190 protein-coding genes, 4 tRNA genes and 4 pseudogenes (2 of these 198 cut by a window edge) are annotated in these 230,686 nt (G+C 71.5%); 102 read left to right on the top strand and 96 right to left on the bottom strand.

What is annotated here, in order from left to right; all coding sequences use genetic code 11:
• Nucleotides 1-1,427 carry the 3' portion of a hypothetical protein gene (locus tag OG440_RS26155; protein WP_406009220.1) on the top strand. It extends 709 nt beyond the left edge of the window, so 1,427 of the gene's 2,136 nt are visible here — the last part of the coding sequence; its start codon lies beyond the left edge, outside the window; its stop codon occupies nt 1,425-1,427.
• Nucleotides 1,428-1,481: 54 nt separating this feature from the next.
• On the opposite strand, the gene OG440_RS26150 is transcribed toward OG440_RS26155, so the two are convergent.
• A complete protein-coding gene (locus OG440_RS26150; protein ID WP_406009219.1) occupies nt 1,482-3,536 on the bottom strand; it encodes a bifunctional glycosyltransferase 87/phosphatase PAP2 family protein in 2,055 nt (684 codons plus the stop codon).
• Nucleotides 3,537-3,904: 368 nt separating this feature from the next.
• Here OG440_RS26150 and OG440_RS26145 point away from each other — a divergent pair, with 368 nt between their 5' ends.
• Both OG440_RS26145 and OG440_RS26140 read left to right on the top strand, forming a co-directional pair.
• Nucleotides 3,905-5,392, top strand: a complete 1,488-nt coding sequence (locus OG440_RS26145) for a DUF2330 domain-containing protein (protein WP_406009218.1) — start codon at nt 3,905-3,907, stop codon at nt 5,390-5,392.
• Between the two features lie 89 nt (nt 5,393-5,481).
• Complete coding sequence (locus OG440_RS26140) at nt 5,482-6,153, top strand: O-methyltransferase (RefSeq protein ID WP_406009217.1); 672 nt, start codon at nt 5,482-5,484, stop codon at nt 6,151-6,153.
• A 52-nt stretch (nt 6,154-6,205) separates the two neighbouring features.
• Here the strand turns inward: OG440_RS26140 and OG440_RS26135 are convergent, their stop codons facing one another.
• A complete protein-coding gene (locus tag OG440_RS26135) occupies nt 6,206-6,598 on the bottom strand; it encodes a hypothetical protein (protein WP_406009216.1) in 393 nt (130 codons plus the stop codon).
• Nucleotides 6,599-6,906: 308 nt separating this feature from the next.
• Here OG440_RS26135 and OG440_RS26130 point away from each other — a divergent pair, with 308 nt between their 5' ends.
• Nucleotides 6,907-7,350: a DUF1992 domain-containing protein gene (locus OG440_RS26130; protein WP_406009215.1), complete on the top strand. Its 444-nt coding sequence runs from the start codon at nt 6,907-6,909 to the stop codon at nt 7,348-7,350.
• Here OG440_RS26130 and OG440_RS26125 read toward each other — a convergent pair.
• Nucleotides 7,339-8,205 carry a hypothetical protein gene (locus OG440_RS26125; protein WP_406009214.1) on the bottom strand — a complete coding sequence of 289 codons (867 nt, stop codon included), beginning with the start codon at nt 8,203-8,205 and terminating at the stop codon, nt 7,339-7,341. The two genes, OG440_RS26130 and OG440_RS26125, sit on opposite strands and share 12 nt — an antisense overlap.
• 5 nt (nt 8,206-8,210) lie before the next feature.
• Nucleotides 8,211-8,906 carry a hypothetical protein gene (locus tag OG440_RS26120; RefSeq protein ID WP_406009213.1) on the bottom strand — a complete coding sequence of 232 codons (696 nt, stop codon included), beginning with the start codon at nt 8,904-8,906 and terminating at the stop codon, nt 8,211-8,213.
• Nucleotides 8,907-9,056: 150 nt separating this feature from the next.
• Between OG440_RS26120 and OG440_RS26115 the strand changes: the two genes are divergently transcribed.
• Nucleotides 9,057-9,614, top strand: a complete 558-nt coding sequence (locus OG440_RS26115; RefSeq protein ID WP_406009212.1) for a GNAT family N-acetyltransferase — start codon at nt 9,057-9,059, stop codon at nt 9,612-9,614.
• 35 nt (nt 9,615-9,649) lie between these two features.
• Here the strand turns inward: OG440_RS26115 and OG440_RS26110 are convergent, their stop codons facing one another.
• Nucleotides 9,650-11,695 carry a DHA2 family efflux MFS transporter permease subunit gene (locus OG440_RS26110; protein ID WP_406009211.1) on the bottom strand — a complete coding sequence of 682 codons (2,046 nt, stop codon included), beginning with the start codon at nt 11,693-11,695 and terminating at the stop codon, nt 9,650-9,652.
• 171 nt (nt 11,696-11,866) lie between these two features.
• Here OG440_RS26110 and OG440_RS26105 point away from each other — a divergent pair, with 171 nt between their 5' ends.
• Nucleotides 11,867-12,973 (top strand): peptidoglycan-binding protein, encoded by a 1,107-nt coding sequence (locus tag OG440_RS26105; RefSeq protein WP_406009210.1) that lies wholly within the window; start codon nt 11,867-11,869, stop codon nt 12,971-12,973.
• 45 nt (nt 12,974-13,018) lie between these two features.
• Here the strand turns inward: OG440_RS26105 and OG440_RS26100 are convergent, their stop codons facing one another.
• On the bottom strand, nt 13,019-13,666 hold the full coding sequence (locus tag OG440_RS26100; protein WP_406009209.1) for an HAD-IA family hydrolase: 648 nt from the start codon (nt 13,664-13,666) through the stop codon (nt 13,019-13,021).
• A gap of 164 nt (nt 13,667-13,830) precedes the next feature.
• Nucleotides 13,831-14,412, bottom strand: coding sequence for a TMEM165/GDT1 family protein (locus tag OG440_RS26095; protein ID WP_406009208.1), 582 nt, complete (start codon nt 14,410-14,412; stop codon nt 13,831-13,833).
• Nucleotides 14,413-14,785: 373 nt separating this feature from the next.
• On the opposite strand from OG440_RS26095, the gene OG440_RS26090 reads away from it, so the two are divergent.
• The 3 genes from OG440_RS26090 (at nt 14,786) to OG440_RS26080 (ending at nt 17,968) form a co-directional block, all read left to right on the top strand.
• Complete coding sequence (locus tag OG440_RS26090; RefSeq protein ID WP_406009207.1) at nt 14,786-15,430, top strand: HNH endonuclease family protein; 645 nt, start codon at nt 14,786-14,788, stop codon at nt 15,428-15,430.
• A gap of 78 nt (nt 15,431-15,508) precedes the next feature.
• Nucleotides 15,509-17,155 (top strand): alkaline phosphatase D family protein, encoded by a 1,647-nt coding sequence (locus OG440_RS26085; protein ID WP_406009206.1) that lies wholly within the window; start codon nt 15,509-15,511, stop codon nt 17,153-17,155.
• A 198-nt stretch (nt 17,156-17,353) separates the two neighbouring features.
• Complete coding sequence (locus tag OG440_RS26080; protein WP_406009205.1) at nt 17,354-17,968, top strand: DedA family protein; 615 nt, start codon at nt 17,354-17,356, stop codon at nt 17,966-17,968.
• A gap of 77 nt (nt 17,969-18,045) precedes the next feature.
• Here the strand turns inward: OG440_RS26080 and OG440_RS26075 are convergent, their stop codons facing one another.
• Nucleotides 18,046-18,282, bottom strand: coding sequence for a DUF2277 domain-containing protein (locus OG440_RS26075; protein WP_406009204.1), 237 nt, complete (start codon nt 18,280-18,282; stop codon nt 18,046-18,048).
• Between the two features lie 98 nt (nt 18,283-18,380).
• On the opposite strand from OG440_RS26075, the gene OG440_RS26070 reads away from it, so the two are divergent.
• Nucleotides 18,381-19,286: a ketopantoate reductase family protein gene (locus OG440_RS26070; RefSeq protein WP_406009203.1), complete on the top strand. Its 906-nt coding sequence runs from the start codon at nt 18,381-18,383 to the stop codon at nt 19,284-19,286.
• Here the strand turns inward: OG440_RS26070 and OG440_RS26065 are convergent.
• A complete protein-coding gene (locus tag OG440_RS26065) occupies nt 19,276-19,818 on the bottom strand; it encodes a GNAT family N-acetyltransferase (protein ID WP_406009202.1) in 543 nt (180 codons plus the stop codon). The genes OG440_RS26070 and OG440_RS26065 overlap by 11 nt on opposite strands.
• Before the next feature lie 111 nt (nt 19,819-19,929).
• On the opposite strand from OG440_RS26065, the gene OG440_RS26060 reads away from it, so the two are divergent.
• The gene (locus tag OG440_RS26060) at nt 19,930-20,340 is read left to right on the top strand and encodes a thiol-disulfide oxidoreductase DCC family protein (protein ID WP_406009201.1); all 411 of its coding nucleotides are present in this window, start codon (nt 19,930-19,932) and stop codon (nt 20,338-20,340) included.
• A gap of 369 nt (nt 20,341-20,709) precedes the next feature.
• Entirely contained in the window at nt 20,710-21,984 is a 1,275-nt protein-coding gene (locus OG440_RS26055; RefSeq protein ID WP_406011461.1) for an MFS transporter, read from the top strand.
• Nucleotides 21,985-22,116: 132 nt separating this feature from the next.
• Here the strand turns inward: OG440_RS26055 and OG440_RS26050 are convergent, their stop codons facing one another.
• Nucleotides 22,117-22,377, bottom strand: coding sequence for a hypothetical protein (locus OG440_RS26050; protein WP_406009200.1), 261 nt, complete (start codon nt 22,375-22,377; stop codon nt 22,117-22,119).
• A gap of 189 nt (nt 22,378-22,566) precedes the next feature.
• On the opposite strand from OG440_RS26050, the gene OG440_RS26045 reads away from it, so the two are divergent.
• Nucleotides 22,567-22,911 (top strand): hypothetical protein, encoded by a 345-nt coding sequence (locus OG440_RS26045; protein ID WP_406009199.1) that lies wholly within the window; start codon nt 22,567-22,569, stop codon nt 22,909-22,911.
• 93 nt (nt 22,912-23,004) lie between these two features.
• On the opposite strand, the gene OG440_RS26040 is transcribed toward OG440_RS26045, so the two are convergent.
• Nucleotides 23,005-23,079, bottom strand: a tRNA-Val gene (locus OG440_RS26040).
• 159 nt (nt 23,080-23,238) lie between these two features.
• On the opposite strand from OG440_RS26040, the gene OG440_RS26035 reads away from it, so the two are divergent.
• The 3 genes and pseudogenes from OG440_RS26035 to OG440_RS26025 form a co-directional block, all read left to right on the top strand.
• The gene (locus OG440_RS26035) at nt 23,239-24,012 is read left to right on the top strand and encodes a DUF4097 family beta strand repeat-containing protein (RefSeq protein WP_406009198.1); all 774 of its coding nucleotides are present in this window, start codon (nt 23,239-23,241) and stop codon (nt 24,010-24,012) included.
• A 74-nt stretch (nt 24,013-24,086) separates the two neighbouring features.
• Nucleotides 24,087-25,481: a hypothetical protein gene (locus OG440_RS26030; protein WP_406009197.1), complete on the top strand. Its 1,395-nt coding sequence runs from the start codon at nt 24,087-24,089 to the stop codon at nt 25,479-25,481.
• A 110-nt stretch (nt 25,482-25,591) separates the two neighbouring features.
• Nucleotides 25,592-26,092: pseudogene (locus OG440_RS26025) on the top strand (DUF4383 domain-containing protein); the annotation flags it as partial.
• A 16-nt stretch (nt 26,093-26,108) separates the two neighbouring features.
• Here OG440_RS26025 and OG440_RS26020 read toward each other — a convergent pair.
• From OG440_RS26020 to OG440_RS26010, 3 genes are all read right to left on the bottom strand, one after another.
• Nucleotides 26,109-27,281, bottom strand: a complete 1,173-nt coding sequence (locus OG440_RS26020) for an amidase domain-containing protein (RefSeq protein ID WP_406009196.1) — start codon at nt 27,279-27,281, stop codon at nt 26,109-26,111.
• A gap of 141 nt (nt 27,282-27,422) precedes the next feature.
• Nucleotides 27,423-28,715: a hypothetical protein gene (locus OG440_RS26015; RefSeq protein ID WP_406009195.1), complete on the bottom strand. Its 1,293-nt coding sequence runs from the start codon at nt 28,713-28,715 to the stop codon at nt 27,423-27,425.
• 49 nt (nt 28,716-28,764) lie between these two features.
• Nucleotides 28,765-30,975, bottom strand: a complete 2,211-nt coding sequence (locus tag OG440_RS26010; protein WP_406011460.1) for a transglycosylase domain-containing protein — start codon at nt 30,973-30,975, stop codon at nt 28,765-28,767.
• Nucleotides 30,976-31,258: 283 nt separating this feature from the next.
• Between OG440_RS26010 and OG440_RS26005 the strand changes: the two genes are divergently transcribed.
• Entirely contained in the window at nt 31,259-31,474 is a 216-nt protein-coding gene (locus tag OG440_RS26005; protein WP_406009194.1) for a zinc ribbon domain-containing protein, read from the top strand.
• Nucleotides 31,475-31,492: 18 nt separating this feature from the next.
• Here the strand turns inward: OG440_RS26005 and OG440_RS26000 are convergent, their stop codons facing one another.
• The 3 genes from OG440_RS26000 to OG440_RS25990 are packed head-to-tail and all read right to left on the bottom strand — an operon-like array spanning nt 31,493 to nt 36,044.
• A complete protein-coding gene (locus OG440_RS26000) occupies nt 31,493-32,293 on the bottom strand; it encodes an HAD family hydrolase (protein WP_406009193.1) in 801 nt (266 codons plus the stop codon).
• Nucleotides 32,293-34,842, bottom strand: a complete 2,550-nt coding sequence (locus tag OG440_RS25995; RefSeq protein WP_406009192.1) for a phosphoribosyltransferase — start codon at nt 34,840-34,842, stop codon at nt 32,293-32,295. The genes OG440_RS26000 and OG440_RS25995 overlap by 1 nt, the downstream gene beginning before the upstream one ends.
• A 26-nt stretch (nt 34,843-34,868) precedes the next feature.
• Nucleotides 34,869-36,044 carry an HpcH/HpaI aldolase/citrate lyase family protein gene (locus OG440_RS25990; protein WP_406009191.1) on the bottom strand — a complete coding sequence of 392 codons (1,176 nt, stop codon included), beginning with the start codon at nt 36,042-36,044 and terminating at the stop codon, nt 34,869-34,871.
• 176 nt (nt 36,045-36,220) lie between these two features.
• Here OG440_RS25990 and OG440_RS25985 point away from each other — a divergent pair, with 176 nt between their 5' ends.
• A complete protein-coding gene (locus OG440_RS25985) occupies nt 36,221-36,964 on the top strand; it encodes a TerD family protein (protein ID WP_406009190.1) in 744 nt (247 codons plus the stop codon).
• Between the two features lie 31 nt (nt 36,965-36,995).
• On the opposite strand, the gene OG440_RS25980 is transcribed toward OG440_RS25985, so the two are convergent.
• From OG440_RS25980 to OG440_RS25955, 6 genes are all read right to left on the bottom strand, one after another.
• On the bottom strand, nt 36,996-37,733 hold the full coding sequence (locus OG440_RS25980; RefSeq protein ID WP_310430533.1) for a Tellurium resistance: 738 nt from the start codon (nt 37,731-37,733) through the stop codon (nt 36,996-36,998).
• A 101-nt stretch (nt 37,734-37,834) separates the two neighbouring features.
• Nucleotides 37,835-38,983, bottom strand: a complete 1,149-nt coding sequence (locus OG440_RS25975; protein WP_406009189.1) for a DUF475 domain-containing protein — start codon at nt 38,981-38,983, stop codon at nt 37,835-37,837.
• Between the two features lie 74 nt (nt 38,984-39,057).
• On the bottom strand, nt 39,058-39,633 hold the full coding sequence (locus OG440_RS25970; protein ID WP_406009188.1) for a TerD family protein: 576 nt from the start codon (nt 39,631-39,633) through the stop codon (nt 39,058-39,060).
• 119 nt (nt 39,634-39,752) lie between these two features.
• Nucleotides 39,753-40,328 carry a TerD family protein gene (locus tag OG440_RS25965; RefSeq protein WP_362264872.1) on the bottom strand — a complete coding sequence of 192 codons (576 nt, stop codon included), beginning with the start codon at nt 40,326-40,328 and terminating at the stop codon, nt 39,753-39,755.
• A 112-nt stretch (nt 40,329-40,440) separates the two neighbouring features.
• Complete coding sequence (locus OG440_RS25960; RefSeq protein ID WP_406009187.1) at nt 40,441-40,908, bottom strand: peroxiredoxin; 468 nt, start codon at nt 40,906-40,908, stop codon at nt 40,441-40,443.
• A 142-nt stretch (nt 40,909-41,050) separates the two neighbouring features.
• The gene (locus OG440_RS25955) at nt 41,051-41,488 is read right to left on the bottom strand and encodes a DUF3052 domain-containing protein (RefSeq protein WP_406009186.1); all 438 of its coding nucleotides are present in this window, start codon (nt 41,486-41,488) and stop codon (nt 41,051-41,053) included.
• A 404-nt stretch (nt 41,489-41,892) separates the two neighbouring features.
• Here OG440_RS25955 and aceE point away from each other — a divergent pair, with 404 nt between their 5' ends.
• Both aceE and OG440_RS25945 read left to right on the top strand, forming a co-directional pair.
• Nucleotides 41,893-44,640 (top strand): pyruvate dehydrogenase (acetyl-transferring), homodimeric type, encoded by a 2,748-nt coding sequence (gene aceE, locus OG440_RS25950; RefSeq protein ID WP_406009185.1) that lies wholly within the window; start codon nt 41,893-41,895, stop codon nt 44,638-44,640.
• Nucleotides 44,641-44,750: 110 nt separating this feature from the next.
• Nucleotides 44,751-45,533, top strand: coding sequence for a potassium channel family protein (locus OG440_RS25945; protein ID WP_406009184.1), 783 nt, complete (start codon nt 44,751-44,753; stop codon nt 45,531-45,533).
• 25 nt (nt 45,534-45,558) lie between these two features.
• On the opposite strand, the gene OG440_RS25940 is transcribed toward OG440_RS25945, so the two are convergent.
• Together OG440_RS25940 and OG440_RS25935 are read right to left on the bottom strand one after the other, a co-directional pair.
• Nucleotides 45,559-45,864 (bottom strand): small hydrophobic protein, encoded by a 306-nt coding sequence (locus OG440_RS25940; protein ID WP_406009183.1) that lies wholly within the window; start codon nt 45,862-45,864, stop codon nt 45,559-45,561.
• Nucleotides 45,865-46,094: 230 nt separating this feature from the next.
• A complete protein-coding gene (locus tag OG440_RS25935; protein ID WP_406009182.1) occupies nt 46,095-47,714 on the bottom strand; it encodes an MFS transporter in 1,620 nt (539 codons plus the stop codon).
• 67 nt (nt 47,715-47,781) lie between these two features.
• Between OG440_RS25935 and OG440_RS25930 the strand changes: the two genes are divergently transcribed.
• The 3 genes from OG440_RS25930 (at nt 47,782) to OG440_RS25920 (ending at nt 50,668) form a co-directional block, all read left to right on the top strand.
• The gene (locus tag OG440_RS25930; RefSeq protein ID WP_406009181.1) at nt 47,782-48,408 is read left to right on the top strand and encodes a TetR family transcriptional regulator; all 627 of its coding nucleotides are present in this window, start codon (nt 47,782-47,784) and stop codon (nt 48,406-48,408) included.
• Between the two features lie 108 nt (nt 48,409-48,516).
• On the top strand, nt 48,517-49,734 hold the full coding sequence (locus OG440_RS25925; RefSeq protein ID WP_406009180.1) for an alpha/beta hydrolase: 1,218 nt from the start codon (nt 48,517-48,519) through the stop codon (nt 49,732-49,734).
• 58 nt (nt 49,735-49,792) lie between these two features.
• On the top strand, nt 49,793-50,668 hold the full coding sequence (locus OG440_RS25920; RefSeq protein WP_406011459.1) for a DUF4429 domain-containing protein: 876 nt from the start codon (nt 49,793-49,795) through the stop codon (nt 50,666-50,668).
• A gap of 33 nt (nt 50,669-50,701) precedes the next feature.
• Here the strand turns inward: OG440_RS25920 and OG440_RS25915 are convergent, their stop codons facing one another.
• A complete protein-coding gene (locus OG440_RS25915) occupies nt 50,702-51,718 on the bottom strand; it encodes an aldo/keto reductase (protein ID WP_406009179.1) in 1,017 nt (338 codons plus the stop codon).
• Entirely contained in the window at nt 51,715-52,209 is a 495-nt protein-coding gene (locus tag OG440_RS25910) for a MerR family transcriptional regulator (protein ID WP_406009178.1), read from the bottom strand. The genes OG440_RS25915 and OG440_RS25910 overlap by 4 nt, the downstream gene beginning before the upstream one ends.
• 96 nt (nt 52,210-52,305) lie before the next feature.
• Between OG440_RS25910 and OG440_RS25905 the strand changes: the two genes are divergently transcribed.
• Both OG440_RS25905 and OG440_RS25900 read left to right on the top strand, forming a co-directional pair.
• Nucleotides 52,306-52,782: a GNAT family N-acetyltransferase gene (locus OG440_RS25905; protein ID WP_406009177.1), complete on the top strand. Its 477-nt coding sequence runs from the start codon at nt 52,306-52,308 to the stop codon at nt 52,780-52,782.
• 10 nt (nt 52,783-52,792) lie between these two features.
• The gene (locus OG440_RS25900) at nt 52,793-53,614 is read left to right on the top strand and encodes a serine hydrolase domain-containing protein (RefSeq protein WP_406009176.1); all 822 of its coding nucleotides are present in this window, start codon (nt 52,793-52,795) and stop codon (nt 53,612-53,614) included.
• Here the strand turns inward: OG440_RS25900 and OG440_RS25895 are convergent.
• A complete protein-coding gene (locus OG440_RS25895; protein WP_406011458.1) occupies nt 53,580-54,278 on the bottom strand; it encodes a pirin family protein in 699 nt (232 codons plus the stop codon). The genes OG440_RS25900 and OG440_RS25895 overlap by 35 nt on opposite strands.
• Nucleotides 54,279-54,394: 116 nt before the next feature.
• Between OG440_RS25895 and OG440_RS25890 the strand changes: the two genes are divergently transcribed.
• The 5 genes from OG440_RS25890 (at nt 54,395) to fabF (ending at nt 59,342) form a co-directional block, all read left to right on the top strand.
• Nucleotides 54,395-55,600 (top strand): PucR family transcriptional regulator, encoded by a 1,206-nt coding sequence (locus OG440_RS25890; protein ID WP_406009175.1) that lies wholly within the window; start codon nt 54,395-54,397, stop codon nt 55,598-55,600.
• An 89-nt stretch (nt 55,601-55,689) separates the two neighbouring features.
• Nucleotides 55,690-56,607, top strand: a complete 918-nt coding sequence (locus tag OG440_RS25885) for an ACP S-malonyltransferase (protein ID WP_406009174.1) — start codon at nt 55,690-55,692, stop codon at nt 56,605-56,607.
• Between the two features lie 9 nt (nt 56,608-56,616).
• Nucleotides 56,617-57,648: a ketoacyl-ACP synthase III gene (locus OG440_RS25880; protein ID WP_406009173.1), complete on the top strand. Its 1,032-nt coding sequence runs from the start codon at nt 56,617-56,619 to the stop codon at nt 57,646-57,648.
• Nucleotides 57,649-57,729: 81 nt separating this feature from the next.
• The gene (locus tag OG440_RS25875; RefSeq protein ID WP_328482156.1) at nt 57,730-57,981 is read left to right on the top strand and encodes an acyl carrier protein; all 252 of its coding nucleotides are present in this window, start codon (nt 57,730-57,732) and stop codon (nt 57,979-57,981) included.
• Between the two features lie 80 nt (nt 57,982-58,061).
• Entirely contained in the window at nt 58,062-59,342 is a 1,281-nt protein-coding gene (fabF, locus tag OG440_RS25870; protein ID WP_406009172.1) for a beta-ketoacyl-ACP synthase II, read from the top strand.
• 67 nt (nt 59,343-59,409) lie between these two features.
• Here the strand turns inward: fabF and OG440_RS25865 are convergent, their stop codons facing one another.
• On the bottom strand, nt 59,410-59,904 hold the full coding sequence (locus tag OG440_RS25865) for a DUF3145 domain-containing protein (RefSeq protein ID WP_054238125.1): 495 nt from the start codon (nt 59,902-59,904) through the stop codon (nt 59,410-59,412).
• A 262-nt stretch (nt 59,905-60,166) separates the two neighbouring features.
• Between OG440_RS25865 and OG440_RS25860 the strand changes: the two genes are divergently transcribed.
• Together OG440_RS25860 and OG440_RS25855 are read left to right on the top strand one after the other, a co-directional pair.
• Nucleotides 60,167-61,063 (top strand): SGNH/GDSL hydrolase family protein, encoded by an 897-nt coding sequence (locus OG440_RS25860; RefSeq protein ID WP_406009171.1) that lies wholly within the window; start codon nt 60,167-60,169, stop codon nt 61,061-61,063.
• A 15-nt stretch (nt 61,064-61,078) separates the two neighbouring features.
• Nucleotides 61,079-62,056 (top strand): aldose epimerase family protein, encoded by a 978-nt coding sequence (locus tag OG440_RS25855; protein ID WP_406009170.1) that lies wholly within the window; start codon nt 61,079-61,081, stop codon nt 62,054-62,056.
• 101 nt (nt 62,057-62,157) lie between these two features.
• Here OG440_RS25855 and OG440_RS25850 read toward each other — a convergent pair whose 3' ends face one another.
• The 3 genes from OG440_RS25850 to OG440_RS25840 form a co-directional block, all read right to left on the bottom strand.
• Complete coding sequence (locus OG440_RS25850; RefSeq protein WP_406009169.1) at nt 62,158-64,620, bottom strand: glycoside hydrolase family 3 protein; 2,463 nt, start codon at nt 64,618-64,620, stop codon at nt 62,158-62,160.
• A gap of 116 nt (nt 64,621-64,736) precedes the next feature.
• Nucleotides 64,737-65,351 carry a LysE family translocator gene (locus tag OG440_RS25845; protein WP_406009168.1) on the bottom strand — a complete coding sequence of 205 codons (615 nt, stop codon included), beginning with the start codon at nt 65,349-65,351 and terminating at the stop codon, nt 64,737-64,739.
• The gene (locus OG440_RS25840) at nt 65,348-66,145 is read right to left on the bottom strand and encodes an EI24 domain-containing protein (RefSeq protein ID WP_406009167.1); all 798 of its coding nucleotides are present in this window, start codon (nt 66,143-66,145) and stop codon (nt 65,348-65,350) included. Before OG440_RS25840 ends, OG440_RS25845 begins: the two co-directional genes overlap by 4 nt.
• 272 nt (nt 66,146-66,417) lie before the next feature.
• Between OG440_RS25840 and OG440_RS25835 the strand changes: the two genes are divergently transcribed.
• Entirely contained in the window at nt 66,418-67,593 is a 1,176-nt protein-coding gene (locus tag OG440_RS25835; RefSeq protein WP_406009166.1) for a serine hydrolase domain-containing protein, read from the top strand.
• A gap of 121 nt (nt 67,594-67,714) precedes the next feature.
• Here the strand turns inward: OG440_RS25835 and OG440_RS25830 are convergent, their stop codons facing one another.
• On the bottom strand, nt 67,715-68,734 hold the full coding sequence (locus OG440_RS25830; protein WP_406009165.1) for an NADP-dependent oxidoreductase: 1,020 nt from the start codon (nt 68,732-68,734) through the stop codon (nt 67,715-67,717).
• Nucleotides 68,735-68,830: 96 nt separating this feature from the next.
• Between OG440_RS25830 and OG440_RS25825 the strand changes: the two genes are divergently transcribed.
• Nucleotides 68,831-69,283 (top strand): MarR family winged helix-turn-helix transcriptional regulator, encoded by a 453-nt coding sequence (locus tag OG440_RS25825; protein ID WP_406009164.1) that lies wholly within the window; start codon nt 68,831-68,833, stop codon nt 69,281-69,283.
• Nucleotides 69,284-69,552: 269 nt separating this feature from the next.
• On the opposite strand, the gene OG440_RS25820 is transcribed toward OG440_RS25825, so the two are convergent.
• Both OG440_RS25820 and OG440_RS25815 read right to left on the bottom strand, forming a co-directional pair.
• Entirely contained in the window at nt 69,553-70,347 is a 795-nt protein-coding gene (locus tag OG440_RS25820) for a GntR family transcriptional regulator (RefSeq protein ID WP_406009163.1), read from the bottom strand.
• The gene (locus OG440_RS25815) at nt 70,344-70,886 is read right to left on the bottom strand and encodes a GntR family transcriptional regulator (RefSeq protein WP_406009162.1); all 543 of its coding nucleotides are present in this window, start codon (nt 70,884-70,886) and stop codon (nt 70,344-70,346) included. The genes OG440_RS25820 and OG440_RS25815 overlap by 4 nt, the downstream gene beginning before the upstream one ends.
• 188 nt (nt 70,887-71,074) lie before the next feature.
• Here OG440_RS25815 and OG440_RS25810 point away from each other — a divergent pair, with 188 nt between their 5' ends.
• The gene (locus tag OG440_RS25810) at nt 71,075-71,476 is read left to right on the top strand and encodes an ATP-binding protein (RefSeq protein WP_406009161.1); all 402 of its coding nucleotides are present in this window, start codon (nt 71,075-71,077) and stop codon (nt 71,474-71,476) included.
• Between the two features lie 40 nt (nt 71,477-71,516).
• Here the strand turns inward: OG440_RS25810 and yjfF are convergent, their stop codons facing one another.
• The 6 genes from yjfF to OG440_RS25780 form a co-directional block, all read right to left on the bottom strand.
• The gene (gene yjfF, locus OG440_RS25805; RefSeq protein WP_406009160.1) at nt 71,517-72,539 is read right to left on the bottom strand and encodes a galactofuranose ABC transporter, permease protein YjfF; all 1,023 of its coding nucleotides are present in this window, start codon (nt 72,537-72,539) and stop codon (nt 71,517-71,519) included.
• Nucleotides 72,539-73,648, bottom strand: coding sequence for an ABC transporter permease (locus OG440_RS25800; protein ID WP_406009159.1), 1,110 nt, complete (start codon nt 73,646-73,648; stop codon nt 72,539-72,541). The genes yjfF and OG440_RS25800 overlap by 1 nt, the downstream gene beginning before the upstream one ends.
• Entirely contained in the window at nt 73,645-75,183 is a 1,539-nt protein-coding gene (locus OG440_RS25795; protein WP_406009158.1) for a sugar ABC transporter ATP-binding protein, read from the bottom strand. Before OG440_RS25795 ends, OG440_RS25800 begins: the two co-directional genes overlap by 4 nt.
• Nucleotides 75,184-75,277: 94 nt before the next feature.
• Nucleotides 75,278-76,285 carry an ABC transporter substrate-binding protein gene (locus OG440_RS25790; protein WP_406009157.1) on the bottom strand — a complete coding sequence of 336 codons (1,008 nt, stop codon included), beginning with the start codon at nt 76,283-76,285 and terminating at the stop codon, nt 75,278-75,280.
• 135 nt (nt 76,286-76,420) lie between these two features.
• On the bottom strand, nt 76,421-77,467 hold the full coding sequence (locus OG440_RS25785; RefSeq protein ID WP_406009156.1) for a LacI family DNA-binding transcriptional regulator: 1,047 nt from the start codon (nt 77,465-77,467) through the stop codon (nt 76,421-76,423).
• A 485-nt stretch (nt 77,468-77,952) separates the two neighbouring features.
• Nucleotides 77,953-78,891, bottom strand: a complete 939-nt coding sequence (locus OG440_RS25780) for a hypothetical protein (RefSeq protein WP_406009155.1) — start codon at nt 78,889-78,891, stop codon at nt 77,953-77,955.
• A gap of 255 nt (nt 78,892-79,146) precedes the next feature.
• Between OG440_RS25780 and OG440_RS25775 the strand changes: the two genes are divergently transcribed.
• From OG440_RS25775 to OG440_RS25745, 7 genes are all read left to right on the top strand, one after another.
• Nucleotides 79,147-80,307, top strand: a complete 1,161-nt coding sequence (locus OG440_RS25775; protein ID WP_406009154.1) for a mandelate racemase/muconate lactonizing enzyme family protein — start codon at nt 79,147-79,149, stop codon at nt 80,305-80,307.
• Nucleotides 80,304-81,308, top strand: coding sequence for a zinc-binding dehydrogenase (locus tag OG440_RS25770; protein WP_406009153.1), 1,005 nt, complete (start codon nt 80,304-80,306; stop codon nt 81,306-81,308). The genes OG440_RS25775 and OG440_RS25770 overlap by 4 nt, the downstream gene beginning before the upstream one ends.
• Before the next feature lie 121 nt (nt 81,309-81,429).
• The gene (locus OG440_RS25765; RefSeq protein ID WP_406009152.1) at nt 81,430-82,401 is read left to right on the top strand and encodes a hypothetical protein; all 972 of its coding nucleotides are present in this window, start codon (nt 81,430-81,432) and stop codon (nt 82,399-82,401) included.
• Nucleotides 82,402-82,552: 151 nt separating this feature from the next.
• Entirely contained in the window at nt 82,553-83,662 is a 1,110-nt protein-coding gene (gene chvE, locus OG440_RS25760) for a multiple monosaccharide ABC transporter substrate-binding protein (protein ID WP_406009151.1), read from the top strand.
• A gap of 32 nt (nt 83,663-83,694) precedes the next feature.
• On the top strand, nt 83,695-85,245 hold the full coding sequence (gene mmsA / locus OG440_RS25755; protein WP_406009150.1) for a multiple monosaccharide ABC transporter ATP-binding protein: 1,551 nt from the start codon (nt 83,695-83,697) through the stop codon (nt 85,243-85,245).
• Complete coding sequence (mmsB, locus tag OG440_RS25750) at nt 85,242-86,486, top strand: multiple monosaccharide ABC transporter permease (protein ID WP_406009149.1); 1,245 nt, start codon at nt 85,242-85,244, stop codon at nt 86,484-86,486. Before mmsA ends, mmsB begins: the two co-directional genes overlap by 4 nt.
• Nucleotides 86,487-86,782: 296 nt before the next feature.
• Nucleotides 86,783-88,477: a pyridoxal phosphate-dependent aminotransferase gene (locus OG440_RS25745; protein ID WP_406009148.1), complete on the top strand. Its 1,695-nt coding sequence runs from the start codon at nt 86,783-86,785 to the stop codon at nt 88,475-88,477.
• A gap of 79 nt (nt 88,478-88,556) precedes the next feature.
• Here the strand turns inward: OG440_RS25745 and OG440_RS25740 are convergent, their stop codons facing one another.
• The gene (locus OG440_RS25740) at nt 88,557-89,591 is read right to left on the bottom strand and encodes an arabinan endo-1,5-alpha-L-arabinosidase (RefSeq protein WP_406009147.1); all 1,035 of its coding nucleotides are present in this window, start codon (nt 89,589-89,591) and stop codon (nt 88,557-88,559) included.
• 272 nt (nt 89,592-89,863) lie between these two features.
• On the opposite strand from OG440_RS25740, the gene OG440_RS25735 reads away from it, so the two are divergent.
• On the top strand, nt 89,864-90,631 hold the full coding sequence (locus tag OG440_RS25735) for an intradiol ring-cleavage dioxygenase (RefSeq protein ID WP_406009146.1): 768 nt from the start codon (nt 89,864-89,866) through the stop codon (nt 90,629-90,631).
• A gap of 57 nt (nt 90,632-90,688) precedes the next feature.
• On the opposite strand, the gene OG440_RS25730 is transcribed toward OG440_RS25735, so the two are convergent.
• From OG440_RS25730 to OG440_RS25700, 7 genes are all read right to left on the bottom strand, one after another.
• On the bottom strand, nt 90,689-91,819 hold the full coding sequence (locus OG440_RS25730; RefSeq protein WP_406009145.1) for an FAD-dependent monooxygenase: 1,131 nt from the start codon (nt 91,817-91,819) through the stop codon (nt 90,689-90,691).
• Between the two features lie 108 nt (nt 91,820-91,927).
• Nucleotides 91,928-92,578 carry a DUF4360 domain-containing protein gene (locus OG440_RS25725; RefSeq protein ID WP_406009144.1) on the bottom strand — a complete coding sequence of 217 codons (651 nt, stop codon included), beginning with the start codon at nt 92,576-92,578 and terminating at the stop codon, nt 91,928-91,930.
• 231 nt (nt 92,579-92,809) lie between these two features.
• Complete coding sequence (locus OG440_RS25720) at nt 92,810-93,268, bottom strand: RrF2 family transcriptional regulator (RefSeq protein WP_406009143.1); 459 nt, start codon at nt 93,266-93,268, stop codon at nt 92,810-92,812.
• 175 nt (nt 93,269-93,443) lie between these two features.
• Nucleotides 93,444-94,955: an alpha-N-arabinofuranosidase gene (locus OG440_RS25715; protein WP_406009142.1), complete on the bottom strand. Its 1,512-nt coding sequence runs from the start codon at nt 94,953-94,955 to the stop codon at nt 93,444-93,446.
• A gap of 132 nt (nt 94,956-95,087) precedes the next feature.
• On the bottom strand, nt 95,088-95,966 hold the full coding sequence (locus OG440_RS25710; RefSeq protein ID WP_406009141.1) for a carbohydrate ABC transporter permease: 879 nt from the start codon (nt 95,964-95,966) through the stop codon (nt 95,088-95,090).
• Nucleotides 95,963-96,904, bottom strand: a complete 942-nt coding sequence (locus OG440_RS25705) for a carbohydrate ABC transporter permease (RefSeq protein ID WP_406009140.1) — start codon at nt 96,902-96,904, stop codon at nt 95,963-95,965. Before OG440_RS25705 ends, OG440_RS25710 begins: the two co-directional genes overlap by 4 nt.
• Entirely contained in the window at nt 96,901-98,259 is a 1,359-nt protein-coding gene (locus tag OG440_RS25700; RefSeq protein ID WP_406009139.1) for an extracellular solute-binding protein, read from the bottom strand. The genes OG440_RS25705 and OG440_RS25700 overlap by 4 nt, the downstream gene beginning before the upstream one ends.
• Nucleotides 98,260-98,507: 248 nt before the next feature.
• Here OG440_RS25700 and OG440_RS25695 point away from each other — a divergent pair, with 248 nt between their 5' ends.
• The 3 genes from OG440_RS25695 to OG440_RS25685 are packed head-to-tail and all read left to right on the top strand — an operon-like array spanning nt 98,508 to nt 101,846.
• Nucleotides 98,508-99,125 (top strand): toxin-antitoxin system, toxin component family protein, encoded by a 618-nt coding sequence (locus OG440_RS25695; protein WP_406009138.1) that lies wholly within the window; start codon nt 98,508-98,510, stop codon nt 99,123-99,125.
• Nucleotides 99,122-100,402, top strand: coding sequence for an MAB_1171c family putative transporter (locus OG440_RS25690; RefSeq protein ID WP_406009137.1), 1,281 nt, complete (start codon nt 99,122-99,124; stop codon nt 100,400-100,402). The genes OG440_RS25695 and OG440_RS25690 overlap by 4 nt, the downstream gene beginning before the upstream one ends.
• Before the next feature lie 52 nt (nt 100,403-100,454).
• Nucleotides 100,455-101,846: an NAD(P)/FAD-dependent oxidoreductase gene (locus OG440_RS25685; protein WP_406009136.1), complete on the top strand. Its 1,392-nt coding sequence runs from the start codon at nt 100,455-100,457 to the stop codon at nt 101,844-101,846.
• 235 nt (nt 101,847-102,081) lie between these two features.
• Here the strand turns inward: OG440_RS25685 and OG440_RS25680 are convergent, their stop codons facing one another.
• Together OG440_RS25680 and OG440_RS25675 are read right to left on the bottom strand one after the other, a co-directional pair.
• Nucleotides 102,082-102,933, bottom strand: a complete 852-nt coding sequence (locus OG440_RS25680; protein ID WP_406009135.1) for an SMP-30/gluconolactonase/LRE family protein — start codon at nt 102,931-102,933, stop codon at nt 102,082-102,084.
• Nucleotides 102,930-103,703, bottom strand: a complete 774-nt coding sequence (locus OG440_RS25675; protein ID WP_406009134.1) for an IclR family transcriptional regulator — start codon at nt 103,701-103,703, stop codon at nt 102,930-102,932. Before OG440_RS25675 ends, OG440_RS25680 begins: the two co-directional genes overlap by 4 nt.
• A gap of 163 nt (nt 103,704-103,866) precedes the next feature.
• Here OG440_RS25675 and OG440_RS25670 point away from each other — a divergent pair, with 163 nt between their 5' ends.
• Complete coding sequence (locus tag OG440_RS25670) at nt 103,867-104,487, top strand: hypothetical protein (RefSeq protein WP_406009133.1); 621 nt, start codon at nt 103,867-103,869, stop codon at nt 104,485-104,487.
• 36 nt (nt 104,488-104,523) lie between these two features.
• On the opposite strand, the gene OG440_RS25665 is transcribed toward OG440_RS25670, so the two are convergent.
• A complete protein-coding gene (locus OG440_RS25665) occupies nt 104,524-105,402 on the bottom strand; it encodes a RimK family alpha-L-glutamate ligase (RefSeq protein WP_406009132.1) in 879 nt (292 codons plus the stop codon).
• Nucleotides 105,403-105,581: 179 nt separating this feature from the next.
• On the opposite strand from OG440_RS25665, the gene OG440_RS25660 reads away from it, so the two are divergent.
• From OG440_RS25660 to OG440_RS25620, 9 genes are all read left to right on the top strand, one after another.
• The gene (locus OG440_RS25660; protein WP_406009131.1) at nt 105,582-106,649 is read left to right on the top strand and encodes a MerR family transcriptional regulator; all 1,068 of its coding nucleotides are present in this window, start codon (nt 105,582-105,584) and stop codon (nt 106,647-106,649) included.
• 70 nt (nt 106,650-106,719) lie between these two features.
• A complete protein-coding gene (locus OG440_RS25655) occupies nt 106,720-108,180 on the top strand; it encodes an acyl-CoA synthetase (RefSeq protein ID WP_406009130.1) in 1,461 nt (486 codons plus the stop codon).
• Nucleotides 108,177-109,592 carry a carboxyl transferase domain-containing protein gene (locus OG440_RS25650; RefSeq protein ID WP_406009129.1) on the top strand — a complete coding sequence of 472 codons (1,416 nt, stop codon included), beginning with the start codon at nt 108,177-108,179 and terminating at the stop codon, nt 109,590-109,592. The genes OG440_RS25655 and OG440_RS25650 overlap by 4 nt, the downstream gene beginning before the upstream one ends.
• A 103-nt stretch (nt 109,593-109,695) precedes the next feature.
• On the top strand, nt 109,696-110,019 hold the full coding sequence (locus OG440_RS25645; protein WP_406009128.1) for a CU044_2847 family protein: 324 nt from the start codon (nt 109,696-109,698) through the stop codon (nt 110,017-110,019).
• Nucleotides 110,016-111,731: a trypsin-like peptidase domain-containing protein gene (locus OG440_RS25640; protein WP_406009127.1), complete on the top strand. Its 1,716-nt coding sequence runs from the start codon at nt 110,016-110,018 to the stop codon at nt 111,729-111,731. Before OG440_RS25645 ends, OG440_RS25640 begins: the two co-directional genes overlap by 4 nt.
• A gap of 107 nt (nt 111,732-111,838) precedes the next feature.
• Nucleotides 111,839-112,867: an AAA family ATPase gene (locus tag OG440_RS25635; protein ID WP_406009126.1), complete on the top strand. Its 1,029-nt coding sequence runs from the start codon at nt 111,839-111,841 to the stop codon at nt 112,865-112,867.
• Nucleotides 112,868-112,886: 19 nt separating this feature from the next.
• Nucleotides 112,887-116,213, top strand: a complete 3,327-nt coding sequence (locus OG440_RS25630) for an SAV_2336 N-terminal domain-related protein (protein ID WP_406009125.1) — start codon at nt 112,887-112,889, stop codon at nt 116,211-116,213.
• Between the two features lie 301 nt (nt 116,214-116,514).
• Nucleotides 116,515-117,552, top strand: a complete 1,038-nt coding sequence (locus tag OG440_RS25625; protein ID WP_406009124.1) for a rod shape-determining protein — start codon at nt 116,515-116,517, stop codon at nt 117,550-117,552.
• A gap of 885 nt (nt 117,553-118,437) precedes the next feature.
• The gene (locus tag OG440_RS25620; RefSeq protein WP_406009123.1) at nt 118,438-119,505 is read left to right on the top strand and encodes a glycoside hydrolase family 5 protein; all 1,068 of its coding nucleotides are present in this window, start codon (nt 118,438-118,440) and stop codon (nt 119,503-119,505) included.
• An 81-nt stretch (nt 119,506-119,586) separates the two neighbouring features.
• Here the strand turns inward: OG440_RS25620 and ligA are convergent, their stop codons facing one another.
• Entirely contained in the window at nt 119,587-121,719 is a 2,133-nt protein-coding gene (ligA, locus tag OG440_RS25615) for an NAD-dependent DNA ligase LigA (RefSeq protein WP_406009122.1), read from the bottom strand.
• Nucleotides 121,720-121,857: 138 nt separating this feature from the next.
• Between ligA and OG440_RS25610 the strand changes: the two genes are divergently transcribed.
• Together OG440_RS25610 and OG440_RS25605 are read left to right on the top strand one after the other, a co-directional pair.
• A complete protein-coding gene (locus OG440_RS25610) occupies nt 121,858-122,730 on the top strand; it encodes an LLM class flavin-dependent oxidoreductase (RefSeq protein WP_406011457.1) in 873 nt (290 codons plus the stop codon).
• Between the two features lie 101 nt (nt 122,731-122,831).
• Nucleotides 122,832-124,022: pseudogene (locus OG440_RS25605) on the top strand (FAD-dependent oxidoreductase); the annotation flags it as partial.
• Between the two features lie 83 nt (nt 124,023-124,105).
• Here the strand turns inward: OG440_RS25605 and OG440_RS25600 are convergent.
• Nucleotides 124,106-125,659: a discoidin domain-containing protein gene (locus tag OG440_RS25600; RefSeq protein ID WP_406009121.1), complete on the bottom strand. Its 1,554-nt coding sequence runs from the start codon at nt 125,657-125,659 to the stop codon at nt 124,106-124,108.
• A gap of 191 nt (nt 125,660-125,850) precedes the next feature.
• Between OG440_RS25600 and OG440_RS25595 the strand changes: the two genes are divergently transcribed.
• Nucleotides 125,851-126,936 (top strand): LacI family DNA-binding transcriptional regulator, encoded by a 1,086-nt coding sequence (locus OG440_RS25595; RefSeq protein WP_406009120.1) that lies wholly within the window; start codon nt 125,851-125,853, stop codon nt 126,934-126,936.
• A gap of 36 nt (nt 126,937-126,972) precedes the next feature.
• On the opposite strand, the gene OG440_RS25590 is transcribed toward OG440_RS25595, so the two are convergent.
• The 3 genes from OG440_RS25590 to OG440_RS25580 all read right to left on the bottom strand — a co-directional run bounded on the left by OG440_RS25590 (nt 126,973) and on the right by OG440_RS25580 (nt 131,075).
• Nucleotides 126,973-127,266, bottom strand: coding sequence for a putative quinol monooxygenase (locus OG440_RS25590; RefSeq protein ID WP_406009119.1), 294 nt, complete (start codon nt 127,264-127,266; stop codon nt 126,973-126,975).
• A gap of 62 nt (nt 127,267-127,328) precedes the next feature.
• Complete coding sequence (locus OG440_RS25585) at nt 127,329-129,890, bottom strand: GH32 C-terminal domain-containing protein (protein ID WP_406009118.1); 2,562 nt, start codon at nt 129,888-129,890, stop codon at nt 127,329-127,331.
• A 222-nt stretch (nt 129,891-130,112) separates the two neighbouring features.
• Nucleotides 130,113-131,075, bottom strand: coding sequence for a carbohydrate kinase (locus OG440_RS25580; RefSeq protein WP_406009117.1), 963 nt, complete (start codon nt 131,073-131,075; stop codon nt 130,113-130,115).
• Between the two features lie 259 nt (nt 131,076-131,334).
• Here OG440_RS25580 and OG440_RS25575 point away from each other — a divergent pair, with 259 nt between their 5' ends.
• The 4 genes from OG440_RS25575 (at nt 131,335) to OG440_RS25560 (ending at nt 135,444) form a co-directional block, all read left to right on the top strand.
• Complete coding sequence (locus OG440_RS25575) at nt 131,335-132,351, top strand: sugar ABC transporter substrate-binding protein (protein ID WP_406009116.1); 1,017 nt, start codon at nt 131,335-131,337, stop codon at nt 132,349-132,351.
• Between the two features lie 152 nt (nt 132,352-132,503).
• Nucleotides 132,504-133,499, top strand: coding sequence for an ABC transporter permease (locus tag OG440_RS25570; RefSeq protein ID WP_406009115.1), 996 nt, complete (start codon nt 132,504-132,506; stop codon nt 133,497-133,499).
• Entirely contained in the window at nt 133,496-134,335 is an 840-nt protein-coding gene (locus OG440_RS25565; RefSeq protein ID WP_406009114.1) for an ATP-binding cassette domain-containing protein, read from the top strand. The genes OG440_RS25570 and OG440_RS25565 overlap by 4 nt, the downstream gene beginning before the upstream one ends.
• 77 nt (nt 134,336-134,412) lie before the next feature.
• Nucleotides 134,413-135,444, top strand: a complete 1,032-nt coding sequence (locus tag OG440_RS25560; RefSeq protein WP_406009113.1) for a LacI family DNA-binding transcriptional regulator — start codon at nt 134,413-134,415, stop codon at nt 135,442-135,444.
• Between the two features lie 128 nt (nt 135,445-135,572).
• Here the strand turns inward: OG440_RS25560 and OG440_RS25555 are convergent, their stop codons facing one another.
• On the bottom strand, nt 135,573-137,024 hold the full coding sequence (locus tag OG440_RS25555) for an amino acid permease (protein WP_406009112.1): 1,452 nt from the start codon (nt 137,022-137,024) through the stop codon (nt 135,573-135,575).
• Nucleotides 137,025-137,807: 783 nt separating this feature from the next.
• Between OG440_RS25555 and OG440_RS25550 the strand changes: the two genes are divergently transcribed.
• The 5 genes from OG440_RS25550 (at nt 137,808) to OG440_RS25530 (ending at nt 144,822) form a co-directional block, all read left to right on the top strand.
• On the top strand, nt 137,808-138,542 hold the full coding sequence (locus tag OG440_RS25550; RefSeq protein ID WP_406009111.1) for a FadR/GntR family transcriptional regulator: 735 nt from the start codon (nt 137,808-137,810) through the stop codon (nt 138,540-138,542).
• A 73-nt stretch (nt 138,543-138,615) separates the two neighbouring features.
• Nucleotides 138,616-140,085: an APC family permease gene (locus OG440_RS25545; RefSeq protein WP_406009110.1), complete on the top strand. Its 1,470-nt coding sequence runs from the start codon at nt 138,616-138,618 to the stop codon at nt 140,083-140,085.
• 300 nt (nt 140,086-140,385) lie between these two features.
• The gene (locus tag OG440_RS25540; protein ID WP_406009109.1) at nt 140,386-141,339 is read left to right on the top strand and encodes a hypothetical protein; all 954 of its coding nucleotides are present in this window, start codon (nt 140,386-140,388) and stop codon (nt 141,337-141,339) included.
• A gap of 202 nt (nt 141,340-141,541) precedes the next feature.
• Nucleotides 141,542-142,717 carry a hypothetical protein gene (locus OG440_RS25535; protein WP_406009108.1) on the top strand — a complete coding sequence of 392 codons (1,176 nt, stop codon included), beginning with the start codon at nt 141,542-141,544 and terminating at the stop codon, nt 142,715-142,717.
• A gap of 266 nt (nt 142,718-142,983) precedes the next feature.
• Nucleotides 142,984-144,822, top strand: a complete 1,839-nt coding sequence (locus tag OG440_RS25530; RefSeq protein WP_406009107.1) for a glycoside hydrolase family 15 protein — start codon at nt 142,984-142,986, stop codon at nt 144,820-144,822.
• Nucleotides 144,823-144,921: 99 nt separating this feature from the next.
• On the opposite strand, the gene OG440_RS25525 is transcribed toward OG440_RS25530, so the two are convergent.
• The 7 genes from OG440_RS25525 to OG440_RS25495 form a co-directional block, all read right to left on the bottom strand.
• Nucleotides 144,922-145,962 (bottom strand): cytochrome d ubiquinol oxidase subunit II, encoded by a 1,041-nt coding sequence (locus tag OG440_RS25525; RefSeq protein ID WP_406009106.1) that lies wholly within the window; start codon nt 145,960-145,962, stop codon nt 144,922-144,924.
• The gene (locus OG440_RS25520; protein WP_406009105.1) at nt 145,959-147,431 is read right to left on the bottom strand and encodes a cytochrome ubiquinol oxidase subunit I; all 1,473 of its coding nucleotides are present in this window, start codon (nt 147,429-147,431) and stop codon (nt 145,959-145,961) included. The genes OG440_RS25525 and OG440_RS25520 overlap by 4 nt, the downstream gene beginning before the upstream one ends.
• Nucleotides 147,432-147,470: 39 nt before the next feature.
• Entirely contained in the window at nt 147,471-148,310 is an 840-nt protein-coding gene (locus OG440_RS25515; protein ID WP_406009104.1) for an SDR family oxidoreductase, read from the bottom strand.
• A 157-nt stretch (nt 148,311-148,467) separates the two neighbouring features.
• On the bottom strand, nt 148,468-150,048 hold the full coding sequence (locus OG440_RS25510; protein WP_406009103.1) for a GMC oxidoreductase: 1,581 nt from the start codon (nt 150,046-150,048) through the stop codon (nt 148,468-148,470).
• Between the two features lie 172 nt (nt 150,049-150,220).
• Nucleotides 150,221-151,135, bottom strand: a complete 915-nt coding sequence (locus tag OG440_RS25505; RefSeq protein ID WP_406011456.1) for a cyclase family protein — start codon at nt 151,133-151,135, stop codon at nt 150,221-150,223.
• Nucleotides 151,136-151,540: 405 nt separating this feature from the next.
• Nucleotides 151,541-152,005: an ArsI/CadI family heavy metal resistance metalloenzyme gene (locus OG440_RS25500; RefSeq protein WP_406009102.1), complete on the bottom strand. Its 465-nt coding sequence runs from the start codon at nt 152,003-152,005 to the stop codon at nt 151,541-151,543.
• A gap of 43 nt (nt 152,006-152,048) precedes the next feature.
• Nucleotides 152,049-153,413, bottom strand: coding sequence for an NAD(P)-binding domain-containing protein (locus OG440_RS25495; protein ID WP_406009101.1), 1,365 nt, complete (start codon nt 153,411-153,413; stop codon nt 152,049-152,051).
• Nucleotides 153,414-153,608: 195 nt separating this feature from the next.
• Here OG440_RS25495 and OG440_RS25490 point away from each other — a divergent pair, with 195 nt between their 5' ends.
• The 6 genes and pseudogenes from OG440_RS25490 (at nt 153,609) to OG440_RS25465 (ending at nt 159,398) form a co-directional block, all read left to right on the top strand.
• A complete protein-coding gene (locus OG440_RS25490; protein ID WP_406009100.1) occupies nt 153,609-153,962 on the top strand; it encodes an ArsR/SmtB family transcription factor in 354 nt (117 codons plus the stop codon).
• 278 nt (nt 153,963-154,240) lie between these two features.
• Nucleotides 154,241-154,660 (top strand): arsenate reductase ArsC, encoded by a 420-nt coding sequence (locus OG440_RS25485; RefSeq protein WP_406009099.1) that lies wholly within the window; start codon nt 154,241-154,243, stop codon nt 154,658-154,660.
• Nucleotides 154,661-155,477: 817 nt separating this feature from the next.
• On the top strand, nt 155,478-156,383 hold the full coding sequence (locus OG440_RS25480; protein WP_406009098.1) for an NADP-dependent oxidoreductase: 906 nt from the start codon (nt 155,478-155,480) through the stop codon (nt 156,381-156,383).
• 61 nt (nt 156,384-156,444) lie between these two features.
• A pseudogene (locus tag OG440_RS25475) lies at nt 156,445-157,505 on the top strand (alkene reductase).
• Between the two features lie 11 nt (nt 157,506-157,516).
• Nucleotides 157,517-157,996 carry a MarR family winged helix-turn-helix transcriptional regulator gene (locus tag OG440_RS25470; RefSeq protein WP_406009097.1) on the top strand — a complete coding sequence of 160 codons (480 nt, stop codon included), beginning with the start codon at nt 157,517-157,519 and terminating at the stop codon, nt 157,994-157,996.
• A 493-nt stretch (nt 157,997-158,489) separates the two neighbouring features.
• The gene (locus OG440_RS25465) at nt 158,490-159,398 is read left to right on the top strand and encodes an SDR family oxidoreductase (RefSeq protein WP_406009096.1); all 909 of its coding nucleotides are present in this window, start codon (nt 158,490-158,492) and stop codon (nt 159,396-159,398) included.
• 748 nt (nt 159,399-160,146) lie between these two features.
• Here the strand turns inward: OG440_RS25465 and OG440_RS25460 are convergent.
• From OG440_RS25460 to OG440_RS25450, 3 genes are all read right to left on the bottom strand, one after another.
• Nucleotides 160,147-160,617, bottom strand: a complete 471-nt coding sequence (locus OG440_RS25460; protein ID WP_406011455.1) for a transposase — start codon at nt 160,615-160,617, stop codon at nt 160,147-160,149.
• A 122-nt stretch (nt 160,618-160,739) separates the two neighbouring features.
• Complete coding sequence (locus OG440_RS25455) at nt 160,740-160,982, bottom strand: hypothetical protein (protein ID WP_406009095.1); 243 nt, start codon at nt 160,980-160,982, stop codon at nt 160,740-160,742.
• 76 nt (nt 160,983-161,058) lie between these two features.
• Complete coding sequence (locus OG440_RS25450) at nt 161,059-161,844, bottom strand: AraC family transcriptional regulator (protein ID WP_406009094.1); 786 nt, start codon at nt 161,842-161,844, stop codon at nt 161,059-161,061.
• A gap of 207 nt (nt 161,845-162,051) precedes the next feature.
• On the opposite strand from OG440_RS25450, the gene OG440_RS25445 reads away from it, so the two are divergent.
• Nucleotides 162,052-162,930 (top strand): NmrA/HSCARG family protein, encoded by an 879-nt coding sequence (locus OG440_RS25445; RefSeq protein ID WP_406009093.1) that lies wholly within the window; start codon nt 162,052-162,054, stop codon nt 162,928-162,930.
• Nucleotides 162,931-163,026: 96 nt separating this feature from the next.
• Complete coding sequence (locus OG440_RS25440) at nt 163,027-163,926, top strand: NADP-dependent oxidoreductase (protein ID WP_406009092.1); 900 nt, start codon at nt 163,027-163,029, stop codon at nt 163,924-163,926.
• Here the strand turns inward: OG440_RS25440 and OG440_RS25435 are convergent.
• The 4 genes from OG440_RS25435 to OG440_RS25420 form a co-directional block, all read right to left on the bottom strand.
• Nucleotides 163,893-164,336: a hypothetical protein gene (locus tag OG440_RS25435; RefSeq protein ID WP_406009091.1), complete on the bottom strand. Its 444-nt coding sequence runs from the start codon at nt 164,334-164,336 to the stop codon at nt 163,893-163,895. The two genes, OG440_RS25440 and OG440_RS25435, sit on opposite strands and share 34 nt — an antisense overlap.
• A 770-nt stretch (nt 164,337-165,106) precedes the next feature.
• A tRNA-Ile gene (locus OG440_RS25430) sits at nt 165,107-165,180 on the bottom strand.
• 169 nt (nt 165,181-165,349) lie between these two features.
• Nucleotides 165,350-165,422: transfer RNA gene (locus OG440_RS25425), tRNA-Asn, on the bottom strand.
• A gap of 5 nt (nt 165,423-165,427) precedes the next feature.
• Nucleotides 165,428-165,500: transfer RNA gene (locus tag OG440_RS25420), tRNA-Asn, on the bottom strand.
• A gap of 159 nt (nt 165,501-165,659) precedes the next feature.
• Here OG440_RS25420 and OG440_RS25415 point away from each other — a divergent pair.
• The 4 genes from OG440_RS25415 (at nt 165,660) to OG440_RS25400 (ending at nt 171,428) form a co-directional block, all read left to right on the top strand.
• Nucleotides 165,660-165,965 (top strand): YtxH domain-containing protein, encoded by a 306-nt coding sequence (locus tag OG440_RS25415; protein ID WP_406009090.1) that lies wholly within the window; start codon nt 165,660-165,662, stop codon nt 165,963-165,965.
• 169 nt (nt 165,966-166,134) lie between these two features.
• Entirely contained in the window at nt 166,135-167,592 is a 1,458-nt protein-coding gene (locus OG440_RS25410; RefSeq protein WP_406009089.1) for an FGGY-family carbohydrate kinase, read from the top strand.
• A 174-nt stretch (nt 167,593-167,766) separates the two neighbouring features.
• The gene (locus OG440_RS25405; RefSeq protein WP_406009088.1) at nt 167,767-169,500 is read left to right on the top strand and encodes an ABC transporter ATP-binding protein; all 1,734 of its coding nucleotides are present in this window, start codon (nt 167,767-167,769) and stop codon (nt 169,498-169,500) included.
• Nucleotides 169,500-171,428: an ABC transporter ATP-binding protein gene (locus OG440_RS25400; RefSeq protein ID WP_406009087.1), complete on the top strand. Its 1,929-nt coding sequence runs from the start codon at nt 169,500-169,502 to the stop codon at nt 171,426-171,428. The genes OG440_RS25405 and OG440_RS25400 overlap by 1 nt, the downstream gene beginning before the upstream one ends.
• Before the next feature lie 95 nt (nt 171,429-171,523).
• Here the strand turns inward: OG440_RS25400 and OG440_RS25395 are convergent, their stop codons facing one another.
• From OG440_RS25395 to OG440_RS25375, 5 genes are all read right to left on the bottom strand, one after another.
• Nucleotides 171,524-172,879 (bottom strand): sigma-70 family RNA polymerase sigma factor, encoded by a 1,356-nt coding sequence (locus OG440_RS25395; RefSeq protein ID WP_406009086.1) that lies wholly within the window; start codon nt 172,877-172,879, stop codon nt 171,524-171,526.
• A gap of 146 nt (nt 172,880-173,025) precedes the next feature.
• Nucleotides 173,026-174,924, bottom strand: a complete 1,899-nt coding sequence (gene dnaG / locus OG440_RS25390; protein ID WP_406009085.1) for a DNA primase — start codon at nt 174,922-174,924, stop codon at nt 173,026-173,028.
• Between the two features lie 157 nt (nt 174,925-175,081).
• Nucleotides 175,082-176,347, bottom strand: coding sequence for an NAD(P)/FAD-dependent oxidoreductase (locus tag OG440_RS25385; protein WP_406009084.1), 1,266 nt, complete (start codon nt 176,345-176,347; stop codon nt 175,082-175,084).
• Nucleotides 176,348-176,514: 167 nt separating this feature from the next.
• On the bottom strand, nt 176,515-177,798 hold the full coding sequence (locus tag OG440_RS25380; RefSeq protein WP_406009083.1) for a deoxyguanosinetriphosphate triphosphohydrolase: 1,284 nt from the start codon (nt 177,796-177,798) through the stop codon (nt 176,515-176,517).
• A 108-nt stretch (nt 177,799-177,906) separates the two neighbouring features.
• Nucleotides 177,907-178,785 (bottom strand): sirohydrochlorin chelatase, encoded by an 879-nt coding sequence (locus OG440_RS25375; protein ID WP_406009082.1) that lies wholly within the window; start codon nt 178,783-178,785, stop codon nt 177,907-177,909.
• A gap of 192 nt (nt 178,786-178,977) precedes the next feature.
• Here OG440_RS25375 and OG440_RS25370 point away from each other — a divergent pair, with 192 nt between their 5' ends.
• Nucleotides 178,978-179,655 (top strand): vancomycin high temperature exclusion protein, encoded by a 678-nt coding sequence (locus OG440_RS25370; RefSeq protein ID WP_406009081.1) that lies wholly within the window; start codon nt 178,978-178,980, stop codon nt 179,653-179,655.
• Nucleotides 179,656-179,884: 229 nt separating this feature from the next.
• A complete protein-coding gene (locus OG440_RS25365) occupies nt 179,885-182,023 on the top strand; it encodes a molybdopterin oxidoreductase family protein (protein WP_406009080.1) in 2,139 nt (712 codons plus the stop codon).
• A 54-nt stretch (nt 182,024-182,077) separates the two neighbouring features.
• On the opposite strand, the gene OG440_RS25360 is transcribed toward OG440_RS25365, so the two are convergent.
• From OG440_RS25360 to OG440_RS25345, 4 genes are all read right to left on the bottom strand, one after another.
• Nucleotides 182,078-182,782 (bottom strand): DUF6215 domain-containing protein, encoded by a 705-nt coding sequence (locus tag OG440_RS25360; RefSeq protein WP_406009079.1) that lies wholly within the window; start codon nt 182,780-182,782, stop codon nt 182,078-182,080.
• A gap of 99 nt (nt 182,783-182,881) precedes the next feature.
• Nucleotides 182,882-183,526: a hypothetical protein gene (locus tag OG440_RS25355; protein WP_406009078.1), complete on the bottom strand. Its 645-nt coding sequence runs from the start codon at nt 183,524-183,526 to the stop codon at nt 182,882-182,884.
• A 47-nt stretch (nt 183,527-183,573) separates the two neighbouring features.
• Complete coding sequence (locus OG440_RS25350; protein WP_406011454.1) at nt 183,574-184,305, bottom strand: ferritin-like domain-containing protein; 732 nt, start codon at nt 184,303-184,305, stop codon at nt 183,574-183,576.
• Nucleotides 184,306-184,426: 121 nt separating this feature from the next.
• A complete protein-coding gene (locus tag OG440_RS25345) occupies nt 184,427-186,073 on the bottom strand; it encodes a M4 family metallopeptidase (protein ID WP_406009077.1) in 1,647 nt (548 codons plus the stop codon).
• A gap of 177 nt (nt 186,074-186,250) precedes the next feature.
• Here OG440_RS25345 and OG440_RS25340 point away from each other — a divergent pair, with 177 nt between their 5' ends.
• From OG440_RS25340 to nirD, 7 genes are all read left to right on the top strand, one after another.
• On the top strand, nt 186,251-186,712 hold the full coding sequence (locus tag OG440_RS25340; protein WP_406009076.1) for a gamma-glutamylcyclotransferase family protein: 462 nt from the start codon (nt 186,251-186,253) through the stop codon (nt 186,710-186,712).
• Nucleotides 186,713-187,112: 400 nt separating this feature from the next.
• Complete coding sequence (locus tag OG440_RS25335) at nt 187,113-187,697, top strand: hypothetical protein (RefSeq protein ID WP_406009075.1); 585 nt, start codon at nt 187,113-187,115, stop codon at nt 187,695-187,697.
• Between the two features lie 192 nt (nt 187,698-187,889).
• Nucleotides 187,890-188,516: a class F sortase gene (locus tag OG440_RS25330; protein ID WP_406009074.1), complete on the top strand. Its 627-nt coding sequence runs from the start codon at nt 187,890-187,892 to the stop codon at nt 188,514-188,516.
• Between the two features lie 168 nt (nt 188,517-188,684).
• A complete protein-coding gene (locus OG440_RS25325; protein WP_406009073.1) occupies nt 188,685-191,591 on the top strand; it encodes a DUF4157 domain-containing protein in 2,907 nt (968 codons plus the stop codon).
• Nucleotides 191,592-191,712: 121 nt separating this feature from the next.
• Nucleotides 191,713-192,927, top strand: coding sequence for an NAD(P)/FAD-dependent oxidoreductase (locus OG440_RS25320; RefSeq protein ID WP_406009072.1), 1,215 nt, complete (start codon nt 191,713-191,715; stop codon nt 192,925-192,927).
• Nucleotides 192,927-195,533 carry a nitrite reductase large subunit NirB gene (gene nirB / locus OG440_RS25315; protein ID WP_406009071.1) on the top strand — a complete coding sequence of 869 codons (2,607 nt, stop codon included), beginning with the start codon at nt 192,927-192,929 and terminating at the stop codon, nt 195,531-195,533. Before OG440_RS25320 ends, nirB begins: the two co-directional genes overlap by 1 nt.
• The gene (gene nirD, locus OG440_RS25310; RefSeq protein ID WP_406009070.1) at nt 195,530-195,880 is read left to right on the top strand and encodes a nitrite reductase small subunit NirD; all 351 of its coding nucleotides are present in this window, start codon (nt 195,530-195,532) and stop codon (nt 195,878-195,880) included. The genes nirB and nirD overlap by 4 nt, the downstream gene beginning before the upstream one ends.
• A 187-nt stretch (nt 195,881-196,067) precedes the next feature.
• Here nirD and OG440_RS25305 read toward each other — a convergent pair whose 3' ends face one another.
• On the bottom strand, nt 196,068-197,006 hold the full coding sequence (locus tag OG440_RS25305) for an oxidoreductase (RefSeq protein ID WP_406009069.1): 939 nt from the start codon (nt 197,004-197,006) through the stop codon (nt 196,068-196,070).
• A 334-nt stretch (nt 197,007-197,340) separates the two neighbouring features.
• Here OG440_RS25305 and OG440_RS25300 point away from each other — a divergent pair, with 334 nt between their 5' ends.
• From OG440_RS25300 to OG440_RS25290, 3 genes are all read left to right on the top strand, one after another.
• Nucleotides 197,341-198,330 carry an SMP-30/gluconolactonase/LRE family protein gene (locus OG440_RS25300; protein WP_406009068.1) on the top strand — a complete coding sequence of 330 codons (990 nt, stop codon included), beginning with the start codon at nt 197,341-197,343 and terminating at the stop codon, nt 198,328-198,330.
• A gap of 160 nt (nt 198,331-198,490) precedes the next feature.
• Nucleotides 198,491-198,976, top strand: coding sequence for an excalibur calcium-binding domain-containing protein (locus OG440_RS25295; protein ID WP_406009067.1), 486 nt, complete (start codon nt 198,491-198,493; stop codon nt 198,974-198,976).
• Nucleotides 198,977-199,341: 365 nt separating this feature from the next.
• The gene (locus tag OG440_RS25290; protein WP_406009066.1) at nt 199,342-200,361 is read left to right on the top strand and encodes an alpha/beta fold hydrolase; all 1,020 of its coding nucleotides are present in this window, start codon (nt 199,342-199,344) and stop codon (nt 200,359-200,361) included.
• A 69-nt stretch (nt 200,362-200,430) separates the two neighbouring features.
• On the opposite strand, the gene OG440_RS25285 is transcribed toward OG440_RS25290, so the two are convergent.
• From OG440_RS25285 to OG440_RS25260, 6 genes and pseudogenes are all read right to left on the bottom strand, one after another.
• The gene (locus OG440_RS25285; RefSeq protein WP_406009065.1) at nt 200,431-202,725 is read right to left on the bottom strand and encodes an FtsX-like permease family protein; all 2,295 of its coding nucleotides are present in this window, start codon (nt 202,723-202,725) and stop codon (nt 200,431-200,433) included.
• Nucleotides 202,722-203,411 (bottom strand): ABC transporter ATP-binding protein, encoded by a 690-nt coding sequence (locus OG440_RS25280; protein WP_406011453.1) that lies wholly within the window; start codon nt 203,409-203,411, stop codon nt 202,722-202,724. Before OG440_RS25280 ends, OG440_RS25285 begins: the two co-directional genes overlap by 4 nt.
• A gap of 64 nt (nt 203,412-203,475) precedes the next feature.
• Nucleotides 203,476-203,895: a hypothetical protein gene (locus tag OG440_RS25275; protein WP_406009064.1), complete on the bottom strand. Its 420-nt coding sequence runs from the start codon at nt 203,893-203,895 to the stop codon at nt 203,476-203,478.
• Nucleotides 203,896-204,259: 364 nt separating this feature from the next.
• Nucleotides 204,260-204,638: pseudogene (locus tag OG440_RS25270) on the bottom strand (AAA family ATPase).
• A gap of 646 nt (nt 204,639-205,284) precedes the next feature.
• Nucleotides 205,285-208,032 carry a pyruvate, phosphate dikinase gene (ppdK, locus tag OG440_RS25265; RefSeq protein ID WP_406009063.1) on the bottom strand — a complete coding sequence of 916 codons (2,748 nt, stop codon included), beginning with the start codon at nt 208,030-208,032 and terminating at the stop codon, nt 205,285-205,287.
• A 494-nt stretch (nt 208,033-208,526) separates the two neighbouring features.
• Nucleotides 208,527-209,750, bottom strand: a complete 1,224-nt coding sequence (locus tag OG440_RS25260; protein WP_406009062.1) for an ROK family protein — start codon at nt 209,748-209,750, stop codon at nt 208,527-208,529.
• Nucleotides 209,751-209,870: 120 nt separating this feature from the next.
• Here OG440_RS25260 and OG440_RS25255 point away from each other — a divergent pair, with 120 nt between their 5' ends.
• The 3 genes from OG440_RS25255 to OG440_RS25245 all read left to right on the top strand — a co-directional run bounded on the left by OG440_RS25255 (nt 209,871) and on the right by OG440_RS25245 (nt 215,740).
• The gene (locus OG440_RS25255; protein WP_406009061.1) at nt 209,871-211,532 is read left to right on the top strand and encodes an MGH1-like glycoside hydrolase domain-containing protein; all 1,662 of its coding nucleotides are present in this window, start codon (nt 209,871-209,873) and stop codon (nt 211,530-211,532) included.
• Nucleotides 211,529-213,478, top strand: coding sequence for a glycogen debranching N-terminal domain-containing protein (locus tag OG440_RS25250; RefSeq protein WP_406009060.1), 1,950 nt, complete (start codon nt 211,529-211,531; stop codon nt 213,476-213,478). The genes OG440_RS25255 and OG440_RS25250 overlap by 4 nt, the downstream gene beginning before the upstream one ends.
• A 153-nt stretch (nt 213,479-213,631) precedes the next feature.
• Nucleotides 213,632-215,740 carry a CDP-alcohol phosphatidyltransferase gene (locus tag OG440_RS25245; protein WP_406009059.1) on the top strand — a complete coding sequence of 703 codons (2,109 nt, stop codon included), beginning with the start codon at nt 213,632-213,634 and terminating at the stop codon, nt 215,738-215,740.
• A gap of 14 nt (nt 215,741-215,754) precedes the next feature.
• On the opposite strand, the gene dusB is transcribed toward OG440_RS25245, so the two are convergent.
• Nucleotides 215,755-216,951, bottom strand: coding sequence for a tRNA dihydrouridine synthase DusB (gene dusB, locus OG440_RS25240; RefSeq protein WP_406009058.1), 1,197 nt, complete (start codon nt 216,949-216,951; stop codon nt 215,755-215,757).
• A 232-nt stretch (nt 216,952-217,183) separates the two neighbouring features.
• Between dusB and OG440_RS25235 the strand changes: the two genes are divergently transcribed.
• Nucleotides 217,184-218,629 carry an MFS transporter gene (locus OG440_RS25235; protein ID WP_406009057.1) on the top strand — a complete coding sequence of 482 codons (1,446 nt, stop codon included), beginning with the start codon at nt 217,184-217,186 and terminating at the stop codon, nt 218,627-218,629.
• Here the strand turns inward: OG440_RS25235 and OG440_RS25230 are convergent.
• Complete coding sequence (locus OG440_RS25230; protein WP_406009056.1) at nt 218,619-219,677, bottom strand: helix-turn-helix transcriptional regulator; 1,059 nt, start codon at nt 219,675-219,677, stop codon at nt 218,619-218,621. The genes OG440_RS25235 and OG440_RS25230 overlap by 11 nt on opposite strands.
• Before the next feature lie 101 nt (nt 219,678-219,778).
• On the opposite strand from OG440_RS25230, the gene OG440_RS25225 reads away from it, so the two are divergent.
• The 3 genes from OG440_RS25225 to OG440_RS25215 all read left to right on the top strand — a co-directional run bounded on the left by OG440_RS25225 (nt 219,779) and on the right by OG440_RS25215 (nt 222,754).
• Entirely contained in the window at nt 219,779-221,209 is a 1,431-nt protein-coding gene (locus tag OG440_RS25225; RefSeq protein ID WP_406009055.1) for an MFS transporter, read from the top strand.
• Between the two features lie 117 nt (nt 221,210-221,326).
• Nucleotides 221,327-221,545 (top strand): hypothetical protein, encoded by a 219-nt coding sequence (locus tag OG440_RS25220; protein WP_406009054.1) that lies wholly within the window; start codon nt 221,327-221,329, stop codon nt 221,543-221,545.
• A gap of 63 nt (nt 221,546-221,608) precedes the next feature.
• Nucleotides 221,609-222,754: a serine hydrolase domain-containing protein gene (locus OG440_RS25215; protein ID WP_406009053.1), complete on the top strand. Its 1,146-nt coding sequence runs from the start codon at nt 221,609-221,611 to the stop codon at nt 222,752-222,754.
• A 43-nt stretch (nt 222,755-222,797) separates the two neighbouring features.
• On the opposite strand, the gene OG440_RS25210 is transcribed toward OG440_RS25215, so the two are convergent.
• Nucleotides 222,798-224,096: an MFS transporter gene (locus OG440_RS25210; RefSeq protein ID WP_406009052.1), complete on the bottom strand. Its 1,299-nt coding sequence runs from the start codon at nt 224,094-224,096 to the stop codon at nt 222,798-222,800.
• A 175-nt stretch (nt 224,097-224,271) separates the two neighbouring features.
• On the opposite strand from OG440_RS25210, the gene OG440_RS25205 reads away from it, so the two are divergent.
• Complete coding sequence (locus tag OG440_RS25205; protein WP_406009051.1) at nt 224,272-225,207, top strand: LysR family transcriptional regulator; 936 nt, start codon at nt 224,272-224,274, stop codon at nt 225,205-225,207.
• 21 nt (nt 225,208-225,228) lie between these two features.
• On the opposite strand, the gene OG440_RS25200 is transcribed toward OG440_RS25205, so the two are convergent.
• Both OG440_RS25200 and OG440_RS25195 read right to left on the bottom strand, forming a co-directional pair.
• Nucleotides 225,229-225,825, bottom strand: a complete 597-nt coding sequence (locus OG440_RS25200; RefSeq protein WP_406009050.1) for a TetR family transcriptional regulator — start codon at nt 225,823-225,825, stop codon at nt 225,229-225,231.
• A 24-nt stretch (nt 225,826-225,849) separates the two neighbouring features.
• On the bottom strand, nt 225,850-226,860 hold the full coding sequence (locus OG440_RS25195; RefSeq protein ID WP_406009049.1) for an aldo/keto reductase: 1,011 nt from the start codon (nt 226,858-226,860) through the stop codon (nt 225,850-225,852).
• Between the two features lie 176 nt (nt 226,861-227,036).
• Between OG440_RS25195 and OG440_RS25190 the strand changes: the two genes are divergently transcribed.
• Nucleotides 227,037-228,149, top strand: a complete 1,113-nt coding sequence (locus tag OG440_RS25190) for an endonuclease/exonuclease/phosphatase family protein (protein WP_406009048.1) — start codon at nt 227,037-227,039, stop codon at nt 228,147-228,149.
• On the opposite strand, the gene OG440_RS25185 is transcribed toward OG440_RS25190, so the two are convergent.
• Nucleotides 228,128-228,409 carry a DUF397 domain-containing protein gene (locus tag OG440_RS25185; RefSeq protein WP_406009047.1) on the bottom strand — a complete coding sequence of 94 codons (282 nt, stop codon included), beginning with the start codon at nt 228,407-228,409 and terminating at the stop codon, nt 228,128-228,130. The two genes, OG440_RS25190 and OG440_RS25185, sit on opposite strands and share 22 nt — an antisense overlap.
• Complete coding sequence (locus tag OG440_RS25180; protein WP_406011452.1) at nt 228,391-229,233, bottom strand: helix-turn-helix domain-containing protein; 843 nt, start codon at nt 229,231-229,233, stop codon at nt 228,391-228,393. Before OG440_RS25180 ends, OG440_RS25185 begins: the two co-directional genes overlap by 19 nt.
• A gap of 165 nt (nt 229,234-229,398) precedes the next feature.
• Between OG440_RS25180 and OG440_RS25175 the strand changes: the two genes are divergently transcribed.
• On the top strand, nt 229,399-229,806 hold the full coding sequence (locus OG440_RS25175; RefSeq protein WP_406009046.1) for a hypothetical protein: 408 nt from the start codon (nt 229,399-229,401) through the stop codon (nt 229,804-229,806).
• Nucleotides 229,807-229,866: 60 nt separating this feature from the next.
• Here the strand turns inward: OG440_RS25175 and OG440_RS25170 are convergent, their stop codons facing one another.
• Nucleotides 229,867-230,686, bottom strand: partial view of a glycine--tRNA ligase gene (locus OG440_RS25170; protein WP_406009045.1) — the 3' portion only. 563 nt of this gene lie beyond the right edge of the window; the window shows 820 of its 1,383 coding nt (coding positions 564-1,383); the start codon falls outside the window, past its right edge — the gene reads right to left on this strand; the stop codon is at nt 229,867-229,869.

Here is a 230,686-nt window from a genome sequence, read left to right as displayed (position 1 = left end):
GTATCTCGCTCTTCCTCGACGGCCTCGACGAGGTCACCGGCAGGCTGCGCGGGGCCATGGTCGGCGCGCTGGAGACGGCGCCCTTCCGGCTGGTGCTCGTCTCGCGGGCCAGGGAGGCCGTGCTCACCGCGAAGAAGGCCCGGCTGGGCGGTGCTCTCGCGCTGGAGATCCAGCCGGTCCGGGCCGCCGACGCCGCCGGGTATCTGCTGAACCGGCTGCCCGCCGAACCGTCGACGGCCTGGCGGGCGCTCACCGGGCGGCTGCTCACGGAGGCCGGACCGCTCGCCCCCGACCCGCTCGCCGCCGCCCTCGCCGGACCGCTCGCCATCGCCCTGCTCCGCGACGTCTACGGCGACGACGACCCCGTCGACGAACTGCTCGACGCCGCCCGGTTTCCCAGCGCCGCAGCCATCGAGAACCATCTCCTCGATCACGCGGTCGTGGCCGCCTACACCCGGCGCCCGGGACACCCCCGCCCGCGCTACTCCGCGACGACGGCCGAACGCACGCTCCGGTACATGGCCACACGGCTCACCCAGGAGGACACGCGCGATCTGCGCTGGTGGCACATTCCCGGCTGGACGGGCCGACGGCCCCGGCTGGTCGCCGTGTGGATCGTCTCCGCGGTGGTGTGCGGGCCACCAGGCGTGATCATGGCCTGGAGCCTGAGCCCGTCTCTCCCGATAGCGGTGATCAGTACTCTGTCGGCGATCGCGGGCGGCTACGGGATCGCCCTCCAGTTCGCGGCACGCAGCGTCCCGCAGCCGCTGTCGAGCGCGGGCTGGCGCGACATCTTCACCCGGCGGACGGTCGGGGCGGGCATCGCGCAGTGGCTGTTCGTGGGCACCGCGCTCGTCCTGCTGATACCGCTGCTGGTCGACCACTCCCCGCCGTACTGGTTCTGGTACCTGGTCACGTTGCCGCTCGGTTTCGGCGAGGTGCTGGCCACGGGGCGGGGCTACGAGATCCTCTCCCGCGCTCCCTTCCTCTCGGTGGGCGTGGGGCGCTACGACATGGTACGTGAGGATTTCGCCCGGCCGTCGGTCGCCGACACCCGGTCGGTGAGCCCGCGTGACGTGTGGCGGCACCACATCGGGCTGCGTCTCTTCCTGGGGCTGCTCACGGGCTTCGCCCTCGCGCTGTACATCGGCCCCATGGTGGCCTGGTCGACATCCTGGCCGCGCGGAGCGGAGTTCGCGCTGACGGCCTTCCTGTGGACCGGCGCCACCTCGGGCCTGGTCGGCAACCTGGCCGTCGCCACCGCCCTCACCGCCCTACAGCTCCACCACGAGGAGGGCACCCCCGTACGGCTCGTGCATTTCCTGGAGGACGCCCGCCGCCGCAATCTGCTGCGGGCGACGGGCCCCGTCTACCAGTTCCGGCACGCGCGGCTCCAGGAGCGGCTGGCCGCGGAAAAGCCCACCTGAGCGATCGGCTCGGCGGCCCACCTGAGCATTCGGCTCGGCGGCCCACCTGAGCGATCAGCTCGGTGACGGCTCCTTCTCGGCCCGTGCCGGTTCGGCCGCCGCCTTCACCGCCGTCGCCGTCGCGAACCGCGCCCTCGGCCCCATGAACAGGTAGGACAGGCCGAAGCCGCCGACCACCACGAGTGCGCCGCCGGCCGCGTCCAGTACCCAGTGGTTGCCGGTCGCCACGATCGCCGACACCGTGAACAGCGGGTGCAGCAGGCCCAGCGCCTTCATCCACCACTTCGGGGCGACGATCGCGATGACCAGCCCGCACCACAGGGACCAGCCGAAGTGCAGGGACGGCATCGCCGCGTACTGGTTCGTCAGTGCCGTCAGCGTGCCGTAGTCGGGCTTGGAGAAGTCCTGGACGCCGTGCACGGTGTCTATGACGCCCAGGTCCGGCATCAGGCGGGGCGGGGCCAGCGGGTAGAGCCAGAAGCCGACGAGGGCCAGCAGGGTCGCGAAACCGAGGGAGGAGCGGGCCCAGCGGTAGTCGACGGGGCGGCGCCAGTACAGGATGGCGAGGACCGTCAGCGGGACCACGAAGTGGAAGGACTCGTAATAGAAGTCGAAGAAGTCCCGCAGCCACCCGACCTTGACCACCGCGTGGTTGGCCCAGTGCTCGATGTCGATGTGCAGGAACCGCTCGATGTCGAGGACCTGCTGCCCGTGGCTTTCCGCCCGGACCCGGCCCGCGGAGTTCGAGCCGCCGGTCGCCGCCAGCCGGACCTGCTGGTACGCCGCGTACGTCACGCGGATCAGCAGGAGTTCGAGGAGGAGGTTCGGGCGGGTCAGGACCCGCTTCAGGAAGGGGAGCAGCGGGACGCGCCCGAAGCGCGTGGGGACCGGCTCCGCGTACCGCGTGGCGATGGGCGTGCGGTAGTACGGGGAGGTGCGCGGCAGGAACGGCACGATCGTGGCCGCCGCCAGCGCGGCCAGCAGAACCGCGTTGTCGCGCAGCGGGTACAGGACCGCCATGTTCGGCAGCATCATCTTCGCCGGGAGGGTCATCACCAGCAGGACGGCCACCGGCCACACATAGCGGTCGGAGGCCCGCTTGCCGACCCGGCCCACGACGGCGAGCAGCACCCACAGCAGCTGGTGCTGCCAGGTCGTGGGCGAGACGACGATCGCCGCGCAGCCCGTGAGGGCCACCGCGAGCAGCAGCTGGCCGTCGCGGGCGTAGCGGACGGCACGGCGGACGCCCAGGGCGGCGACGGCCGCGCCGAGCGACAGGAACAAGCCGATCTCCAGCGGGCCGGAGAGGCCGAGGCGGAGCAGGGCGCCGTGCAGGGACTGGTTGGCGAGCGCGTCGGCCTCGCCGCCGAGTCCGACGCCCGCCATGTGGTGCACCCAGTAGGTGTACGAGTCGTGCGGCATCGCCGCCCAGGCGAGCGCGGTGCCCGCGGCGAACGTGGCGCCGGTGGCGGCCGCGGCGCGGCGGCGTCCGGTGAACCACAGCAGCGCGGCGAAGAGCAGGACGGTGGGCTGGAGGGCCGCCGCCAGGCCGATCAGGGCGCCGGCCGCCCGCCAGTCCCGTACGACGAAGCCGCCGAGCAGGACCAGCAGCACCGGCATGACGCTGGTCTGGCCGAGCCAGAGGGCGTTGCGCACCGGCAGCGACAGCATCAGCAGGCTGATCGCGACGGGTGCGGCGAGCAGTGCCGTGCGTCTGCCGACCGGATGCGGCAGGGCCCGCGCGACGACCAGGCCGAGGGCGGCGACCAGCAGCAGGGTGCCGAAGGTCCAGCCCCAGCCCAGGGCCTGTTCGGCCGCCCGGGTGAGGGGTTTGAGGACGAGCCCGGTGAAGGGCGTGCCCGTGAAGCGCGTGGAGTCGTAGAGCGAGCCGTTGACGTGCAGCACGCCGTCCGGGCCGACCCAGGTCTCCAGATCCGTCAGTCGTTCCCCGCGCGGGGTGCCGACGACGACGGCCACCTGGCGTACGGCGAGGACCACCGCCAGCAGCCAGAGGCCGAGGCGGGCCGCGCGCAGCCGCGCTCTCACCCTGTCGGCCGCCGTCGGCCCGAAGGGCTCCGCCGGTCGCCCGCTGTGCTCCGCATTCGCCACGCCTCGTCGGCCTCCCGCCGCGTTCGTCCCACGCGTCCCGTGCACGAAGTCTCCTACCGCACCCTATGAGGCTCGCACCGCCCCGGGGGGAGAGACGCAGGCCATCCCCACTTCACCTGACGTCCGCTCTCCTTTTGTCCGGAAGACGATAGTGCTCCCGGGGGTCGGACGTTCCCGCGGCCGGGATGCGAGACAGGGCGCGGGACGAGGTTCGGGGGGACACGGGGGACGGTCAGGGGATCGTCAGGAAGCCGTCAGGGAACGGGATTTGGATCAGGCCTCGAACGGAACGGGGGCTTCAGCCGTACCGTCGTTGCCACCACAATGCGCGCTGGCGGGTACGGAGAGTGCTGGAGAGGATACGAGGCATGGTCGGTTTCCTGCGGGGACGGCGGGCGCGCGGAAAGCGGTTGCGCGGACGGATCACGGCCGTGCTGCTGGCGCTGCTGGCGATCCAGCTCGGTTCGCTCGTCGCGCCCGCCTACGCCTGCGGCTGCGGTGCGCTGCTCCCGGGCGACCAGCGGCAGGTCGTGGTCGGCCGTGAGGTCTCCGCGGTGCGCTGGGACGGCGCGCAGGAACAGATCGTGATGCGGCTGACGGTCGGCGGGGACGCCGAGCGGGCCGCCTGGATCATGCCCGTGCCGCACCGGGCGACGGTCGGGCTCGGCGATCCCGAGCTGTTCGACCAACTGGCGGCGGCCACGGCCCCCGCGCACCGCACCCGCCACCACTTCTGGCCGCAGGACGGCGACTGGCCGCTGACCGCGGGCGGCGACACCACGGGCCCGCCGCCGCCCGGGGCGGGGCCCGCCTCGGGCGTCGGCGTGATCGGACGGGAGCGGCTCGGCCCGTTCGACGTGGCCCGGCTGACCGCCACCGACCCGGCCGACCTCGACGACTGGCTGCGCGCCAACGACTTCACCCTCCCGGGGAGCCTGGAGACCGCGCTCCAGCCGTACGTCGACCGGCGCTGGGAGTACGTGGCGATCCGGCTGACCCCCGAGAGCACGGGGACAGCGCTGCGCGGCGAGCTGGAGCCGCTGCACCTCACCTTCGCCGCCGACACCCTCGTCTACCCGATGCGGCTGTCCCGGCTGGCGGCCACCCCGCAGTCGCTCGGCCTGTACGTCCTCGCCGCCCACCGCATGGAACCGGCCTCGCGGATCGGCGGCGAGCGGCCCCGGGTGACGTTCGCCGGGCCGCTCGGCAGGACGACGGGGCCGCTGGCCGCGCTGGCCAAGAGCACACCGTTCCTGACGGCGGTCGCCCAGGACTTCCCGCACCCCTCGGAGATCTCCGGGGACCACGAGCTGCGCCGGACGGCGACGGACGCCGCGTACCGGCAGGTGATCTACGAGGACCGGCTGCTCGCCCTGGCCGGCATCCCGGTGTGGCTGCTGACGGTCGTCGGCGGACTGGCCGTCGCGAACACGGTCGCCGTGGTGCTGGGCATCCGCTGGGGCCGCGCCCGCCGGGTGACCCTGCCCCGCCCCCGACACGCCTCACGCTTCCGGCCGGCGCCCGCCACCGCAGAGGGGCCGGAGAGCGGGCCGGGGGCCACGGCGCCCCCCGCACCCCCCGTGCCCCCGCGGCCGCCGTCCCTTCGCCGTACTCCCCCTCGGCCCGCGCGGCCGCCCGTCCCCGCTCCTCCCGTTCCTCCGTCGCCGGGCACCCGCCCCGTCGCCGCCCCCGCCCCCGTGCCGCCGAAGCCGCCCGTGCCGCCGCGGACACCCCCCATGCCGTCCGCTCGCCCCACTCCCGCCACTCCCGCCACTGCGCCCACTCCCCCCGCGCCGCGCGGCGCGCCTTCCGTGTCCTTCGCGCCTCCCGCCGCACCCCCTGCGCCGAACGGCTGAAAGGCCCGGCCGGGGATCCGTGGGGCTCGACTTAGCATTCCTGACGAGACATACCGCCGGATATGTCAGGTACACGAGAGGCAGAGCGCATGAGCGAGTCGCAGGCCTGGGACGCCGTCGACGCCTACTTCACCGACCATCTCGCCCCGGACGACGAGGTGATGACGGCCGCGCTGCGTGACAGCGAGGCCGCCGGGCTGCCACCTGTCAACGTCACGGCGAACCAGGGCAAGCTGCTCCAGCTGCTCGCCGAGATCCAGGGGGCCCGCAACGTCCTGGAGATCGGCACGCTCGGCGGCTACAGCACGATCTGGCTGGCCCGCGCGCTCCCGGCCGACGGCCGGCTGATCTCCCTGGAGTACGACCCCCGGCACGCGGAGGTCGCCACCCGCAACATCGCGCGCGCGGGTCTCGACAAGCTGGTCGAGGTACGGGTCGGGCCGGCCCTGGAGTCGCTGCCGCTGCTGGCCGACGAGAACCCGCCGCCCTTCGACCTCGTCTTCATCGACGCCGACAAGGTCAACAACGCCCCCTACCTGGAGTGGGCGCTGAAGCTCACGAGCGTGGGCAGCCTCATCGTCGTCGACAACGTCGTACGGGAGGGCCGGGTCGCGGACGTGCACAGCGACGCGGAGGACGTGGTCGGCACCCGCGCCGCGATCGAACTGATCGGCTCGCACCCGCGGCTGAGCGGCACGGCCGTCCAGACGGTGGGGGCGAAGGGCTACGACGGCTTCGCCCTGGCACGTGTCCTGGCCTAGCCTCGGAGCCCTTTCCCCCCGCGAACTTCACGCCTCGTGACACCCGCGAATTTCACGCCTCGTGATAGAAGCCCACGTTGACGCTGCGCGGCCCGGTGCGGTCGAGGACGATGATCTCGCCGGAGCCGCCGCGCGCCAGCGGCATGGTCCCGCCGTAGGCGAGCGGCTGCGCGTACTGGCCGCTCACCAGCCGCACCTCGGACGACGGCTCGTCCTGCGAGCCGCGCAGCCACGACACCTGCCAGGTGCCGTCGGGGCCGCACAGGAACTCCAGGTGCACCCGGGAGACGAACAGCCAGTCGTCGGGGGTCGCGAGACGGCACAGGGACTTGTCCCGGCCCACCCGGAGCACGGCACCCGGGTCACTGGGCGAGTCGGCCATCAGCATGCCGGCCGTGGCGCCCTCTTCCGTCCCGGAGACGGTGGCCATGGTGAGTTCGAGCACGTGCGCTCCCCTTGCGGTGTCTTTGACATGCCTGTCGGCGTCCTGGGTCCCAGGACCTGTCGTTCGGATCATGCGGCGGGACGCGGAGCAGGCCACGCACACCTGCGGCGTTGTCGTCGGTCGCCGACTCCTCCATCGCGTCGACTCCCTCCTCCGCCTCGCAGTTGCACGCGTCCTGCTCCGCTCGACCCAGCCGACAAGGCACCGTGTCCCGGCGCCACCCGACCCGGACGACAGGTCCTAAGTGTGCTTGTACAGCGGCCGCATGATAAATCGCCCGGGCCCACCGCGTCCGGCACAATGGACGCATGACCGAGCGAAAGCCACCGGGTCTCCCGTTCGAGTCCTGGGTCGACAGGCAGATCCGTGAGGCGGAGCTGCGCGGCGAGTTCGCCCGACTGGCGGGAGCGGGCAAGCCGTTGCCCGAGGGTGCGGACACCACGTACGACGAACTCTGGTGGATCAAGCGCAAGATGGCCCGGGAGGGTCTCTCCGTGCTGCCGCCGACGCTCGCCCTGCGCAAGGAGGCCGAGGACGCGCTCGCGGCGGCGTACGCGGCGCCTTCGGAACGCCTGGTCCGGAAGATCATCACGGACGTCAACGTCAGACTGCGCGACATGATGTTCAAGCCGCCGCCCGGCCCCCCGCTGGGTATGAAGCCGTACGACGTCGAAGCGGTCGTACGCGAGTGGCGGGAGCGCCGGGCGGCGGCAGGTGGGTCGGCCGCAGGGGCCGAGGGCTCAGAGGTGTAGCAGCCGTTCGGTCAGTTCGCGGTAGTCCCGCAGGGCCAGGCGGAGCTGCTCGGTGTCGGCGGCCGTCGCGGCCTGCGCGGAGCGGTCCTTGCCGCCCTCTCCCGACTGCCAGGACCCGCGCAGGGTACGGCGTCGGCGGTCCACGGCGTCCGTGAAGCGCGCGGCGAGTTCCTCCAGCACCTGGTCGGCCTCCGCGACGGCGTCGCGCGGGCCGTCGACGAACCCGACGACCGCCTGCCGCATGCGGGAGGAGATCCGGTCGCACTCGTCGTCCGGCAGCAGGGACTCGCCGTGACCGCCGTGCTCGGCTGCGGCCGTGGTCGGTTCGCGGCCCGTGACGGTGTCCACCGCGCCCGCGTCCCGGTGCCGGGGCGCCGCCCCTTCGCCGGAGGCGCTGAGCGGACCCGCGTCCCGGCCGGCGCCGGCCGCGCGGCCACGCGCCGCACCGCCCGCGCTGCCCGCGCCGAAGTCGGAGCCGAGCGGTGTCGGCTCGCCCACGGCTGTCGTTCCGCGCGGCTCCGCCGACGTCCGTCCCCTCTCCCCCGGCAGGACGGTCTCCCCCGGCAGGGCCGTGTCGGTCTGCGGGACAGCCTCGCGGGTGCGCGCCGCCTCGTCGGCGTGGACGGCCTCTCCGGTCCGTGCGGCCTCGGCGGCCCGTGCCGTTTCGGCGGCACGTGCGGCGTCGGCGACGCGCGCGGTGTCCGCGGACTTCGCCACGCGCGGCCGGTCGCCCGCCGGTCGGCGGTTCTCCGGGCTCACGCCCGGTACGGCATCCGGGTTCGTAGCCGTGTCACGGGTCGTGTCCCGCGGGTCGGGCGTCGTGTTCGGTGTCGTGTTCGGTGTCAGGTCGGGCATGGCGGTCAGCCCTCCTTCGCCTGGTGACGGTGGAAGCCCCTCGGCAGCTGGTGGCCGGAGCGGGAACCGTCCTGGCTCACGCGCTGTCGCGTGCGCTGACGGTCGGCGCCGTGGGAGGCGTCGCCGACCAGGTCGTCGAAGAGGGCGCGGGCCTCGACCATGGCGGCCCGCATCTCCTCCGTGCCCGGTGCGCCGGACGTGCCGTTCGCGCTCGCGTCGCGCGTTGCGGCGCCGTTGACGCCCGCACGGGCGACGTGGTGGACGTGTCGGTAGCCGTGGATGTGATGCGCGTGGTGGACGGAGAGGGCGGCGAGCTGCTCCTCGTACTGGTCGCCGTCCGGGTAACCCCGGGCGCCGGCCACTTCGGCGAGCAGACGGTCGGCCTCGGTGACCGCTTCCTGGGGCGAGTCGACGAACCGCTCCTGCGCGGTCGTCCAGCGAGCCTCGAACATCTCGCGCTCGGCGGGCTCCAACGGGCGCTCGCGCAGCCCGCCGTGCCGCTCCACCAGGGCGTCGAGCTCGCGCTCGGCGGCCTTGACGTCCCCGTCGTGCCGGGCCACGGCACGGTCGTACTCGGGCCCGAAGCGACGCTTCAGACCGTGTCCGCCGTGCGAGCCGCGGGCCCGCACGGCCAGAACGGCCGCGACGGCGACGATGGCCGCCACGATCACGATCAGAGCGATGATCACTCCTGTGGACATGCCTTGCCTTCCGGTGTGTCGGCCCCACGGGCCGGTTCTCGGATCGGGTTGCCCGGACCGCCCCTCATAAACGGCCCGCGCGGCCGGGGGCGGGATCGCCGGGGCATATCCGGTTGCGGGACCGCCGGACCGCCCTCGGACAATGTGCGGATGACGACACCGCCGACCTGGACCATCACCACCGAACCCTTCGACGCCCCGGTCGCCCACGCCCTCTGGCGGGCGTACTACACCGAGGTCAGCGACCGCTACTACCTGCTGCACGAGGGGCGCAGGACCGACCCGGCCGAGCTGGAGCGGGAGATCGCCGCCCACACCGGAGCCGAACTCGCGCCGCCCGGCGGCCGGTTGCTCGTCGGGTGGTACGGCGGTGAACCGGCCGGCACCGCGGGTGTACGGCTGCGGGACGCCGGCACCGCCGAGCTCACCCGGGTGTTCGTCCGGGCCGGGCTGCGCGGCCGGGGCGGCGCGGCGCTCCTCGTCCGTGGCGCCGAGGACGCTGCCCGCGCGCTCGGCGCCACGCGGATGATCCTCGACACCCGCGGCGATCTCGTCGAGGCCCGTGCCCTGTACGCCCGACTGGGATACGCGGAGACCGAGCCGCACAACTCCGCCCCGTACGCGGACCACTGGTTCGGCAAGCCGCTCGGCCAGGAGGCACCTCGGGTGACGGCCACGGCCTCGGGTGACGGCTCGAATCCCGAGTGACGGCGAACGCCTCAGGTGAAGGCTCGGCCGGGACGTCAGGCGAGGCGGTGGTCGGGCAGCACCCGCCCGCCGTGCGGCTGTTCGCGGTCCGAGCCGCACAGCTCGCTGTTCAGTTCCCTGACGAGCTGGACCAGGTCGGTGGGCCGGTCGGGGCCCCACCAGTCGCCCAGCAGCGCGCCCAGGGATTCCTCGCGGACCTCGGCGAGCCGGTCGGCGACCTCGCGGCCCTCGTCGGTCAGCACCACGTCGAGGCCCTCGCGCACGACTAGGCCGCTCCCCTCGACCTGACGGACTGCGTCGATGATCACCGGCAGCGGGACGGTCGTGCGTTCGGCCAGCGTCGCCGGCTCGACACTGCCGCAGCGTTTGATCCGCAGCAGCAGCCAGCTCGACGCCGGGAGCAGGTCCTGGCCGGCCCGGGCGGTGATGTCCCGGTAGATCTCCCGGCGGCCCTCACGGGTGCCGAGGACGGACAGCGCCCGGCACACCTCGTCGTACGAGGACCGCTCCACCGGGTTGCTGGCGAGGGTCTCCGTCACGTCGGGCGCGGTGACCGAGCCGCGCAGCGGGTCCTCCCTGAGGAACCACGCGAGGACGAAGCCGACCAGGGCGACGGGGGCGGCGTACAGGAAGACGTCGGTGATGGCGGACGCGTACGCGTGCAGGGCCTGTGGTCGCAGGGTCGACGGCAGTTCGGAGATGCCGCGCGGGTCGGACTCGAGCCCGTCCACCGAGACCCCGGCCGGGAGGCGCACACCGCGGAAGGCGTCCGCGAGCTTGTCGCCCAGGCGGCTCGAGAAGATCGTGCCGAAGATCGCGACGCCGAAGGACGCGCCGATCGAGCGGAAGAAGGTCGCTCCGGAGGTGGCGACGCCGAGGTCCTCGTACGCGACGGCGTTCTGCACGATCAGCACCAGCACCTGCATGACCAGGCCGAGGCCGACACCGAACACGAAGAAGCAGGCGCTCATCGCGCCCGTGGAGCTGTGCTCGTCGAGCCGGTGCAGGAGGAGCAGGCCGAGGGTGGTGACGGCGGTGCCGGCGACCGGGAACACCTTCCAGCGGCCGGTGCGGCTGACGATCTGCCCGGAGGCGGTGGACGCCAGCAGCAGACCCGCCACCATCGGCAGCATGTGCACGCCGGACAGGGTCGGGGAGACGCCCTGCACCACCTGGAGGAAGGTCGGCAGGTACGTCATCGCGCCGAACATCGCGAAGCCGACGATGAAGCTGATCACCGCGGAGAGGGTGAAGGTGCGGATGCGGAACAGTTTCAGGGGGAGCACCGGTTCGGCGGCCCGCCGTTCCACGGCCACGAAGGCCACGATCAGCAGCACGCCCAGCACCGCCAGGCCGACGATCTGCGGCGAGGCCCAGTCCCAGGTGGTGCCGCCGAGGGACGCCACCAGGACCAGGCAGGTGGCGACCGCGGCGATGAGGAAGGTGCCGAGGTAGTCGATGACGTGCTTGGTCGACCTGCGCGGGATGTGCAGGACGGCCGCGATGACGGCGAGGGCGACGACGCCGACGGGCAGGTTGACGTAGAACACCCAGCGCCAGCTCAGATGCTCGGTGAACAGGCCGCCCAGCAGCGGGCCGAGGACACTGGTCGCGCCGAACACCGCGCCGAACAGGCCCTGGTAGCGGCCGCGGTCGCGCGGCGGGACGAGGTCGCCGACGATCGCCATCGACAGCACCATCAGGCCGCCGCCGCCCAGGCCCTGGAGGGCGCGGAAGGCGATCAGCTGCGGCATGTTTTGCGCCATTCCGCAGAGCGCCGAGCCGATCAGGAAGATGACGATGGCGGCCTGGAACAGCCTCTTCCGCCCGTACTGGTCACCGAGCTTGCCCCACAGCGGGGTCGCGGCCGTCGACGCCAGCAGGTACGCGGTGACCACCCACGACAGGTGCTCCATACCACCGAGTTCGCTGACGATCGTGGGCAGGGCGGTCGACACGATCGTCTGGTCCAGGGCGGCGAGCAGCATGCCGAGCAGGAGGGCGCCGATGGACACGAGAACGTTTCCGGACACGTGTTCGTCGCGCGGATCCGCCGGCTTGCTGCGCGCGTCCAAGACCATGGATGCCTCCTGAGGCTCTGGTGACCCTCTCCATCGTGATCGGTGTGACCCGTTATGGCCTCTCGAGTCCTCTTGCGCCCTGACGGAATACGACATTCCGGGGGTCGCGGGCAGCGCGGCGTGTGGAGGATCTGCATAATCTCTGGAGTTTGCATGGGGAGGGACGAACACGTGATCGATCCGACGGGGCACCAGGGGCACTCGGGGCAGCAGGGGCTGCCGTGCCCGGAGTGCGGGGCGCTCCGCGCGCTCGACAACACCCCGTCGTGCGCCTGCGCCCGGCGCGCCGCCGATGCCCAGCGCGACACGCGCACGACGGAGGCGGCCGCCGCGGAGGACTTCGATCCGCTGCGCATACGGCCCTACGTCGAGCTGGGCACCGAGGCCGGGGGCGAGCCCGTGGGCGGGCCGGCGGGGACCGCCGGTGCGGCCGACGTGACCATGCCGCTGCCGACCGTGGCGACCGCCCCCGCGACTCCCGTCCTTCCGGCCGACGCGACGATGCCGCTGCGCACCGCGCACCCGGCCGGTCAGGGGCCGGACATGACGGCGGCGCTGTCCACCCCTCTGGCGGCGTCCGGCGCCGAGCCGAGCACGACCGACCTGAGCCTGTTCGAGGCGGCGGACGTCGCCGCCCCGCACCCCGACGACGAGGAACCGCACCGTCCGCGCCGTCGCCGCACGCTGCTGATCGCGACGACCGCGGCCGTCGTGGCCGTGGTGGCGGCGGCCGGGTTCGCCTCCGGGCTGTTCAGCTACGAGAAGCCGACGCGGGACGGGGCCGCTCCCGAGGACGTGCGGGCGGCCGTGCCGGACGCCTCGACCAGCGCGGCCTCGCCGTCCGCCTCGCCGAGTCGTTCCGCGTCGCCGTCGGCCTCCGAGGCCTCGCCGTCGGCGTCCGAGAGCGAGCGTCCGTCGCCCTCCGCCTCGGAGTCGAGCGCCTCGCCCTCGACGTCCCCGTCCAGCGCGGTGGGACAGACCACGCCGACCGCCCGCGCGACCGGCTCCCTGGCGCCCGGGAACGGGGCCGACAACGAGGACGACCCCGCCGAAGCGGTCGTCCTGCGGCGGGGCGACAGGGGCGCCGAGGTGACGGAACTCCAGTTGCGGCTGCGGCAGCTGTTCCTCTACAACGGCGAGGCCGACGGCACGTTCAGCGGCGAGGTCGAGGACGCCCTGCGCAACTACCAGTGGTCGCGGGGGACCACGGAGGACGGCCTGGGCGTCTACGGAGCAGCGACCCGGAACCGCCTGGAGTCGGAGACGACGGAGCCGTAGCCAAGCGCGGCGCCGAGGCGTTTCACGCCGCGCCGCCGAGGCGTTTCACGCCACGTGGATCCGTACCCCGGATCCGTCCGCCGCCACCCGCACCCCGCGCAGGTCGCGCACCACCACGTCGGGTCCGTGCGCGGCGGCCCGCGGTCCCACTCCGACGACCCGCATCCCGGCGGCCCGGCCGGCCGCGATGCCCGCCCCTGAGTCCTCGAACACCACGCAGTCGGCCGGGGCGATCCCCAGCTCGGCCGCGCCCTTCAGGAAGCCCTCGGGGTCCGGCTTGCTCGCGCCGACCGACTCGGCGGTGACGCGGACGTCCGGGAGCGGCAGCCCGGCGGCGGTCATGCGGGCGGTCGACAGCGGGACGTCCGCCGAGGTGACCAGCGCGTGCGGGACGCCCCGCAGGGAGGCGAGGAACTCGGGCGCGCCGGGCACCGGCACGACGCCGTCCAGGTCGGCGGTCTCCTCCGCGAGCATGCGCGCGTTGTCCGCGTGGTTGAGGTGCACCGGCCGGTCGGGCAGCAGCACGGCCATCGAGGCGTACCCCTGGCGGCCGTGGACGACCTTCATGACCTCGTCGCCGTCGAGCCCGTGCGCGCCGGCCCAGCGGCGCCAGATCCGCTCCACGACGACGTCGGAGTTCACGAGGGTGCCGTCCATGTCGAGCAGGAGGGCGCGGGCGGTGAGGACCGGCATCAGCAACTCCAGGGAGGAAGAGACAAGGCGGCCCCGCCCGCCGGTCAGGGAAAACGGACGGGAGCCACTTTGTTTCTCCACGGTACAAAACAATCGGGGTCCACCGCCACCCCGGCCGCGAGATGCCGGACGGCGTTCATCCGCCGTTCGGCTCGGCCCGCCCCTCAGCCGGCGATCGCCTCCCACAGGCTCCACACCCCGAGCGCCAGCATCAGCAGCGCCGCGATCTGCGTGATCAGCTTCAGCGGCACCCGCCTCATCAGCGCCTTTCCGCCGACGATGCCGAGTCCGGCCACCGCCCACAGCGCCAGCACCGCGCCCAGTCCGACGGAGAGCGGATCGTCGTAGCGGGCCGCGAGGTTCGCCGTCATGATCTGGGTGAGATCGCCGAACTCGGCGACCAGGATCAGCATGAAGCCCGCGCCCGCGACCTTCCAGAAGGACTGGTTCTCGGGCCGCCGGACCTCCTCCTCGCCCTCGTCCTTCTTCATCAGCAGCACCGCCGCGCCGCCCAGGAAGAGGACACCGGTCAGCGCGTGCACGAGCTGCTGCGGGAGCAGGGTCAGCACGCTGCCCGCCGCGACGGCCAGCGCGACATGCAGCGCGAAGGCGGCGGCGACCCCGGCGAAGACGTACGAGGCGCGGTAGCGGGTGCCGAGGACGAGACCGGCGAGCGCGGTCTTGTCCGGCAGTTCGGCCAGGAAGACGACGCCGAAGACGACCGCCGTCACGGTGATGCTGAGCAAGGTTCCTCAATCGGTCGGGGCCGCCCCACCGAGAGTCCTGAACGCTTCAGGAGAGACACCTCGGCACGGCAGCACACATGTCACCCCTGCCGTCGGGCAGGGATGTGCACTGCTTGCCGAAGGTCTCGCTGGCCGACCCCTGACGGGTCCGCCTCCGGGCGCCGGCTCAGACGAGCTGAGCAGTATGTCGACGGTCCGGCGAAGAGCTACTCCCCTTCTGCGTTCCCCAGTGTACGAGATCGTTCTGCCATAAACCTTGTCGTGTCATGTACGTGTCACTAGTTTCTCACCGGACGCACATCTCCCCGCAACGTGCGACCGCGAGCATTCCCACGCTCGCGCTCCAACACCCCGCCTCCCCCATGGAGTTCGCATGTCGAAGTTCTACGCGCGTGGACGGTTGAGCATACTCGCCGCCCTCACCGGCCTCATAGCCTCGGTCGGGCTGCTCAACCCCCCGGCCGCCTCCGCCGCGCTCCCCACCCCGGTGAGCGCCGCCACCGCCCGCACCTACCTCGCCTCGCTCACCGTGAAGACCGAGAGCCGCACCGGCTACGACCGCGACCTCTTCCCCACCTGGATCACCATCAGCGGCACGTGCAACACACGTGAGTACATCCTCAAGCGGGACGGTACGAACGTCGTCACCAACTCCGCCTGCACCGCCACCAGCGGCAGCTGGTACTCCCCCTACGACGGCGCCACCTGGACCGCCGCCTCCGACCTGGACATCGACCACATGGTCCCGCTCGCCGAGGCCTGGGACTCGGGGGCCAGCGGCTGGACCACCGCCCAGCGCCAGGCCTTCGCCAACGACGTCACCCGCCCCCAGCTGATCGCCGTCACGGACAACGTGAACCAGTCCAAGAGCGACCAGGACCCGGCGGAGTGGATGCCGTCCGTCACCTCGTACCGGTGCACCTACGTCCGCGCCTGGGTCCAGGTGAAGTACTACTACAACCTCGCGGTCGACTCCGCCGAGAAGAGCGCGCTCACGAGCTACCTCGCGAGCTGCTGATCGACTCGTGACCGCAGGGATCTCGCCACTCTCCTCCGTCGTTCCGTACCGTACGGGGCGACGGAGGAGGGCGATCGCGTGGCCGGACTGCGGCTGGGACCAGTACTGAGGTACGCCGACGGCTCGACGGCGACCGTGTGGATCGAGTCGAGCCGCCCGTGTGCCGCCGAGGTGCGCTGCGCGGACGGCGCGAGCGGCACCGCCGACACCTTCCAGGTGGCGGGCCACCACTACGCGCTCGTCCAGGTGACGGGCCTGACGGCGGGCACGGCCACGGCGTACGAGGTGTTCCTCGACGGCGCCCGGGTGTGGCCGGCGCCCGACTCCCGTTTCCCGCCCTCGGAGATCCGCACCCCCGCCGCGGTCGGCGCCGACGGTGACGGCGCCGAGGTCCGGGTGGCGTTCGGCTCCTGCCGCTGGGCGGCGCCCCCAGCCGGCGGCCACGACCCCGTGGGCCCCGACGCCCTGGACAGCCTGGCGGCGCGCCTCGCCGCCGATCCGGCGGCCGAACGGCCCGACGTCCTGCTGCTCCTCGGCGATCAGGTCTACGCCGACGAGGTCTCCGACGCCACCCGGGAACGGATCGCCGCCCGCCGCGGGCTCACCGATCCGCCGGGCGCCGAGGTCGCGGACTTCGAGGAGTACACCTGGCTCTACTACGAGTCGTGGCTCGACCCCGAGGTGCGCTGGCTGCTGTCCACCGTGCCCAGTTGCATGGTCTTCGACGACCATGACGTCATCGACGACTGGAACACCTCCGCCTCCTGGCTGGCCGACATGCGGGCCACCCCCTGGTGGCGCGAACGGCTGCAGAGCGGCCTGATGTCGTACTGGGTGCACCAGCACCTCGGGAACCTCTCCCCGGCCGAGCTGGCCACCGACCCGCTCTACGCCGCCGTACGCGAGGCCCCCGACGGCACCGACGCGCTGCGTGCCTTCGCCTGCCGTGCCGACGCGGACCCGGCGTCCGTGCGGTGGAGCTACCGGCGCGACTTCGGACGCGTGCGGCTGCTGATGGTCGACAGCAGGGCCGCCCGGGTCCTCGACGAGGACGAGCGCTCGATGCTCGGCGCGGGAGAGAGCTCCTGGCTGCGCGAGCAGGCCCTGGACGGTCCCGGCTCCTTCGACCACCTCCTGATCGGCACCTCGCTGCCCTGGCTGCTGCCGCATCTGGTGCACGACGCCGAGGAGTGGGACGCGGCGCTGTGCCGGGGCGAGCGCGGGGCGCGCTGGGCGCGCATCGGGGAGAAGGTGCGGCGCGGGGCGGATCTGGAGCACTGGGCGGCCTTCCCGCGGTCCTTCGCCGCGCTGGCCGAGCTGATCGCCGAGACGGGGACCGGGACGAGCGCGCCGGCGAGCGTGCTCGTGCTCTCCGGGGACGTGCACCACGCCTACGTGGCCGAGCCGTACTGGCACGAGGGCGGCGGCCCCGACGCGCGGGTGCTCCAGCTCACCTGCTCCCCCGTGCACAACTCCGTCCCGCTGTCGATCCGGGTGGGTTTCCGCTTCGGCTGGAGTGCCGTGGCCCGGGCGCTCGGCCGCCGGCTGCGGCGGCACGGCCGCTGTCCCCGGCCGCCCGTCGGCTGGCGCAAGAAGGGCGGGCCGTGGTTCGGCAACCAGCTCATGTTCCTCACCCTGCGCGGGCGTTCGGCGCGGCTTCGGCTGGAACAGGCGCAGGACGACGGGTCGCTGACGGCGGTGCGGGAGGCCGACCTGACGTCCTGATCCGGCACGGCCCGACACCGCGGTGCGGCACGAGGCCCGGACACGCGGTGAACATGCCGCACCGAACACATGAGCCCCCCGTGAAACTGCTGTCACACTCCGGGCGTACGCTGTATGGCTGTCATTGGCCGCACCTGCCGCTCCCCCGCGACACAGCGGCACGGTCGGCCGTCACGGGGGAGACACGGGGAGTCAGTGGTGTTCGAAAGTGTGGGGGTTTTGCTCGGCAGCCCATGGATCTACGCGGTGGTGGGCCTGTCGGTCCTCCTCGACGTGTTCCTGCCGGTGCTGCCCAGCGGCGTGCTCGTCATCACGGCCGCGACGGCCGCGGCGGCGGGTTCGGGGGCGGCGACCGGTCAGGTGCCGCACGACGTACCGGACATCATGGTCCTGATCCTCTCCGCGACGACCGCCTCGGTGCTCGGCGACCTGGTGGCCTACCGGCTGGCCTGGCGCGGCGGTGAGCGCCTGGACCGGGCGATCTCCCGCTCCCGCCGGCTGACCACCGCGCAGGAACGTCTCGGCGAGGCACTGGCCCGGGGCGGGGGCGCCCTGGTCGTGCTGGCCCGCTTCGCCCCCGCGGGCCGTTCCGTCGTCTCCCTCATCGCCGGGGCCGCCCATCGCCGCCCCCGCGACTTCCTCCCCTGGTCCGCCCTGGCCGGTCTCTCCTGGGCGGGCTACAGCGCCGCCCTCGGCTACTTCGGCGCGCACTGGCTGGGCACGACGTGGCTCGCCACGGGCGTGTCGCTGCTCGCGCTGTTCGGCGCGGGCGCCGGCGCGGCGTACGTCATGCGACGGCAGCCGGCGGCCTAGCACTCGACCCGAGGGCCGCCCTGCCCCACGCCCCGCCGCGTGACGCCGTACGGGCCGCGTGAGCCGAACCGCAGGGCCTACGGGTGCGCCGCCGCGCCCCGGCCGGCGCCGCGCACCTCCAGGCCGTCCAGCAACTCCGCCGTGGCCGCGGCGACGACCTCGACCGCCCGCTCGAACACCTCCCGGTTGTGCTCGGCCGGTGCCCGGAAGCCGGACACCTTACGGACGTACTGAAGGGCTGCGGCGCGCACATCGTCCTCCGTCGCCTTCTCGGGCAGGGCGGGGGGACGCAGCGTCTTGATACTCCGGCACATGTCTCCCAGTCTGCCCCGGCGCCCCGCCCTCGTGCCATGATCACCTCCGAGGCGGCCACCGCACCCGCGGGGCCGACCGACGAGAGGGACAACAGAACATGACGAAGAACAGCCTCAGCGTCGCCGTACTCGGCCCGGGCGGGGTGGGCGGCCTGCTCGCGGCCCTGCTGTCCCGCGCCGGCCACCAGGTGACCTGCCTGGCCGGCGAGGAGACCGCCGCGGCCCTGCGCGCCGACGGCATCCGCGTCGGCAGCACCCCGTTCGGCGACTTCACGGCCCCCGTCGCGGCGGACACCGCACTGCGCGCGCCCGTCGACGCGGTACTGATCACCGTCAAGCACACCGCCCTCGACGCGGCCCTGACCCGTGTCCCCGCCTCGGCTCTCGGCACGGACACCCTCCTGGTGCCGTTCCTGAACGGTGTCGAGCACCCGGCGGCCCTGCGCGCCCGGTACCGGCCGGACCGGATCGCCCCGGCCGTCGTCCGGGTCGAGTCCACCCGGGTCGCGCCGGGAGTGATCGAGCACGGGAGCGGCTTCGCCGAGATCGACCTGACCGGCGACGCCGTGCCGCGCCCGCGCCTGGACGCGCTCGCCCGGGCGCTGGAGGAGGCCGGTCCGACCGTCCGCGTACTGCCGGACGAGACGGCCGTCCTGTGGGCCAAGATGGCCTTCCTCGCGCCGCTCGCCCTGCTCACCACCCGGCACGGTCTGCCGCTGGGCGAGATCCGCACCCGGCACCGCGAGGAACTGACCGCCCTGGTCGAGGAGACCGCCGCCGTCAGCCGCGCCTGCGGCGCCCCCGCCGACCCGGCCGGGGCGATGGCCCGCTACGACTCCTTCGCCCCCGGCACGAAGTCGTCCATGCAGCGTGACGCCGAGGCGGGGCGGCCCCTCGAACTCGACGCGATCGGCGGGGCGTTGCTGCGCGCGGCCGAGCGGCACGGGGTTGCGGTGCCGGTGGCCACGCGCCTGGTGCGGGAAGTGGCGGCCGCTACCCGGTAGCGGCGGCGGCCGGCCCGGTGCGCAGGTCGACGTACCAGTCGTTGGACATGATCGGGTTGCCCTTCGGGTATTCGAAGGGGACCTGACCGAGCAGGGTGAACCCGGCCTTGCGGCACACCCCGTTGGACGCGGCGTGGTCCACCACGGGGAACGCGTGCAGGGCCGGGTGGCCACCGTGTCCGACCTGCCGCCGTACGACGTCGACGAGCGCCCGGGCCGCCGTCGCGGCGAGCCCCCTGCCCTGGAACTCGGGCAGGATCCCCCAGCCCGTCTCCCACACCGGCTCGCCCCGCCACTCTCGCTCCCAGTACCCGATCGAGCCGACGCTCTCCCCGGTCTCCGCGAGCGTGACCCGGTACATGAGCCCGGCGAACGGCTCCACATAGCGCCGGTGCCGGTCGGCGAGTTTCTCCTCGCTCTCCGGCCCGCCCAGATGTTCCGTCATCGCGGGGCTGTTGGCCCTCCGCAGCAGCCAGAAGTCACCCTCCGACCAGGGCAGCAACCGCACCTGCTCCACATCCCGTTCATCCATGCGGATCACCCTAGGGGCCGGGTCCGACACCGGCGGCGACCGCCGCCGTGCGACGCTGCGGGGAGGAAACAGTCAGCGCCCCCACCCCGTGTGGGGGGTGGAGGGAATCCCGTGACCAGCCCCGCTCCGCACGGACCGCGCTCCGCGGCCCCGGTCCTCGCCTACGACGGGGACTGCGGCTTCTGCCAGGCGTCCGTCGACCGCATCCGTGACCTCGCCGCACCGACGCTGGAAGCGGTTCCGTGGCAGTTTCTGCCCGCGGAGTCGACCGCGTCCCATCTCGGACGGCTGGACCGGGAGGTGTTGTTGCTGCGGGGCGGCAGGGTTCTCGCGGGCGGGGCCGACGCGCTGGCCCGCTGGCTGGGGACCTCGCCGTCGGCCGGTTACCGCACGCTCTCCGCCGTCGTCCGGCTGCCCGGCGTCCGGGTCTGCGCCCGCGTGGTCTACCGCTGGGTGTCGCGCAACCGTCACCGCCTGCCCGGCGCCACCCCGGCGTGCGCGGTACCGCCGCGCGGCGAGTGAAGCGCCTCACGCGTCGCCGGCCGCCTCGCCCACGCGAAGCCGATTCGGCTGCGCCGCCCGGCCGCCGAAGGCTAGTGTTCGAGTCCGTCGAGTGACTCACGAGGAGCCAGGAGATGCCCGGTCGTCCGAGCGCGCGTTGACGTCGTAGGCCGTGATCGGCCCGTCATCGCGTGCTGCCCTTGATGTTGCGGCACAGCGAGCCCTTCTCCCTGCCCGATCCGCCGCCGCTGTGATGCGCGGCGGGGGCGGGTCTCGTTGCCGGCCATCCGAGGGATCCCCGTGTCGTCCGCCTCCTCCGCCCCGTCCGGCCCCGCCGGTCCTTCCGCTTCCTCCGCCGCCTCGGGTTCCCATCGGCCTGCCCCCTCGGGTCTGTGGCGGGATCGCGACTTCCGTCGGCTGTGGGTGGGCCAGACGGCATCCCAACTCGGGGAACATTCCAGCCTGTTGGTGTTGCCGCTCATCGCCGTCCTGACCCTCGACGCCGATGCCGGCCGGTTGGGCGTCCTCCGCGCGGTGGGGCAGGCGCCCCTCCTGCTGCTCTCCCTGTTCGTCGGCGCGTGGGTGGACGACTGGCGGACCCGCACGGTGATGGTGCTGACAGACGTCGGCCGGGCCCTGGCACTGGGCGTCGCCGCCGTGGCCGCCCTCTTCGGCCGGCTCGGCCTGCCCGCGCTGCTCGTGGTCGCCTTCGCCGTCGGGGTCCTGTCGGTCTTCTTCGACGTGGCCTACCAGACGTCGCTCGTACGGCTGGTGCGGCGCGATCAGCTGGTGCGGGGCAACAGCGCCCTCGAAGGCAGCCGGTCCGCGGCGCAGATCGGCGGCCCCGCGCTGGGCGGCGCCCTGGTCTCCCTGCTGTCGGCGCCGGTCGCCGCCGCCTCCGGCGCGCTGTTCTTCACGCTGTCGTCCCTGTCGATCCGACGGATCCGCCGGACCGAGTCGGTCCCGGAGCGCCCGGAACGCCCCGCTCGCCTGTGGCGGCGGATCCACGAGGGGCTCCGGTTCGTGGTCGGCGACACCGCGCTGCGGACCGTGTGCCTGGCCTCGGCCGCCTTCCAGTTCTCCTTCGCGGCCATGATGACCGTCTATCTGCTCTTCCTGCCACGGGAGTTGCACCTGTCGGGCACCGCCGTCGGGCTGGCGCTCGCGGCGACGGGGCCGGGCGCGCTGCTGGGCTCGGCGCTGGCCGCCCGCCTGCCGAGCCGGTTCGGTCATGGTGTGGTGCTGGTCTGCGCGGCGGCGCTCGGCGACGGCGCGTTCCTGTGCGTGCCCGCGCTGCACGGCTCCCCCGCCGTGACGGTGCCCGTGCTCCTCGCGGTCGGCTTCGTGTTCGGGACCGGCGGCCAGCTGGTGAACGTCACGGTCATGGCCGTCCGGCAGGCGCTGACGCCGGACGGCATGCAGGGCCGTGCGGCCGCCACGATCACGTTCGTCGGCATGGGACTGACCCCGCTCGGTTCCCTGCTCGGCGGAGTCCTCGCGCAGCAGTGGGGGTTGCGAACCGGCCTCCTGGTGACGGCGGCGGGCATGACCCTGTCCCCGGCACTGATGGCCCTGTCCCCCCTCGCCCACCTGGGCCGAACCCTCCCGGACCGCACGGGCCGAGCCGACAGGAGAAGACGGGCTTCTGGCCCACGGGCGCCGTGATGATCGTCGTCACCGGGGGGGATCGGCATCCGGCGGAGCCGCAGGGCCGAGAAGGGGACGGACGGGCCGGGCAAGCAGCAGGAGCGGGAGCGGACGGTCGCGGCGCGCGCGGATCGGGGCAGGGCATCGGGCTCAGGGCATGCTGGTGAGCGGCCAAGGGTTGGGGGCGTTGCGTCGGACCGCCGCGCGTATGTGGACCATGGCCAGGATGGCGCTCATGTCGGTCTTGCCCTCGGTGAACCGGACGTGGTCCTTGCAGAACCACAGGGCGTTCTCGGGATGTCCCTCGTGATCGAGCGGTGGCCCTATCGCACGGAAGTACACGAGCGTGAACGTCGCGCAGTCGCGGTCGCCGAGGGACGCGTTGCAGATCGCGCACCGCGGGGGCATCACGGTCGGTCAACTCCACTTCGCCGAACGCATCATGATCGCAAGCCTACGTTCGTCCCGGTCACCGGCGCGCCCGTCCCGTGCCGTCTGGAAGTGCCGCGGCTCCCGCACGCGCAACAAACCGAACGTGGGTTCACACGAACACCCCAAAGGAGCTCGCCACTCAAAATCGAACAGGCGTACCATTGCCGGGTGGCTACGACCTATGACTTTCCCAGCGACCTGCGCGCCGGTCAGGAGGAGCTGCATCAGGTCAGGGCCGAGCTGTCGGCCCTGCTGAAGCGGCTTCCCTGGTCGGTCGAGCCCCTGGACGGCTGGAGTGACGAGGCGGGCTGGCGCAAGACCGAACGCCCCGCGTCCCCCGGCTGGACGGCCGACGAGCAGGCCGAGGTGGAGAAGCTCCGGCGGCGGGAGCACGAGCTCGCGGTGTTCGTGTCCTGCCACCGCTTCTGGGCGGAGGTCGCGGCCCCGGACCGGGTGGCGGCCCGGATGAGCCTCAAGCACACCCACGAGACCCCGCCGGGGGACGACGCCTAGGCTCCACGCGGGACCACCCGCCCCCGAGAGCCCCCGGCGCCCAAGACATGCGAAAGGGCCCCCGGAGAATCTCCGGGGGCCCTCCCGCTCACCTGGTGGGCGCGGACGGTTTCGAACCGCCGACATCCTGCTTGTAAGGCAGGCGCTCTACCCCTGAGCTACGCACCCGGGACGAGTCGACAGCCTACATTGCCCGGGGCCGTGCCCCGCAAACCCCTGTCCGGGGGTTAGCCCCACCCCGGTTCCGGGAGTGTGCCGGATCCTCAGGCGGCCGGCGGCTCCCTAGTGTCGTCAGGGCAACGCCAAGTCGCCCAGGGGGAGATCACCATGGCACGTACGTCACTTTCGGCCCGCTCGGTCCTCGTCACCGGGGCCGTCGTGGCCCTGGCCGCGGGCCTGACCGCCTGCGGCGCCTCCGCCGCCGACGACGAGCATCCCGATCACCGGTCCTTCGCCCTCCAGGGCCACACGCTCACCATCGACTCCGACGACTCGGCGCTGGAGATCGTGGCGTCGGACACCGCCGAGGCGGGCAAGGTCGACGTCACCCGCTGGTTCCAGGGGTCGGTCACCATCGGCGAGGAGCCGAAGGTGACCTGGTCGATGAAGGACGACCGGCTGACGTTGCGGCTGCACTGCTCCGGCCTGGTCGCCGACTGTGCCGCCAAGCACCGTATCGAGGTGCCCCGAGGCGTCGCCGTGCGCGCCGAGAGCGACGACGGCGGGGTCCGGGCGCGGGGCTTCGAGGACGCGCTGAGCGTACGCACCCAGGACGGCTCCGTGCGGGTCACCGACTCCAGCGGGCCCCTGGAGCTGCGCAGCGACGACGGTTCCGTCCACGCCGAGGTCTCCTCGCGCACGGTGAACGCGCACACCGAGGACGGCTCGGTCCACCTCACCCTGGCCGCCGTCCCGGACCGGGTGGAGTCGGTCAGCGACGACGGCTCCGTGACGATCACGCTGCCGGAGGCGACCTACAAGGTGACCGCGAAGACCGACGACGGCGGGGTGGACGTGTCCGTGCCGCGCGACGAGTCCAGCGCCCATGTCGTCGACGCGCGCACCGCCGACGGCAAAGTCACCGTCAGGAACGCGAACTAACCGACCCGTGTGTTCGTCTTAAACCGGTGGGAGAATGACACCGGGCAGGGCGGATCACAGCACGGGAGAGGGATGTGACGGCGACACCAGCGCAGCCGTATTCGCCGTTGGTGCCGCGCGTACAGCGCCGCCGTGCACGCCGGGGACCGCATGCCCTGCGCGACACCCTCACCCTCGTCGTCCTCCCCCTCGTGGCCGCCCTCGCGCTGCCCGCCGCCTTCGCCGGCGGCGGCACACGGCGCTGGTTCGGCGGGCGGGCGGAAGGGCAGCGGGCCGAGGCCCAGGCCGCCAAGGACGCGGCGGCGGCCGCCTTCTACGAGCTGGACAGCGCCCAGCGCGACCTGCGGATCTCGATCGAGACGATCAGGGCCGTGGACGACTCGCCGGCCGCCCGGCGCGCCGTCTCGGACTTCGATGCCGTCGGCGGGCGGATCGACGAGGCCAGCCGCCAGTACATCGACGCCGTCGACGCCCATGACCTCGACCGGGACGACCTGGAGGCCTCGGCGGCCTCCCAGGCGCGCACCGAGCTGACCCGCGCCAAGGACGAGCTGGGCCGCGTCAAGCAGGAGCTGGACCGGTTCGCCGACGGGCTCGGCCCGCTGCTCGGCAAGGCCGAGACGCAGCTGGCCCGCCTCGCGCCCGCCGTGGAGCGGGCCCGGCAGGCGCTGCTGGCCGCCTCGAACGCGCTGGACGCCGTACGGGAGAGCGGGTTGCGGGCGGACGACCTCGCGACGCGGCTGGCGGCGCTGGCGCCCGAGCTGACGAAGCTGAACCAGGGCGCCGGGCAGCACGGTGTGCCGCACACCCTGGAGCGGGCGGAACGGGTGGCCCGGGAGGCCGAAGCCGTCCGGGTGGAGGCGCAGCGGCTCCCGGAGCGGGCCGCCGAGATCGATCACCGGCTCGTCTCGCTGCGTACCCGCGCCCAGGCGCTGACGACCCGGTCGGGGCAGGTCGAGCCGATCCTGAGCGAGCTGCGGCGACGGTTCTCGGCCGCCTGCTGGCAGGACCTCCAGCACGTCCCCGACCAGGCCGGGGAGAACGTGCGGCAGGCCGAGGCGAAGCTCGACGAGGCGCGCGCCGCGCGGGACGCGCAGCGCTGGCCGGACGCCACCGCGCTGCTGTCGACGGTGCGTGCCCTGCTGAACGGCACCGACGAGGCGGTCTCGGCCGCCGGTGACCGGCTGACCAGGCTGAACGCCGTGCAGAAGGATCCGCAGGCGGAGATCGACCGGACCCGGTTCGCGATCCGGGACGCCCAGCGGCTGGCGATGGCGGGGCGCAACACGCCCGATCCCCGGCACGCGCGTCCGCTGGACGAGTCGGTGGCCCGGCTGGAGCGGGCGATCGTCACGCTGAAGGGCCGCCATCCCGACTACTGGCACTTCCTGACCGAGACGGAGGCCGTGCGGCAGGCGGTGGCGAACGTGGTGGCCGGTATCCGTGAGGAGCGCGGCACGGGGCACTGACGCCGCCGCTCCACCGCCCCGACGGCCCTGACATTGCCGCAGCCGCCGCGCGGGCGGATATTGAAGGTACGTACGGCCTCCATCGGCGCATCCACCCTCAGGGAGCGGAGATGGCCACACAAGCACTGCACGGCCGGTCCAGGCGGCGGATCAGGTTCGACGAGCACCTGCCGGTCGACCACCGGCTGAACCTGGTCTACCGGATCGGCGCCGGGCTGATGGGCCTGGGTCTGATCGTCTTCGGGATCTTCGGCATCCTCGACAACATCGGCTTCTTCGACACCGGCGGGGACGAGGTGTGGAGCCTCAACACCAACGGGGCGCTCAGCTGGCTGTCGATCGGCGTCGGGCTGCTGCTGCTGGTGGGCATGGTGATCGGCGGGAACTTCGCGTCCACGCTGAACATGACCCTGGGCGCCCTGTTCGTCATCAGCGGCTTCGTGAACATGGGCCTGCTGGAGACGGACTACAACTTCCTGGCCTTCAAGATCCAGAACTGCATGCTCAGCTTCGTGATCGGGATCCTGCTGCTCGTCTTCGGGATGTACGGCAGGGTGGGGTCCGCCCTGCCGCACGACAACCCGTACTGGCGGGCCCGCCATCCCGAGGAGTGACGGGCCGTCCCGATCAGGTGCGGTAGGCGTAGAAGTACGCGGTCGGGTACGACGAGACGAGGCTCGACACCGACCGGCGCAGGGTGTTGTTCGAGTGGTAGGTCACGTACGGCACGCCGCCGCTCTTGGCGGTGACGATCATCGTGTGGTCCTTGGACCCGTCGCGGTCGAAGTCCATCTGGAGGACGTCGCCGACCTCGAGCTGGTAGACGTTGGCGAGCGCGGTCGTCCGCTTGGAGTTCTGGGCGAACCAGGACCACTCGTTGACGCCGACGAACGAGTCGGACTGGATGTCGGCGTTGCCGAACCACTTGGTGTAGTCGTACACGTACCCGGGCACGTGCTTCCAGCCGCCGGCCTTCAGGGACTGGCTGACGAAGTTGGTGCAGTCGCCGCCGGCGCCGTGGCCGTTGTAGTCCGGATAGTCCTTGTTGTAGACGTTCCAGTACTTCTCGGCGTACGTCGCCATCGCCTTGTAGTCGAAGGCGGTGCCGGTCTTCGGCACGGCGACCGGGTTACGGGTGGTCGCCGCGCGGGCGGCGTTCGGCATGGTGTCGTCCGCCGTCGTGGCCGTCTTGACGGACACCGGCTTGGTCAGCGCGTTGACCGCGAGACCGCCCTGGTCGGTGTCGCGGATGTCCGTCAGCTGCCAGTTGCCCTGCCGGTCGGCCTTGAACGTCAGCTCGTGGTGGGCCTCGAAGCCGGTGCTCTTCGGCTCGTTGCCACGGACCTTCTCGTAGGTCAGCGTCGTGCTCTCGGTGACCGCGGCCTTGGCGGTGCGGCCGTTCACCCGGGTGGCGTTCAGGGTGACGGTGGTGCTGGCCTTGCTGTACTTCTCGCCGGCCTTCGCCAGCTTGTCCTTGCGGTCGCCCAGCGTGGACAGGGCGGCGTCCTCGGTGCGGGCCGTGCCGGAGGACAGCTTGACGTCACCGGAGAAACCGTCGGTCAGCGGCTTCGTCCGGTCGCCCTGGCCGCCCGCGACCAGGGCGTCGGTGCGGTCGGTGAAGACCGCGTCCGCGAGCCGCTGGAACGTGGCCTTGGTCCGGGCGTCGACCTTGGGGTCGTCGACGACCGCGGCGCCGGCGGACCAGTTGGGCAGCAGAGCCACTCCGGCGACGACCGAGGTGGCGGCTGCCCCGAGTATCGCGACGCGGCGGCGAGTCGCGCTCAATTTCCTTGACTTCACTGATGTTTCCCCTCTTGCCCCGGCGGAGGGATGCCGGGAAGGGCATCTTTGCATGGCGTGTGCGCCTGTTGTGAAGAGGGGCGCGGTTGAGGTTTGGTTACGTCACGCCCCGCCTCACAGGCCACTTCAGGGCACTTCGGGTCACTTCACGACGGTCGACCAGTCCGGGTTCTGCGCCGGGTCCAGCGAGCGCAGCTGTTCGAGGGTGGCCGGCGTCTGCACGTCCATCCAGTCGGCCAACTCCTGGAAGGACACGCACTTGACGTCCTTCTTGGTGCACACGTTCTCGATGACCTGGTCGACGGACTTCATGTAGATGCCGCCGTTCCACTCCTCGAAGTGGTTGCCGATGAACAGGGGGGCCCGGCTGCCGTAGTACACGCGGTTGAAGCCGGCCATGTAGGCGTCGACGGTCTCCTGCTCCCACGTCGGGTACTGGGCCGCGTCGCCGTCGACCTCGCCGTCGGACTGGTTGTAGAGGAAGTTGAAGTCCATGGACAGGCCCTGGTACTTGCCGCCGTCGTAGGGCAGCAGCTGGAGCGGGAAGTCCCACAGGCCGTTCTTCTTCGTCGGCCAGATCTGGAAGTCACCGGTGGAGCTGGCGTCGTAGCGCCAGCCGTAGCTCTTGGCGGCCTTCAGCAGGTTCGCCTGGCCCTCCAGGCAGGGTGCGCGGCCGCCGACGACCGCCTTCTTGAAGTCGAAGGGCAGCGGGGCGATGTCCTTGTAGCCGGTGTTGGTCTTCCAGTTCTCCACGAAGGAGTAGAACTGGTCGATCTCGCTCTTCCACTCGTCGACGCTCCAGTCGCCGCCGCCCTTGGCGCCGCAGAAGTGGCCGTTGAAGTGGGTGCCGATCTCGTTCCCCTCCTTCCACGCCTCGCCGAGCTGCTCCAGCGTGGTGCGGATGTGTTCGTCGGTGGGGAAGCTGATGGCCGCCGAGCCCTTGGTGTGCTGGGGCGGGGAGTACAGGTCCTTCTTGCTCTTGGGCAGCAGGTAGATGCCGGTGAGGAAGAAGGTCATGTGGGCGTTGTACTCCTCGGCCATCTTCCGGTAGTGCTCGAAGAGGCCGTCGTCGCCCATGAGCGCGCCGTCCCAGGAGAAGACCACGAACTGGGGCGGCTTCTCCCCCGGCTTGAGGGGAACCGCTTTCAGCTGACCCGTCTGCGGCCCGGTGTTCGAGGTGGAGCCGTCCCCCAGGACATGCGTCTTGCCGTCCCACGCCGGTTCCTTGATGGCCCCCGACGACGCCTTCTTGTTATCCCCCGAGGACGCGGTCGGCTCGGTGTTCGTCGTGCTGTTGAGCACCAGGTAGCCGGCCACCAGGGACGCGACGACGAGGAGCGCCGCAAGCGTCAGGAACCCCGGATGCGTGGTGGCGGGGTGGCGCGTTGCGCGCGTTGCCGGAGCCTTGCGGCGGCGGCCCGACGGTGACTTCATGTGCGGATCATTCTCCGGATTTCGGGGGCGCGGGTGCCCGTGTCGGTGGTCAGCCGAGCGGGCTCATGGCACCTGACCAGATGCCGTAGGGAACGCTGTCGTCGGTCGTGCCGGCGATGCCCTTCAGTGGAAGCGGCTGGAGACTCTTGCCGAGGTCGATGCGGTAGACGACGACCGCCGTGGACACGGTCTTGGCGGTGCCGACGTACCAGGCGGCGGTGTCGTCCTGGGTGGTGCCCGCCTTCCCGGCCACCTGACCGAGCGAGCCGGACCGGGCGGCCGACTGCTGCGAGGAGGGCACGTCGTCCGGGTGGGCGGTGCGGAAGGAGTCCGCGAGCGCGGAGTTGACCTCCTCGGCCACGTCCGCGCCGAACGCGCGGTCGACGGCCGGGGTGTCCATGACGAGCTTGGTGCCGTTCTTGGTGATCAGGCGCACCGAGTACGGCTCGGTGTGCTTGCCGCCGGCGGCGAAGGTGGAGTAGCCGCTCGCCATCCGGATCGCGCTGGGCGTGGAGCTGCCCATGGACAGGGCGGGCACCTGCGCCCCGATGCTGGAGGAGAGCAGCCCGGACTTCTCGGCGGTGGTGCGCACCACGTCGAGGCCGGTGTCCATGCCGAGCTGCATGAACGGCGTGTTCACCGACAGTTCCATCGCCCGGTGCAGGGAGATCTGCCCGTACGACTCGCCGTCGTCGTTCTTCGCGGCCACGACCTTGCCGCTGCGGTCCCAGTAGGGCCCCTCGGGTGTCGTCACCGGCACCTTGTCGTCGCCGTCGTACAGCGTCTCGCCGGTGACCGGTGTGGTGTCCCCGTCCCGGGTCTTGTGGATCCCGTTCTCCAGGCCGGCCGCGTAGACGAACGGCAGGAAGGCGCTGCCGGCCGAGACGGTGGTGGCGTTGGACTCGTTGTAGCCCTGCGTACGGTGGTCGGGGCCGCCGTAGACGGCGAGGATGCGCCCGTCGGAGGCCACCGAGGAGGCCCCGTAGTGAGCGGTCTTCGCGGCCTCGGGGTCGTCCTTCAGGGCATCCTTGCGGGCCTTGGCGACGGCGTCGGTGAGCTGGGTCTCGCGCTTCTTGTCGAAGGTCGTGTAGATCTGGTAGCCGCCCAGGTCGAAGTCCTTGTCGGAGATCTTCCCGGCCTTCTTGGCGTACTGGGAGGCGAGTTCCACCAGGTAGTCGCTCTGCTCACCGGTGTCGTACAGCGGGTTGGACTTGAGCGGCTCGGGGAACTTCGTGTACTTGGCGCGCTCGGCCTTCGACAGCTTGCCGATGTCGACCATCCGGTCCAGGGTCCACGACCAGCGCTCCACGGCCCGGGCGCGGTTGGCCGGGTTAAGGGTCGGGTCGTACAGGCCCGCGCCCTTGAGCAGGGAGGCGAGGAAGGCGGCCTCGCTGGCGTTGAGCTCGCCGACGTCCTTGCCGTAGTAGGCCTGGGCGGCGCGCTGGATGCCGTAGGTGCCACGGCCGAACCAGCTGGTGTTGAGGTAGCCCTCGAGGATGTCGTCCTTGCTCATCTGGTTGTCGAGCTTGAGGGCGATCATGGCCTCGGTGAACTTGCGGCTGACCGTCTGGTTCTGGTTCAGGTAGACGTTCTTGACGTACTGCTGGGTGATCGTGGAACCACCCTGGGTGTCGCCCTGGCCGATGGTGCGGAACAGGGCGCGGCTGATGCCCTTGAAGGAGATGCCGGGGTCGCTGTAGAAGCTGGCGTTCTCGGCGGCGAGCACCGCCCAGCGGACGTCCTCCGGGATGTCCTTCAGCGGCATCGCCTGCCGCTGCACCCAGCCGGTGCGGGCCATCGGCGTGCCGTCGGCCCAGAAGTACACGTTGTCCTGCTGGGTGGCGTACGAGTTGATGTTGTCCGGGACGTCGGTGGCGGCGTAGGCGACGACCAGGAGCATGCCGCTCAGGCCTATGGAGGTCAGGAAGCCGCCGAGACACTGCCGCCAGGAGGGTATCCAGCGCCGCCAGTCGGTACGGCCCGGACGGGGGTACTGCGGGCGCAGCTTGCGGGCGTAGGGCGTGACACGAGCCACATAGGGCGCCAGGACGGCCAGGAGCGGGGCGAGCCGGGGACCCAGAACCGAAGATATTCGGGCAAATACAGAAGGACGGGGCGCTTTTCGTCGATTCTTCGACGAACGCTGCTTCTCCCCGTCCTCGTCCTCACCTTCGGACATATCCGGCATGGTCGGTATATCCGATACTCGCAGTTGCATGGTCTCGTCCGCCCGGAAGGACGCAGGCACCTTCAACTGCATGGTCTCGTCCGGTTTTTGGGGCTTCTCCCCCTCCCCCGCCTCGCTCACCACGCGTCTCCCTCCGCACTCCGTATTACTCGCAGGCAGACGTACAGACTGACGAGGGCCTGACATGGTTGCCGTTGACGCGGCCGCACCTTGAACCCTCCCGACCTTGGAGTTCAATGCGGCGCTCTCAAATTACCAGCGCTCTTCGCAAAGTCTCCACAATAGAAATCGACAGAAGTGAACAGAGCCGAAACTGCTGACACCTCGTCCGAGCATAGGGGCTTAGTCTGACGCCATGCCTCGCTACGAGTACCGCTGCCGGACCTGCGGCGACACCTTCGAACTGAGCCGCCCGATGGCACAGTCCGCCGACCCCGCCGACTGCCCCGCCGGCCACGACGACACCGTCAAACTGCTCTCCACGGTGGCCGTGGGCGGGACGCAGTCCGCCCCCGCGCCCGGAACGGGCGGCGGGGGCGGCGGATGCTGCGGCGGCGGTTGCTGCGGCTGACCGCCGCCCGGCGATTTCTCAGGAATTCTTCAGGAACTCCCGCAAAATACGCTCACCGGCCAGCACGCCCCGCTCCGGCAGGGCGGTGATCGCCGGGGCCGTCCAGGCGGCGTCGGCCAGCTCGCCGTGCCCGGGACGCCAGCCCCGGTCGGCCACCATCAGCAGGTCGGCGTCGAGCAGCGAGTCGCCCGCCGCCAGGGTCAGTTCGGCGCCGGTGCGGCGGGCCACCTCGCGCACGGCCGCGCTCTTGGTCAGCGGCTTCGGCACCGCGTAGATCTTGCGGCCCTGGAGGGACACGGTCCAGCCGCGGTTCTCCGCCCAGGCCGCGAGCTCCTTCACCCACTCCTCGGGCAGCAGCTCGCGCTCCACGACGAGATAGGCGAACAGGTCCTCGGCGACCCGCTGCTTGCGCAGCCAGAACGGGTCCGCCGTCTTCGCCAGGTACTCCTCCACCTCCGCGAGCGGCGCGCACTCGTCGGCCAGCCTGGCCTGCACGCTCGCGTGCCAGTCCTGGTCGGTCGCGCCGTCGACCAGCAGATGGCCGCCGTTCGCGCAGATCGCGTACTTCGGCGCCGGGCCCGGCAGGTTGATCCGCTGGTACTGCTTGCGCGTCCGGGTGGTCGTCGGCACGAACACCGCCCGGTCGCCGAGGTCGGTCAGCAGCCGCGCCGCCGTCTCCGTCATGAACGACAGCGGCCTCGCCTCGTGCACCTCCACGCACAGCAGCCGCGGCGCCCGCGCGTCCGGCATGGTCAGCGCCAGGGCCGCCGCCGAGTAGATGAGCGTGCGGTCGAGATCACTCGCCACCAGAACCGGCATCAGACCGTCACCGCCTTGCCGTCGGCACCGGTCGCGCCCCGGGTGAACTGCGGGTGGATCAGCCCCACGCAGGTGTACGGCAGATCGCCGACCTCCTCGACGGGCACCCCTCGCTGTCCGGCGAGCAGCCGTACGTGGTCCAGGTCGGCGCCCGCCCCGGCCCGCGCCAGGATCTTCCACGGCACCCGGCGCAGCAGCACCCGGGTGGTCTCGCCCACCCCGGGCTTGACCAGGTTCACGTCGTGGATGCCGTACTCCTCGCTGATCCGCTCGACGGCCGCCCAGCCCTCCCAGCTCGGCGTGCGGTCACTGGCGAGCAGCTCCTTCACCGCGCCGCCGACCGCGTCCGCGACCTCGGGGAAGCGGGCGGCGACGGCGTCCAGGAAAGCCACCGAGACGTCCGTGCCGGCGAGTTCGCGGTAGAACTTCGCCCCGTGGAAGTCGTCCGGCCCGACCAGGTCGGCCCGCAGCACGGTCCGCGAGATGAGCCCCGAGACGGTCGAGTTGAGGCAGGCGGACGGGATGAGGAAGTCGTCACGGGTGCCGTACGTCCGCACGCACGAGCCCGGGTCGGCCAGCACCGCGATCTCCGCGTCGAAGCCGGCCGCACCGCCGCCCGCCTCGAACTCCTCGATCGCCGCGGCCAGCTCCCGGGTGATCGCGCCCTTGCCGGTCCAGCCGTCGACGAAGACCACGTCACGCGGGTCGTGGTGGGCGGCCAGCCAGCGCAGAGCGTTGGCGTCGATGCCCCGGCCGCGCACGATCGACACGGCGTAGTGCGGCAGGTCGAGGCCGTGCCGGAACTGCGCCCAGCGGCGCATCAGCACGCCGACCGGGGTTCCGGCCCGGGCGAGCGAGACGAGCACGGGCCGGGGGGACCGCTCGGCGATCACCGTCTCGGTGACCACGCCCACGGCCTGCGCGATCCGCGCCGCCGAGGTATCCAGCGCCGCGTGGAACAGCTCCTGGTACTGCTCGCTGGGCTGGTACTCGACGGGCAGCGACTCGGCGTAGTGCGCGCCGCCGCTCTGGATGGCCTCCTCCCGCTCCTCGGTCGGCGCCTCCAGCGTCACGTCCGAGAGGTCCTGGAGCAGCCAGCCGACCTCCTCGGGCGGGTACGAGGAGAAGGCGGGGCCGCGGAGGGGCTCGGGCAGCATGGCGGGTCTCTCTTCCGACAAGGCGGCTGCGTACAGCGGCTCGGGGATGTACGACGGCACGACCGCGAGGACGACGTGCGGGGTGTGCGCGGCGAGCCGGGACAGCAGGCCGTCGGGGGCGTGCAGCTCCCGGGTGTCGGCCGCGGAGTCCACGACCGCGACGACGGCGTCGAAGCCACCGCCCGCGACGTTGTAGGCATAGCGCTCGCCCGGGCCGTCGGCCGGGTCGTCGTGCGCGGGAAAGACGATGCGGCTGCGTATCGCGTAGCCGGGGTCGTCGACCGCGAGGACGGGCGAGCGGGTGGTGGTCGAGTAGCGCACCTCGGCGGCCACCACCTGCTCCAGCTCACGGGCCAGTCTGAGCGGCGCGTACATCAGCTCCTCGAAGCCGAGCACGAGGACGCGCGAGGCGCCCTCGGGTATCGCCTCGGCGAGGCGGGCCGTCATGGCGGGCAGGGCGGTCTCGAGCCGCGCCCGGTGCTGGGGTGTGAACCCGTGCCGACCGCCGTCGGGGAGGCCGCGGGGCCAGTGCAGATCGACGCGGGTGACGTGGCCGGGCCGCGTCCGACGGGTGCGGTCGTCCGCCGGGTGCGGGTCCGTCGGGGCCTGTCGCGCGGTTTCCCGCGCACCCGCGGCCGACCGGTCACCGCTCGCGGCACCCGTGCCCTCGTAGCGGGCGACGAGTTCCTGGCCCTTCTCCAGCACCCCCGCGGGGAGCCGCACCGTCCCCGAGGCGGCCGCGACCAGATCGACGCGGGCGCCGATCTCGCGGGCGAAGTCGTCCAGGCGGCCCGCGTCGGCCGCCGAACGCATGTCGACGAGGGCGACGACGACGTACCGCCGCCTCGGATAGCGCTCGTGCAGGGCCCGGATGGTGTTCAGGACCGTGTTGCCGGTCGAGAACTCGTCGTCGACCAGGACCAGCGGCCCGTCCCCGACCAGCAGCGCCGGGTCCTCGGGCAGCAGCAGGTGCGAGGTCGCGTGCGAGTGGGACTCCTCGAAGCCGCCCGCCTGCGCGACCCCGGCGACCGGGCGGCGGGTGGAGTGCAGGTAGGGGGCGGTGCCGAGGCCGTCGGCGACCGAGTGGCCGAGGCCGGTGGCGGTCTCCGCGTAGCCCAGGACGACCGCCTCGGCCGCCTCCTCGGCGCCGAGCAGGTCACGCACCCGGCGGCCGAGGGCGAAGCCGTGGCCGTGCACCACGGACGGCGCCTGCGGGACGTGCTTGCCCAGGACGTTGGAGACCAGCAGATGCGCCCGCTTGGGGTTGCGGCGCAGGGCCAGCCCCAGCAGACCCGTCAGCGCGTCGTCTCCCACGAGCTCGACACCGAGCCGCTCGGCGACCCACGTCCCGGACCAGATCCCGTCGTCCCCGTTGTTCACTGCGTTGTTCATGCGTCCCTTGTGAGTGAGGTGGTTCTTCAGCCGGGAATACCGGCGGCGAGCAGGTCGACGAAGCTGACGTCCTCGTGCGCGACACCGAAGACCTCGGCGCGGAGCATGGTGCGCTCGGCCCAGGCGCGGTGCGGCTTCACCTCGTTCATCTTGTTCGTGTACTGCGACCGCAGCACACCCCCGCCGCCACGTTCCGGCCGCAGGATGTCCGCCGCGTCGCTGTACTCCTCGTGACTGACGACGGACAGCGCGTGCACGGCCGGCACGTGCGAGGGGTGGATGCAGGTCTTGCCCAGCAGACCGTTGGCGTGATCCAGGGAGATCTCGCGCAGCAGCCCGTCCATCGCGTGCTCGATCAGTTTCTCGCGCAGCTCGACGGCCTGCCCCTCCAGGAAGGGGCTGTGCCGCAACATCGGCTTGAACATGCGCTCGGGAACCCGGAAGTACTCCCACACCGGCCCGGTCACCGTGAACCCGGTGCCGTCGGCCCGGCCCAGCATGTTCACCACGTCGGCGATCACGGAGGCGACGATCTGGACGTCGTAGGCGGTCATGTCGGGCGCTCTGCGCAGCCCGTACGCGGAGCAGAAGTCGGTCACGCCGAGGCGCAGCGCGAGGACCCGGCTGCGGTACTTGTCGACGGCGCGGGCGATGCCCTCCAGGGCGTCCACGCGCGATTCGCGGTACATCAGCTCGGGCGTCTCCAGGACGGGCATGCCGAACAGCCGCCGGCCGCTCGACGTCTCCGCGCCGGCCAGCGCCTCCAGGAAGGGGATGCCCCGCTCCTCGGTGAACTTCGGGAACACGAACCCGCTGAGCAGCTCCACGGTGGCCCCGAGCCGGCGGACCAGGTCGGGGATCTGCTCGGGCGTCCGTACCCGGATGAAAAGCAGCGGCAGCTCCGCTCCCCGCGCGTCCCTGCGCGCCGCCAGGTCGGCGAACTGCCGGACCAGATTCTCCTCGCCCGCCTCGACGTCCTCGTCGCCGATGGAGTCCTCCAGGCACAGCACCATCGACACCACGCCACGCCCGGTCTGCTTGACGATGTCGTCCGCCAGCCGGGGCCGGGTGGCCGGGCTGTACAGCGTGGCGCCCAGGGCCGCGGAGAGCAGCCTGGCCGGGGAGTCCGTGTCGAAGACGACGGGCTCCCGGTAGAAGAGTCGCTGTCGCACCTCAGGGGCGAGGTGACCGAAATGACGCATATATCTCCCCCGTGGCGCAAAGTAAGTCTGTGGATTCGGTATGAGGTGGCCGGTAATAGTACGTAGGGATCCGTGTCAGAGGTTCCCACCCGGCATGAATTTCAGGTAACTCGCGGATGAGACTTGCCGAGTACCCCGCGTTGTCGTGAGCAGGCCCGAGAAGGCAGGATGACCGCATGACGCACGCGATGCTGAAGGGGTCGAACGTCCCGCTGAAAGCCACCACGGTACGCGCCGTGCTGCGCTGGACCCCCGGGCAGGGGGTCCCGGACGTCGACGCCTCCGCGCTGCTCCTCGGCCTCGACGGGCGCGTACGTTCCGACGAGGACTTCGTTTTCTACAACCAGCCCCGGCACCCTTCCGGGAAGGTGTGGCGGCTCGGCAAGAAACGTGTCGCCGAGGGCCTCACGGACACCATCCAGACAGATCTGTCCGGTGTCGAGCCCGGCGTCGGTCAGATTCTGCTGGTCGCTTCGGCGGACGGCGTGACGTTCGACCGCGTACGTTCCCTCACCATCGTGCTGTACGACGCGGCAGCCGACGGCGAGCCGCTGGCCACGTTCGACATCCGCCCCGAGACGGGCGAGGAGACGGCGCTGATCTGCGGCGAGCTGTACCGGCGCGGCGAGGGCTGGAAGTTCCGCGCCCTGGGCGAGGGCTACTCCAACGGCCTCAAGGGCCTGGCCACCGACTTCGGCATCTCGGTGGACGAGTCGGAGGAGGCGTCCACCGCCGCCCCCGAGCCGGCCCCCCGGACCCCGAGCCTCTCGCAGCCCCTGCCGCCCGAGCAGCCGGCCTCGGCCGTCCCGCAGCAGCAGCCGGCGTACGGCTACCCGGCCAGTCTGCCGACGTACGGCTACGGCTATCCGGACGGCTCCTTCCGGCTTCCCCCGCAGGGCCCCCAGTTCGTCGGACGGTGAGCCGTCGCGGGCCGGCGGCGCGGGCCGGACGCTACTTCTCGGCCTTCGTCTTGTAGCCCCGGCCCCACTGCAGGCCCCAGCCGTACAGGCGGTCCAGCTCCGCCTGGAACCCGTACACGAACCGCACCTCACGGCGCACCATGAGCTCGTCCTTCACGTTCTCGATCATCACCACCGCGCAGGACCGGGCCTGCGGGTGCCGCTCGTCGAGGCCTATCTCGATCCGCGGCCCGTTGCTCGGGTAGAGCGTGACGATCGCGTGCGTGCGGTCGAAGGCCGGCGTCTGGTCGTAGATGTAGACGAAGACGAGCAGCCGCTTGATCTGTTCCCGGTGGTCGAGGTTGACGTACATCGTCTCGCCGGACGCGGAGCCGAACCGGTCGTCCCCGCTCAGCTTCACGTAGGGCGCCGCGTTCACGTCCCCCAGCAGACCGCCCAGCGGCTGCACGACCCCCTTCGTCCCGTCGGCCAGCTCGTACAGGCAGCCGAGGTCGAGGTCGACGTTCACCATGCTCTGGCTGTGTCCGACGACCTCCGGCGGCCGCAGCGCCTTGAAGGGGTGCCGCAGCAGGCTCTCCCGCTGTGGTCCGCCGATGTCGGACGTCCGCATCCGCCAGGTCAGGTTGACGCGCAGGTTGCCGGTCGCGGCGCCCTGCCTGGTCAGGGAGACCTGGTGGTGCCGCTTGGTCAGTTCGATCGCGTTGGTGGCCGCGTTGCCCGAGTCGAAGTCGGCGGCCCGGCTGCCCAGGAGCCCGTCGAAGATGCCCATTCCCGCCCCCACGTCCACTGATGAAAACCGGCGGGGCGGCCGGTGGAGGACTCGTCCCTCACCGGCCGCCCCGCTCAGAGCGTTCCTCGCTCGAAAGGTGATCACACCCCGGACGAGACCTCAGTCTTCTCGTCCGAGCCCTGGGCTTTTCCCTCAGCCGCCGCCAATGCCTTGTTGCGGCGGACGGAGGACCAGAAGGACCACGCGATCAGGACGACACCGACGAGGCCGGTGATGACCTCGTTGATCTGGTACTGGATGGTGACCATGAGGATCACCGCGAGGGCGCCGATCGCGTAGTGGGCGCCGTGCTCCAAGTAGACGTAGTCGTCGAGGGTGCCCTGGCGGACCAGGTACACCGTCAGGGAACGGACGTACATCGCGCCGATGCCCAGGCCCAGCGCCATCAGCACGATGTCGTTGGTGATGGCGAAGGCGCCGATCACACCGTCGAAGGAGAAGGACGCGTCCAGGACCTCGAGGTAGAGGAACATGAAGAACGCGGCCTGGCCGGCCAGGACGACGGGCGAGCGCTGCTTGCCCGTGCGCGCCGCCTCTTCCTCCTCCTCGTGCTCGCGCTCCTCCTCTTCCTCGAGTTTGTCCTCGAAGTAGCCGGAGAGCCCGCCGACGACCATGTACGTGATCAGACCGGCGATGCCGGAGATCAGCACCGTCTGTGCCTTGTCCACGTGGGCGCCGCCGTGCTGGTGGGCGTGGGCCGCGAAGGTGAAGGAGGTGATCAGCAGGACGATCAGCGCGATGCAGACCGACAGCATGTCGACCTTGCCGAGCTTGGCCAGGGGCCGCTCGATCCAGCGCAGCCACTGGATGTCACGGTCCTCGAAGATGAAGTCCAGGAAGATCATCAGCAGGAACATGCCACCGAAGGCGGCGATCGACGGGTGGGCGTCGGTGACCAGCTGCTGGTACTGGTCCTTGTCGTTGAGCGCGAGGTCGACGGCGTCGATCGGGCCGATCTTGGCGCTGATGGCGACGATCACGACGGGGAAGACCAGCCGCATGCCGAAGACGGCGATGAGCACGCCGATGGTGAGGAAGATCTTCTGCCAGAAGGCACTCATCTTCTTCAGGATCCCGGCGTTGACCACCGCGTTGTCGAACGACAGCGAGATCTCGAGGATGGAGAGGATCGCGACGATACCGAGGGCCTCCCACCCCCCGTAGAAGACCGCTGCGACCAAGCCGAGCGCGGTGACCGCGAACGACCAGCCGAAGGTTTTCAGAAGCACTGGCTACCCAATCGTGTCTGGGGGTCCCCCCAAGCGAAGCTTGGGGGCGGTTCTCCCCCACGCCGTACTCGGTTTTACGAAACGTTGACTCCGAAGTCTAGAGCGATGCCCCGCAGCCCCGACGCGTACCCCTGACCCACGGCCCTGAACTTCCATTCGCCCTGGTAGCGATAGAGCTCGCCGAAGATCATCGCGGTCTCCGTACCGGCGTCCTCGCTCAGGTCGTAGCGGGCGAGTTCCTGGCCGTCGGCCTGGTTGGCGACGCGGATGAACGCGTTGGAGACCTGACCGAAGGTCTGACCGCGCTCGTCGGCCATGTGGATGGAGACCGGGAAGACGATCTTGTCGCACTGGGGCGGCACCTTCGAGAGGTCCACCAGCAGCGACTCGTCGTCGCCCTCGCCCTCACCGGTGAGGTTGTCACCGGTGTGCTCGACCGAGCCGTCCGGGCTCGTGAGCTGGTTGTAGAAGACGAACCACTCGTCCCCCATCACCCGGCCGCCGGTGCACAGCAGCGCGCTGGCGTCGAGGTCGAAGGGGGCTCCGGTGGTGGAGCGCGCGTCCCAGCCGAGTCCGATCATCACCTGGGTGAGGTTCGGCGCGGCCTTGGAGAGGGAGACATTGCCTCCCTTGGCGAGCGTGACGCCCATGTTTGCTGGTCCTCCCCTAGGTGGTGCTCAGGTGCTTCCTCTTCGGTTGTCCTGCACGTCCGGCGCCGCCCCTAAACGGTGCGGCGCCGGACGGTCGGACCCACCGGCCCTGCGGTGACTCAGACGTTGACGCCGAAGTCCTGCGCGATCCCGCGCAGGCCCGAGGCGTAGCCCTGGCCGATGGCGCGGAACTTCCACTCCGCGCCGTGCCGGTACAGCTCGCCGAAGACCATCGCGGTCTCGGTCGAGGCGTCCTCGCTGAGGTCGTAGCGGGCGATCTCGGCGCCGCCGGCCTGGTTCACGACGCGGATGAACGCGTTGCGGACCTGACCGAAGGACTGCTGCCGGTTCTCGGCGTCGTAGATCGACACCGGGAAGACGATCTTGTCGACATCGGCGGGGACCCCGGCGAGGTTGACCTTGATCGCCTCGTCGTCGCCCTCGCCCTCACCGGTGGTGTTGTCACCGGTGTGCTCGACCGAGCCGTCGGGGCTCTTGAGGTTGTTGAAGAAGACGAAGTTGGCGTCACTCGCGACCTTGCCGGCGTTGTTCACCAGCAGCGCGCTGGCGTCCAGGTCGAAGTCGGTGCCGGTCGTGGTGCGGACGTCCCACCCCAGACCGACGATGACCGCGGTCAGGCCCGGGGCCTCCTTGGTCAGCGATACGTTGCCGCCCTTGCTGAGGCTGACTCCCACAAGTCCTCCATTGGTGTCCTGGGGCGGGGAGCCCCTGGTGCGTCGGATATCGGATCAACGAGTCGATCCTAGTGACGGGTTCCCGCCCCACGCAGGCCCTGACGCCGAAGAATCACAGGGTGTCGAGAGCGGCGACGTACTCACCGAGGTCGCGGGCGTCCGGCAGGGCGTTGACGACGGTCCAGCGCACCAGGCCCTCCTTGTCGATGACGAAGGTGCCGCGCACCGCGCAGCCCTTGTCCTCGGCGAAGACGCCGTAGGCGCGACTGACCTCGCCGTGCGGCCAGAAGTCGCTGAGCAGCGGGTACTCGAGGCCCTCCTGCTCGGCGAAGACGCGCAGGGTGTGGATCGAGTCGTTGGAGACGGCGAGCACCTGGGTGTCGCGGTCGGCGAACTTCGGCAGGTTGTCGCGCACCTCGCACAGCTCGCCGGTGCACACGCCGGTGAAGGCGAAGGGGTAGAAGAGCAGGACGACGTTCTTGGGGTTCTCGCCCTCACGGAAGTCGGAGAGCTTCACGGTCCGGCCGTGGTTGTCCTTGAGCTCGAAGTCGGGGGCCTTGTCGCCGACCTGGATCGCCATCGCCTGGAGGTTCCCTTCGGTGGGGCTGTCTGGGTGAGTCCACCCTACGCAGCGGCCGCCGAAGGCCGCCGGACGGGCCGAGCACGAGGGCCCGGACCGTCCGGCGTCACTTCACAGCACTTTGGACGTCACTCCCTGGACGTCACTTCTTGGACTTCGCGGCCTTGGGCGTCACCAGCCGGCTGCCACTCCAGTCCTTGCCCACGCTGACGCTCTTGCTGGCCGACAGACCCGCAGTCGTCGAGGCTTCGGAGATGTCGCTGGGCTCCACGTATCCCGTACGGCCGGTCTTCGGCGTCAGGAGGAGGATCGACCCGCCTTCTTCGATGTACGTGGTGGCGTCCACCAGCGCATCCGTCAGGTCTCCGTCATCGTCGCGGAACCAGAGCACCACGGCGTCGGCGACGTCGTCGTAGTCCTCGTCCACCAGATCGCCGCCGATGACTTCCTCAATGGACTCGCGGAGCTCCTGGTCGACGTCGTCGTCGTAGCCGATCTCCTGGACCACCTGCTCGGGCTGGAAACCCAGCCTGACGGCAGGGCTGGTCCGCTCCTCCGCGTGGTCCGCGGTCGCGCTCACGGGTTGCCTCCTGATCATGATTCGGGAATAACTCAGCCACGCGCGTGCGCGAGGCATTGGCCGTAGTCCACACGGGCGGGGCGGATCGCGCAAGTACCCGGCGGTTCGGACCGCCGAAACGGTGACGATCCTGGCCGTGTCGACGCAACTCCAGGCACGCGATTCGGACGGATGGTGACGTACACCACACCTATCTGCCCTGTTTGCGTATTTGAGAACCATCCAAGGGTACGAGATTCGAACGAGTGCGGTTACCTCGGGGTAGAGATGACGTTTGCGGGCGCCTAGGTACACGATGGGGGCGGTGCAGGCACTGGAGAGTGAGCGAGACACCCCGCCGGGCGCCCGCGTCGCGCGAACGAGAAACACCGTCCCACACAGCCCTCTGACAGGTAAGGAACAGCGTGGCTTCCGGATCCGATCGCAACCCGATCATCATTGGCGGCCTTCCGAGTCAGGTTCCTGACTTCGATCCCGAGGAAACCCAGGAGTGGCTCGACTCCCTCGACGCCGCGATCGACGAGCGCGGCCGTGAGCGGGCCCGCTACCTGATGCTCCGGCTGATCGAACGGGCCCGCGAGAAGCGGGTGGCCGTGCCCGAGATGCGCAGCACGGACTACGTGAACACCATCCCCACCATGGCCGAGCCCTTCTTCCCGGGCAACGAGGAGATCGAGCGCCGGATCCTCAACGCGACCCGCTGGAACGCGGCCGTGATGGTGTCCAGGGCCCAGCGGCCGGGCATCGGGGTGGGCGGCCACATCGCCACCTTCGCCTCCTCCGCGTCGCTCTACGACGTCGGCTTCAACCACTTCTTCCGCGGCAAGGACGAGGGCGACGGCGGCGACCAGGTCTTCTTCCAGGGCCACGCCTCCCCGGGCATCTACGCGCGCGCGTTCCTGCTCGACCGGTTGAGCGAGCAGAACCTGGACGGGTTCCGCCAGGAGAAGTCGAAGGCGCCGCACGGGCTGTCCTCGTACCCGCACCCGCGTCTGATGCCGGACTTCTGGGAGTTCCCGACCGTGTCCATGGGCCTCGGCCCGATCGGCGCGATCTACCAGGCGCGGATGAACCGGTACATGCACGCGCGCGGGATCGCGGACACGTCGAAGTCGCAGGTGTGGGCGTTCCTCGGCGACGGCGAGATGGACGAGCCGGAGTCGCTCGGCCAGCTGACCATCGCCGCGCGCGAGGGCCTGGACAATCTGACCTTCGTGGTCAACTGCAACCTCCAGCGCCTCGACGGCCCGGTACGCGGCAACGGCAAGGTCATCCAGGAGCTGGAGTCGGTCTTCCGCGGCGCCGGCTGGAACGTGATCAAGCTGATCTGGGACCGCTCCTGGGACCCGCTGCTCGCCCAGGACCGCGACGGCACCCTCGTCAACCGGATGAACACCACGCCGGACGGCCAGTTCCAGACGTACGCCACCGAGTCCGGCTCCTACATCCGCGACCACTTCTTCGGCGACGACCAGCGGCTGCGCGCCATGGTCGAGGGCATGACCGACGACCAGATCCTGCACCTGGGCCGCGGCGGTCACGACCACCGGAAGATCTACGCGGCGTTCAAGGCGGCCGTGGAGCACACCGGCCAGCCGACGGTCATCCTCGCCAAGACGGTCAAGGGCTGGACGCTGGGGCCGAACTTCGAGGGCCGCAACGCCACCCACCAGATGAAGAAGCTGACGGTCTCCGACCTCAAGGGCTTCCGCGACCGGCTGCACCTGCCGATCTCCGACAAGGAGCTGGAGGGCGGCGTCCCGCCGTACTTCCACCCCGGACGGAACTCGGAGGAGATCCAGTACATGCACGACCGCCGCAAGGGCCTCGGCGGCTATGTGCCGACCCGTGTGGTGCGCTCGAAGCCGCTCGCCCTGCCGGACGACAAGACGTACGCGAGTGTGAAGAAGGGCTCGGGTCAGCAGTCCATCGCGACGACCATGGCCTTTGTGCGGATCCTCAAGGACCTCATGCGGGACAAGGAGATCGGAAAGCGTTTCGTACTGATCGCGCCGGACGAGTACCGCACCTTCGGCATGGACTCGTTCTTCCCGAGTGCGAAGATCTACAACCCGCTCGGCCAGCAGTACGAGTCGGTCGACCGCGAGCTGCTGCTGGCCTACAAGGAGTCGCCGACGGGGCAGATGCTGCACGACGGCATCTCGGAGGCCGGCTGCACGGCGTCCCTGATCGCGGCGGGCTCCGCGTACGCCACCCACGGCGAGCCCCTGATCCCGGTCTACGTCTTCTACTCGATGTTCGGTTTCCAGCGCACCGGCGACCAGTTCTGGCAGATGTCGGACCAGCTGGCGCGTGGTTTCGTACTCGGCGCGACCGCCGGTCGTACGACCCTGACCGGTGAGGGGCTCCAGCACGCGGACGGGCACTCGCAGCTGCTCGCCTCGACGAACCCGGGCTGTGTCGCCTACGACCCGGCGTTCGGTTTCGAGATCGCGCACATCGTGCGGGACGGTCTGCGCAGGATGTACGGCAGTTCCACCGAGCACCCGCACGGTGAGGACGTCTTCTACTACCTGACCGTCTACAACGAGCCGATCCAGCACCCGGCCGAGCCGGAGGACGTGGACGTCGAGGGCATCCTCAAGGGCGTCCACCGCTTCAGCGCGGGTACCTCGGGGGCGATCCCGGCACAGATCCTGGCGTCCGGCGTGGCCGTCCCCTGGGCGGTCGAGGCGCAGAAGATCCTCGCCGAGGAGTGGAACGTCAAGGCCGACGTCTGGTCCGCGACCTCCTGGAACGAGCTGCGGCGCGAGGCCGTCGAGGTTGAGCGGCACAACCTGCTGCACCCGGAGGAGGAGCAGCGGGTGCCGTACGTGACGCGGAAGCTGTCCGGGGCCGAGGGGCCGTTCGTGGCCGTCTCGGACTGGATGCGGTCCGTGCCGGACCAGATCGCGCGCTGGGTGCCGGGCACGTACCAGTCGCTGGGCGCGGACGGCTTCGGCTTCGCCGACACCCGGGGAGCGGCTCGCCGCTTCTTCCACATCGACGCCCAGTCGATCGTCGTGGGGGTGCTGACCGAGCTGGCGAGGGAGGGCAAGGTCGACCGGTCGCTGCTGAAGCAGGCCATCGACCGGTACCAGCTGCTGGACGTGTCGGCGGCGGACCCGGGGGCCGCGGGCGGCGACGCGTAGCCGCTCCACTGGGAGGCCGGTGAGTATCTGCTGGTCGTCGGGGGCTGGTCGCGCAGTTCCCCGCGCCCCTGACGGGGCTCACCGGCCCCTCGTTTTCATACGATGCGGGCATGCAAGAACAATCGGCGCAGGGCCGCTGGGAGCTCTGGACCCAGCGGCCGCTGCTGGCACTCGCCGTGGTCTTCGCCGTCGCCTACGCCGTGCCGATCGTGGACACCTCGGCCGACCACAGGCTGACCACCGCCTGCACCGCGATCGAGTGGGTGGTGTGGGCGGCGTTCGCCGCGGACTACGTGGTCCGGCTGGCGCTCGCGCCCGACCGGCGCCGCTTCGTGCGGACCCACTGGCTGGACCTGTGCGCGGTGGTGCTGCCGATGCTGCAGCAGCTCAAACTGCTGCGGCTGGTGTCGACGCTGCTGCTGGTGGGGCGGCGGGCGCGGATGGCCTCGCAGATCCGGATGACGACGTACGTCGTGGGGGCGGTCGTCGGGCTGCTGATGTTCGGCTCGCTCGCCGTGCTGTCGGTCGAGCGCGAGTCGCCGGACGGGAACATCCGCACGTTGGGTGACGCGCTGTGGTGGTCGTTCACCACGATGACGACCGTCGGGTACGGCGACCACGCGCCGACCACCGGACTGGGGCGGATCATCGCCGTCGGGCTGATGCTCTCCGGGATCGCGCTGCTCGGTGTGGTGACCGCGAACATCGCCGCGTGGTTCATCGCCCGGTTCGACAAGGACGACGTCGAGGAACGCGCCCGGACGGAGGCGATCCTGGCCCTGACGGACGAAGTGCGGGCGCTGCGGGCGGAGGTGGCGGCGCTGCGGGACGGGCCCCGGGGGACGCTGCCCCCCGGGCCCGCACCCATGCCCGCCCCTCACTCGTCCCGGTAGCGGGACGGGAGGGCGTCGGTCCGCGTTACAGCAGGCCGTTGCCCGTCCCTGCGGCTCCCGCCAGCCAGATGATCGCCAGCAGGGTGTCGATCGCGCCGAGGGCGACGGCGACCAGGGCCGGCACCGAACGGGAGCCCGTCCAGCTGCGGCCCATGGCCAGCCAGCCGCAGACGATCGCCGCAGGGCCGAGGATGATCCCCAGCGCGAAGAATCCGGCGACCGCGCAGACGAGGCCGACGATGCCGAGCGTCGCGCGATCCGGCCCGGTCCGTGACCCCATGCGGCCACGTGAGCGGGGGTACCTGCGCGTGCCGTTTCCGAAGCCGGCCATCGAACAACTCCCTGGATTCCGGGGATGTGTTGTTCTTCGGGTACCCGCGACACGCGGAACATTCCCCGCAGTTGCCGGGCAGTCGGCGCGCTGTCCCCCTCCGGCAGCGCGCCGCGGCCCTGGCCGCCCTCCCATCCGGAGGACTTGACCCACTGTGACCTGTGGCGCGCCCCGGAGGCGAGGAACCTTTAGCGTTGTCACCCTGATAGGGGAATCTTGTTGAAGTTCCGTCAGATATGACCCACGCCGGCGCCCGCGTCCGCGTTCTCGCCCCGCTTGGTGAGCAGCGCGACGAAGACGGCGACGACCGCCACCCCGGCGGCGACGAGCGAGGCGAGGCTCATGCCGGAGATGAAGGTGTCGTGGGCGACGTCGGTGATCTTCGCGGCGATCTCCGCGGGAGTGCCCTTCGCCACCGGCGCCACGCCGACCTGAACCGCCTCGGAGGCCTGGTCCAGCTGGGCGGGGGTGAGTTCGGGCAGGCCCGCGCCCTTCCAGTTGCCGGGCAGGTCACCGTCGACCTTGGAGGCCATCACGGCACCCAGTACGGCCGTACCTAGGCTGCCGCCGATCTGCATGGCCGCCTGCTGGAGTCCGCCCGCGACACCGGACAGCTCCATGGGGGCGTTGCCGACGATGACCTCCGTCGCGCCGACCATGACGGGAGCGAGGCCGAAGCCCAGGAGGGCGAACCAGATCGACATGAGACCGCTGCCGGTGTCCGTCTCCAGCGTGGACATGCCGTACATGGCGATCGCGGTGGCGGCCATACCGCCCGCCAGCGGGATGCGCGGGCCCAGCTTGGTGATCGCCGCGCCCGCGAGCGGGGAACCGACGATCATCATGCCGGTGAGCGGCAGAAGGTGCAGGCCGGCGTCGATCGGGCTCATGCCGTGCACGTTCTGGAGGTAGAACGTCACGAAGAACAGGCCGCCCATGAAGGCGATCGCCATCAGGACCATGAGGACCACACCCGCCGACAGCGGGACCGAACGGAACAGCCCCAGCGGGATGAGCGGCTCCTCGACCTTCGTCTCCCAGAAGGCGAAGGCCGCGAAGAGCACCGCGGAGCCGACCAGGAACGCCCAGGTCGTACCGTCGGCCCAGCCCCAGGTCGGTGCCTTGATCAGGGCCCAGACCAGGCAGAACATCGCGCCCGAGAGCAGGGCGATGCCGGGCAGGTCGAAGGAGCGCGGGGCGTTCTCGGCACGGTGGTCGAGCAGGATCACCGCGCCCAGGACGAGGGCGAGGGCGCCGACCGGCACGTTGATGAAGAACACCGACTGCCAGTTGACGTGCTCGACGAGGACGCCGCCGAGGATCGGGCCGCCGGCGGTGGACGCGCCGATGACCATGCCCCACAGGCCGATGGCCATGTTGAGCTTCTCGGCCGGGAAGGTCGCGCGCAGCAGGCCCAGCGCGGCCGGCATCAGCAGGGCGCCGAACAGGCCCTGGAGCGCCCGGAAGGCGACGACCGCGCCGATGCTGGAGGACAGGCCGATCGCGCCGGAGGCGGCGGCGAAGCCGACGACGCCTATCAGGAACGTCTGGCGGTGGCCGAAGCGGTCACCGAGCTTGCCCGCGGTGATCAGGGAGACCGCGAGGGCGAGGAAGTAGGCGTTGGTGATCCACTGGACCTCGGCGAAGGTGGCGCCCAGGTCGCTGGCGATGGCCGGGTTGGCGATGGCCACGATGGTGCCGTCGAGGGCCACCATCATGACGCCGACGGCGACGGTGATGAGGGTGAACCACGGGTGGCCGCGCAGCCCCTTGGCGGGCCGCCCGTCCGACGGGTCCTCCGGTGTCCTGCCGCCGGATCCCGTCGCGTCGATGGTGGTCTGACTGGTCATGCGTTCGAGGTTAGTGACAGCCGCTGACAATTGACAAACGAGTTCATAAGTCGGTAACTGACACATCATGGAAACTCTGCGTGAGCGCAAGAAGCAGCGCACCCGGGACGCGCTGCTGCGCGCCGCGGTGGAGCTGTTCACCTCGCAGGGATACGAGCGGACCACCGTCGACGAGATCGCCGCCGCCGTCGACGTCTCGCAGCGCACCTTCTTCCGCTACTTCGACGGCAAGGACGAGGCCGCGCTCGCCCTGGTGGAGATGACGGTGGCGCGGTTCGTCGAAGGAGTACGCGAACGCCCGCCGCACGAGCCGCCGATGGAGGCGCTGCGCCAGGCGGTGCTGGACGGCTGGCAGTCGATCAACGAGGTCGTGGAGTCCGTCGTACCCGTGGAGCGGTATCTGCGCATGTACCGGGTGATCGAGTCGACGCCGGTGCTGCTCGCCGCGCATCTGCGGCGTTCGGTTGAGGTGGAGGAGGATCTCGCGCGGGTGATCGCCGAGCGGGAGGGGCTCGACGTGGACACCGACCCGCGGCCGCGGCTGGCCGTGGCCGTCTTCAGCGGGGTGATGCGGGTGACGGAACGGCAGTGGTCCACGGGCGCCGACTTCAGCCTGGACGGGATCCGCGCGCTGACGTCCCGGTATCTCGACGGGGTGGGGCCCGCCCTGTTGGGAGACTGGCGCGGCGCCTGACGGACATGAGACGTAAAGGCCTTTATGACCCTTGCCACTCCTGTTGAAACGTGATCCCCGTCACTTGGGTCACCCGAGACCCTCCCGTTCTCCTAGTGTGTCCTTTCAGTGACTTCCTTCGACACCTCCCCGCAGCTCAACGTCTGGCGCGCACTGGCCGCCCTGGCCGTCGTGTTCCTGATGCTGACGACCACCGGCTGGACGGCTCTGCGCCAGCACCGGGAGACCACCGCGCTCCAGACCTCGCGCTCGGAGTGGGAGCACGGCCGGCTCGCCGGCCACCGGCTGCCGGACACCGGCTCCACCCCCGCCCGGCTGGCCCGGTTCTTCGCCTCGCTGACGGCCCCGCAGCGCACCGCGCTCGTGCACGACTACCCGCTCGCGGTGGGCAACATGAACGGCGCCCCCGCCGAGCTGCGCTACCGCGCCAACCAGGTGGCGCTGCTCCAGCAGGTGCGGCTCGAGCGCACCCGCATGCACGACAGCCGGCTCACGCCCTCGGGGCAGCAGCTGGCCGGCCGGCGCATGCACCGCTACGAGTCGATGAGCACCGCCGGCCGGCAGATCCTCGCCTTCGACCCGGGCGGCTCCGGCCGGGTCGCCGAGGTGTTCGGCAGCCTGGACGAGGCCGAGCGGATCTCCGTGGTCGTCCCCGGCGTCGACACCGACCTGCTCACCTTCCAGCGCACGAACCGCAAGTACTCGGCGCCGGTCGGCATGGCCCAGGCCCTCTACTCGGCCGAGCGCGAGGCGAGCCCCTCGACGCGTACGGCCGTGATCGCCTGGGCCGACTACACCTCCCCCGACGGCCTCGGCATCGACTCGGCCACCGCGATGCGCGCCGAGAACGGCGCCGTCCGGCTGAACGCCCTGCTGAGGGCGCTGCCGGGCAGCGCGCCCGTCTCCCTGTTCTGCCACAGCTACGGCTCGGTGGTGTGCGGGGTCGCCGCGCACACCGTGCCGGACCGGGTCGCCGACATCGCGGTGGCCGGCAGCCCCGGGATGCGGGTGGAGAACGCGGCCCAGCTGGACACCGACGCCCGGGTGTGGGCGATGCGGGACGCCGACGACTGGATACAGGACGTGCCGCACCTGGAGGTCGGCGGTCTCGGGCACGGCGAGGACCCGATGGCGCGGGACTTCGGCGCGCGGGTGCTGTCGGCGCGGCAGGCCAAGGGCCACGGCGGCTACTTCGAACCGGGTACGGACAGCCTGCGCAACTTCGCCGAGATCGGCACCGGCTCGTACCACTCGGTTGAGTGCGCCCACGATGATGCCGCCTGCACGGCGGGTTTGTCCGATACGACAGAGGCCGGACGCGCGTAGAGACGCAGGAATTGCGGCGCGCGCGGGGAGGGGACGAAGAATGGGTGTCCCGCATACGATGAGCCGCATGGGTGACGTACTGGCCGGATTTCATGCCGCCTGGGAGTTCGAGTCCGACTCCGTCCTCATCCGCTACGAACGGGGGCTGCGCACGCCCAAGCTGCTGTCGGCACTGGGCGAGCGCCGGATTCCGCTGGCGGCCATCGGTGGCGTGACGCTGACCGCCGGCAAGCGCGGGACGGTCGTGCTCCGGGCGGAACCGAGGCCGGGAGCCGATCCGTTGGTGGAGGCGGCCGCGGGGCAGCTCAAGGAGGGGTGCGACCCCTACCGGCTGGTGCTGCCCGCCGAACGGGAGACACTCGCCGAGTACTACGCCGACGAGCTGCGGGCGCGGCTGACCCGCTCCGGGCCCGCGGATCGCTTCCTGGTGGACGCCCCCGAGGCGCCGCTGTCGTTCAAGGCGTACGACGGCAAGGCCTCGTTCGACGGGCGCACCGTGCGGTTCCGCTGGTTCTGGACGGGGGCGTCGTCGGCGAAGTGGAAGGCCGGCGACCAGAGTTTCGCCGTGTCCGGGCTGAGCGGGGTGGAGTGGCGCTCGCCCGAGGTGTTCGAGGGGCATCTGCGGCTGCTGCGCGGCGAGGCCGCTCCGGCCCAGGCCGACCAGGATCCGGGGACTGTCGTCTTCGGGCTGGGGTACGGGCCCGTGCACGAATCACTACCGTTCGCGGCGGCGGTCCTCGCGGCGGTCCGCGGACGCGGATCCGCGTCCGCGGTCCAGGCGGCGGCCGTCCCGGCGGCGACGGCGACCGCGCCGCGCCGGGACCCCGCCGACATCGCCGAGCGGATCCGGCACCTCGGGGAGCTGCACCTGGCCGGGCTGGTCACCGACGAGGAGTTCTCCGCGAAGAAGGCCGAGTTGCTGGCCGAGCTCTAGTCCCTGTGAGGGGGAGCGCGGGCTCCCGCGCCCTCACTCGCGTCCGGCGGAGGTGAACCTCATGTCCGGGTAGCGGTCGCCTGCCACCTTGCCGGCGATGGGCTCCAGCAACGCCGTTTCCTCCGCCGTCAGTTCGATGGCCGTCGCCGCCGCGTTCTCCTCGACCCGGGTGGCCTTGCGGGTGCCCGGTATCGGGACCACGGACAGGCCGTGGACCCGGGACCGCTGCTGGACCCAGGCCAGGGCGATCTGGCCGGGCGTCGCCCCGTGGGCCTCGGCGATCGCGCGGACCGGGTCCAGGAGGGCCCCGTTGGCGGCGGCGTTGTCGCCGGTGAAACGGGGCTGCTGACGACGGAAGTCGTCGGCGGTGAGGTCCTGGTCGGCGTTGGCGAAGGAGCCGGTGAGGAAGCCCCGGCCGAGCGGGGAGTACGCGACCAGGGTCACGCCCAGCTCGCGGGCGGCCGGGACCACCCGGTCCTCGATGTCGCGGCTGAACAGCGACCACTCCGACTGCACCGCGGCGATGGGATGGACGTCCTGGGCCGCGCGCAGTTCGGCGGCCGTGACCTCGCTCAGGCCCAGTTGCTTGACCTTGCCCTCGCGCACCAGTTCGGCCATGACGCCGACGGTGTCCTCGATCGGCACGTTCACGTCGCGCCGGTGCATGTAGTAGAGGTCGATGACGTCGACGTCCAGCCGCCGCAGGCTCGCCTCGACGGCTTCGCGGATGTACGGCGCGTCGTTGCGGATGATGCGCCGGGTCGGGTCGTCCGGCGGGATCGCCAGGGCGAACTTGGTCGCGATGACGACCTCGTCGCGGTGGGCCTTGAAGAACGGGGAGAGGAACTTCTCGTTCTCGCCCGCGCCGTACGCGTCCGCCGTGTCGTACAGGGTGACGCCCAGTTCCAGGGCGCGTTCCAGGGTGGCCCGGGACTCCTTCTCGTCCGTGGGGCCGTAGGCGAAGCTCATGCCCATGCAGCCGAGGCCCTGGGCGCCGATCTCGGGGCCCTGCCCGCCGAGTCGCGCCGTCGGGATCCTGTGGTCGGTCATCGGGCGGTCCTTTCCGCTTCGTACTGCCGGCCGCCGGTGGCGTCCGCGTAGAACGTGATCTTCCGGTCGAGCACGGCGAGGGTGTCCTGGAGTTCGGCGATCCGGGACCGTACGTCCCGCCGGGTCGCCTCCAGCAGCTCGTACCGCTCGCGGAACGTGCTCTCGCCCTCCCGCACCAGCTCGGCGTACCGCACCATGTCGGCGACCGGCATACCGGTCAGCCGCAGCTTCCCGACGAGGTCGAGCCAGTCCAGGTCACGGTTGCTGTAGCGGCGCTGGCCGGTGTGCGAGCGGTCGATGTGGGACATCAGCCCGATCCGCTCGTACCAGCGCAGGGTGTGGGCGGTGAGGCCGGTGAAGGCGACGACCTCGCTGATCGTGTAGCTGTCCTGCCCGTCCGGACGGGGGTGCCGCGGGGGCGGCGCGGAGCAGACGTCCGGAGGGTTCGGAGTGTGTTCGATGGTCACGGGCGTGGTCTGCAACACCGTCATGACCTCCACGCTATGGCCTTGGAGTGCGCTCGAAGCAAGCGGAAACGGTAAGAAAACCTGAGGACGCGGCTTGATCACGCGGTTAGCGTGCGGGGCATGAGTCCTGTGCGCCGTGCCCTGCCCGAGGACGCCGCCGAAGTGCTGCGGCTGCGTCAAGTGATGATCGACTCGATGCTTGCGGTGGATTCCTCCACCGGCTGGCATGCCGAGTCGCTGCCCACGCTGCGGGAGCGGCTGTCCGAGCCGGACGGGGACTTCGGGGCCTTCGTCGTGGATCACCCGGACCGGCCGGGTCTGGCCGCGCTGGTCGTCGGGACGATCGAGTACCGGATCGGGCGGGCCGGCAATCCGCGCGGGACCATCGGTTTCGTCTTCAGCGTCGCCACCGACCCGGACGCGCGCCGACGCGGGTACGCGCGCGCCTGCATGGACGCGCTGCTGGAGTGGTTCCGGGCGCGGGGCGCCGTACAGATCCAGCTCACCGCGTCCGCCGACGCGGCGCCGCTCTACGCCTCCCTCGGCTTCAAGCCCAAGCCGGACCCCTTGATGGAGCTGCTGCTCCCGGGCGCATAGGCTCGGCGGCATGTCGCTCACGAGCCTCGCGTCGATCGAGAACTGGCCGGTTTCCTCCGCCTCGGCGGGTGTCGTACGGGCCGACGGTACGGTCCTGGGGACCCACGGTCCGGTCGGCCGGCGCTTCCCGCTGGCCTCGGTCACCAAGCCCCTCGCCGCGTACGCCGCCCTCGTCGCCTACGAGGAGGGGGCGGTCGAGCTGGACGAACCGGCCGGGCCGCCCGGAGCGACGGTCCGCCATCTCCTCGCCCACACGTCCGGGCTGGCCTTCGACGAGCACCGGGTGATGGCGCCCCCCGGGGAGCGGCGGCTGTACTCCAACGCCGGGTTCGAGCAGCTCGGCGACCATCTGGCGAAGGCCACGGAGATCCCGTTCGCGGAGTATCTGCGTCAGGCGGTGCTGGAGCCGCTGGGGATGACCGGCACCTCCCTGGAGGGCTCCCCGGCGAAGGACGGCGTGTCGACGGTCGAGGACCTGCTGCGGTTCGCGGCGGAGGTGCAGGCGCCCCGGCTGCTGGATCCGCGGACGGTGGCGGCGGCGATGACCGTGCAGTACCCGGGGACGAAGGGCGTACTGCCGGGGTACGGGCACCAGAACCCCAACGACTGGGGGCTCGGCTTCGAGATCCGCGACTCCAAGTCGCCGCACTGGACGGGGAGTTCCTCCTCGCCTCGCACCTTCGGGCACTTCGGGCAGTCGGGTACGTTCCTGTGGGTCGATCCCGCGGCGGGCGTGGCCGGGGTCGTCCTGACGGACCGGGCGTTCGGACCGTGGGCGGTCGAGGCCTGGCCCGCGTTCACGGACGCGGTGCTGGCCGAGGTCCGGGGCTGAACTCCGGCTCTCCCGGGCTGAAGACCCACATCAGCAGCTCCGCGTCGGTCACGCCCACCGCCTCCACGTCCTTGGCGTCCGTGACGCGTGCCGCGTCCCCCGGCGCCAGCTCCTCGCCCTCCAGGCGGGCCACGCCGCGCACCACGTGCACGTAGACGTGCGGCGCGTCCGGCACCGCAGTCCGCTCCCCCGCGCCCAGGCGCCGTACGTACAGCATCGCGCCGGCCTCCGGGACGGCGTACGGCGTGGAGTCGGCGATGCCGCGGACCGTCTCGTAGGACGGGTCGCCGCCGGGGTCGAGGGGGGCCAGCCACATCTGGACGAAGGTCAGGGGCACCTCGCCGTCGTTGCGTTCGACGTGCCGTACGCCGCCCGCTGAGCTGAGCCGCTGCACGTCTCCGGGGCGGACCACGCTCTCGTGGCCGGCCGAGTCCCGGTGCGTGAGCTCGCCCTCGACCACCCAGGTCACGATCTCGGTGTGGCTGTGGGGGTGTTCGTCGAAGCCGGCGCCGGGCGCGAGACGCTCCTCGTTGCAGGCGATCAGCGGGCCGAAGCGGAGGTTGCCGGGGTCGTAGTGGGGGCCGAAGGAGAAGGCGTGCCGGGTGTCGATCCCGGCGGCCGGGTCCCCGCCTCGGTAGCGCTCGTCGGCGCGCCGTACGTCCATCACCCGTCCACGGTAGACCCGCCGCGGGCCGTGCGATGACCTTGGGCGGGCCGCGCGCCGCCGCCTCCCGCGACCCGGCGGCGCACGCCCCCGTCCCGATAAGGCAGTCTTGTCCCGTGCCCGAACCCGAAACCAGTCACCCCGATCCCGCGGCGCACGCCGTCCACCCCCACCCCGCGACCCTGAAGCGGCTGGAGAAGTCCGCCGGAAGTCTCGCCGCCCAGGCCATCGCGCGGATGGACGAGACACTGTCGTGGTACCGGGCGATGCCCCCGGAGAACCGTTCCTGGATCGGGCTGGTCGCCCAGGCGGGCATCGCCGCCTTCACCGAGTGGTTCCGGCATCCGGACGCCCCGCAGGCCATCTCCACGGATGTGTTCGGGACCGCGCCGCGTGAGCTGACCCGGGCCATCACGCTGCGGCAGACCGTCGAGATGGTGCGCACCACGATCGAGGTCATGGAGTCCGCGATCGACGAGGTCGCGGCCCCGGGGGACGAGAACGTCCTGCGTGAGGCGCTGCTCGTGTACGCCCGCGAGATCGCCTTCGCCACCGCCCAGGTCTACGCCCAGGCCGCCGAGGCACGCGGCGCCTGGGACGCCCGGCTGGAGTCGCTCGTCGTGAACGCCGTGCTGAGCGGTGAGGCCGACGAGGGGGCGGTGAGCCGGGCCGCCGCCCTGGGGTGGAACGCGCCGGAGCATGTGTGCGTGGTCCTCGGGACCGCGCCCGACGGCGACTCCGAGCTGACCGTGGAGGCGATCCGGCGGGCGGCGCGACACGCCAAGCTCCAGGTCCTCACCGGGGTGCTCGGCTCCCGGCTGGTAGTGATCGCCGGTGGCAGCGACAACCCGCTCGCCGTCGCCAGGTCGCTGATCGGGCCGTTCGCCGCGGGACCCGTGGTGGCCGGACCCGTCGTACCCGACCTGCTCGCCGCGACCCGGTCCGCACAGGCCGCCGCGGCCGGACTCAAGGCCGGTTCCGCCTGGCAGGACGCACCCCGTCCGGTACTGGCGGACGATCTGCTGCCGGAGCGCGCGATCGCCGGTGATCCCGGTGCGCGTGAGCAGTTGGTGGAGGAGATCTACAGACCGCTCGAAGAGGCGGGGTCCGCGCTCCTGGAGACCCTCGCCGTCTATCTCGAACAGGCGTCCAGCCTCGAAGGGGCCGCGCGGATGCTCTTCGTTCATCCGAACACCGTGCGCTACCGGCTTCGACGTGTGACTGACGTCACCGGTTGGTCGCCTTCGGATGTACGCTCCGCGTTCACGCTCCGGATCGCGCTGATCCTGGGGCGCCTGGTCGACGGCGATCCCCAGACCTAGGCTTTTGTCGGGGCTCCACAAAACCCCCTGCCGTTCTTCGTCCCTGTCCCCACGGGCGGCTTCGGCCGTCCACAAGAGAGAGTGTGAGAGTGCTCGTACTCGTCGCTCCCGGCCAGGGCGCCCAGACGCCCGGCTTCCTGACCCCCTGGCTCGAACTCCCCGGTGCCGCCGCCCGCGTCGCCGCGTGGTCGGACGCCATCGGCCTGGACCTCGCCCACTACGGCACCCAGGCCGACGCGGACGAGATCCGTGACACCTCGGTGGCCCAGCCGCTGCTGGTGGCCGCCGGAATCCTGTCCGCGACCGCACTCGGCCAGGTGACCCCCGGCGCCGTCGCCGGCCACAGCGTCGGCGAGATCACCGCCGCCACCTTCGCCGGTGTACTGGACGACAGCGCCGCGCTGACCCTCGTACGCAAGCGCGGCCTGGCCATGGCCGACGCCGCCGCGATCACCGAGACCGGCATGTCCGCGCTGCTCGGCGGCGACCCCGAGGTCTCCGTCGCGCACCTGGAGAAGCTGGGGCTGACCCCGGCGAACATCAACGGCGCGGGCCAGATCGTCGCCGCGGGCACGCTGGAACAGCTCGCCGCGCTGAACGAGGACAAGCCCGAGGGCGTCCGCAAGGTCGTTCCGCTGAAGGTCGCCGGCGCCTTCCACACGCACCACATGGCCCCCGCCGTCGAGGCGCTCGCCAAGGCCGCCGTGGAGCTCACGCCGGCCGACCCGAAGATCCGTTACGTCTCCAACCGCGACGGGCTGACCGTCGCCACCGGCGCCGAGATCCTGGAGCGGCTGGTCGGCCAGGTCGCCAACCCGGTCCGCTGGGACCTGTGCATGGAGACCTTCAAGGAGCTCGGCGCGACCGCGCTGATCGAGGTCTCCCCCGGCGGCACGCTGGTCGGCCTCGCCAAGCGCGCCCTGCCCGGTGTGAAGACGCTGGCGCTGAAGACCCCCGACGACCTCGACGCCGCTCGCGAGCTCATCGCCGAGCACGGCGTCGCCTGAGGAGCCCTGATGGCGAAGATCAAGCCCGGCAAGGGCTCCCCGTACGCACGGATCCTCGGTGTGGGCGGCTACCGGCCCGTCCGGGTCGTCCCCAACGAGGTGATCCTCGAGACGATCGACTCGTCCGACGAGTGGATCCGTTCGCGCTCCGGCATCGAGACCCGGCACTGGGCGAACGACGAGGAGACCGTCGCCGCGATGTCCGTCGAGGCGTCGGGCAAGGCCATCGCCAACGCCGGGATCACCGCCGAGCAGATCGGCGCGGTCGTCGTCTCGACCGTCTCGCACTTCAAGCAGACGCCGGCCGTCGCCACCGAGATCGCCGACAAGCTCGGCACGAACAAGGCCGCCGCCTTCGACATCTCGGCCGGCTGCGCGGGCTTCGGCTACGGCCTGACGCTCGCCAAGGGCATGGTGGTGGAAGGTTCCGCCGAGTACGTGCTCGTCATCGGCGTCGAGCGGCTGTCCGACCTGACCGACCTGGAGGACCGCGCGACGGCCTTCCTGTTCGGCGACGGCGCGGGCGCGGTCGTGGTGGGCCCGTCCGACGAGCCGCACATCGGCCCGACCGTGTGGGGCTCCGAGGGCGACAAGTCGGAGACGATCAAGCAGACGGTGCCGTGGAACGAGTTCCAGGTCGGCGACGTCTCCCGGCTCCCGCTCGACAGCAAGGGCAACGTCAAGTTCCCCGCGATCACGCAGGAGGGCCAGGCGGTCTTCCGCTGGGCCGTCTTCGAGATGGCGAAGGTCGCCAAGGAGGCGCTCGACGTCGCCGGCATCACCGCCGACGAACTCGACGTCTTCATCCCGCACCAGGCCAACGAGCGGATCATCGACTCGATGGTGAAGACTCTCAAGCTGCCGGAGTCCGTCATGGTCGCCCGTGACGTGCGCACCACCGGCAACACCTCGGCCGCCTCGATCCCGCTCGCGATGGAGCGGCTTCTGGCGACCGGCGAGGCGAAGAGCGGCGACACCGCGCTCGTCATCGGATTCGGGGCGGGTCTCGTCTACGCCGCCACTGTCGTTACCCTCCCCTAGGCACTCCGTGCCGGATCATCCGGTCCGGCACGGGAGACACCCCATGCCACACCCTCTGGAATATCAAAGAAGGAGCGCCACATGGCCGCCACTCAGGAAGAGATCGTCGCCGGTCTCGCCGACATCGTGAACGAGATCGCCGGCATCCCGGTTGAGGACGTCCAGCTGGACAAGTCCTTCACCGACGACCTGGACGTCGACTCGCTGTCCATGGTCGAGGTCGTCGTCGCCGCCGAGGAGCGCTTCGAGGTCAAGATCCCGGACGAGGACGTCAAGAACCTCAAGACCGTCGGTGACGCGACGAACTACATCCTCAAGAACCAGCAGGCCTGATCCATCGGGCCCCTGGGCTGAACTGCCCCGCCACCCGGCGGTGGCGCCGCTGAATCCTCGCAACGTTGGAGAAAGAATCCGTGAGCCCGACCAATCGCACCGTGGTCGTCACCGGTATCGGCGCAACCACACCGCTGGGTGGCGACGCAGCCTCTACCTGGGAGGGCCTGGTCGCCGGCAAGTCCGGTGTCAAGGTCCTGGAGCATGAGTGGGCGGCCGAGCAGGCCGTCCGTATCGCGGCCCGCGTCGCGGTGGAGCCTCTCGAGGTCCTTCCGCGGCCGCAGGCCCGCAAGCTGGACCGCTCGGCGCAGTTCGCGCTGATCGCGGCCCAGGAAGCGTGGAAGGACGCCGGTTTCTCCGGCAAGGCCGGGGAGGCCGGCAGCGAGGGTGACGTCGATCCCGACCGGCTCGGCGCGGTCATCGCCTCCGGCATCGGCGGCGTGACCACCCTGCTCGACCAGTACGACGTGCTGAAGGAGAAGGGCGTCCGCCGCGTCTCCCCGCACACCGTGCCCATGCTGATGCCGAACAGCCCGTCCGCCAACGTGGGCCTGCTCGTGGGCGCCCGCGCGGGCGTGCACACGCCGGTCTCGGCGTGCGCGTCGGGCGCGGAGGCCATCGGCTACGCCATCGAGATGATCCGTACGGGCCGCGCCGACATCGTCGTCGCCGGCGGTACGGAGGCGGCGATCCACCCGCTGCCCATCGCCGCGTTCGGCAACATGATGGCGATGTCCAAGAACAACGACGACCCGCAGGGCGCCTCGCGTCCCTACGACGTCGCCCGCGACGGTTTCGTCATGGGCGAGGGGGCCGGCGTGATCGTCCTGGAGTCCGCCGAGCACGCCGCGCAGCGCGGGGCGCGGGTGTACGCCGAGGCGGTCGGCCAGGGCATCTCCTCCGACGCCCACGACATCGTGCAGCCGGAGCCCGAGGGCCGCGGTATCGCGCAGGCCCTGAAGAACCTGCTGGACAGCACCGGCCTGGACCCGGCGGAGATCGTGCACGTCAACGCGCACGCCACCTCGACGCCGGCCGGTGACGTGGCCGAACTGAAGGCACTGCGCAAGGTGTTCGGTGACGACGCCGACCACATGGCGGTCTCCGCGACCAAGTCGATGACGGGTCATCTGCTGGGTGGCGCGGGCGGCGTGGAGTCCGTCGCGACGGTCCTCGCGCTGTACCACCGCATCGCTCCGCCGACCATCAACGTCGAGAACCTCGACCCCGAGGCCGAGGCCAACGCGGACATCGTGCGGGGCGAGGCGCGCAAGCTGCCCGTCGAGGGCCGTATCGCCGCCCTGAACGACTCGTTCGGGTTCGGCGGGCACAACGTGGTGCTGGCGTTCCGCACGGTCTGAGAAGCGCGTACGCGACGCGGAAGGGCCCCACCTCTCGGAGGTGGGGCCCTTCCGCGTCGTCCCGTTCTCAGACCACCTGGTGCAACCAGCGCACCGGAGCGCCCTCGCCCGCGTATCTGAACGGTTCCAGTTCGTCGTCCCACGGCTTGCCGAGGAGTTTGGAGAGTTCGGCCTCGAGGTCCGTCTCGCCTCGCTGACTGCGCAGCAGAGCGGCACGCAGCCGGTCCTCGGGGATCAGGATGTCGCCGTGGATGCCGGTGACGGCGTGGAAGATGCCCAGGTCGGGCGTGCAGCTGTAGCGCTCGCCCTCGGCGGTGGCGCAGGGCTCGGCCGTGACCTCGAAGCGCAGCAGGTGCCAGCCGCGCAGCGCGGAGGCCAGTTTGGACGCGGTGCCGGCCTCGCCCTTCCAGGAGAACTCCGAGCGCCAGGTGCCGGGGGCGGCGGGCTGCCGGATCCAGTCGAGGTTGACGCGCGTGCCGAGCACCCCGGCGACGGCCCACTCGACGTGTGGGCACAGCGCGCGCGGCGCGGAGTGCACGTACAGAACTCCACGTGTCGTCACCGGGACCTCCGGGCAGAGCGGGACAGTCTTGCAGGCCGGCATGGCTGCGGTGGCAGGCAGCCGCGTTGATGGCGAGGCTACCGTGCGGCGGCGCAAGGAGTGTGACGTACCGTCGGTCCCAGTGCCGTGAAACCTCCGCCATTCACTCGGCAGGACGCCTGTACGGGCGTGGGACGTTCCATCGTGTGGGTGTGATTCGCCGGGAACTCCCGTGCGTTGTCATGAGGGGGCGTTGTTCGAGGAGCGAGGGGAACACCAGCGGATGCGGAAACGGAACCGGCACGCGCGGGCCGTGCTCGCGGGCACGACGGCGGCCGTCCTGGGCCTGGCCGGCTGTGACGCACTGGGGGGCGGGGACGCCGAGGGGTCCTCGGGGACCCGGCAGGCGAGGCCCTCGCCGTCGCCGACCCCGTTGTGGGACTCCAGCCCGTCCTCCGTGGCGGCGGTGGGCGACTCCATCACGCGCGGCTTCGACGCGTGTACGGTGCTCGCGGACTGCCCCGAGGTGTCCTGGGCGACCGGCGGCAGCGCCGAGGTGAACAGTCTCGCCGTCCGGCTGCTGGGCGCGGCGAAGGCGGCCACGCACAGCTGGAACTACGCGACGACCGGGGCGCGGATGGCGGACCTGCCGGCCCAGATGACACAGGCGGCGGCCGAGAAACCCCAGTTGGTGACGGTGATGGCGGGGGCGAACGACGCGTGCCGGGAGTCGACGGCGGCGATGACGTCGGTGGCCGACTTCCGCACGGAGTTCCAGGACGCGCTGAGCACGCTGCGCCGGGCGCTGCCGAAGACGCAGGTGTACGTGACGAGCGTGCCGAACCTGAAGCGGCTGTGGTCGCAGGGGCGGACGAACGTGCTGGGCAAGCAGGTGTGGAAGCTGGGCCTGTGCCCGTCGATGCTGGGCGACGCGGACGCGCTGGACGCGGCGGCGACCGCCCGGCGGGACACCGTGCAGAAGCGGGTGGAGGACTACAACTCGGTGCTGGCGGAGGTCTGCGCGAAGGACCTGCGGTGCCGGTTCGACGGCGGGGCGGTGTACGACTTCAGGTTCGGCACCGACCAGTTGAGCCACTGGGACTGGTTCCACCCGAGCAAGGACGGGCAGGCGCGGCTCGCTGAGCTGGCCTATCGGGGGGTCACCGCGAAGGCCGGGTGATTTAGGGTTTCGCTCATGAGCGAACACTTCGGGACACTTTCCGACGGCACTGAGGTACACCGCTGGACTCTGGAGCGGGCCGGCACGCGCGTACGGGTCCTTTCGTACGGCGGGATCGTGCAGTCCGTCGAGGTCCCCGACCGGGACGGGCGGGCGGCGAACGTGGTGCTGGGGTTCGCTGACCTGGAGGGCTATCTCGCGCATCCGGAGCCCTTCCTCGGCGCGCTGATCGGGCGGTACGCCAACCGGATCGCGCACGCCCGCTTCCCGCTGGACGGCGTGACGTACGCGCTGGAGCCGAACAACGCGCCGAACTCCCTGCACGGCGGCCCGCACGGCTTCGACAAGCGGGTGTGGGACGTCGTGCCGGTCGAGCACGGGGTGCGGCTCAGCCGGGTCGCGCCGCACGGCGAGGAGGGCTTCCCGGGCCGCCTCGAGGTGACGGCGACGTACACGCTCGACGCGTCGGGGGCGCTGCGGTTCGTGTACGAGGCGGTCACGGACGCGCCGACGGTGGTGAACCTGACCAATCACAGCTACTTCAACCTGGGCGGTCCGGGGAGCGGCGGCGCGGGCGGCCACGAGCTGCGGATGACCGCCTCCCGGTACACGCCGGTGGACGCGGATTTGATCCCGACGGGTGAGCTCGCGCCGGTGGCGGACGGCCGCTTCGACTTCCGTGCGGCCCGCAAGGTCGGCGCCGGCTACGACCACAACTTCGTGCTCGACAAGGGCGTCACGGACGCCCCGGTCGAGGTGGCCGAGCTGCACGATCCGGCGTCCGGGCGGGTCCTGACGGTGGCGACCACCGAGCCGGGGCTCCAGCTGTACACCGCCGACCACCTGGGTGAGCCCTTCGAGCCCGGCGAGGGCGTCGCGCTGGAGACCCAGCACTTCCCCGACTCGCCGAACCGGCCGGAGTTCCCGAGCACCGTGCTGCGGCCGGGCGACGTGTACCGGTCGGAGACGGTGTACGGCTTCGCGGTCCGGTAGGGGCGGCGGGCGGACGGCGAGGGGCGCGGCCGGAAGGATGTTGCCCCGGTCCAGGGGTCAGGTCCCGGACCGGGGCTGTCGGTGGGGCGACGGGCGCCGCTTCACACGTTAATCGCCGCGGTGAGCCTGCGGTCGGCGATCGAGCGGCCGACCTGAATTTCGTACGAACCTTTCACAAAGGACCACCGGTGGTCCGCCTCGTCCCACACCTCGAAGGCGCGGCCCGGGATCTCCACGGTGACCTCGGCCCTCTCCCCCGGGCCCGCCTCGACGCCGGCGAAGCCCGCCAGCCAGCGGGCCGGGCGCTCGGGCGCAGCGCCTTCGGGCGCCGGGCCTTCGGGCGCCGGGCCCTCGGGCGCCGGGGTCGTCCCGGTCGGGGCCAGGTAGACCTGTACGACCTCGCGTCCCGGCCGCGTGCCGCTGTTGCGGATCCGCACGGTGACCGTGGAGCCGGTGACGTCGACCGACTCGTAGGTCCAGTCCGTGTAGCCGAGGCCGTGGCCGAAGGGGTGGGCCGGGGTGCGGTGCGCCTTCTCCCAGGCGCGGTAGCCGATGAAGACGCCCTCGCGGTAGGCGAGTTCACCGTCGGTGGGGGTGACCTCGGTGACGGGGGCGTCGTCGAGGGAGCCCCAGGTGGTGGGGAGCCGGCCGCCGGGTTCGTGGGTGCCCGTCAGGACGTCCGCCAGGGCCGCTCCGCCCTCCTGGCCGGGGAACCAGGTGAGCAGGACGGCCGCGACGTCCTCGCGCCACGGCAGCTCCACCGGGGAGCCCGCGTTGACGACCACCACGGTGTTCGGGTTGGCGGCGGCGACGGCACGGACCAGATCGTCCTGCCGGCCGGGGAGGCGGAGGTCCCTGCGGTCGAAGCCCTCGGACTCGACGCGTTCGGTGGTGGCGACCACGACGACCGCCGTGTCGGCGGCCCGCGCCGTCTCCGCCGCCTCGGCGATCAGCTCGTCGGGGTCGCGCTGCGGCTCCTGGTGGCAGAGGGTGAAGGTGACGGCCTTCAGCGGCCCGTCCTGCGGAAGGGCCACGAGGTGGGTCAGGCACACCTCGACCGGTTCGCCGGCCGTCAGGGCGACGCGGGCGCGGGCCACCGGTCCGCCGAAGAAGGACGCGAACGGGTCCTTCCTCGCCGGGCGTTCGACGCCCTCGAAGACGGTCGCGCCGTCGACGTCCAGCCGGTAGGCGCCCAGGCCCCGGGTGCCGAAGGTGTGCTCCCCGGTCTCGCGCGGCACGAAGGTCCCGGTCAGTTCGACGGTGTGCAGCCGGTCGTGGGTGACGCCCTCGGGGAGATCCGAGCCCATCCACTGGAGGTGGCCGTTGGGGGTGGGGTCGGCGCCCAGCACCGTGCCGTCGGCGTCGCGGCAGACGGCGCGCAGCGTGAACCCACGGGCGGCGACGGCGAGTTCCTCGTTGGGGTCGGCGCCGACCGCGTAGCGCAGGGTTCCCTCGGGGAGGGCGGCGGTGAGGCCGTCGAGCGGGGAGACCGTGCGGGCCGGGAAGACCGTGGCGGAGCCGCCGCCGAGGACGCGGGCGTCGCGGGCGGCGGCGCCGAGGAGGGCGACCGTGCCGGGCCTCAGCGGGAGGGCGGCGTTCTCGTTGCGCACCAGGACGAAGGAGCGGCGGGCGACCTCCCGGGCCAGGGACACGCCGTCGACCTCGGCCGGCCACGCGGTCACGGCGGGTTCGGCGCCGTCCAGGGCGCCCACGCGGGCTGCCAGACGCAGGACGCGGCGCACGGCCTCGTCGACCTCGGACTCGGCGAGTCGGCCGTCGCGTACCGCCCGCGCGAGGGCCTCGCCGTAGACGGTCCGCGGTCCGGGCATGGCGATGTCGAGGCCGCCCCTGAGCGCGCCGACGGTGTCGCGGGCGGCGGTCCAGTCGGAGACGTTGCAGCCGTCGAAGCCCCACGCGTCGCGCAGGACCTCGTTCACGAGGTGGTGGTGCTCGGTCATCGTCGTGCCGTTGACCGAGTTGTAGGCGGTCATGACGCCCCAGGGGCGGGCGTTCTCGACGATGGCCTCGAAGGGGGCCAGGTACAGCTCGTGCAGGGCGCGTTCGCCGACCAGGTTGTCCACGGTGAAGCGGTCGGTCTCGGCGTCGTTGGCGACGAAGTGCTTGACGGTGGTGCCGACACCGCCGGACTGGACGCCGTTCACATAGCCCGCGCCGATCACCCCCGTCAGGTAGGGGTCCTCGCTGTAGGCCTCGAAGTGACGGCCGCCGAGCGGGGAGCGGTGCAGGTTGACCGTGGGCGCGAGGAGGACGTGGACGCCCTTGCGGCGGGCCTCCTGGGCGAGGAGGACACCGGCGCGGTGGGCCAGCTCCGGGTCCCAGGTGGCCGCGAGGGCGGTCGGGGAGGGCAGCGCGACGGACGGGTCGTCGGCGGTCCAGCGCCTTCCCCGGACCCCGATCGGGCCGTCCGACATGACGAGGGACCTCAGTCCGATCTCCGGCAGCCCGGGCAGCGACCACGTGTCCTGGCCGGCCAGCAGCCGGGTCTTGGCATCCAGGTCGAGTACAGCGAGGGCCGTTGCGACGGCCGTCTCCACTTCCGCCATCGCGGCGCCTCCTCGTTGCGTTGCGCGGACGCCTGCATCCTGCCCTCGGCGGCGGCCGGGCACGCGAACGCGCCACCATCACCTGAACCGCCGGGCCCCCGGCAGGACGTGACGGGTCAGTGCGAGGACGCCAGCGCCAGGCTGACGCCCAGGCCCGCCAGGACCGAGCCGATGACCTTGTTGAGGACCTTCTGGCCGCGCAGCATCAGCGTGCGCATGCGGTCGTGGGAGAAGAAGACGGCGACCACGCCGAACCACAGCAGATGCGCCAGCGCCATGAACAGGCCGTAGCCGACCTGCCGGCGGACCGGGGTGCCGGGGCTGACGACCTGGGAGAACGTGGAGACGACGAAGAGGGTCGTCTTCGGGTTGAGGACGTTGGTCAGGAACCCCGTGCGCAGGGCCGCGAGCGGGGTGAGTTCCGTTGTGCCGGTGAGGTCGACCTCGACCTCGCCCCGGGTGCGGAAGGTGCGGACGCCGACGTAGACCAGGTACGCGGCGCCGACCAGCTTGATGACCGTGAAGAGGAACGTGGACGACGCGATCAGCAGGCCCACGCCGAGCATCGTGTACGTCACGTGGACGAGGACGCCGGCGGCGACTCCGGCCGCCGCGAGCAGTCCCGTACGGCGGCCGTGGAGGTAGCTGTTGCGCACGATCATCGCGAAGTCGGCGCCGGGGGCGATGACGGCCAGCACCGTGATGAGGGCGACGGCGAGCAACTCGGTCACGGGGTGGCGTTCTCCTCTTTCGCGGTGCCGGCCGCGTCGCCCTCGTCGATCTCCTCGCCGAGCAGCTCACGGGCCAGCAGGGTGGCGCCGGCGACCGCGCCCGGCATCAGGAACACCGCGACGACCGGCACCAGGAAGGCCAGCCCCAGAGGGGTGCCGAATCCCCAGATCAGGGTCTTGCGGGAGCGGAGCAGGGCGAGCCGGGCCCGCAAATCCACGCCCCGGCGCTGGAGGGCGACGGAGGCGAGTTCCTCGGTGAGGAAGAAGCCGGTGACGAAGAAGCCGATCACCGGGACCACCGTCTGCCCGACCACCGGAACGAATCCGAGGGCGAACAGCAGCACGGCCCACAGCAGCGCGCGGCACAGGATGCGCAGGCTGTCCCGGGCGGAGATCCACACTTCGCGCCAGAGCGGCAGCCCGGACTCCGGGGCCGTGCCGTCGGGCGAGACGTCCCGGTCGACCTTCTCGGAGAGGCTCTCGTAGAACGGCTGCCCGATGAGCAGGGTGACCGCGGTGAAGGTGAGGACGGCGAGCAGCAGGCCGAGGGCGAAGAGCACGACGACGAGGAAGCCGCGGAACAGTCCGCGCCAGGGGCTCGTCCAGTCGTCGGCGAACGGCGTCGACCACCCGACGAAGTCCTCGCCCCACACCCCGAGCGCCACCAGGGTCGCCGCGTACAGGACAAGCGTGATCAGGCCGGGAACGAGCCCGAACCCGTACTGCTTGCCGTGCCGGGCCACCCACCGCTGGCCCTTCAGGAGGTACGTGAACCCCACCCCAAGATCGCGCATGGCCGCACTCTATCGGTCGTGCACATTTCACGGACCGGGGCCGTGCGCGGCCCGCCCGCGGCGGCCCTCGTGGGCCATCCGGGGCATCGGTGACACCAACACCGGCCCGACGCGGTTGAGTCGAACGGGTACACCTCGCCGTACCGATCCACAGAGGCAACGGTCTCGGCAGGTCCGGAGAGGTTCTTCGGTGCGACGGCGCGGTACGGGGCGAAGCCGTTCTCGATGGACCTGTCGGCACACGCGAGCAGTGGGCTGGTTGAGGAGAGCGGATGACTCGATTGACTGGGACGACGAGGGAGATCCACGGCACGGTCGCCGACGGATTCGAAGCGGTTCGGGAGGCGTTCGCCGCGTTCGTGGCGCGGGAGCGGCCCGACTACGAGGGCCAGTTGTGCGCCCATGTGCACGGCCGGCGGGTGGTCGATCTGTGGGTGCCCGGCGACGGCGCCGGCCCCGACTCGCTCTACGGCGTCCACTCGTCGACCCAGGGCGCCGCCCACCTGGTGGTCGCCCTCCTCGTCCAGGAGGGCACCCTGGAGCTGGACCGCAAAGTCACCTACTACTGGCCGGAGTTCGCGGCCGAGGGCAAGGGCGCGCTGACCCTGCGCGATCTGCTCGCGCACCGGGCCGGGGTGATCGGCACGGACACCGGGTTCTCCCCGCAGGAGCTGGCCGACGACCGGCAGATCGCCGAACGCCTGGCCGACCAGCGGCCGTTCTGGCGGCCCGGCACCGCCTTCGGCTACCACGCGCTGGTGATCGGGGCGCTCACCGGCGAGGTCGTACGGCGGGCCACCGGCCGTACGCTCCAGGAGGTCTACGAGGAGCGGGTGCGCGTCCCGTACGCGCTGGACTTCTTCCTGGGGCTGCCCGCGGCGCACGAGCCGCGGTTCCGCACCGCGCGGCCGATGGCGCCGACGGCCGAGCAGCGGGGGCTGCCGGACTCCCCGCCGGACGGGCCGCACACGCTCGCCGCCGTCGCCTTCAACCGGCACGCCGCCGAACCGACCGATGGGGAACTCCTGCCGAACGATCCCCTGATCCGGGCCCGGGGCCCGGCCTCGGTGGGCGGGGTGGCCTCGGCGCGCGGGCTGGCCGGGCTGTACGCGGCGGCGATCAGCGAGGTCGGCGGGAAGGCGCCGCTGCTGAAGGAGGACACGGCGGCGGAGTTCGGGCAGCTGCACTCGGTGGGCTACGACGTGGTGGCGCGCTCGCACCGGTCGTACGGGCTGGGCTTCCAGGCGACCGCCGACACCTGGCACCCGTTCCTCGGTGCGGGGGCGTTCGGGCACAGCGGGGCGGGCGGCTGCCAGGCCTTCGCGGATCCGCGCAGCGGGCTCGCGTACGGCTGCACGCGGCGCCGGTCCGCCTTCCCGGGCGGGTCCGCGCCGGAGAACGACCGGCTGGCTGCGGCGGTGCACAAAGCGGCGCTCGCCGCCGGCTGACGGCCCGGCCGGCGCGAGGGCGGGACGCGCGTACCGGCACGGGCGAGGGCCGCACCCCACGTCCAGGGGTGCGGCCCTCGCCTTGCGTGACGGCCGGTGCCGGGGTGTCCCGGACCGGGAGTCAGAGCTTGACGATCATCTTTCCGGTGTTGTCGCCGCGCAGCACCCCGAGGAACGCCTCCAGGTTGTTCTCGATGCCCTCGACGACCGTCTCGCGGTACTTCAGCTCGCCGGAGCGGACCCAGCCGCCGACCTCCCGGACGAACTCCGGCTGGAGGTCGTAGTGGTCGCCGACCAGGAAGCCCTCGATCCGGCCGCGGGTCGCGATGAGGCGGGCGAGGTTCTTCGGGCCGGGCGCGGCCTCGGTGTTGTTGTAGACCGAGATCATGCCGCAGACGACGATGCGGCCCTTCTCGTTGAGTGAGCCGATGGCCGCCTCGAGGTGGTCGCCGCCGACGTTGTCGAAGTAGACGTCGACACCGTCGGGAGCGGCATCGCGCAGCTGCGCGGCCACGGAGCCGTTCTTGTAGTTGAAGGCGGCGTCGAAGCCGTACTCCTCGACGAGCAGCTTGACCTTCTCGTCGGAGCCCGCCGAGCCGATGACCCGCGAGGCGCCCTTGAGCCTGGCGATCTGGCCGACCTGGCTGCCGACGGCGCCCGCCGCGCCCGACACGAAGACGGTGTCGCCCTCCTTGAGGGAGCCGGTGCGCAGCAGGCCCGCGTAGGCGGTGAGACCGGTCATCCCGAGGACGCCGAGGTAGGTGGACAGGGGTGCGGCCTCGGGGTCGACCTTGACGGCCTGCTTGGCGTCGAAGGTGGCGTACTCGCGCCAGCCGCCGAAGTGCAGGACGTGGTCGCCGACGGAGACGCCCTCGGCGGCGGAGGCGACGACCTCGCCGACCGCCCCGCCCTGCATGGCCTTGCCCAGCTCGAAGGGGGCGACGTACGACTTGGCCGCGCTCATTCGGCCGCGCATGTAGGGGTCGACGGAGACGTACGCGTTGCGGACCAGGACCTCGCCCGGGCCGGGCTGCCGGATCTCCGCCTCGGCCAGCTCGAAGTCCTCGGGCTTCGGCCAGCCGACGGGACGGCTGAGCAGACGCCATTCGCGGCTGGTGGTGGGGAGGGCCGACTCGGTCATGGGGGGCTGCCTTTCCTGCGTCGAAATGCTTCACTACCTGAAACAACCATGCTCCTGAATATTTCAGGATGTCAAGTAAAGGGGTACCCTGGAGCCATGCCCACCCCACATCCGGCCCCGCTCCCCGACGCCCTGACCATGGAGGTCGTCGGTCTGATCGGCGAGGTCGTGGCCCGCTACTACGAGGACTACGAGGAAGCGGCCGCGGGTCACGCCCTCACCGGCGCGCAGGCCCGGCTGCTCAGCCTGCTCTCGCTGGAGCCGCTGCCGATGCGGAAGCTGGCACAGAAGCTGAAGTGCGAACCGTCCAACGTGACCGGCATCGTCGACCGGCTGGAGTCCCGCGGGCTGGTCGAACGGCGCCCCGATCCGGCCGACCGCCGGGTGAAGCTGGCGGCGGCCACGGCCGAGGGCCGGAAGATCGCCAAGGGGCTGCGCGAGTCGCTGCGGTTCGCGCGGGAGCCGCTGGCGGGGCTGGCGGAGGAGGAGCGGGTGGCGCTGCGGGGGCTGCTGCGGCGGATGCTGGACACGCAGGACGACGGATCCTGACGGCGCACCCGGCCCGGCCCGACGACGGGTGACCGCAGCCGCTCGGCCGCGCCCGTGACGGCCGGGACCGGCCCGGTCGCCGGCTCAGTCGTCCTGGCCCGTGCTCCCGCCCGAGCGGGTCGTGCGGATCGCCGCACGGGTCGGTTCGCCTGCCGCGAGGGTCACCACCGCCACGGCACGGACCCGGCACGGGCCGCCCCGCGCCGCCCGTCACACGCAGGCACAGCCGCCGAGGACGAGCACCAGGACCCCCGTCAGCAGGAGCGCGATCATGCCTGCCCCGGACCTTCCGCCGTGAACTCGTACTGCAGTTCGTAGAGATGGCCCGCCTTCACCATCACGGTGACCTCGACGGGACGGTCGCCGTCACTGTGGACCATGCGCAGGGTACGCAGGACCGGCATGCCGCTGGTCAGCCGGAGGGCGTGGTACTGGGCCTGCGTGGGGACCCGGGCGGAGACCCGGTCCGTGCTGCGCCGCGGCGGGTGGCCGAGTTCGGTCAGCAGGGCGGGGGTGCCGCCCCTGATCCTGCGGCGCTCGGCCAGCGGCGTACCCCGGGCGATGTCCAGCGGGTAGTAGGACTCGACGAGTTCGGCGGGCTCGTCGTCGACGAGGAGTATCTGACCGCGGAGCAGCGCGAGGCCGTCCGCCGCGAGATCGAGGGCGGCGCGGACGTCGGCGGGCGGGTGGCCCTCGGCCACGTCGAGAAGCTGTATGCGGGCGTGCGTGCCGTGCTTGGCCGCCTCGGCGAGCCAGCGGTAGGGCGCTCCGGGGCTGCCCGGCCGCATCAGGGCGGCGGGCCGGACGGTGCGCTGGCGGTGCTCGCGGACGGTGACGGCGGCGCCCGCCCTGCCGACCACCAGGCGCTCCTCCTTGAGCAGCTGGAGGGCCTTCTGGACCGTGGCGCTCGACGCCTCGAAGCGTTCCTTGAGCCGGGCGGTGGTGGGCAGGTTGGCGCCGGGGGCGAGCTCACCGCTCATGATGTCGTCGCGCAGATCGGCCGCGATCCGCTCGTGCAGGGAGCGGCGGTCGACGGCTTCCGGGTCTGCCTTGGGCACGGTCATCCGATCCTGATCTGGTAGCGCAGCCTCTGCCGTAGGGCAGGCATCACCATACGGTCGACCTGGATCGGCCGGTCGGCGTGGTCCAGCGTGAGCCGGACGAGCCGCAGGACCGGTTCCTCGGGGGCGGTCCGCAGGGCCAGGCGCTCCTCCTCGTCCGGCATCCCGGCCGTCACGTCCTCCCGCACGAGGACGCCGACGTGACCGAGCTCGGCGAGCAGGGTGAGGGCGCCGCCGGGGATCTTGGCGGTGCCGGCGAGACGGGTGCCCGCGGCTATGGCCGTCGGGTAGTAGGTGTCGGTCAGCTCGCTGGGTTCCTCGTCGAGGAGGATCAGCCGCCGGCGTACGACGACCGGCTCCCCCTCGGGGACGCCGAGCAGCGCCGCCACGCCGGCGGGGGCGGGCACCTCACCGGCGTGCAGGATGCGCTGGGTACCGCGCCGCCCCTGTGCCGCGGCCTCGGCCGCCCAGGCGTCGCCCTGCCCGGTGCCCCGTGGCGTCAGATACGGCAACGACGTGCTGACCCATCCGCTCGCACCCACGACTCCTCCTACGGCCGACCGTTCTTTCGACCCTGCCGCCCTACACGGTAGGCGACTTGACTCATCGGCCAACCGCCACCCTCAGCCACCCTCAGCCACCCTCAGCCACCCTTCACTGCCTTGTTACCTTTCGCGAATAACAGTAAGGTTTCGCCGCAGGACGCCCCAGAACCACCGGAGGTGCCCCCGTGCCCCTGTCACGGCAACGTCGTTTCCCCCGCTCGCGCGCCTCCGTGCGGGCCGCCCGGATCTTCGTCCACCAGGTGCTGAGCGCCTGGGACTGCGTCGACCGGCTGGACGACATAGAGCTGTGCGTGTCGGAACTCGCCACGAACGCCCTGCTGCACGGGGTGCCCCCCGGCAGGCAGTACTGCGTGACCCTCACCCTCGACGGCCCCCTGGTCCGCCTCGCCGTACGCGACACCGGCGACCACCCCGTGCCCGCGCAGCCGCCGGGCCCCGACGCCTGCTCGGGCCGGGGCCTCTTCCTGGCCCGGGAACTGGCGGACGACCTGGGCATCACCGAACATCGCGTCGGCAAGACGGTGTGGGTGACCTTCAAGACGGAGAGGCGGCCCGCGGCCCCCTGACGACGGCGCCCGGCCCCGGGGCCGGGTCCGTCCCCTCGGCTCAGGCCTTCTTACGCGTCGTCATGAAGCGCTGGACCAGGATGAACGCGCACAGCAGCACCCCGGTGGCGATCTTCGTCCACCAGGAGCTGAGCGTGCCCTCGAACTGGATGATGCTCTTGATCAGGCCCAGCACCAGCACGCCGAACACGGTGCCGAGCACGTATCCGGAGCCACCCGTGAGCAGGGTGCCGCCGATGACGACCGCGGCGATCGCGTCGAGTTCCATACCGGTGGCGTGCAGCGGGTCACCGGACTGGATGTACAGGGTGAAGAGCAGTCCGGCCAGCGCCGAGCAGAACCCGCTCACGGTGTACACGGCGATCTTCGTGCCGCCCTGCGGGAGACCCATCAGCATGGCCGACTGCTCGTTGCCGCCGATGGCGTACACCCGGCGTCCGAAGCGGGTGTAGTGCAGGACGTAGAACGCCACGGCGAGGACGACCAGCGAGACGATCGCGCCGATCGACAGGAAGCCCATCCCCAGCGACACCTGTGCCTGGGCCATGCTGCTCACCTGGGAGTCGCCGATGGAGATCGACTCCTTGCTGATGACCAGGCACAGGCCGCGGAAGAGGAACAGGCCGGCGAGCGTCACGATGAACGGCTGGATCTCGAAGTTGTGGATCACGTAGCCCATCAGGAAACCGCCGAGCGCGCCCACGCCCAGCGCCATGGGGATCACCAGCAGCAGGGGCAGCCCCTGGCGCTCCACCAGCCAGGCCGTGAACATCGTCGTGAAGCCGATCATCGAGCCGACGGACAGGTCGATGCCGCCGGACAGGATGACGAAGGTGACACCGACCGCGGCGACCAGCAGATAGCCGTTGTCGATGAACAGGTTCAGGAAGACCTGCGGCTCGCCGAACCCGTAGTTCTGGTAGCGGCTCAGGCCCACGCCGTACATCAGCAGGAAGAGCAGGGCCGTCACGGCGACGGGCAGGCGCCGGTCGCCGAGCAGCCGCGCGGCCGTGGACGGGGTACGGATGTCGGAGGCCGTGGGGCTCTGGGTGGTCGCGCTCATCACGACACCTCCATCTTGGGGGCGGCCTCGGACGCCGCGGCGGGGTCCGCCGGGGCCGCGGCCTGCTTGCCGCTTCCCTTCGCGCCGGATCCGGCGCCGAACCTGGCGCCGAACACCTTGGCGCGGAACTTCGGGGACTGGAGCAGGCAGACGACGATGACGACGGCGGCCTTGAAGACCAGGTTGGTCTGGGTGGGCACGCCGATGGTGTAGATCGTGGTGGTCAGGGTCTGGATGACGAGGGCGCCGACCACCGTGCCGCCGACGGAGAACCGGCCGCCCAGCAGCGAGGTGCCGCCGATCACCACGGCGAGGATCGCGTCGAGTTCGATCCACAGACCGGCGTTGTTGCCGTCCGCGGCCGAGGTGTTGGAGCTGATCATCAGGCCCGCGATGCCCGCGCAGAGCGCGCAGAACGCGTACACCATGATCTTGATGCGGCGGGACCTGATGCCCACCAGACGGCTGGCCTCGGCGTTGCCGCCGACCGCCTCGACCAGCAGGCCGAGGGCCGTGCGACGGGTCAGCACGACGGTGACGGCCACGACCACGGCCACCACGAAGATGGAGAACGGCAGGGTCAGCCAGTAGCCGCCGCCGATCAGCTTGTACGGCTCGCTGTTGATGGTGATGATCTGGCCGTCGGTGATCAGCTGGGCGACGCCGCGCCCGGCGACCATGATGATCAGGGTGGCGATGATCGGCTGGATGCCCATCCTGGCGACCAGGAAGCCGTTCCACAGACCGCAGACCACCGCGGCCAGCAGGCCCAGGCCCATGGCCAGCAGCACCCCGGACAGGGCGCCCTGGTCGTGCTGGTCGCTGATGTACGAGCAGGCCAGTGCTCCGGTGATGGCGACGACGGCGCCGACGGAGAGGTCGATGCCGCCGGTGGCGATGACCAGCGTCATGCCGACCGCGACCAGGATGAGGGGCGATCCGAACAGCACGATCGAGACGAGACTGCCGTAGAGGTGGCCGTCCGCCATCTTGATCGAGAAGAAGTCGGGGGTGAAGGGAACGTTGACGAGCAGCAGGAGGACCAGGACCGCTACCGGCCAGAACAGGTTGTGGTGGGTCAGCGCCCGCCATCGGGAAGAGGTGGTCACTGGTGCTCTCCGCTCGCGATGGTCTCGAGGATCCGGCTCGTGGTGATCTCGGGCCCGTTGGCGATCTGCGCCACCAGCCGGCGGTCGCGCAGCACTCCGATGGTGTGGCTGAGCCGGAGTACCTCCTCCAGCTCTGCCGCGATGTACAGCACCGACATGCCGTCCTCGGACAGGGAGACGACGAGCTTCTGGATCTCCGCCTTGGCTCCGATGTCGATACCGCGGGTCGGCTCGTCCAGGATCAGCAGCTTCGGCTGGGTGATGAGCCAGCGGGCCAGCAGCACCTTCTGCTGGTTGCCGCCGCTGAGCTGACCCACCCTGGCCTCGGGGTTGGCGGGGCGGATGTCCAGCGCCTTGATGTACTTGGCGACGAGTTCGTCGCGCTGGGCGACCGGGATGGGGCGGGTCCAGCCGCGCGCGGCCTGGAGGGCCAGGATGATGTTCTCCCGCACCGTCAGGTCGGGCACCAGGCCCTCGCTCTTGCGGTTCTCGGAGCAGAAGGCGACACCGGCGCCGATCGCGTCGTTCGGGGCGCTCATCGAGACCTGCTTGCCTTCGATGGTCACCTTGCCGGCGTCCGGCTGGTCGGCGCCGAAGAGCAGCCGGGCGAGTTCGGTACGGCCCGATCCGAGCAGTCCGGCGAGCCCGATCACCTCGCCCTTCTTGATCTCCATGTCGAACGGGGCGATGCCGCCGGTCCTGCCGAGGCCGTCCGCCACGAGCAGGGTCTCGCCCGCGTCGGAGTGCAGCTGGTGTTCGTGGAGCTCGTCGAGCTGGCCCATGGCCTTGCCGAGCATCAGCTGGACGAGCCCGACCTGGTCGAGGTCGCGCACCATGTGCTCACCGACGAGGGTGCCGTTGCGCAGGACGGTCATCCGGTCGCAGACCTCGTAGATCTGGTCCAGGAAGTGCGAGACGAACAGGATCGCGACGCCCTCGTCCTTCAATCGCCGCATCAGCGCGAAGAGTTGGAGGACCTCGTCGCGGTCGAGGCTGGAGGTCGGCTCGTCGAGGATCAGCACCTTGGTGCCCGGTCCCTCGCCGCCGGCGTCGCCCGTGCCCAACGACCGGACGATCGCGACCAGTTGCTGCACGGCCAGCGGGTACGAGGACAGCGGGGCGGTGACGTCGATGTCGAGTCCGAGCCGGTCCACCAGCTCCGCCGCCTGCCGGCGCAGCTGCTTCCACTGGATGCGGCCCATCCGGGTCGGTTCCCGGCCGATGAAGATGTTCTCCGCCACCGACAGGTTGGGGCAGAGGTTGACCTCCTGGTAGACGGTGCTGATGCCGGCCTGCTGGGCCTCCAGCGGGCTGGCGATCCGCACCGCCGTGCCGTCCAGCGTGATCGTGCCGCCGTCGAGGGAGTGGACCCCCGTGAGCACCTTGATCAGGGTGGACTTGCCCGCGCCGTTCTCACCCATCAGGGCGTGGATCTCGCCGGGGAAGAGCCGGAAGTCGACGTCCGACAGAGCCCGTACCCCCGGGAACTCCTTGACTATGCCCGTCATTTCCAGGACGGGCCGTGGCTCTGCCATGGCAGCGCTCCTCTTGAGATTCGTTCAGGCCCGCAGGGAGCCCCGGGACCGACGGCTCGGCCGTCCGGGGGCTCCCTGCCGGTGGGTGCGTCGGTCAGTACTTGCGGCTCGGGAGCGCGGCCGCGGCCTGGTCCTGCATGAAGTCGCCCTCCTTGGTCTTGATCCAGCGCTCGACCGTCTCGCCGTTCTTGACCTTCTTGACGACGTCCATCAGCTGCGGGCCGAGCAGCGGGTTGCACTCGACGATGGCGTTGATCTTGCCCTCGGACATGGCCACGAAGCCGTCCTTCACGCCGTCGATCGAGACGATCAGGATGTCCTTGCCGGGCTTCTTGCCGGCCGCCTCGATGGACTGGATGGCGCCGATGGCCATGTCGTCGTTGTGCGCGAAGAGGACGTTGATGTCCGGGTTGGACTGGAGGAAGGCGGCCATGACCTGCTTGCCGCCGGCGCGGGTGAAGTCACCGGTCTGGCTGACGACGACCTTCCAGTCGTCCTTGTGCTCCGCGTCCATGATCTCCTTGAAGCCCTTGGCACGCTCGATCGCCGGGGCGGCGCCGGTGGTGCCCTCCAACTGGGCTATCTTCACGGCGCCCTTGAGGCCGGCCTTGGCGATGACCTTCTCGAGGATCTTGGCGGCGCGGCGGCCCTCGTCGGTGAAGTCGGAGCCGACCAGGGTGACGTACAGGGACTCGTCGGAGGTCTCGACGGAGCGGTCGGTGAGGACCACCGGGATCTTCTTGGCCTTGGCCTCCTTCAGCACCGCGTCCCAGCCGGTGACGACCACCGGGGAGAAGGCGATGACGTCCACGCCCTGGGTGATGTAGCTGCGGATCGCGGAGATCTGGTTCTCCTGCTTCTGCTGCGCGTCGGAGAACTTGAGGGTGTATCCGGCCTCCTTGGCCGCGGCCTTCACCGAGTCGGTGTTGGCGCTGCGCCAGCCGCTCTCCGAGCCGACCTGGGAGAAGCCGAGGGTGATCGCCTTGCCGCCGTCCCCGGAGGAGCTGCTGGACGCGCTGTCGTCCTCCTTGGCGCAGGCCGCCAGGCCACCCGCCGCCGCCACGCCGACCGCCGCGGTGAGGAAGTTCCTTCTGCTGAGCATGTTCTTCTCCTTTGAAGAAGCCGGTCCGGGGATGGACCTGCTGGTACTCGACGGACCGGCCGCACTGCGTCCAGCCTGTCGATCATTGTTCGGTATTTCGGCCACACTGCTGGTCAGGAGGGTCCGACGGAGTCGTCAGAGGGGAACGCCCTCCGGCTGAGCGGCGCTCGGGAAAGTACTTGCGCGTACCACGAGTTGGGGTTCGATCGCGATCCGGGGCGAGCCGACGGCCGGCCGGCCCTCGATCTCTTCCAGGAGCAGCGCGATGCCCCGCTGTCCCACCGCCGCGAAGTCCTGCCGGACGGTGGTGAGCGGCGGAGCGAAGAACTCCGCCTCCGGGATGTCGTCGAAGCCGACCACCGCGACGTCCTGCGGAGTCCGGACCCCCGCCTCCCGCAGGGCCCGCAACACCCCCAGCGCCATCTGGTCGTTGGCGACGAAGACGGCGGTCAGTCCTCGGCCCACCCAGCCGGCCAGTTCCTGGCCCGCCTGGTAGCCCGACAGCGGACTCCAGTCCCCCCGCAGCAGCATGGGCGGCTCGACGCCCGCCGCTTCGAGGGTCGCCCGCCAGCCGGCGGCCCGGTCGGCCGCCTCCTGCCAGTCCTCGGGTCCGGCGAGGTGCCAGACCGTGCGGTGGCCGGCGGCCAGCAGGTGGCCGGTCGCCAGCCGCGCCCCCAGGTGCTGATCCACCCCGACGCGGGGGATGTCCATGCCCGGCTCGCCGCCCACGACCACCACCGGGAAGGGGTGGCGCAGTTCGGCCAGCGCGTCCACCGCCGACCGCTGCGGGGCGATCGCGACCACTCCCTCCACCCCGCCCTCACTGAGGTGGTCCAGGGCTTCGGAGAGCTTGTCCATGGTCAGTTCGCGCAGGCTGACCGTGGAGACGAGGTATCCCTCGGCCCGCGCCGCCTCCTCGAGCGCGAACAGTGTGCTGGCCGGCCCGTAGAGGGTGGTGTCGGAGGCGACCACGCCGAGCGTCCGGGTGCGCCGGGTGGCCAGGGCCCGGGCGGAGAAGTTACGGCGGTAGCCCATCTCCTCGATCGCCCGCAGCACCCTGGCCCGTGTCTCGTCCCGCACGTTGGGGTGCTCCCCCAGCACGCGGGAGACGGTCTGGTGGGACACGCCGGCCTGGCGTGCCACGTCGGCCATGGTGGGCGGTCGGAGCCGGGTGTGGGTCACGGCCGCACCTCCTTGGCGTTCGTCTGCCGATAAGTCCTGTGGTGTGGGCGGATGGTTCCGCGCCACCGGCTTCACTGCGGGATCCCGGCAGGCCCGACGACACCGGTGGGAACCGCGAGTTGGGACGCTGCGGGCACGACCCTCGTACCTCCCCGTGCTGACGTCGTCGCCGACGAGTGAATGCGGAGGTCATTGTGAGCGCTAACAATTCACGGTGGTCAAGGGGAGTTGCACAGGTAGCTCGTCACGGTTCCATAACGCGCCACTCGGGGAAGACGCATAAGCCCTGGTCACAGGCCGGAAAGGTGACCGGGGCCGCGCAGCGGGCAGCGGCCCGGCGACGGGGCCCGTGGCCGGAACACGCCCACCCCGCGTCACCGCACACCGATTTCGGCCCCGCCCGGGCGTCCGGCTCGTCGCCCTGGACGGCCCACATGCCGGTCACCGGCCTCGGCCGGCCGGGCGGCGGCCCTTCGGTCGAAGCTCTAGGAGCACCACCACAGGAAGCGCGTGCACGACCCCGAGGGCGACGGGTCCGGGGAGGCGTCCGGCGCCGACGGGTCGGCGGTCGGGGTGGAGCCCGAGCCCTGGTCCGCGTCCGACGGGGTCGATCCGGAGGTCGACCCGGGGGAACCGGGGAGGGGGGCCGACTGGGCTTCCTTGCCCGGGCTCGGCGTGGCGCTCGCGTCCTCGGCGGACTCCGACGCCGACGGCGAGGCGGAGGGGCTCGGGGAGGCCGATGCCCGGTCCCCGCCGGTGCCGGTCCGGTCGTCCAGGGGCTGCGCGGACGCGCTCGGCTCCGACGACGAGCCGTCGACCTCGGATGCTTCCCCGCCGGCCGCCGCCGGGTTGCCCGGCGAGTTGAACCCCGGTGCGTCCACGCCGAGTTCGGCCAGGCTCAGGCCGCCGGCCGCGAGGGCGAAGCCTACGGTGATCAGGACGATGCGCTTGCGGCGCCGGCGGTGGGCCGAGGCCTTGCGGTCGCGGCGGCTCGCGTCCGGCGCGGCGCCCGCGCCCTGGGGGCCGCGCCGATCGCCCCGGCCCTGCTCACGGCGGCGCGCGGCCCGGCCCTGCGGCTCGCCGCCCTCGCCCTCGCGACCTTCGTGACCTTCGTGGCCTTCCTGGTCTCCATGGGCGTCCGGGTCGCCGTCGGCGCCGCTGCCGCCTCGGTCGTCGTGCGTGCCGTGCTCGCCCCGGTCGCCGTACCCGCCGCGGCCCCCGTCGGCGCCGTGACCGTCCCGGTCGTCGTGCGCGCCGGGACCGTCGGGGAAACCGGGCGGCCGGTGCGCCGACGCGTCCTGCGGATACGGCTCCGACCCGGGCGGGGCGGGCGGATACGCGCGTAGCTGTGGAGCAGGTGCGCCGCACCCCGGGCAGGCGAGGGCGCCGTTGAGGTGCCGTCGGCACGGGTGGCAGTAGTCCATGACGCGGGAAGACTAAGTTCCCGGACAGGCGCGATCCCGGGTTCGCCTGTGAAAGTTGTGTGGGAACCGGCCATACCGGCGCGACCCTTCGAGTGACCTGGGCCACATCGCTACGGACCAAGTTTCGAAAGGAGTACCGAAACTATCGATACCGTTAGCTGTTCGACCCATTGACACTCGGCGCGCACCATCCTTACTGTCTGCCCAGCATTTCGAACGAGTGACGAAATCTCGAACAGCCGAAGGGTAACTTCCGTGCGCATCACCGGAATCAGCACGCACGTGGTCGGGACGCCGTGGCGCAACCTGACCTACGTCCTGGTGCACACCGACGACGGCATCACGGGTGTCGGAGAGACTCGCATGCTGGGTCACACCGACGCGCTGATCGGGTATCTGAAGGAGGCCGAGGCCAACCACATTCTCGGTTCCGACCCATTCGCTGTCGAGGACCTCGTACGCCGCATGAAGTTCGGCGACTACGGACGCGCCGGCGAGATCGTGATGTCGGGCATCGCCGTCATCGAGATGGCCTGCTGGGACATCAAGGGCAAGGCCCTGGGCGTGCCCGTCTGGCAGCTTCTCGGCGGCAAGGTCACCGACAAGGTCAAGGCCTACGCGAACGGCTGGTACACCACCGAGCGGACCCCGGAGGCCTACCACAAGGCCGCCCAGGGGGTCATGGAACGCGGCTACAAGGCGCTCAAGATCGACCCCTTCGGCACCGGGCACTTCGAGCTGGACCACCAGCAGACCCTGTACGCGGTCTCCCTCATCGAAGCCGTGCGCGACGCCATCGGGCCGGACGCCGAGCTGATGCTGGAGATGCACGGCCGCTTCTCCCCCTCCACCGCCGTCCGGCTCGCGAACGAGCTCGCGCCCTTCAAGCCCGCGTGGCTGGAGGAGCCGTGCCCGCCCGAGAACTTGAAGGCCCTCGAGAAGGTCGCGGCGAAGGTCGACATCCCCGTCGCCACCGGTGAGCGCATCCACGACCGGATCGAGTTCCGTGAGCTCTTCGAGAGCCAGGCCGTGGACATCATCCAGCCGGACGTCGGCCACATCGGCGGTATCTGGGAGACCAGGAAGCTGGCCGCCACCGCCGAGACGCACTACATGCTCGTGGCCCCGCACAACGTCGGCGGCCCGGTCCTCACCGCGGCTTCCCTCCAGGTCGGGTTCACCGCCCCGAACTTCAAGATCCTCGAGCACTTCAACGACTTCGCCGACTCGGAGATCAAGAAGGTCGTCAAGGGGGCTCCCCAGGTCGTCGACGGCTACTTCCACCTCTCGGACGCGCCCGGTCTCGGTGTCGAGCTGGACGTGGACGCCGCCGCCGAGTTCCCTCAGCAGCAGGCCCGTTTCGATCTCTGGGCCGAGGGCTGGGAGCAGCGTAAGCCGAAGGGCAGCACCAAGTGAGCAAAGCCGTCATCGTCGACGCGCCGGGCGAGCACCGGCTCGTCCCGCACGAGCCGCGGCGGCCGGAACCCGGCGAGGCGCTCGTCCGCGTCCACGCCACCGGCATCTGCGGCAGCGACCGCGAGGTGTACCAGGGCAACCGGCCCGAGGGGTACGTCCGCTACCCGCTGACCCCGGGCCACGAGTGGTCCGGGACGGTGGAGACGGTCGGCGCCGGGGTTCCCGCGTCGCTCGTCGGCCGCAAAGTCGTCGGTGAGGGCTTCCGCAACTGCCAGGTCTGCGACCGCTGTCACGCGGGCGAGACGACGCTGTGCACGGACGGGTACGAGGAGACCGGCTTCACCCAGCCGGGGGCCATGGCCGCCACCCTCACCCTTCCGGCCCGGCTGCTGCACGTCCTGCCGGACGACGCCGACCTCACCGCCGCCGCCCTGCTGGAGCCGGCCGCCTGCATCGCGGCCGCCGCGATCAAGGCGCAGGCGCTGCCGGGCGAGAGGGTGGCCGTGGTCGGCACCGGGACGCTGGGCATGTTCGCCGTGCAGTTCCTGAAGGCGGGCTCACCCTCGGAGCTGTTGGTCGTGGGCACCCGCAACGACCGGGAGGCTCTCTCCCGGCAGTTCGGGGCCACCGACTTCCGCACGAAGGACGAGGAGCTCCCGGACGACTTCGACGTCGTCATCGAGACCGCCGGGTCCGCGTCCGCCGCGCGGACCGCCGCCTCGCTGCTGCGGCGCGGTGGCCGGCTGGTCCTCACCGGTATCCCCGCGGCGGGCGCCGACGGGCTCGACCCGACGGACCTGGTCGTACGGCAGCTGGAGGTGCACACCGTCTTCGGGGCACCGCCGGACGCCTGGTCGCACACCGTGCGGGTGTTCGGTGCCGGGCTGCTGGACCCGCTGCCGCTGGTCACGCACGAACTGCCGCTCGCCGAGTTCTCCGCGGCCATCGACCTGGTGGGATCGGGCGATCCGAAGGTGGGCAAGGTGCTGCTCAAGCCGTAGTCCCCCTGAGACGTACGCCGGTGCGGAGGCTACCTGACCGCCCCCGCACCGGCGTACACCCACACTCCGCACGACCTGAGCCGCGAACCTTGACCGAAATATCGAACACGAAGGACGGCATGTGACCACCGACGCTTCCGCCACGGCAGCCCGTCGACCCGGTGAGCAGGCGCTCGCCGCGCTCGGACTGGGCGCGCCCGCCCTCGACCCCGCCGACGCTTCCGCGCACTCCTTCCCGGGCGGCGGTCGCTGGCGCACCGAGGTCCCTTCCTGCGAGGGTCCCGAAGCGCTGGCCGTCATCCTCAAGGAGGCCTCGCGCCTCGACGTGCCGATCCACCGGATCAGCCAGGGCAGCGGCGTGTGGATGCTGACCGACGCCGAGATCACCGAGATGGTCGACGCCACCGGCGAGCGTGACATCGAGCTCTGCCTTTTCACCGGCCCGCGCGGCACCTGGGACATCGGCGGCTCGACCCGGACCGACTCCCGGGGCGGCGGGCTGCGCGCCCGCGGTCACGACGCCGTCGCCGGATGCGTCGAGGACGCCGTCCGGGCGACGGAACTGGGCGTCAAGTGCCTGCTCGTCGCCGACGAGGGCGTGCTGTGGACGCTCCACCGCGCCCGTACGGCCGGCATCATCCCGGCCGACACCACGCTGAAGGTGTCGGCGCTCATCGGCCCCGTCAACCCGGCGGCGTACGCGGTGTACGAGCAGCTCGGCGGCGACTCGATCAACGTGCCCAGCGACCTCACGCTGGACCACCTCACCGAGATCCGCCGGGTGTCCGGCGCCCCCATGGACATGTACATCGAGGCCCCCGACGATCTCGGCGGTTACATCCGGATGTACGAGGTCGCCGAGCTGATCCGACGCGGCGCACCGCTCTACCTGAAGTTCGGCCTGTCCAAGGCCCCGGGGATCTACCCCTACGGCCATCACCTGCGGGATCTGGCCCTCTCCACCGCCCGGGAACGGGTGCGTCGCGGACGGCTCGCCCTCGACCTCCTCGCCCGTCACGGCGCGGACGGCGACATGGCACCGCTGGGCTCGCGCCTGCCGGGCGAACTGAAGCGGTTTGACATCCAGTCATAACGTTCCGGAAACCCCGCTTCACAGAAGCCGACACAGGCGCGCAGAATCCCACACACCGTTTCTCTACTTCTTCTCCTCTTCCCAGCGTCGCTCCGGGAGCGTCCGCAGCACCGCGACACCGATCCCTGCACACACATCAAGGATGATGATCATGCGCAACCGTAGAGTCTCCCTCGCCGCCATAGCCGGAGCCGCCTCCCTCGCCCTGACCCTGTCCGCCTGCGGCCAGAGCAGCGACGGCGGCAGCAAGGACGAGGGTTCGGACAGCGCCAAGGGCGGGACCATCGGTATCGCGATGCCGACGAAGTCCTCCGAGCGCTGGATCTCCGACGGCGCCAACGTCGTCAAGGACCTCGAGGCCAAGGGCTACAAGACCAAGCTGGTCTACGGCGAGGACGACCCCGACCAGCAGGTCTCGCAGATCGAGAACCTGATCACGCAGGGTGTCAAGGCGCTGATCGTCGCGGCGATCGACAACAAGTCGCTGAACAACGTGCTCCAGCAGGCCGCCGACGCCAAGATCCCGGTCATCTCCTACGACCGCCTGATCCTCGGCACGAAGAACGTCGACTACTACGCGTCCTTCGACAACACCAAGGTCGGCGAGCTCCAGGCGAACTACATCGTCGACAAGCTCGGCCTGAAGAGCGGCAAGGGCCCGTTCAACATCGAGCTCTTCGCCGGCTCCAACGACGACAACAACACCAAGTACTTCTTCAACGGTGCGATGAGCGTGCTCCAGCCGTACATCGACAGCAAGAAGCTCGTCGTCCAGTCCGGCCAGACCGGCCTCACCCAGGTCACCACCCTGCGCTGGGACGGCGCGACCGCGCAGAAGCGCATGGACGACATCCTCACCAAGTCGTACGGCAGCAAGAAGGTCGACGCGGTCCTCTCGCCGTACGACGGCATCTCCATCGGCATCCTGTCGGCGCTGAAGTCGGACGACTACGGCTCCGCGAGCAAGCCGCTGCCGGTCCTCACCGGCCAGGACGCCGAGCTGGCCTCGGTGAAGTCGATCATCGCGGGCGGTCAGACCCAGACCGTCTACAAGGACCTGCGCGAGCTGGCCAAGGTCGCCACGACCATGGTCGACGACGTCCTCAACGACAAGAAGCCCGAGACGAACGACACCAAGACCTACGACAACGGCACCAAGGTCGTTCCCGCCTACCTGCTCCAGCCGGTGAGCGTGGACAAGACCAACTACGAGAAGGTCCTCGTCGAGGGCGGCTACTACACGGCCGACCAGCTCAAGTAAGCGTCGACCCTCAAGGATTGGAAGGCACGACCATGGCGGGACCCGTCCTGGAAATGCGCTCGATCGTCAAGACCTTTCCCGGTGTGAAAGCGCTGTCGGACGTCACCCTGACCGTCCGCCAGGGCGAGGTCCACGCCATCTGCGGTGAGAACGGCGCCGGAAAGTCCACCTTGATGAAGGTGCTCTCCGGCGTCCATCCGCACGGCACGTACGAGGGCGAGATCCTCTTCGAGGGAGAGACCGTCTCCTTCAAGGACATCCGAGCGAGCGAGCAGCGCGGCATCGTGATCATCCACCAGGAGCTCGCGCTGGTGCCCTACCTCTCCCTCGCGGAGAACATCTTCCTCGGCAACGAGCACGCCAAACGCGGGCTGATCAACTGGAACGACACCCTGCGGCACGCTTCCGAGCTGCTGCGCCGGGTCGGTCTGAGCGATCACCCCGAGACCCGCGTCGCCGACATCGGCGTGGGCAAGCAGCAGCTCGTGGAGATCGCGAAGGCGCTGTCGAAGAAGGTGAAACTGCTCATCCTGGATGAGCCGACCGCGGCCCTCAACGACGAGGACAGCGACAAACTCCTGGATCTCATCCTGGAGTTGAAGAAGCAGGGCATCACCTCGATCATCATCTCCCACAAGCTCAACGAGATCCGCAAGGTCGCGGACTCGGTGACGATCATCCGCGACGGACAGTCCATCGAGACGCTCGACGTGAAGTCCGCGGAGACGACCGAGGACCGGATCATCAGCGGCATGGTCGGCCGCGACCTGGACAACCGCTTCCCCGAGCGCACGCCGCACCGGGCGGAGTCGGGCGCGGCACCGGCCCTGGAGATCCGTAACTGGACCGTGTACCACCCGATCGACCAGCAGCGCAAGGTCGTCGACGACGTGTCGATCACCGTGCGGCGCGGGGAGATCGTCGGCATCGCGGGGCTGATGGGCGCCGGCCGCACCGAGCTCGCGATGAGCGTCTTCGGGCGCTCCTACGGCCGGCACGCGGGTGGCACGGTCCTCAAGGACGGCACGGAGATCCGTACGAAGACCGTCGCGGAGGCGGTCGGCCACGGGATCGCCTATGTCACGGAGGACCGCAAGCACTACGGCCTCAACCTCATCGACACGATCAACCGCAACATCTCGCTGACCGCCCTGGACAAGGTGGCCAAGCGGGGGATCGTCGACGAACACGAGGAGCGGCAGGTCTCCGAGGGCTACCGCAAGTCGATGAACATCAAGGCGCCGACCGTCTTCGAGCCGGTGGGCAAGCTGTCCGGCGGCAACCAGCAGAAGGTCGTCCTCAGCAAGTGGATCTTCGCGGGTCCCGATGTGCTGCTCCTGGACGAGCCCACGCGCGGTATCGACGTCGGCGCCAAGTACGAGATCTACACGGTGATCGACCAACTGGCCGCGCAGGGCAAGGCGGTCGTCTTCATCTCCTCCGAGCTGCCCGAACTGCTCGGTATGTGCGACCGCATCTACACCATGGCCGCCGGGCGGCTCACGGGCGAGGTCCCGCGGGCCGAGGCCACGCAGGAAGTGCTGATGCGTCAGATGACGAAGGACAAAGAGGTAACGCGATGAGCACCGACGTGACCAAGAGCCCGGCCGCCGCGCCGCCCGGCAAGAGCGGCGGAACGGCGGCCGACGGCGGCCTGATCCAGCTGGTGCTGGACGGCCTGCGCCGCAACATGCGCCAGTACGGCATGCTGATCGCCCTCGGCCTGATCGTCGCGCTCTTCGCGGTCTGGACCGACGGTGACCTGCTGCTGCCGCGCAACGTCTCCAACCTGGTGCTCCAGAACAGCTATGTGCTGATCCTCGCGATCGGCATGATGCTGGTGATCATCGCGGGCCACATCGACCTGTCGGTCGGATCGCTGACGGCGTTCATCGGCGCGTTCGCCGCCGTACTGACGGTGCAGCACGATGTGGCGTGGCCCGTCGCGGTGGTGCTGTGCCTGGTGGTGGGCGCGGTCGCGGGCTCGGTGCAGGGCTTCTTCATCGCGTACCTCGGCATACCGTCGTTCATCGTCACCCTCGCCGGCATGCTGATCTTCCGCGGCATGACGGAGATCTTCCTGGAGGGCCAGACCCTCGGCCCGTTCCCGGACGGTCTGCAGAAGATGGGCAACGGCTTCCTCCCGGAGGCCGGTCCGACCACGAACTACCACAACATCACGCTGCTGCTGGGCCTCGCCGTGATCGTCATGGTGGTGCTCCAGGAGGTGCGCGACCGCAAGCGCCAGCAGGAGTTCTCGCTGGACGTTGTACCGCGCAACCTGTTCCTGCTCAAGATCGTCGCCATCGTCGCCGCGGTGCTCACCGTCACGATGCTGCTCGCCAGCTACAAGGGCGCGCCGATCATCCTGCTGGTGCTGGGCGCGCTGGTGGTCGGCTACGGCTACGTCATGCGCAACGCCGTCTTCGGCCGTCACATCTACGCGATCGGCGGCAACCTGCCGGCCGCGAAGCTGTCCGGCGTCAAGGACAAGAAGGTCACCTTCCTCGTCTTCCTGAACATGGGCGCGCTCGCCGCCCTGGCGGGTCTCGTGGTCGCGGCCCGGCTGAACGCGGCCGGCCCCAAGGCGGGTCTGAACTTCGAACTCGAGGCGATCGCCTCGGCGTTCATCGGTGGCGCGTCCATGAGCGGAGGCGTCGGTACCGTCCTCGGCGCGATCATCGGTGGTCTCGTCCTCGGCGTGCTGAACAACGGCATGAACCTGCTCGGCGTCGGCAGCGACTGGCAGCAGGTCATCAAGGGCTTGGCGCTTCTCGCGGCGGTCGGCTTCGACGTCTGGAACAAGCGCAAGTCCGGTTCGTGACCCGTCCGCGGCTCGGGACGGATCCGCAGCTCGGGACCCGTCCGTAGCTCCGGACCGGTTCGAAGCCCGGGACACGAAGGGCCCCGCCGGGAACGGCGGGGCCCTTTCGCGTCGATCCCCTGACGCGCGGTCACGGCGGCTTCACAGATACCCCACAAGTTCTTACCGATTCCTCAGCGGTTGAACAGCGCCGCTCAAACCTTCGTATGTAAGGGCGGCCCGCGCTCCCCCGCGCGGGCCACCCAATGACGACGGGCCCGGTCGTCCCCGCCGGGCCCGCCCCATACGGAGGTTCCATGGCCGACAACGTCTCCTCGTTGTTCCGCAACACCGCGGCGCACAGCCCGTCGATGGCGGCGCTGACGCGAGAGGGCGGCGAGGGTGTCGGGCCGGTGGACTTCTGTATCCCCTGCAACCCCTACTTCCCCACCCCGGCCATGATGGACACCATGGCCGCGCGGCTGCGGGACATCATCACGTTCTACCCCAGCGGCGCCGACACGATCACGGCCGAACTGTGCAACCTGCTCCAGCTCCCGCCGCAGGCCGTGGCGATGGGCAACGGCTCGACCGAGCTGATCACCTGGATCGACCACCTGCTGGTCCGTGAGTCCCTCGCCGTCCCCGTCCCCACCTTCGGCCGCTGGACCGACCAGCCCATGGAGACCGGCAAGCGGGTCGACATGTTCCCGCTCCAGGAGTCCAGCGGCTTCGCCCTGGACCTCGCGCAGTACGCCGAGTTCATCCGGACCCGCGGCACCAAGGTCGCCGTCATCTGCAACCCGAACAACCCCGACGGCGGCTTCCTGCACAAGCACGCCCTCGTGCAGTTCATGGACGCGATGGCCGACCTGGACCTGATCGTCATCGACGAGTCGTTCCTGGAGTTCGCGGACGCGGAGCAGGAACCGAGCGTCGTGCAGGAGGCGATGATCCGGCCGAACGTCATCGTGCTGCGCAGCCTGGGCAAGAACTTCGGTCTGCACGGCATCCGGTTCGGCTACATGGTCTCCAACCCGTCGCTCGCCGGCCGGGTCCGCTCGATGCTCCCGAAGTGGAATCTCAACGCCTTCGCCGAGTACGTGGTGTTCATGCTCAAGGAGCACGGCCCCGAGTACGCGCAGAGCCTGATGCAGGTGCGCCGGGACCGGCTCGACATGGCGAGTCAGCTCAGCGCCCTGCCCGGGCTGACCGTCTACCCCTCCCAGGGGAACTTCCTCTTCGTGCGCCTTCCCGTCGGCGCCGAGGGCACCGTGGTCCGCGACCGGCTGCTCGCCGAGCACCGCATCCTGGTCCGCGAGTGCGGCAACAAGATCGGTTCGTCCAGCCGCTTCCTGCGGCTCGTGGTGCGCCCCCAGGTCGACGTCCGTCGCCTGGTGTCCGGCCTGGAACAGGTGCTCTACGGGACCAGGAGGGGAGCCGCCGTGCCCGAGCTGGGCAACGGGACCAGCTACAGCTCGGGCACGCCGGCGGTGGACCGGCTGGTCACCAACGGGGCGGGTATGCCGGGCCTCGCCGCTCAGGCCATGGGTATGGCGATGCCGGGGCTGGTCGCGGCCGCCCCGGCCGCCGCCCCGATGGCGATGCCCGTCCCCGCGATGGCGCCGGCCATGGCGCAGGCCACGCCGTCCGACGGCGCCGGGATGCCGCTGCCGGCCGCAGCGCAGGTCTTCCCCCAGCCGGTGCCCGCGCCGGCCCCGATGCCGGCTCCCACCCCCGCCCCCGCCCCGGCCGCGGCTCCGCCGATGGCACCGGCGGCCGCGATGGCACCGGCCGCCATGAGCCCCGCGGCGATGAGCCCCGCGGCGATGGCGCCCGCCATGGCCCCGACTCCGCCGCCGATGGGTCCGACCCCGCCCGGCGTCCCGGCCCGCGGCGGTCTCACGGCCGCCCAGGTCCGGGGCACGAACGGCCTGTCCCCCGCCGCGGCGACGGGTTGGCCGAACGCCCAGAGCTGGCCGAACGCGGCGGGCATGGGCCAGGCGGGATAGCCCCCGCACCCCACGACGACGCCCCGTCGGGCCGATGGCCTCACGGGGCGTCGCGCGTCCGTAGGGCGCGGCCGGTGGGTCAGTAGGCCACCGGCCAACCGCTGCTCCAGTTCAGGAGGTTGATGCCGAGCTTGGGCGTGCCGTTGTCGTTGCCGTCGTAGTAGTGGTAGACGATCAGGTCGCCGTCGGTGTCGTGCAGGATCGACTGGCCGCCGGGGCCGATGACGCTGCCGTGCGACTCCAGGACGGGCGTTCCGCCGTTGTTCGTCATCGCGACGCCGCTCTTGTCGTAGTACGGCCCGGTGACGGTGGTGGCGCGGCCGACCTTGACCTTGTACGTGGAGGAGGTGCCGGCGCAGCAGGTGTCGTAGGAGGCGAACAGGTAGTAGTAGCCGCCCCGCTTGACGACGTAGGGGGCCTCGACGGCCTTGGTTCCGGTGGGGCGGGAGGCGATCGAGCGCCGGACGGTGTCGGACGCGAGCTGCTTGCCGGTCGACGGATCGAGCCGGATCATCTTGATCCCCGTCCACCAACTCCCGAACGACAGCCACCACTTGCCGTCGTCGTCCACGAAGAGGTTCGGGTCGATGGCGTTGTAGTCGCTTGCCGTGGAGGAGGTGTAGACGGTGCCGTAGTCGGTCCAGGAGCCGGGGAGTCCGGTGCTCGAACCGGCCAACCCGATCGCGGACTTGTTGGATCCGAAGGTGGAGACGGCGTAGTACATCAGGTACTTGCCGCCCTGGTACGAGATGTCGGGCGCCCAGGCCTCGGTGGTGCCGTAGGAGGACCACCAGCTCGGCCGGGTGGAGAAGGCGTCGGCACCCGCGCTGAAGGCCGTGCGGTCGGTGGAGGTGCGGTAGGACAGGCCGCCGCCGGTGGCGTAGAGGAGGTAGCGGCCGGCGGAGGTGCGGATCATCGTCGGGTCGTGCACGACGGTGGAACCGGTGACCGTACCGGGGTTGGGGTACGCGGAGGCGGCGGACGGGGTCAGGGCCAGCAGGACCGCCGCCGGGACGGCGAGCAGTGCGGCCCTTCGGGACCCGCGGGAGGCGCGGGGCGTGCGAGGGAGTCCGGGTGTGCGAGAGGTGCGGAGTGTGCGAGAGGTGCGGCTCATGCGGACGCTCCTTCAGTGGGGGTTTCGTCGTTCGTGATACCGAACAACAGTCGCGTCGTCGGACGGGACCGTAGAATCGAACCCCTTGCGCGTCAATGGTCCGCGCGCGCACCCGAAAGTCTTCGAGAGCCGCCCCTCCCGGTCCGCCCCCGACCGCACCCACGGCCGGATCGGTCCTTGTGTCGACACTTGCCCTGCAAGCAACTTGACGAGAGCTCACTTTGCCGAACTGACAGCGCTCCGACAGAAACCGTTTCTACGGTGTCGTGCCCATGACAGACACTTCAGATGCGCGCCCCTCGGTGGCGCGCCGTACCGTACTCGTCGCCTCGGGCGCGACCGCAGCGGCCCTGGCCGTAGGCGCCGCTGCCACGTCCGAGGCCCCCACCGCCGAAGCGGCCGACACCGCCCCCGTCGCCGCCGCGGCCGTCTGCACCCTCACGAAGGAGATGACCGAAGGCCCCTACTACCTCGACGGACAGTACGTCCGCGCCGACGTCACCGAAGGCAAGGCCGGCGTCCCGCTGAAACTGACCCTCACGGTCGTCGACGACGACACCTGCGTGCCCCTCTCCAACGCCCTCGTGGAGATCTGGCACTGCGACGCCCTCGGCGAGTACTCCGGCTTCGTCGGCAACAACGGCCACACCGAACCGGACGACGGCACCTTCCTGCGCGGCGGCGTGCTCACCAACTCCGCCGGGGTCGCCGCGATCACCACGATCTACCCCGGCTGGTACCGGGGCCGCTGTGTCCACATCCACGTGAAGGTCCACACCGGTGTCACCCTCACCGCGGACGGCTCCTTCACCGGCGGCCAGGAACTGCACACCGGCCAGCTCTTCATCAGCGAGACGATCACGACGGCCGTCGCGAAGGTCTCCCCGTACTCGACCAACACGGTCACCCGCACCACCCTCGCCCAGGACTCCATCTACGACGACGGGGGCGCCGCCTCGGGTCTGCTGACCGTGACGGCCCTGGGCGGCTCGACGTCCTCCGGGTACGCGGGAACGCTGACGCTCGGGGTCGAGAACTGACCTCGGCTCCGCGCCCCACGACCCTGACCGTATGACCCTTCACCAGGCGACCGGGCGTCACCGCAGCGGCGGTGGCGTCCAGTCGGCGTGCCGGAGGGCCACCCGCACCACGGCCCCGGAGGGCGCCAGCCGCAGGGCGCCGTTGCGCAGGGCCACCGCGAGGGGGTGGGTCAGCCCGTGCCCCATCCGGCCGGCCTGACGGGCGGCTCGGGCCACGGAACGGCTGCGCCGCCTGCGGACCGTGTCATAGCGGCGCAGCGCGGCCGCCGTGGTGGGTTCGGTCGCGAGACAGGAGGCGAGGACGGCCGCGTCCTCCAGTGCCTGACTGGCGCCCTGCCCGAGGTTCGGGGTCATGGCGTGGGCGGCGTCACCGAGCAGCGCGACCCGGCCGACGGTGAACGCGGGCAGGGGGGTGACCAGTTCGTGGATGTCGTGGTGCAGGACGTCCTGCGGCCGGGTCGCGTCGAGGAGCGCGGGAACGGGGTCGTGCCAGCCGCGGAAGCGCCGGCGCATCGCGGCCAGCGGATCGGGGTGGCGGACGCCCCGGGGCGCGGTGAGTACCGCATGCCATTCGGCTCGTCCGTCGACGAAGCGGAGGTGCCCGAACTCGGCGCCTGGGCCCCAGGTCAGCTCCAGGTCGGAGGGCAGGTCGGGGAGCGGGTGCGCGGTGACCGCCCGCAGGACCGTCGAACCGCTGTAGACCGCTCCGGGGTGCCCGGGGAACAGCTCGGCACGCACCCTACTGTCGACACCGTCGGCGGCCACGACGAGATCGGCGGCACCGCCCGCGCCGTCGACGCCGGCCACCTCCACCCCGGTCCGCACCCACCCGGCGGGCAGCGCCTCGCGCAGGACGCGGTGCAGGTCGGCGCGCAGGACACCGACGACGGGCGTCCCGAGCCGGCGCTCCAGGGCCTCGCCGTCCATCCGGGACAGCACGCGCCCGTCGGGGGTGAGGGTGCCGCCCGTGTACACCGGCCGTACGACGGCCCGTATCGCCTCGCCGACACCGAGCGCGTCCAGCGCCCGCATCCCGTTGGCGTGCAGGGAGATCCCCGCGCCCACGTCGGCGAAGACGGGGGCGCGTTCGAGGACGGTCGCCTCCCAGCCGATCCGGCGCAGCCCGATCGCGGCGGCCAGCCCGCCGATGCCTCCGCCGACGACCACCGCGCCGCGTCCGCGACCCATCCCCACGCTCCCTCCGTCCGCCGGGCGAGCCTGCTGCTCGCCCGGGGCGGCGCCGCGTGGGCCGCCTTCGTGGCCCACGCGGCGGGTGACCCGGGGGTCGGGAGGGGCTCACTTACCCGGGCACGCCTGCCAGGCCATGTGGTAGATCGTACTGAGGTCGCCGTCGGTGGAGTCCATGGTCATGAAGCTGACCTTGCTCGACGACGACGTGCCCGCGTTCACCCGGAGTTCGGTGTTGATGTTGAAGTTGCGCTGAACTCCGCAGGGGGCCCAGACCAGTTGGGCCCAGTCGGTGCTGTCGGTCGCCTGCCAGCTGTCGTTGTAGGTGCCGCTGAAGTTGTGGTTCTTGAACACCGTCTGCGACGAGCCCTGGAAGTAGTACGAGGCCCGCTGTACGGCGCTCGCCCCGGACTGGAGCGAGGCATAGCCGCGGTAGTCCGCCTTGGCGATGGCGTACGTGAAGCCCGAGGGGACGTGGACGACCAGGTTGAGCTGGCAGTTCTTGCGGAACGCCGTGGGGTTGGAGCCGCCGCCGACCTGGGCGAGGTAGTCGCTGTAGGTCACGGTGAAGGCGGTGTTGTCCTCGGAGACGGCGACGGCCGCCGTACCCGCGGGACAGCCGGAGCCGTTCACCGTGGCGACGTCGATGACGATCTTGTCCGGGGGCGGGTTGTCGAACACGGAGGACGGGTTGTGCGCGGGTACCGCGGCGGTGACGAGAGCGGCGACAGCGCCACTCAGGAGCAGCCCACTTGCCATGGTCTCTCCCCTTCGTTCGGATCGGTGGGGGGTGGACGCGCGTCCGGCTCGGTACGGCAACTCTGTGAAGCACCAATGGAGTTGCTGTGAAGAACCGGGGCGATCGCATCGTAGGGAGAGCACTGGGGCACGCCCAGGTGGAACTCCGGCCATTCACCACGGCCCGTTCACACCCGGTCGCTCCGCGTCAGGGCGCGAGACTGCGACGACCGCGCCGCGGCCCCGCGGGTGTCACGGGTTCTCCCAGGCCGCCGGCTCGGCGGCCAGCGCCTGGACCGGGTCCGGCAGGGCGTCGGCCGCGATGTCGGCGATCGTGACGCCCTCCAGGACCCGCCGCACGTTCGCCCGCAGGGCGATCCAGAGCGGGAGCAGGGGCTGCGCCGAGCCGGTGTACGTCAACTCGGTCGGACGTTCGCCGCGTACGGACACGATCGGGCCGTCCACCGCCCGGACCACGTCCGCGACCGTGATCGCCGCCGGATCGCGGGCCAGCCGGTAGCCGCCGCCCCCGCCGCGCCGGCTGTCGACGATCCCGCCACGCCGCAGGTCGCCGAGGATCCCCTCCAGGAACTTGTGCGGGATGTCCTGCACGGCGGCGATCGACTCGGCCTTCACCGGGTCGCCGCCCTGCCGTACCGCGAGCTCCAGTACCGCCCGCACCGCGTAGTCCGCCCGTGCCGAGATCCTCATGAGCCCATTGTGCCGTCGGCGGACGGCCGGCCACTGTCGGCCTTCCGCCGCGTCACGAGGCCGGACGGCACGGGCCGGGCGTCACGGGTGGCGCGTCACCGTGACACCCGGCGCCGGGCCTTCCCCCGTGCCTCCCTCCGGCCGTGCCCGGCCGTTCGTGGTCGGGCCGGTCCGATCACGCCAGCCGGATCACGTTCCACGACAGCGGCTCCAGCGTCGCCGTCAGCCCGCCGTCCGTCAGCGCCGTGCCCTCGGCCGGGTGCGGTGCGACCCGCTCGGGGTCGGCGAGGGTGTTGCGGGCGTCCGGGTCGGCGTCCGCGAGCACGCTGTGCTCGACGACCGACGTCAGGCCGAGACCGGTCAGCCCGATGTGGAGGGGCAGCGCCTCGGTACGGCTGCGGTTGACGGCGAACACGGTGACCGTGCCGTCGTCGGCGCGGACGGCGGTGGCGTGCAGGAGGTCCGCCTCCCCGTACCTGGCCGTCGTGTACGTCGGCGACTCCACTCGCACGTCGAGGACCGTGCCCCGGCCGTGCCTCGACGCCTGCGCGAACGGGAAGAACGTGGTCTGCCGCCAGGCCGGGCCGCCCGGCTCGGTGAGGATGGGGGCGATGACGTTGACGAGCTGGGCGAGACAGGCGACCGTCACCCGGTCGGCGTGCCGCAGCAGCGCGATGAGGAGCGAGCCGAAGACGACCGCGTCCATCACGCTGTAGTTGTCCTCCAGCAGGCGGGGAGCCTCGGCCCAGTCCCGCGTGGCGGAGTCCTCGATCGCGTGCCACCCCGACATGTACCAGACGTTCCACTCGTCGAAGGAGAGGTTGATCTTCTTCTTCGACTTGAGCTTCGCGCCCACGTGGTCGCAGGTCGCGACGACGTTCTCGATGAACGACTCCATGTCCACCGCCGAGGCGAGGAAGGAGTCGAGGTCGCCGTCCTGCGGCTCGTAGTAGGCGTGCAGGGAGATGTGGTCGACCAGGTCGTACGTCTCCGCCAGGACCGTCGCCTCCCACTCGGCGAAGGTCGGCATGGACTGGCTGGAGGAGCCGCAGGCGACCAGTTCCACGGACGGGTCCATCTGGCGCATGGCGCGAGCGGTCTCGGCGGCGAGGCGGCCGTACTCCGCGGCGGTCTTGTGACCGGTCTGCCAGGGCCCGTCCATCTCGTTGCCCAGACACCAGATCTTGATGCCGAAGGGGTCCTTGTCGCCGTGGGCGGCCCGGAGGTCCGAAAGCGCCGTGCCGGACGGGTGGTTGGCGTACTCCTGGAGCTCCAGGGCCTCGGCCACGCCCCGGGTGCCGAGGTTGACGGCCATCATCGGCTCGGCCTGCGGGCCGATCTTGCGCAGGAAGGCGATGTACTCGGAGAGGCCGAAGCGGTTGCTCTCCGTCGAGCGCCAGGCCAGGTCGAGGCGGCGCGGGCGGTCCTCGGCGGGGCCGACCGAGTCCTCCCACTTGTAGCCGGAGACGAAGTTGCCGCCCGGGTAGCGGATGGCGGTGACGCCGAGTTCGCGGACCAGGTCCAGGACGTCGGTCCGCAGTCCCGCCTCGTCGGCGGACGGGTGGCCGGGCTCGAAGACGCCGGTGTAGACGCAGCGGCCGAGGTGTTCCACGAAGCTGCCGAAGAGACGGGGGTTGACTTCGCCGATGGTGAAGGCGGGGTCGAGGGTGAGACGTGCGGTGTGCATGAACGCCTTTCGGGGAGGGGTGCTGGTCCATTGGCGGCTACGGGCGGGGGTGTGGTGGGGCGCGGTGGCGCCGGGGTGGGGCGGGGTGGGTCCGAGCCTGGCGCGCGGTCCACCCGCCCCCGGGAAACGGTTCTACTGGCCCGCCAGACCCGTGTGGGCGACGCCCCGCACGATCTGGCTCTGGAAGAACACGAACACGACGATCAGCGGGAGGCCGGCCAGCAGCCCGCCGGCCATGAGCTGGGGCCAGACGATGCCGAAGGCGTTCTGCACGGTGGCGATGCCGTTCGGCATGGTCATCAGGTCGGGGTTGTTGGTCACCATGTAGGGCCACAGGAAGTTGTTCCAGGAGGCGATGAAGGTGAAGATGCCGACCGCCGAGAGGGAGGGCTTCGACAGGGGCAGGACGATCGTGAAGAAGATCCGCCAACGGCCCGCGCCGTCGATGAAGGCCGCCTCCTCCAGCTCCTTCGGCAGCGACTGGAAGAACTTGTAGAGGATGTAGACCATCGCCGCCGGCGCGCACTGCGGAAGGATCATGCCCCAGTAGGTGTCCACCATGCCGAGGGACTGGACCGTGGTGAAGAGCGGGACGCCGAGGATCGCCGGGGAGAACATCAGGCCCGCCATCGTCAGCGCCATCAGCGCCGACTTGCCCCGGAACTCCGTACGCGCGAAGCCGTAGCCCGCGAGGGAGGCGACCGCGAGGACGACGAACGTGACGCAGACGGAGACGACGACCGAGTTCACGAACCAGTTGGGGATGTTGCCCGCCTCGATCACCGCCTTCCAGGAGTCCAGGGTGAGGTCCTGCGGGATCCAGTGCGGGGACGTCACCGACTCGGTGGGGGTCTTCAGGGACGTCGACAGCGCCCAGGCGAGCGGGGCCAGCCAGACCAGGGAGAGGGCCGCCGCCACGAGCGTGAGGGCGATCTGCGCCGGGGTCCAGGTGCCGCGCGGTTTGCGGAGCGCGGGGGTGGTGGGTGTCGGGGGCGTGGGAAGCGTGGTCATCGGACGGCGACCTCCTCGCGGTTGCGCAGCAGCCACATCCGCCCGAGGGCGACGGCCGCGACGATGATGAAGAGGATGAAGGAGATCGCGGAGGCGTAGCCCACGCGGTAGCTGGTGAAGCCCTGTTCGAGGGTGTACTGCACGAAGGTGCGGGTCGATTCCTCCGGTCCGGGCCCGAACTGGTACATCACCACGGCCTGGTCGAAGACCTGGAGCGAGGCGAGGATCTGGAGGGCGAGGACCAGGCCGGTGATGTTGCGCAGGTTGGGCACGGTGATGTGCAGCATCCGCTGGAACGCGTTCGCCCCGTCCAGCTCGGCGGCCTCGTAGAGGTGGTGGGGGATGTTCTGGAGCGCGGCCAGGTAGAGGAGGAACGAGAAGCCGACCGTCCACCACAGGGTCGCGACGACGACCGCGAGCATCGCCGTGGACTTCTGGGTGAGCCACGGGGTGTCCCAGCCCAGGACGTGGTTGACCATGCCGTTGGTGGGCTGGAACAGCCACCACCACAGGTTGCCGATGACCGCGGAGGGAAGCAGGAACGGCGCGAAGAAGCAGAGCCGCCACAGCCACTTGAAGTGCGTCGTGTGGTGCGCGATCAGCGCCATCAGCAGGGCCACGACGACGATCACCGGGACCACGTAGAGCGTGAACTGCACGCTGTGCCAGAGGGAGTCCCAGACCAGGTCGTCCTTCAGTGCCTCGCGGTAGTTGTCGAGGCCGACGAAACCGGTGTGGTCGCCGGAGATGTTGGCGTCGGTGAAGCTGAGGTAGAGGCCGCGGACGACGGGCAGCACGACGAACAGGCCGTAGAGGACGAAGAACGGGGCCACGAACCAGCCGCCGTGCTGGAAGCGGCGGCCCCAGCGGGCGCGGGCGGAGTCGGCGGCGACCGCGGTGCGCGGCGGCAGTGTCCGGGCGTGCGCGAGCGTGCTCATGCGCCGGCTCCCCTCAGCTCCTGGGCCGCCGTGCGGCCGTCCATCGGGTTCTTCATCGCCAGCAGCTGCGCCAGTGCGGACTTCATCCGGCGGGCCGCCGTGGCCGGGGACGCGGAGCCGAGGTTGGAGGCGGCCACGATGGGGCCGACGCGCTGGGCGAGGACCCCGGTGGAGCCGGCGAACCAGATGTGGGGTTCGTTGGCCTGGTGGTCCATGGCGGGGCGTGAGTACTCGTCCTGGGGGGCCAGTTTCAGGTAGGCCGGGTCCTTGAAGGTGGGCAGATAGGCGGGGACGTGACCGCCGTTGGCCCAGGTGGTGGCATGGGTGACCATATAGGCGGCGAGCCGGTAGGCGCCCTCGTCGGCGTCGCCGCCGCGGCCGGCCTGGTGGGGCAGGACGAAGGAGTGCGACTCGGCGTGGGTGGCCGCGGTGCCGAAGACCGGGGGCAGCGGCTGGGCGCCGTACTCGACCTTCTCGCCGTTGAAGTAGGGCACCGACCAGTTGCCCTCCCAGGTGAACGGCGAACCGGCCAGGAACGCCTCGCCGTCCGCCTCGCCCACGGTGACGTACCCGTCGGTGACGTGCTTGCGGAGGAACTCCAGGACCTGGGTGGCCCTGTCCGTGTCGAAGGTGACGCTCGTGTGGTCGTCGTCGAAGTAGGTGCCGCCGAGCTGCTGGTAGAAGGCGACGAAGAACCACCAGCAGAAGTTCTGGTCGTTGGCATGCAGGCCGAGCGTCTGCTGCCCCTTCTTCAGCTGCCCCTTGGCCGCCTTCAGGATGTCGAACCACTCGTCGGCGGAGCCGGCGGCGGGGAGGCGGCCGGCGGTGTCGAGGAGGCCCGCCTTCTCGCAGACGTCCTTGCGGTAGAAGTTCAGCTGGACGTGGATGTCCAGCGGCAGTGCGTACAACTTGCCGTCGACGATGCCGCGTTGCCACAGCACCGGGTTGAAGTCGGCCTCGCGTACGCCGTGCTCGGCGAGGAGGTCCACGTCCCAGGGGTCCAGGAGGCGGCCGGGCGCGAAGCCGGGAATGCGGCCCTGGTGCATGACCCCGAGGTCGGGGGCGCGGTTGCCTGCGGCGGCCATGGCGAGCTTGGTGTAGTAGGGACCGCCCCAGGCGAGGGTGGAGTCCTTGACGGCGATGTCCGGGTGCTCGTCGCGGAAGGCGTCCACCATCGCGACCTGATTGGCACCGTCGCCGCCCTGGAAGAGGTTCCAGTAGCGGACCCGGGTGCGGGCCCCCGCGGCGAGCGCGTCGGCTCCCGTACCGAGGGCGGCGAAGCCGAAACTGCCCGCCACGGCCAACCCTCCCGCGGCGGCGAGAAGTTGCCTGCGATTCAGGCCAGGTTGTCCCATACCTTGCCCCTGCCGTTCTCATGGTTCGACATTTCGAATTCCGCTCGTAACTTCGAACGGGACCGTAAAATCGATGCGCCTGCACGTCAATGGTTTTGACGGGATCTATGACAGCGCTTTCTATCGGCGGCGTCCGGTGGACGCCCGAAGGACCCCGGCGCGCCCCGTGCGGACTTCCCGTGACGTGAGCACAACCGGCCGCGTAGGCTCGAACGGTCTGCCGCAGGGCGGTTGAGAAGGGGGAGCGGATGGACATCGCGGGCGCGCGCGGGAGGGCGGCCCGGATCGGCTCGGCGCTGCGGCGCGCGAGGACCGGACCGGCCATGCGCGAGCTGACCGGCGATCTCTCCGCCGCGCTGCGGGCGCGCCCCGACCGGCCGGCCGGGGTACGGGCCGTGTGCCGGGCGCTGTGCGAGGAGATGTCCGCGCGGCGCGGCGGACGCCCCGTCGAGGTGCGGTTCGAGCGGTTCCCCGACGAGATCGAGGTGACCGGACTGTGGGTGGAGTTCCAGGACTTCGACCTGGTCATCGTCGAGGAGCGAGCCGAGGACGTGCAGCAACTGGTCATCCTCGGGCACGAGTTGTGGCATCTGCACGCCGGTCACCGCCACCACCACGGAGTCGGCACGGTGGCGGCGGGCGTCCTGGCCGGGCAGTCGGGCTGGGACTCACTCGCCCTGACCGTCGCCGCCCGCGACGGCTCCCGCGAGGACGACGAGGCCGAGGCCGACGACTTCGGCCACCGCCTCGCGGCCCGCTTCCGGCGCTACCTCGCCGACCCCGGACCCGCCGCCGGACCGGACGCGGAGACGGCAGCGGTCCAGCGGACCCTGGGCTATCGCGGACGCAGGGGCACGGCGCGGTGAGCCACGGGCTGTACGTCTCCTTCTGGCTGCCCACCGTGGTCCTCGGCGCGGCCCTCGCCATCAAACTGCCCAGCATCCTCAAACTCTGGCGGGACCCGCTGCTGCGCGCCGTCGGCGGGCTGCTGGTCTTCGCCTGCGCGGTGTTCGTCTTCGCCGCCCCGAAGACCATCGCCTGGACCAACCGGGTCACCGGCGTGCCGAACATCGCGGCACCCTGGGTCTACTCCCTGCTCACCGCGCTCTCCGCGTCCTGGCTGCTGCTGATCATCGCCTGGCGCAACGGGCGTACCGAACGCTCGGCCCAGACCCGGCGGGCGACCCGCTGGGTGGTCTCCGTCTACGCGGGGGTGGTCGTCGCGCTGTGGGTGCTGTTCGCGCTCGCCGACGTACCCGTGGAACAGATCCGGGACCTGGACACCTACTACGCCAACACGCCCTTCATGCGCGAGGAGATCCTGCTCTACCTGCTCGCGCACACGGTGGCCTGCTCGGTCACCGCCCGGCTCGTCTGGAACTGGAGCCGCACCGAGGGCCTGGACGCCTGGCTGCGCTGGGGACTTCGTTTCCTGGGGGCCGGCTATGTGACCAACCTGCTGTTCAGCGCGGCCAAGCTGACGGCGGTGGGGGCCCGCTGGACCGGGCACGACCTGGACTGGCTGAACACCAGCATCGCCCCGTCGGCCGCCTGTATCGCCGCCACCCTGGTCGCGGTCGGCTTCATCGTCCCGCACGCCGGCCAGTACCTCCAGGAGCGGTGGCGGATCCGCCGCCGGCACCGGAGTCTGAAGCCGCTGTCCCGGCTGATGCGCGGGGTCACCGGCGCCCGCGAGCCCTTCGACCTGCGCGCCACACCGGAACTGCGCCTGATCCGGCGCGAGACGTTCATCCGCGACGCGCTGCTCCAGCTCGCCCGGCACCTCGACGACGACCTGCGCGCGCGGTCCTACGACGCCGGCGTCGCCCTCGGCTTCGAGCGCGGCCGGGCACAGGCCCTCGCCGCCGCCGTGACGCTCCTGGACGCGGTCGAGGCCCGGACTCGGGCGCTGCGGCACCCGGCGCCCCCGGAGCCCCGGGAGGCCGTCACCTCCCCCGCCTCCGCAACCTCCCCCGTCTCCCCCGCCGCCTCCTCCGACCCGTCCGGGTCCTCGCGTCCGGACACCACCTATCTCCTGCGGGAGATCCAGGCCGTGTCCCGCGTCCTTCGCCACCCCGTCGACATCCAGGCGGTCCGCGCTCACGCGGTCGCCCCGGCAGAGAGCATGTCCACGCATGAGTGAACCCTCCCCTCCCGCCAGAACCGCCGTAGTCCTGGGGGGATCCCATGCGGGCATGCTCGCGGCACGCGCCCTGGCCGGCCTCGCCGACCGGGTCGTCGTCGTCGAGCGGGACGTACTGCCCGACGGCCCCGCCCCGCGCAGGGGCCTGCCCCAGGCCCGCCACGCCCACATGCTGTGGTCGGGCGGGGTGCGGGCGGTGGAGGAACTGCTGCCCGGCGTCACCGAGACGTTCCTGGCCGCCGGGGCGCGCCGGACGCCGGTCACCACGGACATGGTCGTCATGGGCGCGCGGGGCTGGTTCCGCCGCTGGCCCGAGTCCCACCACGTGATCCTGGCCGGCCGGGACCTCCTGGACGCGACGATCCGGGCCCAGGTCCTCGCGGACGACCGGATCGAGGTGCTCTCGGGTGTCGAGGTGCTGGGCCTGACGGGCGACGCGGGGGCGGTCACGGGGGTCCGGGTGAGGGCGCGGGAGGGCTCGGCGCGGGCGACCTCCACCGCGCCGGACGCCGGGTCGGCGCCGGACGCGGAATGGATGGTGCCGGGCGGGCTGGTGGTCGACGCGACCGGGCGCGGGTCACGGGCCGGGCGGTGGCTGACCGAGCTGGGGCTGACCGAGGTGGAGCGGCGGGAGGTGGACTCCGGGCTGGCATACGCGAGTCGTCTCTTCCGCGCGCCCGAGCAGGCCCGGTCCGGGTATCCGATCGTCAACGTGCAGCCCGACCCGCGGGCCGGCGGGCCTGGGCGGGCCGGGTTCCTGCTGCCCATCGAGGACGGGCACTGGATCGTCACCCTCAACGGCACCCGGGGCGGCGAACCCTCCGCCGAGAACGACGACTTCGTCCGCTTCGCCCGCGAGGAACTGCGCCACCCCGTCATCGGCGAGCTCCTCGAGCAGGCCGAGCCGGTGTCCGACGTGGCGTACACCAGGGCCACCGTCAACCGTCGCCACTTCTACGAACGGATGCCGGCCTGGCCGGAGAACTTCGCCGTCGTCGGAGACGCCCTGGCCGCGTACAACCCGCTCTACGGCCACGGTCTGGCCGTCGCCGCCCAGAGCGCGGTGCTCCTGCGGGACGTGGTGCGCCGGCAGGGCTGGGGCGCCGCCGGACTGTCCCGGCGGGTGCAGAAGGCCGTGGCCCGGCCCGTGAGCACCGCGTGGGACCTTGCCGTCGGCCAGGACGTGTTCTGTCCGGGTGCCACGGAGGACGGACCCACCCTCCGGGACCGGCTCGTGGCCGCGTATGTCGGGCGCCTGATGCTCACGGCCACCGGCAACGGGCGGATCGCCCGCCGGGTCACGGACGTGACGTCGCTGGAGCGCGGCCCCGAGGTGCTGCTCGCCCCGTCGGTGCTGCTGGCGGCCGCGAGGGGACCGCTGAAACCGGCGTTGACCGGCCCACCCCTGACCGGGGACGAGCTGAAGCGGGCCGGGCTGAGGTAGCCCCGGGCGCGGAGCACCCGACCGGGGTCGAGCGGGCGGGCCGGGGCAGAGCGGGCGGGGTGCCACCGGGCGTCCGCCCGCCCCGGGCCTGGCCGCACCTCGGCCCGCCGTCGAGCCGGACTGCGGACCCGTTCGTCCGCCCCCGCCCCACCCGCGTGCGACGGCGGGACGGCTACGGCGAGACGGCGACGGGGGTGAGACCCCCGCCCCCGTCGCCCGGCGCGCCGGTCCGGCTTCAGCCGGCGAACGCCGGCTGGGCCAGGCCCTTGCCGGCTCCCGGTACCACCAGCAGGGATCCGGCCACCGGGTGCGGTGAGCGCAGGCCCACCCGGGCGGTGGTGATGTACAGGTCGGTCAGGTCGGCGCCGCCGAACGCGCAGGCCGTGACCCTCGGGGTCGGGAGGACGAGCACCCGGTCCAGTTCGCCCGCCGGGGTGTAGCGGCGCACCGCTCCCCCGTCCCACAGGGCCACCCATACACAGCCGTCGGCGTCGACGGTGAGGCCGTCGGGGAAGCCCGCGCCGTCCTCGATCTCGACGAAGGCGCGGCGCTCGCCCACCCGCCCGTCCGCCGCGTACGCGAAGACGTCGACCCGGCGCGTCGGCGAGTCTATGTAGTACATCAGCGTCCCGTCGGGGCTCCAGCCCGTGCCGTTGCTGACCGCCACGTCGTCGAGGACGGGCTCGGCCGAGCCGTCGCCGGTGATCCGGGACAGGGTGCCGCCGCCCGGAGCCTCGTCGTAGCGCATGGTGCCGGCCCAGAGGGAGCCGTCGGGCGCGACGGCGGCGTCGTTGGCGCGGCGGCCGGGGACCGGCTCGTGGTGCAGCCAGCGGAAGCTGTCGTCCGGGTCGAGCAGGCCCACGCCGTCCCGGAGGTTGAGCACCAGGCCGCCCCCGGCGCGGGGCTTGGCGGCGCCCACGTGCTGGTCGGTCGCCCGGACCGTGCGGTGGCCGGTCGAGGGGTCGTAGCCGTGCAGGCGGGAGCCGAGTATGTCGAGCCAGAGCAGCCGGCCGGTGGCCGGGTCCCAGGTCGGACCCTCGCCGAGAGCCGCCTCGGCCCGCACGGCCACCTCGTACGACGTCGTCATGCCACGCTCCGGTAGCCCAGCAGCTCCGACAGGTCGGCGGCGCCCTTCGCGGCGAGCTGTTCCAGTTCGACGCGGCGCTCGTCGCTCCAGCGGATCATCGGCACGGAGATGGACAGGGCGGCGACGACCTGGCCGGTGCGGTCGCGCACCGGCGCCGCCACGCAGCTGACGTCCGGGTTGGACTCGCGGCGCTCCACCGCGACACCCCGCTCCCGGATCTCCGCCAGGGCCTCGCGCAGGGCGCCGGGCTCGGTGATGCTGTTGGGGGTCATCCGGATCAGGTCGGCGTCGTCGGGGATGCGCGCGCTGAGCTCCGGCTCGGGGAGCGAGGCCAGCAGCATCTTGCCGACGGAGGTGCAGTGGGCCGGAAGACGACGGCCGGCGGCCGACACCATCCGGACCGCGTGCGTGGAGTCGACCTTGGCGATGTAGATGACGTCCGCGCCCTCCAGGATCGCCACGTGGACCGTCTCGTCACACGTCTCAGCGACGGTGCGCGCGACCTGCTGACCCTCGGCGGCGAGGTCGAGCTGCTCGGCGTAGCGGCTGCCGAGCTGGTACGGACGTACGCCGAGGCGGTACCGTCCGGGCTGTCCCGGTACGGCCACGATGTACGCCCGCGCCGAGAGTGTGGTCACCAATTCGTGCACGGTGGTGCGCGGAAGCTGGAGCTTGCGCACTATGTCGGGGGCGGAGAGCGAACCGTCCCCGTCGAGGAAGAGCTCGAGAATGTCCAGAGCTCGGGTCACGGCAGGTACGAGGCGTCCCACAACCGGCCCCCTTCCTTGGATAGTCGACTCGGTGCCTGTGTTCGAGATTTCAACAGGCGATCGGCATGACGAACACAGGCTGTCATACGGCGTTGCGCCGGGCAATGGGCGGGAAACGCACAGTGGCCCAGGACGGTACGCCCGGTGGGCCAGGATGGAGGGCATGCCGACCCAGAAACGCCTTACCGGCTCCTTCACGGCGCTCGATTTCCAACAGGTGCTGCTGCGCCGCATGGCCGATCACAACCCGGACCTGGTGGAGGACGCCCGCCATGCGCTCGGCGTCTCCCTCACCCAGATGCGGGAGGCCAACAAGCGTTGGCAGGCCATGCTCCACTCACCGCACGCACGGGGCTCACTGGCCCGCTACCGCTCGGTCCTCGGCGAGCCGGAGTCCCGGCTGCCCCGCCGTGTCGGGGACCTCGACTGCGAGGCCTTGCTCTGGCCGCTGCCCCTCTGGCCCGCACTGCGCTTCGAGGTGCTCCTCGCCCCGAACGGCGGCGTCTGGAACGAGTGGCTGGTCCGCGCCCCGGGAGCCCCGCCCCCGCGCCTGACCAGCCTCGACGACCTCACGCCCTGGTCCTGCACGGTCGACGAGGCGGCCCACGCCTTCGCCCCGGCCCGCTTCCTGGAGGGCACCGCCCCCACCCTCCCCCACAGCCTGAAAGGCGCGGGGGGACCCTCAGGCCTGGCCTTCACGGCCCCGGACGACTGGGGCGTGAGACGGGAGGTCGTCGCCGAGTTCACCTGGGGGCTGCTGCAACGGACCACGGTCCGGGAGTAGGAACCGGACGGTGGTGGCGCGGGAGCGGGGCGGTCGTCAGGGGGTGGCGGCCGCCAGGATCGCCGCCACGACGGCCGGCACCGACTCCGGGTGCAGGAACAGGAACAGGTTCGGCTCGACCAGTTCCAGCTCCATCACCCGCGGCTCCCCGTCGTCCCCGTCCACGAGGTCGACGCGGGCGTAGAGCAGCTCGGGGGCGTCGGGCAAGGCGGCCAGGGCGCGCTCGGCGACGGTGAGCTCGGCCGGGGTCGGGGTCCAGGGCTCCAGACCGGGGTGGGCGACCTTGTCGGCGTCGAAGGCGGTGCCGGGCGCCAGGACGGCCCGCTTGCGGCTGGCGTGCAGCAGGCTCCCGCCGAAGAACTGCAGGGCCCGTTCGCCGCCGGTGTCGATGCTCCGCATGTACGGCTGCACCATCGCCGTCAGCCCCTCGGCGTGCATCCGCGCGAGGTGCCGTACGGCCGCCTCGCGCCGGTCGGGCGTGTAGCGGGCCGCGTAGCGGGCGCCGGCGCCGGAGGTGGGCTTGACGACGTACTCGTGGTCGCCCGGCAGCCCGGCGGCGGCGTCGGCGTCCCCCGGGGCGAGAAAGCGGGTGGGAACCGTGGGCACCCCGGCCGCCGCGAGTTCCCCGAGGTACCGCTTGTCGGTGTTCCAGCGCACGACGGAGGCCGGATTGGCCAGCCGCGTCAGCTTGCCGCACCGCTCCGCCCAGGCCGTGAACTCGGCGGCGCGCCAGCTGTAGTCCCAGGTGGAGCGGATGACGACGAGGTCGTAGGACGCCCAGTCGATGTCGTCGTCCCAGAACACGGCGTCCGCCTCGGCCCCGGCCTCCTCCAGCGCCGCCCGCAGCCCGGGAAGATCCCGGTCCTTGCTCGGCTCCGGCCGGGGGTCGTAGGTGGCGAGGGCGACTCGGGGCACGGCGGGACTCCGTTCTCGTACGTCTGCGCGTCCGCACAGCCGTACGTCCGATGCGTACGTCTGGTCGTACCTCCGCAGGTTAACGGCCGTCCCCGCGACCGGGACCACCCGGTTGACCTTCCCCCTCGGGGAGGCCCCAGGATCGGTGACGGGAACGCGAGGACGACGGGGAGACCGGGATGAACAAGCGGATGCTGACGATCGGCGCCTTCGCGCGGGCCTGCCGCCTGTCGCCGAAGGCCCTGCGCCTCTACGACGAGCTGGACCTGCTGCGGCCCGCCCGGGTCGACCCGGACACCGGGTACCGCCACTACGCGGTGGAGCAGCTGGAGCAGGCCCGGCTCGTGGCGTGGCTGCGGCGGCTCGGCATGCCGCTGGCCCGGATCCGTGAGGTCCGCGTCCTCGGCCCGGCGGCCGCCGCCCGCGAGATCCGCGCGTACTGGGCGCGGGTCGAGGCCGAGACCGCGGCGCGACGGGATCTCGCCGCGTTCCTCGTGGACCACCTCTCGGACACCTCACGAAGGGACACCGCCATGCTGGAACTCCGTTACTCCGCCCACTCCGACCGGGGCCTGGTCCGGCCCGCCAACCAGGACACCGCCTACGCGGGCGCCCGGCTCCTCGCCGTCGCCGACGGGTTCGGGGCGGCCGGCGGGCCCGCGAGCAGTGCCGCCGTCGAGGCACTGAAGTACCTCGACACCGAGGAGGCGCCGGCGGGCGGTGTGCTGAACCTGCTGGAGGACGCGGTACGGAGTGCGAGCGACGCCGTGCGGGACGTGTCCGAGGGCGCCGACGGGACCGGCACCACGCTGACCGCGCTGTTGTGGACGGGCTCGCGCCTGGCCCTCGTCCACATCGGGGACTCGCGCGCCTACCTGCTGCGCGACGGCGGCCTGTTCCGCATCACCCACGACCACACGGTGGTCCAGTCGCTGCTGGACGAGGGCCGGCTGACCCCGGAGGAGGCCCTGAGCCACCCCGAGCCCACCCTGCTCCTGAAGGCCCTGTCGGGCGGCAGTCACGGCTTCCCCGACGTCCGGCTGCACGAGGCCCTGCCCGGCGACCGCTACCTCCTGTGTTCGGACGGCCTCTCGACCGTCGTCCCCGACGAGGACATCCGCGCCCTCCTCGGCGCGACCCCGGCCCCGGACGCCGCCGTGCTCGCGCTGGTGAGGGCCGCGAACGGGGCCGGCGGGCCGGACAACGTCAGTTGCGTCGTCGCGGACGTGGTGGAGGCGGCGGGCTGACAGGTGGGCGCCGGGCGGGTGGGGTAGGACGGGGGTGTCGTGTCCCGCCGTCGCTCAAGGAGCCTGTTCCGTGTCCTCTCTCTTTCCGGCCCTGTCGGAGGATCCGTCCGGGCGCCCCGCCCTGCGGTTCGGTGCGCGTTCCCTGACGTACGCGCAGCTCGCCTCGGCGGCCGGTGCCGTCGGCGCCCGGGTGCGGGGGGCGGAGCGGGTCGCCGTGTGGGCGACTCCGTCGCTGGAGACCGCCGTCGCGGTGGTGGGCGCGCTCCTCGCCGGAGTGGCCGCCGTGCCGCTGAACCCGAAGTCGGGCGACAAGGAGCTCGGGCACATCCTGGGCGACAGCGCGCCGGGGATGGTGCTGGCGGCTCCGGGCGACGAACTGCCCCCCGCGCTGCGGGAACTGGAACGGATCGACGTCGAGGCCGGGGGCCGCGACGCCGGGCACGGTGCCGGGGCGCCGGTCGGCGCGCCCGCGGGTGACGAGGACCCCGCCCTGGTCGTCTACACGTCCGGCACCACCGGGCCGCCCAAGGGCGCGGTCATCCCGCGCCGCGCGATCGCCACGACCCTGGACGCGCTCGCCGACGCCTGGCAGTGGACCGGCGCGGACGTCCTCGTGCACGGGCTGCCGCTGTTCCATGTGCACGGGCTGGTGCTGGGGATCCTCGGGCCGCTGCGGCGCGGCGGGTCCGTACGGCACCTCGGGCGGTTCGACACGGAGGGCGTGACCCGGGAGCTGAGCACCGGGGCGAGCATGCTCTTCGGGGTGCCGACGATGTACCACCGCATCGCCGAGGCGCTGCCCGACGATCCCGCACTGGCCGAGGCGCTCGCCGGGGCACGGCTGCTGGTGTCCGGTTCGGCCGCGCTGCCCGTGCACGACCACGAACGGATCGCGGCCGCGACGGGGCGGCGGGTGATCGAGCGGTACGGGATGACGGAGACGCTGATGAACACCAGCGTCCGGGCGGACGGGGAGGCGCGGGCGGGAACCGTCGGGGTGCCCCTGCCCGGCGTGGAGCTGCGGCTGGTGGACGAGGACGGGTCGGCCGTGGAGGCGTACGACGGGGAGAGCGTCGGGGAGATCCAGGTGCGCGGGCCGAACCTGTTCACCGCCTACCTGAACCGGCCGGACGCGACGGCCGCCGCCTTCACCCCCGACGGCTGGTTCCGGACGGGTGATGTGGCCGTGCGTGATCCCGACGGCTATGTCCGGATCGTCGGACGCAAGGCGACCGATCTCATCAAGAGCGGCGGGTACAAGATCGGGGCCGGCGAGATCGAGAACGCGCTGCTGGAGCATCCGGGGGTGCGCGAGGCCGCCGTCACCGGGGAGCCGGACGAGGACCTCGGGGAGCGGATCGTCGCGTGGGTGGTGCCGACGGATCCCGGATCCCCGCCGGCCGAGGCCGCTTTGGCCGACCACGTGGCCCGTCGGCTCGCGCCGCACAAGCGGCCCCGCGTCGTGCGCTACCTCGACGCGCTGCCCCGCAACGACATGGGGAAGATCATGAAGCGGGCGCTGCCGTCATGACGACGCGGCGGGCGAGCGCGCGGGACATCGTCTCCCTCGTCGCCGACGACTTCCGCATGTTGCCCGACCCGTCCGGCGGGCCCCGGACGCCGGCTCCCGACGGGCCGCTCGGCTGGCCCGGCTACGACGCCTCGCGCGAGCGGGCGGCCCGGCGCACCGGTGAGTCGGAGTCCGTCGTCTGCGGCACGGCGAGCGTCGGGGGCGTCCGGGCCGTGCTGATCGCCTTCGAGTTCGGCTTCCTGGGCGGTTCGCTGGGCGAGCGCACCGGTGACCGGCTGGAGGCGGCGTACACCCACGCCCGCGCACACCGGTTGCCGGTCGTGCCGTTGGTCGCCACGGGCGGCAGCCGGATGCAGGAGGGCATGCTCGCCCTCACCCAACTCCAGCGGGTGGCACGGCAGTCGGCGCTCACCCGGGAGGCCGGGCTGCCGCAGATCGCGGTCCTGCGGGACCCGACGACCGGCGGCGGCTGGGCCACCCTGGGCGCGGGCGCCGACGTGGTGCTCGCGCTGCCGGACGCCCAGGTCGGCTTCGCGGGCTCGCGGGTCCGGCCGCCGGACGCCGACCCGGCCGCCTACACGGCCCGGGCGCAGGTCGCGGCGGGAGCGGCGGACGCGGTGGTGCCGCCGGCCGAGCTGCGGGACGTGCTGGGCCGGTGGCTGCGGCTGCTGACCGACGGACCCCGGGAGACCGACCACCCGGCCGCCGGGCCGCCGGCGGCGGACCCCGGCGCCCCGCCCCGGCCGCGGCCGCTCCGCGAGCCCGCGCCCGTCCCCGACGCGCTCGGCGCCACGGATCTGCCGCGTACCGGCTGGGACGCGGTGCGGCGGGCCCGGGCTCCGGAACGGCCGCGCGCCCGGGCCTACCTGGACGCCTACTTCACCCACCGGCTCGCGATCTCCGGGGACCGGTGCGGCGGCGTCGACCCGGACGGGATGCTGTGCGGGTTCGGTGTCCACCAGGGCCGTACGGTCGCCTATGCCGCCCAGACCGGGGCAGCGACCCGGCCCGCCGGGTACCGCACGGCCGCCCGGCTGATCCGCCTCGCGGACCGGCTCGGCATCCCGGTGCTGACCCTGGTGGACACCCCGGGCGCGGCCAACGACGCCGAGGCGGAACGGCAGGGGGCGGGCGCGGCGATCGCGGAGCTGTTCGGCGTGGTCGCCACCGCCCGCACGCCGATCACCACGCTGGTCATCGGCGAGGGCGGCTCCGGCGGCGCGCTGGCCCTGGCCGCGCCCGGCCGCACCTGGGCCACCCCGGACAGCTACTTCTCGGTCATCGCGCCCGAGTCGGCGGCGGCGATCCTCAAGCGGCCTCCGGCGGAGGCGGAGGCGACGGCCGATCAACTCCGTATCCGGCCGCAGGACTTGGTGGAGCTTGGCGTGATCCGGATCACGCGGGCGCACTGAACGCAGGACAATCTCCAGTACCGTCCGTGACAATGGATGCGCGCAGAGCCGCAGGACCGCGCAGCGCCGCGGGAACACAGGGGTAAGGGGTTACGGGGGCAGCGTGGACGCACTGGTGGAGTTCAGGACCGACGACGGCGCCGTGGTCGCCGTCGAGGCGGTCACGGAGGGGCGGCCCGGTTCCCGGCTGGTGGCCCGCGACGGGACCGTCCAGGCGGCCCGCACCTTCGAGGGCGCCCTGGAGGGCGTGCGCGCGGCCGCCGAGTCCGCGCTGCGGGTGTTCCGCGACGGGACGTTGCGGCCCGACGGGGTGGAGATCGAGTTCGGGGTGAAGCTGTCGGCGGAGACCGGCGCGATCATCGCCAAGGGCACGGCGGAGGGCCACCTCGTCGTGCGGCTGACCTGGTCGCCCTCCTCCACCTCATGAAAAGCGCCGAATGGCACGCCCGGATCGAGAGCGCGGGCCAGGTGGCCGGCGCCGGCTTCCTCGTCACCCCGCGCCGGGTGCTGACCTGCGCGCATGTCGTACGGCAGGCCGACCCGGACGCCCTGACGGTGACCTTCACCGAACGCCCCGGCGCCCCCGCCGTACCGGCCCGGCTGATCGCCGACGGCGGCTGGGGCGGCGGCCCGACCGACCTCGGCGACCTGGCCGTCCTGGAGCTGACGCACGACGTCCCGGTCGCCCCGGCCGCGCTGGCCCCGGTGGACGCCGCCCACGACCGGCGGCCCGACCGGCCCCGCAAGCTCGTCGTCTACGGCTTCCCGGTCGGCTTCGACGAGGGCACTCTCGCCGAATACCGCATCACCGCAACGCAGTTGCTCAACCGTGAGTGGATCCAGCTGGAGGCCTGGCAGCCCGGCGGCCAGCCGCTCGCCCCGGGGTTCAGCGGCGCCGCGGTCACCCTCGCCGACACCGGTGAGGTCGTCGGCATGGTCACGGCGGCCGCCGGTGACCGGGGGGTGCACAACGGGCGGATGATGCCCACCGAGGTCATGGCCCGCTACTGGCCCGACCTGGAGGGCCTGGTCCCCACCTCCGACCACGGCACCGCCGACCGCACCCGGCTGCGCGAACTGGTCGAGCGCGCCGTGCGCGCCGGTCTGGACGGTGATCCGGGGCGACGGGTGCGACTCTACGAGTCCGCCCGGGGCCCGCTGGACCCGGACGCGCCCGAGGAGGGGTTCGACTCGCTGTGGTCGGCGGCCCTGTTCGTGCTGTGCGAGGTCGACGGCGCCGAAGCGGCGGCCACCGTCGCCCGCTTCACCGCCCATGTGGAGAGCCTGTTCCGGGCGCCTGCCGAGACGGCCGCCGCTCCCGACTGGTCGCCCATCCTCGTCGACCTCCAGCACAGCGGGGCGGGTGACGGACATGTCCGCGTCGAGGTGTCCGCGTACAGCGGGGGCCAGCGGCATCCGGTCGGCTCCGGCACCGTCCCGCAGGCCGGGCTGCGCGCCTTCGTGCAGGACCGGATCGAGGCCGCCTTCCGCTATCTGACGCCCGGCTGCGACGAGTTGCTCGCGTTCGCGCTGCCCCGTGACTGGATCGACCTGCCCGTCGACCGCTGGGCGAGCACGCCCGACGACGACACCCCGCTCGGTTGTGTGTACCCGCTCGTCGTCACCGACCAGGCGCGCCGCAGGGCGGGCGTACGGCACCAGCTGACCCGGGTGTGGAACCGGCTCGACGCGGCGCCCGGCGCCCGGGTGCACCGGGTCGAGTGCGGCAGCCCGGAGGAACCCCGCCGGCTGCGGGTGCGGCTGCGCCGGGACGACGCCTGTCTCGCCGGTTTCGCGACCGCCCCGGCCGCGTCCCACACCCGTCCGCACTTCGACACCTCGCTCAACGCGCCCGCCCCGATGGTCATCTGGTCCCGGGAGGGCTGCGCCGGCGGCCCGGACGCGTCCTGCGCCGGCGGGGACGGCTGCGCGGGCAAGACCTTCCTGGACGAACTCGACACCTGCGTGTCCGGTGTGTCGCCCGCCGAACTCCCGCGCAGGGTCCTGGCGTTGCGCGAGGAGGCCGACGCGGAGGACGGCCACTGGGCGCACGACATCCAACTGCTGTGGGACGACCCGCGCCTCTTCGCCGACCCGCACGGCGACGGGCCCGGTCACCCCCGCTCCCCCGTGACCTGAGCCGCGCCCGCCACCGCCCCGCGCCGGCATGACACCACCCCCACGCCCGCCCCCGAGCCGCACGAGCCCTACGAGCCCCACGAGTCACACCAGAGTTTCGGAGAACCATGCCGCACTGGTCCGTCTACACCGGGAACAGCGAGCCGCACGACGGCATCGACCGGCTGCCCGCGCCACCACCGTGGCGGGCGTTCGACGGCGCGCCCGTCGTGCCGCCGCCCCGGGACGCCGACGACGAGGCGGCCGTCTCCCCCGACCGCGTCCACCGCGCCCGCTCGTACGTCGCCACCCCGGAGAGTGTCGAACTCGTCAACGCGGCTCTGGTGCTGCGCCGCCCCCTGCTGGTCACCGGGCCGCCCGGCACCGGCAAGTCCTCCCTGGCGTACGCGGTGGCGCGCGAGCTGGGTCTCGGCCCGGTACTGCGCTGGAACATCACCAGCCGCTCCACCCTGGCCGACGGCCTCTACCAGTACGACCCGCTGTCCCGGCTGTACGCGGCCCGGCAGGCGGCGCGGCGCGAACGGGACGCGGACGGCGGGGGCGGGGTCGAGGACCATCTGCGCCTGGGTCCTCTCGGCACGGCCCTGCTGCCCTACGAACGCCCGCGCGCGCTCCTCGTCGACGAGATCGACAAGAGCGACCTCGACCTGCCCAACGACCTGCTGAACGTCCTGGAGGAGGGCCAGTACGAGATCCCCGAACTCATGCGCGCGGCCCGGCACTCCGCCGAGGACGTCACCGCCGGGGTCCTGGCCGACGGCGCGGACGACCCGGTCGCCGTCACCCGGGGCAGGGTGCGCTGCCGCGCCTTCCCGTTCGTCGTCCTGACCAGCAACGGCGAGCGTGAGTTCCCGCCCGCCTTCCTGCGCCGCTGCGTCCGGCTGAAGCTGCGCCGCCCCGGCCGCGAACAGCTCACCGAGATCGTCCGGGCGCACCTCGACACCCCGCCGGGCGAGGCGGAACACCTCATCGACCGCTTCCTCACCCGCGCCGCCGACGGTGAACTCGCCACCGACCAGCTGCTGAACGCGCTCTACCTCACCGGGGTCGCCGGTCTGGACGCCGACTCCCGCGACGCTCTGGCGGAGCGACTGATGCCGTACCTCGGCGCCACGGCGGACGGCGATGGCTTCTGAGGAGACTCCGGGGGGTGGCATGTCCGCCATGGACCGGCTGACCGCCCTGCTGACGGCGGCGGCGGACACCCCGCCCACCCCTCGCGAGCTGGCCGAACTGCTCTGGCTCGCGGGGCTGTCGGGCGATCCGGAGGAGTCCCCAAGGCCGCCGGAGCCGCGCGTGCCCGACGCGGCGGCCGCAGGGGCCGGGCGGGACACCGGCGGTGCGGTTGACGGCCCGGCCGACGACGCGGCCGGCGGCACGTCCGACAGCGGAGCCGGGCGTAAGGACGGGAGTGCGTCGGCGAAGTCCGCGCCCGACGACCCCGCCGAACGTGTCCCCCTCCGCCTCCCCGCGCCCGGGCCATCCGACGATCCCGGTGACCGGCCCGGAGGCGGCGCCGGGAACCGTCCCGTTCTCGCGCCCGCGCCCGCGATGCTCCCGCACCCCCTCGCGCTCCAGCGGGCCCTGCGCCCGCTGAAGCGCACGGTGCCCTCGGCGCGCGCCCGCCTCCTCGACGAGAGGGCGACGGCCGACCGCATCGCGCGGCTGGGCGCGCACCCGGACGTCTGGCTGCCCGTACTGCGTCCCGCGCGCGACCGCTGGCTGCGCCTCAACCTCGTCCACGACACCGGACCGACGATGCCCGTCTGGCGGCCCCTCGTCCGTGAACTGCACACCGTCCTCGCCCAGTCCGGCGTCTTCCGCACGGTCACCGCGCACCCGGCCACGCCCGACGGCGAGGCCCGGCAGGTTCCCGACCTGGCGGACGGCCGGACGGTCACCCTGATCGTGAGCGACTGCATGGGCCCGCAGTGGCGACCCGGCCCGGCGGGCGAACGCTGGTACCGGACCCTGCGGCACTGGGCGACCCGGATGCCGCTGGCCGTCGTACAGCCGCTCCCGGAGCATCTGTGGTCCACGACGGCCGTCCCGGCCGAGCCGGGTCTGCTCTCCTGCGCGACCCGGTCGGCCCCCCTCTCCGCGCTCACGTTCACCCCGTACGACCCCGAGAGCGCGCCCCGGCCCGACGCGGCCCTCCCGCTCCCCGTCCTGGAGCCGGGCGCGCCCTGGCTGGCCAACTGGGCGGCGCTCGTGGCGAGTCCGGGCGGGGCGCGCGTCCCGGGTGCGGTGGCCTGGCTGCCGCCGTCGCCCGTCCCGCCCGGCACCGGCGGGGCGGAGGCCGCCGACCCGGCCGCCCTGCCCGCCCGGGACCTGGTGCTGCGCTTCCGCGCCACCGCCTCCCGGGAGGCCTTCCGGCTGGCCGGCCATCTCGCGCTGGCCGTCCCCTCCGTTCCGGTGATGCGCCTCGTCCAACGTGCCGTGAACCGCGACCCGCGCCCCCAGCACCTGGCCGAGGTGATCCTCAGCGGCATGCTGACCACCGTCCCGGGTCCGCCCGGCTCGTACGACTTCCGGCCCGGCGTACGCGACCTGCTGCTGCGCACCCTGCCCCGCACGACCCGCGGCCGCACCCGCGAACTCCTGGACCGGATCGGCGGGTTGATCGACGAACGGGCCGGTCTCACGACGGGCGAGTTCCGCGCGGAGGCGGGCGGGGCCGACGGCACGGCCGGCGCGTTCGCGACGGTGAGCGCGGAGACGCTGCGCAGGCTGGGCGGGGACACCGACGCCGGGGAGCCCCCGCCGCCGCGGGCCGCCGGGACGACCACCCTGCTCTTCGAGACCCCCACCGACCTCACCGCACGCCCCGAGACCCGCATCACCCTCGAATACGCCGTCCACGAGGTCCTCGCCCGTGGCGATCTCACGCCCCAGCAGTACGAGGTCCATGTCCGCGGGAACGGCTACGCCGTCCGGATCCGGCCCGAGGCGTATCTCCTGCCGGTGCTCGCCGCCGCCCTGCGCGGGCTTCCCGGCCCGCTCGCCGAGCTCGCCGAACGGCCGCGTCTGCGGGTGACGTTCCAGGACGGGCCCGAGTTCCCCGCACCCCCGCAGGGCGCCGCGCCCGTCCTCCTCACCGTCCCGCCGGCCCTCTACGCGGCCTTCGCCGACAGCTCCGCCGCCTCCGGACCGCACCGCTTCCGGCCGCTGTTCGGCGACGCCCCGGACGCCCCGCCGCCCGCCTGGTACTGCTCGCTGCCGCCGGAGGAGGACGCCGCGGACACGGCGGAGGCGCGCGACGACGTCCGGAACCCGGTGCGCGGCCCCTTCCTCGCCCGCGACCTGCGCCGACTGGGCCTCCCCGCGCCCGGCCGCACCGCGATCGTGCACACGCACGCCGACAGCCCGCTCACCCTCCTCGACCCCGTCCTGCCCTACGACGGCCGTTCGCCGCGCCCGGCGACGTACTACGAGGTCGATCTCGCCCCGCGGCACGCCGTCGACCGGGTCTCCCTGCCGAGCTCCGGGAAGGGCGCCTTCACCGCGGCCGTCGAACTGACCTGGCGGGTCGACGACCCGGTGGCGTTCGTGCGGGCGGAGCCCACGGCCGTGTCCGAGCGGCTGCTGGCCCATCTGCTGGCGGCGGGCTCGCGCATCACCCGCCACCACTCGGTCCGCCGGGCGGCCGGCGCGCAGCGGGCCGTCAACTCCCAGCTCGGCGGGTGGCCGGTGCCGGGCCTGGCGGTGACCTGCGCGGTCACGCTCGCGCCGGACTACGCGCCGCCCCCCGAGGTGCGCCGGCCGGCCGGCCGCTCCGCGCGCCCGCTCCGGGACCTGCTCGCCGACGCGCAGACCGTGCTGTTCGGCTTCGACGGCCCGCTGACCCGGCTGTTCACCGCGACGACCGCCCGGGCGGCCGCACTCGATCTGCTCGGGATCGTCGCCGAACACCGCGACCCCGAGGACGCGCTCGCGGGCCGTCCGCTCGGCGACCCGGGCGCGACGGGCCGGGAGCTGTTCGTGCACCCGCTGGACGTGCTGCGGGCCTTCGCCCAGGACCGGCTGGGCCCCCTGCTGCGGGACCGTCTCGACCGGCTGGAGCTGAGCGCCGTACCGGACGCGCCCACGACACACCACTCCGTGGTCCTCGTCCGCACCCTCCACGAGCGGGGGCGCCGGGTCGGGGTGGCCACGGACGTCTGCGCGGCGGCCGTGCACCGCTATCTGGAGACCTACCGGCTGCCGCTCCTGGCCGGCGTCCACGGCCGCGACGACGACCTGGGCCGGCTCACACCGGACCCGCACCGTCTGCTGCACGCCCTGCGGCCGCTCGACGCGCCCGCCGCCACCGGCGTCCTGATCGGCTCCACGCTCGCCGAACTCGCCGCCGCGCGGGCCGCGGGTCTGCGCTTCCTCGGCCTCGCACGCAATCCCACCGTGGAGCAGGCGCTGCTCGGTGCGGGCTGTGACGCGGTGGTCCCCTCCCTCACCCCGGTACTGGAAGCGGTCCGCACGCTGTAGCACCGCCCGAACCGGGCGACGCCCGCTTGTCCCGGGGGCCCGGGGCCGTCCCGGGGGCCCCGGGGCCGTCATGTCACCCGGACCCGGCCGCGCGCCTCCCCAGCCTGACTGTATTTCATACTTAGTTTGGGCATATGAGACAGAACCCCCATTCGGGCGCGCCTCGCCCGGCCCACCAGAAAGAGCGGCCCCCTCCCCGCCCGCGCACTATGCGAAGGAGGCCGACCGCCCGGCGGCCCCCGCACGAGAGGCCCGCCGGCCCGGCGAGCCCCCACGGTCTGTGCTCTCGGGAGGACCTGCCATGACCGCCAGTCTGGAGCAGCTGCGCCGCTGCCACTTCGCCGTCGACCTGGGAGCGGCGCGGACGCGGGTGTACGTGAAGGGGGCCGGGCTCGTCGTCGACCAGCCGTCCGCCGCCGCCGTGAACACCCGCACCGGCGCCCTGATCGCGGTCGGGGAGTTCGCCGAGAAGATGACCGGGCGCACGCCGCACTACATCCGCGTCGTACGCCCGGTCTCCGGCGGTACGGTCGTCGACATCGAGATGGCCCAGCGCATGCTGCGCCACCTCCTCGGCGACAAGATCCGCCGTCAGCTGCGCCGCAAGCCGTTCCTGCGCGCCGCCGCCTGCACCCCGCACGACGCCGACCCGCTCGCCCAGCGCGCCGCGATCGAGACACTCGTGGGCCTCGGCGCGCGCCGCGTGGAACTCGTCGACACCCTGATCGCCGCCGCCGTCGGCTGCGGGCTGCCCGTCGAACGCCCCGAGGCCACCATGATCATGGTGTGCGGGGCGGCCGCCACCCAGGTCGCCGTCCTCTCCCTCGGCTCGATCGTGACCGCCGAGCGGATCCCCGTCGGCGGTGAGGCCGTGGACCACGCGATCGTCCAGCACCTGCGCCACGAGCACGAGTTGATGCTGCCCAGCCAGTCCGTCCGGCCCTTGCAGGTCGCCCTCTCCGGCAACGGCCTCACCTCGCACGGCCCCGCGTCCACCGAGATCCACGGGCGGGACGTCGCCACCGGCCTGGCCCGGTCCGTGCAGGTCGACACCGCGGCCGTCCGGGACGCCATCGAGACCCCGCTGACCGCCGTACTGGACGGCATCGGCAGGGTGCTCCGCGAGTGCCCGCCCGACCTGGTCGCCGACCTCGCCGACCGCGGGATCATGATGGTCGGCGGCTCCGCGCTGCTGCCGGGCTTCGACCAGATGCTGCGTCAGGCCACGGGGATGCCGGTACACATCGCCGAACGGCCCGACATCTGCGCCGCACAGGGCCTCGGCGCCATGCTGGAGGGCAAGATCGAGCCACTGACCCTGGACCCGCTGGGCGCCTGAACCGCCGACCGTCCCCACTTCGCCCGGCGCCCGCGCCACCCAGGGGCCGGGCATGCCGGAGCCGCCGATCGGCGTGGACGGCGGGCAGATCGGCCGCCTCCACCCGGCCGGCGCGGGAAGAAGGACGGCGGGTCCCGGCCGCCTTCCCACAGAAATCCGCGGAAGTCGGTGGGCGGTTTTCCCGCATTCGAATTCCGGGAGCGCGGTGTGCATCCGGCGACATCCCCATCGCTGATCCCACCGCGTCCCGCATCCCCCTCACGGCGGAGACGCCGATTGCCTCACCCGCCTGAGCAGGCCGTTCCGCAGGTACGTCACCCGTTGCCGAGGCAGGGATTTCGGACGCGCACACCGGCCGGGAATCGCCGGGAACGCTCCGAGAAACGACCCGGCAGAATTGCGGGACCGCACGGCAGGAGCCGACACCAGCACGTCATGAATTCACGCGCCTATTCGACGCGGCGGCACCGGTAGTCCGCTTCAGCCGGGCCTTCCACATTCGCCCAGGACCGGGCCGTCGGGCCGTACGCCCCCCAGGACACGACCGCCCCGGCGCACCGCGCACCGCTACACCGCGCCGCCGGGCCGCACCACAGGATCGCCGGGTCCTCCCCACCCCGACCGCACCGCCACCCACGCCCCGCCCCGCCGCCCCGCACGCACCAAAAGCCGTCCACCCCACCCCACCCGCCATCAGCGGCAACGGACGTTACGTGCCCGAAACCTTGACGATCACATCCTCGGGTGCCACGATTCCGGCGCCGCCATGTTTACGTAAACATCAGCCTCCTCGGGACCTTCATGTTTACGCAAACATCGCGTGGCGGCCGCCGCCCAGCCCGTGCGTCCCCCAGCGCCGAGCCGCCTCTCCTGAAAGGGCACGTCATGCGCAAGACCCCCACCAGAGCCCCTCGCACCCCCCGCCTGCGCGCCGCACTCGTCGCGGTCGCCGTCGCCGCCGTCGCCGGCACGACCCTGGCCGGCAGCCCTGCCGTCGCCTCCTCCGGCGCCGCGCCGGCCACCGACACGACCCAGTTCAAGGGCGTGAACTGGGCCGACCCGCGCGACAACTTCGCCGACGACCTCCTCCAGCTGTCCGGCCTGTCGACCACCGACACCTACCGGCAGACCTACGCGAAGGCGACCCGCATCATCGCGGCGTTCCGTGCGAACCTCGGCGCCAACACCGTGCGACTGCCGATCAACCCGTATACGGTCAACGGCGCCTACTGGAAGTCCTACCGCGGGGTCATCGACGCGGCCTCGGACCAGGGCTTCAAGGTGATCGTGTCCTACTGGGAGGGCACGGGCGCGCAGAAGGACGGCTTCATCGACGACACGGCGACGTACTGGCCGATGTGGGACACCGTCGTCAAGGCGTACAAGAACGACAAGCGTGTCTACTTCGAGCCCATGAACGAGCCGCACGGCTACACCGACACCGAGTGGGCCGACATCGCGGCGAAGTGGCTCTCGACGTACGCGAAGGTCCCGCGCAACCGCGTGTTCGTCAGCGGCGCCGGCTACAACGACCACGTCACCACGGTCTGCGCCGACCCGCGGCTCAAGGGCACGTACCTCTCGCTGCACCACTACGGGTTCTGGAAGGACTACGCGACCTACGACCAGTGGGTGGCCGACCTGAAGGTGCGCATCGGCGACTGCGCGAACCGGACCGTCGCGGACGAGTTCGGCGCTCCGATGACGACCGGCCTGAACTACAACGTGAAGACGCCCGACGACAACTTCGTCAACTACGTCCAGGCCGTCACGGACACCTTCCGCGAGCTGAAGATGGGCTCCGTGTACTGGCCGGGTCTGCGCACCGACGACACCTACTCGATGCAGACCCTCACCGGGACCACGGCCCGCCCCTGGCTGGCCACCACCAACCAGTCCGGCGCCGACCGCCTGGCCTGGGCCTGGGGCCGAGGCAAGCCCGTCAAGGGCTGAGGCGGCCACCGCCACCGGACCGACCGGCCACCGCCACCGGGCCGGCCGACCTGACGGCCGGCCCGGTGGCGGCCTCCCCGCCTACACCGACGGCTCCGCGCCGGTGCCCGCGTCCACGTAGTCGGCGACGAGAGCGGCGAACTCGTCGGGCGCGGCCAGCCGGACCCCGAGGGTCTCGGCCTTGGTCCGCTTGGATCCGGCGCCCTCGCCGGCGACGACCAGGCTGGTCTTCTTGGAGACGCTGGAGGAGGAGCGGCCCCCGGCCCGCTCGATGAGCTCGTTCATCTGGTTGCGGCTGAGCTTCTCCAGCGCTCCGGTCATCGCGCCGGTCACGACCACGGTCATCCCGGCCAGCGGCCCGGTGTCGGCGACGGCCCGCGCGCCGCCGCCGTCGCCGTCGGCCGCGTCGGTCCCCTCGGCCGTGGCCGGGGCAGGCGGGGTGGCTCCGGGTTCGGTCATGTTCACCCCGGCGGCGACGAGTCTGTCGATGAGCGGGGCGAGCTCCGCGAGTTCGGCGACGATGGACGGGGCCTTCTCGGTGCCGATGCCGTCGACCTGCTGGATCGCCTCGGCGTCGGCGGCGCGCAGCAGGTCCATGGTGGCGAAGTGGCGTGCGATACGGCGGGACATGGAGCGGCCGGTGCCGCGGACTCCGAGGGCGCACAGCACGCGGGACAGCGGTTGGTTCCTGGCGGCGGCGAGCGCGGCGAGGAGGTTGTCGGTGCTGGTCTCCCCCATCCGTTCCAGGCCGAGGAGCTGGTCGCGGGTGAGGGCGAACAGACCGGCGAGGTCGGTGACCAGTCCGGCTTCGACGAGCTGGACGACCCGGGTGTGGCCGAGGCCCTCGATGTCGAGCTGGTCGCGTCCGGCGGCGTAGGAGAGGGAGGCGACGAGGTGGCAGTCCCGGCCGTTGACGCAGCGCCAGCGCTGCTCGCCCGTGTCGATGCCCGATCCGCAGCGCGGGCACACCTCGGGGAAGACGATGGGCTGTTCGTCGCCGGTGCGCAGGTGGGCGACGGGCGCCTCGATGCGGGGGATGACGTCTCCGGCCCGGTGCACCATGACGTGGTCGCCCAGGCGCAGGTCACGGCGGGTGATGTCGGCCGCGTTGTGCAGGGTCGCGTAGGTGATGGTGGAGCCGTCGATCCGTACCGGTTCCAGGACCGCCCGGGGGGCGATGATGCCGGTGCGGCCCACGTTCCACTCCACCGCCAGCAGCCGAGTGATCTTCTCGACGGCGGGCAGTTTGTAGGCGGTCGCCCAGCGCGGGGCGCGCGAGCCCGATCCGGCGGCCCGCTGGTCGGCGGCGAGGTCGGCCTTGACGACGATCCCGTCGATCCCGAACGGCAGCGAGGCGCGCAGCGCGGCGATCTCGGCCACCCGGGCCAGGACCTCCTCGCCGGTGCTCGCGGTGATGCCGGGCACGGCCGTGGTCGCGGTGGTGTTCACGCCGTACGCGCCGGCCCGGAGCATCAGGTCGCTGTGCGCGCTCTCCTCCAGCTCGGCGGCCAGAGCCGGATCGGTGTCGTCCAGGGGCAGCAGGCCGTAGCCGAAGAAGGTCATCGGCACGGTGTAGGCGCGTTCCCTGGCGCGCAGGGTGCCCGCCGCGGCGTTGCGCGGGTTGGCGAAGGGCGCGCCGCCGTGCGCGGTGCGTACCTCGTTGGCGTGTTCGAACTGGGCGGTCGTCATCAGGACTTCGCCGCGCACCTCGACGGTGACCGGTTCCGCCAGCTCGTCCGGCAGTCCCTCGACGGTGCCGATCGCGTGCGAGACGTCCTCCCCGGCCGTCCCGTCGCCCCGGGTGATCAGCCGCGTGAGACGGCCGCGGCTGTAGCGGGCCGCGATCGCCAGGCCGTCCAGCTTCGGCTCGACACTGAACGGGGTGACGTCATGGCCGACGCGCCGGGCGAGCGAGGCGGTCCACGCGGTGAACTCCTCCGCGGAGAACACGTTGTCCAGGCTCAGCATCGCCCTCGTGTGCGGGACATCGCCCTCGACCGCTCCGCCGGCGACCTTGCCGGTGGGCGAGTCGGGCAGCACCTGCTCCGGGTGCTGCTCCTCCCACGCCGTGATGGCGCGCACCAGCCGGTCGTAGGCGTCGTCGTCCAGCACCGAGGTGCCACCCGCGTAGTAGGCGGCCGACGCCTTCACCGCGTCCTCGATCGCCTGCGCGTAGGCGACGGCGTCCACAATCACTGCACCGGGTGTTGTCATGCCTCACATCCTGCCCGCCACCACTGACAACGCCCCCGGACGGGAGGGACGGCCAGGTCTTCCGGACGTGCCTCCCCGGACCGGATACACCGTTGATCCATCCGCCGCCCACCCCATAGGTTCCGGAGTATGACGAACGTGACGAACGTACGGGTCGGTGTCATGTACGACCGCGACTGGGCTCCCGAGGAGTTGCCCGGGTTCGCGCGACGGGCCGAGGCGCTCGGGGTGGACGACCTGTGGGTGGTCGAGGACCTCGGCTGGAACGGCGGGGTGTCGGCGGCGGCCGTCGCGTTGGGGGCGACCGAGCGGCTGCGGGTGGGCATCGGGATCGCGCCGGCGCCGTTGCGCAGTCCGGCGTTGCTGGCGATGGAACTGGCCACGCTGGCCCGGGTGTTCCCCGGGCGGCTGGTGGCGGGCATCGGTCACGGGGTGCGGGAGTGGATGGAGTCGGCCGGCGTCGCTCCCCGGTCGCCGCTGGCCCTCCTGGAGGAGACGATCACCTCCGTGCGCGCGCTGCTGCGCGGTGAGCGGGTCGAACTGGAGGGCCGCGAAGTGCGGCTGGACGGGGTGAAGTTGGTGCATCCGCCGGTCCAGGTGCCGCCGGTGGTGGCGGGCGTGGTCCGGCCCCGCTCCCTCGAACTGTCCGGGAGGGTCGCGGACGGCACCCTGATCGCCGAGGGGCACGGCCCGCGGGACCTGGAGAACACCCGCGCCCTCACCGCCAAGGGCGGAGCCGGCCCCGACCACACCCTGACCGTGCTGTCCTTCGCCTGTGTGGGCGAGGACGCCGAGCAGGTCGCCCGGACCCTGCATCCGCACACCGAGGGTCACGGCGCCTGGCTGGGCCGCCCGCAGGAGGAGGTGTTCACCGTCTCGGGCACGCCCGCGCAGGCCGTCGCCGGCATCCACGCCCTGAAGGACGCCGGCGCCGACACCGTCGTCCTGCGCGTCGTCGGACCGGAGCCGCTGCGCCAGCTCGAAGCCGTGCTGACGGCTTTCGGCCGCTGAACGGGTGAACGGGGGGCCCGGACCGGCCGTACGGCGCCGGGCCGGAACTCCGCCCCACCGCCCGGGCGTTCCCCCGTGGGTGGCGTACGACGACGGGGTCGGGCGTCCGCGAGGGAACAGCGGGGTGGGGCATGGCGCGCGTACTGGTCATCGGCGGCGGGATCGCCGGCACGGCGGCGGCTCTGGCACTGGACAAGGCGGGGCAGGAGGTCGCCGTGTACGAGGCGCATCCCGACTCCGCCGAGGACATCGGCGCGTTCCTCACCCTGGCGAGCAACGGCCTGCGGGCCCTCGCGCAGCTCGACGCGACCCCCGCGGTCACCGCGGTCGGTTTTCCGCTCACCACGATGCGGCTGCTGGACGCCGGGGGCGGCGAGGTGGCCCGCGCCCCGCTCGGCGAGGCCGACGATCCCGCACTGCGCTACCGGTGCCTGCGCCGCGGCGAACTCAACGCGGCCCTCCAGACCGAGGCCGCCCGCCGCGGTATCGACGTCGTCCACGGCGCCCGGCTGGCCTCCGTCGACAGCGGTCCGGACGGCGTCACCGCCCGCTTCACCGACGGCGCCACGGCGACGGGCGACCTGCTGCTCGGCGCCGACGGCCTGAACTCCACGGTCCGCCGGCTCACCGCCCCCGCCGTGCTGCCCCGGTACGCGGGCCAGCGGGTCTTCTACGGCTACACCACCCTCGCGCCGGCCGGCGGCGAGGACGAAGCCGCCTGCATCACGATGATCCGCGGCAGCGAGGCCGCCTTCGGCCACACCACGTCACCGGACGGGGAGACGTACTGGTTCGCCCGGGTCTCCGCCGACGCCCCGCTGACCGCCGACGAGATCGCGCACGCGACCCCCGGCCAATGGCGTGACCTGCTCGTTCCCCTGCTGCGCAAGGACGCCACGCCCGCCGCGGACATCGTCGCCGCCACCACGGCCCCCGTCCTGGTCACCAACGCGACCGAGATGCCGGGCGGCACACCATGGCGCTCCGGCCGGACCCTGCTCATCGGCGACGCGGCCCACGCGGCGTCCCCCGCGACCGGGCAGGGCGCCTCGATGGCCCTGGAGGACGCGGTGATCCTCGCCAAGTGCCTGCGCGACACCGCGGACACCGCGTCCGCCCTCACCCACTACGAAGCGCTGCGCCGCCCCCGCGTGGAACACAACACGACCGTCAGCGGCAACATCTCCCGCGGGGTCCACACCCCACAGCCCCGCACCCCCGGCAGGCAGCCCCCGGCCCGCCCCGACGAGGAACTCACCCGCCAACTGGAATGGGCCACCGCCCTGCGCTGACCGGTTGCGGAAGTCTCGGAAGCCGTCGCAGCCGTCGAAGCCGCGGAAGCCCGGGCTCGGACCGGGGCCGGCGGCCGCCTCGCTCAGCTGTCGCGCAGGCGGGTCGCCAGGGCGGCCAGGGTCTGGGCGGTGTCGGTCAGGGACCGGACCGCCGCCTCCAGGTCAGCGACCAGGAGGGGTGCGGGGACGGCGAGGGACTCGGGTGCGGATCCGGGGGTGGGGACCTGCGTACCGCGATAGCCGATGGGGCCCTCGTTGTGACGCTGGTAGTAACCGGTGAACGCCCGGCGGGCGGGGCCTTCGACGAAGCGGACCCGGGCGAGCTGGGTCTGGGTCGCGCCGGAGTTGCGGGTGATGTCGAGACGGTAGTGGCGGTAGGCCGCGGGAAGCGCGCGAAGGCGGAACTCCCTGGTCTCGAAGCGGTCGGCGAAGCTCTCCCCGGCGCGGGAGTCCAGACGGGTCCAGGTGCGGCCGTCGGAGGAGCCGTGCAGGGTCCAGTCGCTCGGGTCGCGATCGGGGCAGTCGTTCGCGGACGTCAGGGCGTACGAGGTGACGGCGGTGGGGCGGGCGAGAGTGAAGAGGAGCCGGGCGGTGTCGTCGTTCGCGAGCCACTTGGACCGGGAGCCGTGCAGCAGGTTGTCCGCCGTCTCCCCCACCTCCTCGAACTCGTCGCTCGCCTCGACGTCGATCACCCGGACATCGGTCGCCCCCTCTTCGCCGGGCGCCGTCTGGAGCACGGCCACCCCGGAGTTGCCTCGCCGGTCACGCCAGGTCACCCGCTCCACGGGGGTCCCGCCGTCGTCCACCAGCAGCCGCAGCTCATGGGAGCCGTGCCAGCCACCGCCGTACCCCTCCTCCGTGCGGAAGCGGTACAGGGCGCCCGCCGGCGCGTCCTCGAGCCCCTCCGGAAACGTCCATTCGCCGGTGAGACGGCCGCGGTACTCGTAGGCCGTGCCGTCGGCGGCGCGGTGGCAGCCGTGGAAGTCGGACATATTCGACTGGAAGCTGACGGCCGACTCCGCCCCGTCCTCCCCCCGCCAGCCGAGCTGCGCGGGCAGCGAGTGCTCGTCCCGGTCGACGTGGAACAGCAGTCGCGGGGCCTCCTCCCAGGGCGCGGACGAGGCGGCGTGGGCGGCGCGCAGTTCCGTCCGGTAGGCGAAGACCGAGTTCCGCGCGGCCGACTTCGCCAGCGCGCGCTCCGAGCGGCCCCGCTCGTCGACGGAGTCCAGGGTGATCCGGTAGAGCCGGAGCATGCTGCGCGCCTCGGCCGAGACCCGTATCTCCAGGGTGTTGGTCCCCGGCTTCAGCAGGCGGGCCGGCACCGCGAACGCGTTGTCCTGCGGAAGGTCGCCGCCGCCGGGCACGGTGAGGTTCTCGGCCAGCACCTCGCCCTGGAGCAGTACGTCGATCGGGGCGTGGCCGGGAGCGGAGCCGAGCCTGGAGACGAGGGCCGTGACGGTGAGCGTCGCCTCGGGGATGTCCTGCGGGTCCGCCACCTCGAAGTCCAGCGTCACCGTCGCGCCCGCGTCCAGCGTCAGGTGGGATCCGCCGAACCCGGCCCGGTCGTGCCCGACCACGGCGTTGGACAGCCGGGCCGGGTCGACGGAGAAGTCGGCGAAGGTGGCCTGCATGCTCATGGCGCTCAGCTCCTGATTGACAGTCAACAACGTTGTCACCAAAGGCGGGTGACGAGATCAGGGGGGACCCTAGCGTCCCGGTCCGACAACGCCGGGGCATGCGTTCTCGCGCGGATGCCGCCCGCGTATCGCGCCGGGCCACTCCCCGATCCCTGTTGACGGTCGACGTTGTGACCGCTCACAATCGCGCCATGGACGCGACCGGTCAGCCCAGCCCCGGCAGCCCCGCGGCTCTCGGGCGGTCACCGCGCAGGGCCGCCAGCATCCGGGACGTCGCTCAGGCCGCCGGCGTCTCGTACCAGACCGTTTCGAGGGTCATCAACAGCCACCCGAGTGTCCGCGAGGAGACCCGCAGGCGGGTCGAGGCGGCCATCGGGGCGCTGGGATTCCGGCGCAACGCCACCGCCTTCGCACTGGCCGGCGGTGTCAACCGGTCGGTCACCGTCCTGACGTCGAACACCGTCCTGCACGGCTACGCGGCCACCCTCCAGGGCCTGGAGGAAGCGGCCCGCACGGCGGGCTACTCGCTGGGCGTGAAGGTGCTGACGCCCGAGGACGACCTGGACCGCACCCTCCACTCGGCCGCGGCCGACGGGGGCGGGCTGATGGTCATCGGCTTCGACCGGCTCGCCGCCTCGGCACTGGACCGGGTGCCGGAGAACGTGCCCTGTGCCGCGGTCGTCGAGGCCCCGCCGCACGGCCGGACCCCTCCCCGTCCGGCCGTGTGGGCCGACGACCGTGCGGCGGCCCGGGCCGCGACCGCGCACCTGCTGGAGCTCGGGCACCGGACCGTCCACTACGTGGCGATCCCGACGTCCGCGGGCACCCGGCGCTCGGAAGGACCGCGTACCCGGGGCTGGCGAAGTGCCCTGAAGGCGGCCGGCGTCACCGCGCCCGCACCCCGCGGCGGCAGGGGATGGAACGCGCGGGCGGGTTACGACGAGGGGCTCGAACTCGCCCGCGACCCGGACGTCACGGCGATCCTGTGCGGCAACGACGACCTGGCGCTGGGCGTTCTGCGCGCCCTGCACGACGCCGGGCGGTCGGTGCCGGGGGACGTCAGCGTCATCGGCTTCGACGACGCCCCCCACGCGGAGTTCGTCACCCCCTCCCTCACCACCGTCCGGATGGACTTCCAGGGGCTGGGCCGCGACGCCTTCGAACTCCTGCGCGGCCGACTGGAGAACGGCTACCGGCCTCCCGCTCCGACCTTCGCCGGCACCGACCTGATCATCCGCGAAAGCTCGGGACCGAGCCCGGGACCGACCGCCGCATGACCCCGGCAGGCGCCGCCGCCGCGATGGCCGCCGTCGTCACGCCGCCGGATCGAGGAACGTCAGCACGGAGGCGTCCTCCTCTATCAGCGGGACGAGGGCGGCGTTGAAAGGGCCGCCGTACGGGGCGTTCAGGTGCGCCTGGAAGGCCTCCTCGTCCCGGTACGTCTCGAAGATCCAGAAGGCGCGTGGCTCGGCCGCCTTGGTGTAGACGTCGAAGGCGATGTTGCCTTCCTCCTCCCGCACCCTCAGGGCGTAGTCGCCGATCAGGCGGACGACCTCGTCCTGCGTTCCCTCACGGGCGGTGAACTCGGCGAGCAGGGTCTTCTTCACGGTCTCGTGTCCTTGTCGGTCGGGTGATGACGGCCGTGCGGTGACGGCCGTGTCGTGGGGTGTCACTCGTGGGCGGAGCCGAGGTGCCGGACGACGGCCTCGTCCAGCCTCACCGCGCCGTTCTCGGCGAAGACCCGCACCCCCTGACTGGCGGGGTCGGGGAAGATCTGGTCGGTGATCGCGACCTCGCCGCTCCCGCCGAAGACCTCGACGGACGACCGGTCGACCAGGATCCGCAGCTTCACCTTGCCGTTCTCGGCCCGCAGCGGTGCGGTCTGGACTCCGGGGAAGGTGCTGTCGAAGTCGACGGCGCCGGAGTGGGTACGGTCGACGTACAGCTCCTGTGCCGTGGTGTCGTAGCCGATGACGGTCTCCTCTCCGTCGGCTCCCGTGCGGACCTTCAAGCCGAACCGGTCGGCGTCCTGGAGGGAGAAGGTCGCCTCGATGTCGAGGGTCGTGCCCTGCGCGGCGGGGCCGATCAGGGGCGTGGACGTGTCCTCGACGGTGACGCCGGACGCGGACACCGGGTGCGGCTGCCACAGGGACCTCACGCTGTTCACGGGCTGGCTGATCAGCCGGACGCGGCCGTCGACGGTACGCAGGCCCATCGTCCGGGGGATGCTCTGCGCGCCGCGCCAGGGGGAGGTGGGGATTGTCCCGCCGTAGTCCCAGTTGTTCATCCAGCCGATCATGTACCGCTTGCCGCCCGGCGCGTCCTCCCAGGACACCGCCGCGTAGTAGTCCTTGCCGTAGTCGGCCCAGTCGGCGCGCTGGACGACGGACTTCGCGGGCGTGTCCGCGGTGGTGAACCGGTCGGCGAGGACGTGGCCCCAGCCGCCGGTGTTCAGGTCGACGAGCTGGATCCGCGCCTGTTCGCCGGCATAGGGGCGCAGGTCGAAGGAGGCCCAGTCCAGGGTCTCGCTGTTCGAACCGGTGGCGCTGCGGACGACCTTGCCGTCGACGATCAGGTTGACGGCCGTCTCCTGGGAGACGGGCCGGGCCCGGGTGTCCGAGAGCACGACGTGGTCGACGTTGAGGTGCCCCCAGCCGCCGCTGTTGTCGTCGACGATCTTGACCTGGGCCTGCTTCCCGGCGAGGTCCTTGACGTCCCAGGAGGCCCAGTCGAGTGCCTCGTCGTCCTGTCCGGTGGTGCTGCGGACCACCTTGCCGTCGACGAGGAGTTCGACGGCGGTGGGGTGGTCGGAGCCGGCGGGGTGGTCGCCGCCGCCGACGAGGAAGTCGACGTAGTCCATGTCGAGGGTGAACTCGGGCGAGGTCAGGGTGCCGGTGCCGGAGTCGCCGTTCGCATAGCTGTTGACCAGGCCGCTCCCCAGGAAGCCGGAGACCTTCTGCTGGTCGGGGAGGGTGCCGGTGGCCGGTGCCGTGCCGAAGGCGTCTCCGGTGGCCGTCCAGCCGCCGTAGGTGCCGCCCTCGAAGTCGCCGAGGACCGTGCCGGCGGGCGGCGGCTCCTGCTCGGTCGCCGTGCCGTCCACGTGCGGGTGCCGGCCGCCACCGACCTTGAAGTTCAGGTACTTGCTGTCGACGGTGAAGGAGGGCGAGGTCAGGGTGCCGGTGGTGCCGTCACCCGAGTGGAAGCTGTTGGCGAGGCCCGTGCCGTCGAAACCGCCGACCGTGCCCTGACCGTCCACCGCCCCGGCCGCCGGCGCCTGGCCGAACGCGGTCCCCGTGGTCGTCCACGAGCCGAAGTCTGTGCCCTCGAAGTCCTGCACCACCGTGCCGGCGGGCGGGGTGTACGTGCCCTTGTCCTCGGCCGTGAACTTCGTGCCGTCGAAGTCGCCGACGAAGTACTGGGCGGCCGAACCGCCCGCGATGCCACCGGGGTTGATGTTGACGACCAGGACCCACTTGATCTTCTTCTTGTCCCCGTCGACGGCGAGGGGGAAGAGGTCGGGGCACTCCCACACGCCGCCCGTCGCGCCGGACGGCCCGAACTCGCTCTGCAGGTTCCAGTCCTTGAGGTTCTTCGACGAGTAGAACCGCACCTTGTGCTCGGCGGACATCGACACCGTCATCAGCCAGCTCCGCGTGGGCGCGTACCACTGGACCTTGGGGTCCCGGAAGTCCTTGGAGCCGATGTCGAGGACGGGATTGCCCTGGTACTTGGTCCAGGTGCGGCCGCGGTCGGTGCTGTAGGCGAGCGACTGGGCCTGTACGCCCGTGTCCTTGCGGTAGCTGGTGTAGACGGCCACCATGGCCGGGTTCGCCTTCGTGCCGAAGCCGGTGGAGTTGTCCCGGTCGATGACCGCGCTGCCGGAGAACACCATCTCCTGGTCGTCGTGCGACAGGGCGAGCGGCAGCTGCTCCCAGTGCACGAGGTCGGTGCTCACCGCGTGGCCCCAGGACATGTCGCCCCAGGAGTTGCCGTTCGGGTTGTACTGGTAGAAGAGGTGGTATTCGCCCTGGTAGTACACGAGGCCGTTGGGATCGTTCATCCAGTTCTTCTCCGGCGTGAAGTGGAACTGGGGCCTGTAGGTCTCGGAGTACGGCGGGGTGTCGGCGGCCACGGCCCGGGGGGCGAGCGGGGCTGCGGACAGGGTGCAGACGGTCGCCACCGCCGCCATCATCCGCACCCGGGCATGCCGGGCTGCATGCCTTGAACTCATGGGGTCTCCTGTCCCTCGGCCTCCGCCAGGCCGAGCCTTACGGCTCCGCCGTGGACCGACCGACGCGTGACGTCCCGGCCGACGTCGTCGTCCACGCCGTCGGCACAGGGTGTCATCGTTGACTTGTGTCATCGATGACATCGAGTGGCCCGATGGTGGGCGAGACACGGCCGCCGCGTCAACGGTTCGCGCGGAAAACGCCCGGCGCGGACCGCCCGTCCGTCAGGCGGCGTCGGTGGTCGCCGGCTGTGCCAGTTGGTCCCGCCACGGCGGGTTGGGGCCGGCGACCGAGCAGGTCAGGGCCGCGACCCGGGCGGCGAACCGGCATGCTTCGGCGACATCTCCGAGACCGAGGCCGGTCAGTCGGCCACCGAGGAGGCCGCGGGCCCCGAGGTGGTGCAGCAGGCCGGCGGTGAAGGAATCCCCCGCGCCGACCGTGTCGACGACCCGCGTGGACACGGCGGGGATCCGCAGCCGTTCGCCGTCGAGCGAGACCAGGGCGCCGTCGCCGCCGAGCGTGATCACGACGAGCCGTACGCCCGCGGCGTGCCAGAGGTCGCACGCCTGCTCGGGCGGGGTGCCCGGCAGCAGCAGTTCCAGGTCGTCCTCGCTCAGCCGCAGGATGTCGGCGAGGGCGCACCACCGCGCCAGCCGGGCGCGGTAGACCTCGGGGGCCACCAGCAGCGGCCGGACGTTGGGATCGATGCTGACGGTGGCCCGCGCGGCAGCCGCCGCCAGGAACTCCTCCACGACCATCCCGCCCGGCTCGCGGACCAGCGCCAGCGACCCCGTGTGCACACAGGCCGTTTCGGACAGATCCGCTCCGGCCAGTTCGCCCGCAGTCCACTGCCAGTCGGCCGTGCTCTGCGCGTGGAACGAGAACGCGGCCTGTCCGGTGGCGTCCAATTCCGCCACGGCCAGCGTGCTGGGCTCGGCGGCGGCAACGGCGTACGACAGGTCCACGCCGGAGGCCTCGAGGTGCGCCCGGAAGAGCCGGCCGAACACATCGCCGGACAGCCGGGCCAGGAAGCGGGCCGGGGTGCCCAGCCGGGCCAGGGCCACCGCCGTGTTCGCGGGCCCGCCGCCCGGCAGCACCCGCAGGACGAGTTCGTTCGAGGCGTTCGCCGGTTCGGTGAAGGCGTCCGCGACGCACTCTCCCAGAACGGTGATCTGACGCGGGCTCATGGGCTGCTCTCCCTCGGAAAGTGCTCGGAAGGACCGGGCGAAGGGCCGCGCGGCGACACAGGCGCCGACCGGCTGCGCGGCGACGGCGATGACGGACGTTGCCGATTCGTGACGGGTGGAAGGCATTGACGTTGCCGGGATGCGGAGTCCATCATCCTCGCCAGGCAGTGTCAACGATGACATAAGTCAACGATGACACTCCCGGGCGGCATGCTCTGATCCCGCCCTCGTGCCGCCCGCTATCCCACAGGAGTCGATCATGTCTCGCACCACTCGCCTGTCCTCCTCCCTCCTCAGAGTCGCCGCGGTCACGGGCGTCACGGCCCTCACCCTGACGGCCTGCGGTTCCGGCTCCGGTTCGGACTCCACGAGCTCCGGCTCGGGCAGCGTCAAGGTCGGCCTGATCACCAAGACCGACACCAACCCGTTCTTCGTGAAGATGAAGGAGGGCGCGGAGAAGGCCGCCAAGGAGAACGGCGCGCAACTGTCCACCGCCGCAGGCAAGTTCGACGGGGACAACGCCGGGCAGGTCACCGCCATCGAGAACATGGTCGCCGCCGGGGTGAAGGGCATCCTGATCACCCCGAGCGACTCCAAGGCGATCGTGCCCGCCATCGAGAAGGCCCGCGCCAAGGGCGTCCTGGTCATCGCCCTGGACACGCCGACCGAACCGGAGAGCGCGGTGGACGCCCTCTTCGCCACCGACAACCTCAAGGCCGGCCAGCTGATCGGCGAGTACGCCAAGGCCGCCATGAAGGGCAAGACGGCGAAGATAGCCGCCCTCGACCTGGCCCCGGGCGTCTCCGTCGGCATCCAGCGGCACAACGGTTTCCTGAAGGGTTTCGGCGCCACCGACAAGGACGTCGTGTGCGCCCAGGACACCGGCGGTGACCAGGCCAAGGGCCAGACCGCGATGGAGAACTGCCTCCAGAAGTCGCCCGACATCAACGTCGTCTACACCATCAACGAACCGGCCGCCCTGGGCGCGTACACCGCGCTGAAGGCCAAGGGCCGGGAGAAGGACGTGCTGATCGTCTCCGTCGACGGCGGCTGCACCGGCACCCAGGCCGTCAAGGACGGCAAGATCGCCGCGACTTCGCAGCAGTACCCGCTGAAGATGGCCGCCGAGGGCGTCAAGGCCGTCGTGACGTACGCCAAGGACGGCAAGAAGGCCTCCGGTTACACCGACACCGGCGTCACCCTGATCACCGACAAGGCGCAGGACGGCGTCACGTCGAAGGACACCGGCTACGGCCTGGAGAACTGCTGGGGCTGAGCCACGCCCCCGGACCGCGCCGAGCCGCCACTCCCCCCGGCGGGGCGGTCGGCCCACCTCCCCGACCGGGGACGACGACCGCCCCCTTGTCCCGGCGGGGCCTGTGCCCTCGTCCTCCGACAAGGACATCTGTCTTCCGACAAGGATTTCGCATGACAGCCACGACCACCCCGTACGCCGAGCTCAAAGCACCGACCACGGCCCGCAGACTGCTCACGGCGCCGACCACGGGCCCGCTGGTCGCCCTCCTCCTGGCCTGCGCCTTCTTCTCCGTCTCGACCGACCAGTTCCTCACCGGCGGGAACTTCTCGCTGATCGTGCAGCAGGTCATGGTCGTCGGCACGCTCGCCATCGGACAGACCCTGATCATCCTCACGGCGGGTATCGACCTGTCCTGCGGGGCCGTGATGGCCTTCGGCAGCATCGTGATCGCCAAGATGGCGGCCGAGGGCTCCGTCCCCCCGCTCGTCGCGATCGCGCTGGGCCTCGGGGTCTGCGGTGGCTTCGGACTGCTCAACGGGCTGCTGGTGCAGAAGATCCCGCTGCCGCCGTTCATCGTGACCCTCGGCATGCTCAACGTGGCGTTCGCGCTGACCCACATCTACTCCGAGGAGCAGACGGTCACCAGCCTGCCCGGCTCGCTGACCGCCCTCGGGGAGACCTTCCCCCTCGGCCACACCGACATCACCTACGGCTCCCTGGTCACCATCGCCCTGTTCCTGCTCCTCGCCTACGCGCTGAGCAGCACCGGCTGGGGCCGGCACGTCTACGCCCTGGGCAACAGCCCGGAAGCGGCACGGCTCAACGGCGTCCGCACCTCGCGCCTGACCATCGGCGTCTACACCGTGGCCGGCCTGCTGTACGGCATCGCCGCGCTGCTGCTCATCTCCCGCACCGGGGTCGGCGACCCGCAGGCCGGGCAGACCGACAACCTCGACAGCATCACCGCCGTGGTCCTCGGCGGTACCAGCCTCTTCGGCGGTCGCGGCTCGGTCCTGGGCACCTTCATCGGCGTCCTCATCGTCGGCGTGTTCCGCAACGGCCTCCAGCTGATGGGCGTCGCCTCCATCTACCAGACCCTGATCACCGGCGTCCTGGTGATCCTCGCGGTGACCGTCGACCAGATCTCCCGAAGGAAGGCACGATGACCGCCACCATCACCGCCCCCACGCCCGTCCTGCAGGCCCGCGGCCTGGTCAAGCGGTACGGCCAGGTCACCGCCATCGACGGCGCCGACTTCGACCTGCTGCCCGGCGAGGTCCTCGCCGTCATCGGCGACAACGGCGCCGGCAAGACCAGCCTGATCAAGGCGCTCACCGGCGCCGTGACGCCCGACGCGGGCGAGATACGCCTCAACGGAGAACCCATCGCCTTCTCCGGTCCGCAGAGCGCACGCGCCCACGGCATCGAGACGGTGTATCAGGATCTGGCCGTGGCCGCCTCCATGGACATCGCCTCCAACATGTTCCTCGGCCGCGAGCTCCGCCGCCCCGGCGTCCTCGGCAGCGTCTTCCGGATGCTGGACAAGAAGCGCATGCGCCAGGAGGCCGCCGAGCACATGGCGGACCTGAAGATCGGGCTGCGTTCGCTGACCCAGTCGGTGGAGACGCTCTCCGGCGGACAGCGGCAGGCCGTCGCGGTCGCCCGTTCCGTCGCCTGGGCCCGCAGCGTCGTCGTCATGGACGAACCCACCGCCGCCCTCGGCGTCAAGGAGTCCGGTCAGGTCCTGGACCTCATCCGCCGGGTCCGCGACAAGGGCATGCCGGTCGTCCTGATCAGCCACAACATGCCACACGTCTTCGAGATCGCCGACCGGATCCACGTCCACCGCCTCGGCCGGCGCGCTGCCGTGATCAAACCCTCCGACTACTCCATGGCCGAGGTCGTCGCCATCATGACCGGTGCCCTCACCGTCGACGCGGCCGGAGATACTGTCGTAGCGGATTCGGAGGCCGCGAAGGCCGCCGGAGTCCAGGCCACCTGACAGCACAACACCCAGCTCTCGTATGTCCGGCCGAGGCCGCGGCCGGGACCGAGAGCCCTCAGGAGACGGTTTCCTCCATGGCAGCGAACCGCCGCCCTACCCTGGCCGACGTCGCCCGCGAAGTCGGCGTCAGCGCCAAGACGGTCTCCCGAGTCCTCAACGAGGACGGGCCCGCCTCCGCGCAGACCAGGGAACAGGTGCTCGCCGCAGTGGCCAAGCTCGGCTTCCAGCCGAACCTCATGGCCCGCAACATCCGCGTCGGCGGCCCGGACACCACGATCGGCCTGGTCATCCCCGACCTGGCCAACCCCTTCTTCGGAGCCGTGGCCCGCGCCATCGAGGACACCGTCCGCGACCGCGGCCTGACCCTGCTCATGGGCTCCTCCGCCGACGACCCCGAGCGTGAACGCGCCCTGACGGACAAGTTCCTCGCCCGCCGCGTCAGCATCCTGATCGTGGTTCCGTCCGTCGGCGCCTGCCACACCCACCTGAAGTCCCACCGTACGGCGGGCCTGCCCGTGATCTTCCTCGACCGACCCGGAGTCGATCTCGCCACGGACAGCATCGTCAGCTCCAACCGCGCCGGAGCCCACGACGGCGTGGCCCATCTCATCGCCCACGGCCACCGGCGTATCGGCCTCGTCGGTGACCTCCCCACCAAGCTCTACACCCGCCGCGAGCGCCTGGCCGGCTACCGGTCCGCGCTCCAGGAGGCCGACATCCCCTACGACCGCGCGCTCGTCGCCAACGCCCACGACCAGCAGGGCGCCCAGACCGCGACCGGCCGGCTTCTCGGCCTGGCCGATCCCCCCACCGCCCTGTTCGCCGGCAACAACATCATGGCGCTGGGCATCGTCGCCGAACTCGCCCGCACCAAGCGCAAGGACGTCGCTTTCGTCGCCTTCGACGAGGTGCCGCTCGCCGAGGCGCTCGAACCGGCCCTGACCGTCGTCGCCCAGGACGCGGAGGAACTCGGCAAGGCCGCCGCGACCACCGCGCTGGCCCGACTCGACGGTGACCGCACCCGCGCCCGCACCATCACCGTCCCCACCCGGCTGATCGTCCGGGGCTCGGGCGAGCTCCCCGTCCCCGCACACCGGCAATCGTGAGCAGCGCCGTACGACCGGCCGAGGCCCGGCCCGTCGTACGGCGCTGTCGGACGTCTGCGCAGGTCGCAGCCGGTGACGCGAGGGAAGCCGCGTCACCGGCGGAGGGGCGGCCCCGCGGGCCCCGGCCGCTACGAGGGCAGGGCCGCCTCCTGCCGGGCCCTCCGTGACAGCCGGTTGCGGATCAGCGCGAAGGCCACCACACCCGCGGCCACCAGGGTGGACAGGACCACCTGGTCCCGGCCGCCGCCGGAGGCGGTGTCGGTGAGCATGTAGCCGAGCACGAACACGATCAGGGCGATGGTGGCCCAGGTCAGGTACGGGAAGAGCCACATGCGCACGACGAGCTTCTCCGGTGCCTCCGCCTGGATGATCCGGCGCATGCGCAGCTGCGAGAAGCAGATCACCAGCCAGACGAACAGGGCGATGGCGCCCGAGGAGTTGAGCAGGAACAGGAAGACGGTGTCGGGCCAGGCGTAGTTGAAGAACACCGCGACGAAGCCGAAGACGACCGAGGCGAGGATCGCGGTCTGCGGCACGCCCTGGCGCTTGGTGCGGCCGAAGGCGGCGGGGGCGTCGCCGCGGCGGCCGAGGGAGAAGGCCATGCGGGAGGCGGTGTAGAGGCCGGAGTTCAGGCAGGACAACACCGAGGTGAGCACGATGAAGTTCATGACCTGACCGGCGTGCGCGATCCCCAGGGAGTCCAGGGCGGCGACGTACGAGCCGTCCTCGGTGATGGCCGCGGAGTTCCAGGGCAGCAGGGTCAGCACGATGAAGATCGAGCCGAGGTAGAACACGCCGATCCGCCAGATGACGCTGTTGGTGGCCTTGGTGACCGCGCGCTGGGGGTCCTCGGACTCCCCCGCCGCCAGCGTGACGATCTCGCTGCCCATGAAGGAGAAGACCACCATCAGCACCCCGGTGAGGATCTTGCCGGGTCCGTTGGGCAGGAAGCCGCCGTGCGCGGTGAGGTTGGACAGCCCCGCGGTGTCGCTGTGCGTGCCCGGAAGTATCCCGAAGACCGCCAGGAGGCCGACCCCGATGAACGCGGCGATCGCGACGACCTTGATCCCGGCGAACCAGAACTCGAACTCGCCGTAGGAGGCGACCGAGGCGAGGTTGGAGACGGTCAGCACGATCATCACGATCAGGGCCCAGGCCCACTGCGGCACGCCCGGCATCCAGCCTTCGAGGATCTTCGCGCCGGCGGTCGCCTCGACGGCGAGCACCACGACCCAGAAGAACCAGTACAGCCAGCCGATGGAGAACCCGGCCCAGCGGCCGAGCGCGCGGTCGGCGTAGGCGGAGAAGGAACCGGAGGTCGGGTTCGCGGCGGCCATCTCCCCCAGCATGCGCATCACGAGCACGACCAGGGCGCCCACCAGGGCGTACGAGACGAGGATGCCGGGCCCCGCGGCGGCGATGCCGGAGCCGGAGCCGACGAACAGGCCCGCGCCGATCACCCCGCCGATGGCGATCATCGACAGGTGACGGTTCTTCAATCCGGCCTGCAAGCCGGATTCTGCCGGGGTGCTTTCGGTGGTGACCGTATCGGGAGCGGTGACAGGGGGACGTGTTGTCATCTCGACATCCAGGGGAGTGGCGGGACAAGGGACGGTTCCGGCGGTATCGGACGGGGAGGCCGCAGGGAGTTCGCCGGGCATGGCATGGGGGGTGCCGGGTCGGGGACGGGGCCGGGGTGGCGATCACGGTCGTGGGGAGGGCATGGTGAACCACGGCCGCCGGACCCGGTATCCGCTGCATCGGTCGCCCGGTGACGCTCAGGAAAATAGTTCACGGCGATCAAAAAAAACAAGGGTCCCGGCCGCCCGCCCGACGGCTTCCGCGCCCCGCCACCCCGGACACCCACGCCCCGCGGACACCCGCCCCCACCCCGGCCGGGCACCCCGCAGACGCGCCGATCGAGGGGCGAATCCGCTGGTCAGGACCATGATGGCCCGACCGTCGGCCCCACCCCCTCCCCCGGCTCCGGGACCGGCCATGGCGAGGTCTTGTTTAACTGTTCACCTTGCTCTAATTTTTCCTGCATCGCGGCCACCCCCGCCCCCTGGAGCCCTCATGCACCACATGCAGCACCCGCACCGCATGCGACCCCCGCACCACACCGCGGCGCTGTCGCGGGAACCACCGTCGGCGCTTCCCTCCCACCCGGGATCCGCGCGCACCCGCCTCCGGCGGTGCGGCCGTCGAAAAGCCGGCGCGGGACACCGACCCGCGTGAGCCCCTCCCCCACGACACGGAACGCGGGCCGGCCGGTCGAGGCCGCGTGCCGGACCCGGCCCGGCGCGCCGGACCGCGGCCGTCGCGGGCCGCGACCGCGTTCAGCAGGCCGTTAGGGTGGCGTCGTGGTGAATGCAGCGGGCAAGTTCGGGCCTTATCACCAGCCGGGCCCGGCTCGGACGACGTCGGTCACCGGCGTGGGATCCGCCCGCGCCCTGCCCGGCGCGGGCCAGAGCGGCTCCGATCTCGTCCGGTCGAGGATCGCCCTGCGGGTACGCCTTCGCTCCGTGCGGCCGGGAGACCGGCTTCCGGATGCCGGGGCCCTCGCCGAGGAACTGGGGATCAGCGAGATCACCGTCCGTCGCGCGCTGGAGGGCATGTGCCAGGACGGCCTGCTCGACCGCCGGCGCGGACGGGCGGGCGGAACCTTCGTCGCGCAGGACTGGGACACCGTCCTCGCCGTGATGCACGACGCCGAGGAGGCGGCCTCACTGGACGCCTTCCATCTGCTGCTCGAATGCGGCCTGGTCGCGCACGGTTCGGGAGAGGTCCCGGCCGAGCGGCTGGAAGGGCTGCGGCCACTGGTCGAGGAGATGGAACGGGCCGACGACCCGGCCCGCCTGGCCGAGTTGGAGGCCCGCTTCCACCTGGACCTCGCGGAGGTGCTCGGCGGCGCCGCGATCCGCGAGGTCGCCGCCGATCTGCTCGGCCGGCTCTGCCTGCTGCTGCCCGCACCCCAGCCCGCGGAGGTACGGGCGCAGAACCACTGCCACGCCGAACTGCTCACCGAACTGGGCCGGGGCGCGACCGATCCGGCCGTGCAGGCGGTGAAGGCACACCAGCGTTCCCGGCACGGCTGACGCCCGGTCGGGCCGGCCCGGCCGTCGAGAACCCGCGCACCCATCAGGCCCCACCGCACAAGGAGTTGCCGCCATGCCCGACCCCGGAGCCGGTCCGCTGTCCCCGCCGGGTCCCCACGGCGACGCGCCGCAGCGGCTGCGTGGCGGCGTCCTCGGCATGGCCGACATCGCCGCCGCCACGATGGCCAACGTCGGCCCGGCCATGAGCTTCTTCTTCGGTTTCGCCTTCCTGGCCACCACCGCGGGCGTGGCGTCACCGCTGACCATCGTCGCCGCGGGCGTCGCGGTCGCGCTGCTCGGCAACACCCTGGCGGAGTTCTCCCGGGCGCACCCCTCGGCGGGCAGCTTCACCACCTTCGTGGGCAAGACCTTCGGACCGGTCAGCGCGGTGACCACCGCACTGCTCGCGGGGCTGGGCTACATCATCGCGATGGCCTCCGTCATCGCCATCTCCGGCGGGTTCGTGCAGATCACCCTGTACCACTACACCGGCGTGGACCTGCCGTGGATCATCTGGACACTGCTGCTCACCGGGCTGGCCGTGGGGCTGATGCTGCGGGGGGTGGTCGTCTCCACCAAGTGGGCCGGCTACTTCTTCGGCGTGGAGATGCTGGTACTGGCCGTGGTCTCGGTCGCGGCGCTCGTGGAACACCGCGGCGCTCTGTCCCTCGACCCGTTCCTGCCCAGCCACATCAGCCACGGCTTCAAGGGGCTGGCGGCGGGATTCCCCCTGGCCGTGTACCTGTTCGTCGGCTGGGAGAACTCGGCCGCGCTCGCCGAGGAGACGGAGAATCCGCGGCGCAACGTCGGCCGCGCCGTGTTCTCCTCCATCGCGATCATGACGGTGAGTTACGTCGTCTTCGCCTACGCCACGGTGACCGGCTTCGGCTACGACGTGAACAGACTCGGGGCCTCCCCGATCCCGTTCGTCGAAGTGGCCCAGCACACCCTCGGCGCGCTGGCCTTCCTCACCTATCTCGGCGGTCTGACCTCCACGCTCGGCGTGCTGATCGCCGGCATCAACTCCCAGGCCCGCCTGGTGTTCAACGCCGGCCGCGAGGGTCTCCTCCCGTCCTTCTTCGGCTACGTGCACCCCACCCGCCGCACACCGAACAACGCGATCGTCACCTTCGCCGCCACCGCTCTGCTGATCATCGGCGGCTGGGGCCTGGGCCACCTGCTGGGGTCCGGCGACGGCTCGATGAACCCGGTGGTCTTCTTCACCGAGTCCTCCACCCTCGGCACCATCCTGATCCTGCTGGTCTACCTCGCCTCCAACCTCGCCCTGCCCCTGTACTACCGCAGGTACCGACCGCAGGAGTTCCGGGTGGTCCGGCACCTGGTGCTGCCCGCGCTCGGCACGCTGGCCATCCTGGTCCCGCTGTACTACCTCGCCAAGCCGGGCCAGCCCGCACCGTACAACTGGTTCCCCTACGCGGCGCTGGCCGCCCTCCTCGCCGCCGTCGGCTACGCGGCCCTGCTGGTCCGCCGCGACCCGACCCTGGCCGACCGCGTCGGCTCCGTCGTCGCCGACGCGGACTGAACCCGGCCCCTGCTCGCCGGCGAGACCAGCCGGCAGAAGGGTGCCCCGGCCTCGGGCCGGCCCTCGCCCGCCGGTGCAGCCGGATGCGTCAGCGGACGTTCTGCCCCACAGTGGAACTACGGGCCCCCTGTAGAGCCTTTCGAACGCCGGCACGCCCGCGGAGGCCATGTCTCTCCGGCCCCGCACAGCCGTCCTGACCGGATCGCTCCCCCGGCATCCCCAGGCATCCCGATGCGGCATCCCCATGCGGCATCCCTGACATCCCTTGCCTGTCCGTCACGCCCAGGAAGGTCGAGTGAGATGAACGCCTTTCCCAAACCCGTGATCGACGCCATGTCGGCTCGTGCCATGCGTCTGCACCACATGCTGTGGCACACCGCTCGCGACTCCTGGACGGCTCTGACACCGGCGCAGCAGGAGGTGTTCCACCACCACGGCTGGGCGCCGCCGCGCCCGTCCCTGACGGCGCCGGACCCTGTCACCGGGAATCGCTCCGTCGACGTCGGCAACGGCTCGGGTGAGGACTTCCTGTTCATGCACCGGCAGATGATCGCCGCAGTCGACGAGATCCTCGCCGAGGCCGGGGACCCGCAGCATCCCCGCGTGGAGGGGTGGCCGACGATTCCCACCCCGCAGGACGCCGAGTACCCGGTACCGCCCGCGTTCGACGTCCCGCACGACATCGAGACCGCCGAGGCCATCCGCGGCGCCAAGACGCAGGAGTCGTTCGACCAGATCCGCGAGTGGGAGGCGAGGTTCACCGACCCGGTGAAACTGCGCGCGATGTCGCTCGGCCAACTGGGCGCCCGGATCGAGTTCGGCATCCACAACAGGCTGCATCTGCGCTGGTCGGCGGAGCTGCCCGAATATCGGCCGGGCGGGGACGCGTTCAGCGTCGACACCCGGTGGGACGACGCGACGTACGACTGGCTCGCCGACACCTACTCCGCCCACGTGAACCCGCTCTTCTGGAAGCTCCACGGCTGGGTGGACGCCCGGATCGACGACTGGATGGCGGCCAACGGGCTGGCCGGGCCGGTCCCGTGGAGTTTCGATCCGCCCTGGAGCGGACCCGAGGGCGGTCACGACCATCACCATCACGCCATCGTCCGCCTCACCCGGCGAGCCCGGCCGGGCAATGCCGAGGCCGACGCCCTGGAGTCGCGTCTCGGCACCATGGAGACCACGGTCGAGCATCTGAGGCAGGCGGGCGTGAGCGAACCCGCTCGCTTCGTCGTCCACGACGACGTCTGACCCCCGGCCACCCCGTACTCCGTTCGCGGTGAGGGATCTCCAGCGTCAGCTCAGGACCGCTGGGCGCCAGGTGCCCGCGTGTCACGGCACCTTGAGGTCGCATCAGGAATCCCCATCCCCGTCCCCACCCTCTTCCTCCTTCCGAATCCCCTTCCGCACTCCTCCCGCTTCACTCCCGCTCGGCTCGATCCGGAGAGCAGCCATGGCCGAATTCACTGTGAACACCACGAAATCCGGTGAGCAGACCCAGCCCGCCGTCACCTCCCTGCTCGGCTCGGAATTCATGGCCTTGTGGGCGGACGAGCACGACTTCACCATCAAGGGCCAGTTCCTGGGACTCCAGGGCAACAAACTCGGTGCCGAGTTCACGGTCGGCTCCCAGCCTGCGGAGGGCGCCGGGAGCCGTCCGCAGTGGCCGTCCGTCCTGGCCGCGGGCTTCAGCACCCAGTTCGCCGTCTGGCTGGAGACGCCCTTCGGCGTCCCGGGCCCCCAGCCGTGCGTGAAACTCCAGCGGTTCCTGGACGGCCACCCGGCCGGCCCCGCGGTGGTGGTCAGCGAGGACGTGGATCCGGAGATCCGGCCGTCCCTCGCGTTCATGATCGACGGGGGTGTGCTCGTCACCTGGGCCGGCCCGCGAGCCGACCGACGCATCCGGGCGAGGAGGTTCGGCCCGGAGGGGAACCCGGCGACGGAGGAGCTCACGATCAACACCACCGAGGGCTTCCACCGCACACCCGCCGCCACGATCCTCATGGACGGGAACTGGGTCGTCGCCTGGTCGACGGACCCCTCCTCGATCGGCGGCGACCGGCTCACGCTGCGGTTCTTCGACTTCGAGGCGAACGCCGTGACCGGGGAGATCCAGCCGAACGTCGGCCACTTCACCGGCGTCAACGGGATCACGCTGCTGGACAGCGGACAGTTCGTCGTCACGAACATCAGCCGCATCGCGGACAGTGACCTGGGCGAACCGCAGACCACCGTGGTGGCGAACATCTTCAAGCCCGACGGCACGAAGACGGTCGACTTCACGGCGGGCAGCCCGAAGCACTTCACCCGGACGTCCCCCGCCCTGTCCCGGCTGCCGGGCGGGCGTTTCCTCATGACGTGGGTCGAGCAGAGCGCGGACACCTTCGAGACCGTCCCCACGGTGATGGCCAAGATCTGCTCCGAGAACGAGGGCTCGCTCAGCGAGAAGGTCCAGGTGAGCTCGGCGGCCCCCGGCAGACGGTTCCAGACGTGCGCCTCCACGGCCTTCGGCAACGGCTCCGAGAGCGCGCTCATCACCTGGGCCGACGACAGCGGACTCGACGGCGACACCGGCAGCGGGGTGCGGGGCCGCACCTTCGACGTCGCGGCCCCCGGAATCCTGGTCTAGCCGACAGCCGACAGCCGATCGTCCGCCGGGTGAGCCGTCCTGAGCCCCGGATCGGTCCGCGGAAGCGGGTCCCGGTCGTCGACGACGTGCGAGCGGGAGGGCGACCGGCCGTCGGCGGCCGAGGGCCCGGGAGGTTCGCGCCTGCGGGAATCTCGCGGGCCCGGGAACGCCGCCTGTCCGGCTCGGCGGGCCGGTCCCGGGTCCCCGGCCTACGCTGGCCGGGGGGCGGCATCCGAGTGACGACGTGTGTCGGAAGGGACGGGCCGATGGCCGAGTACCCGCTGATCGAGAACCACGGCCTGATCGGTGATCTGCAGACCGCGGCGCTGGTCACCACCGACGGAACGGTCGACTGGTTCTGTTGTCCCCGCTTCGACTCACCCAGCGTTTTCGGCGCTCTGCTGGACCAGGACAAGGGCGGACACTGCACGGTCCGGCCGGCCCACGCGACGTACGCGACCAAGCAGTTGTACCTCCCCGACACCGCGATCCTCGTGACCCGGTTCATGACGGAGGCGGGCGCCGGTGAGGTGGTCGACTTCATGCCGGTGACCGGCACGACGGTCACTCCTCGCCACCGGCTGGTCCGCATGATCCGCTGCGTGCGCGGCAACATGACCTTCGAGGTCGACATCGCGCCGCGGTTCGACTACGGGCGCAGGCCGCACGAGGTGCGCCTCAGCGAGCACGGCGCGGTGTTCGCCTCGGAGGGCCTCGAACTGACCGTGCACACGGTCCGTGAACCGGACGACGAGCGCTTGCTGAACTCCCTGACCCGCAGGGACGACGACCTGCACCTCTCGCTGAGTCTGCGGGCGGGTCAGCAGCGCGGAATGATCCTGGAGTCCGCCGCCGACGGGCCGCCCAGGGAGATCCGGCTCGCCGAGTACGAGCAGCTCTTCGGCGACACCATCCGGTTCTGGCGGTCCTGGCTGAGCAAGTCGCGCTACGCGGGACGCTGGCGCGAGGCGGTGGAGCGCTCCGCCGTGACGCTGAAGCTCATGACCTACGCCCCCAGCGGCGCCGTGGTCGCCGCTCCCACCGCGGGGCTGCCCGAACAACCGGGGGGCGAGCGCAACTGGGACTACCGGTTCACGTGGATCCGGGACGCCTCCTTCTCCGTGTACGCCCTGCTGGGCATGGGCTTCACGGAAGAGGCGCAGGCGTTCATCGGATGGCTCGGCGAACGCATCAAGGAACGGGCCGGCGGCGACGGGGGCTCCGGGCCGCTGAACATCATGTACGCGGTCGACGGTTCCTCCGATCTGAAGGAGGAGATCCTGGACCACTGGGAGGGCTACGAACGGTCGGCCCCCGTGCGCATCGGGAACGGTGCCGCCACGCAGCTGCAACTGGACATCTACGGCGAGGCGCTGGACAGCATCTACTTCGCGCACGGGCACGGGATCCATCCGGGGCACCAGGGATGGGCCGAGCTGCTCACCGTCCTCGACTGGCTGGCGGACCACTGGGACCAGGCCGGCGAGGGTCTGTGGGAGACCCGTGGCGGCCGCGAGCACTTCACCTACGGCCGGGTGATGTCCTGGGTCGCGTTCGACCGTGCGCTGCGGCTCGCGGAGGCCAGCGGCCGCCCGGCCACGGCCGGCCGCTGGAACGACGTGCGGGACGCGATCTACGAACAGGTGATGGCACGGGGCTGGAACGAGCCACGCGGGGCCTTCGTCCAGCACTACGGGAGCGACGTGCTCGACTCCTCGCTGCTGCGCATGCCGACGGTCGGCTTCATCACCCCCGACGACCCGATGTGGACCTCCACACTGGACGCGATGGAGCAGGAACTCGTCACCGACAGCCTGGTCTACCGGTACAACCCCGAGGCCTCGCCCGACGGGCTGCGCGGGTCCGAGGGCACCTTTTCGCTGTGCACCTTCATGTACGTCGACGCCCTGGCCCGCGCCGGACGGACCGACCAGGCCAGGCTCGTACTGGAGAAGATGCTCGGATACGCCAACCACCTCGGCCTGTACTCCGAGGAGATCGCCCTGACGGGCCGTCAACTGGGTAACTTCCCGCAGGCGTTCACCCATCTGGCGCTCATCGACGCGGCCATCACCCTGGACGCGGCTCTGAACCGGCGCCCGTAGCCGACCCGGGCCCCGGCCGCTGTGCGCCGGTGAACGCGGAGCCGGGGGCAAGGGAGTCGAAGTCGGGTGACAGCCGGTCGGGGTGGGCGGGCTCCGAGGTCACCCCTGGTCCCCCACACCACGCCGCCGCAGATCGGCGTCGGTGAGGGATTCCAGTTCGCCGTGGGTGTCCATCCAGTACAGGAGCACGACCGCCGGGAAGATCAGCAGCAGGGCCACCAGCGAGACGATGCCGAGCCAGCGCAGGGTGCTGGAGTCGCCCGCTCCCTCCGCGACGGTCAGGGAGGTGGGGATGAGGTACGGGCGCTGGGCCATGCCCCAGGCGAACACGGCCGAGGCGACGACCACGACGGCGGTGACCCGTGACCATGAGCCGGACGGACGCAGCAGCAGGCCGGCGGTGGCCAGCGTGGCCACGACGGCCAGGACGACGAAGACCAGGCCGACGCCGTGGGTGAGGCCGTGCCACACGTGCGGGGCGTCGTCGTGGGTGACGAACAGGGTGATCACCGCGAGTACGGCGACGGCGGCGAGGGCGCCGAGCGCGCGCCTGCGGAAGTAGCCGTCGAGGTCCGGTGCCCCGAAGCGCCGGGCGTCCGCGGCCAGGAACACGGCCCCCAGGACGGCCGTCGCGGCAATGGCGAGCAGACCGAAGAGGAGCGAGGTGGGGTTGGACCAGGCGTCGTCCGCCGCGGGCGTGCCGGGGGCGACCCGGCCGGAGGCGATGCCGCCCACCGCCGCGCCGAAGAAGAACGGGGTCAGCAGCGAGGCGACGGCGAACACGGCCCCGTACAGGCGCCGCCCGGCGAGCCGCCGGCTGGGCTTGCGCAGGGCGAAGCCCGCCCCGCGCAGGACCATGCCCACGGCGGCGAGCGCCAACGGCAGCCACATGGCCGCGAAGACCGTCTGGAACATCACCGGGAAGCCGGTCCACATGATGACCAGGACGAAGATCAGCCAGACGTTGTTGACCTCCCAGACAGGGGCCATCGCGTGGTCGATGAGCCACCTCGGCCGTTCGCCGCGCTTCGCTCCCCCGGCCGTCAGGTCCCAGAACCCGGCGCCGTAGTCGGTGCCGCCGCCGCAGGCGTAGGCGGCGACCGCGAGCAGCAGCACGACGGCGATGACGTCGGCCATCATGATCCGTTCCTCTCGGACGGGCCGTCCGATGCCCGGGAGTCCCCGGCCGGGACCGCGGGGCGCGGCCCGTAGGGGGTGTCCGACTCCGGGCCCTCGGCAGGGCTTCCCGCCGGCTGCGCCTCGTCGGCGAGACGCCAGCGGGTACGCATCTTCAGCAGCACGACAAGGAACGAACCGAAGACGAACACGTACACCACGACCACCAGGCCGAACATGATCCACAACCCGTAGGACCGGGTGGCGGTGACCGCTTCGGCGACCCGCATGTTCTCGTAGACGATCCACGGCTGGCGTCCGACCTCGGTGGTGATCCAGCCGCATTCGACGGCGGCGACGGAGGCGACGCCCGCGCATGCCGCGACGCGGTAGAACCACTTCGATTCGGGCAGCCGGCGGCGTCGCCACCAGATCAGGGCGTACCACAGGGCGAGCAGCACCAGCAGGGAGCCGATCCCGACCATCGTGTCGAAGGCCCAGTGGGCGATCGTGGCCTGGGTGGCGTTCGGCCGGTCGCTCGCGGGGACGGAGGTCAGCCCGGTCACCTTGGTGTCCGTGCTGAACCCGGCCAGGATGGAGTCGAACTGCGGGATTTTGATCCCGCCGGAGATGCTTCCGTCCGGATGGAGACGGCCGTACAGGTATTCCGGCACATGGGTGTCGGTGTTCCAGACGATCTCCATCGCCGCGAACTTGACGGGTTGTTTGTGGAACACCTGCCGGGCGATGGAGTCGCCCAGCATGAACTGGAGGGGCGTGCACACCGCGGCGACGGTGAACGGGACGGTGAACCCGAGGCGGTGGTAGCGGTCGCGGCGTCCGCGCAGCCACCCGGTGGCGTAGACCCCGGCCACCACATAACCGGCGGTCACCAGCATGGCCACCACGAAGTGCCAGTACTCCGGCCCGAACATCGGCGTGAAGATCGATTTCCAGACGTCCACGTCGGTGGGGTTGCCCTCGGCGTCGAGGGAGAAGCCCTGGGGCGTGTTCATCCAGGAGTTGGCGGCCAGGATGCCGAAGGCTCCGAGCAGGGCCGCCGCGGGAAGCGGAAGCCCCAGCAGGAAGTGGGTGCGGGGCTTCAGTCGGCGCCACCCGTACAGATAGATGGCGATGAGCACCGCCTCCAGGAAGAAGGCCCAGCCCTCGACACTGAACCCGAGCCCGAACACGTCGCCCCACCGGCCCATCAGGCCGGGCCACAGCAGGCCGAACTCGAAGGACAGGACCGTGCCGGTGACGACGCCGATCGCGAACTGGACCGCTATCACGGCCGACCAGCGCCGAGCCAGCAGCAGGGCCGTCTCGTCGCCGGTGCGCAGCCCGTATCCGTGCATGATGAGCGTGATCAGCGGCAGCGCCACGCCCAGCGGCACCAGGATGATGTGGGTGGCGAGGGTGAAGGCCATCAGCGATCTGGCCGGCAGCATCTGGGGCGGCGCGTCCGCCAGCAGGTGGATCATGGTGTGCATGAGTGTCTCCCCGGGTTCCGGCGGCGCGCGTGAGCGGAGTCAGCCGCCGGTGGCGAATCCGGGGAAGAGGGTCATCCCGCCGTCCACGTAGAGCGTGGTGCCCACGACGTAGTCCATGAGGTCCGAGGCGAGGCCGACGGCCGCGTGGGCGATGTCCTCGGGCTCGCCGACGCGGTCGTAGGGGATCAGCCTCAGGAGATCCCGCTCGGCGTCCGCCGTCTCCCAGGCACTTCGGTTGATGGGGGTCTTGATGGCCCCGGGGGCGATCGCGTTCACGCGGATCTTCTTCGGGGCGAGTTCCTGGGCGAGGGTCTCCATCATCATCTGCACGCCGCCCTTGGAGCTCGCGTAGTTGACGTGCCCCGCCCACGGAATGAGCTGATGGACCGAGCTCATGCAGATGATCTTGCCCGCCGCGCGTGACACCTCGGGCACGACCCCGCGGCGCACGAACTCCTTGGTCGCCTCCCGTGCGCAGAGGAACTGCCCGGTGAGGTTGACGTCCAGCACCTTCTGCCACTGGGCGAGGGTCATCTCGGTGAACGCGGCGTCGCGTTGGAGGCCGGCGTTGGCGACCAGGATGTCGATCGTCCCGAACTCCTCGACCATCCGCTCCGTCATGGCGACGACCTGGCCCTCGTCGGACACGTCCGCCTCGTAGGCCGCCGCCTTCACCCCGAAGGAGGCGATCTCCTCGACGACCTTCTCCGCCTCTTCCCGGCCGGCCACGTAGTTGACGACCACGTCCGCTCCGGCCCGGCCCAGGCCGATGGCGGTGGCCTTGCCGATGCCGGAATTGGCGCCTGTCACCAGCGCCTTCTGGCCCGCGAGCAAGTGGGCGGGAATGACGTGCTGAGGTGCTCCCTCGGTGGGACTCACGTTCGACTGCCTCCTCCGATGCGCCCCGCCAGGTCGGGTCGTGGACCGCGGGTACGGTCGTCACACAATCACCACGGGCGGGAGGCGGCATCCGGGGTGGGCCCGCGTTGCGCCGCCCGGACGAGGATGTTCCACCGGCCGGTGGCGGGGTCGGCCGTCAACCCAGGCGCTCCAGCAGGTGATCGCCCACGCGCAGGGCGTTCGCGATGGCCGTGAGGGACGGGTTGACCGCGCCGATGCTCGGGAAGAAGCTCGTGTCGACGACGTAGAGGTTGTCCACCTCGTGGGCCTTGCAGTTGACGTCCAGGGCCGACGAGGCCGGGTCGTCGCCGAAGCGGACGGTGCCGGCCTGGTGGGCCGTGGCGCCGATCGGCATGCCCTTGTGCAGATAGATGCTGTGCGGCAGCAGGTGGTGCTCGTGCATGCCCAGACGGCCCAGCATGTGCTGGAGTTTGTGCTGCAGACGCTTCAGCCCCGCGATGTTGTGGGACTCGTCGAGAGCGAGGTGGATGCGGCCGTCGCCGTCCAGGGTGACGCGGTTGCCGGGCAGCGGCAGGTCCTCTCCGCACAGCCAGAAGTCCACGGCGTGATGGGCCAGGACCTCGAAGGGCATGTCGGGAGCCACCGCTCCGGCCCAGCGCGGGGCCTCGCCGTGGATCTGGTCGGCGTCCGACTTGCCGAGCATCTGGATCCCGCCGAGGGGGTAGTCCCAGTCGTCCGCGCCGAGATACCAGTCGTGCAGGGCGAGGGTCTTCTGGAACCTCGTGTCGTTGGGTTCCTTCGAGACGGCCATCAGCGCGAGGTTGTTGTGCCGCATGTAGTGCCGGCCGACCACATCGGAGCCGTTAGCCAGACCCCGGGGATGCTGGTCGTTCGCCGAGGCGAGCAGTAGGGCGGCCGAGTTGACCGCCCCGCAGGCGACGACCACGATGTCCGCCGAGTAGCGGACCTCCTCACCGTCGGCGAGCCGGACGACGACCGTGTCGACACTGCGCCCGGTCGGATCGGTCCCCAGCCGCACCACGTGGGCGTTGGTGACCATCTCGACGCCGGGGTACCGCAGGGCGGGCTCGACGCAGATGACCTGGGCGTCGGACTTGGCGCCCACGAGGCACGGGAAGCCGTCGACCCGGTCGCAGCGGATGCACACGCTCGAGTGGGTGGCCCGGCCGTTGCCGTCCTGGGTCAGATCGACCCCGATGGGCAGGTGGAAGGGATGCAGGCCCAGCTTCTCCAGGTCGTCGCTGAGCTGCTGGATGCGGGGTTCGTGTGCGACCGGCGGGTACGCGTACTGCTTGCTCGCGGGGCCCTCCCAGGGGTCCTCGCCGTGCCGTCCGTGCACCAGGTAGAGGTGTTCCGCCTGGGTGTAGTACGGCTCCAGGTCCTCGTAGCGGATCGGCCAGGCGGGCGAGATCCCGTCGTGGTGGCGCAGGTCGCCGAAGTCCTCGGGCCGCAGCCGGAACAGGGCCGCGCCGTAGAACTTGGTGTTGCCGCCGACGTAGTAGTTGACCTCGGGCGGGAACTCCCGGCCGTGCTTGTCGAACCAGAACTCCGGCGCCCGGTACCTGCCCTTGACGAACACGGCGGTGGAGTCCCAGTTGTCCCGCTCCCGCGGGAGGTAGTCACCGCGTTCGAGGACCAGTATCCGTTTCCCCGAGGGGGCCAGCCGGTGGGCGAGCGTGCCGCCGCCGGCGCCGGTACCGATGACGATGACGTCGTAGTGCGCGGATTCGCCCATGGTGATCACGGTCCTTGCGCTCGCGGACCCGCTCCCCGGGCGGGACCTGCCGGTGCGCGCTGCGGAAACCCAGCGGCCGGTCCGTCTCCTCGAACGTATCCGCCCTTCGGGTGATCGGCACGCGGGGAGCGCTCGACCCGCTCGGAGCACGACGGACTCGGAGCAGGCCGGCTCAGAGCACGGCGATCGGATTCACGGGAGAGCCCGTGGCTCCCGGCAGCCGCAGCGGGGCGACCACGCACAGGAAGGCCCACCGCCCGGCGCTCTCGCACACCGGGACCAGCTCCTCGAACTGGAGGTAGTCCATCAGGTGCGTCCCCATGGCCTGCACCGCCAGGACGTGGACGGGGAAGCCGACCCCTTCCACGGCGCTGGGGGCCGTGTCGTTGTTGCCGTCGCCGCCCAGCACCGCGACCTGCCGCTCGGCCGGGAACCGCATCGCCTCCGGATGAAGACCCGCGCGGCTCTCGGCCGCGTTCCACGCCCCCCGCTCCCGCCGCCTGCGGCGATGCCCGACCCGGACGAACAGCAGGTCGCCCGGACCCACCCGGACCCCTTGGGCCTCCTCGGCCCCCGTCAGGTCCTCCGTGGTCACATGGTCGCCGGGCTCCAGCCAGGGCACACCGCGCAGCCGGGGAATGTCCAGCAGCACGCCGCGCCCGACGATGCCGTCGTGGACGAGGTCCAGGGACAGTTCGCCGGCGCCCTCCGGCGTCAGGCTTGTCGCCGGGACACCGCCGTACAGCTCGCCGTCGAAGATCACGTGACAGAGCGCGTCGAGGTGGCTGTCCGCGTCCCCGTGCATGTTCATCGCCAGCCGGTCACGGGCGAAGTGCAGCCCCGCCGCGTCGATGTCGTCCGGCGCGGGGCCGGTCATCGTGTGGTGCGCGGGTTCTGCGTTGTCACGCCCCGGACGGGTCTCGATGGGGGCGGCGAGCGACACCGTGCGCCCGGTGCGGACCTCGGCCATGGCGGCCACGACGCGTTCGGGCGTCAGATGGCTCAGGGACCCGGGCCGAGGGGCGCCGCCGCTCCGTACGCGGTCACGCAGTTCCTCGTACAGCGCCCGGAACGCCTCACCTGTCATGCCCTGGGCGGAGGGCCGCCGGGACGCGGTCACGACGACTCCCCGACACCGGCAGCCGACCCCACCCGCCGTCTCCGGGATCGGGTGAGAGGCGTTGTCATCTCCTCGGAACGGCTGCGGACGCCGTCCGGCCGCCGCTGTCGCCCTGCCGCATCGGCATGCATGCGCCGCTCCTCACTGTGGAGCCGCCGCGCGGGGTCCCGGAGCCCGGTGCGCGGTCACGGTGGGTCACCACCTCGCGGTCTACGGCGGCGGCTTCGGCCTTGCCTTTCGTCATGATGGGCGTCTCGGGCGTGCTGTACCAGTCGGGGGGGGTGACCGAGGCCGCCGCCCCGATCACCCCGCGCAGCCGTTCATGTCCGGCGGCCGCGACCGGCCCCCCGTTCCGGTCGCGGCCCCGGCGTATCAGCAGCAGCCACCCGCAGCGGCGGACTCGGCGGGGGCCGCACCGGCGGTGTCCGTCGGGCCGCAGCAGACGCTGCCCCGCTGTTTGGCCAGGGAGTCGGCGTCGGCCTTGACGACGTACACCTCCCAGGGTTCCCGGCCGGGACCGTGGACCCAGACCTTGTCCTGGAGGGCGTAGCAGCAGGTGGTGTCGTTCTCCTCCGCCGTGGCCAGGCCCGCCTCGCTCAGGCGGGTGGTGGCGGCCTGCACCTCTTCGGTGGTCTCGACCTCGACGCCGAGATGGTCCATGCGTGTGTCCTCGTCCCCGCCGCCCTCGACGAGGACGAGCTTGAGCGGGGGATCGGCGACGGCGAAGTTGGCGTAGCCGTCACGGAGCTTGGCGGGTCCGACGCCGAAGAGCCTGGTGTAGAACGCGATGGACGCGTCGAGATCCGGGACGCGGAGGGCGAGCTGTACACGGGACATGACGATCCTCCTGAGGGTGAGGGGTGAGCGGTCAGGGGCCGGGTCAGCAACCGCCCGTGGGGACGGGCGCGCCGATCCCGATCTGCAGGGTGCTCGGAGCGGCGCAGCAGCCGCCCCCGTTCTCGTCCCCGCTGGTGTCGGGCTCGTCGAACAGGCCGGCGCCGCCGCAGACTCCGGTCTCGGGGAGGGTCAGCTCGACGCGCTCGGCCGCCTCCCGGTCTCCGGCGAGCGCCGCGCTGACGGAGCGGACCTGCTCGTAGCCGGTCATGGCGAGGAAGGTCGGGGCGCGGCCGTAGGACTTCATACCGACGAGGTAGACGCCCTCTTCCGGGTGGGACAGTTCCCTGACGCCGTGCGGGTAGACGGTGCCGCAGGAATGCACGTTCGGGTCGATCAGCGGGGCCAGTTCGACGGGAGCCTGAAGACGGTCGTCCAGGCCGAGGCGCAGTTCGGAGACGAAGGACAGGTCGGGGCGGAAACCGGTCAGCACGATGACCTCGTCGACCGGGTCCAGGCGGCGGCCGTCCTCTGCGACGAGAACCAGCCGCTGCTCGTCCGTCCTCTCGACGCTCGTGGTGCGGAAGCCGGTGACGGCGTCGGCGTGTCCGTCGTCGACGGCGGCCTTCGCGGCCAGACCCAGGGCGCCGCGGGCGGGGAGCTCGTCGGCCTCCCCGCCGCCGAAGGTGGATCCGCCGATGCCGCGCCGGAGGATCCATACGGCGTGGGTGCCGGGGGCTTTCTCGGCGAGCGCGGCCAGCGAGGCCAGGGCGGTGAAGGCGGAGGCGCCGGAGCCGATGACGGCGGTGCGCCTGCCCGCGTACCGGGCACGTACGTCCGGGTTCTCGAGGTCGGGAACCCGGTAGGAGAGGTGATCGGCGGCCGCCTTCTCGCCGAGGGCGGGCAGGCCGTCGCCGCCGATCGGGCCGGGGGTGGACCAAGTGCCGGAGGCGTCGATGACGGCGCCGGCGGTGAGGCGTTCCTCGCGGCCGTCGGCGTACGCGACGTGGACGGTGAAGGGCTGCCGGTCGCGGTCGGCGTCGACGACGCGGTCGCGGCCGAGGCGGGAGACACCGGTGACCGTCGCACCGAACCGGACCTTGTCGCCGAGCACGTCGGCCAGCGGCCGCAGGTACTTCTCGGCCCAGTCGCCGCCCGTGGGGTAGGTCGCGCCGTCGGGTGCGGTCCACCCGGTGGGGCTCAGCAGCTTCTCGGCGGCCGGGTCGACGACCTCGGCCCAGGGGGAGAACAGCCGTACATGGCTCCACTCGCGTACGGCGCTGCCCGCGGACGCCCCGGCTTCCAGGACGAGGGGTTCGAGACCGCGCTCGACGAGGTGGGCGGCGGCGGCCAGACCGACGGGGCCGGCCCCGATCACCACGGTGGGCAGGACGGCGGTGTGCGCGTTCACGATGACTCCCCTGTTGATTCGACATCCGTCGATGGCTTCCACGGCCAGCATCACACCTGATTCGATGAACGTCAACATAGACGTTCATCGAAATGAACTCGAATCTCCGACGGGAGGTGCCGGCGAGGATCGAGCGGACAAGGATCGGGCGGCCGCCGCCGGGGGCGCTGTTTCGACGTGTGTCAACATAGACGTATGTCGAATACGAAGGTGCTGCCGCTGCTGGAGCCGGAAGACACGGTCCCCTGCTGCCCGCCGCTGAACGAACGCCCGCTGACCGAGGAGGAAGCGGTCCGCACGGCGGCGATGTTCAAGGCCCTCGGCGACCCGGTGCGCCTGCGCCTGTTCTCCTCCGTGGCCTCGCACGAAGGAGGCGAGGCGTGCGTCTGCGACATCTCCGACGTCGGCGTCTCCCAGCCCACCGTCTCCCATCACCTGAAGAAGCTGAAGGAGGCTGGTCTCCTCACCTCCGAGCGGCGCGGCACCTGGGTCTACTACCGCGTCGAGCCGTCGGTGATCGCCGCCATGGGACAGCTGCTCCGCCCGTAGCCGGCAAGGCAAGCCACGGCAGCGCCGATCACCGCTTCCCGGACCCCGCCCCCGGGTCATGCGGCCGACCGCTCCCCAGCCGTCCGTCCGGGCATGAAGACGAGCGCCACCAGCCCCAGCCCGACCACGGCTCCGGCCGCCCGCATGCCGGTGAACGCCGGAACCGAGCCGGGGGCAGGCTGATACCAGTCCGGGGCGATCCCCCCAAAACTCTGGGCCGACCCGAGTCGCCCGCCCTACCGCGTCACACCGCTCGGCCACACATGAAGGAAGAACCGATGCCGTCCAGCCCGCTCGCGTCCGTGCTGTTCGTCTGCGTCCACAACGCGGGCCGGTCCCAGATGGCCGCAGGCTTCCTCGACCACCTCGCCGGCGACCGGGTCGAGGTCCGCTCCGCCGGCTCCATCCCCGGCGACCAGGTCAACCCGGCCGCGGTCGAGGCGATGAGGGAGGTCGGCGTCGACATCGCCGCGGCCGAGCCGAAGCTCCTGACCACCGAGGCGGTCCAGGCGTCCGACTACGTCATCACCATGGGCTGCGGCGACGCGTGTCCGATCTTCCCCGGCAAGAAGTACCTCGACTGGGCCCTGGAGGACCCCGCGGGCAAGGGCGTCGAGACCGTACGTCCGATCCGCGACGACATCAGGACCCGCGTCGAGGCACTCATCGCCGAGATCGACGCAGCCCAGGAGGCGTGAGCCCACTGCTTGTTCGGAAGCTCCCGACGGGAGGCTGGGCAGGCCGTGACGGGTCGCCGCTCCCCCCGGGCGTCGTCGGACTCCCAACTCCCGAGCCGCGAATGGCGCCGGGTCAGGGAAAGTTGACCGGCACAGCTGGACGATCAGCCTCGATTCGTCAGCGGGATTCGGTGGCCGACTCGCTCGACAGTTCGCCCGTGATGTCCTCGGGCCGTTCGAGGTGGGCCGTCGCGTGACGCTGCGGGCGCTCCGGGCTCCACGAGCCCGGAGCGCTGCCGACCTTCTCCTTCCTGACCCTTGTCGGGATGACGCCCGGCCGGTCAGCCGATGGCCCGGCGGCGAGTCGCCGAGATCGCCGACCACGCGGCACTGCCGGCCTGGCTCTGGATCACGCCGTTCAGACCCCCGCCCGGCGCCGGTTCACTCCCCACGGTGCCCCTCGCGGCACCACCGGCACCCGGCTCGATGACCGAGGGACCGAGCCGACCGCCCGGCCGGAGGAGAGGGACGCGAGCTGGAGGCTGTCCGGCGGCCGGCCGCGAGCCGACCCGGGCCCCGGGCCGGAAAGAAGCCGCACACCGCCAACCGGGGCCCGACCGGCCCGTCTTCCAGCTTCCAGTCGAGATAGCCCATGGCCGGGGAAGGTGCTCTCCGGCGGGACCCCTCCCGCTTCGACCGCCGCCCCGAAGAGACCGACGCGACCATGACCGCCCTTGCCCAGCGCGAGCGACAGCAAATACTTGGCTAGCCACATGTTTGCTGTTACGGTAATCATGTGTCCAGCCACCTAAATGGGTGGGGCGCGAGAGGAGTCGTCATGAAAGCCATCCTGTTCGACCGTTTCGGAGGCACGGACGTGCTGCACGAGGCGGACATCGAGGTCCCGCAGCCCGGCCCCGGGCAAGTCCGCGTCCGCGTCAAGGCGGCCGGCCTGAACGCGCTGGACGGCAAGATCCGCTCCGGGATGATGGAGGCCGTCCGCCCGACGACCTTCCCCGCGGTCCCCGGTGCCGAGCTCGCCGGCGTGGTGGACGCCCTGGGTGAGGGCGTGCAGGACGCGAAGGTGGGTGACGAGGTGCTGGGCTGGTCGGACACCGGCTCGTACGCCCAGTACGCGCTGGCCACCACCGTGGCCCCGAAGCCCGCCGGACTCGACTGGCAGCACGCGGCCGCGCTGCCGGTGGCGGGCGAGACGGCCGAGCGGGTCCTGGACCTGCTCCGTGTCGCCGCCGGGGAGACCATTCTGATGCACGGCGCGTCCGGAGCGGTGGGAACCCTCGCGGTCCAGCTCGCCACGGCCCGCGGAGCGCGCGTGATTGCCACCGCAGGCCCCTCCAACCAGGACTACCTCACCTCGCTCGGCGCCACCGCGACCGTGTACGGCGAGGGCCTGGTCGAGCGGGTGCGGGCGCTGGCCCCCGAAGGCGTGGACGCGGTGTTCGACCTGGCCGGGAAGGGCGCCCTGGAGGACTCCATCACCCTACGGGGCGGCACCGAGCGCATCGTCACCATCGCCGACTTCGGTGCACGGCAGCTGGGCATCACCTTCTCCCAGGGGTCCCCGGAACGCTCGGCCGCCCGCCTCGCCGCCCTGGCCCAGGACGCCGCGGCCGGCAAGCTCGTCACCACCGTCACCGCCTACCCGCTCGACCAGGCGGCCGAGGCCCAGCAGGTCAGCGACGCCGGGCACGTGCGGGGCAAGCTCGTCCTGACCGTCGACTGAGCACGACCACCCGCCGCCTTTTCGGTGACCGGCCGGTCACCGCCCTATCGAAGGACCCCTCATGCTGCACTCCCTGTGGACACCGACCACCGTCGGTGACATCTCCCTCCCGCACCGACTGGTCATGGCCCCAATGCCCGTGACCGCTCCACGCCCGAAGGCGTACCGACCGAGCTGAACGCCGAGTACTACGCCCAGAGGGCCTCGCACGCGCTCATCATCACCGAGGGAACCCAGCCCTCCCCCGATGGCCAGGGCTACCTCCTCACTCCCGGCATCCACAATGACGAGCAGATCGCCGGGTGGCGCAAGGTCACCGACGCCGTGCACGCGGCGGACGGCCGGATCGTCATCCAGCTGATGCACACCGGACGCATCGCCCACCCCGAGAACACCCCCCACGGTCGGCAGCCGGTCGCCCCGTCGGCGATCCGGCCGCAGGGCGTGATGTTCACCGCGTCCGGGCCCCAGGAGATGCCGGCACCCCGTGCTCTGTCGACGCAGGAGGTCGCGGCGACCGTCGACGACTTCCGCCGCGCCGCTGCGGCCGCCGTCGCGGCAGGCGCCGACGGCGTGGAGATCCACGGCGCCAACGGCTACCTGGTGCACCAGTTCCTGTCCGACAACACCAACCAGCGCACCGACGGCTACGGCGGCTCGATCGAGGGCCGCATCCGCTTCGCCGTCGAGGTCGCCGCTGCCGTGGCCGACGAGATCGGCGCCGAGCGCACCGGTATCCGTATCTCCCCCGGCAACCCCTACAACGACATCGCCGAGTCCGACACCGCCGAGCTGTATCCGGCGCTCCTGGACGCCCTGCGCCCCCTCGGCCTGGCCTACCTCCACGTGATGCACACGGGCGACGAGGAGCTGCTGGGCACCCTGCGCGCACTGTGGCCGACCACCCTGATCCTCAACCGGGGCGGCGCCGACCTGCCCACCCGCGCCAAGGACATCGACCACGGCACGGCCGACCTCGTCTCCGTCGGCGCCCTCGCGCTCGCCAACCCGGACCTGGTCGAGCGGCTACGCTCTGACGCGCCGCTGAACACCCCCGACCCGGCGACCTTCTACGGCGGCGGAGTGGCCGGCTACACCGACTACCCCACCCACACCGCCTGAGGAACCGCATCATGCCCGCCTCCACACACCGCACCCCCTCCACGGCCGGCGAGGGGCCGATGAGCTACGCGATCTTCCAGCTCGCCCGCGCCCACCGCGCCCGCGCCGGCGTCATGCTCCGTGAGATGGACCTGCATCCCGGACAGGAACTGCTGCTGATGCAACTCCTCGACCGGGACGGCCAGTCCCAGTCCGAGCTGCTGGAGAGCGTCGGCCTGGACCACTCCACCGTGTCCAAGTCCCTGCGCCGTATGCAGGACGCCGGTCTGCTCGTCCGTGAGCCGGCCGAACACGACCGGCGTGTCATGGTCGTGCACCTCACCGACAAGGGCCGTGCCATGCGCGAGCCCATCGCGGCCATGTGGCGGGCCCTGGAGGAGACCTCCGCGCTCAATCTGTCGGCGCAGCAGGCGGAGTCCTTCGTCCGCACCGCCTACGCGATCGCCGACGCGATCAACAACCCCGCTCTTCCGCGGGAAGAGTCCGAGTAACTCCCCTCGCCCCGCACCCCGGTCCGGCCTGAAGTGCGCTTCGTTCCCGGCGTTCTCGCGAAGTGGCGAGCCGGTCCGGCGCCTGTGGCGGAACCCACCCGCTGCCCCCGTGCGTCACGGAGGACGGGGGCGGGCGGGGCCCCCGGCGTCAGGGGCAAGCGCGAGCCGTCCCGGTACAAGCAGGACGGAACTCTTCCGGGGACGGGGCAGCACCCTAGGGCAACACCCCGCGGGCCCGGCGAGCCCTTCCCCGTCGCCGGCCGAACGCCCATCGGGTACGGACGCATCATCCGCGGCGCGGGTCTCCGTCGACCTCCTCAAGCTCCCCCACCGGGCCGCCGGTGACCCGCGCCGCGGCGCCGCCCACCACAGGGCCGCCCCCCTGAGCGCCCCGGGCCGAAGGCGCCCCCGTCCCTGGCCACCCATGTCCCCGACCGTCCCTGCCCCACCCACCCCATCCCCCACCACTGACCTGATGGAAGGCGAGACCCCCATGACCACCACCCTCCCCGTCCTCGTCGTCGGCGCGACCGGCTCCCTCGGCGGCAAGGTCGTCGACGAACTGCTCAAGCGCGGTAAGAACGTCCGCGCCCTGGTCCGGCCGACGACCGACGCGAGCAAGCTCGAAACCCGGGGTGTCGAGATCGCCCGCGGCGACATGCTCGACCTCGACTCGCTCGTTGCCGCCATGAACGGCGCCGATGCCGTCATCACCACCGCTGCCGGCTACACCCGCGGCGGCAAGAACGCGCACGACATCGACACCGTCGGCAACACCAACCTCGCCGAGGCCGCCCACCGCACCGGCATCCGGCGGTTCGTCCTGACCAGCATCCTCACCAGCGACCGGACGCCCCAGATCCCGCACTTCTGGCACAAGAAGCTCGCCGAGGACAAGCTCGAACAACTCGGCGTCCCGTTCGTCGCACTGCGGCCGGGGGCCTTCCTCGACCAGATCGCGACGATGGCGGGCAACCCGATCGACAAGGGCCGCCTGACGTGGATCGGCAAGACCACCGTCCCGCTGACCTTCGTCCACACCTCCGACCTCGCGGCGTACCTGGCGGCCGCCGTCGACGCCGAGGCCGACAACGGTGAGCGCATCGACATCGGCTGGGACCGTCCGGTCAGCATGCGCGAGATGGCCGACCTGATGGGCAACCGGGCCGGAAAGAAGATCAAGGTACGGGCCGTCCCCTCCGTCGTCGCCCGCGCCGCAGGAGCCATCGCCGGCCGCTTCATGCCCCTGGTCAAGGACATGGCCGCGATGTTCAGCTGGTTCGACAGCGGCCGCTACGTCGCCGACCCTCGCCGCCAGCAGCAGCTGTTCGGCCCCGCCCCCGCCGCCGAGGACGTCCTCGGCCGGTACACCGACGGGCTGGGCACGGCGCAGCACCGGTGACGAGCCCGCATGCCGGTCCGGCCGCCCGGGCGGGGCCCAACCGGTGAGTGGGAGGAACCGCTCCGGCAGATCGCCGTACATTCCTGCCGCACCCGGAATGGGACCTGCCGGGCCGACTAGCCGGGCTTCACCTGAACTGGCAAAACCACGGCACCTGCTGCGGTGGCAGCGGTTCCTGACAGCCGGGAGTTCTCCAGACGAGCGACTGTGGCGCGAGGCCAGCCGAGAGGGGCCGTTTCCCCTTCGGGCCGTTTCCTTGCCCCTCGGCCATCGCCGGGACTCCTCCTCAGCAGCGACAGGTTCTCCACGGCACAGACGGCAGCCGATGTCGCCCTACCGCGTCCGCGCACCGTCGCGCCGGTACTCGATCGTCTACTCAGCCGCAGGTCAGAGGGGTTGGAGCTGTACCCAGCAGCGCCCGACTCCAACCCACGAGCGGCGGATTCGGTCCGTTCAGGCAAAGTTGACGCTCCGCCACCCAAAAAATGAACGTTTCCGCAGGTCACAGCCCTGCACAGGTGGCACGGGCTGCCATTCGGTCGCGCCCAGCTCTGAGAGGGCCTCGCACCTGCCCACAGCGGATTCCTCTTCCAACGTGTAGAGGCCCTGCCCACGGGATTGGGCCAGAGCCTCTGTGGCCGCAATCACCGGCCAGATCTATACAGCGGGCGTATCCGGAACTCATGGCAGGTGGCTCAGTTGCTCGCGCCCGGTGGGTCTGACACGAAAATGACTCGTGGTGGAGCCGTCAGGCTGGGATGGGGTCGAAGCGGATGGTCAGGCCGAGGCTGTTGGCTTCCTTGAGCATGCGGCGCATGGCGCGTTCGGGGTCGCGGCGGGTGAAGTGGTCAGCTCCGAGGTCTCGGTAGGGCTCGTGGTCGTGCAGGACGTGCCAGACGGCGATCACGAGTTTGCGCATCACGGCGACGAGTGCGCGTTTGCCGCCGCTTCTGGCTGCGAGACGGCGGAAGAAGACTCCGAGGTAGGAGCCCTTGTTCCTGATCGCGACCATGGCGGCGACGCCGAGCAGGCGCTTGAGGTTGGCGTTGCCGGGTCGGGCGCGTCCCGACTTGCTGACTCCGGCGGACTCGTTCCGGCCGGGGCAGACCCCGATCCAGGAGGCCAGGTGGTGGGCGGAGGCGAACTGGGCCACGTCGCCTCCGGTCTCGGCGATGATGATCTCTGCGCCGAGTCGGCCGATCACCGGGATGGTCTGCAGGACTTCCGAGCACAGATGCCTCTGCGTCCTCGCAGACCACGATTTGGTCCTGCACCGAGGCCAGGGCCTGGAGTCCCGTGAAGCGCCCTCCGAGGAGGTACGTCGCAGCCTGCACGATCCAGTTACTCAGGCGTGTTCGGGCTGAGCATGGTGACGCCCAGGCCAACGCCGCGCCGACTGAGCGCACCCATGTACTGCGAGACCAGGTCCCGCACCTGGGCGTAGGTCAGTCGCCGGTCGCCTGCGACGAACGCCTCCGAGGAGATGTGCCGCGTCAGCGACTGGACGATGAGGTCGCTCAGCGTCGCACCGGCCGAGGCCGCCGAGGCCGGCGAGGAGCTCTGGGTGATGGCGGAGGGAGTCACCCTTCCAGCGTGGGCACCCACACCATTGGGCTGCCACCGATGTTCCGCCAGGAACTACGGCTACCCCGCCAACCTCTCACCCGTGGGAGCTGCGGGAGGACCGAGCCGACGAGCGATAGGCCCCGGGTGTCTGACCGACCAGCTCGGTGAAGGCGTCGATGAAGCTGCTGGGGTTCGACCAGCCCAGCCGCATCGCCGTGTCGGTGACCGAGGCGCCGTCGCTGAGCTCGATCAGCGCCCGTTGAATGCGCAGCAGGGTGCGCCACTGACGGAAGCTCATCGACAGCTCGCTGCCGAACAGTCGGCTCAGGGTGCGTTCGCCGGCGCCCGTGCGGTGGCCCAGCTCGGCCAGGGTCGCCGGGGTTGCCGGGTCCATGTGAAGCAGGTCGGTGACCGCCTTGAGACGCCGGTCGATCGGCTCCGGGAGGCGCAGTGGCTCCTGTGCGGCGCGGGCGACCTCGGCGAGTACGACGTCGATCAGCAGCCGCCCACGGGGGCTCTCCAGCGGCTCGCCCTCGCTCATCAGCGCCAGATAGGCCTCGCGCAGCAACGCGCTCGCCACGAAGACCGACGGCTCGGCCGGCAGCTGTCCGGTCAGCGTCACGGGCAGCGACAGCACCCGTATGTCCGTCTCGCCGTACGCCTTGCTGCTGTGCACCGCGAAGGGCGGCACCCACATGATCCGACTGGCCGGCGCCACCCAGGTGCCCACCTGGGTCGCTGTGACCAGGGCCCCACGCGCGGCGTAGCGGAGCTGGCCGTAGTCGTGGAAGTGCGCGGCCACGTCGGCGCCATGGGCCAGCGGCGCCGACAACGGCGCATCGTCGGTGCAGAAGCTCGGCTCGCCGCTGAGGTCGGACACGCGATCGAGGCTACCCGACACTGGCGGGTTATCGGGAGAACCTGGCGCGATACCGGTGGTGCGCCTGGCGCCGCATACGCATCGTGGAGACATGTCGCAACAGATCAAGCTCGAGGACGCCACGCCCGCGTCGTCCTCCCCCCACCGCCGAGGTCAACACCGGACTCGTGCTCACCTCGCTCACGCCCTGAGTGAAGGGTGGCAGCGATGAGCACACAGACGACCGCCACGATCGCAGTCTTCGGCGCGACGGGGCGACAGGGCGGGGCGGTGGTCGACGCGCTGCTGGACCACAAGGCCACGGTGCGGGCCCTGGTCCGCAACCCGCAATCCGACCGGGCTCAGGCGCTGGCCGCCCGCGGCGTCGAGCTGGCGGCCATCCGGACCGACGACCCGGCGTCGCTGGCCGCCGCGCTGACGGCGGTCGAGGCGTTCTACTTCATGACCCCGGAGGCGAACAACCTCGAAGAGGTCGAGACGGAGATCCGCATCGGCACCGCGCTCGTCGACGCGGCGGTCGCGGCACGCGTCCCGCACGTCGTCTTCAACTCGGTCTTCGGCGCGGACCGGGAGCGGGGTGTGCCGCACCATGACTCGAAGCACTCGATCGAGGAGCACCTGAGGAAGTCCGGCCTCAGGGCCGCGATGGTTCGCCCGACCCCCTTCATGGAGGAGATGGCACCGAGCCTGGAGCACGGAGAGATCGTGCTGAGGCTGCCGCTGCCGGAGGACGTCGCCCTGAAGATGATCTCGGTCAGGGACGTCGGCCGGGTCGCCGCCGCGCTCCTGCTCGACACCGCGGAGGCACCCGGCGGAGCCGTCGAGCTCGTCGGCGACGAGCTGACGGGCCCTCAGATCGCCGCGGCGTTCGGCGCGCGGGCCGGGCTCCCGGCACGTTACGAGGCCCTCCCGTTGAGCGTGCTTCCCAGCGACCTCGAAAGGGCGATGTTCCGCCAGTTCGCGAAGGCGGCGGAACACCCGTCGGATCTTGCGGTAGTGCGGGCGATCGAGTCGGCCACCCTCGACCTGGCCGAGTGGATCCGATCCACCGGCTGGACCGCGCCCACAAACATGGCTGGTTCCTGAGCCTGCGAGCCGGAACTAGTCGAAGTGCCGGTGCGGCCGCCACCGGTCCCGGCCAAGTTGATCTTTCACCTAGAGCGACGAGCACTGGAGCAGGACATGAAGGCGATCACTTACACCGAGTTCGGCGGCCCGGAAGTCCTCCACCTCGAAGAGGTCGACGAGCCGCACGCCGGACCCGGGCAGGTGCGGCTGAAGGTCGTGGCGGCAGGGGTCAACCCGCTCGACTCCAAGATCCGCAACGGGTGGAGGCCGCAAATCGCCCCGCCGTTCCCGGTGATCCCCGGCGTGGAGGCGGCCGGCGTCGTCGACGAGGTCGGCGAAGGCGTGACCGGCGTCGCGGTGGGTGACGAGGTCCTGGGCTGGACCGTCACCGGCGCATACGCCGAGCACGCGCTGGCCGTCGACTTCGGCCCGAAGCCCGCGGACCTCGACTGGGACTTCGCCGCGGCACTGCCCGTCGCCGTCGAGACCTCGGTCCGCGTGCTCGACGCCCTCGGCGTCGGGGAAGGCGACACGCTCCTGCTGCACGGAGCCGCGGGTGTGGCCGGCGCCGTCGGCGTTCAGCTCGCGGTCACCCGCGGCGCCACGGTCATCGGCACAGCCTCCCCCGGCAACCACGAGTACCTGCGCTCGCTGGGCGCGATCCCGGTCGCCTACGGCGCCTGCCTCGCCGACCGGGTCCGCGAGGCCGCACCGCAGGGCATCGACGCGGTGTACGACGCCGCGGGGGCAGGCGACCTGGAGGTGTCGATCGACCTGCGCGGCGGCACCGACCGGATCATCACCATCGCCGATCTGAAGGCCGTCGAGCTGGGCGTCACCTTCTCCGGCCCCGGTGCCCCGTTCGGTTCCCGCCTCGGCGAGCACGCCCGCCTCGCAGCCGACGGCAAGCTCACGGTGCGCATCGCCCAGAGCCTTCTGCTGGAGGACGCCGCGAAGGCGCAGGAGCTGAGCGCGAGCGGTCACGCCGCCGGGAAGCTCGTCCTGCGGCCGTAGCCGGCGCCCGGCCGGCTGGGGGGCACGGCGGCAGCGCACCGGCCAGTGGCCACGGTCCTGGCGAACCCGGCCAGTTCGTCCGCCTCCACCGGTCCTGCCTGCCGCACGGCCTCGAACAGGACACGCCGCCCGCTGTAGTGCTCCTCCACATGCCCGGCCAACGCCGTTAGCAGCGGCGGGCGTTGCCTGAGCCGGTGGGCGGTGCGTTCGTTGATCCGACGCCGCCGCGCCTCGAACCCCCGCAGGCCCGCCGACGGGATCGGACACGGCGCGGCCCAGCGCGCCCACCGCTGGGGTTCCTCCAATGCCCAGCTCTGGATGTCCATGTAGAACGCGCGGACCGGCAGCAGCATGCCGGTACCGCCGTCGACCCGTGGTTTGCCGTGCGCAGCCGGATGGCCTCGCGCCACTGGTCGTAGACTTCCTGCGGCAGGTTCAGGTCCTGCTGGCCGCGGATTACGAGTGGGCGGTTCGTGATTCTTTGAGGGGTTCTGGCGTCGCCTGATGGTGTGAGCTACCAGGGCAATGAGGGGCCGACCAGGACGGCGCCGGGGCCGCGTTCGAGGTCGTGATGATCGGCCTGCGCCACCAGCAGACGTCTTCCACGGCATGGCACCGCTCGCCGGCCTTCAACCTCCGGTTCGTCGCGTCTGCGGCGTCCGGCAAACAGCCGATGATCACGGCCTCCCCCGGGCCCGGCGCCAACATCCGCACCACGGCGCTGAGCGACGGCGGCATGACAGCCGCACGGCTCAGCAGACAGGGCGGGCTGTTTTCTGTTCGGGCAGTTTCCGCCCTGGCGCGCACCAGCTCCTCACGCCCTGCCCGACGCGATCGAGCTCCCCAGAGTTGAGTCCGAACCCGGTCAGCACGGAGCTCCTCGGGCGGCCGGCCGGAGCCCAGAGGGACTGGTCAGCAGACCTCACCGAAACCCTGCGTCCCCAACACGTCCCCAAAATCACGAAAACGAAGCCGCGGAGACGCTGCCAGCTCGTGACGTTGCTGAGGCACAAGTCCTGATCATCAGCATTGCCGCAGGTCAGCGCGATGTCCGCTCAGCGAGGGAGCGAGAGCCTCGCCCCGTTCCGAACTCGCGAGCAGCGGATTCAGTCCGTTGAGCGAAGGTTGACGCTCCGACACCTCACAAGGAACGTTTCCGCAGGTCAGGAGCCTGCGCAGGTGGGGCGGGTGGGACTCGAACCCACGGCCGACGGATTATGAGTCCGCTGCTCTAACCGGCTGAGCTACCGCCCCATAGCGGCGTGTCGCGTACATGTGTGCGCGCCGTCTGCCGCAGCATAGCCGCTCATACGATCTCACGCTTCGGCTGGTCGACCTTGCACGACCATGGGGACAGCCCCCCTGGCCTGCACGGTTCCCGCCGACATGAAAAAGGACCCCCCTGGGGTCCTCGTTCACGATGCTCCCCCGACTGGACTCGAACCAGTAACCTGCCGGTTAACAGCCGGCTGCTCTGCCAATTGAGCTACAGGGGACCGAGCTCCCCCGACTGGACTCGAACCAGTAACCTGCCGGTTAACAGCCGGCTGCTCTGCCAATTGAGCTACAGGGGAATGCCTCGTTCTGCATCGAACGTACTCACCTGGGTATTCGCCAGGGGGCGCTCGCTCGCTGCGACACATACATTAGCGCAAGCAGGGGGGTGCTCCGCCAATCGGTTCCCCCCGGCGCCCACGTCGTGCCAGGGACTACGCAAGGAGAGGATGGCCGTCATGCGCTACAAGCTCACGTTCGTCGTCGGGCTGGCCGCGGGTTACGTACTGGGCACGCGTGCCGGGCGCGAGCGCTACGAGCAGTTGAAGAAGTCCGCGCGACAGGTCGCCCAGAACCCCGCCGTGCGCAACACCGCCGAGACCGCCGCCCATCAGGGCCGCCAGTACGCGGGCAAGGCGTACCACGCGGTCAGCGACAAGGTCGGCGACCGGATGCCCGAAGCGGTGGCCGGCCGGGTGCGGTCCCTGCGCGACCGCAACAGCAACGGCGCGGGCGGGGACGACTGGGGCACCAGCAACACCTAGTGACGCCTTCGCGGCCTCCGGAGGGGCCGTCCGGGGGCCGCGGGGATGTGACATATACGGCTCCGTCTCGGGGGCCCCACCAGCGACAACGTCCCGTGCCGGGCACGAGTGGGGCAGCCCCGTGGTCTCCGCGGCCCAACCCGGGCGGCGCGTGCGGCAGAATTTCGGCATGGGGATAGTCGCCGGGTTGGACAGTTCACCCGATTTCACTCGAATCGTCGTCTGCGACGCGGACACCGGAGCCGTGCTCCGGCAGGGGTATGCGCCGCATCCGATGGAAGGCGTCGAGAGTGCGGGAGGCCGCCCCTCCGACGTCGATCCGCAGGCCTGGCTGCTGTCCCTGGGCGAGGCCGCGGGCGGCGGGCTGCTGGAGGGCGTGCAGGCCATCGGCGTCTCCTCGCAGCAGAACGCCGTCGTGCCGCTGGACGCGCAGGGCAACACGGTGCGGCCGGCGATGGTCGGCGGGGACAAGCGCGCGCAGGTGGCGGCGGCCGATCTGATCGACGCGGTCGGCGGGCGCGAGGCCTGGGCGCAGGCGGTGGGATGCGTCCCGCAGGCCGCCCAGCCGGTGACCAAGCTGCGCTGGCTGGCGAAGAACGAACCGGACGCCGCCGCCCGGACCGCCGTACTGCTCCAGGCCCACGACTGGCTCGTGTGGCAGCTTCTCGGGCGGCCCGTGCGACGGACCACCGATCGGGGCGGGGCCTCCGGGACCGGATACTGGTCCGCCGCCACCGGCGGTTATCGGCCGGATCTCGTCGAGCTGGCGCTCGGCCACCAGGCCATGCTTCCCGAGGTGATCGGACCGTCCGACGCGGCCGGAACGACGCCGGAGGGGCTGCTGATCTCCGCCGGGACCGGCGAGACCATGGCCGCCGCCCTGGGGCTGGGGATCGGACACGGGGACGCGGTCGTCTCGCTCGGCGCCTCCGGGTCCGTGATGGCGGTGCACCACGAGGCGCTCATCGACCAGAGCGGGATGATCACCTCGCTGGCCGACGCGACGGGTATGCACCTGCCGGTCGTCACCACCCTGAACGCCGTACGCACGCTGCGCGGGGCCGCCGAACTGATCGGGGCGCCCGATCTGGAGGCGCTGTCGGACCTGGCGATGAAGTCGACGCCGGGCTCGCACGGGCTGGTCATGCTGCCCTACCTGGAGGGCGAGCGGACGCCCAACCTGCCGCACACGGCCGGGACGCTGGCGGGTCTGCGCCGCGAGTCGATGAAGCCCGAGCACTTCGCGCGGGCCGCCTTCGAGGGCATGCTGTGCGGGCTCGCGGACGCGCTCGACGTGCTGCGCGGCCGGGGTGTCGACGTGCGGCGCATCTTCCTGCTCGGGGCGGCGGCCGAGCTGTCGGCCGTGCAGGCGGCGGCCCCGGCGCTGTTCGGCGCCCAGGTCGTCGTACCGCAGCCGGCGGACTACGCGGCGATCGGAGCGGCCCGGCAGGCCGCGTGGGCGCTCGGAGCGTCGCAGGGCACCCTCGACCCGCGGACCCCGCCGGCCTGGCAGGGGGCGGCCGCGCAGGTCCTCGACCCGGGCGAGGAGCTGGCCGTCGGTCAGGCGGTGCGGCAGCAGTACGTGTCGGTGCGGGAGCAGACGCACCCGGGAGCGTTCCGCGGATAGGGGCGCGTCGGGTGTGTGGGGCGCGTGGGATGTACAGGCGGGCGCCCGGCTCGCACAGTCGGCCGTAAAAGCACTGCTCTCAGCTTAATCAGTTGAGGTAACGCGGGTGGAGTGTTCAACGATAGGGGCCAGGGGCAACCAATGCCCCGCCCCGTCGACTCCGAGAGACGTAGCGTGCTCATACGACTACTGCGGACCTATCTCAGGCCCTACAAGAAACCCATCGCCCTGCTCGTGGCGCTCCAGTTCCTCCAGACCTGCGCCACGCTCTACCTGCCCACGCTGAACGCGCACATCATCGACAAGGGCGTCGTCGAGGGAGACACCGGCTACATCCTGTCGTTCGGCGGCGTGATGATCGGCATCTCGCTGGCGCAGGTCGTGTGCAACATCGGCGCCGTGTACTACGGCGCCAGAACCGCTTCCGCGGTCGGCCGTGACATGCGGGCGGCCGTCTTCGACCGGGTGCAGTCCTTCTCCGCCCGCGAGCTCGGCCAGTTCGGCGCTCCCTCGCTGATCACCCGGACCACGAACGACGTCCAGCAGGTCCAGATGCTGGCCCTGATGACGTTCACGCTGCTGGTGTCGGCGCCCATCATGTGCGTGGGCGGGGTCGTGCTGGCGCTCGGCCTGGACGTGCCGCTGTCCGCGGTGCTCGTCGCCGTGGTGCCGGTGCTGGGCCTCTGCGTGACGCTGATCGTGCGCCGGCTGCGGCCGCTGTTCCGGTCCATGCAGGTGAAGCTGGACACCGTGAACCGGGTGCTGCGGGAGCAGATCACCGGCAACCGGGTGATCCGCGCCTTCGTCCGCGACGAGTACGAGCAGCAGCGGTTCCGCGAGGCCAACACCGACCTCACCGACATCTCGCTGAAGACCGGCAACCTGCTCGCCCTGATGTTCCCGGTGGTCATGACCACGGTGAACCTGTCGTCGATCGCCGTCGTGTGGTTCGGCGCCCACCGGATCGACAGCGGCGGCATGCAGATCGGTGATCTGACGGCCTTCCTCGCCTACCTGATGCAGATCGTCATGTCCGTGATGATGGCCACCTTCATGTTCATGATGGTGCCGCGCGCGGAGGTGTGCGCCGAGCGCATCCAGGAGGTGCTGGACACCGCGTCGTCCGTGGTGCCGCCGGTGAACCCCGTCACCGAGCTGCGGCGGCACGGGCACCTGGAGATCCGGGGGGCCGGATTCCGGTACCCCGGCGCCGAGGAGCCCGTCCTGAAGTCCATCGAGCTCGTGGCGCGGCCGGGTGAGACGACGGCCGTGATCGGCTCGACCGGCAGCGGCAAGTCCACGCTGCTCGGGCTGGTGCCCCGGCTGTTCGACGCCACCGAGGGCGAGGTGCTCGTCGACGGCGTGGCCGTCGCCGAGGTGGACCCCGTGCTGCTGGCGAAGACCGTCGGGCTCGTCCCGCAGAAGCCGTACCTGTTCGCGGGCACGGTCGCCACCAACCTGCGCTACGGCAATCCCGACGCCACCGACGAGGAGCTGTGGCACGCGCTAGAGGTGGCACAGGCCAAGGACTTCGTGAGCAAGCTGGAGAACGGCCTCGACTCCCCCATCGCGCAGGGCGGGACGAACGTCTCCGGTGGTCAGCGGCAGCGGCTCGCGATCGCCCGGGCGCTCGTGCAGCGGCCGGAGATCTACCTCTTCGACGACTCCTTCTCCGCCCTCGACTACGCGACCGACGCGGCGCTGCGGGCGGCGCTCGGGCAGGAGACCGCCGACGCGACCGTGGTGATCGTCGCCCAGCGGGTGGCCACCATCCGCGACGCCGACCGGATCGTCGTCCTCGACGAGGGCCTGGTCGTCGGCACGGGTACCCACCGCGAGCTGATGGCGGACAACGAGACCTACCGGGAGATCGTGCTCTCCCAGCTCACGGAAGCGGAGGCTGCCTGATGGCCGGGCCCATGGGACGCATGATGGCCGGCGCCGGTCCCGACAACCACTCGCTGGACTTCAAGGTGTCCGGCAGGCGGCTGCTCGCCCAGTTCAAGCCGGAGCGGTTCACCCTCTACGCGATGCTGGCCTGTGTGACGCTCAGCGTCGGCCTCAGCGTCGTCGGTCCGAAGATCCTCGGCAAGGCCACCGACCTGGTCTTCGCGGGCATCGTCGGACGGCAGATGCCGGCCGGGGCGAGCAAGGAGCAGGTCCTCGACTCGATGCGGGAACGCGGCGAGGGCAGCGTCGCCGACATGCTCAGGAGCACCGACTTCACCCCCGGCAAGGGCATCGACTTCGGCTCGGTCGGCGAGGTCCTGCTGTTCGCGCTCGGGGTGTTCCTGGTCGCCGGTCTGCTGATGGCGGTGGCGACACGGCTGGTCAACAAGTCCGTCAACCGCACCATGTTCCGGATGCGCGAGGACGTGCAGACGAAGCTGTCCCGGCTGCCGCTGTCGTACTTCGACAAGCGTCAGCGCGGCGAGGTGCTGTCCCGCGCCACCAACGACATCGACAACATCGGGCAGACGCTCCAGCAGTCGATGGGCCAGCTGGTCAACTCGCTGCTGACCATCGTCGGTGTGCTGGTGATGATGTTCTGGGTGTCGTGGATCCTGGCGCTGGTCGCGCTGGTGACCGTGCCGCTGTCGTTCTTCGTCGCCACGCGGGTGGGCAAGCGGTCGCAGCCGCACTTCGTGCAGCAGTGGCGCACCACCGGCAAGCTCAACGCCCACATCGAGGAGATGTACACCGGCCACACGCTGGTGAAGGTGTTCGGCCGCCAGCAGGAGTCGGCGCAGCAGTTCGCGGAGCAGAACGACGCGCTGTACGAGGCCGGGTTCAAGGCGCAGTTCAACAGCGGGGTCATGCAGCCGCTGATGATGTTCGTGTCGAACCTCAACTACGTGCTGGTCGCGGTGGTCGGTGGGCTGCGCGTCGCGTCGGGTTCGCTGTCCATCGGTGACGTGCAGGCGTTCATCCAGTACTCCCGCCAGTTCTCGATGCCGCTGACGCAGGTCGCGTCGATGGCGAACCTGGTGCAGTCCGGCGTGGCCTCGGCCGAGCGGGTCTTCGAACTCCTGGACGCGGAGGAGCAGGAGGCGGACCCGGTGACGTCCGAGCGGCCCGAGGAGCTGCGCGGGCGGGTGGCGCTGGAGGGCGTGTCCTTCCGGTACGACCCGGAGAAGCCGCTGATCGAGGACCTGTCCCTGACGGTGGAGCCCGGTCACACGGTCGCCATCGTCGGCCCGACGGGCGCCGGCAAGACGACGCTGGTGAACCTGCTCATGCGGTTCTACGACGTCTCCGGCGGGCGGATCACCCTCGACGGCGTCGACATCGCGAGGATGTCGCGCGACGAACTGCGCGCCGGCATCGGCATGGTGCTCCAGGACACCTGGCTGTTCGGCGGCACCATCGCGGAGAACATCGCGTACGGGGCGTCGGGTGAGGTCACCCGCGGCGAGATCGAGGAGGCGGCGCGGGCGGCGCACGCCGACCGGTTCGTCCGTACCCTTCCCGACGGCTACGACACGGTGATCGACGACGAGGGCAGCGGGGTCAGCGCCGGTGAGAAGCAGCTGATCACCATCGCGCGGGCTTTCCTGTCCGACCCGACGATCCTGGTGCTCGACGAGGCCACCAGCTCCGTCGACACCCGCACCGAGGTGCTGATCCAGAAGGCGATGGCGAAGCTGGCGCACGGGCGGACGTCGTTCGTCATCGCGCACCGGCTGTCGACCATCCGGGACGCCGACACGATCCTGGTGATGGAGAACGGCTCGATCGTGGAGCAGGGCACGCACACCGACCTGCTGGCGGCGGACGCGGCCTACGCGCGGCTGTACAAGGCACAGTTCGCGCAGGCGCTGGCCGAGGTCGACTGACGGCCGCGTGCCCGCGGGCGTCCCCGGGGACGCCTGCGGGGCGCCCGCGGGACTGCCGGGGGCCGCTCGCACCGGGTGACGGCGAGCGGTCCGGATCAGTCCAGGTAGCCCCGCAGCTGGTCGGCGAAGGCGTGGTCGCGGAGTTTGTTGAGGGTCTTCGACTCGATCTGCCGGATCCGCTCGCGCGTCACGCCGAAGATGCGGCCGATCTCCTCCAGCGTGCGCGGCCGGCCGTCCGCCAGCCCGTAGCGCAGCTGGACGACCTTCCGTTCGCGTTCGCCGAGGGTGGAGAGCACGGCTTCCAGGTGCTCGCGCAGCAGCAGGAAGGCCGCCGACTCGACGGGGCTGGCCGCGTCGCCGTCCTCGATGAGGTCACCGAGGGCCACGTCGTCCTCCTCGCCCACCGGGGCGTGCAGCGAGACCGGCTCCTGGGCCAGCCGCAGGACCTCGCCGACGCGTTCCGGCAGGAGGTCGAGCTGGGCGGCGACCTCTTCCGAGGTCGGCTCGTAGCCGCGCTCCTGGAGCATCCGGCGCTGGACGCGGACGACCCGGTTGATGAGCTCGACGACATGGACCGGGACGCGGATGGTGCGGGCCTGGTCGGCGAGCGCGCGGGACATGGCCTGGCGGATCCACCAGGTGGCGTAGGTGGAGAACTTGTAGCCGCGGGCGTAGTCGAACTTCTCGACCGCCCGGATCAGGCCGAGGTTGCCCTCCTGGACGAGGTCGAGCATGGTGAGGCCGCGGCCGACGTACCGCTTGGCGACGGAGACCACGAGCCGCAGGTTGGCCTCGATCAGCCGGCGCTTGGCCATCCGGCCCATGACGACCAACCGGTCGAGGTCGAGGGCCAGTTGGCTGTCCAGGTCGCTCGCGCCGCTCAGCTTCTCCTCGGCGAACAGGCCGGCCTCCACGCGGCGGGCCAGGTCGACCTCCTCGGCCGCGGTGAGCAGCGGGATGCGGCCGATCTCCCGCAGGTACTGCCGGAACAGGTCCGAGGAGGGGCTGCCGCCGTCGGAGGCGCGGGCGCGGGGCGGCGGGACCGGCTCGGAGGCGTCCTCCGGAGCCTCCTCCAGCACCTCGGCGGGCGGTTCGGCCTCGGGCTCGGGCTCGGCTTCGAGCTCGACCTCGGGAGCCTCCTGCGGAACCCCGGCGGGCGACTCGGGCCCGGCCTGCGGCTCCGGATGCGCTTCCGGGTGCTTCGCGGGGCGGGTCTCCGCGTGCGTCTCGGGGTGGTGCGGGGCACGGTTCTGCGGCGGGACGGCGGCCAGGACGTCGGTCTCGGCGTCCGGTTCGGCGCCGTCGGCCGGGGCCGCGCCGGGGGTACCGGTCGTACTCTCGGCAGTGCTGACGGTCTGGGTCAGGGTCTGGGTCTGCACGGGGGCGACCTCCAGGATGATCGCTGCTGAGGTGAGCAGCAGCGGTACTTCGGGGGCGGAGTCGGCGGCCACGCCGCGTCCGTCCGGGATCGGCCGCGCTCCGAGGACTCAGGCACCGCCCCCAGTGTGGAGTACGACACACAGCCGCCACGAGGGGCGTGCGGAGACTTTTTGAGTCCGGTGCGTGACCGCGTGGTTACCCTGGCGCGGTGGGCGGCTCAGAGAGCGGACGGGCCCTCGTGCTGCAACGCCCTGTCGTACCTGGTCAGGATCATCATCTCGTTCTGGACGGCGGCCGACTGGGCCGGGTCCGTGTGGCCGAGCCGGGTCAGCGTGCTCTGGAGATCGGTGATCCTGCGGGTCACGGCCCTGCGGCGGACCGTCACCAACTGCTCCCCCGCGTAGTTCTCGTCGACCGTACGGCGCATGATCGCCTCGACCGCGAGTTCCGTCACCATCGCGCGGACCGCGTCGTCGGGCGCGGCCTCCCGGACCCGGACGAGGTACTCCTGGCCGTCCTTGACGCCGTACTCGGCGCCGCCCGCGTCCTGGATCGCCTGGCGTACGGCGGCGTAGGGGGCGGCGGTGAACTCGTCGATCCCGTACGCGTCGAAGGCCGGGGAGACCAGCTCGGGGCGCTGGAGGGCGAGCTTCAGCAGCTCGCGTTCGGTGGCGTAGACGGCGTTGCGGAGATTGAGGGCGGGGCCGCCCGCGGCGGGCCGGGAGGCGGACTCGTAGGGCTGGGGTCCACGGCCGGCCGGCGCCGGGCCCTTGCCGCCCCGGTCGCGGGCCCAACGAGCCAGCTGGGCGACCCTCTTGACGACGAACTGGGTGTCCAGGATGCCGAGCATGCCGGCCAGCTGGACGGCGACCTCGTGCTGGGCGCCGCTGTTCTTGATGCGGGCGACGATGGGCGCCGCCTCGTCGAGGGCGGCGGCGCGGCCCGCCGGGGTGTCGAGGTCGTAGCGGACGACGATCTGGCGGAGCGCGAACTCGAAGAGCGGCGTGCGGGGTTCGACCAGGTCGGCGACCGCCTCGTCGCCCTTCGCGAGGCGCAGGTCGCAGGGGTCCATGTTGTCCGGCGCGATCGCGATGTACGTCTCGGCGGCGAACTTCTGGTCGTCCTCGAAGGCGCGCAGGGCCGCCTTCTGGCCGGCCGCGTCGCCGTCGAAGGTGAAGATGACGCGGGCGCTGCCGTTGTCCATCAGGAGCCTGCGGAGGATCTTGATGTGGTCGCTGCCGAAGGCCGTGCCGCAGGTGGCGATGGCGGTGGTGACGCCGGCCAGGTGGCAGGCCATGACGTCGGTGTAGCCCTCGACGACGACCGCGCGGCTGGACTTGGCGATGTCCTTCTTCGCGAGGTCGATGCCGTAGAGGACCTGGGACTTCCGGTAGATCGCCGTGTCGGGCGTGTTGAGGTACTTGGGCCCGTTGTCGGCGTCGTAGAGCTTGCGCGCGCCGAAGCCGACGACCTCTCCGCCGATGTCGCGGATGGGCCACATCAGGCGGCCGCGGAAGCGGTCGATGGGCCCGCGGCGCCCCTCCTGGGACAGCCCGGAGAGGATCAGCTCCTTGTCGGTGAAGCCCTTGCCGCGCAGGTAGCGGGTGAGGTGGTCCCAGCCCTGGGGGCTGTAGCCGACGCCGAAGTGGACGGCGGCTGCCTGGTCGAAGCCACGCTCGGCGAGGAAGATCCGGCCGGTGTCGGCCTCGGCCCCGGTGGCGAGCTGTTCCGCGTACCACTCGGCGGCGATCTTGTGCGCCTCGACCAGCCGGATGCGTTCGCCACGCTGGTGGGCGGGGTTGTAGCCGCCCTCCTCGTAGCGCAGGGTGATGCCGGCCTGGGCGGCGAGCCGTTCGACCACCTCGGAGAAGGTGAGGTGGTCGACCTTCATCACGAACGTGATGGTGTCGCCGCCCTCCTGGCAGCCGAAGCAGTGGAACAGTCCCTTGCTGGGGCTGACCTGGAAGGACGGCGACTTCTCGTCGTGGAACGGGCAGAGCCCCTTGAGGTTGCCGCCGCCCGCGTTGCGCAGCTGGAGGTACTCGGACACCACGGCGTCGATCGGGACCGCGTCCCGTACCGCCTTCACGTCCTCGTCGTTGATCCGTCCTGCCACGAGGTGATTCTACGGGGGCGCGGTGACATCTCCGGCGGGCCGCGGTGCCCTTGGGGTGTGCGGGGCGGTGACCGCACGGTCCGGCCGCGGGGGCGCGACCCGCCACGCGCGGCCCGCGGCCGCCGGACGAGAGGCCCCCGCGGGACCGGGAGCCCGGCTAGACCCCGAGACCGTCCAGCGGTACCCGGGGGTCCGCCAGGGCTTCCGTGTCGATCCGTTCGCGTGAGCGGATCAGCTTCTGGATCGGCTCTGTGACGTCCCACACGTTCACGTTCATCCCGGCGAGGAGGCGGCCCTCCTTCAGCCAGAACGCCACGAACTCCCGCTTGCCCGCGTCGCCGCGGATCACCACCTCGTCGTACGTCCCCGACGGGGCCCAGCCGCTGTACTCCATGCCCAGGTCGTACTGGTCGGAGAAGAAGTAGGGCACGCGGTCGTAGGTGACGTCCTTGCCGAGCATCGCGCGGGCGGCCGCCGGGCCGCCGTTCAGGGCGTTGGCCCAGTGCTCGACGCGCAGCCGGGTGTCGAAGAGACCGTGCGGGAACGACGCGACGTCGCCGGCCGCGTAGATGTCGGGGTCGGAGGTGCGCAGCCGGGCGTCGACCGCGATCCCGCCGCCGTGCGCGCGGTCGGCGAGGGTGAGGCCCGCCACCTCCGCGAGGCCCGTGCGGGGGGCCGCGCCGATCGCCGCGAGGACGTCGTGCGCCGGGTGCTCCTCGCCGTCGTCGGTGCGGACGGCGAGGACCATGCCGTCCTGGCCGACGATCTCGGTGAGGCGGGTGCCGAAGTGGAAGCGGACGCCGTGCTCGCGGTGCAGGTCGGCGAAGACGCTCCCGAGCTCCGGGCCGAGGACGCCGTGCAGCGGGGTGGGCTCCGGTTCGACGACGGTGACCTCGGCGCCGTACTCGCGGGCCGCCGCCGCGATCTCCAGGCCGATCCAGCCGCCGCCGGCGATCACGATGTGGCCGTTGTCCCGGCCGAGGGCGGCCAGCACGCCCTTGAGGCGCTCGGCGTGCGCGAGCCGGCGCAGATGGTGCACGCCCGCGAGGTCGGTGCCGGGGATGTCCAGCCGGCGGGGCTCCGCGCCGGTGACGAGGAGCAGTTTGTCGTAGTGGGCGAGGGTGCCGTCGTCACCGAAGCGGACCGTCTTCGCCGTGCGGTCGATCGCGTCGACGGTCTGGCCGAGGTGCAGCTCGATGTCGTTCTGCGCGTACCAGGCGGGCTCGTGCACGAAGACGCTCTCCCGCGCCTCCTTGCCGAGCAGGAACCCCTTGGAGAGCGGCGGCCGCTCGTAGGGGTGGTCGCGCTCGTCGCAGATCAGTATCACGCGGCCGGTGAAGCCCTCCGCCCTCAGCGTCTCGGCCGCCTTGGCGCCGGCCAGGCCTCCTCCGACGATGACAAATGTCTGATCCGCGTCGACCACGTGATGCCTCCTACCGAGGGTCTGGGGGGTGTCCCCCCAGATGACACTGTGTGTGCCGCCACATCCGAGCGTCCCGCACGCAGCGTGATGGGGGAAGGGGGACGTGCCCGATCAGGGCACGTCGGGTCACGTTCCGGGCCCGTTCGGGCGCACCCGGTCCGCACTTGTCACGATCTCGTCCGCCCCGTCAGACGGCTGTGGAGCGAGCGGGCCGAGGCGTCGGTGAGGGAGGCGATCTGGTCGACGACGACCCGCTTGCGCGCGCGGTCGTCGGACGCCTGGTCGAACAGGGCGCGGAACTGGGGGTCGAGGCCGTCGGGGGCGCGGGCGGTGAGCGCCTCGGCGAGCTCGCTGATGACGACGCGCTGGTCGGCGCGGAGGACCTCCTGTTCGGCGCGCTGCATGACGTACCGGTCGGCGACCGCCTTGAGGACCGCGCACTCGAGGCGCGCCTCCTCGGGCACGACGAGTTCGGCGCCGTAGCGGGTGAGTCTCCCGTTGCCGTGGCGCGTGCGGGTGGCGCCCTCGGCGGCCAGGCAGAAACGGCCGATGAGCTGGCTGGTGGCGTCCTTCAGGCGGGCCTGGGCGGCCGCCGTGCCGTCGTAGCCGTGCGGCCACCACTCCTGGTCCTGGAGGCGGTCGAGGGCGGCGGCGAGTGCGGCCGGATCGGTACCGACGGGGACGTACCGGCCGACGGCGACCCGGAAGATCTCCTGGCGCTCCGGTTCGGCGTGCAGGCAGTTGGGATCGATGTGCCCCGCGTGCAGGCCGTCCTCCACGTCGTGCACCGAGTACGCCACGTCGTCGGCCCAGTCCATGACCTGCGCCTCGAAGCACGTACGCGTACCGGGAGCCGCTTCGCGGACCCAGTCGAAGACGGGCCTGTCGTCCTCGTAGACGCCGAACTTGGGCGATGCCGGGTCGGTGGGGCGGGCGCCCCGGGGCCAGGGGTACTTGGTGGCGGCGTCGAGGGTGGCCCGGGTGAGGTTGAGACCCACGGACCCCTCGGCGGTGAAGCGTTTGGGTTCGATGCGGGTGAGGAGCCGCAGCGACTGGGCGTTGCCCTCGAAGCCGCCGCAGTCCCGCGCGAACTCGTTCAGTGCCTGTTCGCCGTTGTGACCGAACGGGGGGTGCCCGAGATCGTGGGAGAGACAGGCGGCCTCGACCAGATCGGGGTCGCAGCCGAGGGCGGCGCCGAGCTCGCGGCCCACCTGGGCGCACTCCAGGGAGTGGGTGAGGCGGGTGCGGGGGGTGGCGTCCCAGGCGTCGGTGCGGGTGCCCGGTGTCACCACTTGGGTCTTGCCGGACAGCCTTCTCAGGGCCGAGGAGTGCAGGACGCGGGCGCGGTCTCGTTGGAAGGCGGTCCGGCCGGGGCGTTTGTCCGGCTCGGGGGCCCAGCGGGCGACTGACGTCGGGTCATAGGCGGTGTCGGGGTGTGCGGTGCCTTCCATGCCTCGACAGTAAGCGGCGGGGGTGACAATCGGGTGGTACCGGGCGCCTGCCCGGCTGTCGGCTCCGGATCGACGGTCCGGATCGACGGGTCCGGGCCGGACCGGGTCTCAGGCCGACGCCAGTTCGGTGGCCGTGTTCGCCGGGGCCGCCCACGCCTGGTCGTAGCGGTGCAGGAGCAGGCTCGCCATCGCCGGGTGGGTGCCCAGCGGAGCGGACGCGATCCAGGGGGCCGCCCGGGCGCACTCGGTCGCGAAGCGGCCGGGGGCCGTGAAGCAGGAGGCGACCGCCACCCGGTCGCGGCCTCGCGCTGCCAGGGCCCGCAGCGCCGTCGGGACGGTCGGGGTCGCCGTGGACGCGTACGCGGGGACCACCGGGACACCCAGCCGGCGCGCCAGGAGGCGGGACGTACGGCGGGTGTCGACGGCCGAGTCGGGATCGCGGGAGCCGGCCGCCGCGAGGACGACCGCGCTCGTCCGGCGCTCCTCCTGCGTCATGTCCGGACGCCAGCCCGCCTCCACCAGGCGGGCGTACAGGGTCTCCACGAGGAACGGGTGCGGGCCGAGCGGCGCGGCCACGCGCGTGTGCACCCGCGCCTTCGCCGCCATCTCCGGGATGTCCCGCTTGACGTGGTAGCCGCGGGCCAGCAGGAGCGGGACCAGGACGGCGTCCGTCGTGCCGTGCGCGTCGAGGTCGGCGAGGGTGTCCGTGAGCAGCGGCTCGTTGAGCTCGATGTGGCCGAGACGCACCGGCAGGCCGGGACGCTGCTCGCGGACGCGGTCGAGAAGCGTGCGGACGGTGCTCAGGGCGCGCGGGTCGCGGCTGCCGTGGGCGACGACGACCAGCGCGGGCGGGCCGGGACGCCGGCGTCCGTCGAGCTGGACGAGGCTGAGCTGGCTGGCGAGCTGGGAGCTGATCCGGTTCATGATGTGCGCCGTACTGTCGAGGGGGACTGCGGACTCGTCGTACTGAACGGGCGACGCCTTCATGAACAGATCCTGACGGACCGAGATTGCACCCCCGTTGCCTGTCCGTCACGAGTGTTTTCGGGTCGTTCACGCCGCGCCCGGGGGCGGTGTGAGATGTGGCTCGCCGCGCGGGGCGGCGAACCGGATCACCGCCTGCCGCGTCTTCCCGTGCCGAAGGGGCTTTCGACCCGCGCGACCTTGGGGGAACACCGTATGCACATCCGTCGACCGCGGCTGCCGCGCACCCGGGCCGGCCGGCGGCGGCTGGTGCAGGCCGTGATGGCCGGGTGCGTGCTCGCGCTGCTGCCGTCCACCTGGCTGTACGTGTCCACGGCCGACCGGCTCGGCACGACCGCCGACGCACCGCGCACCGAGGTCGCCGTCGTGTTCGGCGCCGGTCTGTGGGACGGCGAGCCCTCGCCGTATCTCGCGCACCGGCTGGACGCGGCGGCGAAGCTGTACCGGGAGGGCCGTATCGAGGTCGTGCTCGTGACGGGTGACAACAGCCGCGAGGACTACGACGAGCCGGACGCCATGCGCACCTACCTCACCGGGCACGGGGTGCCCGACACGCGGATCGTCAGCGACTACGCCGGTTTCGACACCTGGGACTCCTGCGTCCGCGCCAAGAAGATCTTCGGCGTCGACCGGGCCGTGCTGATCAGCCAGGACTTCCACATCCGCCGGGCGGTCGCCCTGTGCGAGGCGGCGGGCGTGGACTCGTACGGGGTCGGGGTCGCCGCCACACACGACGTGACCTGGTACTACGGGGGCGCCCGGGAGGTTCTCGCGGCCGGGAAGGCGGCCCTGGACGCGGTGTTCGAGCCGGACCCCCGGTTCCTCGGGCCGAAGGAACCGGGGGTGACGAGGGCCCTCGCCGGCGACCGGTGAGGGCCCTGCGGCGAGTGGGGCGAGTGGTGGGTGCGGGGCGGAGGCGAGAGCAGTGAAGGGTGCGGGTGACGTGACGGGTGCGGGTGCCGTGACCGATGCGGCGGCGGGTGCGATGGGCCCGGCCCGGTGGGTGCCTCACGGCGGGTCCGGTCCGGCGAGGAGGGCACCACCACACCGCCGTAACAGGAGGCCGCACGGCGCGTAACACGGCCGAAGCACGCTGGGACGTATGCCGACCACTTCGACGCCCACCCACTGCCCGTACTGCGCCCTGCAGTGCGGGATGGCCCTGTCGCCCCTGCCCAGGGGGGGCGTCGAGGTGGTCGAGCGCCCGGACTTCCCGGTGAACCGGGGCGCGCTGTGCGGCAAGGGCCGTACGGCGCCGGAGGTGCTCTCCTCGCGGGTGCGGCTGACCTCTCCGCTGGTGCGGTCCGGCGGTTCGCTCGTGCCGGCCACCTGGGAGGAGGCGCTGGGCCGGATCGCCCGGGAGTTCGGCAGGGTGCGCTCCGAGCACGGGGCCGACGCGCTCGGCGTGTTCGGCGGGGGCGGGCTGACGAACGAGAAGGCGTACACGCTCGGCAAGTTCGCGCGGGTCGTGCTCGGCACCTCGCAGATCGACTACAACGGCCGCTTCTGCATGTCGTCCGCGGCGGCCGCCGGCATCAAGGCGTTCGGCCTCGACCGGGGGCTCCCCTTCCCACTGGAGGACATCCCCAGGACGGGATGCGTGATCCTGGTCGGGTCCAACCTCGCGGAGACCATGCCGCCCGCGCTGCGGTTCTTCAACGAGCTGCGGGAGAACGGCGGCACGCTGATCGTGATCGACCCGCGCCGCACGAAGACCGCCGAGCAGGCCGATCTGCACCTCGCGCCCCGGCCGGGTACGGATCTCGCGCTGGCGCTGGGTCTGCTGCACCTGATCGTCGCCGAGGGGCGGGTCGACGAGGAGTACGTGCGGGAGCGGACCACCGGCTGGGAGGAGGCGCGGGCGGCCGCCATGGCGCACTGGCCGGAGTACGTGGAACGGATCACGGGGGTGTCCGTTCCTCAACTCCGGGAGACCGTGCGGCTGTTCTGCGAGCCCGAGGCCGCGATGGTGCTCACCGCGCGCGGGCCCGAGCAGCAGTCCAAGGGCACCGACACGGTCGGCGCGTGGATCAACCTCTGCCTGGCGACCGGGCGGGCCGGCCGGCCGCTCAGCGGCTACGGCTGTCTGACCGGGCAGGGCAACGGCCAGGGCGGGCGCGAGCACGGCCAGAAGGCCGACCAGCTGCCCGGCTACCGCAAGCTGGACGACCCGGCGGCCAGGCGGCACGTCGCCGAGGTGTGGGGCGTGGACCCGGACTCGCTGCCCGGGCCCGGACGCAGCGCGTACGAACTGCTGGACGCGCTGGGGTCCGACGTACGGTCGCTGCTGCTGATGGGGTCGAACCCGGTGGTGTCGGCGCCGCGCGCCGCGCACATCGAGGAGCGCATCAAGTCCCTCGAGTTCCTCGCCGTCTGCGATGTCGTCCTGTCGGAGACGGCGGCCCTCGCGGACGTCGTCCTGCCGGTCACCCAGTGGGCGGAGGAGACGGGGACGACGACCAGCCTGGAGGGACGGGTCCTGCTGCGTCGCCAGGCGATCACCGCCCCGCAGGGCGTACGGAGCGACCTGGAGGTCCTGCACGAACTGGCGGCCCGGCTGGGCGTCGAGAAGGGCTTCCCGACCGACCCCGAGGAGGTCTTCGAGGAACTCCGCCGAGCCAGCGCGGGCGGCGTCGCGGACTACTCCGGCATCACCTACGCGCGACTCGCGGAGGAGAGCGGGGCCGGGGTCTTCTGGCCCTGCCCGGCGGAGGCCGAAGGAGAGACGCGGACCGCGGGCAGGACCGGGGGCGCGGGCGACGCGGAGGGTGCTCCGCGGGCGTCGGGTACGCCCCGGCTCTTCCTCGACCGGTTCGCCACGGAGGACGGGCGGGCACGCTTCGTGCCGGTCTCACACCGGCCCATCGCCGAGGAACCGGACGACGACTACCCCGTTCTGCTCACCACCGGGCGGGTCGTGGCGCAGTACCAGTCCGGTGCCCAGACCCGCCGCGTGGACGAGCTGAACGCCGCCGCGCCCGGCCCGTTCGTGGAGCTGCACCCCCGCCTGGCGGCGCGGCTCGGTGCGGCCGAGGGCGACCCGCTGGCCGTGGTGTCACGGCGCGGGCGGGCGGTGGCGCCGGCCCGCATCACCACCGGGATCCGGCCCGACACCGTCTTCATGCCGTTCCACTGGCCGGGCGAGGGCCGCGCCAACACGCTCACCAACCCGGCCCTGGACCCGACCTCGCGCATGCCGGAGTTCAAGGTGTGCGCGGTGCGGGTGGAGATCGCCGAGTAGCCGGGGCGCGGAGCAGCCCGTGCCGGCGGGCCCGGCACGCGCCGCGCGAGGCCGTCAGCCGGCCTGCGCCCACCCCGGGATCATCGGCAGCACCTTCTGCGCCACGCTCAGCAGGGCCGCGTCGTCCGGACGCACGGTGTCCTGGCGCCAGATGGCGAGTTCGTAGGAGCCGCCGCCGTCCTTGGTGTCCGGGGCGACCACCAGAACGCGGGCGATGCCGCCGGGGCCCGCTTCGGACTTGCCGCCGCCGAGGTCGAAGTCGAGGGCGATCGTCTGCCCCGAGTAGAGCACCGCGGGATGTCCGAGGATCGTCTTCGACTCCGCCTCGCTCAGCAGGTCCTCCATCCCCGCGACCGGGTACTTGTCGTAGGACCGCGAGAGCTTCACGGTGTACGTGTCCAGCTGGACGGTCCCCTCCGGACTGGGGATCGCGGCGCCGCTCGCCCTCTCGACCGAGCCGTCATTGCCGTAGGCCGTCAGCGCGTGTTCCCGCGGAGTGCCGAGCAGCGCCGGCAGGTCCGGGCGGTTCAGCGCCGTGCACAGCTCCGTCCCGGAGACGCGCTGCGCCGCCTTCGCGTCCTCGGCGGCCTTCTTGTCCTCGTCGTCGGCGGAACAGACCGCCGGTTTGTCGGCTGCCGCGGCATCGTTCTTCTGGATCACGTACAGCCCGCCCCCGAGCGCCCCGACCACCACCAGCGCCGCGATGGCCTGAGCCCACGCGTTCGGGCCCTTCTCGGGCGCGCCGACTTCCTGCGTCATGTCCCCCACTGCCCCATTACCCCCGGTACTCCCTGCTCACGCCGGATGCGCGCTGGGGGAGCGTAACGGTTGGTCTCGGCCACGGGGAAGCGATATGACTCACCAGTAGGTCACGTCCAGGACCCGCGCGCAGTGGGGATCCGTGTCGTCCGGGACCATCTGTTCCCTCTCCCCGCGGACGAGGGTGGGCAGTGCCGCCGTCAGCGCCGTGAGCGCCCCCGTCGTCCGTACGTCGGCGGCGGTCACTCCCGGGAGCCCGTCGGCCCGGAAGTACAGCCGCACCAGGTCCTGTTGCAGGAAGAGGAAGCCGTGCAGGAGGGGATCCGTCGTGTGGTCCTCGTCGAAGCACGAGGCGCGGACCAGGGTCCGCACCAACCGCAGCCCCCGGTCGGCTGCCGTCTCCTCGGCCCGCGCCACCGCCGACGGATCCACGGGGACGACCGGCATCCCCCTCACCGTGCCCGTCCCGGCCGGCCGGCTCCCCTCACCGCACAGGGTGCGCAGCATCCCGATGACGTCGTACGCGGTCGTACAGTCCTCGCCGACGACGAGCGGAAACTCGTAGAGGGTCAGCTCCCCCGTCGACTCGGCGGTCACCGGCCCGACGGCGACCCGCACGGCATCGGCGCCACCGGGGGCGGGCAGCACTCCGCGCACGTACGACGTCCCGGCGAGCGGGGCGTGCAGATGCTGCAACAGGAGGGGGATCAGGTCGGCCTGGTCACGCGCGGTCTCTTCGTGCACGGCGCCATTGTCGGTGTCCGGGAGGCCGTGTGCGAAGGGCCGCCCCCTCAGCGGGCGCCCGTCCACGCGTCCGGGCGGGGCACCAGCACGGCGGAGACCACCGGGCGGGACGAAGCCATGACGTCGGCCACGAACCGGAGGCGCCCGACGCCGAGTCGGCGCAGCGCCGCACCGTGGTCGGCGGCGACGACGAGAGAGATCGCGAGCAGGAGGAGCCGCCACAGGGCCATCACCGGGCGGCGCGCCGCGCGGGGCAGCTCCGCCAGGGAGTCGTGCAGCCGCTCGCAGTGGAACGGCACGTGACGCTCCTCGTCGGACAGGATCCGCCCCGCCACCTCCGTGGTGAGCGTGTCGTCGGTGCCGTCGCGCAGGGCCCGGTAGTAACGCAGCGCCACCACTTCCGCGATCATCAGCACCAGCAGTTCCAGGCGCAGGCCCATGAGACGCCGCAGCCGTACGAAGACCGCGTCGCTCCAGTGCCCGGCCAGCGTCGGCATTCCTCCCGCGGCCAGCAGCCGGGCGAGCAGCCGGGCGTGGTTCTGTTCCTCGGCGACGAAGAGCCGGACAGCCCGCCCGTAGTCGGCGTCGCCGGCCTCGTCCGCCTTGCCGACGAGGTTGGCGCCGTCGCCGTCCTCGCCGACCTGGAAGCGCTGGATGCCGGCCCACACCGCCGGATGCAGCGTGGCGCCCCGCTCCCAGTCCGGATCGCCCTGGGCGTGTCTGCGCTCCCGCTCGTCCTCGAACCGCCTCGTCCACTTGGCGAAGCCGCCCGTAGTCACCCTGGTGGTAGTCACCCTGGTCTCCCCTCCCCGGGACACGGCAACCGTGCCCCGGAGAGGGACGACGCAGACGGAGACCGAACCGTTCCACCGCGGGCGGGTCCCCGCGGTCACCGCCGGGTCAGTTCACGTTGACGGCTGCCCAGGCCGCCGCCACCGCGTTGTACTCCGTGGTGCCCGTGCCGTAGAGGTCGCGGGCCGCGTTCAGGGTGGCCGTCCTCGCCGCCGCGTAGTTCGTCGAGGACGTCATGTAGACGGTGAGGGCGCGGTACCAGATGGCGCCGAGCTTGTCGCGGCCGATGCCGGTGAGCGTCGAGCCGTTGTACGTCGGGGAGTTGTAGGTGACGCCGTTGACGGTCTTGGTGCCGCTGCCTTCCGCGAGGAGGTAGGCGAAGTGGTTGGCGACCCCGGACGAGTAGTGGACGTCGAGGTTGCCGACCGAACTGCTCCAGTAGTCGGCGGAGTTGCCGTCCTTGCTCGGCTTGTCCATGTAACGCAGGGCGTCCCGGCCGAAGCCGGAGCGGACGATCTTCTCGCCGATGAGGTAGTCGCCGGTGTCGGAGGAGTTGCCGGCGTAGAACTCGACCAGCGATCCGAAGATGTCGGACGTCGCCTCGTTCAGGCCGCCGGACTCCCCCGAGTAGGTCAGCTTGGCCGTCTTCGAGGTCACGCCGTGGGACATCTCGTGGCCTGCCACGTCCAGGGCGACCAGCGGGCCCAGCTGGGTGCCGTCACCGTCGCCGTAGGTCATGCAGAAGCAACTGTCGTCCCAGAAGGCGTTGTTGTAGCTGTTGCCGTAGTGGACGCGGTTGTAGGAGCCCTTGCCGTCGTTGCCGATGCCGTTGCGCCCGTGCACGTTCTTGTAGTAGTCCCAGGTCACGTCGGTGCCGTACTGGGCGTCGACGGCGGCGGTGGAGCGGTCCGCCGTGGCGCCGGTGCCCCAGTGGTTGTCGGCGTCCGTGAAGAGGGTCGCGGGGGCGCGGCTGATGCAGATGCCGAAGATGCACAGGTCGGTCTTGTTCGCCGCGTCGCCGGTGTACGTGTTGCCCCGCGTCGGGTCCTTGAGCTGGTACGTCGTTCCCGAGAGGGTCGTCTCCAGCGGGACCGTGCCGCCGTACAGGGACTTGCCGTCGCCGGTGGCCGTCTCGAGGGTGTCCCAGGCGTCGATCCGGGCGCCGGTGCGCGCGTCGGTCAGCACCGCGCGGGCGACCGGGTTGCCGAGCGTGTCGAGGCCGACGACGTCGGTGCGCCAGGCCAGTTTCGGGGCGCCGTGCAGCGCGTCGACGACCAGCTGCGGCTTGGCCTTCACCTGCTTCAGCGTCTCGCCGAGGTGGGCCGCGCGCAGGGCGTTCACGGCGACGTCGGCGGCCTTGGGGGCGGAGACCTCCGGGGTGATGCTCGGCAGCGAGATCGTCGCCCGGGTCGCCCGGTTCGCGCTGCGGTAGGCGCCGTCGGGAGCCAGATGGACGACGAAGTCGCCGCCCAGGACGGGGAGTTGGCGGTAGGTGCGGTCGTAGCGGACGTGCTGGGTGCCGTCCTTGTCGACGACCACGTCACGGACGGAGGTGCCCTGTACGGAGGTGAGGCCGAGGGTCGCCGCGTGATCGGCGAGGACCGCCGCCGCGTTGTCGAGCGCCGTCGCCCGGGTCGGCCTGTCGGCCGCGTCTGCGACCGGCGAGAGCACGGCGGCCAGGAGCGTGGCCGTGGTGACGGCGATACCTGCGGTGGCGAGACGGGAACCTCGGACGTGCTGCCGTATCCGACTCATCAGTGTCTTCGGTCTCCTCGGAAAGGCGCCGTGGGGGCGCGTGTGGGGGTGGCCTGTGGGCGGCCTGTGGAGGTGGCGCTGATGTCGTCCTGGCATTTAAGAGGGCATGACATGTCATGTCCATAGCGCATGCGCGATGGACCGGTGAGGGGGCGGTGAGGGGAGAGAATCGTTTCCGTGAGCGCCCCGGAACTCCCCTTCTTCGTCTACGGCACCCTCCGCCCCGGCGAGGTCAACCACGACCTCGTGCTGCGCGGCCGCACCCTTCGCGAGGAATCGGCCCGGCTGGCGGGAGCGGTGCTCTACCAGGGCCCCGGCTACCCCTACGCGGTGGAGGAGCCGGGCGGGACGGTGGCCGGCGAACTCGTCACACCCCTCCCGCGGGCGTACGCGGGCGTGCTCGCCGAGCTGGACCGGCTGGAGGAGTACGTGCCGGGCGACCCGCGCAACCTGTACGAGCGCGTCGAGCGCGAGGTGCGCGTGGGAGTGGGCGCGCCGGCCGACGCGGCGGGGGCGGTCCACGCGCGCGGGGTCCCTCCCGTACGCGCCTGGGTGTACGTCGCCGCACCCGCCGTCGCCGACCGCCTGCGAGCCCGGGGCCGGCTGATCGAGAGCGGGGACTGGCTCACCCCGCGGTGACCTCGCGCGGGCCGGCGGCGGCCGAGACCCGGCCCGGCGGCAGCCGATGCCGGGCCGGGCGGCGAGTGCCGACCGGCCCGGCCATGACTGTCGACCGGCCCGGCAGCGGTCGTCGCCCTGTGTCGGCGGTGACCGTCGACCGGTCCCGGCGTCGGCCGTCGGTCGGTCCCGGCGGTGGCCCCGCGGCGGCGGTCACCCGTTCACCCGCCCTGGAGGCGCTTTTCCGTGCCGTACCGTCCGCACGTCGGTGACCTGGTGAAACCCGCGCAGGGGCCACTCTCCCGCGCGCATATCTGACACCCATTCATCCCATTCCTGACGCTCCCTCAGGAAGCGCGCTCGCCCCGCTGCGACTTACCTCGGAGGGGCAGGGAGACTCGAAGAGCTCGAAGGAGCACCGATGCGACGCACCGCCCGTCGTACCGCACATGGCGCCACCCGTCGTGCCGGACGTCTGCTGACCGGTACAGCACTCGCCGTCATCGCCGCGGCCGGGTTCGCCGCGCCCGCCGTCGGCGCGGACGCCGCTGTCGGGACCGGCAGCCGCGCCGGAAAGCTGGAGGTGTATCCCTCCACCGCGGTGCCGGGCGGGCGGGTCTCGGTGAGCACGGCGGCGTGCGGCGAGGGCGGAGCGGCGACGGGTGACGCCGGGGCGGTGGGCGCCGGTCGTTTCCCGCTCGCGCCCAGCGCGCACGAGGGCGAGGCGATCGGACAGTTCCGGGTGCCGCCGAGCGCGCAGCCGGGGACGTACGAGATCGTCGCGGAATGCGCCACGGGCGGGCGGCGCGTCACCGGGGACCTGGTGGTCGTGCTGGCCTCCGACCGGCAGCAGCCGGTGCCTCCGCGAGGAAGTGTGAAGACGGGGGTCGGTGGCGCGCTTGGCCCCGACCCCGTTCAGACCGCGGCCGGTGTGGCGGCTCTCGCCGTCGCCGCCGCGGGCGGTACCTGGCTCCTGCATCGCCGGGCGAGAGGCGACGGGATCTGACGGACACCCTCCGCTGTCCGTCCGCCGGTACCGCATGTCCCCTCCCCCTCCGGGTCCGACGCCCCTCGCGGCCCGGAGGGGGAACAGGGTTCCCCCGACCAGGAAACGCACGGAAAGCGTTCGCGCAAGAGCCACGAAGAGCCACGAGCCACGAGCCACGAGCGACGAAGAGCGACGGAGAAGGGGCCCGGGATGCGCAGGATCGGCAACACCGCCATAGCGGCCGTCACGGTGATCGCGCTCGGCAGCGGCGCCTGGCTGCTGTACAGCGGCGCCGAGACACACGCCCCGCCGCAGCCGTCCGCGGCCCAGGCCCACTCGGCGGGCGCGGACGTACGGGCCCGGTCCGCCCCGGCGCTGCCGCCCTCCCCGCCCGACCGCGTCCGCATCCCCGCGATCCACGTGGACGCCCCGCTGACGGGCCTCGCCCTCACCCCGTCGGGCAGCCTCGACGTCCCGCCCGCCGAGAAGGAGAACCTGGCCGGCTGGTACGAGGCCGGCACCACTCCCGGCGAGAAGGGCACCGCGATCGTCGCCGGCCATGTCGACAACGCCGACGGGCCGGCCGTCTTCTACGACCTGGGTGCCCTGCGCAAGGGCAGCGCCATCGAGGTGGACCGACGTGACGGAAGCGTCGCCGTGTTCACCGTGGACGCCGTCGAGGTCTACCAGGCGCGCGACTTCCCCGACCAGAAGGTGTACGGGGCCGCGAGCAGGCCGGAACTGCGGGTGATCACCTGCGGCGGGGGCTACACAAAGTCGACCGGCTACCAGGGGAACGTCGTCGTGTTCGCACACCTCACCTCCTCCCGCGCCTGACCACGCACCGTCACCTCCCGGCCGCACCGCCTGCCACCCGCCCCGGCCCACGCCCGCCCGCTCCCCGCCCGCTCCACCCACCCCGGCCCGCGCCCGCCGATTGCCTCGACCTTGTCGGAAATAGGTCAACTCCCCACCTGGCGACGCGAGATGACCGATGATCGGAGCATGCGTTCACAGGACCAGCAGGACACCGCCGCTCGTCCCGCCCGGACCACGCCCGCCGCCGCGCGCACGACCGACGCCGTCGGCCCGGCCCTGTCCAGCGGCCCGGCAGCGTGGTCGGGACCCGTGGGACCGGTCGGGTCCGGCGGCCTGCCGGCCGAGGGGCAGCTGCTGGCGTTGCAGCGCACGGCCGGCAACGCCGCCGTCGTCCGGTTGCTGGAACAGCGGCGGCAGGACCAGCGCCACGCGCACGGGCCCTCCTGCGGGCACGACGGCGCCGGCGCGGGCGATCCCGCGTCGGTGCAGCGTTCGTCCGTGCCGGACGTGCTGCGGACCGCCGGGCAGCCGCTCGACGGGACGGTCCGCACGGAGATGGAGGCGCGGCTGGGTGCCGACTTCTCCGATGTGCGGCTGCACACCGGGCCGACCGCCCAGCGTTCGGCGGCCGAGGTGGGCGCCCGCGCCTACACCTCCGGCAGCCATGTCGTCATCGGCGCCGGCGGTACGGACCGGCACACGCTGGCCCATGAGCTGACGCACGTCATCCAGCAGCGTCAGGGACCGGTCGCGGGGACGGACAACGGCTCGGGACTCAGCGTCTCGGACCCCTCCGACCGCTTCGAACGGGCGGCGGAGGAGAACGCCCGCCGTGTCCTGGCCGGCCCCGCGCCCGCCGAGGCGACGCCCGCGGGCCCCGCGCCCACCGGTCCCGCGCCCGTGCAGCGCGCGGCGGCCGCCCCCGCGCACGCCGGCGGGGAGATCGCCGTACAGCGCTCCGGCGACGGCGAGGCGCCCTTCGACCACGCCCAGTACTACGCGAAGACGGGCTGGCAGGCGGCGGCCGAGGAATTCGAGAAGCGGCTCGGCGGGTACTCCTTCGGGCATCCGAAGGCGCTCGCCGCGGCCCGTAAGACCGTGGCCAGGCTCAAGAAGCTGCTGATCGACTTCGCCCGCACCGAGCACAAGGACACGGCCCTCGCCAACAACTCGTTCTTCAAGAACGACAGAACGAGCGGCGGCCAGGTGGGCGACGGCATGACCACCGCCCAGATCAACGACTTCTTCGCCCGCGACGGCAACGTCCGGGAGCTGATGACCGCCGTGTACAACGCCGCCTACTACAACTCGGGGGCGGAGCTCTCGCTCAAGCAGATCCTGAACGCGATCATCGGGCCGAAGCCGCAGCTCGCGGCCACGCTCGGGATGAACCAGGAGGAACTGAAGAAACACTCCGCGTTCCTCAACAGCTGGTCCCGGCTGCCCCTGTGGGGCGCGGCGGCCGCCGTGGGCAAGGGCTACAACTACGAGAAGGACCCGTACGCGTTGGGCAACCTGCTGTGGCAGTCGGAGCCGGAGACCTTCGCCGGCGACACCCGCGAAATGATCGACAGCCAGGGGCCGCGGAAGGAGCGGAGCGAGGCCGACAAGCAGGCCCACCGCAAGACCCCCCGTGACTACGCGGACCGTGGCGCCCCGCTCAGCGCGCGCGAGCTGGCGTTCGCCGGCAAGCCCGGAATGGACGACAAGCTGCCCTGGAACGAGGGCGCCGCCTACTGGGAGATCCAGCAGAACGAGTCCTGGCCGAAGACGAACGCCGCGAAGGGCATCCCGGTCGTCGCCGGCATGTCCGGCACCACGACCCGGATGCTCAAGACCTTCCAGTGGATCGGCGTGTCCGGGGTGGACGTCTTCGACTACCGGATGGCCGTGATGGGCTGGATGCTGCCGTCCTGGGACCACTCGCTCTACGAGATCCTGCGCGGCTCCTGGGCGGCCGGGGTCAAGGGTCCGGGCGAGTCCGCGAGCCGGGCGGGCAAGGGCGCGGCGCTGATGTACCAGCACATCGCCCCCTTCACGGAGCAGGAGCTGCGGCAGAACGTCTGCGTCGACGGCCAGTTCCCGCACGAGCTGATGTACCTCGCGGAGGCCGACAAGCCGAGGGCCGTGGATCCCGCGGCGAGCGGCTTCATGGAACCCGGGCAACCGGCGGCCCGGACGGCGCCGGCCAAGTACAACGAATTCGCGCAGGGCGACACCACGCCCACGCCGGGCATCACCAGGTGGAAGGCGGACAACGGGGGCGCCTCGACCGCGGCCGTCGCCGAGACGTTCAAGCCCGCCCACGCGACCGCCCTGATGACCTACACCGGCGGAGCACACGGGATGATCAACTCGGTGGTGCGCAGCCGGCTGCTGCCCGAGGGGTACGCGCCGTACGGCGCCGGCGCCCTCGCCTCGGCCGGCGCCGAGGCGGTCTCCCTGCGGCAGATCAAGAGCCAGCTCCACTGGGCCGCCCAGAACGGCGTCGGCCAGGAGTACGTGCCCACGCTCGAGGAGGACCCGGTCATCGGGCCCCAGCTCGCCCCCGCCCGGGGCCCGGACCCCGCGGCCAAGAAGGCGGCGATGGTCGTCATCGACGCGCGGATCGACGTCATCGCCCCCGCGCTCTTCGAGGAGCTCAAGGCGCACGCCGACATGACCATGGAGGCGCTGAACCGGCTGCCCGGCGTCACCGGCACCGTCTTCCGCGGCGACTGGAACCTCGGCGGCGACGGGGACTCGGTCCTCCGGCACGGCAAGCAGGCCGCGCTGAACTACCGGCCGGGCTCCCTCTTCACCAGCTCCTTCGACAGCACCAGCAGGGACAAGGACGTGGGGCTGGGCTTCATGCGGGGGCAGAAGGCGAGCGGCCGGCAGACGCACCGGATCCTGCTGGAGCTGACGCTCACCGGGAAGTACGGCCGCGACATCGATCCGTTCCATCAGTACCAGGGCACGGAGGACGAGGTCCTGCTCATGCCGGGCGCGCAGTTCAAGGTCACCGACAGCAAATGGGAGACCGACCCGGCCCACCAGCCGACGGACGGCGGCACCGACCAGTACGAGCACGTCTGGGCGACCGAGGTGTAGGCGCGCCGGGAACGCGGTCCGCAACCCTCACACCCCCGCACCCGGCCCGCTGAGGGCAGCGTTCCTCGCGGGAAACAACGGTGATGCGGTCGGGTAACGTCGGCACCGCACGCTCCTGGACATGACCTCGAATTCGCGTGTGGTGGTGATCGGCGCCGGCCTCGCGGGCGTACGACTCGCCCGCCGGCTCGGCGAGCTGGGCACGCCCGCCCTGCTGATCGGCGAGGAGGAGCACCGGCCGTACAACCGGGTCCTGCTCGCCGAGGTGCTGGCCGGCCGGTACGCCCCCGAGGTGATCGCGCTGCCCGCGCCCGCCGGACTGCTGCGGGGCCGGGTCACCGGTATCGACCGCGACGGGCGGACCGTGACCTGCGCGGACGGCTCGGAGATCGCATACGACACCCTCGTCCTGGCCACCGGCTCCAACCCGGTGCTGCCGCCCCTGCGCGGCCTCTTCACCCCCGACCACGTCCTGCCGGAGGGCGTCCACGCCTTCCGCACCATGGACGACTGCCTCGGCCTGTCCAAGGCGGTACGGCCGGGCGTGCGGGCGGTCGTCATCGGCGGCGGGCTCCTCGGGGTCTCCGCGGCCCGCGCGCTCGCCGTGCGCGGCGCCCAGGTCGTCCTCGCCCAGCAGGCCGAGCGGCTGATGGAACGCCAGCTCGACCCGAACGCGTCCAAGCTGGTGCTGCGGCACCTGCGGGACCTGGGCGTCGAGGTCCACACCGAGTGCCGGGTCCGCGACGTGCGCAGCGTCGGCGGCGCCGTCCGCTCGGTCGAGATGGCCGACGGGTACGCCCTCGACGCCGACCTGGTGGTGCTGGCCTGCGGGGTCTCCCCGCGCGCCGGACTCGCCAAGGCGGCGGGACTCGCCGTGCACAAGGGGATCCTGGTCGACGACCGGCTCCGCACGTCGGACCCCCGCATCCGGGCGATCGGCGACTGCGCGCAGCACGACGGGAACGTGTACGGGCTGGCCGCACCCGCGCTGGAACAGGCGGACGTCCTCGCCGAGTCGCTCGCCGGGGACGCGGACTCCCGGTATGCCGGCACCCGCGCCCTCACCCGGCTCACCCTCGCCGGAAACAGCGCCTTCGACCTCGCCGCGTTCGGCGAGACGGAGCCGCTCCCCGGCGACGACGTCGTACAGCTCGCCGACGCCACCCGGGGCACCTACCGCAAGGTCGTCGTCCGCGACGACCGCCTGGTCGGCGGGGTCCTCGTCGGCGAACTCGGCACCGTCGGCGCGCTGGCGCGCGCCTGGGAGGGAGCAGAGCCGCTCCCCTCCGACGGCGGCCCCCTGCTCCACCTGCTCACCAACGACGGAGGCTCCTGATGACCGCCACCCCCGGGGGCACCCCCACGATCGTGCTCGTCGGCCACGGCATGGTCGGCCAGCGCTTCCTCGAGGCGCTCGCCGAGCGCGGCCTGACCGCCACGCACCGCGTGGTCGTGCTCTGCGAGGAGCCGCGTCCCGCGTACGACCGCGTGCAGCTGACCTCGTACTTCTCGGGCCGGACGCCCGAGGAACTGTCCATGACGGACATGGCGTTCATCGCCGACCACGGGATCGAGCTGTACGTCGGCGACCCCGCGGAGACGATCGACCGCGAGGCCCGCAGGGTGACCGCCCGCTCGGGACTGACGGTCGACTACGACATCCTCGTCCTGGCCACCGGCTCCTACCCGTTCGTGCCGCCCGTCCCCAACAAGGACGCCGAGGGCTGCTTCGTCTACCGCACGATCGAGGACCTCCTCGCGATCGAGGCGTACGCGAAGTCGCGTGCCACGACCGGCGCGGTGGTCGGCGGCGGCCTGCTGGGGCTGGAGGCCGCGGGCGCGCTGAAGGGTCTCGGACTCACCTCCCACATCGTCGAGTTCGCGCCGCGCCTGATGCCGGTACAGGTCGACGACGGCGGTGGCGCGGCCCTGCTGCGCACCATCGAGGACATGGGTCTGAGCGTCCACACCGGCGTCGGCACCCAGGAGATCGTCGTCGGCGAGGACGGCGCGGTCACCGGTATGAAGCTCTCCGACGGCTCCGAACTCGCCACCGACCTGGTGGTGTTCAGCGCCGGTGTCCGCCCCCGCGACCAGCTGGCCCGCGAGTCCGGACTGACGGTCGGCGAGCGCGGCGGCATCGCCGTCGACGAGCAGTGCCGCACGGTGAACGACCCGCACGTGTTCGCGATCGGCGAGTGCGCGCTGGCCGCCGACGGCCGGGTGTACGGCCTGGTCGCCCCGGGTTACGAGCAGGCGATCACGGTCGCCGCGACCATCGCGGCCGACGAGTCCGAGCAGCTGTCCTTCACCGGCGCCGACCTCTCCACCAAGCTGAAGCTGCTCGGCGTGGACGTGGCGTCGTTCGGCGACGCGCACGGCACCGCCGAGGACTGCCTCGACGTCGTCTACTCCGACTCCCGCTCGGGCCTGTACAAGAAGCTGGTCATCGGCCGCGACGGCACGCTCCTCGGCGGCATCCTGGTCGGCGACGCGGAGGCGTACGGCACCCTGCGCGCGTTCACGGGCTCCGTGCCGCCCGTCTCCCCCGAGTCGCTGGTGCTGCCGGCCGGCTCCGGGGAGGCCGTCCAGCTCGGCCCGTCCGCGCTGCCGGACGAGGCGATCGTCTGCTCCTGCCACAACGTGTCGAAGGGCACGATCCGCGGGGCGGTGACGGAGCACTCCTGCACGACGGTGCCCGAGGTGAAGAAGTGCACCAAGGCCGGTACCGGCTGCGGCAGTTGCGTCAAGGTGCTCGGCCAGCTGGTCACCGCCGAGCTGGAGGCGAGCGGCGTCGAGGTCGACAAGGGCCTGTGCGGCTGCTTCTCGCAGACCCGCGAGGAGCTGTACGAGATCGTCCTCGCCCTGCGCATCAACACCTACCAGGACCTCCTCGACCGCTACGGCCGGGACGGCGCCCGGGGCGGTGACGGCTGCGAGGTCTGCAAGCCGACCGTCGGCTCGATCATCGCCTCCCTCGCCCCGACGATCGGCGCGAGCGGCTATGTCCTGGACGGCGAGCAGGCGGCCCTCCAGGACAGCAACGACCACTTCCTCGCCAACCTCCAGAAGAACGGCTCCTACTCGGTCGTCCCGCGCATCCCCGGCGGTGAGATCACCCCGGAGGGCCTGATCGTGATCGGGGAGATCGCCCGTGACTTCGGCCTCTACACGAAGATCACCGGCGGTCAGCGGATCGACATGTTCGGCGCCCGCGTCGAGCAGCTCCCGCTGATCTGGACCAGGCTGGTGGACGCCGGCTTCGAGTCCGGCCACGCCTACGGCAAGTCGCTGCGCACGGTGAAGTCCTGTGTCGGCCAGACCTGGTGCCGCTACGGCGTCCAGGACTCCGTCCGCATGGCGATCGACCTGGAGCTGCGCTACCGGGGGCTGCGCTCCCCGCACAAGCTGAAGTCGGCGGTGTCGGGCTGCGCCCGCGAGTGCGCCGAGGCCCAGTCGAAGGACTTCGGCATCATCGCCACCTCCAACGGCTGGAACCTCTACGTCGGCGGCAACGGCGGCGCCACCCCGCGCCACGCCGACCTGCTCGCCCAGGACCTCACCGACACCGAACTGGTGCGCCTCATCGACCGGTTCCTGATGTTCTACATCCGCACCGCCGACCGCCTGGAGCGCACCTCGACCTGGCTGGACCGGATCCCCGGCGGCCTGGACCACGTACGGGACGTGGTGGTGGAGGACTCGCTCGGCATCTGCGAAGAGCTGGAGTCCCTGATGACCGACCACGTCGCGCACTACGCCGACGAGTGGGCGACCACCATCAACGACCCGGAGAAGCTCGCCCGGTTCGTGTCCTTCGTCAACGCCCCCGACACCCCCGACCCGGTCGTCGGCTTCGTCCCGGAGCGCGACCAGATCAAGCCCGACCTGCCGTTGCTGTCCATCGGCCACCGTCCCCTGGAAGGGAGCGCCCAGCGATGACCCTGGCACTCGAGACGACCGACCTGAAGGTCCAACTGCGGCTGGACGACCAGTGGTTCACGGTCTGTGACCTCAGCCAGCTGATCCCCGGCCGAGGTGTGGCCGCCCTGCTGCCCGACGGCCGCCAGGTCGCCCTGTTCCGGGACCGGGCGGGTGAGCTGTACGCCGTCGACAACCGCGATCCGTTCGGCGGCGCGGCCGTCCTCTCACGCGGCCTGACCGGCACCCACGAGGGCCGCTCGTTCGTCGCCTCCCCCCTGCTCAAGCAGCGTTTCGACCTGCTGAGCGGCAAGTGCCTGGACGACGACTCGGTGCACATCGTCACCTACGAGGTGCGCACCGCCTGACGACCGCGGGGCACCCGGGGCTGCTGGTCGGCCCCGGTGCCGTCGGAGCCGTCGGAGCCGTCGGAGCCGATGGTGCCGGCGGGCCGGGCCAGAGTGCTCTCGCCGCCGCCGGCGCTCCCTGGAGCTCCGGCACCCCCCGGCGCCCCGGCACGATGACGCCACGCGGCCGGGCCGCTGTCGCCGGGGCTCAGCCCTTGAGCGCCTCGTAGGACACCCCGGTCAGCTGCTCGGAGGCGGCCCACAGCCGCTCGCCCGCCCGGTCGTCGAGGGTCCAGGGCGCCCGCCGTGACGGTGCGGGCGCCCCGCGCCACATCGCGAGGGACGGCCCGGTGAACGAGTCCGGGCGGACCCCGGGCGCGGTCGCCGCGTACAGGGCGGGCAACGCACCGGCCTCGGCGGGCTGGGCGAAGACCCGGTTGCCCAGCGCCATCAGCCGCTCGGCGACCGGGCGCCCCTCCGCGCGCGGCCCCGCCGTCTGAAGGTTGGTCGCCGCGTACCCCGGATGCGCGGCCGCCGCGACGACCTCCGCCCCGGCCGCCGTGAGCCTGCGTGCCAGCTCGTGCGTGAAGAGCAGGTTGGCGGTCTTGGTCCTACCGTAGGCGATCCAACGGCGGTAGCTGCGCTTGGAGTTCAGGTCGTCCCGGTCGATGTTGCCGAGCAGGTGGGCCATGCTGGAGACGGTCACGATCCGTGCCTCGGGCGACCGGCCCCGCGTGGCGAGCAGCGCGGGCAGCAGCAGCCCGGTGAGGGCGAAGTGCCCCAGGTGATTCACACCGAACTGCGTCTCGAACCCGTCGGCGGTGGTGCCGTACGGCATGGCCATCACGCCCGCGTTGTTGACGAGCAGGTCGAGCCGGTCGTACGGCAGGGCGCCCGCGAACTCCCGTACGGAGGCGAGGTCCCCGAGATCGAGCAGCCGCAACTCCGCTTTCGCGTCCGGCACTTCGTCGTGCAGTCGCCTGACGGCCTCGCGCCCTCGCGATGCGCTCCGGCAGGCGAGTACCACCCGGGCGCCCTTGCGGGCGAGCTCGCGCGCGGTGACGTATCCGAGCCCGCTGTTGGCCCCGGTGACGACAGCGGTACGACCGCCCTGGTCAGGGATGTCGTGCGTGCTCCAGCCGGACATGGCCGTACTCCCTCCGCGGTGTGTGCGGGCAGCCTACGGCGCTCCGGGTCACCCGTCCCGCATCTCCCCGCCCGAAATTGACAGGAACTCGACAGCGGAACCGAGGAACGCCGTCGGGCGGCGGCTCGTTACTCGCCAACGAAGTCGCAGCGGAGTGAGACCACACCCCCGGTGTGGCCACAGCGCCCTGCGGTACGCCGTTCCGGAGTCACGCGGCCCCGAAGTCACGCGGCTCCGGAGCCACACCATTCGAACGTCACGCCGTTCCAGAGTTCGGCAGTTCGTCGAGTTACGCCGTTCGCCGCCCGCACCCCACTCACGGAGGCACGTAACCATGACCCCCGCTCCCCAGCCGGCCCCCACCCCCTCCCGCCGCACCGCACTCGGCGGCGCGGCCCTGGCCGCCCTCGCCCTGACGACCATGGCGGCCCCGGCCGCGAACGCTGCCACCTCCGCTTCCGCACCCACCAAGTCCCGTACCAACGAGTCCGGTTGGCCCACCGAGTACGCCCTCCCCGACGGCTGGCTCCCCGAGGGCATCGCCATCGGCGGCAAGCCGTACGCCTACCAGGGCTCCCGCGCCAACGGCGCGATCCTCCGCACCGACCTGCGCACCGGCGAGGGCACGGTCCTGTACGAGGGCGGCACCGGCCAGGTGTCGGTCGGCCTCAAGCTCGACCACGACGGACTGCTGTACGTGGCGGGCAGCACGGGCGTGGCCCGCGTGATCGACTCACGCACCGGCGAGCTGGCGACCACCCACCAACTCACGTCTGCCACAGGCCATTTCATCAACGACGTGACCCTGCTCGGCGACCGGGCCTGGTTCACCGACTCTCGGCACGCCGTACTGTACGGCGTGCCGCGCGGCCGGTCCGGCGGCGAGATCAGCGCCCTCGCGCTGACCGGCGACTGGGTCCAGCTCCCCGACGTGAACAACGCCAACGGGATCGTCGGCACACCGGACGGCCGGGGACTGATCGTCGTCAAGAGCACACCCGGCGAGCTGTACAACGTGAACGTCGGGACGGGACACGCCACGAGGATCACGCTGGTCGGCGCGGCGGACGTGGTGAACGGCGACGGTCTCTACCGCATCGGCCGCACGCTGTACGTGGTCCAGAACCGCCTGAACCTGATCAGCGTCTGGTCCCTGGACCGCACGGCGACCACCGCCACACTCACCCGCACGATCACCGACCCCCGCTTCGACGTCCCCACCACGGCGGCCCGCTACGGCGACCGCCTCTACCTGGTCAACGCGCGCTTCACCAGCCCGCAGCTCCCGGAGACGACGTTCACGGCGGTGGCGGTGTCGATCTGACGCACCGTCCGGCCACGGAGGAGGGGCGGCACCCGACGAGCGCGGGTGCCGCCACCTCGGGCGATGCGTACAGGAACGTCACAGAACGGCCACACCTCGCACACCGGAGGCAAATCGGCCATACCGTCGTCCCCTCGACACCACACCCGGGGGGACACGCATGAGCAACCCGTACACCACCGCACCCACCCCGCACCGCACCCCCCGGTGGGCCAGGAAGAGATACGTCCTGCCCGCCCTCGCCCTGGCCCTGTTCCTCGGCATGGGCATCGGCGGATCCGCCGGCGACACGACGAACGAGGCGAAGCCGACGTCCGCCGAGCCACAGCCCACGGTGACCGTGACGGCCACGACGACACAGACCGCCGTCCCGGAACCGGCGGGCACGGTGACCGCCACGGCGACCGAGACGGTGAAGGTGACGAAGACGGTCACGGCGAAGGCGGCGGCGAACGAGAACGGCTCCGGAGCCGGCGCCGACGACTCCGCCGCCTCCGAGGACTCGGCCGACTCCAACGGTTCCGGAAGCGTCTACTACGACAACTGCACGGCAGCCCGCGCGGCCGGTGCCGCTCCGGTCCGCGTGGGCGACCCGGGCTACGGACGCCACCTGGACCGCGACGGCGACGGCGTCGCCTGCGAATGAGGACCGAAGGAACGTGCGGGCTCCGCGTGCGCGCGCCCTGACAGCCGTCCGCGTACCTGAGCAGCACGTTCCCGGACGTGAGGCCGCCGTGGTCCGCCGACACCTCGCTCAGACCGCAGAACCACGGCCCGCCCGGTGAGATGGACGGCGTCCTCCAGGGGCCACCGGTGACCGGCCCCGTACAGCGCGCCGGTACGGAATCCAGGCTCGGCGACGCGGGCGCCGGCGCTGCGCACCGCGTCGGCGTGCCTCCGGCACACACCGACACACGGTCGCCGCTTTGCCGAACCGGCAACAAAACGCACGCCTCACGCGTCAGGTCGGCATGCTCGCTCTCGGAAACGATCTCGAGTCATGGAGGGTCGATGTCCCAGCCGACCGTGAACGACGCGAAACACCGCATGGTCCCCTCGCCCGCAGGCCGCGTCCACGTGGTGGAACAGGGCGAGGGCCCGCTGGTCCTGCTCGTCCACGGCTTCCCCGAGTCCTGGTACTCCTGGCGTCACCAGTTGCCGGCGCTGGCCTCGGCCGGGTACCGCGCGGCCGCCATCGACGTCCGCGGCTACGGCCGCTCCTCCAAACCCCCTGCCACGGACGCGTACCGCATGCTGGAGCTGGTGGAGGACAACGTCGCGGTCGTCCACGGCCTGGGCGAGCGATCCGCGGCGATCGTCGGTCACGACTGGGGCGCGACGATCGCCGCCGATTCCGCGCTGCTGCGCCCGGACGTCTTCCACGCGGTGGGCCTGCTGAGCGTTCCCTACACCCCACCGGGCGGACCGAAACCGACGGAGATCTTCGCCCAGCTGGGCGGGACGGACGGGACGGATGCGACGGGCGGGACGGGCCGCGCGGAAGAGTTCTACGTCTCCTACTTCCAGGAGCCAGGCCGCGCCGAAGCGGAGATCGAGCCCGACGTACGAGGCTGGCTCGCGGGCTTCTACGCCGCCCTGTCCGCGGACACGATGCCGGCGACGGGCTCCCCCGATCCCCACTTCGTCACCCGGGGCGGAAAACTGCGCGACCGCTTCCCCACCGAGGGCCTCCCGGCCTGGCTGACCGAGGCGGACCTCGACCTCTGCGCGGCGGAGTTCGAACGAACCGGCATGACCGGCGCCCTGAACCGCTACCGCAACATGGACCGCGACTGGCAGGACCTCACGGACTTCACCGGCGCCCCGATCACCCAGCCGTCCCTGTTCGTCGGCGGCGCCCTCGACTCCTCGACGACCTGGCTGGCCGCCGCGATCGAGGCCTTCCCCACCACCCTCCCCGGCCTCACCGCCTCCCACATCCTCGAGAACTGCGGCCACTGGCTCCAACAGGAACACCCCGAAACAACCAACCGACTCCTCACCACCTGGCTGTCCACCCTGCCGACCTGACCCCCACCGACTGCCAAAGGGCGACACCTCCCCCAGGATGCCGCCCTACGCACGTCCACCAGCCGCCCATCAGTCGCGCCGAATCAACTCCGGATCAATCCGCCGGCCGATCAGCGGCAAGGATCCGACAGCAGCGACGGCCACGACCCCCAGAGCGCAGGCCAACAGCAACGGCACACCAGCACCGTCCCAGAAGACCTCACCACCACCGGTGACCAGGTAACTGGACTCTGCCGCCTTCCCGGCCACCACCGCCAGCACGAGCCCCACCGCCAGCGGCAACACAACTTGAGCCACCTGCACAGCCCGCAACGTACGGGGCCTGGCACCGAGCAGAGACAGCGCGGTCACCTGTGGTCGACGCTCGACCGCCCGGTCGGTAGCAGCAACAAGGTAGGCGGCTACACCGATCACGAGGCCGAGGACCATCCCCATGGCGAGGATGGTCTTAACCACGGTGATCTGTTGAAGAGCGGTGACCACTACACCTGGGGTCATCACTTTAGCCGTTGGATCGACGCCGCCGATGGCGTCGAGGACTGCACGGACAGTCTGAGGCGTCGAGTTGCTGACCAGAATGAGACTTGCCCCATCAGGCCGGAAGCCGTCGGGCAGGAAAGACGGTGGGATTACGACGTCGCCACTACTCAAGGGAGAAAGTCCAGATTCATCACCGAACAGCACCTGCTGCTTTGGCACTTGAACCGTCATCACGCGCTTCGCGCCACTCTCATCTCTGAGATGAAAAGGAAAGCTCGCACCAGGCTTGCTGTCCTCGTCGTAGGTTTCCCGGGGGTTCACTGCGCGAAATGGTCGCCCCTCCGTGCATCGTCCAATTCCAGGTACCATCCCGCGAAGTTGAGCGCAGGTGGCAATCACGGCATGGATCATGGGCGGGAACTCGGTGTCTCGATCTCTCCATGAAGTCGCTTCCATGCCGTACCCCCGGATACCCGTCACCGCCTCGAATGCTCTTTGCCGGACTGGGGTAACTCCGTCGAGAGACAGCGTGTACGACTGCACAGGTGATGTGTTCTTGGAAACTTGGTCCAGCTCGATGAGTACTCCCTGCGCGAGCGACGCAGCGTAAACGAGAAGCACCAGACCGGTCGCAACGCGCAAGGCACCACCTGGTTCCACCTCGTTACGCCTCATAGCCAAGCCGAGAGATAGAGAGCGGCTGGTACGTGCCACCGTCCGGGACAAACCCCGAGAGAGGATCGGAAGCGACAGAACGAGCCCAACACCAACGAGAACGACGGCAAGCGGCATCAGGATCGACGATAGCGAAGTGTCCCTAGGCACGTGTCCCATCGCACCGGCCACGCAGTACCCGGTAACGATGCCCAATCCTGGAAGAAGCGGCAGCAGTCCCCACTTCGCGGGTGGTTTCTCAACCGCGCTGCGCCTGACAGCCAAGGGGTTGGCGGCCGCCTTCCTGGCTCCTACCGACCCTGCGAACCAGGCGAGCGCGGGACAAGCGGTCAAGCAGACCAGGTTGATGGTCAGAGACAGCGATCCGTCAGACGGATACCACCGGAAGCCGGGCAGTCCAACGCGAGAGATGAGTTGGTTGGCCACCGCATAGATGCCCAAACCGACTACAGCGCCGAGCAGTGCCGCAGCAACTGTCTCAGCCGCGTTAACGCGCTGCACACCCTTCTTGCTCAACCCGACCAGCCGCAGTGCGGCGAGCCTTCGTGCCCGCGCGGCGGCCGACAGTCGCGCGCACACAGACAAATAGACGGCCAACGGAAGCAGGACAACCCCGCAAAGCGTGAATCGCACGATCCCCAGCGTGGAAGGCTCCACTGTTTCGTCATTCGTGAAGGACCATCCGTAAAGCGTCACGGGATCCCCGTTTTTCAACTGCTTCCGAGGGACGCCGATATAGGCGAACAGCTCGTCGGGGTGGGCCAACCCTTGAGAGCCGATGATTCCCCGTTCCCGGCCGGGCACGAGCTGCGCGAGGCCCGGCTCCTTCTTCAATTCTTCGTGCAGTTGTGGCGAAACGAACATCTCACCGGGTGAAGGCAGGCTACTCAGACCCGGCGGAGGATCGATAGCGAAAACGCCCGGGGCGTGGAATACGCGGGTCATCGGACGAGAGCCGTATGGGTCCGTCAGGCTGAGTTCGAGGGGCGCTTTTTCAGCAGCTACACTGAATGGACGATGACCAGCGCAACAATCCGCCGAACGTGCCGCCTTGCGCCCGTCCTGCGCTGCCAGAATCCCGGGAATCGCAAGAACCATCGCTAGGCAACAGACACCGACAGCACTGCCTCCAACCATGAGGAGGAATCGCACGCGATTGCCCCGGCCGCTACCCAACAACAACCGCAGGCCCAAGAGAAGTTCCCTCATGTCGCCTCCTCCCGCGTCAAGGCCGACAGGATGCCGTCTCGCATTACATATCGGCTGTCGGCTCGGGAGGCCACCTGAGTGTCGTGCGTGACGAGCACCACGGCGGTCCCCTGGGAACGCGCCAAGGACAGGAATTCATCGAGTACCGCAGCAGCATTGGCGCTATCGAGCGATCCGGTCGGCTCATCGGCGAACACAACAGCAGGCCGATGCACCAACGCCCTTGCCACAGCGATACGTTGACTCTGCCCACCAGACACCTGCGATGGCCGCCGCTGCCGCAACTCAGCAAGACCGAGTCGACCAAGAACCTCACCAGCTGCGGCCAGCGCCTCCGCCTTGCGCTGCCCGGCCAAGCGCAGTGGCAGCGCGGCGTTCTCCTCCACGGTCAACTCCGGCAGGAGTTCGCCGTACTGGAATACAAATCCGAAGCGCTCGCGTCGCAGCGCACTGAGTTCTTCGTCGTCGAGCTCACCGAGGTCGCGGCCCTCGAAACGGACCTCTCCGCACGCCACGGGCAGGACCCCTGCGAGACAGTACAACAGCGAAGATTTGCCGGAGCCACTCTGTCCAGTGATCGCCGCGACTTCGCCACGCCGCAGGAAGAGGTCGACATTCCGGACGGCAGGCGTCTCTCCATAGAAGAGATCGACACCTGTGGCGCAAAGAACTTCTGACGTGTTGATGATGCACCCCTATGACGAGAGAGAGCCCAGATGCAGACATCTGGGCTCTTCTGTTCAAGAACTTCTAGTGACGGGACGAGTACGTCTTGGTAATCGAGCAGTTGTCCGGATGCAGACTTCCTCGGTCACGACAGGCCCGGATCTCCGCATCATCGGTATACCGCTGGGCACCGTCCCAGTTCGAGTGGTGCAGGGACACGGTCTTCCGCTGCTTACCGTTGTAGCGCACCCAGTCGTGACTCTCGACGCGGACCAGCATGTACACGTTGTGGCCGTCTCCAGCACTAGCGTCCTTCAATCCGCCTTTCCACTCGAAGGCACCGTGATTCTGACCTGCCGGATTGAAGAGATACTCGCCATCCAGGAATCGAACGCCCGACGAGCCCAGGTTCGGCATGTCGCGCCAGTCCGCCGCGCCCAGCGCTGTCCCGGCCCCCATCAGAAACGCCGCTGCCGCCATCACGCCGGCCAATGCCTTCTTCATCCCACGCCTTCCTGAAGCCGAAGGCTCGACAGCCTCCGCAGATCACAGAAGGTAACGGATCTTTTACACGCTGAAACCTTTAGTCACCAACCCACCATCCCATCAGGCGATCGACTTCCAGCCACGTCACCGCAAGAAACAAGAAGGGCTCAGCCAGCCCTTCGCGCCAAGGGCGCTGAAGCGCATCGAAGTTGGCAGGGGGCGATCGCGTCGGCATCGGTAACAGCAGTGGCGTCCCGACGGCCATACGTCGCCGTATTCATGGTTCCCCGACCGCGGTACTGGGCCCGTCCGGTGGATCATTCCGGGCTCGGCGCTCCTGGCCCGGCTGCGGCTCTGGGCGGCACCAAGGTTGGCCGGACAGTCACACGAGTGATGGCCAGCGGTCGGTGGCCCACTCCCGCCATCCTGACCACCCAGGAGGCTGGCTTCCTGCCTCACGTCCATCAAGTTCCGTGGCGTCGGGCTCCTCGAACTGTGCCCTCCAGTGCAAGAGGTCCGTATCGCTCATCGCGAAGGTCTGCTCAGGGGTGGTCGACTGGCGATGGGCGATCCGAGCACGTTGGGTCTCATGGCCCACCGGCACGTACACGAGTTGAGGAAGCGCATGCAGACCTGACCGAACAGCGGGAGCATCCACTCATCCGACGTCAGCCGCAGCGCTTCGTGGCCCTCGGCCAACTGTCGAGCTCTCGTAGTCTTTCCGGCCCCGGCAGGCCAACCGTCAGGAACAACGTCGTCACGCCCGGATTTTGTCACGGACGCCAAGTGATCACGGTTTGAGAGAAAGGCGGATCGCAGTCACGGCAACGGTGCCATGGAAGGCATAGGCGCAAGTCGTGGGCTCAGTGTCGACTCTGTACCGCGCAGCCATGACTACAGCGGGGCCTACGAGCCACTGACGGTTCTGACCACGCCGTCCCACGACACCACCGGCGATGACGCCGACTATGGTGGCGGCGATGCCTCCGGCGGTGGATATCAGGAGTCCCCACGGACAGCCATGTTGCGTCTCCCTCCAGTTCGTTCAGCTCCGAATCTCGTACCAGGACTGGCAAGATCAACGAGCAGAGCGGGGAGGACCGGGGATCTCAGGACGAGGCCGTTTTGATCACGGCCGTGACTGGCCTCGATCGCACGCGGAGGGCACGACACGGGCACTACCAGGGGCACTACGGCGTCGCGCAGGTTCGACGGCAACCGCCCTGACAGTGCCGGAAACGGCATTTCGCCTGGTCAGCGCGATAGCTCGACAGTCTCCGCAGATGATGCGCAAGAGGACGGCACCCCCGCACAGGGTGCCGTCCTCCTTGGTGCGCCGGGGCGTCGCCGATCGGTGAGGGTCGGGGACCGGCGGTGGCTCCGGGGTTCAGTTGTCCCGGTGGGGGGTCAGCGGTGGTCGCTGCCCGTCGACTGGGAGGCCGCCCGGCCCGCTTCGAGTCGGGCGACCGGGATGCGGAACGGTGAGCAGGAGACGTAGTCGAGTCCCACCTCGTGGAAGAAGTGGACGGACTCCGGGTCGCCGCCGTGCTCGCCACAGACGCCGAGCTTCAGGTCGGGGCGGGTGGCGCGGCCGGCCTCCACCGCCAGTTTCACGAGGGAGCCGACGCCGTCGCGGTCGATCGTCTCGAACGGGCTGACGCCGAAGATGCCCTTCTCCAGGTAGGCCGTGAAGAACGACGCCTCGACGTCGTCGCGACTGAAGCCCCACACCGTCTGGGTCAGGTCGTTCGTGCCGAAGGAGAAGAACTGCGCGGCTTCGGCGATCTGACCGGCGGTCAGCGCGGCGCGCGGCAGCTCGATCATCGTGCCGATCGACAGCTTCAGCTGGACGCCGGTCGCCGCCTCCACCTCCGCGATGACCGCGTCGGCCTCCTCGCGGACGATCTCCAGTTCCTGGACCGTGCCGACGAGCGGGATCATGATCTCGGCGCGCGGGTCGCCCTTCGCCGTCTTGCGTTCCGCGGCGGCCTCGGCGATCGCCCGTACCTGCATGGTGAACAGGCCGGGGATGACCAGGCCGAGGCGTACGCCGCGCAGGCCCAGCATCGGGTTCTGCTCGTGCAGCCGGTGGACGGCCTGGAGGAGGCGGAGTTCGTTCTCGTGGGGCTCCTGGCGGGACTCCGCCAGCGCCACGCGGACCGAGAGCTCGGTGATGTCGGGCAGGAACTCGTGCAGGGGCGGGTCCAGGAGCCGGACGGTGACCGGGAGGCCGTCCATCGCCGAGAACAGTTCGACGAAGTCCTGCTTCTGGAGGGGCAGGAGTGCCTTGAGCGACTCCTCGCGCTCGGTCTCCGTGTCCGCCAGGATCAGCCGCTCGACCAGTTCGCGACGGTCTCCGAGGAACATGTGCTCCGTACGGCACAGACCGATGCCCTGGGCGCCGAAGCGGCGGGCGCGCAGCGCGTCCTCTGCGTTGTCCGCGTTGGCCCGGACGCGCAGACGACGCTTCCTGTCCGCGAAGGCCATGATCCGGTGCACCGCCTCGACGAGTTCGTCGGCGTCGTTGGCGCCGGCGTGCATCCGGCCCTCGAAGTACTCCACGACGGGGGACGGGACCACCGGGACCTCGCCCAGGTAGACCTTGCCGCTCGAACCGTCGATGGAGATCAGGTCGCCCTCCTCGACGACGTGACCGCCCGGCACCGTCATCCGGCGGCGCTTGGTGTCGACCTCGAGCTCCTCGGCGCCGCACACGCAGGTCTTGCCCATGCCGCGGGCCACCACGGCCGCGTGGGACGTCTTGCCGCCGCGCGAGGTCAGGATGCCCTCGGCCGCGATCATGCCGTCCAGGTCGTCGGGGTTGGTCTCGCGGCGGACCAGGATGACCTTCTCGCCGGAGCGGGACCACTTGACGGCCGTGTACGAGTCGAAGACGGCCTTGCCGACGGCCGCGCCCGGCGACGCCGCGATGCCCCGGCCGACCTTCTCCACCTTCGCCTCGTCGTCGAAGCGCGGGAACATCAGCTGGGCGAGCTGGGCGCCGGTCACCCGCTGGAGCGCCTCGGCCTCGTCGATGAGGCCCTGGTCGACGAGCTGGGTGGCGATACGGAAGGCCGCGCCCGCCGTGCGCTTGCCGACGCGGGTCTGGAGCATCCACAGCTGACCGCGCTCGATGGTGAACTCGATGTCGCAGAGGTCCTTGTAGTGGTTCTCCAGCGTCTCCATGATCTGCATCAGCTGGTCGTAGGACTTCTTGTCGATCGACTCCAGCTCGGCGAGCGGGACGGTGTTGCGGATGCCCGCGACCACGTCCTCGCCCTGGGCGTTCTGGAGGTAGTCGCCGTAGACGCCCTGGTGGCCCGAGGCGGGGTCGCGGGTGAACGCCACGCCCGTGCCCGAGTCGGGGCCCAGGTTGCCGAAGACCATGGAACAGACGTTGACGGCGGTGCCCAGGTCGCCCGGGATGCGCTCCTGACGGCGGTAGAGCTTGGCGCGGTCGGTGTTCCAGGAGTCGAAGACCGCGTGGATGGCGAGGTCCATCTGCTCGCGCGGGTCCTGCGGGAAGTCGCGGCCGGCCTCGGTCTTGACGATCTTCTTGAAGCGGGTGACCAGCTTCTTCAGGTCCGCGGCCTCCAGCTCGGTGTCGACCGTGACCTTCTTGGCCGTCTTCGCGGCCTCCAGGGCGTCCTCGAAGAGCTCGCCCTCGACGCCGAGGACCGTCTTGCCGAACATCTGGATGAGACGGCGGTAGGAGTCCCAGGCGAAGCGGTCGTCGCCGGCCTGCTTGGCGAGGCCCTGGACCGACTTGTCGGAGAGGCCGATGTTGAGGACCGTGTCCATCATTCCGGGCATCGAGAACTTGGCGCCGGAGCGGACCGAGACGAGCAGCGGGTCGTCGGCCTGGCCGAGCTTCTTGCCCATGCGCTGCTCCAGCGCGTCGAGGTGCGCACTCACCTCGTCACGCAGTGCCGCCGGCTCGTCGCCGCTGTCGAGGTAGACCTTGCAGGCCTCGGTGGTGATGGTGAAGCCGGGAGGGACGGGAAGGCCCAGGTTGGTCATCTCGGCGAGGTTCGCGCCCTTGCCGCCGAGAAGGTCCTTGAGGTCCTTGTTGCCTTCGGTGAAGTCATAGACGAACTTCACGCTCTCAACGGTCTCGGCCTGCTCGGCTACCTGGAGATCTTTGTTTTCCGACACGGGTCTCGACTCCTCGAGGACGCGGTGGCTGCCCTGACGGCCAGGAACATACCCAGATCGAAGGCTCCTGGGTACGTCCACTCGCGCGTCATGTGCGCGTAACCAACCGTCCGCCAGCGGATCGAAAGTCAAGGCTTGGCAAGCGGACGGCCGCCGATGTTTTCACTTCTTGAACGCAAGCACCTCCCGAGCGCCTCTCACATGCCCCATATTACGCTCAGATGAGCAGTGTGAGGCACGATTGATTTCGATCGATGAACGATCAAGGGGTGGCACTGAGTGCCACCCCTTGAGGAAGTGCAGTCGGTCTTGAATCGCTCATCTGAGCACTTCCCCCCTCAGGGGTGGCGAGAATCACGCTCTGATCCGCCCCGCACGGGCGCCCCGATTTCACGATGCGGACGTCGCCGAGGACACGTCCAGGGACGGAAACCCGCTCGTCACACGAGGGTCGGGGTCCCGGCGGTTCCGGGATCCCGTCATACGAGCGTCCCTCATACCCCGAGGGCCAGCAACCGCTCCTCGACGCGCTCCGGCGCGTACAGATGCTCCACGACCAGCGCGCCCGCTCCCACCAGGCCCGCGCGTTCGCCCAGTCGCGAGGTCACCACGTCCAGGTGGGCCGTGGAGCGGGGCAGCGCGCGCTGGTAGAGCAGTTCGCGCACGCCCGTCAGGAAGGCGGTTCCGGCGAGGTCTCCGGCGATCATGAGAACCCCGGGGTTGAGCAGTGTCACGACGGTCGCCAGTACGTCCCCGACGCGCCGCCCCGCCTCACGGGCCAGCGCGGCCGCCTCCGGGTGGCCGGCCGCGAGCAGCTCGCGCACGTCCGAGCCGGACGACGCCGCGACACCCGACTCCGCCAGCCGCCGCGCCACGGCGCCACCGCTGGCGACCGCCGCGAGACAGCCGTAGGAACCGCAGCGGCAGAGCGCCTCCGCGCCCACCCGGATATGCCCGATGTCGCCGGCCCCTCCGTCGATGCCGCGGAAGATCGAGCCGTCGACCACGACCCCCGCGCCTATCCCGGTCGACACCTTGACCAGCACGAACGCCGAGCAGTCGGCGTATCCGGTGCGCTGTTCGCCGTACGCCATGAGGTTCGCGTCGTTGTCGACGAGGACGGGGACCGCCACCGCGCCTCCGTAGCCGCCCGCGTTCCCGCCCGCCGTCCGTTCGGTGAAGGCGCGGGACAGGCGGCCCCTTATGTCGTAGCCGTCCCAGCCGGGCATGATCGGCGGCTGGACGACCCGGCCGGTCTCGCTGTCGACCGGGCCGGGCACGGCGAGTCCGATGCCGCACACCTCGTCCGGCCGGTGGCCCGCCTTGTCCAGCAGCTCGGCGAGCCAGCCGCCCAGCTCGCCGAGGACCGCGTCCGGCCCGTCCTCGATGACCAGCGTGCCGCCGTGCTCGGCCAGGATCTCCCCGGTCAGCGTCAGCACGGCCGCTCGCGCGTGCCGCGTGTCCAGGTCCGCCGCCAGGACGACGGCGTGGGCGTCGTCGAACTCCAGGGTGATCGAGGGACGGCCCCCCAGCGGCGAGTCGACCGGGCCGCCGGCGCCTTCGCGCAGCCAGCCGGCGCGGAAGAGGCGGTCCAGTCGCTGGCCGACGGTGGCGCGGGAGAGGCCGGTGGCCTGCTGGAGGGCACCACGCGTCGTCGCCCGTCCCCTGCGCACCAGTTCGAGCAGATCTCCGGAGCTGGCCTGGCCTCGTCCCGTCATGCGCACCCCCTTGTGTTTCCCAAGCCTGCATTACATATTGAGTTTTGCGTGTTAAATAGACGTAACTCTACGGTAGCCACTGCCGAACCGGTCGGCCTTGTCGTCTTCGGGGAGCCCCGAGTGGATCGCACCGCCCAACTCATCGCCCGCCCGGCGGAGTACGCCGTTGCATACGATCCGGCAGCGCCGCCGGGCCCGCCGCACCTCGGGGCCCCGGCGCCCGGGACCCCGCACCTCGCGGCGCTGCGCCGCCGGGCGGCGAACGTGCTGGCGGGCAACTGGACGGGCGCGTCGACGGTCCCCTCCCCCGGCCTGTACCCGCACCAGTGGTCCTGGGACTCGGCCTTCATCGCCATCGGACTGCGGCACGTGTCGCCGCACCGGGCCCAGACGGAGCTGGAGACGCTGCTGGCCGCCCAGTGGGGCGACGGGCGCATCCCGCACATCGTGTTCAACCCCTCCGTGCCGCTCGACGCGTACTTCCCGAGCCCGGACTTCTGGCGCTCCTCGACCGCGGGGCGCGCTGCGGGCGCCCCGCGCACCGTACAGACCTCGGGCATCGTGCAGCCACCGGTGCACGCGCTCGCGGCCTGGCTGGTGCACTCCGCCGACCCGGAACTCTCCCGCTCCCGCGGCTTCCTGACCCGGGTGTACCCCCGGCTGGCCGCCTGGCACCGCTATCTGCTGCACCGGCGCGACCTGGGCGGGGGCGGTCTGGTGTCCGTCGTCCATCCGTGGGAGCAGGGCATGGACAACGCGCCGAGCTGGGACGCGCCGCTCTCCAGGGTCACCCCGGCCCCGGCCCGCTCCTTCCGGCGCGCCGACCTCGACCACGGGGCGCCCGAGGACCGTCCGACGGACCTGGACTACGGACGGTACGTGCGGCTGGCCACGGACTACCGGGACGGCGGCTACCGCGACGGAGGAGTACGGGACCGCGGGACACGGGACGGCGGGGAGCGGGACGGGGGGCATGCGGGCGGGCTCGGTGGTGGTGGCGAGGGAATCGGGGGCCACCGCGCCGGGGGCGGCGCGGAGTTCGCGGTCGAGGATCCCGCGTTCAACGCGCTGCTCATCGCCTCCGAACACGCCCTCGCGCGCATCGCGTTCGAGCTCGGGGCGACCGGCACGGCCCGGCACGCGCGCGCGGAGCGCCTCACGGCCGCCCTCGTCGAGCGGCTGTGGGACCCGGCGGAGGGCATGTTCTTCTGCCGTGATCTGCGCGGCGGCGACCCGGACCGGGGCCCCGATCCGCTCGGCGGTGCTCCCGAACGGGGCCGGCGACCGCTCACCGGCGCCCTGATCCCGGAGCGGGGCGTCTCCGGTCTGGTGCCGCTCCTCCTGCCCGGCCTGCCGCGCGAGGTGGCCGCCGCCCTCGTACGCACCCTGCGCGGCCCGCACTTCGGTCTGGGCACCACCACCCGCCTCGCGCCCAGCTACGACCTGCTCGGCGAGGCCTTCGACCCGAACCGCTACTGGCGCGGCCCGGCCTGGTTCAACACGAACTGGCTGCTCGAACGGGGTCTCAGGCTGCACGGCGACCACGCCGACGCGGACGCGCTGCGCCGGGCCGTGCTGGACATCGCGGACACCTCCGACTTCGCCGAGTACGTCGACCCGTACACCGGCGAGGCCTGCGGCGCGACCGGCTTCGGCTGGACCGCCGCGCTCACGCTCGACCTGCTGCACGACGACACCACGTCGGGCACGGGTGTCATGGCCGGTCCGGACATCACGGCCGGCACGGGTATCAAGGCTCTCGAGGGAGGGGTCCGGGGATGACGGACCGGCATCATCTGCTCGTGTACGGCGGGACGTTCGCTGCCGTGGGCGACCGCGGGGACATCAGCGGCGTAGGGGGTTCCGGGGCGGCCGCCGGGTCCCCCGAGGGGTTGTTCGTGCGCGACGCCCGGCATCTCAGCCGCTGGCAGCTGACGGTCGACGGCGCCGTCCCGGAGGTGCTCTCGCCGGTCGCGGACGGGGACACCACCCGGTGCGTGCTCGTCCCGCGCGGCGGCCGCAACGAGCCGCCCTCGTGCACGCTCTTCCGTGAACAGGCCGTCGGAGACAGCTCGTTCGTGGAATCGCTGCGGGTCGTCAGCAACCGGCCGGTGCCGACGACGGTCCGCCTCGCGGTCACCGCCGACGCCGACTTCACCGACCAGTTCGAGCTGCGCTCCGACCACCGTACGTACGCCAAGACCGGAGTGGTCCGCCGCCGCCAGATCCTCGACGACGGGGTGGAGTTCACCTACCGGCGCGGCGAGTGGAAGTCCTGTACGACGGTGACGGCCGAGCCCGTGCCGGACGGCGTCGAGGAGACCGGTACCGGCGCCCGTCGGCTGGTGTGGAAGCTGGAGCTCGACCCGCACGGCTCGGCCGAGCTGACCCTGCGGGTGATGGCCCGGCCGCACGGAGAGAAACGCACCCTGCGGGTGCCCCGCTCACCGGCGGCGGTCACCGGACAACTCCTCGCGAGGGAAGGCGAGTTCGTGGAGGGCGTGGCCTTCCCGACCGGCTGGCCCGAGCTGGCCGCGGCCTGTGCGCGCGGCCTTGCGGACCTGGCCGCGCTCCAGGTGCAGGCGACCGGCCCGGACGGCGAGGAACTGCGCGTCCCGGCGGCGGGCGCCCCCTGGTTCCTCACCCTGCTGGGCCGGGACGCCCTGCTCACCTCGCTCTTCGCCCTCCCCTACCGCCCCCGCCCGGCCGCCGCCACGCTGCTCGCGCTCGCCGCGGCCCAGGCCACCGAGACCGGACCGCGGACGGTGGCCCAGCCCGGCAAGATCGTGCACGAGATGCGGCACGGCGAACTCGCCCACTTCGGGCAGGTCCCGTACGGCCGTTACTACGGTTCGGTGGACGCGACCCCGCTGTTCCTCGTGCTCCTCGGCTCGTATGTCGAGCAGACCCGTGACCTGGCGCTGGCCCGGCGGCTGGAGCCGCACGCCCGGGCGGCGATCGGCTGGATGCTGGACCACGGCGGGCTCACCTCCCGCGGGTACCTCGTGTACCGGGCCGACCAGGGCGGTCTGGCCAACCAGAACTGGAAGGACTCCCCCGGCGCCATCTGCTCCGCGGACGGCACCCGCGCGACCGGTGCGGTGCTGGCGGCGGGGGCCCAGGGGTACGCCTACGACGCGTTGCGCCGCACGGCGTGGGTGGCGCGCACCGTGTGGGAGGACGAGAAGTACGCGGCACTGCTGGAACAGTCGGCCGCCGACCTGCGGGACCGGTTCCAGCGGGACTTCTGGATGCGGGAGCGTTCCTTCCCGGCGCTCGCCCTGGACGGCGAGGGCCGCCAGGTCGACGCGCTCGCCTCGGACGCCGGGCATCTGCTCTGGTCGGGGCTGCTGGACAAGGAGTACGGGGAGACCGTCGGCCGGCGGCTGCTCGAACCGGACTTCTTCTCCGGCTGGGGCGTACGCACCCTGGCGTCCGGGCAGCCGGCGTACCACCCGCTCTCCTACCACCGCGGTTCGGTCTGGCCGCACGACAACGCGCTGATCACGCTGGGTCTCGCCCGCTACGGCCTGCACGACGAGGCCCGTACGGTCGCCCACGGGCTGGTCGACGCGGCGACCGCGACCGGGCACCGTCTCCCCGAGGTCCTCGCGGGCTACGGCCGCGACACCCACGCGGAGCCGGTACCGTACCCGCACGCGTGTGTACGGGAGTCCCGTTCGGCGGCGGCGCCGTTGGCGCTGCTCACAGCGGTCGGGGGCGCGTAATCCGGCTGCTTGGCGTGACGTTTGCGTGGTGTTTGCCGAGCGCTGGCCGAGGGGGCTGAACGCGAGCCGAGGGCAGCCCGTACGAAACTGTGGCGGATCCGGCTCCCTGCCGGATCCCCCGAACCGCCGGGCTTCGTACGGAAGGACCCTCGGGTGCCTGTCACCACTCACTCGTCCCCACTGCCCTCACCGCAAGGCCCCGAGGACGACACCCCGACGCCCACCACGACGACCCGACCGGAACCGGAGCCTCCGGCGGCGGAGAGCCCGGCGAGGGAGAGCGCGACCACCGAGACCCCGGCCGGCGAAAGCCCGGCAGCGGAGAGCCCGACGGTGGAGAGCGCGACCGTCGATGGCCCAGCGGTCGAGAGCGCGACCGTCGAAAACCCGGCCGCCGAGACCCCGCCCGCCGAGGGCAGGCCCAGCGAGTCGAGCGAGTCCGGCAAGTCCGCGGAGCCCGACAAGGCCGGCGAGACCGCCGAGCCCAGCGACCGCGAAGAGTCCAGCAAGCCCGACGTGCCCGAAGAGTCCGCCGAGCCCGGTGCGTCCGCCGGGGCCGGCCGGGGCGAGCTGCGGGGTCTTCGGGCCCGGGTCGCGTACTGGCGGGGGTGGCGGGGGCGGTATCCGCGGGCCGCTCGGGTGCTGTGGTGGACGGCGACCGTCCTGTCCCTGGTGCTCGTGTTCGGGGCGTTGTCCCTGCCGAATCGTGTCTTCTCGCTGCACGTGAGCCGGTTCGCGCGGCTGCCGGGTGAGGCGATCATCGGCGCGGCCGTGCTGCTGGCGCTGCCGCGCCGGCCCCGGGTGGCGCTGGCGGCGGTGGCCGGCGCGGCCCTGGGCGCGCTGACCATACTGAACGTGCTCGACATGCAGTTCGTGGAGTATCTGGGCCGCGACTTCGACCTCGTCCTGGACTGGACCCTGCTGGACGACGCGCGGTCGTACGTGGCGGACTCTATGGGCGGGACCGTCGCGATGGCCGCGTCGATCGGGCTCGTCCTCCTCGTCGTACTGATCATGGCCGGCATGGCGCTGGCGACGGTCAGACTGAGCGGCATCCTGGTGCGCGACACCCGGCGGGCGACCCGGGGCACGCTGATCGCGGGCACCGTCTGGATCACCTGCTCCGTCCTCGGTGTCCAGTACGCCCAGCTGCCGGTCGCCTCCGACCAGGTCGTGAGGACGCTGGCCTTCGAGGCCGGGCGGGTGCGGGAGACCCTGCGGGACGAGGCGGCGTTCGGGAAGGTGGCCCGCAGCGACACGTTCGGGGCCACCCCGCCCGCCCAGCTCGTGCCGGACCTGCGCGGCAAGGACGTGATCTTCACCTTCATCGAGAGCTACGGCCGCAGCGCCATCGAGGACGATGGCATGGCGCCCGGCGTCGACGAGACCCTGGAAACCCGCACCGCCGCGCTGGCGAAGGCGGGCTTCAGCGCGAAGAGCGGCTGGCTGACGTCGGCGACATACGGCGGCAGCAGCTGGCTCGGCCACTCCACCACCATGTCCGGCCTCTGGGTCGACACCCAGCAGCGGTACCGCACGGTCATGGCCAGCGACCACCTGTCGCTGACCAAGGCGTTCCAGAAGTCCGGCGCCTGGGACACGGTCGGTGTCATGCCGGGTGTGCAGAAGGGCTGGCCGGAGCAGAAGTACTACGGCCTGGACAAGGTCTACAACGCCTTCCAGATGGGTTACCAGGGGCCGAAGTTCAGCTGGTCGACCATGCCCGACCAGTACGCGCTGGAGGCGTTCCAGCGGCTGGAGCACGGCCGCACCGACCGCGACAAGCCGCTGATGTCGGAGATCATCCTGACCTCCAGCCACCAGCCCTGGGCGCCGATCCCGAAGATGGTCGACTGGGACGAGCTCGGCGACGGCTCGGTCTTCGAGGGCATCGAGGAGGCCGGCGAGAAGGCGTCCGACGTCATCTCGGACTCCGCCAAGTCAAAGGAGGAGTACGGCAAGTCCATCCAGTACTCGGTGACCGCGCTGACCGAGTGGCTGGAGCGCTACGGCACCGACGACACCGTCCTGGTGTTCCTCGGCGACCATCAGCCGATCAGCCGGGTCAGCGGCAACAACGCCAGCCGGGACGTGCCGGTCTCGATCGTCGCCAAGGACCCGAAGGTCCTCGACAAGATCGCCGGCTGGAACTGGACGGACGGCCTGAAGCCGGCCCACGACGCCCCGGTGTGGAAGATGAGTTCCTTCCGGGACAGGTTCCTGAAGGCGTACGGCTCGACGCCGCACCCGTCGACGGGCTGAGCGTGCGGCGGGCGTCAGCCGCCGGAGGTGTCCAGTTCCGCGTCCTCGCTGATGCCCGCGCAGTCGTACGGGTCCTTCAGCCAGCCGTCCGGCAGCACGACCCTGTTGTTGCCGGACGTGCGGCCCCGGGGGCCGTCCGCGCCGGTGGGCCAGGCCTGGTCGAGGTCCAGCTCGTCGAGACCGGCCCGGAGTTCGGCGAGCGACGAGGTGATGGCGAGGCGCTTGCGCATCTCGGAGCCGACCGCGAAGCCCTTGAGGTACCAGGCGACGTGCTTGCGGAAGTCGATGACCCCGCGCGGCTCGTCGCCGATCCATTCGCCGAGCAGAGTGGCGTGCCGGACCATCACGTCGGCGACCTCGCGCAGCGACGGGCGCGCACCGTAGCCGGCGGCGTCGTCTCCGGCGCCTTCGTCTCCGGCGGGGGCCTGCGTGCGGCCCTCGAAGGCGGCCACGAGGTCGGCGAACAGCCACGGCCGGCCGAGGCAGCCGCGTCCGACGACCACGCCGTCGCAGCCGGTCTCGCGCACCATGCGCAGCGCGTCGTCGGCCGACCAGATGTCGCCGTTGCCGAGGACGGGGATCTCCGGGACGTGTTCCTTCAGACGGGCGATCGCCTCCCAGTCGGCGGTGCCGCCGTAGTGCTGGGCGGCGGTGCGTCCGTGGAGCGCGATCGCGGTGACGCCCTCCTCGACGGCGATCCGGCCGGCGTCGAGAAAGGTGATGTGGTCGTCGTCGATGCCCTTGCGCATCTTCATCGTCACGGGCAGGTCGCCGGCGCCGCTCACCGCCTCCCGCAGGATGGCCCGCAGCAGGGGGCGCTTGTAGGGGAGCGCGGAGCCGCCGCCCTTGCGGGTCACCTTGGGGACCGGGCAGCCGAAGTTGAGGTCGATGTGGTCGGCGAGGTCCTCCTCCGCGATCATGCGGACGGCCTTGCCGACGGTGGCGGGGTCGACGCCGTACAGCTGGATCGAGCGCGGCTTCTCGGTCGCGTCGAAGTGGATCAGCTGCATGGTCTTCTCGTTGCGCTCGACCAGCGCCCTGGTCGTGATCATCTCGCTCACGAAGAGGCCCTTGCCTCCGCTGAACTCCCGGCACAGGGTGCGGAAGGGAGCGTTGGTGATCCCGGCCATGGGGGCCAGGACGACCGGCGGGGTGACGGTGTGCGGGCCGATCCGGAGGGTCGCGTTCTGCGTGGGCGCGGTCGTGGGCATCCACCCATTGTCACGCATCGGACGGCGTGCCCGGCCGCCCGTTTCCGTCCCCGCCCCCACGCTCGCCCGCGCACAGCCCACGCACCCGGCCGCGCACCCGGCCGAAAGGCCCGCGTACCGCGGCCTCCGCACCCGTCACCGCACCCGCCGCCCACCCGCCTCCGCACCGGCCGACGGATCATGTATCGACCATTAGTTAGGCGCACTATTGATGTCGGCTACGATGGAACGCATGCCCGAGCTCAGCCCTCGCCGACGTCTCCTGGTCCTCGCGATCTGCTGCATGAGCCTGCTGATCGTGAGCCTCGACGTCACCGTGCTCAATGTCGCCCTGCCCGCGATGCAGAGCGACCTGCACGCCTCCACCGCCGGTCTCCAGTGGACGATCGACGCGTACACGCTCGTGCTCGCCGTGCTGCTGATGCTCGCGGGATCGACCGCCGACCGGATCGGCCGCAAGAAGGTCTTCATGGCCGGGCTGGTCGTGTTCACGATCGGCTCGCTGCTGTGCTCGCTCGCCCCGGATCTGGAGCTGTTGGTCGTGGCCCGGCTGGTGCAGGCGGTCGGCGGTTCGATGCTGAACCCGGTCGCCATGTCGATCATCACCAACACCTTCACCGACCCCCGTGAACGGGCCCGGGCTATCGGCGTCTGGGGCGCGGTCGTCGGCATCTCGATGGCCGCGGGCCCGCTGCTGGGCGGACTGCTGGTGGAGTCCGTCGGCTGGCGGTCGATCTTCTGGCTCAACCTGCCGATCGGCCTGGTCGCGCTGCTGGCGACCCTGCGGTACGTCCCGGAGTCCCGCGCGGCCGAGGCCCGCCGCCCCGACCCGGTCGGCCAGCTGCTGGTCATCGCCCTCTTCGGCCCCCTCACCTACGCGATCATCGAGGCGCCGGAGGCCGGCGCCTCGACCAGCCTCCCCTTCGCGGCGGTGGCGCTGGCCGCACTCATCGGCCTGCTCTGGTACGAGCCCCGGCGCGATGAACCCCTCGTCGACCTGCGTTTCTTCCGGTCGGTGCCGTTCAGCGGGGCGACCGTGGTCGCGGTCGCCGCGTTCGCCGCGCTGGGCGGGTTCCTGTTCCTGTCCACGCTGTACCTCCAGAACGTACGGGGGCTCGACGCCCTGCACGCCGGGCTGTGGATGCTGCCCATGGCGGTGCCGATGTTCCTGTGTGCCCCGCTGTCGGGACGGCTGGTCGGCAGCCGGGGACCGCGGCTGCCGCTGCTGATCTCGGGCGCCGCGATCACGACGAGCGGGCTGCTGTTCGCCGTCTTCGAGGCGGAGACGTCCGACGTGACCCTGTTCCTCGGGTACGTGCTGTTCGGGGTGGGCTTCGGGTTCGTGAACGCGCCGATCACGAACACGGCGGTGTCGGGCATGCCGCGCGGTCAGGCGGGGGTCGCGGCGGCGGTCGCCTCCACCAGCCGCCAGCTGGGCCAGACGCTGGGCGTCGCGGTGATCGGCGCGGTCCTGGCGGCGGGCGTGAGCACCTCGGCCTACCGCGACACCTTCGTCTCGGCGGCCGTCCCCGGCTGGTGGATCCTCACCGGCTGCGGTGCCGCCGTCCTCGTGCTGGGCGCCGTGACGACCGGAGCCTGGGCCCGGCTGACGGCGGAGCGGACCGCGCGGCGGCTGGAGTCGCCGGAGGTCCGGGAGGCCGCGAGCCTCAGCGCCTGACCCCGCGCTCGGCGTCGGCGGCGGTCTCGGTGGCCTCGGCGACCTCAGGGCTTTCGACGACGTCGGCGGCTTCGGCGGTGCCGGCGGTCTCGGCGAAAGGCGCCTGCGCGAACGCGTACAGCTTCTCCAGCCGCTCCCGGGTCACCTCGTCCGCCGGTGCGTACGTCACCAGACGCGCCCCGGGTTCCGGGCTCAGCCAGAGGTCGGTGTGGGTGAGGTCGAGGAGGCCGACGTGCGGGTTGCGGAACTGCTTGGTCTTGCTGCGGGTCGCGACGACCTCGTAGCGCTCCCAGTTCTCGCGGAACTCCGGTGACTCCGACTGGAGCCTCTTGACCAGCATCTTCCAGGCGGGCTCGGTGAGGTGGCCGGCCATGGAGGCGCGGAGCTTCGCGGCCATCAGGCGCATGGTCTCGTCGAGGTGGACGACCGACTCGCGCCACCGCGGGTGGGTGTGGACGAGGATCATGCAGTTGCGGTCCTCGGGCGGGATCGCGTCGAGGTCGCAGAGCAGATGGGCGTAGGTGCGGTTGTAGGCCAGGATGTCGTAGCGGCTGTTCTGGACGCAGGCGGGCAGCGGGTCGAGCTGGTCGAGCACCTCGCGTACGGCGTCGGTGACGCCGGTGCACGACGAGGCGGGGGTCGGGTCGGTCGCGGCGGCCAGCTGGAAGAGGTGCGCCCGTTCGCTCGGGTCGAGCAGCAGGGTGCGGGCGAGGGCGTCGAGGACCTGGACCGAGACCTGGATGTCCCTGGACTGTTCGAGCCAGGTGTACCAGGTGACGCCCACCGCAGAGAGGTGGGCGACCTCCTCGCGGCGCAGTCCCGGGGTGCGGCGGCGCGCTCCGCGCGGGAGTCCCACCTGCTCGGGCGTGATCCGCTCGCGGCGGCTGCGCAGGAAGGCGGCCAGCTCGTGGCGCCGGATCTCCCCGCCCGCCGCGCGCGACCCGCGGCCGTCCCCCGCCTCACGGCCCGCTCGGAGGTCGCGGTCTCCCCCGGCTCCGCGGGTTTCCCGGGTCTCGCGCGCGCGTGTTTCCGGGGCCATCGTCGTCATGCCTCCAGCGTGCGCCCGCCCGGACCCTGTTGCCAGGTACTCCTTCTACCAGGATAAGAAGCATCTGGTACCCGTCTGGGCGGCGGCGCAGGCTCGGGAGCGTGACTGAAACCCTCACCACCCCCGCCCCCGCCCGGTCGGTCGCGGCGCCCCGTGCGCTCGGCTCGCTCGGGCTGTTCACCGTGCTGCTCGGCGCGGCACTTCCGCTGATCGACTTCTTCATCGTCAACGTCGCCCTGCCCACCATGGGCCGGGATCTGGCCGCGAGCGAGTCCGTCCTCGAACTCGTCGTCGCCGGATACGGGCTCGCGTACGCCGTCCTGCTCGTGCTGGGCGGCCGGCTCGGCGACCTGTTCGGCCGGCGCCGGCTCTTCCTGGGCGGCATGGCCGCGTTCGGCCTGACCTCGCTGGCCTGCGGGCTCGCGCCCGACGCGTGGTCGCTGGTCGCGGCGCGGGTCGCGCAGGGCGCGTCGGCCGCCGCGATGGTCCCGCAGGTGCTCGCCACCATCCAGTCGTCCACCGAGGGGCCGCGTCGCGCCAAGGCGATGAGTCTGTACGGCGCTACCGCCGGGCTGGCGATGGTCGCGGGCCAGATCCTGGGCGGCGTACTGGTCGCCGCGGACCTGGCCGGCAGCGGCTGGCGGTCGGTGTTCCTCGTGAACGTCCCCGTCGTGGCCGTCGGGCTCGTCCTCGCCGTCCGTGCCGTCCCGGAGACGCGCTCGCCGCGTCCCGACCCGGTGGACGGACCCGGCACCGTGCTCCTCGCCGCCGCCCTGCTGACGCTGCTCGTCCCGCTCACCGAAGGCCGGGCGGCGGGCTGGCCGCTGTGGACGTGGCTGTCGCTGGCCTCGTTCCCGCTGGTGACGGGCGCGTTCCTGGCGGTGGAGCGGCGGGCCGACCGGCAGGGCCGTACCCCGCTGGTGCCGCCGAGCCTGTTCGCGCTCACCCCGCTGCGGCGCGGCCTGACGCTCATGGTGCCGTTCTCGATCGGCTTCAGCGGGTTCATGTTCGTCATCGCCGTGGCGCTCCAGAGCGGGGCGGGACTGGGGCCGGTGTCCGCCGGTCTGGCGCTCGCGCCGATGGCGGTGGCGTTCTTCCTCGTCTCGCTGGCCGGGCCACGGCTCGTGACGCGGTTCGGGGCCCGGGTGGTCACCGCGGGTGCGGTGGTCCACGGCGTGGGTGTCGTCCTCATCCTGCTGGCGGTCCGCGCCGACTGGCCGGACGTGGGCTTCGTCGCGCTGCTGCCGGGCGCGGCGGTCGCCGGTGCGGGGCAGGCGCTCCAACTCCCCGTCGTCATGCGGATCGTGATGTCCGAGGTGCCGCCGGCCCGCGCGGGTGTCGGCAGCGGTGTGATGGTGACCACCCAACAGACCGCGCTGGCACTGGGGGTGGCCACCCTCGGCACCCTGTTCCTCTCCCTGGTCCCGGGGATGGGCGTGCGGGACGCCCTGGTCGCCACGCTGGCCGTGCAGTTGGGCGGGGTCGTCGTGACGGGGCTGCTGAGCCTGCGGCTGCCGCGCACGGTGGGGTGACCGCGGCGCGCCGGACCGGGTCGAGGGGAACGGCTGGGTCAACCCGACCGGCCGGAACCCCTGTTGATGTTCGGAATGCTGCACAATCCTTGCCGGCCGAGACTTTCGGGAGGCGTGGTGCTGGAGATCAACACGAGCAGGGTGAGTCGCTGGGATCAGCACGGGCGGGAGCATGTCGTCAGAGTGCGGCGCGCGGGAGTGCAGCGCACGATCAGATGTGACACGTGCGGCTGGCGCAAGGGAGCGCAGTTCCTGCCGTGGCTGAAGGCCGAGGAACACCTCGCCGAGGCGCATCAGGCGACGGTGGATCCCGCGGAGGGCCGCGAGTCGCGATGACTTCCGACCGCTCCGGGAGTCGTAAGGACGACGAGCAGCAATCGCACCGGAAGGCCGGCCCCCATGAGCGCTCTGCACGAGACCCTGCGACGGTATGTCGACGACGGCACCGCACCAGGGGCGGTGGGCCTCGTGGCCCGCGGTGACTCGGTGGAGGTGGTGACCGCCGGTTCGCTGGATGTCGAGGGCACCGCCCCGATGGACCGGGAGTCCCTGTTCCGGATCGCCTCGATCACCAAGCCGGTCACGGCGGCGGCGCTGCTGATGCTGGTGGAGGAGGGGCGGATCGCCCTGGACACGCCGGTGGCCGAGTGGCTGCCCGAGCTGGCGGACCCGGTCGTGGTGCGTACGCCGTCCGCGCCCGTCGACGACGTGGTCCCGACGGCCCGGCCGATCACGGTCGAGGATCTGCTGAGCTCCCGCCCCGGCTGGGGCTTCCCCGCCGACTTCACGCTCCCGGCGGTGGGGGCCCTGTTCGGCGTGCAGAAGGACGGCCGGGCCCCGCAGGCCTACCCGGACCCGGACACCTGGCTGACGGACCTGGCCCGCGTCCCCCTGCTGTACCAGCCGGGCGAGGCGTGGCTGTACGGCACGGCCTCCGACCTCCAGGGCGTTCTGATCGCCCGGGTGTCCGGCCGCACGCTTCCCGGGTTCCTGGCGGAACGGATCTTCGAACCGCTGGGCATGAAGGACACCGCGTTCGAGGCCCCGAAGGAGAAGCGGGACCGTTTCACCACCGCCTACCGTCCGGACGGCGCCGGCGCCCTGGAGGTGGCGGACACCCCGGACGGCCAGTGGAGCGGCGTCCCGGCCTTCCCGTCGGGCGGCGGCGGGCTGGTGTCCACGGCCGACGACTATCTGGCGTTCGCCCGTCTGCTCCTGAACGGCGGCGAGGCGGGCGGCCGCGCTCTCCTCTCGCCGACGTCGGTGATGCGCATGACGACCGATCACCTGACGCGACAGCAGAGGGAGTCGGGCGCGCTGTTCCTGGAGGGCCAGGGCTGGGGCTACGGCGGCTCGGTCGACGTCTCCCCCGTCGACCCGTGGAACGTGCCCGGCCGCTACGGCTGGGTCGGCGGCACGGGAACGACGGCCCACATCGTCCCGCAGACGGGCACGGTCACGATCCTGCTCACCCAGGTGGCGATGGAGAACCCGACGCCGACGCCGTTGATGCGGGACTTCTGGCGGTGCACGGCCGCTACCTGACCTCCGGGCGACCCCCCGGGCTGCCCGGACGCGGTCCCGGCGATCACCGGCCGCCGGGATTCGGCGTCTGCTCCGGGGTCTGCTCCGGCTCCGGTGCCCGCACCTGCTCCAGGTCCTGCTCCGGCTCGGAGGGCGGTGCTGCCGTGCGGCGGGGCAGCAGCAGCGGGGTCGCCAGCAGGAGCACGCCGGTCAGGCCGATGGCCGTGCGTGGGCCGAGCAGACCGCCCAGGACGCCCCAGACGGCCGTCAGGAGCGCGGTCGACGCCTTGGTCGTCACCGCCCAGGCGGACAGGGTGCGGGCGACCCGCCCGGTCTCGGTGCGCTCGAGGCGGTAGGTGGCGCAGACGGGGTTGAAGACCCCACAGCAGAAGATGAGCCCGAGTTCGACGCCCACCACCAGCAGCAGCCCGCCGGCGCCCGGCCCGAGGAAGGCCAGGCCGACGGGCCAGATCGCGCGCAGCGCCCCCGATCCGACCAGGACCCGCCGTTGCCCGAACCGGGTGACGAGCGGCCGGGCCAGCCGCGATCCGAGCAGCCCGCCGATCGAGGGCGCGGCGAAGGCCAGGCCGTACTGCCAGGGCGCGAACCCGAGCGGGCCGAGCATCAGGACGGCCAGCAGCGGCTGGGCGGCCATCACCAGGCCGTTGAACAGGGCGGTGTTGAAGAACAGCGGACGCAGCGTCGCGTCGGCGAGGATGTACCGCCAGCCGTCGAGCAGGTCCCCGGCCCGCATGCGCGGGGCGTCCCGCCGCTCGGCCGGCGGCTCGTGGCCGCCCATGGCGCGGATGCCGAGCGCCGAGAGCAGGTAGCTGACCGCGTCGGCCACCACCGTCGCCACCGGGCCGAGGAGCCCGATCGCCGCGCCGCCCAGCGGCGGTCCGATGATCGTGGTCGTCCAGGAGGTGGACTCAAAGCGGGCGTTGGCGACGAGCAGGTCCTCGGCCGGCAGCAGTGTCTTCAGGTACGCGCCGGAGGCGGCGCGGAAGGTGATGTCGGCCGCCGCGACGACGACCGACACCAGCAGCAGCTGCAGGAAGGTGAGGACGTCGAGCGCGTACGCGGCGGGGACCGTCAGCAGCGCCGCGAACCGCACCAGGTCCATCGCGATCAGCACCGGCCGCTTGCGGCGGAACTCCACCCACGGGCCGAGCGGCACCGCCACGACGGCGCCCACCGCGGCCCCCGCGGAGGAGAGCGCGGCGACCTCGGCCGGTCCGGCGTGCAGCACCTGGATGGCGATCAGCGGGAACGCGCCGAAGGCGAGCCAGGTGCCGAGCGCGCTGGTCCCGTACGCCCCCCACAGCCACCCGAACGGTCGCCCCAGCCGGTGCCCGCTCCTCATGCCCGCCGCCCCTCGCCGCTCACCACTGAGCTCTCACCACCGGGCACTCGCCCCTCGCCCTGGCCCGCACAACCGATCCGCGATCGGAATCATCCAAGCGGGCACCGCACACGGGGATCAAACAACCGCGGGACCGCCTGAGCACAACCAACGGTTGTTTCTCTAGGGTGTCGGCATGGACCTCGATACCGTCCGGACCTTCGTCGCCGCCGTCGACGCGGGGCAGTTCCAGGAGGCCGCCGCCGAGCTGGGCGTCACCCAGCAGGCCGTCTCCAAACGCATCGCCGCGCTGGAGCGCACCCTCGGGGTGCGGCTGTTCACCCGCACCCCGCGCGGCGCCGAACTCACCATCGACGGGCAGGCGTTCCTGCCCCACGCCCGCGAGCTGCTGCGTGTCACCGAGCGGGCGACAGCGTCCGTACGCACCGGCCACCGGCCGCTGCGCGTCGACGTGATCGCTTCACGGGGCGCGGCGACGGGCCTGATGCGCGACTTCCACGGGGCACACCCCGGGATCGACCTCGACGTGGTGATGCTGTTCGAGATCGAGACGGCGCTCGCCGCCCTCCGGTCCGGCACGATCGACGCGTCCTTCCGCGCCGTCGCGGCGCCCGGCCGGCCGCTGCCCGAGGACATCGAGTCCGTCCGGGTGCTCGACGAGCCGCTCCAGCTCCTCACCGGCCCCGCCCACGCGCTGGCGGGCGCCAGGTCCGTGCCCCTCGCCCGGCTCGCCGGGCACCGGATCTGGATGCCGGGCCTCGCCCCCGGAACCGAGTGGACCGCCTACTACGACGACCTCGTCGCCGAGTTCGGCCTCACCATCGAGGCGACCGGCCCGAACTTCGGCTCCGACGCCCTCCTCGACACCATCGCCGACACCCCCGCCCTGGCCACCTTCATGGGCGGGCGGACCCGCCTCGTCTGGCCCGTCGGCCACGGCCTGCGGCTCATCCCGGTGACCGACCCGACGCCCGTCTATCCGCACTCGCTCCTGTGGCACCGCGACAACCCCCACCCGGCGCTGGCCACCCTCCGCGCCCACCTCGCCGCCACCTCGGCCGGCCACGACGTCGCCGGGGCCTGGACACCGGGCTGGGTGACGCCACGCTGAACGCCGCCGGGTCCGCGCAGGTCAGGCCGCGGCCCGCAGCCCCCGCAGCAGCAGGTCCACCAGCGCGACGAAGTCCTCCTGCGCCCCCGGTCGCTCCCACACCCGGCTGTAGCCGGGGTCGTGGAAGCGGCCGGTGGCGTGGAAGACGGCGACCGCGGAGACCCTCGGGTCCGGGGCGGTGAAGGCGCCGGACGCGATTCCCGCCTCGATGATCCGGGTCAGCTGGCCGGTCAGGTCGGCGAGGTGCTCGCCGACCGCCTCGCCCGTCTCCTGGGTCAGCACCATGTAGGTGGCGAACAGCTCGGGGTCGTCGCCCGCCTTGCGCCGCTTGGCCTCGAAGAGCGCCGCGAGCCAGTCGCGCAGCCGGGTCTCCGGCGCGCGCGTCTCGTCGGCGGTGATGCCGGCGAGGTTCTCGGACGTACGGTCCAGCCACCGTTTGGTGACCGCCTCGCGCAGCGCCGCCTTCGTCCGGAAGTGCCGGTAGACGCTGCCGTGACTGACACCGAGCGCGCGGGCCACGTCGACCACGGTGGCCTTGGCCGGGCCGTGGCGGCGCAGCACCTCCTCGGTGGCTTCGAGGATGCGCTCGGCGGTCAGGGCCTCGGACGTCGGTGACATGGTCAGACCGTACCGCCGGGCCGGTCAGCGCTCGCTGTCGAGGTGGGCCATCGCGGCGGCGGAGTAGCGGTCACCGGCGGCGGCGTCGGCCGGAACGGCGTCCTCGATCGCGGCGAGGTCGGCGGTGTCCAGGACGACCTCCAGGGCGCCCAGCGACTCCGCCAGCCGCTCCCTGCTCCGGGCACCGATCAGCGGCACGATGTCCTCGCCCTGGGCCAGCACCCAGGCGATCGCGATCTGCGCGACGGAGACGCCCTTCTGCTCCGCGATCTTCCGCAGGGCCTCCACCAGGTTCAGGTTGTGCTGGAGGTTGCCGTCCTGGAAGCGGGGCGAGTAGGCCCGGAAGTCGTTCGCGGCGAGCTTGCGGTCGGCGGTGAAGTGCCCGGAGATCAGCCCGCGCGACAGCACGCCGTACGCCGTGATGGAGATCCCCAGCTCACGGGTGACCGGCAGGATCGACCTCTCGATGCCCCGCGAGATCAGCGCGTACTCGATCTGGAGGTCGGCGATCGGAGCGGTGGCGGCGGCCTTGCGGATCGTCTCGGCGCCGACCTCGCTGAGGCCGATGTGCCGGACGTACCCTTTCTCGACCAGCTCGGCGATCGCGCCGACCGTCTCCTCGATCGGTACGTCGGGGTCGAGCCGGGCGATGCGGTAGACGTCGATGTGGTCGACGCCGAGGCGCTGGAGGGAGTACGCGGCGAAGTTCCGCACGGCCGCCGGACGGCCGTCGTAGCCGCTCCAGCCGCCGTCCGGGTCGCGCAGCGCGCCGAACTTCACGCTCACCTGCGCCTGTTCGCGGCGCGCGGCGGGAGCGGTGCGCAGGGCTTCGCCGATCAGCAGCTCGTTGTGGCCCATGCCGTAGAAGTCGCCGGTGTCCAGCAGCGTCACGCCGGCTTCGAGGGCGGCGTGGATCGTCGCGATCCCCTCGGCCCGGTCGGCGTCGCCGTACAGCGCGGACATGCCCATGCAGCCGAGGCCGAGGGCGGAGACCTGGGGACCGGTGGTGCCGAGGGAACGGGTTCGCATCGTCATGCACGCCAGTCTGGCATGACAGCTGACAGATTTCAATATCTGTCAGCTGTCATCTGTTACTCGTCCGGTCGACGGAGCCCGCACACGGAGGACAATGAGAGATGTCGGTGCGCAGTCACCCCGGCGGCGCCTGCCGCCGACCGAGCGGCCCTTCTGCGCCGCCATGGAGGCCTGCCATGAGCATCCGCATCGCCACCTTCAACACGGAGAACCTCTTCCGCCGACCCACGGCCTTCCGTCTCGAGGACGCGGCGGCACGCAAGACCATCCTCGACGACTACGCCAGGCTGGTCGCCCTCCTCGACCTGCCGGTGTACTCAGCCGACGACAAGGCGAAGATCGCCGGGCTCATCGAGAAGCACCGGGCGTACGAGATCGACCCGAAGGACCCGCCCCCGATCTACGTGAACCAGTCCCGTCCGGGCAAGGACTCCGGACTGTTCAAGCCGCCCGGGCCGGGCAAGCACCCCCGCATCGACGTCACCGCCAACGGCCGTTCCGCGTGGGCCGGTTGGGCCGAACTGGGGCAGGACGACCTCGATATGGACGCGGTCCGCAACACCGGCCGGGTGGTCTCGGAGATCGACGCCGACATCCTGCTCACCGTCGAGGTCGAGGACCGGCTCACCCTGGAGCGCTTCAACACGCAGGTGCTCGCCGGAGCGCTCGACCGGCGGCCGTACCCCTACGTCATGCTGATCGACGGCAACGACAGCCGGGGCATCGACATCGGGATCTTCAGCCGGCACCCCATCACGTCGGTCCGGTCCCACCTCTCGGAGACCAACCCGGACCGTCCGAACCAGCGCCTCTTCAGCCGCGACTGCCCGGAGTTCGAGATCCGGCTCAACGGCACGCCCCTGGTGATCCTGGGCAACCACCTGAAGAGCAAGTCCCAGGACGACCCGGAACTGCGGCTGGCCCAGGCGAAGCGGGTGGCGGAGATCTACCGGTCCGCGCTGGAGCGCACCCCGCACGTCATCGTCGCCGGTGACCTCAACGACCATCCGACCAGCGACGCCGCCGCAACGCTGGAGGGCACGGGGCTGCGGGACGTGATGAGTCACCGCTCCTATCGCGGACTGCCCGGCACGTTCGGCGAGTGCAAGAGCGAGCGGGACAAGATCGACTACCTTCTGCTGTCGCCGGAGGTGTGGCAGGAGGTGCAGCAGGTCGGTCTGGAGACCCGTGGCATCTTCGCGGACGGCATCAAGTCCTTCGACACCGTGACCTCGAAGGTCGACGCGGCCTCCGACCACGCCGCGCTCTACATGGACGTCGACCTGTAGGCACCGACGAATCGGCTCCAGGCTTCCGGACCGAACGCCAGCACGCCCCGGCCCGGGTCCTTGCTGTCCCGGACCGGGACGAGGGAGGTCACGCCGTCGGCGACTTCGAGGCAGGCGCCGCCTTCCGAGTTGCTGTAGCTGCTCTTGCGCCAGGCGGCGGCGCTGAGGAGGTCGTCGGAGACCTCGACACAGTTGCCGCCATCCGTGTTGCTGTAGGAACTCTTGCGCCACGTGACACTGCTCAGGTCGATGGCTCGCACGGCACTACCTCCAAGATGCGCAAGATGAACGTCCGCGACTCAGCAGGGCTCAATGGCAGGTCACGAATCCCATCGTATCTGCGCTGCAATCCCTCAACCTTGCCTGTTTCCTCGACCAGTTCACCTCGCACAACGTTCTCTGTATAGGCCACAGTGCGGCCGTCCGACAGCCGCAAGAACGTCACAGGGGCGTCCATCAAGCCGTGCAGTCCGGTGCCATGCGGCAGCACATACAGAGTGACGTTCGGTTGCTCCGACGCCTCCAGCAGGTACTCCAGTTGCCCCCGCCACTCCTGACAACCGCGCAGCGAATTCCGTAGCACCGCCTCGGACAGGATGATGCGGAACGGCGGCGCCTCATCCCCCTCCAGCACCTTCCGTCGCCCGATGCGCGCCTCGATCTGCTGGTCGAGCTCTTCCCCCTTGAGGCCGCCCTCGGCGAGCAACTCGCGTGCATACTCCGGGGTTTGCAGCAACCCATGGATGGTGCCGCCCCCGTAGTGCCACAGGCTGATCGCCTCCGCCTCCAACACCATGTACCGCCGATACTGCTCCTTGAACTGCGAAGGGTCCGCCACCGCCAGCTCCCACAGCGTGAGCAGCATCGGAGTCGTGCCGTAGTGCTGGTCGAGCGCTTCGACGATCTCCGGGCTGCCCAGGCTCTGGCCGCCCTCCATCTTCCCGAACGTCGAGGCGTTCCAGCCCAGCACCACTTCCAGCTGCCGCAGGCTGTCCCCCTTCTCGGTCCGCAGTGAGCGCAGTTCCTCGGCGAACCGTCTCCGAGGTTCCTGGCTGCGTCCCGTGATCACCCGCCTCGACGGCATCTCACCCCTCCGGAATTTGTGGAATATGCGCTGCCCGACGACGCCCAGCCCCACGTCAGCGGCGTGCCGACCCCGGTCGCGGGTCATCCTGACGACGACCCCCACCACGCAGAGTAGCCCAACTGTCACAATTAGTATGTAAGTTGGGTGAAAGGAGCGAAAGACATGTACGACACGCAGCATGAGCCGGGCGCCCTGCTGTACGACCCCGCGACGGACAAGGTCGGCGAGTACCAGGACCGGTCCGGCCCCTACGCGATGCTGCGGCCGGTCGGTGGCGGCCGGGAGTGGCAGGCGGACCCGGCGGCGCTGCGGCCGGCGACCGCCGAGGAGCGGCTGAGCGCGGGCGTGCGGGCGGTGAACCGGCGGGCTCGGACCGACGCGCCGTTCCTGGTGGGCATCGGCACGCCCCGCCCGCCCGTGCCGGAGCCGGACTGCGCCGAGTGCGACGACCTGGCGTCACGGCGCGAGAGCGCCCGGGCCGCGCACGACCGCAGCGCGGAGACGGACGCGAACGTGCTGCTGCGGAGCCACCAGGGGCGCGAACACCCGCGGCGGGAACACCGCGAATGACGAGTGCCGGGCCCCCGAAGGGACCCGGCACTCGTCAGGCGATGCGGAAGGAACGCGAGGTCAGCAGCCGATCAGGCGGCCGGCGAGGTAGCTCTCGATCTGGTCGAGGGACACCCGCTCCTGCTTCATCGAGTCACGCTCGCGGACGGTGACCGCGTTGTCGTCCAGGGTGTCGAAGTCGACGGTCACGCAGTACGGCGTGCCGATCTCGTCCTGACGGCGGTAGCGGCGGCCGATGGCGCCGGCGTCGTCGAACTCGATGTTCCAGTTCTGACGCAGGGCGGCGGCGAGGCCCTTGGCCTTGGGCGACAGCTCCGGGTTGCGGGACAGCGGCAGGACCGCGACCTTCACCGGGGCCAGGCGGTGGTCGAGGCGCAGCACGGTGCGCTTCTCCAGCTTGCCCTTGGCGTTGGGCGCCTCGTCCTCGATGTAGGCGTCGAGGAGGAACGCCAGCATCGCGCGGCCGACACCGGCCGCGGGCTCGATGACGTAGGGGGTCCAGCGCTCCTGGGCCTCCTGGTCGAAGTAGGAGAGGTCCTGGCCGGAGGCCTTGGCGTGGGCGGAGAGGTCATAGTCGGTGCGGTTGGCGACACCCTCCAGCTCACCCCACTCGTTGCCGCCGAACTGGAAGCGGTACTCGATGTCGGCGGTGCGCTTGGAGTAGTGGGAGAGCTTCTCCTTGGGGTGGTCGTACCACCGCATGTTCTCCTCGCGCATGCCCAGGCCGGTGTACCAGTTCCAGCGCTGCTCCATCCAGTACTCCTGCCACTTCTCGTCCTCGCCCGGCTTGACGAAGAACTCCATCTCCATCTGCTCGAACTCGCGGGTGCGGAAGATGAAGTTGCCGGGCGTGATCTCGTTGCGGAAGGACTTGCCCATC

The organism is Streptomyces sp. NBC_00637 (genome assembly GCF_045161545.1).
In the GTDB taxonomy this organism is placed as follows: Bacteria; Actinomycetota; Actinomycetes; order Streptomycetales; family Streptomycetaceae; genus Streptomyces.
The sequence above is the reverse complement of the archived record's forward strand: the minus strand, read 5'-3'. Positions and strand labels throughout refer to the sequence as shown.

Bases quoted from the DNA above. Each gene is read 5' to 3' on its own strand.
- OG440_RS26145 (WP_406009218.1), top strand. From the start codon at position 3,905: ATGGTCGGTTTCCTGCGGGGACGGCGGGCGCGCGGAAAGCGGTTGCGC.
- OG440_RS26140 (WP_406009217.1), top strand. From the start codon at position 5,482: ATGAGCGAGTCGCAGGCCTGGGACGCCGTCGACGCCTACTTCACCGAC.
- OG440_RS26130 (WP_406009215.1), top strand. From the start codon at position 6,907: ATGACCGAGCGAAAGCCACCGGGTCTCCCGTTCGAGTCCTGGGTCGAC.
- OG440_RS26125 (WP_406009214.1), bottom strand. From the start codon at position 8,205: ATGCCCGACCTGACACCGAACACGACACCGAACACGACGCCCGACCCG.
- OG440_RS26120 (WP_406009213.1), bottom strand. From the start codon at position 8,906: ATGTCCACAGGAGTGATCATCGCTCTGATCGTGATCGTGGCGGCCATC.
- OG440_RS26115 (WP_406009212.1), top strand. From the start codon at position 9,057: ATGACGACACCGCCGACCTGGACCATCACCACCGAACCCTTCGACGCC.
- OG440_RS26110 (WP_406009211.1), bottom strand. From the start codon at position 11,695: ATGGTCTTGGACGCGCGCAGCAAGCCGGCGGATCCGCGCGACGAACAC.
- OG440_RS26100 (WP_406009209.1), bottom strand. From the start codon at position 13,666: ATGCCGGTCCTCACCGCCCGCGCCCTCCTGCTCGACATGGACGGCACC.
- OG440_RS26090 (WP_406009207.1), top strand. From the start codon at position 14,786: ATGTCGAAGTTCTACGCGCGTGGACGGTTGAGCATACTCGCCGCCCTC.
- OG440_RS26075 (WP_406009204.1), bottom strand. From the start codon at position 18,282: ATGTGCCGGAGTATCAAGACGCTGCGTCCCCCCGCCCTGCCCGAGAAG.
- OG440_RS26070 (WP_406009203.1), top strand. From the start codon at position 18,381: ATGACGAAGAACAGCCTCAGCGTCGCCGTACTCGGCCCGGGCGGGGTG.
- OG440_RS26065 (WP_406009202.1), bottom strand. From the start codon at position 19,818: ATGGATGAACGGGATGTGGAGCAGGTGCGGTTGCTGCCCTGGTCGGAG.
- OG440_RS26035 (WP_406009198.1), top strand. From the start codon at position 23,239: ATGGCACGTACGTCACTTTCGGCCCGCTCGGTCCTCGTCACCGGGGCC.
- OG440_RS26015 (WP_406009195.1), bottom strand. From the start codon at position 28,715: ATGAAGTCACCGTCGGGCCGCCGCCGCAAGGCTCCGGCAACGCGCGCA.
- OG440_RS26010 (WP_406011460.1), bottom strand. From the start codon at position 30,975: ATGCAGTTGAAGGTGCCTGCGTCCTTCCGGGCGGACGAGACCATGCAA.
- OG440_RS26005 (WP_406009194.1), top strand. From the start codon at position 31,259: ATGCCTCGCTACGAGTACCGCTGCCGGACCTGCGGCGACACCTTCGAA.
- OG440_RS26000 (WP_406009193.1), bottom strand. From the start codon at position 32,293: ATGCCGGTTCTGGTGGCGAGTGATCTCGACCGCACGCTCATCTACTCG.
- OG440_RS25995 (WP_406009192.1), bottom strand. From the start codon at position 34,842: ATGAACAACGCAGTGAACAACGGGGACGACGGGATCTGGTCCGGGACG.
- OG440_RS25990 (WP_406009191.1), bottom strand. From the start codon at position 36,044: ATGCGTCATTTCGGTCACCTCGCCCCTGAGGTGCGACAGCGACTCTTC.
- OG440_RS25985 (WP_406009190.1), top strand. From the start codon at position 36,221: ATGACGCACGCGATGCTGAAGGGGTCGAACGTCCCGCTGAAAGCCACC.
- OG440_RS25980 (WP_310430533.1), bottom strand. From the start codon at position 37,733: ATGGGCATCTTCGACGGGCTCCTGGGCAGCCGGGCCGCCGACTTCGAC.
- OG440_RS25970 (WP_406009188.1), bottom strand. From the start codon at position 39,633: ATGGGCGTCACGCTCGCCAAGGGAGGCAATGTCTCCCTCTCCAAGGCC.
- OG440_RS25960 (WP_406009187.1), bottom strand. From the start codon at position 40,908: ATGGCGATCCAGGTCGGCGACAAGGCCCCCGACTTCGAGCTCAAGGAC.
- OG440_RS25945 (WP_406009184.1), top strand. From the start codon at position 44,751: ATGCAAGAACAATCGGCGCAGGGCCGCTGGGAGCTCTGGACCCAGCGG.
- OG440_RS25940 (WP_406009183.1), bottom strand. From the start codon at position 45,864: ATGGCCGGCTTCGGAAACGGCACGCGCAGGTACCCCCGCTCACGTGGC.
- OG440_RS25935 (WP_406009182.1), bottom strand. From the start codon at position 47,714: ATGACCAGTCAGACCACCATCGACGCGACGGGATCCGGCGGCAGGACA.
- OG440_RS25930 (WP_406009181.1), top strand. From the start codon at position 47,782: ATGGAAACTCTGCGTGAGCGCAAGAAGCAGCGCACCCGGGACGCGCTG.
- OG440_RS25920 (WP_406011459.1), top strand. From the start codon at position 49,793: ATGAGCCGCATGGGTGACGTACTGGCCGGATTTCATGCCGCCTGGGAG.
- OG440_RS25915 (WP_406009179.1), bottom strand. From the start codon at position 51,718: ATGACCGACCACAGGATCCCGACGGCGCGACTCGGCGGGCAGGGCCCC.
- OG440_RS25910 (WP_406009178.1), bottom strand. From the start codon at position 52,209: ATGACGGTGTTGCAGACCACGCCCGTGACCATCGAACACACTCCGAAC.
- OG440_RS25905 (WP_406009177.1), top strand. From the start codon at position 52,306: ATGAGTCCTGTGCGCCGTGCCCTGCCCGAGGACGCCGCCGAAGTGCTG.
- OG440_RS25900 (WP_406009176.1), top strand. From the start codon at position 52,793: ATGTCGCTCACGAGCCTCGCGTCGATCGAGAACTGGCCGGTTTCCTCC.
- OG440_RS25895 (WP_406011458.1), bottom strand. From the start codon at position 54,278: ATGGACGTACGGCGCGCCGACGAGCGCTACCGAGGCGGGGACCCGGCC.
- OG440_RS25880 (WP_406009173.1), top strand. From the start codon at position 56,617: ATGGCGAAGATCAAGCCCGGCAAGGGCTCCCCGTACGCACGGATCCTC.
- OG440_RS25875 (WP_328482156.1), top strand. From the start codon at position 57,730: ATGGCCGCCACTCAGGAAGAGATCGTCGCCGGTCTCGCCGACATCGTG.
- OG440_RS25860 (WP_406009171.1), top strand. From the start codon at position 60,167: ATGCGGAAACGGAACCGGCACGCGCGGGCCGTGCTCGCGGGCACGACG.
- OG440_RS25855 (WP_406009170.1), top strand. From the start codon at position 61,079: ATGAGCGAACACTTCGGGACACTTTCCGACGGCACTGAGGTACACCGC.
- OG440_RS25850 (WP_406009169.1), bottom strand. From the start codon at position 64,620: ATGGCGGAAGTGGAGACGGCCGTCGCAACGGCCCTCGCTGTACTCGAC.
- OG440_RS25840 (WP_406009167.1), bottom strand. From the start codon at position 66,145: ATGCGCGATCTTGGGGTGGGGTTCACGTACCTCCTGAAGGGCCAGCGG.
- OG440_RS25835 (WP_406009166.1), top strand. From the start codon at position 66,418: ATGACTCGATTGACTGGGACGACGAGGGAGATCCACGGCACGGTCGCC.
- OG440_RS25830 (WP_406009165.1), bottom strand. From the start codon at position 68,734: ATGACCGAGTCGGCCCTCCCCACCACCAGCCGCGAATGGCGTCTGCTC.
- OG440_RS25825 (WP_406009164.1), top strand. From the start codon at position 68,831: ATGCCCACCCCACATCCGGCCCCGCTCCCCGACGCCCTGACCATGGAG.
- OG440_RS25820 (WP_406009163.1), bottom strand. From the start codon at position 70,347: ATGACCGTGCCCAAGGCAGACCCGGAAGCCGTCGACCGCCGCTCCCTG.
- yjfF (WP_406009160.1), bottom strand. From the start codon at position 72,539: ATGAGCGCGACCACCCAGAGCCCCACGGCCTCCGACATCCGTACCCCG.
- OG440_RS25795 (WP_406009158.1), bottom strand. From the start codon at position 75,183: ATGGCAGAGCCACGGCCCGTCCTGGAAATGACGGGCATAGTCAAGGAG.
- OG440_RS25790 (WP_406009157.1), bottom strand. From the start codon at position 76,285: ATGCTCAGCAGAAGGAACTTCCTCACCGCGGCGGTCGGCGTGGCGGCG.
- OG440_RS25780 (WP_406009155.1), bottom strand. From the start codon at position 78,891: ATGGACTACTGCCACCCGTGCCGACGGCACCTCAACGGCGCCCTCGCC.
- chvE (WP_406009151.1), top strand. From the start codon at position 82,553: ATGCGCAACCGTAGAGTCTCCCTCGCCGCCATAGCCGGAGCCGCCTCC.
- mmsA (WP_406009150.1), top strand. From the start codon at position 83,695: ATGGCGGGACCCGTCCTGGAAATGCGCTCGATCGTCAAGACCTTTCCC.
- mmsB (WP_406009149.1), top strand. From the start codon at position 85,242: ATGAGCACCGACGTGACCAAGAGCCCGGCCGCCGCGCCGCCCGGCAAG.
- OG440_RS25745 (WP_406009148.1), top strand. From the start codon at position 86,783: ATGGCCGACAACGTCTCCTCGTTGTTCCGCAACACCGCGGCGCACAGC.
- OG440_RS25740 (WP_406009147.1), bottom strand. From the start codon at position 89,591: ATGAGCCGCACCTCTCGCACACTCCGCACCTCTCGCACACCCGGACTC.
- OG440_RS25735 (WP_406009146.1), top strand. From the start codon at position 89,864: ATGACAGACACTTCAGATGCGCGCCCCTCGGTGGCGCGCCGTACCGTA.
- OG440_RS25730 (WP_406009145.1), bottom strand. From the start codon at position 91,819: ATGGGTCGCGGACGCGGCGCGGTGGTCGTCGGCGGAGGCATCGGCGGG.
- OG440_RS25725 (WP_406009144.1), bottom strand. From the start codon at position 92,578: ATGGCAAGTGGGCTGCTCCTGAGTGGCGCTGTCGCCGCTCTCGTCACC.
- OG440_RS25720 (WP_406009143.1), bottom strand. From the start codon at position 93,268: ATGAGGATCTCGGCACGGGCGGACTACGCGGTGCGGGCGGTACTGGAG.
- OG440_RS25715 (WP_406009142.1), bottom strand. From the start codon at position 94,955: ATGCACACCGCACGTCTCACCCTCGACCCCGCCTTCACCATCGGCGAA.
- OG440_RS25710 (WP_406009141.1), bottom strand. From the start codon at position 95,966: ATGACCACGCTTCCCACGCCCCCGACACCCACCACCCCCGCGCTCCGC.
- OG440_RS25705 (WP_406009140.1), bottom strand. From the start codon at position 96,904: ATGAGCACGCTCGCGCACGCCCGGACACTGCCGCCGCGCACCGCGGTC.
- OG440_RS25700 (WP_406009139.1), bottom strand. From the start codon at position 98,259: ATGGGACAACCTGGCCTGAATCGCAGGCAACTTCTCGCCGCCGCGGGA.
- OG440_RS25695 (WP_406009138.1), top strand. From the start codon at position 98,508: ATGGACATCGCGGGCGCGCGCGGGAGGGCGGCCCGGATCGGCTCGGCG.
- OG440_RS25685 (WP_406009136.1), top strand. From the start codon at position 100,455: ATGCTCGCGGCACGCGCCCTGGCCGGCCTCGCCGACCGGGTCGTCGTC.
- OG440_RS25680 (WP_406009135.1), bottom strand. From the start codon at position 102,933: ATGACGACGTCGTACGAGGTGGCCGTGCGGGCCGAGGCGGCTCTCGGC.
- OG440_RS25670 (WP_406009133.1), top strand. From the start codon at position 103,867: ATGCCGACCCAGAAACGCCTTACCGGCTCCTTCACGGCGCTCGATTTC.
- OG440_RS25660 (WP_406009131.1), top strand. From the start codon at position 105,582: ATGAACAAGCGGATGCTGACGATCGGCGCCTTCGCGCGGGCCTGCCGC.
- OG440_RS25650 (WP_406009129.1), top strand. From the start codon at position 108,177: ATGACGACGCGGCGGGCGAGCGCGCGGGACATCGTCTCCCTCGTCGCC.
- OG440_RS25640 (WP_406009127.1), top strand. From the start codon at position 110,016: ATGAAAAGCGCCGAATGGCACGCCCGGATCGAGAGCGCGGGCCAGGTG.
- OG440_RS25635 (WP_406009126.1), top strand. From the start codon at position 111,839: ATGCCGCACTGGTCCGTCTACACCGGGAACAGCGAGCCGCACGACGGC.
- OG440_RS25630 (WP_406009125.1), top strand. From the start codon at position 112,887: ATGTCCGCCATGGACCGGCTGACCGCCCTGCTGACGGCGGCGGCGGAC.
- OG440_RS25625 (WP_406009124.1), top strand. From the start codon at position 116,515: ATGACCGCCAGTCTGGAGCAGCTGCGCCGCTGCCACTTCGCCGTCGAC.
- OG440_RS25620 (WP_406009123.1), top strand. From the start codon at position 118,438: ATGCGCAAGACCCCCACCAGAGCCCCTCGCACCCCCCGCCTGCGCGCC.
- ligA (WP_406009122.1), bottom strand. From the start codon at position 121,719: ATGACAACACCCGGTGCAGTGATTGTGGACGCCGTCGCCTACGCGCAG.
- OG440_RS25600 (WP_406009121.1), bottom strand. From the start codon at position 125,659: ATGAGCATGCAGGCCACCTTCGCCGACTTCTCCGTCGACCCGGCCCGG.
- OG440_RS25595 (WP_406009120.1), top strand. From the start codon at position 125,851: ATGGACGCGACCGGTCAGCCCAGCCCCGGCAGCCCCGCGGCTCTCGGG.
- OG440_RS25585 (WP_406009118.1), bottom strand. From the start codon at position 129,890: ATGAGTTCAAGGCATGCAGCCCGGCATGCCCGGGTGCGGATGATGGCG.
- OG440_RS25580 (WP_406009117.1), bottom strand. From the start codon at position 131,075: ATGAGCCCGCGTCAGATCACCGTTCTGGGAGAGTGCGTCGCGGACGCC.
- OG440_RS25575 (WP_406009116.1), top strand. From the start codon at position 131,335: ATGTCTCGCACCACTCGCCTGTCCTCCTCCCTCCTCAGAGTCGCCGCG.
- OG440_RS25570 (WP_406009115.1), top strand. From the start codon at position 132,504: ATGACAGCCACGACCACCCCGTACGCCGAGCTCAAAGCACCGACCACG.
- OG440_RS25565 (WP_406009114.1), top strand. From the start codon at position 133,496: ATGACCGCCACCATCACCGCCCCCACGCCCGTCCTGCAGGCCCGCGGC.
- OG440_RS25560 (WP_406009113.1), top strand. From the start codon at position 134,413: ATGGCAGCGAACCGCCGCCCTACCCTGGCCGACGTCGCCCGCGAAGTC.
- OG440_RS25555 (WP_406009112.1), bottom strand. From the start codon at position 137,024: ATGACAACACGTCCCCCTGTCACCGCTCCCGATACGGTCACCACCGAA.
- OG440_RS25545 (WP_406009110.1), top strand. From the start codon at position 138,616: ATGCCCGACCCCGGAGCCGGTCCGCTGTCCCCGCCGGGTCCCCACGGC.
- OG440_RS25540 (WP_406009109.1), top strand. From the start codon at position 140,386: ATGAACGCCTTTCCCAAACCCGTGATCGACGCCATGTCGGCTCGTGCC.
- OG440_RS25535 (WP_406009108.1), top strand. From the start codon at position 141,542: ATGGCCGAATTCACTGTGAACACCACGAAATCCGGTGAGCAGACCCAG.
- OG440_RS25530 (WP_406009107.1), top strand. From the start codon at position 142,984: ATGGCCGAGTACCCGCTGATCGAGAACCACGGCCTGATCGGTGATCTG.
- OG440_RS25525 (WP_406009106.1), bottom strand. From the start codon at position 145,962: ATGATGGCCGACGTCATCGCCGTCGTGCTGCTGCTCGCGGTCGCCGCC.
- OG440_RS25520 (WP_406009105.1), bottom strand. From the start codon at position 147,431: ATGCACACCATGATCCACCTGCTGGCGGACGCGCCGCCCCAGATGCTG.
- OG440_RS25510 (WP_406009103.1), bottom strand. From the start codon at position 150,048: ATGGGCGAATCCGCGCACTACGACGTCATCGTCATCGGTACCGGCGCC.
- OG440_RS25505 (WP_406011456.1), bottom strand. From the start codon at position 151,135: ATGACAGGTGAGGCGTTCCGGGCGCTGTACGAGGAACTGCGTGACCGC.
- OG440_RS25500 (WP_406009102.1), bottom strand. From the start codon at position 152,005: ATGTCCCGTGTACAGCTCGCCCTCCGCGTCCCGGATCTCGACGCGTCC.
- OG440_RS25490 (WP_406009100.1), top strand. From the start codon at position 153,609: ATGTCGAATACGAAGGTGCTGCCGCTGCTGGAGCCGGAAGACACGGTC.
- OG440_RS25485 (WP_406009099.1), top strand. From the start codon at position 154,241: ATGCCGTCCAGCCCGCTCGCGTCCGTGCTGTTCGTCTGCGTCCACAAC.
- OG440_RS25480 (WP_406009098.1), top strand. From the start codon at position 155,478: ATGAAAGCCATCCTGTTCGACCGTTTCGGAGGCACGGACGTGCTGCAC.
- OG440_RS25470 (WP_406009097.1), top strand. From the start codon at position 157,517: ATGCCCGCCTCCACACACCGCACCCCCTCCACGGCCGGCGAGGGGCCG.
- OG440_RS25465 (WP_406009096.1), top strand. From the start codon at position 158,490: ATGACCACCACCCTCCCCGTCCTCGTCGTCGGCGCGACCGGCTCCCTC.
- OG440_RS25445 (WP_406009093.1), top strand. From the start codon at position 162,052: ATGAGCACACAGACGACCGCCACGATCGCAGTCTTCGGCGCGACGGGG.
- OG440_RS25440 (WP_406009092.1), top strand. From the start codon at position 163,027: ATGAAGGCGATCACTTACACCGAGTTCGGCGGCCCGGAAGTCCTCCAC.
- OG440_RS25415 (WP_406009090.1), top strand. From the start codon at position 165,660: ATGCGCTACAAGCTCACGTTCGTCGTCGGGCTGGCCGCGGGTTACGTA.
- OG440_RS25410 (WP_406009089.1), top strand. From the start codon at position 166,135: ATGGGGATAGTCGCCGGGTTGGACAGTTCACCCGATTTCACTCGAATC.
- OG440_RS25400 (WP_406009087.1), top strand. From the start codon at position 169,500: ATGGCCGGGCCCATGGGACGCATGATGGCCGGCGCCGGTCCCGACAAC.
- OG440_RS25380 (WP_406009083.1), bottom strand. From the start codon at position 177,798: ATGGAAGGCACCGCACACCCCGACACCGCCTATGACCCGACGTCAGTC.
- OG440_RS25375 (WP_406009082.1), bottom strand. From the start codon at position 178,785: ATGAAGGCGTCGCCCGTTCAGTACGACGAGTCCGCAGTCCCCCTCGAC.
- OG440_RS25370 (WP_406009081.1), top strand. From the start codon at position 178,978: ATGCACATCCGTCGACCGCGGCTGCCGCGCACCCGGGCCGGCCGGCGG.
- OG440_RS25365 (WP_406009080.1), top strand. From the start codon at position 179,885: ATGCCGACCACTTCGACGCCCACCCACTGCCCGTACTGCGCCCTGCAG.
- OG440_RS25360 (WP_406009079.1), bottom strand. From the start codon at position 182,782: ATGACGCAGGAAGTCGGCGCGCCCGAGAAGGGCCCGAACGCGTGGGCT.
- OG440_RS25345 (WP_406009077.1), bottom strand. From the start codon at position 186,073: ATGAGTCGGATACGGCAGCACGTCCGAGGTTCCCGTCTCGCCACCGCA.
- OG440_RS25335 (WP_406009075.1), top strand. From the start codon at position 187,113: ATGCGACGCACCGCCCGTCGTACCGCACATGGCGCCACCCGTCGTGCC.
- OG440_RS25330 (WP_406009074.1), top strand. From the start codon at position 187,890: ATGCGCAGGATCGGCAACACCGCCATAGCGGCCGTCACGGTGATCGCG.
- OG440_RS25325 (WP_406009073.1), top strand. From the start codon at position 188,685: ATGCGTTCACAGGACCAGCAGGACACCGCCGCTCGTCCCGCCCGGACC.
- OG440_RS25320 (WP_406009072.1), top strand. From the start codon at position 191,713: ATGACCTCGAATTCGCGTGTGGTGGTGATCGGCGCCGGCCTCGCGGGC.
- nirB (WP_406009071.1), top strand. From the start codon at position 192,927: ATGACCGCCACCCCCGGGGGCACCCCCACGATCGTGCTCGTCGGCCAC.
- nirD (WP_406009070.1), top strand. From the start codon at position 195,530: ATGACCCTGGCACTCGAGACGACCGACCTGAAGGTCCAACTGCGGCTG.
- OG440_RS25305 (WP_406009069.1), bottom strand. From the start codon at position 197,006: ATGTCCGGCTGGAGCACGCACGACATCCCTGACCAGGGCGGTCGTACC.
- OG440_RS25300 (WP_406009068.1), top strand. From the start codon at position 197,341: ATGACCCCCGCTCCCCAGCCGGCCCCCACCCCCTCCCGCCGCACCGCA.
- OG440_RS25295 (WP_406009067.1), top strand. From the start codon at position 198,491: ATGAGCAACCCGTACACCACCGCACCCACCCCGCACCGCACCCCCCGG.
- OG440_RS25290 (WP_406009066.1), top strand. From the start codon at position 199,342: ATGTCCCAGCCGACCGTGAACGACGCGAAACACCGCATGGTCCCCTCG.
- OG440_RS25285 (WP_406009065.1), bottom strand. From the start codon at position 202,725: ATGAGGGAACTTCTCTTGGGCCTGCGGTTGTTGTTGGGTAGCGGCCGG.
- OG440_RS25275 (WP_406009064.1), bottom strand. From the start codon at position 203,895: ATGAAGAAGGCATTGGCCGGCGTGATGGCGGCAGCGGCGTTTCTGATG.
- OG440_RS25260 (WP_406009062.1), bottom strand. From the start codon at position 209,750: ATGACGGGACGAGGCCAGGCCAGCTCCGGAGATCTGCTCGAACTGGTG.
- OG440_RS25250 (WP_406009060.1), top strand. From the start codon at position 211,529: ATGACGGACCGGCATCATCTGCTCGTGTACGGCGGGACGTTCGCTGCC.
- dusB (WP_406009058.1), bottom strand. From the start codon at position 216,951: ATGCCCACGACCGCGCCCACGCAGAACGCGACCCTCCGGATCGGCCCG.
- OG440_RS25235 (WP_406009057.1), top strand. From the start codon at position 217,184: ATGCCCGAGCTCAGCCCTCGCCGACGTCTCCTGGTCCTCGCGATCTGC.
- OG440_RS25230 (WP_406009056.1), bottom strand. From the start codon at position 219,677: ATGACGACGATGGCCCCGGAAACACGCGCGCGCGAGACCCGGGAAACC.
- OG440_RS25215 (WP_406009053.1), top strand. From the start codon at position 221,609: ATGAGCGCTCTGCACGAGACCCTGCGACGGTATGTCGACGACGGCACC.
- OG440_RS25210 (WP_406009052.1), bottom strand. From the start codon at position 224,096: ATGAGGAGCGGGCACCGGCTGGGGCGACCGTTCGGGTGGCTGTGGGGG.
- OG440_RS25205 (WP_406009051.1), top strand. From the start codon at position 224,272: ATGGACCTCGATACCGTCCGGACCTTCGTCGCCGCCGTCGACGCGGGG.
- OG440_RS25200 (WP_406009050.1), bottom strand. From the start codon at position 225,825: ATGTCACCGACGTCCGAGGCCCTGACCGCCGAGCGCATCCTCGAAGCC.
- OG440_RS25195 (WP_406009049.1), bottom strand. From the start codon at position 226,860: ATGACGATGCGAACCCGTTCCCTCGGCACCACCGGTCCCCAGGTCTCC.
- OG440_RS25190 (WP_406009048.1), top strand. From the start codon at position 227,037: ATGAGCATCCGCATCGCCACCTTCAACACGGAGAACCTCTTCCGCCGA.
- OG440_RS25180 (WP_406011452.1), bottom strand. From the start codon at position 229,233: ATGCCGTCGAGGCGGGTGATCACGGGACGCAGCCAGGAACCTCGGAGA.
- OG440_RS25175 (WP_406009046.1), top strand. From the start codon at position 229,399: ATGTACGACACGCAGCATGAGCCGGGCGCCCTGCTGTACGACCCCGCG.